General features: G+C 72.4%; 190 protein-coding genes, 5 tRNA genes, 3 pseudogenes and 1 riboswitch (1 of these 199 cut by a window edge). Of the genes and pseudogenes, 77 read left to right on the forward strand and 121 right to left on the reverse strand.

The features are described from left to right. Nucleotides 1-211: 211 nt before the first annotated feature. On the forward strand, nt 212-904 hold the full coding sequence (locus AC067U_RS23200; protein ID WP_478831658.1) for a TetR/AcrR family transcriptional regulator: 693 nt from the start codon (nt 212-214) through the stop codon (nt 902-904). Nucleotides 905-1062: 158 nt separating this feature from the next. On the opposite strand, the gene AC067U_RS23205 is transcribed toward AC067U_RS23200, so the two are convergent. The 7 genes from AC067U_RS23205 to AC067U_RS23235 all read right to left on the reverse strand — a co-directional run bounded on the left by AC067U_RS23205 (nt 1063) and on the right by AC067U_RS23235 (nt 26208). Beyond that, nucleotides 1063-2244 carry a cytochrome P450 gene (locus tag AC067U_RS23205; protein ID WP_478831659.1) on the reverse strand — a complete coding sequence of 394 codons (1182 nt, stop codon included), beginning with the start codon at nt 2242-2244 and terminating at the stop codon, nt 1063-1065. Between the two features lie 81 nt (nt 2245-2325). After that, entirely contained in the window at nt 2326-3528 is a 1203-nt protein-coding gene (locus tag AC067U_RS23210; protein WP_478831660.1) for a cytochrome P450, read from the reverse strand. A gap of 117 nt (nt 3529-3645) precedes the next feature. Further along, the gene (locus tag AC067U_RS23215) at nt 3646-4839 is read right to left on the reverse strand and encodes a cytochrome P450 (protein WP_478831661.1); all 1194 of its coding nucleotides are present in this window, start codon (nt 4837-4839) and stop codon (nt 3646-3648) included. A gap of 38 nt (nt 4840-4877) precedes the next feature. Continuing rightward, nucleotides 4878-5096, reverse strand: coding sequence for an MbtH family protein (locus tag AC067U_RS23220; protein ID WP_478831662.1), 219 nt, complete (start codon nt 5094-5096; stop codon nt 4878-4880). Further along, on the reverse strand, nt 5093-21442 hold the full coding sequence (locus tag AC067U_RS23225; RefSeq protein ID WP_478831663.1) for an amino acid adenylation domain-containing protein: 16350 nt from the start codon (nt 21440-21442) through the stop codon (nt 5093-5095). The genes AC067U_RS23220 and AC067U_RS23225 overlap by 4 nt, the downstream gene beginning before the upstream one ends. Before the next feature lie 84 nt (nt 21443-21526). Continuing rightward, nucleotides 21527-25426 (reverse strand): SDR family NAD(P)-dependent oxidoreductase, encoded by a 3900-nt coding sequence (locus AC067U_RS23230; RefSeq protein ID WP_478831664.1) that lies wholly within the window; start codon nt 25424-25426, stop codon nt 21527-21529. Next, entirely contained in the window at nt 25423-26208 is a 786-nt protein-coding gene (locus AC067U_RS23235) for a thioesterase II family protein (RefSeq protein WP_478831665.1), read from the reverse strand. Before AC067U_RS23235 ends, AC067U_RS23230 begins: the two co-directional genes overlap by 4 nt. A 379-nt stretch (nt 26209-26587) precedes the next feature. Here AC067U_RS23235 and AC067U_RS23240 point away from each other — a divergent pair, with 379 nt between their 5' ends. Next, entirely contained in the window at nt 26588-27352 is a 765-nt protein-coding gene (locus AC067U_RS23240) for an AfsR/SARP family transcriptional regulator (protein WP_478831666.1), read from the forward strand. A gap of 11 nt (nt 27353-27363) precedes the next feature. Here the strand turns inward: AC067U_RS23240 and AC067U_RS23245 are convergent, their stop codons facing one another. Continuing rightward, nucleotides 27364-28875: a tryptophan halogenase family protein gene (locus tag AC067U_RS23245; protein WP_478831667.1), complete on the reverse strand. Its 1512-nt coding sequence runs from the start codon at nt 28873-28875 to the stop codon at nt 27364-27366. 157 nt (nt 28876-29032) lie between these two features. Here AC067U_RS23245 and AC067U_RS23250 point away from each other — a divergent pair, with 157 nt between their 5' ends. Then, on the forward strand, nt 29033-31330 hold the full coding sequence (locus AC067U_RS23250) for a S9 family peptidase (protein WP_478831668.1): 2298 nt from the start codon (nt 29033-29035) through the stop codon (nt 31328-31330). An 84-nt stretch (nt 31331-31414) separates the two neighbouring features. On the opposite strand, the gene AC067U_RS23255 is transcribed toward AC067U_RS23250, so the two are convergent. Both AC067U_RS23255 and AC067U_RS23260 read right to left on the reverse strand, forming a co-directional pair. Beyond that, nucleotides 31415-34327, reverse strand: coding sequence for an AfsR/SARP family transcriptional regulator (locus AC067U_RS23255; protein WP_478831669.1), 2913 nt, complete (start codon nt 34325-34327; stop codon nt 31415-31417). Between the two features lie 234 nt (nt 34328-34561). Beyond that, complete coding sequence (locus AC067U_RS23260) at nt 34562-34858, reverse strand: hypothetical protein (protein ID WP_478831670.1); 297 nt, start codon at nt 34856-34858, stop codon at nt 34562-34564. 257 nt (nt 34859-35115) lie between these two features. Here AC067U_RS23260 and AC067U_RS23265 point away from each other — a divergent pair, with 257 nt between their 5' ends. Next, nucleotides 35116-36015: a 4'-phosphopantetheinyl transferase family protein gene (locus AC067U_RS23265; protein WP_478831671.1), complete on the forward strand. Its 900-nt coding sequence runs from the start codon at nt 35116-35118 to the stop codon at nt 36013-36015. A gap of 366 nt (nt 36016-36381) precedes the next feature. On the opposite strand, the gene AC067U_RS23270 is transcribed toward AC067U_RS23265, so the two are convergent. The 4 genes from AC067U_RS23270 to AC067U_RS23285 form a co-directional block, all read right to left on the reverse strand. Continuing rightward, nucleotides 36382-37206 carry a thioesterase II family protein gene (locus tag AC067U_RS23270; protein WP_478831672.1) on the reverse strand — a complete coding sequence of 275 codons (825 nt, stop codon included), beginning with the start codon at nt 37204-37206 and terminating at the stop codon, nt 36382-36384. Nucleotides 37207-37281: 75 nt separating this feature from the next. Next, complete coding sequence (locus AC067U_RS23275; protein WP_478831673.1) at nt 37282-38007, reverse strand: sulfotransferase-like domain-containing protein; 726 nt, start codon at nt 38005-38007, stop codon at nt 37282-37284. Nucleotides 38008-38355: 348 nt separating this feature from the next. Then, nucleotides 38356-40524 carry an aminodeoxychorismate synthase component I gene (gene pabB, locus AC067U_RS23280; RefSeq protein WP_478831674.1) on the reverse strand — a complete coding sequence of 723 codons (2169 nt, stop codon included), beginning with the start codon at nt 40522-40524 and terminating at the stop codon, nt 38356-38358. Nucleotides 40525-40583: 59 nt separating this feature from the next. Next, on the reverse strand, nt 40584-41381 hold the full coding sequence (locus tag AC067U_RS23285; protein WP_478831675.1) for a 50S ribosomal protein L11 methyltransferase: 798 nt from the start codon (nt 41379-41381) through the stop codon (nt 40584-40586). A 295-nt stretch (nt 41382-41676) separates the two neighbouring features. Between AC067U_RS23285 and AC067U_RS23290 the strand changes: the two genes are divergently transcribed. Next, a complete protein-coding gene (locus AC067U_RS23290) occupies nt 41677-43755 on the forward strand; it encodes a helix-turn-helix domain-containing protein (RefSeq protein WP_478831676.1) in 2079 nt (692 codons plus the stop codon). 332 nt (nt 43756-44087) lie between these two features. On the opposite strand, the pseudogene AC067U_RS23295 reads toward AC067U_RS23290, so the two are convergent. Beyond that, a pseudogene (locus AC067U_RS23295) lies at nt 44088-45188 on the reverse strand (IS701 family transposase); the annotation flags it as partial. Nucleotides 45189-45403: 215 nt separating this feature from the next. Next, on the reverse strand, nt 45404-45898 hold the full coding sequence (locus tag AC067U_RS23300; RefSeq protein ID WP_478831677.1) for a phospholipase: 495 nt from the start codon (nt 45896-45898) through the stop codon (nt 45404-45406). Between the two features lie 183 nt (nt 45899-46081). Between AC067U_RS23300 and AC067U_RS23305 the strand changes: the two genes are divergently transcribed. The 6 genes from AC067U_RS23305 to AC067U_RS23330 all read left to right on the forward strand — a co-directional run bounded on the left by AC067U_RS23305 (nt 46082) and on the right by AC067U_RS23330 (nt 53348). Then, nucleotides 46082-46786: a 4'-phosphopantetheinyl transferase family protein gene (locus tag AC067U_RS23305; RefSeq protein ID WP_478831678.1), complete on the forward strand. Its 705-nt coding sequence runs from the start codon at nt 46082-46084 to the stop codon at nt 46784-46786. A gap of 250 nt (nt 46787-47036) precedes the next feature. Then, nucleotides 47037-48266, forward strand: a complete 1230-nt coding sequence (locus AC067U_RS23310) for a S8 family peptidase (RefSeq protein ID WP_478831679.1) — start codon at nt 47037-47039, stop codon at nt 48264-48266. A 236-nt stretch (nt 48267-48502) separates the two neighbouring features. Then, nucleotides 48503-49798 carry a hypothetical protein gene (locus tag AC067U_RS23315; RefSeq protein ID WP_478831680.1) on the forward strand — a complete coding sequence of 432 codons (1296 nt, stop codon included), beginning with the start codon at nt 48503-48505 and terminating at the stop codon, nt 49796-49798. A gap of 79 nt (nt 49799-49877) precedes the next feature. Next, nucleotides 49878-50951, forward strand: coding sequence for a WxL protein peptidoglycan domain-containing protein (locus AC067U_RS23320; RefSeq protein WP_478831681.1), 1074 nt, complete (start codon nt 49878-49880; stop codon nt 50949-50951). Nucleotides 50952-51015: 64 nt separating this feature from the next. Beyond that, the gene (locus tag AC067U_RS23325; RefSeq protein WP_478831682.1) at nt 51016-52221 is read left to right on the forward strand and encodes a hypothetical protein; all 1206 of its coding nucleotides are present in this window, start codon (nt 51016-51018) and stop codon (nt 52219-52221) included. After that, nucleotides 52218-53348 (forward strand): NAD(P)-dependent oxidoreductase, encoded by a 1131-nt coding sequence (locus tag AC067U_RS23330; RefSeq protein WP_478831683.1) that lies wholly within the window; start codon nt 52218-52220, stop codon nt 53346-53348. The genes AC067U_RS23325 and AC067U_RS23330 overlap by 4 nt, the downstream gene beginning before the upstream one ends. Nucleotides 53349-53487: 139 nt before the next feature. On the opposite strand, the gene AC067U_RS23335 is transcribed toward AC067U_RS23330, so the two are convergent. Genes AC067U_RS23335 through iolC form a run of 4 tightly spaced genes read right to left on the reverse strand, consistent with a single transcriptional unit; the run spans nt 53488 to nt 58676 of the window. After that, the gene (locus AC067U_RS23335) at nt 53488-54987 is read right to left on the reverse strand and encodes a CoA-acylating methylmalonate-semialdehyde dehydrogenase (protein WP_478831684.1); all 1500 of its coding nucleotides are present in this window, start codon (nt 54985-54987) and stop codon (nt 53488-53490) included. A 13-nt stretch (nt 54988-55000) separates the two neighbouring features. Further along, nucleotides 55001-56860, reverse strand: coding sequence for a 3D-(3,5/4)-trihydroxycyclohexane-1,2-dione acylhydrolase (decyclizing) (iolD, locus tag AC067U_RS23340; RefSeq protein ID WP_478831685.1), 1860 nt, complete (start codon nt 56858-56860; stop codon nt 55001-55003). Further along, nucleotides 56857-57768 carry a 5-deoxy-glucuronate isomerase gene (iolB, locus tag AC067U_RS23345; protein WP_478831686.1) on the reverse strand — a complete coding sequence of 304 codons (912 nt, stop codon included), beginning with the start codon at nt 57766-57768 and terminating at the stop codon, nt 56857-56859. Before iolB ends, iolD begins: the two co-directional genes overlap by 4 nt. Continuing rightward, entirely contained in the window at nt 57759-58676 is a 918-nt protein-coding gene (gene iolC, locus AC067U_RS23350) for a 5-dehydro-2-deoxygluconokinase (RefSeq protein WP_478831900.1), read from the reverse strand. Before iolC ends, iolB begins: the two co-directional genes overlap by 10 nt. A gap of 161 nt (nt 58677-58837) precedes the next feature. Here iolC and AC067U_RS23355 point away from each other — a divergent pair, with 161 nt between their 5' ends. The 3 genes from AC067U_RS23355 to AC067U_RS23365 all read left to right on the forward strand — a co-directional run bounded on the left by AC067U_RS23355 (nt 58838) and on the right by AC067U_RS23365 (nt 61208). Then, complete coding sequence (locus AC067U_RS23355; RefSeq protein WP_478831687.1) at nt 58838-59752, forward strand: sugar phosphate isomerase/epimerase family protein; 915 nt, start codon at nt 58838-58840, stop codon at nt 59750-59752. Nucleotides 59753-59765: 13 nt separating this feature from the next. Then, a complete protein-coding gene (locus tag AC067U_RS23360; RefSeq protein ID WP_478831688.1) occupies nt 59766-60779 on the forward strand; it encodes a Gfo/Idh/MocA family protein in 1014 nt (337 codons plus the stop codon). Nucleotides 60780-61013: 234 nt separating this feature from the next. After that, complete coding sequence (locus AC067U_RS23365; protein WP_478831689.1) at nt 61014-61208, forward strand: helix-turn-helix transcriptional regulator; 195 nt, start codon at nt 61014-61016, stop codon at nt 61206-61208. Nucleotides 61209-61305: 97 nt separating this feature from the next. Here AC067U_RS23365 and AC067U_RS23370 read toward each other — a convergent pair whose 3' ends face one another. Beyond that, nucleotides 61306-63654: an MMPL family transporter gene (locus tag AC067U_RS23370; RefSeq protein WP_478831690.1), complete on the reverse strand. Its 2349-nt coding sequence runs from the start codon at nt 63652-63654 to the stop codon at nt 61306-61308. Nucleotides 63655-63796: 142 nt separating this feature from the next. Here AC067U_RS23370 and AC067U_RS23375 point away from each other — a divergent pair, with 142 nt between their 5' ends. The 3 genes from AC067U_RS23375 (at nt 63797) to AC067U_RS23385 (ending at nt 67147) form a co-directional block, all read left to right on the forward strand. Further along, nucleotides 63797-64438, forward strand: a complete 642-nt coding sequence (locus AC067U_RS23375; RefSeq protein ID WP_478831901.1) for a TetR/AcrR family transcriptional regulator — start codon at nt 63797-63799, stop codon at nt 64436-64438. A gap of 86 nt (nt 64439-64524) precedes the next feature. Continuing rightward, complete coding sequence (locus AC067U_RS23380; RefSeq protein ID WP_478831691.1) at nt 64525-64752, forward strand: heavy-metal-associated domain-containing protein; 228 nt, start codon at nt 64525-64527, stop codon at nt 64750-64752. A gap of 142 nt (nt 64753-64894) precedes the next feature. Next, entirely contained in the window at nt 64895-67147 is a 2253-nt protein-coding gene (locus tag AC067U_RS23385; protein ID WP_478831692.1) for a heavy metal translocating P-type ATPase, read from the forward strand. Between the two features lie 405 nt (nt 67148-67552). Here the strand turns inward: AC067U_RS23385 and AC067U_RS23390 are convergent, their stop codons facing one another. Together AC067U_RS23390 and recD2 are read right to left on the reverse strand one after the other, a co-directional pair. Beyond that, nucleotides 67553-68842, reverse strand: a complete 1290-nt coding sequence (locus tag AC067U_RS23390) for a citrate synthase (RefSeq protein WP_478831693.1) — start codon at nt 68840-68842, stop codon at nt 67553-67555. 182 nt (nt 68843-69024) lie between these two features. After that, entirely contained in the window at nt 69025-71253 is a 2229-nt protein-coding gene (gene recD2 / locus AC067U_RS23395; protein WP_478831694.1) for an SF1B family DNA helicase RecD2, read from the reverse strand. Nucleotides 71254-71593: 340 nt separating this feature from the next. Here recD2 and AC067U_RS23400 point away from each other — a divergent pair. Beyond that, nucleotides 71594-72097 (forward strand): annotated as a pseudogene (locus AC067U_RS23400) (GNAT family N-acetyltransferase); the annotation flags it as partial. Here AC067U_RS23400 and AC067U_RS23405 read toward each other — a convergent pair. Further along, complete coding sequence (locus AC067U_RS23405; protein ID WP_478831695.1) at nt 72003-72983, reverse strand: EamA family transporter; 981 nt, start codon at nt 72981-72983, stop codon at nt 72003-72005. The pseudogene AC067U_RS23400 and the gene AC067U_RS23405 overlap by 95 nt on opposite strands. A gap of 104 nt (nt 72984-73087) precedes the next feature. On the opposite strand from AC067U_RS23405, the gene AC067U_RS23410 reads away from it, so the two are divergent. Continuing rightward, a complete protein-coding gene (locus tag AC067U_RS23410) occupies nt 73088-74032 on the forward strand; it encodes a LysR substrate-binding domain-containing protein (protein WP_478831696.1) in 945 nt (314 codons plus the stop codon). Nucleotides 74033-74097: 65 nt separating this feature from the next. Continuing rightward, nucleotides 74098-75957, forward strand: a complete 1860-nt coding sequence (locus AC067U_RS23415) for a glycoside hydrolase family 3 protein (RefSeq protein WP_478831697.1) — start codon at nt 74098-74100, stop codon at nt 75955-75957. 32 nt (nt 75958-75989) lie between these two features. Here AC067U_RS23415 and AC067U_RS23420 read toward each other — a convergent pair whose 3' ends face one another. From AC067U_RS23420 to AC067U_RS23440, 5 genes are all read right to left on the reverse strand, one after another. Beyond that, on the reverse strand, nt 75990-77423 hold the full coding sequence (locus AC067U_RS23420; protein ID WP_478831698.1) for a S28 family serine protease: 1434 nt from the start codon (nt 77421-77423) through the stop codon (nt 75990-75992). An 80-nt stretch (nt 77424-77503) separates the two neighbouring features. Then, on the reverse strand, nt 77504-77923 hold the full coding sequence (locus AC067U_RS23425; protein WP_478831699.1) for a hypothetical protein: 420 nt from the start codon (nt 77921-77923) through the stop codon (nt 77504-77506). A gap of 126 nt (nt 77924-78049) precedes the next feature. Beyond that, nucleotides 78050-81952, reverse strand: coding sequence for an ABC transporter ATP-binding protein (locus AC067U_RS23430; RefSeq protein WP_478831700.1), 3903 nt, complete (start codon nt 81950-81952; stop codon nt 78050-78052). Nucleotides 81953-82136: 184 nt separating this feature from the next. Then, a complete protein-coding gene (locus tag AC067U_RS23435) occupies nt 82137-82478 on the reverse strand; it encodes a DoxX family protein (protein WP_478831701.1) in 342 nt (113 codons plus the stop codon). Between the two features lie 158 nt (nt 82479-82636). Continuing rightward, on the reverse strand, nt 82637-83398 hold the full coding sequence (locus AC067U_RS23440) for a GntR family transcriptional regulator (RefSeq protein WP_478831702.1): 762 nt from the start codon (nt 83396-83398) through the stop codon (nt 82637-82639). Between the two features lie 149 nt (nt 83399-83547). On the opposite strand from AC067U_RS23440, the gene AC067U_RS23445 reads away from it, so the two are divergent. Next, the gene (locus tag AC067U_RS23445; protein ID WP_478831703.1) at nt 83548-84021 is read left to right on the forward strand and encodes an ATP-binding protein; all 474 of its coding nucleotides are present in this window, start codon (nt 83548-83550) and stop codon (nt 84019-84021) included. Between the two features lie 17 nt (nt 84022-84038). On the opposite strand, the gene AC067U_RS23450 is transcribed toward AC067U_RS23445, so the two are convergent. Continuing rightward, on the reverse strand, nt 84039-85724 hold the full coding sequence (locus AC067U_RS23450; protein WP_478831704.1) for a thiamine pyrophosphate-binding protein: 1686 nt from the start codon (nt 85722-85724) through the stop codon (nt 84039-84041). Nucleotides 85725-85750: 26 nt separating this feature from the next. After that, nucleotides 85751-86713 (reverse strand): agmatinase, encoded by a 963-nt coding sequence (gene speB / locus AC067U_RS23455; protein WP_478831705.1) that lies wholly within the window; start codon nt 86711-86713, stop codon nt 85751-85753. A 280-nt stretch (nt 86714-86993) separates the two neighbouring features. On the opposite strand from speB, the gene AC067U_RS23460 reads away from it, so the two are divergent. Further along, nucleotides 86994-88868 carry a helix-turn-helix domain-containing protein gene (locus tag AC067U_RS23460; protein ID WP_478831706.1) on the forward strand — a complete coding sequence of 625 codons (1875 nt, stop codon included), beginning with the start codon at nt 86994-86996 and terminating at the stop codon, nt 88866-88868. 12 nt (nt 88869-88880) lie between these two features. Here the strand turns inward: AC067U_RS23460 and AC067U_RS23465 are convergent, their stop codons facing one another. After that, nucleotides 88881-90698: a caspase family protein gene (locus AC067U_RS23465; protein WP_478831707.1), complete on the reverse strand. Its 1818-nt coding sequence runs from the start codon at nt 90696-90698 to the stop codon at nt 88881-88883. Then, entirely contained in the window at nt 90695-91066 is a 372-nt protein-coding gene (locus AC067U_RS23470; RefSeq protein ID WP_478831708.1) for an effector-associated constant component EACC1, read from the reverse strand. The genes AC067U_RS23465 and AC067U_RS23470 overlap by 4 nt, the downstream gene beginning before the upstream one ends. A gap of 279 nt (nt 91067-91345) precedes the next feature. Here AC067U_RS23470 and AC067U_RS23475 point away from each other — a divergent pair, with 279 nt between their 5' ends. Together AC067U_RS23475 and AC067U_RS23480 are read left to right on the forward strand one after the other, a co-directional pair. Beyond that, nucleotides 91346-92488: an amidase domain-containing protein gene (locus AC067U_RS23475; protein WP_478831709.1), complete on the forward strand. Its 1143-nt coding sequence runs from the start codon at nt 91346-91348 to the stop codon at nt 92486-92488. Between the two features lie 37 nt (nt 92489-92525). Next, complete coding sequence (locus AC067U_RS23480; RefSeq protein ID WP_478831710.1) at nt 92526-92936, forward strand: hypothetical protein; 411 nt, start codon at nt 92526-92528, stop codon at nt 92934-92936. Between the two features lie 101 nt (nt 92937-93037). Here AC067U_RS23480 and AC067U_RS23485 read toward each other — a convergent pair whose 3' ends face one another. Next, entirely contained in the window at nt 93038-93508 is a 471-nt protein-coding gene (locus tag AC067U_RS23485; RefSeq protein WP_478831711.1) for a hypothetical protein, read from the reverse strand. Nucleotides 93509-93662: 154 nt separating this feature from the next. Then, on the reverse strand, nt 93663-94379 hold the full coding sequence (locus AC067U_RS23490) for a helix-turn-helix domain-containing protein (protein ID WP_478831712.1): 717 nt from the start codon (nt 94377-94379) through the stop codon (nt 93663-93665). A gap of 233 nt (nt 94380-94612) precedes the next feature. Here AC067U_RS23490 and AC067U_RS23495 point away from each other — a divergent pair, with 233 nt between their 5' ends. Both AC067U_RS23495 and tesB read left to right on the forward strand, forming a co-directional pair. Continuing rightward, the gene (locus tag AC067U_RS23495; RefSeq protein ID WP_478831713.1) at nt 94613-95770 is read left to right on the forward strand and encodes an acyl-CoA dehydrogenase family protein; all 1158 of its coding nucleotides are present in this window, start codon (nt 94613-94615) and stop codon (nt 95768-95770) included. A 6-nt stretch (nt 95771-95776) separates the two neighbouring features. Beyond that, a complete protein-coding gene (tesB, locus tag AC067U_RS23500; protein ID WP_478831714.1) occupies nt 95777-96655 on the forward strand; it encodes an acyl-CoA thioesterase II in 879 nt (292 codons plus the stop codon). A 33-nt stretch (nt 96656-96688) separates the two neighbouring features. Here tesB and AC067U_RS23505 read toward each other — a convergent pair whose 3' ends face one another. From AC067U_RS23505 to AC067U_RS23520, 4 genes are all read right to left on the reverse strand, one after another. Next, entirely contained in the window at nt 96689-97111 is a 423-nt protein-coding gene (locus AC067U_RS23505; protein ID WP_478831715.1) for a PIN domain-containing protein, read from the reverse strand. After that, a complete protein-coding gene (locus tag AC067U_RS23510) occupies nt 97108-97326 on the reverse strand; it encodes a type II toxin-antitoxin system VapB family antitoxin (RefSeq protein ID WP_478831716.1) in 219 nt (72 codons plus the stop codon). Before AC067U_RS23510 ends, AC067U_RS23505 begins: the two co-directional genes overlap by 4 nt. An 80-nt stretch (nt 97327-97406) precedes the next feature. Beyond that, nucleotides 97407-98198 (reverse strand): phosphatase, encoded by a 792-nt coding sequence (locus AC067U_RS23515; protein WP_478831717.1) that lies wholly within the window; start codon nt 98196-98198, stop codon nt 97407-97409. 107 nt (nt 98199-98305) lie between these two features. After that, nucleotides 98306-98896: an SACE_7040 family transcriptional regulator gene (locus AC067U_RS23520; RefSeq protein WP_478831718.1), complete on the reverse strand. Its 591-nt coding sequence runs from the start codon at nt 98894-98896 to the stop codon at nt 98306-98308. A gap of 92 nt (nt 98897-98988) precedes the next feature. Between AC067U_RS23520 and AC067U_RS23525 the strand changes: the two genes are divergently transcribed. The 10 genes from AC067U_RS23525 to AC067U_RS23570 all read left to right on the forward strand — a co-directional run bounded on the left by AC067U_RS23525 (nt 98989) and on the right by AC067U_RS23570 (nt 112575). After that, nucleotides 98989-100620 (forward strand): carboxyl transferase domain-containing protein, encoded by a 1632-nt coding sequence (locus tag AC067U_RS23525; RefSeq protein WP_478831719.1) that lies wholly within the window; start codon nt 98989-98991, stop codon nt 100618-100620. Between the two features lie 14 nt (nt 100621-100634). Continuing rightward, entirely contained in the window at nt 100635-102668 is a 2034-nt protein-coding gene (locus AC067U_RS23530) for an acetyl/propionyl/methylcrotonyl-CoA carboxylase subunit alpha (RefSeq protein WP_478831720.1), read from the forward strand. 20 nt (nt 102669-102688) lie between these two features. After that, entirely contained in the window at nt 102689-103609 is a 921-nt protein-coding gene (locus AC067U_RS23535; protein WP_478831902.1) for a hydroxymethylglutaryl-CoA lyase, read from the forward strand. A gap of 8 nt (nt 103610-103617) precedes the next feature. After that, the gene (locus tag AC067U_RS23540) at nt 103618-104778 is read left to right on the forward strand and encodes an acyl-CoA dehydrogenase family protein (protein WP_478831721.1); all 1161 of its coding nucleotides are present in this window, start codon (nt 103618-103620) and stop codon (nt 104776-104778) included. A 253-nt stretch (nt 104779-105031) separates the two neighbouring features. After that, a complete protein-coding gene (locus AC067U_RS23545; RefSeq protein ID WP_478831722.1) occupies nt 105032-106099 on the forward strand; it encodes an ABC transporter substrate-binding protein in 1068 nt (355 codons plus the stop codon). A 125-nt stretch (nt 106100-106224) separates the two neighbouring features. Continuing rightward, entirely contained in the window at nt 106225-107121 is an 897-nt protein-coding gene (locus AC067U_RS23550; RefSeq protein ID WP_478831723.1) for a siderophore-interacting protein, read from the forward strand. Nucleotides 107122-107385: 264 nt separating this feature from the next. Beyond that, nucleotides 107386-108888 (forward strand): pyridoxal phosphate-dependent decarboxylase family protein, encoded by a 1503-nt coding sequence (locus AC067U_RS23555; RefSeq protein ID WP_478831724.1) that lies wholly within the window; start codon nt 107386-107388, stop codon nt 108886-108888. Continuing rightward, nucleotides 108875-110188 carry a lysine N(6)-hydroxylase/L-ornithine N(5)-oxygenase family protein gene (locus AC067U_RS23560; RefSeq protein ID WP_478831725.1) on the forward strand — a complete coding sequence of 438 codons (1314 nt, stop codon included), beginning with the start codon at nt 108875-108877 and terminating at the stop codon, nt 110186-110188. The genes AC067U_RS23555 and AC067U_RS23560 overlap by 14 nt, the downstream gene beginning before the upstream one ends. Next, nucleotides 110189-110794, forward strand: a complete 606-nt coding sequence (locus AC067U_RS23565) for a GNAT family N-acetyltransferase (protein ID WP_478831726.1) — start codon at nt 110189-110191, stop codon at nt 110792-110794. After that, complete coding sequence (locus AC067U_RS23570; RefSeq protein WP_478831727.1) at nt 110791-112575, forward strand: IucA/IucC family protein; 1785 nt, start codon at nt 110791-110793, stop codon at nt 112573-112575. Before AC067U_RS23565 ends, AC067U_RS23570 begins: the two co-directional genes overlap by 4 nt. Before the next feature lie 88 nt (nt 112576-112663). Here the strand turns inward: AC067U_RS23570 and tgmB are convergent, their stop codons facing one another. The 3 genes from tgmB to AC067U_RS23585 form a co-directional block, all read right to left on the reverse strand. After that, nucleotides 112664-113632, reverse strand: coding sequence for an ATP-grasp ribosomal peptide maturase (gene tgmB, locus AC067U_RS23575; RefSeq protein ID WP_478831728.1), 969 nt, complete (start codon nt 113630-113632; stop codon nt 112664-112666). Then, the gene (gene tgmA, locus AC067U_RS23580; RefSeq protein ID WP_478831729.1) at nt 113632-113913 is read right to left on the reverse strand and encodes a putative ATP-grasp-modified RiPP; all 282 of its coding nucleotides are present in this window, start codon (nt 113911-113913) and stop codon (nt 113632-113634) included. The genes tgmB and tgmA overlap by 1 nt, the downstream gene beginning before the upstream one ends. 480 nt (nt 113914-114393) lie before the next feature. Next, nucleotides 114394-115482: a glycosyltransferase gene (locus AC067U_RS23585; protein ID WP_478831730.1), complete on the reverse strand. Its 1089-nt coding sequence runs from the start codon at nt 115480-115482 to the stop codon at nt 114394-114396. A gap of 250 nt (nt 115483-115732) precedes the next feature. Here AC067U_RS23585 and AC067U_RS23590 point away from each other — a divergent pair, with 250 nt between their 5' ends. Continuing rightward, the gene (locus AC067U_RS23590) at nt 115733-116146 is read left to right on the forward strand and encodes a hypothetical protein (protein WP_478831731.1); all 414 of its coding nucleotides are present in this window, start codon (nt 115733-115735) and stop codon (nt 116144-116146) included. A gap of 20 nt (nt 116147-116166) precedes the next feature. On the opposite strand, the gene AC067U_RS23595 is transcribed toward AC067U_RS23590, so the two are convergent. From AC067U_RS23595 to AC067U_RS23625, 7 genes are all read right to left on the reverse strand, one after another. After that, nucleotides 116167-116373, reverse strand: a complete 207-nt coding sequence (locus AC067U_RS23595) for a DUF7848 domain-containing protein (RefSeq protein ID WP_478831732.1) — start codon at nt 116371-116373, stop codon at nt 116167-116169. Then, nucleotides 116370-116774, reverse strand: a complete 405-nt coding sequence (locus AC067U_RS23600) for an ATP-binding protein (protein WP_478831733.1) — start codon at nt 116772-116774, stop codon at nt 116370-116372. Before AC067U_RS23600 ends, AC067U_RS23595 begins: the two co-directional genes overlap by 4 nt. A gap of 262 nt (nt 116775-117036) precedes the next feature. Then, entirely contained in the window at nt 117037-118206 is a 1170-nt protein-coding gene (locus AC067U_RS23605; protein WP_478831734.1) for a helix-turn-helix domain-containing protein, read from the reverse strand. A 36-nt stretch (nt 118207-118242) separates the two neighbouring features. Beyond that, complete coding sequence (locus AC067U_RS23610) at nt 118243-118878, reverse strand: HAD family hydrolase (RefSeq protein ID WP_478831735.1); 636 nt, start codon at nt 118876-118878, stop codon at nt 118243-118245. 334 nt (nt 118879-119212) lie between these two features. Then, nucleotides 119213-120082 (reverse strand): AraC family transcriptional regulator, encoded by an 870-nt coding sequence (locus tag AC067U_RS23615; RefSeq protein WP_478831736.1) that lies wholly within the window; start codon nt 120080-120082, stop codon nt 119213-119215. A 96-nt stretch (nt 120083-120178) separates the two neighbouring features. Next, the gene (locus tag AC067U_RS23620) at nt 120179-121315 is read right to left on the reverse strand and encodes a site-2 protease family protein (protein ID WP_478831737.1); all 1137 of its coding nucleotides are present in this window, start codon (nt 121313-121315) and stop codon (nt 120179-120181) included. 72 nt (nt 121316-121387) lie between these two features. Then, nucleotides 121388-123085, reverse strand: a complete 1698-nt coding sequence (locus AC067U_RS23625) for a family 20 glycosylhydrolase (protein WP_478831738.1) — start codon at nt 123083-123085, stop codon at nt 121388-121390. Between the two features lie 52 nt (nt 123086-123137). On the opposite strand from AC067U_RS23625, the gene AC067U_RS23630 reads away from it, so the two are divergent. The 3 genes from AC067U_RS23630 to glmS all read left to right on the forward strand — a co-directional run bounded on the left by AC067U_RS23630 (nt 123138) and on the right by glmS (nt 126362). Further along, the gene (locus AC067U_RS23630; protein ID WP_478831739.1) at nt 123138-124061 is read left to right on the forward strand and encodes a DUF4429 domain-containing protein; all 924 of its coding nucleotides are present in this window, start codon (nt 123138-123140) and stop codon (nt 124059-124061) included. A 143-nt stretch (nt 124062-124204) separates the two neighbouring features. After that, nucleotides 124205-124480, forward strand: coding sequence for a hypothetical protein (locus AC067U_RS23635; RefSeq protein ID WP_393575369.1), 276 nt, complete (start codon nt 124205-124207; stop codon nt 124478-124480). A 64-nt stretch (nt 124481-124544) separates the two neighbouring features. Beyond that, a complete protein-coding gene (gene glmS, locus AC067U_RS23640) occupies nt 124545-126362 on the forward strand; it encodes a glutamine--fructose-6-phosphate transaminase (isomerizing) (protein WP_478831740.1) in 1818 nt (605 codons plus the stop codon). Between the two features lie 109 nt (nt 126363-126471). Here the strand turns inward: glmS and AC067U_RS23645 are convergent, their stop codons facing one another. After that, a complete protein-coding gene (locus AC067U_RS23645) occupies nt 126472-127038 on the reverse strand; it encodes an acetate uptake transporter (RefSeq protein WP_478831741.1) in 567 nt (188 codons plus the stop codon). 111 nt (nt 127039-127149) lie between these two features. Next, nucleotides 127150-127683, reverse strand: coding sequence for a universal stress protein (locus AC067U_RS23650; RefSeq protein ID WP_478831742.1), 534 nt, complete (start codon nt 127681-127683; stop codon nt 127150-127152). 308 nt (nt 127684-127991) lie between these two features. On the opposite strand from AC067U_RS23650, the gene AC067U_RS23655 reads away from it, so the two are divergent. The 4 genes from AC067U_RS23655 (at nt 127992) to AC067U_RS23670 (ending at nt 130744) form a co-directional block, all read left to right on the forward strand. Next, nucleotides 127992-128348 carry a hypothetical protein gene (locus AC067U_RS23655; protein WP_478831743.1) on the forward strand — a complete coding sequence of 119 codons (357 nt, stop codon included), beginning with the start codon at nt 127992-127994 and terminating at the stop codon, nt 128346-128348. A gap of 375 nt (nt 128349-128723) precedes the next feature. Next, complete coding sequence (locus AC067U_RS23660) at nt 128724-129896, forward strand: helix-turn-helix domain-containing protein (RefSeq protein WP_478831744.1); 1173 nt, start codon at nt 128724-128726, stop codon at nt 129894-129896. A 65-nt stretch (nt 129897-129961) separates the two neighbouring features. Then, the gene (orn, locus tag AC067U_RS23665; protein WP_478831745.1) at nt 129962-130564 is read left to right on the forward strand and encodes an oligoribonuclease; all 603 of its coding nucleotides are present in this window, start codon (nt 129962-129964) and stop codon (nt 130562-130564) included. A 107-nt stretch (nt 130565-130671) separates the two neighbouring features. Continuing rightward, nucleotides 130672-130744: transfer RNA gene (locus AC067U_RS23670), tRNA-His, on the forward strand. A gap of 123 nt (nt 130745-130867) precedes the next feature. Here AC067U_RS23670 and AC067U_RS23675 read toward each other — a convergent pair. Then, nucleotides 130868-131689 carry an NAD(P)H-binding protein gene (locus AC067U_RS23675; protein ID WP_478831746.1) on the reverse strand — a complete coding sequence of 274 codons (822 nt, stop codon included), beginning with the start codon at nt 131687-131689 and terminating at the stop codon, nt 130868-130870. Nucleotides 131690-131856: 167 nt separating this feature from the next. On the opposite strand from AC067U_RS23675, the gene AC067U_RS23680 reads away from it, so the two are divergent. Further along, nucleotides 131857-132354, forward strand: coding sequence for a MarR family winged helix-turn-helix transcriptional regulator (locus tag AC067U_RS23680; protein ID WP_478831747.1), 498 nt, complete (start codon nt 131857-131859; stop codon nt 132352-132354). A gap of 76 nt (nt 132355-132430) precedes the next feature. Here the strand turns inward: AC067U_RS23680 and AC067U_RS23685 are convergent, their stop codons facing one another. The 4 genes from AC067U_RS23685 to AC067U_RS23700 form a co-directional block, all read right to left on the reverse strand. Beyond that, nucleotides 132431-133144 (reverse strand): NADPH-dependent F420 reductase, encoded by a 714-nt coding sequence (locus tag AC067U_RS23685; RefSeq protein WP_478831748.1) that lies wholly within the window; start codon nt 133142-133144, stop codon nt 132431-132433. A gap of 79 nt (nt 133145-133223) precedes the next feature. Next, nucleotides 133224-133493: a hypothetical protein gene (locus AC067U_RS23690; protein WP_478831749.1), complete on the reverse strand. Its 270-nt coding sequence runs from the start codon at nt 133491-133493 to the stop codon at nt 133224-133226. 193 nt (nt 133494-133686) lie between these two features. Further along, the gene (locus tag AC067U_RS23695) at nt 133687-135051 is read right to left on the reverse strand and encodes a HAMP domain-containing sensor histidine kinase (protein ID WP_478831750.1); all 1365 of its coding nucleotides are present in this window, start codon (nt 135049-135051) and stop codon (nt 133687-133689) included. Nucleotides 135052-135067: 16 nt separating this feature from the next. Further along, entirely contained in the window at nt 135068-135757 is a 690-nt protein-coding gene (locus AC067U_RS23700; protein WP_478831751.1) for a response regulator transcription factor, read from the reverse strand. Between the two features lie 79 nt (nt 135758-135836). On the opposite strand from AC067U_RS23700, the gene AC067U_RS23705 reads away from it, so the two are divergent. The 3 genes from AC067U_RS23705 (at nt 135837) to AC067U_RS23715 (ending at nt 136991) form a co-directional block, all read left to right on the forward strand. Further along, on the forward strand, nt 135837-136397 hold the full coding sequence (locus AC067U_RS23705; protein WP_478831752.1) for a hypothetical protein: 561 nt from the start codon (nt 135837-135839) through the stop codon (nt 136395-136397). Between the two features lie 67 nt (nt 136398-136464). Next, nucleotides 136465-136740: a type II toxin-antitoxin system Phd/YefM family antitoxin gene (locus AC067U_RS23710; RefSeq protein WP_478831753.1), complete on the forward strand. Its 276-nt coding sequence runs from the start codon at nt 136465-136467 to the stop codon at nt 136738-136740. After that, entirely contained in the window at nt 136737-136991 is a 255-nt protein-coding gene (locus AC067U_RS23715) for a Txe/YoeB family addiction module toxin (protein WP_478831754.1), read from the forward strand. The genes AC067U_RS23710 and AC067U_RS23715 overlap by 4 nt, the downstream gene beginning before the upstream one ends. A gap of 24 nt (nt 136992-137015) precedes the next feature. Here the strand turns inward: AC067U_RS23715 and AC067U_RS23720 are convergent, their stop codons facing one another. After that, nucleotides 137016-137891, reverse strand: coding sequence for a spermidine synthase (locus AC067U_RS23720; protein ID WP_478831755.1), 876 nt, complete (start codon nt 137889-137891; stop codon nt 137016-137018). A 51-nt stretch (nt 137892-137942) separates the two neighbouring features. Further along, nucleotides 137943-138365, reverse strand: coding sequence for a hypothetical protein (locus AC067U_RS23725; RefSeq protein WP_478831903.1), 423 nt, complete (start codon nt 138363-138365; stop codon nt 137943-137945). A gap of 246 nt (nt 138366-138611) precedes the next feature. Between AC067U_RS23725 and AC067U_RS23730 the strand changes: the two genes are divergently transcribed. Continuing rightward, complete coding sequence (locus tag AC067U_RS23730) at nt 138612-139946, forward strand: tetratricopeptide repeat protein (protein ID WP_478831756.1); 1335 nt, start codon at nt 138612-138614, stop codon at nt 139944-139946. Between the two features lie 139 nt (nt 139947-140085). Here AC067U_RS23730 and AC067U_RS23735 read toward each other — a convergent pair whose 3' ends face one another. Further along, the gene (locus tag AC067U_RS23735) at nt 140086-140676 is read right to left on the reverse strand and encodes a histidine phosphatase family protein (protein ID WP_478831757.1); all 591 of its coding nucleotides are present in this window, start codon (nt 140674-140676) and stop codon (nt 140086-140088) included. Nucleotides 140677-140775: 99 nt separating this feature from the next. Between AC067U_RS23735 and AC067U_RS23740 the strand changes: the two genes are divergently transcribed. From AC067U_RS23740 to AC067U_RS23760, 5 genes are all read left to right on the forward strand, one after another. Further along, nucleotides 140776-141597 carry a phosphatase PAP2 family protein gene (locus AC067U_RS23740; protein ID WP_478831758.1) on the forward strand — a complete coding sequence of 274 codons (822 nt, stop codon included), beginning with the start codon at nt 140776-140778 and terminating at the stop codon, nt 141595-141597. Then, nucleotides 141536-142825 carry a hypothetical protein gene (locus tag AC067U_RS23745; protein WP_478831759.1) on the forward strand — a complete coding sequence of 430 codons (1290 nt, stop codon included), beginning with the start codon at nt 141536-141538 and terminating at the stop codon, nt 142823-142825. Before AC067U_RS23740 ends, AC067U_RS23745 begins: the two co-directional genes overlap by 62 nt. Next, entirely contained in the window at nt 142813-144396 is a 1584-nt protein-coding gene (locus AC067U_RS23750; RefSeq protein ID WP_478831760.1) for a hypothetical protein, read from the forward strand. The genes AC067U_RS23745 and AC067U_RS23750 overlap by 13 nt, the downstream gene beginning before the upstream one ends. Next, nucleotides 144393-145739: an AAA domain-containing protein gene (locus tag AC067U_RS23755; RefSeq protein ID WP_478831761.1), complete on the forward strand. Its 1347-nt coding sequence runs from the start codon at nt 144393-144395 to the stop codon at nt 145737-145739. The genes AC067U_RS23750 and AC067U_RS23755 overlap by 4 nt, the downstream gene beginning before the upstream one ends. A 119-nt stretch (nt 145740-145858) precedes the next feature. Next, nucleotides 145859-146686, forward strand: a complete 828-nt coding sequence (locus AC067U_RS23760; protein WP_478831762.1) for an alpha/beta hydrolase fold domain-containing protein — start codon at nt 145859-145861, stop codon at nt 146684-146686. On the opposite strand, the gene AC067U_RS23765 is transcribed toward AC067U_RS23760, so the two are convergent. Together AC067U_RS23765 and AC067U_RS23770 are read right to left on the reverse strand one after the other, a co-directional pair. Next, a complete protein-coding gene (locus tag AC067U_RS23765; RefSeq protein ID WP_478831763.1) occupies nt 146683-148329 on the reverse strand; it encodes an IS200/IS605 family accessory protein TnpB-related protein in 1647 nt (548 codons plus the stop codon). The two genes, AC067U_RS23760 and AC067U_RS23765, sit on opposite strands and share 4 nt — an antisense overlap. 335 nt (nt 148330-148664) lie before the next feature. Next, a complete protein-coding gene (locus tag AC067U_RS23770) occupies nt 148665-149171 on the reverse strand; it encodes a MarR family winged helix-turn-helix transcriptional regulator (RefSeq protein WP_478831764.1) in 507 nt (168 codons plus the stop codon). Nucleotides 149172-149283: 112 nt separating this feature from the next. Between AC067U_RS23770 and AC067U_RS23775 the strand changes: the two genes are divergently transcribed. Further along, nucleotides 149284-149847, forward strand: a complete 564-nt coding sequence (locus AC067U_RS23775) for an NADPH-dependent FMN reductase (protein ID WP_478831765.1) — start codon at nt 149284-149286, stop codon at nt 149845-149847. 27 nt (nt 149848-149874) lie between these two features. Here the strand turns inward: AC067U_RS23775 and AC067U_RS23780 are convergent, their stop codons facing one another. After that, a complete protein-coding gene (locus AC067U_RS23780) occupies nt 149875-151146 on the reverse strand; it encodes a M20 metallopeptidase family protein (RefSeq protein ID WP_478831766.1) in 1272 nt (423 codons plus the stop codon). Nucleotides 151147-151367: 221 nt separating this feature from the next. Between AC067U_RS23780 and AC067U_RS23785 the strand changes: the two genes are divergently transcribed. From AC067U_RS23785 to AC067U_RS23795, 3 genes are all read left to right on the forward strand, one after another. Continuing rightward, nucleotides 151368-151709, forward strand: coding sequence for a hypothetical protein (locus AC067U_RS23785; RefSeq protein WP_478831767.1), 342 nt, complete (start codon nt 151368-151370; stop codon nt 151707-151709). 120 nt (nt 151710-151829) lie between these two features. After that, nucleotides 151830-152447 carry a bifunctional DNA primase/polymerase gene (locus AC067U_RS23790; RefSeq protein ID WP_478831768.1) on the forward strand — a complete coding sequence of 206 codons (618 nt, stop codon included), beginning with the start codon at nt 151830-151832 and terminating at the stop codon, nt 152445-152447. Beyond that, nucleotides 152438-152511, forward strand: a tRNA-Lys gene (locus AC067U_RS23795). Before AC067U_RS23790 ends, AC067U_RS23795 begins: the two co-directional genes overlap by 10 nt. 86 nt (nt 152512-152597) lie before the next feature. On the opposite strand, the gene AC067U_RS23800 is transcribed toward AC067U_RS23795, so the two are convergent. After that, nucleotides 152598-153860, reverse strand: a complete 1263-nt coding sequence (locus tag AC067U_RS23800) for a M6 family metalloprotease domain-containing protein (RefSeq protein ID WP_478831769.1) — start codon at nt 153858-153860, stop codon at nt 152598-152600. Nucleotides 153861-154186: 326 nt separating this feature from the next. On the opposite strand from AC067U_RS23800, the gene AC067U_RS23805 reads away from it, so the two are divergent. Beyond that, nucleotides 154187-155986: a putative bifunctional diguanylate cyclase/phosphodiesterase gene (locus AC067U_RS23805; RefSeq protein WP_478831770.1), complete on the forward strand. Its 1800-nt coding sequence runs from the start codon at nt 154187-154189 to the stop codon at nt 155984-155986. A gap of 76 nt (nt 155987-156062) precedes the next feature. Here AC067U_RS23805 and AC067U_RS23810 read toward each other — a convergent pair whose 3' ends face one another. From AC067U_RS23810 to AC067U_RS23820, 3 genes and pseudogenes are all read right to left on the reverse strand, one after another. After that, entirely contained in the window at nt 156063-157757 is a 1695-nt protein-coding gene (locus AC067U_RS23810) for a glycosyl hydrolase family 18 protein (RefSeq protein ID WP_478831771.1), read from the reverse strand. Between the two features lie 276 nt (nt 157758-158033). Further along, a pseudogene (locus tag AC067U_RS23815) lies at nt 158034-158318 on the reverse strand (alkanal monooxygenase); the annotation flags it as partial. Between the two features lie 154 nt (nt 158319-158472). Further along, the gene (locus tag AC067U_RS23820) at nt 158473-158634 is read right to left on the reverse strand and encodes a hypothetical protein (protein WP_478831772.1); all 162 of its coding nucleotides are present in this window, start codon (nt 158632-158634) and stop codon (nt 158473-158475) included. Nucleotides 158635-158873: 239 nt separating this feature from the next. Here AC067U_RS23820 and AC067U_RS23825 point away from each other — a divergent pair, with 239 nt between their 5' ends. Next, complete coding sequence (locus AC067U_RS23825) at nt 158874-159632, forward strand: IclR family transcriptional regulator (protein ID WP_478831773.1); 759 nt, start codon at nt 158874-158876, stop codon at nt 159630-159632. Nucleotides 159633-159836: 204 nt separating this feature from the next. Here AC067U_RS23825 and AC067U_RS23830 read toward each other — a convergent pair. From AC067U_RS23830 to AC067U_RS23860, 7 genes are all read right to left on the reverse strand, one after another. Further along, nucleotides 159837-159910 (reverse strand) — tRNA-Lys (locus AC067U_RS23830). A gap of 56 nt (nt 159911-159966) precedes the next feature. Beyond that, nucleotides 159967-161073: an AI-2E family transporter gene (locus AC067U_RS23835; RefSeq protein WP_478831774.1), complete on the reverse strand. Its 1107-nt coding sequence runs from the start codon at nt 161071-161073 to the stop codon at nt 159967-159969. A 104-nt stretch (nt 161074-161177) separates the two neighbouring features. Next, nucleotides 161178-162029 carry a DMT family transporter gene (locus tag AC067U_RS23840; protein ID WP_478831775.1) on the reverse strand — a complete coding sequence of 284 codons (852 nt, stop codon included), beginning with the start codon at nt 162027-162029 and terminating at the stop codon, nt 161178-161180. A 91-nt stretch (nt 162030-162120) separates the two neighbouring features. After that, a complete protein-coding gene (locus AC067U_RS23845; RefSeq protein WP_478831776.1) occupies nt 162121-163896 on the reverse strand; it encodes an AMP-binding protein in 1776 nt (591 codons plus the stop codon). Between the two features lie 24 nt (nt 163897-163920). Next, complete coding sequence (locus AC067U_RS23850; protein ID WP_478831777.1) at nt 163921-164529, reverse strand: lytic polysaccharide monooxygenase auxiliary activity family 9 protein; 609 nt, start codon at nt 164527-164529, stop codon at nt 163921-163923. A gap of 265 nt (nt 164530-164794) precedes the next feature. Beyond that, nucleotides 164795-166540, reverse strand: coding sequence for an SPFH domain-containing protein (locus AC067U_RS23855; protein ID WP_478831778.1), 1746 nt, complete (start codon nt 166538-166540; stop codon nt 164795-164797). An 11-nt stretch (nt 166541-166551) separates the two neighbouring features. Next, nucleotides 166552-168081, reverse strand: coding sequence for a peptidoglycan-binding protein (locus AC067U_RS23860; protein ID WP_478831779.1), 1530 nt, complete (start codon nt 168079-168081; stop codon nt 166552-166554). 173 nt (nt 168082-168254) lie between these two features. Between AC067U_RS23860 and AC067U_RS23865 the strand changes: the two genes are divergently transcribed. Then, nucleotides 168255-168328, forward strand: a tRNA-Lys gene (locus AC067U_RS23865). 81 nt (nt 168329-168409) lie between these two features. Here AC067U_RS23865 and AC067U_RS23870 read toward each other — a convergent pair. The 15 genes from AC067U_RS23870 to AC067U_RS23940 all read right to left on the reverse strand — a co-directional run bounded on the left by AC067U_RS23870 (nt 168410) and on the right by AC067U_RS23940 (nt 186306). Then, the gene (locus AC067U_RS23870; RefSeq protein ID WP_478831780.1) at nt 168410-169057 is read right to left on the reverse strand and encodes a class F sortase; all 648 of its coding nucleotides are present in this window, start codon (nt 169055-169057) and stop codon (nt 168410-168412) included. Then, nucleotides 169054-169746 (reverse strand): hypothetical protein, encoded by a 693-nt coding sequence (locus AC067U_RS23875; RefSeq protein ID WP_478831781.1) that lies wholly within the window; start codon nt 169744-169746, stop codon nt 169054-169056. The genes AC067U_RS23870 and AC067U_RS23875 overlap by 4 nt, the downstream gene beginning before the upstream one ends. Before the next feature lie 103 nt (nt 169747-169849). Next, nucleotides 169850-170629 (reverse strand): HAD-IIA family hydrolase, encoded by a 780-nt coding sequence (locus AC067U_RS23880; protein WP_478831782.1) that lies wholly within the window; start codon nt 170627-170629, stop codon nt 169850-169852. A 108-nt stretch (nt 170630-170737) separates the two neighbouring features. Next, entirely contained in the window at nt 170738-174844 is a 4107-nt protein-coding gene (locus AC067U_RS23885; protein WP_478831783.1) for a caspase family protein, read from the reverse strand. After that, nucleotides 174841-175104, reverse strand: a complete 264-nt coding sequence (locus AC067U_RS23890; RefSeq protein ID WP_478831784.1) for a hypothetical protein — start codon at nt 175102-175104, stop codon at nt 174841-174843. The genes AC067U_RS23885 and AC067U_RS23890 overlap by 4 nt, the downstream gene beginning before the upstream one ends. 105 nt (nt 175105-175209) lie before the next feature. Continuing rightward, nucleotides 175210-176754 (reverse strand): alkaline phosphatase family protein, encoded by a 1545-nt coding sequence (locus AC067U_RS23895; protein ID WP_478831785.1) that lies wholly within the window; start codon nt 176752-176754, stop codon nt 175210-175212. 149 nt (nt 176755-176903) lie between these two features. After that, nucleotides 176904-177986 (reverse strand): 2-aminoethylphosphonate ABC transporter substrate-binding protein, encoded by a 1083-nt coding sequence (locus tag AC067U_RS23900; RefSeq protein ID WP_478831786.1) that lies wholly within the window; start codon nt 177984-177986, stop codon nt 176904-176906. A gap of 25 nt (nt 177987-178011) precedes the next feature. After that, nucleotides 178012-178809, reverse strand: coding sequence for an ABC transporter permease (locus AC067U_RS23905; RefSeq protein ID WP_478831787.1), 798 nt, complete (start codon nt 178807-178809; stop codon nt 178012-178014). Further along, nucleotides 178796-179761, reverse strand: a complete 966-nt coding sequence (locus AC067U_RS23910; protein ID WP_478831788.1) for a 2-aminoethylphosphonate ABC transporter permease subunit — start codon at nt 179759-179761, stop codon at nt 178796-178798. The genes AC067U_RS23905 and AC067U_RS23910 overlap by 14 nt, the downstream gene beginning before the upstream one ends. After that, entirely contained in the window at nt 179754-180803 is a 1050-nt protein-coding gene (locus AC067U_RS23915) for an ABC transporter ATP-binding protein (protein ID WP_478831789.1), read from the reverse strand. Before AC067U_RS23915 ends, AC067U_RS23910 begins: the two co-directional genes overlap by 8 nt. Then, nucleotides 180800-181537: a phosphonatase-like hydrolase gene (locus AC067U_RS23920; RefSeq protein ID WP_478831904.1), complete on the reverse strand. Its 738-nt coding sequence runs from the start codon at nt 181535-181537 to the stop codon at nt 180800-180802. The genes AC067U_RS23915 and AC067U_RS23920 overlap by 4 nt, the downstream gene beginning before the upstream one ends. Nucleotides 181538-181578: 41 nt before the next feature. After that, nucleotides 181579-182700: a TIGR03364 family FAD-dependent oxidoreductase gene (locus AC067U_RS23925; protein WP_478831790.1), complete on the reverse strand. Its 1122-nt coding sequence runs from the start codon at nt 182698-182700 to the stop codon at nt 181579-181581. Nucleotides 182701-182846: 146 nt separating this feature from the next. Then, on the reverse strand, nt 182847-183605 hold the full coding sequence (locus tag AC067U_RS23930; protein ID WP_478831791.1) for a GntR family transcriptional regulator: 759 nt from the start codon (nt 183603-183605) through the stop codon (nt 182847-182849). 68 nt (nt 183606-183673) lie between these two features. After that, nucleotides 183674-184861 (reverse strand): hypothetical protein, encoded by a 1188-nt coding sequence (locus AC067U_RS23935; RefSeq protein ID WP_478831792.1) that lies wholly within the window; start codon nt 184859-184861, stop codon nt 183674-183676. 227 nt (nt 184862-185088) lie between these two features. Next, nucleotides 185089-186306, reverse strand: a complete 1218-nt coding sequence (locus AC067U_RS23940) for an ROK family transcriptional regulator (protein ID WP_478831793.1) — start codon at nt 186304-186306, stop codon at nt 185089-185091. A gap of 56 nt (nt 186307-186362) precedes the next feature. Here AC067U_RS23940 and AC067U_RS23945 point away from each other — a divergent pair, with 56 nt between their 5' ends. Further along, nucleotides 186363-187490 (forward strand): Gfo/Idh/MocA family oxidoreductase, encoded by a 1128-nt coding sequence (locus tag AC067U_RS23945; protein ID WP_478831794.1) that lies wholly within the window; start codon nt 186363-186365, stop codon nt 187488-187490. 239 nt (nt 187491-187729) lie between these two features. Here AC067U_RS23945 and AC067U_RS23950 read toward each other — a convergent pair whose 3' ends face one another. From AC067U_RS23950 to AC067U_RS23965, 4 genes are all read right to left on the reverse strand, one after another. Further along, nucleotides 187730-188587: a fumarylacetoacetate hydrolase family protein gene (locus AC067U_RS23950; protein ID WP_478831795.1), complete on the reverse strand. Its 858-nt coding sequence runs from the start codon at nt 188585-188587 to the stop codon at nt 187730-187732. Nucleotides 188588-188755: 168 nt separating this feature from the next. Further along, entirely contained in the window at nt 188756-189559 is an 804-nt protein-coding gene (locus AC067U_RS23955) for a YidC/Oxa1 family membrane protein insertase (RefSeq protein ID WP_478831796.1), read from the reverse strand. A 230-nt stretch (nt 189560-189789) separates the two neighbouring features. Then, entirely contained in the window at nt 189790-190125 is a 336-nt protein-coding gene (locus tag AC067U_RS23960) for a DUF6412 domain-containing protein (RefSeq protein WP_478831797.1), read from the reverse strand. A gap of 136 nt (nt 190126-190261) precedes the next feature. Further along, nucleotides 190262-191110 (reverse strand): class E sortase, encoded by an 849-nt coding sequence (locus AC067U_RS23965; RefSeq protein ID WP_478831798.1) that lies wholly within the window; start codon nt 191108-191110, stop codon nt 190262-190264. A gap of 47 nt (nt 191111-191157) precedes the next feature. Between AC067U_RS23965 and AC067U_RS23970 the strand changes: the two genes are divergently transcribed. After that, nucleotides 191158-192165: a hypothetical protein gene (locus AC067U_RS23970; protein ID WP_478831799.1), complete on the forward strand. Its 1008-nt coding sequence runs from the start codon at nt 191158-191160 to the stop codon at nt 192163-192165. Between the two features lie 80 nt (nt 192166-192245). On the opposite strand, the gene AC067U_RS23975 is transcribed toward AC067U_RS23970, so the two are convergent. After that, complete coding sequence (locus AC067U_RS23975) at nt 192246-193346, reverse strand: MrcB family domain-containing protein (RefSeq protein ID WP_478831800.1); 1101 nt, start codon at nt 193344-193346, stop codon at nt 192246-192248. A gap of 193 nt (nt 193347-193539) precedes the next feature. Between AC067U_RS23975 and AC067U_RS23980 the strand changes: the two genes are divergently transcribed. Continuing rightward, nucleotides 193540-194385 (forward strand): DUF6551 family protein, encoded by an 846-nt coding sequence (locus AC067U_RS23980; RefSeq protein ID WP_478831801.1) that lies wholly within the window; start codon nt 193540-193542, stop codon nt 194383-194385. Between the two features lie 17 nt (nt 194386-194402). Here the strand turns inward: AC067U_RS23980 and AC067U_RS23985 are convergent, their stop codons facing one another. Both AC067U_RS23985 and AC067U_RS23990 read right to left on the reverse strand, forming a co-directional pair. Next, nucleotides 194403-195563, reverse strand: coding sequence for a hypothetical protein (locus AC067U_RS23985; RefSeq protein ID WP_478831802.1), 1161 nt, complete (start codon nt 195561-195563; stop codon nt 194403-194405). Between the two features lie 37 nt (nt 195564-195600). Beyond that, nucleotides 195601-196146, reverse strand: coding sequence for a GNAT family N-acetyltransferase (locus AC067U_RS23990; RefSeq protein ID WP_478831803.1), 546 nt, complete (start codon nt 196144-196146; stop codon nt 195601-195603). Between the two features lie 311 nt (nt 196147-196457). On the opposite strand from AC067U_RS23990, the gene AC067U_RS23995 reads away from it, so the two are divergent. Together AC067U_RS23995 and AC067U_RS24000 are read left to right on the forward strand one after the other, a co-directional pair. Then, nucleotides 196458-196634, forward strand: a complete 177-nt coding sequence (locus tag AC067U_RS23995; protein ID WP_478831804.1) for a hypothetical protein — start codon at nt 196458-196460, stop codon at nt 196632-196634. A gap of 36 nt (nt 196635-196670) precedes the next feature. Next, nucleotides 196671-196970: a hypothetical protein gene (locus tag AC067U_RS24000; RefSeq protein ID WP_478831805.1), complete on the forward strand. Its 300-nt coding sequence runs from the start codon at nt 196671-196673 to the stop codon at nt 196968-196970. An 88-nt stretch (nt 196971-197058) separates the two neighbouring features. On the opposite strand, the gene AC067U_RS24005 is transcribed toward AC067U_RS24000, so the two are convergent. From AC067U_RS24005 to AC067U_RS24025, 5 genes are all read right to left on the reverse strand, one after another. Next, nucleotides 197059-198543, reverse strand: coding sequence for a DUF445 domain-containing protein (locus tag AC067U_RS24005; RefSeq protein WP_478831806.1), 1485 nt, complete (start codon nt 198541-198543; stop codon nt 197059-197061). 350 nt (nt 198544-198893) lie between these two features. After that, complete coding sequence (locus AC067U_RS24010; protein ID WP_478831807.1) at nt 198894-199724, reverse strand: DUF1707 SHOCT-like domain-containing protein; 831 nt, start codon at nt 199722-199724, stop codon at nt 198894-198896. A gap of 84 nt (nt 199725-199808) precedes the next feature. Then, nucleotides 199809-200765: an ABC transporter ATP-binding protein gene (locus AC067U_RS24015; RefSeq protein ID WP_478831905.1), complete on the reverse strand. Its 957-nt coding sequence runs from the start codon at nt 200763-200765 to the stop codon at nt 199809-199811. 159 nt (nt 200766-200924) lie between these two features. Beyond that, the gene (locus tag AC067U_RS24020) at nt 200925-201746 is read right to left on the reverse strand and encodes an ABC transporter permease (RefSeq protein ID WP_478831906.1); all 822 of its coding nucleotides are present in this window, start codon (nt 201744-201746) and stop codon (nt 200925-200927) included. A 49-nt stretch (nt 201747-201795) separates the two neighbouring features. Then, a complete protein-coding gene (locus AC067U_RS24025; protein ID WP_478831808.1) occupies nt 201796-202599 on the reverse strand; it encodes an ABC transporter permease in 804 nt (267 codons plus the stop codon). Between the two features lie 269 nt (nt 202600-202868). On the opposite strand from AC067U_RS24025, the gene AC067U_RS24030 reads away from it, so the two are divergent. Beyond that, nucleotides 202869-205346, forward strand: a complete 2478-nt coding sequence (locus AC067U_RS24030; RefSeq protein ID WP_478831809.1) for a transglycosylase domain-containing protein — start codon at nt 202869-202871, stop codon at nt 205344-205346. A gap of 55 nt (nt 205347-205401) precedes the next feature. Here AC067U_RS24030 and AC067U_RS24035 read toward each other — a convergent pair whose 3' ends face one another. The 3 genes from AC067U_RS24035 to AC067U_RS24045 all read right to left on the reverse strand — a co-directional run bounded on the left by AC067U_RS24035 (nt 205402) and on the right by AC067U_RS24045 (nt 206565). Next, nucleotides 205402-205722 (reverse strand): DMT family transporter, encoded by a 321-nt coding sequence (locus AC067U_RS24035; RefSeq protein WP_478831810.1) that lies wholly within the window; start codon nt 205720-205722, stop codon nt 205402-205404. Between the two features lie 32 nt (nt 205723-205754). After that, nucleotides 205755-205827, reverse strand: a riboswitch (guanidine-III (ykkC-III) riboswitch). A gap of 52 nt (nt 205828-205879) precedes the next feature. Further along, nucleotides 205880-206221 (reverse strand): GroES family chaperonin, encoded by a 342-nt coding sequence (locus AC067U_RS24040; RefSeq protein ID WP_393574888.1) that lies wholly within the window; start codon nt 206219-206221, stop codon nt 205880-205882. Between the two features lie 23 nt (nt 206222-206244). Next, complete coding sequence (locus tag AC067U_RS24045; protein ID WP_478831907.1) at nt 206245-206565, reverse strand: DUF3618 domain-containing protein; 321 nt, start codon at nt 206563-206565, stop codon at nt 206245-206247. 112 nt (nt 206566-206677) lie between these two features. Here AC067U_RS24045 and bcp point away from each other — a divergent pair, with 112 nt between their 5' ends. After that, nucleotides 206678-207145, forward strand: a complete 468-nt coding sequence (gene bcp / locus AC067U_RS24050) for a thioredoxin-dependent thiol peroxidase (RefSeq protein WP_478831811.1) — start codon at nt 206678-206680, stop codon at nt 207143-207145. A gap of 249 nt (nt 207146-207394) precedes the next feature. Continuing rightward, a tRNA-Leu gene (locus tag AC067U_RS24055) sits at nt 207395-207478 on the forward strand. 55 nt (nt 207479-207533) lie between these two features. Here the strand turns inward: AC067U_RS24055 and rdgB are convergent. From rdgB to AC067U_RS24075, 4 genes are all read right to left on the reverse strand, one after another. Then, nucleotides 207534-208136: an RdgB/HAM1 family non-canonical purine NTP pyrophosphatase gene (rdgB, locus tag AC067U_RS24060; protein WP_478831812.1), complete on the reverse strand. Its 603-nt coding sequence runs from the start codon at nt 208134-208136 to the stop codon at nt 207534-207536. A gap of 70 nt (nt 208137-208206) precedes the next feature. After that, nucleotides 208207-208590 carry a hypothetical protein gene (locus AC067U_RS24065; protein ID WP_478831813.1) on the reverse strand — a complete coding sequence of 128 codons (384 nt, stop codon included), beginning with the start codon at nt 208588-208590 and terminating at the stop codon, nt 208207-208209. A gap of 196 nt (nt 208591-208786) precedes the next feature. Beyond that, nucleotides 208787-209518, reverse strand: a complete 732-nt coding sequence (rph, locus tag AC067U_RS24070; RefSeq protein WP_365107308.1) for a ribonuclease PH — start codon at nt 209516-209518, stop codon at nt 208787-208789. An 85-nt stretch (nt 209519-209603) separates the two neighbouring features. Continuing rightward, entirely contained in the window at nt 209604-209903 is a 300-nt protein-coding gene (locus tag AC067U_RS24075; RefSeq protein WP_478831814.1) for a PTS sugar transporter subunit IIB, read from the reverse strand. Nucleotides 209904-210056: 153 nt separating this feature from the next. On the opposite strand from AC067U_RS24075, the gene AC067U_RS24080 reads away from it, so the two are divergent. Both AC067U_RS24080 and AC067U_RS24085 read left to right on the forward strand, forming a co-directional pair. Continuing rightward, the gene (locus AC067U_RS24080) at nt 210057-211370 is read left to right on the forward strand and encodes a PTS transporter subunit EIIC (RefSeq protein WP_478831815.1); all 1314 of its coding nucleotides are present in this window, start codon (nt 210057-210059) and stop codon (nt 211368-211370) included. 371 nt (nt 211371-211741) lie between these two features. Continuing rightward, the gene (locus AC067U_RS24085) at nt 211742-212953 is read left to right on the forward strand and encodes a PTS transporter subunit EIIC (protein WP_478831908.1); all 1212 of its coding nucleotides are present in this window, start codon (nt 211742-211744) and stop codon (nt 212951-212953) included. Nucleotides 212954-213113: 160 nt separating this feature from the next. On the opposite strand, the gene AC067U_RS24090 is transcribed toward AC067U_RS24085, so the two are convergent. After that, nucleotides 213114-213866 (reverse strand): MBL fold metallo-hydrolase, encoded by a 753-nt coding sequence (locus tag AC067U_RS24090; protein WP_478831816.1) that lies wholly within the window; start codon nt 213864-213866, stop codon nt 213114-213116. Between the two features lie 208 nt (nt 213867-214074). Between AC067U_RS24090 and AC067U_RS24095 the strand changes: the two genes are divergently transcribed. Together AC067U_RS24095 and AC067U_RS24100 are read left to right on the forward strand one after the other, a co-directional pair. Further along, nucleotides 214075-214488 (forward strand): hypothetical protein, encoded by a 414-nt coding sequence (locus AC067U_RS24095; protein WP_478831817.1) that lies wholly within the window; start codon nt 214075-214077, stop codon nt 214486-214488. After that, nucleotides 214485-214841, forward strand: a complete 357-nt coding sequence (locus AC067U_RS24100; protein ID WP_478831818.1) for a DUF488 domain-containing protein — start codon at nt 214485-214487, stop codon at nt 214839-214841. The genes AC067U_RS24095 and AC067U_RS24100 overlap by 4 nt, the downstream gene beginning before the upstream one ends. A gap of 351 nt (nt 214842-215192) precedes the next feature. Here AC067U_RS24100 and AC067U_RS24105 read toward each other — a convergent pair whose 3' ends face one another. From AC067U_RS24105 to clpS, 8 genes are all read right to left on the reverse strand, one after another. Further along, nucleotides 215193-215630: a DUF7144 family membrane protein gene (locus tag AC067U_RS24105; protein ID WP_478831819.1), complete on the reverse strand. Its 438-nt coding sequence runs from the start codon at nt 215628-215630 to the stop codon at nt 215193-215195. 186 nt (nt 215631-215816) lie between these two features. Beyond that, a complete protein-coding gene (locus tag AC067U_RS24110; RefSeq protein WP_478831820.1) occupies nt 215817-216767 on the reverse strand; it encodes a PLP-dependent cysteine synthase family protein in 951 nt (316 codons plus the stop codon). Next, nucleotides 216767-217045, reverse strand: a complete 279-nt coding sequence (locus tag AC067U_RS24115; protein ID WP_478831821.1) for a MoaD/ThiS family protein — start codon at nt 217043-217045, stop codon at nt 216767-216769. Before AC067U_RS24115 ends, AC067U_RS24110 begins: the two co-directional genes overlap by 1 nt. 89 nt (nt 217046-217134) lie before the next feature. Next, entirely contained in the window at nt 217135-217245 is a 111-nt protein-coding gene (locus AC067U_RS24120; RefSeq protein WP_478831822.1) for a putative leader peptide, read from the reverse strand. An 88-nt stretch (nt 217246-217333) separates the two neighbouring features. Next, nucleotides 217334-217756 carry a M67 family metallopeptidase gene (locus AC067U_RS24125; RefSeq protein WP_478831823.1) on the reverse strand — a complete coding sequence of 141 codons (423 nt, stop codon included), beginning with the start codon at nt 217754-217756 and terminating at the stop codon, nt 217334-217336. Between the two features lie 89 nt (nt 217757-217845). Further along, a complete protein-coding gene (locus AC067U_RS24130) occupies nt 217846-219279 on the reverse strand; it encodes an amino acid permease (RefSeq protein ID WP_478831824.1) in 1434 nt (477 codons plus the stop codon). A 339-nt stretch (nt 219280-219618) separates the two neighbouring features. Continuing rightward, nucleotides 219619-220242, reverse strand: a complete 624-nt coding sequence (locus AC067U_RS24135; protein ID WP_478831825.1) for a DUF2017 domain-containing protein — start codon at nt 220240-220242, stop codon at nt 219619-219621. After that, complete coding sequence (gene clpS, locus AC067U_RS24140) at nt 220242-220556, reverse strand: ATP-dependent Clp protease adapter ClpS (protein WP_478831826.1); 315 nt, start codon at nt 220554-220556, stop codon at nt 220242-220244. The genes AC067U_RS24135 and clpS overlap by 1 nt, the downstream gene beginning before the upstream one ends. 140 nt (nt 220557-220696) lie before the next feature. On the opposite strand from clpS, the gene AC067U_RS24145 reads away from it, so the two are divergent. Continuing rightward, the gene (locus AC067U_RS24145) at nt 220697-222025 is read left to right on the forward strand and encodes a nicotinate phosphoribosyltransferase (protein WP_478831827.1); all 1329 of its coding nucleotides are present in this window, start codon (nt 220697-220699) and stop codon (nt 222023-222025) included. A 590-nt stretch (nt 222026-222615) separates the two neighbouring features. After that, the gene (locus AC067U_RS24150) at nt 222616-223215 is read left to right on the forward strand and encodes an isochorismatase family protein (protein WP_478831828.1); all 600 of its coding nucleotides are present in this window, start codon (nt 222616-222618) and stop codon (nt 223213-223215) included. 21 nt (nt 223216-223236) lie between these two features. Here the strand turns inward: AC067U_RS24150 and AC067U_RS24155 are convergent, their stop codons facing one another. Further along, nucleotides 223237-223572 carry a hypothetical protein gene (locus AC067U_RS24155; protein WP_478831829.1) on the reverse strand — a complete coding sequence of 112 codons (336 nt, stop codon included), beginning with the start codon at nt 223570-223572 and terminating at the stop codon, nt 223237-223239. A 173-nt stretch (nt 223573-223745) separates the two neighbouring features. Next, nucleotides 223746-226172 (reverse strand): immune inhibitor A domain-containing protein, encoded by a 2427-nt coding sequence (locus AC067U_RS24160; RefSeq protein ID WP_478831830.1) that lies wholly within the window; start codon nt 226170-226172, stop codon nt 223746-223748. A 337-nt stretch (nt 226173-226509) separates the two neighbouring features. On the opposite strand from AC067U_RS24160, the gene AC067U_RS24165 reads away from it, so the two are divergent. Continuing rightward, entirely contained in the window at nt 226510-226803 is a 294-nt protein-coding gene (locus tag AC067U_RS24165) for a hypothetical protein (protein WP_478831831.1), read from the forward strand. 29 nt (nt 226804-226832) lie between these two features. On the opposite strand, the gene AC067U_RS24170 is transcribed toward AC067U_RS24165, so the two are convergent. Further along, nucleotides 226833-227321, reverse strand: a complete 489-nt coding sequence (locus AC067U_RS24170) for an RDD family protein (protein ID WP_478831832.1) — start codon at nt 227319-227321, stop codon at nt 226833-226835. A gap of 437 nt (nt 227322-227758) precedes the next feature. Further along, complete coding sequence (locus AC067U_RS24175; RefSeq protein WP_478831833.1) at nt 227759-229528, reverse strand: RDD family protein; 1770 nt, start codon at nt 229526-229528, stop codon at nt 227759-227761. 289 nt (nt 229529-229817) lie between these two features. Here AC067U_RS24175 and AC067U_RS24180 point away from each other — a divergent pair, with 289 nt between their 5' ends. Next, nucleotides 229818-230297 carry an SsgA family sporulation/cell division regulator gene (locus AC067U_RS24180; RefSeq protein ID WP_478831834.1) on the forward strand — a complete coding sequence of 160 codons (480 nt, stop codon included), beginning with the start codon at nt 229818-229820 and terminating at the stop codon, nt 230295-230297. 10 nt (nt 230298-230307) lie between these two features. Here AC067U_RS24180 and AC067U_RS24185 read toward each other — a convergent pair whose 3' ends face one another. Continuing rightward, nucleotides 230308-230686, reverse strand: partial view of an FAD-binding oxidoreductase gene (locus tag AC067U_RS24185; RefSeq protein WP_478831835.1) — the final stretch only. 1238 nt of this gene lie beyond the right edge of the window; only the last 379 of its 1617 coding nucleotides appear in the window; its start codon lies off the right edge, out of view; the stop codon is at nt 230308-230310.

A 230686-nucleotide genomic window follows, 5' to 3' on the forward strand; every position in this document is an offset into this window, starting at 1 on the left:
CTGCGGGATGTGCAGATCCACCCCGTCCAACACCCGGTGCTCCCCGTACGCCTTGCGCAGACCGGTAGCCGAAATGGCCGTCATGACATTCCTCCTCTTGAACGGAGTCGACTTGTACATCGTTCAAGTCAGACCATAGAGCCGACTTGCACAGCGTGCAAGTGGCATCTTGAACTTTGTGCAATCCGAAATTCTGATCTACGCTGAGCGCATGCCTCGTGACACGTTGACGCGCGAACAGATCGTTCGGGCTGCTATCGAGCTGCTGGATGCCGAGGGCCTAGAAGGCCTGAACATGCGCAGCCTGGGCAAGCGGCTCGGCTCCGCCGCCACGGCTGTCTACTGGCATGTCAAGAACAAGGACAATCTGGTCATTTTGGCCAGCGACGAGGTGTGGAACGAGATCGGGCTTCCCGACCTCGACGCCGTGGGCTGGCGCACTGCGGCCGCCACGATGGCCCACGACCTCTACGCGATGATCTCCCGGCATCCGTGGCTGGTGATGGCCTTCGCCTCCCAGCCGCTCTACGGGCCGAACAAGGCGCGGCACGACGACCACAGCCTCGCGGTCTACGAGAAGGCCGGCTTCGTCGGAGCGGAGGCCGACCAGGCCACCGCCACCGTCTTCATGTTCGTCCTCGGTAACACGATCGGCATGTCCGCCTCCGTCTCCGTCAACCGGCGACTGAGCCACGGCGGCGGGAACTCCCAGGAACTCATCCGCGAGGCCATGACGCAGGCGACCGAGATCGCGAGGCAGTTCCCGCGGCTCCGCGCCCGTGTCGACGCCTTCGAGAGTGCCGACCCCGAGTACGCCTCGGCCCCCGAGAAGAGCTTCGAGTTCGGCCTCCAGGCCGTGCTCGACGGTCTCGAGGACCGGCTGACGAACCGCGATCATCGGTAACTCCCGTCCGGTCGGGGCTCCTGCCCGCTGCCTTACGAGAACCACGTTAGGAAGCGGCCCTATCGCTTCCTTATCGCCGGACTATCCGGCGTCCCGGAACGCAGGAACTCCCCGTCCGGCATGCCGGACGGGGAGTTCCCACAGGTGCACGGGCACCCTCAGACGGAGCGCACCGACAGTGAGCGCACACCGGTGAATTCGGGGGACCCGAAGAAGACGGGGGCCTCCACCCGCAGGTCGGGGTAGCGGTCCAGCAGCAGGTTGAAGATGACCCGGGTCTCCACCCGTGCCATCGCCGCGCCGATGCAGTAGTGGGAGCCCCGGCCGTAGCCGACGTGCTGGTTGGGCGCCCGGGTCACGTCGAAGGTGTCGGCGTCCGGGAACTGCCGCGGGTCGCGGTTGGCCGCGCCCAGCTGGAGGGCGACCATCTGGCCCTCGGGGATCGTCACGCCGCCGATCTCGACCTCGGCCAGGGTGGCCCGGTAGGAGACGGTGGCCGGCGTGAAGTACCGCATGACCTCCTCGAACATGCCCGGCACCAGCGACCGGTCCGCGCGCACCTTGGCGGCCTGGTCCGGGAAGGACTCCAGGCAGAGCATGGTGTTGCCGATCAGGATCGGGCTGGTGAGGTGGCCGGCGCCCAGCACGGCCACGGCGAAGTTGATGATCTCGTCGTGTGCCATCGGGGTGCCGTCGAGGTACTTGAAATCGATCATCAGGCTGAGCAGGTCCTGCTTCGGCTCCTTGCGGCGCTCGTTGATGATCTCGCCGAGGAACTCGCGCAGCGGCAGCAGCGGACCGAGCAGGGAGTCGAAGTACTCCTCGCCGCCTTCCCCTACCGTGCTCATCCGGACGTTCGTGTCCATGGTCTGGTCGACGGCCTTGAACATCTCGCGGTGTTCGGCCGGGGTGCCGAGCAGTTCGCTGAAGAGGATGCCGGACAGGTCGTCGATGAAGTCACCGAGCAGGTCGAACCTGTCCCGGCCGGCGAGCCTGTCCAGCAGCTCGGTGCCGAGCCGGGTGATCCGCAGTTCGAGGTCGTCCATGGCCTTGGGGCTGAACGCCCTGCCGACCTGCCGCCGCATGTGGATGTGCTCGGGCCCGTTCATCTGGGCCATGTCGCCCTTGATGAGCCTGGCCTGCTCCTCGTCCACATCGAACAGGCGGGTGGAGTCCGCCGTGAAGGACTCCGAGTCGCCCAGGACGGCGAGGACCTCCCGGTAGCCGGTGATGTCCCAGACGCCGAGTTCCTCGTCCCACCTCACTGGCTCCGCGGGCAGTTGCCCGTGGAGCCAGTACTTCTCCGGACCGAGACCCCAGCGCTTCGCGAATTCGCTCATTGCGTTCCCTTGGCTCGTTGTTGCGTCACGTGGTGCGTGCCGAGGGCCATGCGAACGAGGGGCCGGTCCGCAGGCCCTCTATCAGGTGGTACGGACAGGAAGGCTGCGTACGCCCGTGAACTCGGGCGAACCGTAGAAGGCCGGCCGCCGTTCCGGGTCCAGCCTCAGGTCCGGGTAGCGGTCCAGCAGGGCGTTGAAGACCGTGCGGACCTCGACGCGCGCGAGCTGCACGCCGATGCAGTAGTGCGGGCCGCGGCCGTAGCCGACGTGCTGGTTCGGCGACCGGGTCACGTCGTAGACGTCCGGGTTCGGGAACTGCCGCGGGTCGCGGTTGGCGGCACCGAGCTGGATGCAGACCAGCGAGTCCCGGGGAATGAACTTCCCGGCCAGGATCACATCGGTCTCGGTCACGCGGTAGGAGGTCGAGGCCGGGCTGAGGAACCTCATCGTCTCCTCGAACATGGCGGGGAGGAGGGACCGGTCGGCCTTGACCTTGGCCGCCTGCTCGGGGAAGAGGTCCCAGAGCAACAGGGTGTTGCCGATGAGGATCGGGCTGGTGACGTGGCCCGCGCCGAGCACGGCGATCGCGAAGTTCACCAGCTCGTGGTGGGTCATCCTGCGGCCGTCGAGGTACCTGAAGTCGAGCATCAGGCTGAGCAGGTCGTCCTGCGGCTCCCGCATCCGCTCGGCGATGGTCTCGTCGAGGAGCTCGCGGAGCGGCTGCAGCGGGTTGAGCATGGAGCTGAAGTACTCCTCGCCCTCCCGCCCCGAGGTGCTCATGTGCGCGTCCACGTCCATGGTCGCGTTCACGCTGAGGAGGTGCTTGCGGCCCTCGACCGGGGTGCCGATGATCCGGCTGAACAGGATCCCCGAGACCTCGTCGATGAAGTCGTGGATCAGGTCGAAGCGGTCCCGGTCGCCCAGCTCGTCGAGGAGGCCCTCGGCCGTCTCGCGCACCCGTTCCTCGAGGTCGCCGAGGTGCTTGGGCGTCAGCAGCTTGCCGACCTGCCGCCGCATGTGGATGTGGTCGGGGCCGTCCATCTGGGCGATGTCGCCCGCGAAGTACTTGCGGGCCTCCTCGTCGACCTCGAACAGCCGGGCGCTGTCGGTGGAGTACCTCTCCGGGTCGTTGAGGACCTCGCACACCTGGCTGTAGCCCCAGACCTGCCACACACCCAGTTTCTCGTCGTACCAGACCGGCTCGGCCGGCCGCTCGCCGCGCAGCCACGGCCGGCTCTCGGCCAGTTCTGCCAGATCCAGCCGGTTCGCAAAGAGCTTCGTCATCGGTTGTTCCCCCGTGTGGAAAAGGTGGCGCCCGCGCGTCCCGTGGCGCGCGTCCGTGCCCTGCCGGCTCCGGTCACGCGGCCCCCTGGGGCGCCGCGTGGTGCGGAGGTCGTCGGATTACTTGTAGAGGACGTCGAAGGAGCGGACGCCGAGCATGTCCGTCGACGGGAAGAAGGTCGGCGGCTTCTGGGGGTCGCTGGCGAACTTCGGGAAGCGGTCCAGGATCGCGTTGATGGCGATCTTGCCCTCCAGGCGGGCGAGCCGGGTGCCGAGGCAGTAGTGGACGCCGTGGCCGAAGCTGATGGAGTGGTTGGGGCTGCGGCTCGGGTCGAAGACGTTCGGGCGGTCGAACTTCTTCGGGTCGCGGTTGGCCGCGCTCACCCACGGGAGGATCATCTGCTCGGCGGGGATGGTCACCCCGCCGATCTCGACCTCGCGGGTGGTGACACGGGACAGGGTCGCGGCCGGCGGGAGCAGGCGCAGGGCCTCCTCGACGGCTCCGGGGACCAGGGAGCGGTCCGCGCGGACCTTCTCCATCCACGCGGGCTCGGTGTCCAGGCAGGCCATGGTGTTGCCGACCATCATGGTGCTGGTGATGTGACCGGTGATCAGCAGCACGTTGGCGATGTTGACGACCTCGTTGTCGGTGAGGCGCTCGCCGTCCTGCTCGGCCTGCATGAGGTACGTCAGCAGGTCCTCGCGGGGCTGCTTGCGGCGCTGGGCGACCTGGTCGGCCATGTAGTCGAGCAGGGGCTTCAGGCGGGCCTCGGCGGAGTGGATCTGCTCCTCGATGCCCTCGCCGCCGCTGACGAAGTCCAGGCCGGCCATGTTCTCGATGATGTCGAAGGCGACGCCCTTGAAGATGTCGCGCTCTTCGAGCGGGACGCCGAGCAGTTCGGCGATCACGATGACCGGGAGCGGGTAGGCGAGGTCCGCCACCAGCTCGAAGCTGCCCTTCTCCTCGACCTCGTCGAGGAGCTCGTCGGTGATCTTGACGATGCGGCCCTCGAGGCCGTTGATCACGCGTGGGGAGAACGCGGCGCCGATGAGCTTGCGGTACTTGCTCTGCTCCGGCGGGTCCATCTGCGAGATGTCACCCTCCTGGAACTTCGGGTCCACCTGTACCGCGGCGTACGCGGCGGTGGCGGCCGAGAAGGTCTCGTAGTCGCCGAGGATCGCCTCGACCTCGTCGAAGCCGTAGGCGCACCAGGCGCCGATCTCCTCGTCGAACTCGATGGGGTTCGCCGGCCGGATGCCGCGCAGCCACTGGCGGGTGGGGTGGACGTTCCACCGCTCGATGACCTCAGACACTGGTGCTTCCTCTCCGCGTGGGTGTGGGGGTGGGGCGACTACTGGGCGACTGCCATGGCGTCCTGCAGGCTCTTGGGCCGCAGGTCCGTCCAGTGCTCCTCGACGTAGGTCAGGCAGTCCGGGCGGGCGGCAGCACCGAACGCGATGCGCCAGCCGGCCGGGACGTCCGCGAAGGCGGGCCACAGCGAGTGCTGCTCCTCGCCGTTCACCACGACGTAGAACTGGCCGTTCTCATCGTCGAACGGGTTGCTGCTCATACCTGGACTCCATTTCCATCCGCCTGCTTCGCGGAAATCTCCCGGCCGACGATCCGGCAGATCTCGGCGGCGGGTTCCGGCAGCACCATTTCGTGGTGCGTGGTCTCGATGTCGTACTGCTTGATGGCACCCGTGATGTACGGCTTCCAGAGGTCGCCGTAGCGGGCCTCGGGATTGGGCACGGCATTGAAGAACAACGCGTCCCCGTGGAAGACCGGTGAATTGAACCCCGGTGTCAGAGCGGTGTGGTTGAGAATGACGCGGACCGCGTTGTCCAGGAAGGACTCGCCGTCCTCGGTCCCGGCCACGCCCGTGAGCTGCTCCTGGAAGTACTCCCGGAGTGCGGCCGCGGTGGGCGGGGCCTGCGTCACCAGGTAATCGCTGGGGACGCTGTCGAGCATGACCAGCTGCGCGATGTCGTGCCCGCGCCGCTGGAGTTCGGCGGCTATCGCCTGGGCGAACGTGCCGCCGATGGAATAGCCCGCCAGGTGGTAGGGCCCTTCCGGCTGGATCTCCAGGATTTCCCCGACGTAGTCGAGGATCATCTCGTCGATCGACTCGGGCAGTTTCGTCCGGCCGTCGAAACCCTTGGCCTGGATTCCGTGGACGGTCTGGTACTGCGGGAGCCGTCCGGCGAATCCGAGGTAGGGCCAGCATATCCCGCCACCCGGGTGAATGAACCAGAGAGTGCTGTCGTTGGCGGTCGAATTCCCCTTTCCGGCACCGCCCTTGATGGAGAGGACCGCGCCGAAGGGGTCGCCCGCGACGCCGCCGGCGGCGCCTTCCGCCTCCAGGTAGCCGGACAGGTCGGCGACCGTCGGCGAGTCGAACACCGCGCGGAGCGGCAGGTTGACGCCGAGGACCACGCGGATCCGGCTGATCAGCTTGGAGGCGAGCAGGGAGTGGCCGCCGAGGACGAAGAAGCTGTCGTCGATGGTGACCGAACCGATCCCGAGGACCTCGGCGAACAGGCCGCAGAGGATCTCCTCGCGCGGGGTGCGCGGGGCCCGGCCGGCGGACTCGCCCGCCCAGTCCGGGGCGGGCAGGGCCCGCTTGTCCAGCTTCCCGCTGAGGGTGAGCGGGACCTCCTCGATGAGCACCAGCGCCGAGGGCACCATGTGCTCCGGCAGCCGCTCCCGCAGGTGGGCGCGGACCTCGGCGATCAGCTCCGCCGTGGCGTCGGCGGCGGTGGGCACCAGGTAGCCCACCAGGCGGCGGTCGCCGCGCTGGTCGTCGACCACGACCACGGCCCGGTCCACGCCGGGGTGTGCGGTCAGCGCCGTCTCGATCTCGCCGAGCTCGATGCGGAAGCCGCGGATCTTGACCTGGTCGTCGGCCCGGCCGTGGAAGACGAGTTCGCCGTCCGCGTTCCAGGAGACCACGTCGCCGGTCCGGTACATCCGCTCGCCGGGCAGGCCGAACGGGCAGGCCACGAAGCGCTCGGCGGTCACCTTCTGCTTGCCGAGGTAGCCGCGGGCCACGCCGGGACCGGCGAGGTACAGCTCGCCGGCCACCCCGGCCGGGACCGGCTGGAGGGTGGCGTCCAGCACGTACGCCCGGGTGTTGCGGATGGGCCTGCCGATCGGGAAGACCCGGCCGTCGGGGGCCATCGGCGGGGCCATGGTGGCGCACACCGTGGTCTCCGTCGGGCCGTAGACGTTCATCATCCGGCGTCCTGTCGCCCAGACAGCGGCGAGCTCCGGCGGTGTGGCCTCGCCGCCGACCAGGAGGGAAACCACGCTGGTCAGAGCGTCGGCGGGGAGGGAGGCGAGCATCGCGGGCGGCAGCATCATGTGGGTCACCCGGTGCCGGTCGACGGTGTCGGCCAGCGGCAGCCCGGGGGCCAGCTTCTCCTTGTCGGCGACCACCAGGGCGGCGCCGGAGAGCAGCACGGTGAACATCTCGCAGACGGACACGTCGAAGCTCGGCGAGACGAGCTGGAGCATCCGGCTGTCGGGGGTCACCGCCATGCCCTCCACGTGTGCGGCGACCAGGCTGGCGATGCCGCGGTGGGTGACGACGGTGCCCTTGGGCTTGCCCGTGGACCCGGAGGTGTAGATGACGTACGCGGCACTGTCGAGCGTCGCGAACCTGGCGATCCGGGTGATATCGGCAGGATCCGCCGCGGCGACCTCGTCGGCCTCGACGACCTCGTCGACCCGGAGGGTCGGCAGACCGTGCCCGGCGAGCACCTCTGCGGCGGCCGCGTCGACCACGGCGAGGCGGGCGCCCGAGTCCTCGACCATGTAGGCGATGCGCTCGGCCGGGTAGGTGTGGTCGACCGGCAGGTAGGCGCCGCCGGCCTTGGTCACGCCCAGCAGGGACACCACCAGGTCGGGCGACCGGCGGGTGGCCACCGCCACCACCGTCTCAGCTCCGACGCCGCGCCCGGCGAGGGCGGCGGCGACCCGGTCTGCGCGCTCGTTCAGCTCCCGGTAGGTGAGCACCCCGTCCTCGTGGATCACGGCGACGGCGTCCGGGGTGGCGGCGACCTGCCGCTCGAACAGGTCGGCGATCGTCCCGTCCCGGGTGGGCACGGAGGTGCCGTTGAGGCCCTGGAGCAGGTGCTCCCGTTCGGCCGGCGGCAGCATGTCCACCGCGCCGAGGGGTACGTCGGGGTCGGCGACGAGCCGGCCCAGCACGCGGGCGAAGCGGGCGGCGATGCCCTCGGCCGCGGCCTGCTCGAACACGTCCTCCTGGTACTCCATCACCACGTGCAGGGAGTCGTCGGCGGCGGCCGCGATGCCCAGCGGGTAGTGCGTGCCGTTGCCGGTGCTGACCCCGGTGATCGCGATGCCGCCGTTGGCGGTGGCGTCCACGAGGCCGTCCCGGTCCATCGGGAAGGACTCGAACACCACCACGGTGTCGAACAGCTTGCTGAGCCCGGTGCTCCGGGTGATCTCGGTCAGGCCGATGTGGTGGTGGTCCATCAGCGGGCCCTGCCGGTCCTGCAGGCCGGTCAGTACCTGGCGCAGGGTGTGCCAGGGGGACAGTTCGACTCGCACCGGAAGGGTGTTGATGAACAGGCCGGCCATCGCCTCGACGCCCGGTACGGCCGGCGGGCGGCCGGAGACGGTGGTGCCGAACACCACGTCCTGTCGGCCGGTGAGCTGTGCCAGCACCGTCGCCCAGGTGCCCTGGACCAGGGTGTTCAGGGTGATGCCCAGGCCGGCGGCGCTGCGCACCAGCTCCCGCGCGGTCTCCGAGGACAACGGGATCTCGATCTGGCCGACGCGCTGGGGGTCCACCTCGGACCCGGCGTGCGGGGCGATCAGGGTGGGCTCCTCGACGCCGGCGAGCTCGGCGGCCCAGGCCCGGGCGGACGCCTCGGCGTCCTGCTCCGACATCCACACCAGGAAGTCCCGGTACTTGCGGACCCGCGGCAGGACGGAGGCGTCGCCGGAGGACCCGTACAGGCGCAGCAGCTCCTGCATCAGGATGCTCAGCGACCAGCCGTCGAGCAGGGCGTGGTGCGAGGTGAGCAGCAGTTCGGCGGTGTCGGGGCCGGTCAGGGCCAGTGACATGCGGAGCAGCGGCGCGCGGGTGGGGTCGAAGCGGTCGGCCTGGTCCTCGGCCATGAAGCGTTCCAGCTCCTCGGCCCGGCGCTGCGGGTCGAGGTCGCGGAGGTCGATGGACTCCCAGGGGAGTTCGACCTCGTCCAGGACGAGTGCCACCTGGTTGCCGGCCGCGTCGGGGACGAAGGCGGTGCGCAGGTTGGCGTACCGGTCGAGGAGGGCCTGGCCGGCGGCCCGCAGGCGGGCCGGGTCGACCGCGCCGGAGAGGTCGTACACCACCTGGACGTGGTAGGCGTCGTAGGCGGTGTCGGCCATCAGTGACTCGAACAGCAGTCCGGACTGGAGCGGGGTGAGCGGCCATACGTCGCTGAGGGACGGGTGGCGGCGCTCCCAGGCCTCCAGCTCGCTCTGGCGGACACTGACCAGCGGTACGTCGGAGGGGGTGAGGCCACCGGCGCCGGGCCGGTCCACGTGGCGGGCGAGGCCCTCCAGCGCGGTCCGCCACAGCCGGGCGAGCTCCTCCACGTCGGTGCGGGCCAGGACGCCCGCGGGGAAGCCGAACCGGACGCCCAGCCGGGGTCCGTCGGGGGTGTCGGTGACGGCCGCGTTGATCTCCAGGGTGGACATGACGGGCATGTCGGCGTCGGGGACGGCGATGAGCTCGCTCATGCCGGGGGTCTGGGTCCAGCCGAGGCCGCGGAGTTCCTCGGGCATGTCCGCTTCCGAGAAGCGGCCCAGGTAGTTGAAGGCGATCTGGCCGATGCCGTGGTCCTTCAGCTGCGGTGCGGTCTCCTCGTTGAGGTAGCGGAGGAGGCCGTAGCCCAGGCCCTTGTCGGGGATCCGGAGCAGCTGCTCCTTGACGGCCTTGATCGCGCTGCCGGCCGCGGGGCCACCGGTGAGGGCGTCGTCGAGGTCGGCCTCGCCGATGTCCAGGCGGACCGGGAACATGCTGGTGAACCAGCCGATGGTGCGGGACAGGTCGGCGCCGGGCACGGCTCCTTCCTCGCGGCCGTGGCCCTCCAGCTTGACCAGCAGGGAGGACTCGTCGATGCCGCGGGCGCGGCGCCACTGGGCGACGGCGACGGCGAGCGCGGTGAGCAGGCCGTCGTTGACGCCGCCGCGGAAGGCGGCGGGTACGTCGGTCAGCAGGGCCTCGGTGGCCCAGTCCGGCAGCTTCAGCCAGACGTGGTCCACGGTGGAGACGACGTCGACGGCCGGGTCGATGTCGCGGGAGCCGAGCAGCGGGTCCGGGCCTTCGACCACGGACTTCCACAGCTCCAGCTCGGCGACCCGCTCCGGGGAGACGGCCTCGTCCATGAGGGCCTTGGTCCAGCGGCGGACGGAGGTGCCGACCGCGGGGAGCTCCGGCTCCTCGCCGTCGCGGATCTTCCCCCAGGCCTCGGCGAGGTCCGGGAGCAGGATGCGCCAGGACACGCCGTCGACGACCAGGTGGTGGAGGATCACCAGCAGCCGGCCGGCGCCCCGGGAGGCGTCGAACCAGACGAACTGCGCCATGACTCCGGCGGCGGGGTCGAGGCGGCCGGTGGCGGCGTCGAGCTCCTCCGCGGCGCGGGCCAGCCACGCCTCGTCGTACGCGCCGTCCCAGGCGATCCGGGTCACCAGGGCGGCGAGGTCGGTGGAGCCCTGGGGTTCCACGACCATGCCGCCGTCGGCGAGCTTCGAGCGGAGCAAGTCGTGCCGGTCCCAGACCGCGCCGAGGGTGGCCAGCAGGCCGGACTCGTCGATGCCGACGGGCAGGTCGGCGACGGTGGACATGGTGAACCGGCCGTATCCGCCGCCGAGTTCCATCAGGTAGCGGGCCACGGGCAGCAGCGGCATGAAGCCGGTGCCACCGCCCTCCAGCTCCTCCAGGACCACCGCGGCACCCACGCGGGCGCCGGCGATCAGCGCCAGCTCGGCCACCGTGCGGTGCTGGAAGACCTCGCGGGGGCTGACCTCGACCCCGCGGGCGCGGGACCGGGACACCACCTGGATGGAGCGGATGCTGTCGCCGCCGATGGCGAAGAAGTCGTCGTCGACACCGACCCGGTCCGTGCCGAGGACCTCGGCGAAGACGGCGGCGAGGGTCTCCTCGACCTCGTTGGACGGGGCCCGGTAGACCTCGCCCTTGAAGACGGGGTCGGGGAGGGCGGCGCGGTCCAGCTTGCCGTTGGGGGCCAGCGGCAGCCGGTCCAGGACGACGAAGGCGGACGGGACCATGAACTCGGGCAGCCGGGCCGCGGCGAAGCGACGCAGGTCGGGCACGGACACACCGGTGGTGAGGTCCAGGCTGTTCTTCTTCGCCGCTTCCTCGCCGGCGTCGCCGGTGCGGGCCGGGACGACGTAGCCGACGAGCTGCTTGGCCTCGCCGGCGCCGGCGCGGACCAGGACCACGGCCTGCTCCACTCCGGGGTGGGCGGTCAGGGCCGCCTCCACCTCGCCGGGCTCGATGCGCAGGCCGCGGATCTTGACCTGGGCGTCGCCGCGGCCGACGTACTCCAGGCGGCCGTCGGCGGTCCAGCGGGCCAGGTCGCCGGTGCGGTACATCCGGGAGCCGGCCGGGCCGAACGGGTCGGCGACGAACCGCTCCGCGGTCAGGGCGGGACGGCCCCGGTAGCCGCGGGCGACGGAGCTGCCCGCGACGTAGAGCTCGCCGGCGACGCCCGGCGGGACCGGGGTCAGGCCGGAGCCGAGGACGTACGCGCGGACGTTGCCGAGCGGGGTGCCGATCGGGGCGCCGCCGGCGCCGTGCAGGTCCTGGTCGGCGGGGAGGGCGAAGGCGGTGGCGTAGAAGGACTCGGTCTGGCCGTAGCCGTTGACCACGCGGACGCCGGGGAAGGCGGTCCGGGCCCGCTCGATCAGGGCGGCCGGGAGGGCCTCGCCGGCGAACACCAGGGTGTCCACCTCGGTCTTCCCGGCGATCTGGTCGAGGAGTTCGGCGAAGACCGAGGGGACGGAGCTGATCACCGCGCCCGACCAGCGCTCGCGCTCGCCGAGCTCCAGCACGTCGCGGACGATCTCGGCGGTGCCGCCGGTGGTCAGGGCGGTCATGATCTCGAACACCGACACGTCGAAGTTGACGGAGGTGCCGGCCAGGACCTTGCCGCCCCGGCCGATGCCCAGCGCGTCGACCAGGCCGGGCAGTGCGGCGGTCACGTTGCCGTGGGTGACGGTGACGCCCTTGGGGACCCCGGTGGAGCCCGAGGTGTACATCACGTACGCCGTGTTGCCGGGGAGCGGGGCGGCCTCGGGGGCGGTCGCGTCGCCGGCGGTCAGGTCGAGGGCGTCGAGGGACAGCCGCGGGGTCGGGTGCTCGGGCAGCACCGGGGCGGACTCCTCGTCGACGAGGAGGAGCTCCGGGGCGGCCTGGTCGAGCATCAGCCCGAGGCGGGCGCTGGGGTAGCGCGGGTCGATGGGCAGGTAGGCGGCGCCGGACTTGAGGATGCCCAGCATCGCGACGACCAGGTCGGCGGAGCGGGACACGGCCAGGCCGACCAGCGATTCCGCGCCGATGCCCCGTCCGGCCAGGGCGCGGGCCACCCGGTTGGCGCGCTCGTCGAGCTCGCGGTAGGTGAGGGTGAGGTCGCCGTGGACCACGGCGGGCGCGTCCGGGGCGGCCTCGGCCTGCCGGGCGAACAGCTCCGGGACGGTGGCCGGGGGCACGGCGGCCTCGGCGTCGGGGCGGCCGGCGAAGCCCGCGAGGAGTTCGCGCTCGCCGTCGACGAGCACGTCCAGCGCGCCGATCTGCTGCTGCGGGGCCGCGACGAGCTGGCCGACGAGCCGGGTGAACCGGTCGGCGAGCTTCTCGACGGTGGTCCGGTCGAACAGGTCGGTGGCGTACTCGAGGTAGCCGATGACGCCCTGGCCGGGGATGTCACCCATGTTGAAGAACAGGTCGAACTTCGCGGTGGCGGTGGCCGAGGGCTCCCACGTGACCGTCAGGCCCTGCATCTCGAAGTCTTCGCGGGTGATGTTCTGCCAGGCGAACATCACCTGGAACAGCGGGTGGTACGCGGTGGAGCGCTCCGGATTGAGGAGCTCCACCAGCCGCTCGAACGGCGCCTCCTGGTTGTCGTAGGCGGTGAGGGCCTTGCCGCGGACCTGCCCCAGCACCTCCTCGAAGGTGGGGTTGCCGGAGACGTCGGCGCGCAGCACCCAGGTGTTGACGAAGAAGCCGACGAGTTCGGCCAGTTCGGCGTCGGTGCGGTTGGCGATCGGCGAGCCCATGGTGATGTCGTCGCCGCTGCCGAGGCGGCTCAGCAGCACCGCGAGGGCGGCCTGCAGGACCATCGCGGCGGTCGCGCCGTTCGCGCGGGCGAGTTCCTCGACCGCGGCCGAGACCTGCGGGGCGAGGCCGAACTCCACGATGTCGCCGTGGTGGCTCGGGGCCGGCGGGCGCGGCCGGTCGGCGGGCAGCGGGAGCGGCTGCGGCACGCCGGCCAGTTCCTTCTGCCAGTACGAGGCCTGGGCGGTGAGCACGCTGTCCGGGTCCTCGGCCTCGCCGAGCAGCTCGCGCTGCCACAGCGTGTAGTCGACGTACTGGACCGGCAGCTCGTCCCAGCCGGGTGCGGTGCCGGCCCGCCGGGCCGCGTAGGCGGCGCCGAGGTCGCGGGCGATCGGTGCCATCGACTCGCCGTCGACGGCGATGTGGTGGATGACCAGGACGAGGCGGTGCTCCTGGGCGCCGGAGCGCAACAGCACGGCCCGGACCGGGATCTCGGTCGCCATGTGGAAGGGGCGTTCCAGCACCTGGGAGACCGCGGCGGCGACGCCGTCGGCGGCGATGTCGACCAGCGGGATGGCCAGGTCGATGCCGTCCACCGGGACGACCTGCTGGTACGGGTGGCCGTCGGCGTCCTCGACCATCAGGGTGCGGAGGGTCTCGTGGCGGGCGACGACGTCGCGCACGGCGGCCCGGAGGGCCTCGGCGTGCAGGTCTCCGACGAGCTTCAGCACGAAGGACTGGTTGTACGTGGAGGAGGGTCCCTCGAAGCGGTCCACGAACCACAGGCGGCGCTGCGCGTAGGACAGCGGGATCCGCTCGGGCCGGGGCTCGGCTCGGCGCAGCGGCGGGCGGGCCGGGCCGGCCGTGGTCAGGTGCCCGGCGAGTTCGGCGACGGTGGGCGCGTCGAAGACCAGGCGGACCCGGAGGTCGGCGCCGAGAACGGCGCGGATCCGGTTGACCAGGCGGGTGGCCAGCAGGGAGTGGCCGGTCCGGGCGAAGAAGTCGTCGTCGATGCCGATCCGGTCCACGCCGAGCACCTCGGCGAACAGGCGGCAGAGGACCTCCTCGTTCGCGTTGCGCGGGGCGCGGTAGGGGGTTCCGGTGAACTCCGGCTCGGGCAGCGCGGCCCGGTCGACCTTGCCGTTGGGCAGCAGCGGGAACCTGTCCAGGGTGACGAACGCGGCGGGCACCATGTGGTCGGGCAGCCGCGCGGACATCCAGCCGCGGAGGTCCGCGGGGGCCTGCTCGCCGGCCGGGACCAGATAGGCCGCCAGGTACTTCGAGCCGGTGCCGCTCTGGCCCTCGCGGGCCACCACCAGGGCCTGGGAGACCCCGTCGTGCTCGGCGAGGACGGCCTCGACCTCGGCGGGCTCGACGCGGACGCCGCGGATCTTGACCTGGCCGTCGCCGCGGCCCACGTATTCGAGGCGGCCGTCGGCGGTCCAGCGGGCCAGGTCGCCGGTGCGGTACATGCGGGAGCCGGCCGGGCCGAACGGGTCGGCGGTGAACCGCTCCGCGGTCTGGGCGGGACGGCCCCGGTAGCCGCGGCTCAGCGAGGCTCCGGCGACGTACAGCTCGCCGGTGACGCCGGGCGGGACCGGCAGCAGGCCGGCGCCGAGCACGTAGGCGCGGACGCCCGGGAGGGGCTCGCCGATCGGGGCGCTCGCGCCGCCGGTCCACTCCTCGCCGTCGCCGAGGGAGAAGGCGGTGGCGTAGAAGGACTCGGTCTGGCCGTAGCCGTTGACCACGCGGACGCCGGGGAAGGCCGCGCGGGCCTTGGCGACCAGGGCGGCCGGCAGGCCCTCGCCGGCGAAGACCAGCGCCTTGGGGTCGATCCGGCCGGGCAGGTCGTCGAGCAGTTCGGCGAAGGCCGAGGGGACGGAGCTGATGACGTCGGCGGACCAGTCGTCGCGCTCGCCGAGGGCGAGGACGTCGCGGACCAGCTCGACGCTGCCGCCGGTGGACAGCGCGGAGAAGATCTCGAACACCGACACGTCGAAGTTGATCGACGCGCCGGCCACGACCCGGGCTCCGGGGCCGGTGCCCAGGGCGGTGACCAGGCCCGGGAGGGCGTTGGTGATGTTGCCGTGGGTGACGGCCACGCCCTTGGGGATGCCGGTGGAGCCCGAGGTGTACATCACGTACGCGAGGTGGTCCGGGGTCAGCGGCACGGCCGGGTCGGACGGGTCGGCGCCCTCCTGCTCGACCTGCGGCAGGAACGCCCGGGGGATGTCGGTGGCGGGCAGTACGGCCTGTGCGCCGGAGTCCGTGAGGACCAGCGAGGGAGCGGCGTCGGAAAGGATGAACTCCAGGCGGCGGCTGGGGTACTCGGGGTCGATCGGTACGTACGCGGCCCCGGACTTCCAGACGCCGAGCAGGGCGACGACCAGGTCGGGGGTGCGCGGCAGGGCGACGGCGACCACGGACTCGGGGGTGACGCCGCGGGCGGTGAGGCCGCGGGCCAGCCGGTTCGCGCGCTCGTCGAGCTCGCGGTAGGTGAGGGACCGGTCGCCGTGGACCACGGCGACCGCGTCGGGGGTGGCGGCGGCCCGGGCGGCGAACACCGCCGGGACGGTGGTACCGGGGGCGGCGGCCGCGGTCGCGCCGCGCAGGACCTGCTCCCGCTCGCCGGGGGCGAGGACGTCCACGGAGGCGACGGGCGCGTCGGGGTCGGCGACCAGGTGGGCGAGGACCCGCTCGAAGCGCTCCGCGAGGGTGTCGGCGGCGTCCCGGTCCAGCACGTTGCGCTGGTACTGCAGGGACAGCTTCAGGTTGGGGTCGGCGTCGGCCATCACGGTGACCGGGTAGTGGGTGCCGCTGAACGGGGTGATGCCGGTGATCGAGACTCCGGAGGAGGCGTTGGCCTCGCTCAGTCCGACGTGGTCGACCGGGTAGGACTCGAAGACCACGATGGTGTCGAACAGCGTGTTCGTGCCGGCGGCCTGGTGGATCTCGGTCAGGCCGTAGTTGTGGTGGTCGAGGAGGGCGCCCTGCCGGTTCTGCAGGGAGCGGAGCAGCTCGGCGAAGGACTCGCCGGGGGCGCACCGCACCCGCACGGGCAGGGTGTTGATGAACAGGCCGACCATGGACTCGACGTCCTGGACGGCCGGCGGGCGGCCGGAGACGGTGGCGCCGAAGGCGACGTCCTGGCGGCCGGTCAGCTGGGCCAGCAGCACCGCCCAGGCGCCCTGCACCAGGGTGTTCAGGGTGACGCCGAGGTCGGCGGCGCGGGCGGACAGCTCCAGCGAGAGGTTGCCGGTGAGCGGGACCTCGACGTGGCCGACGTCGTCGCTGTGGGTGTCGGGGCCCTTGTCGGGAACCAGCAGGGTGGGCTCGTCGAACCCGTCGAGCTCGGCCGTCCAGGCCTCGGCGGCCGCGTCCTTGTCCTGGTCGGCCAGCCACACCAGGAACTCGCGGAAGCCGCGGACCCGGGGCAGGCCGGTGGCGTCGCCGCCGGTGCCGTAGAGGCGCAGCAGGTCCTGCATCAGCCAGGGCACCGACCAGCCGTCGAACAGCACGTGGTGGGCGGTGAAGACCAGCGCGGACCGGTCGGGGCCGCGGGTGATCAGGGTGATGCGGAGCAGCGGCGGGGCGACCGGGTCGAAGCGCTGGTTGCGGTCCTCGGCGAGGAACCGCCCGAACGCGGCCTCGCCGTCGGCCTCGCCGGTCATGTCGATGTGCCGCCAGGGCAGTTCGACGTCGTTCAGGACGAGCGAGACCAGGTCGCCGGCCTCGTCGGAGACGAAGGCGGTGCGCAGGTTGGCGTACCGGTCCAGGAGGGCCTGGCCGGCGGCCCGCATGCGGGCGGCGTCGACCGGTCCGGACAGGTGGTACGCGAACTGCATCTGGTACGCGTCGTAACCCGCGTCGGCGGCGCCGTCGGACAGCATGGACTCGAAGAGGAGTCCGTTCTGCAGCGGGGTGAGCGGCCAGACGTCGGTGAGGGAGGGGTAGCGCCGCTCCCAGGTCTCCAGCTCGCGCTGGCGGACGGTGACCAGCGGCACGTCGGAGGGGGTGAGGCCGCCGGCGCCGGGCTGCGCGGCGTGGCGGACCATGCCCTCCAGGGCGGTCTGCCAGAGCCCGGCGAGCTGTTCGACGTCCTCGCGGGCCAGCACTCCGGTCGGGAAGCCGAACCGGGCGGTGAGCTGCCCGGAGTCGGTGACCAGGGCGTTGATCTCCAGGGTGGACATGACGGGCATGTCGGCGTCGGGCACGGCGATGAGCTCGTTGGTGCCGGGGGCCTGGGTGAAGCCGAGGCCGCGGAGCTCCTCGGGCATGTCGGCCGAGTTGAAGACGCCCAGGTAGTTGAAGGCGATCTGGCCGGTGGGGTGCTCGGCCAGGACGGCGGCGGTGTCCTCGTTGAGGTAGCGCAGCAGGCCGTAGCCCAGGCCCTTGTCGGGGATCCGGAGCAGCTGCTCCTTCACGGCCTTCAGGACGCTGCCGGCCGCGGCGCCGCCGTTGAGGGCGTCGTCGAGGTCGGCCTCGCCGATGTCCAGGCGGACCGGGAACATGCTGGTGAACCAGCCGATGGTGCGGGACAGGTCGGCGCCGGGCACGGCGCCTTCCTCACGGCCGTGGCCCTCCAGCTTGACCAGCAGGGAGGACTCGTCGATGCCCCGCTGCTGCCGCCAGCGGGAGACGGCGACGGCGAGCGCGCCGAGCAGGCCGTCGTTGACGCCGCCGCGGAAGGCGGCCGGGACGTCGGCGATCAGGGCGCTGGTGGTCTCCGCGGGGACCTTGAGCCAGACGTAGTCGACGGCCGAGATGACGTCGGTGGCGGGGTCGATGTCGCGGCAGCCGATGAGCGGGTCCGGGCCTTCGACCTGGGACTTCCACAGCTCCAGTTCGGCGGTGCGGGCGGGGCTGTGCGCCTCGTCGACGAGGGCCTTGGTCCAGCGGCGGACGGAGGTGCCGACGGCGGGGAGCTCGGGGGTGCGGCCGTCGCGGATCTTCCCCCAGGCCTCGGCGAGGTCGGGGAGCAGGATGCGCCAGGACACGCCGTCGACGACCAGGTGGTGGAGGCTGATGATCAGGCGGCCGGCGCCCTGGCCGGCGTCGAACCAGACGAACTGCGCCATGACTCCGGCGGCGGGGTCGAGGCGGCCGGTGGCGGCGTCGAGCTCCTCCGTGGCGCGGGCGTACCAGGCGTCGTCCCAGGCACCGTCCCACTCCACCCGGTGGATCAGGGGGCCGAGGTCTACGGAGCCCTGCGGGTCGACGGTCATGCCGCCGTCGACGAGCCGGGAGCGGAGCAGGTCGTGCCGGTCCCAGACCGCTGCGAGGGTGGCGGTGAGGCCGTCCCGGCCGATGCCGGCCGGCAGGTCGGCGACCGTGGACATGGTGAACCGGCCGTATCCGCCGCCCAGTTCGAGGAGGTAGCGGGCCACGGGCAGCAGCGGCATGAAGCCGGTGCCACCGCCTTCGAGCTCCTCCAGTACGACGGCCTGGCCGACGCGGCCGCCGGCGAGCAGGGCCAGCTCGGCCACGGTGCGGTGCTGGAAGACCTCGCGGGGGCTGACCTCGACCCCGCGGGCGCGGGACCGGGACACCACCTGGATGGAGCGGATGCTGTCGCCGCCGATGGCGAAGAAGTCGTCGTCGACACCGACCCGGTCCGTGCCGAGGACCTCGGCGAAGACGGCGGCGAGGGTCTCCTCGACCTCGTTGGACGGGGCCCGGTAGACCTCGCCCTTGAACACCGGGGCGGGGAGGGCGGCGCGGTCCAGCTTGCCGTTCGGGGCCAGCGGCAGCCGGTCCAGCACCACGAACGCGGACGGGACCATGTACTCGGGGAGGCGGGCCGCGGTGAACTTGCGGAGCTCCGCCATCGACACGCCGGCCGTCAGGTCCACGTGCAGGTCGCCGATGCTCTCGTCGGCGCCCTCGGTGGTGACAGTGGCGACGGTGCCGACCGGGACGACGTAGCCGACGAGCTGCTTGTTGCCGGCCCGCTCGTGGACGGTGACCACGGCCTGGGCGACGCCCGGGTGGGCGGTCAGCGCGGCCTCGATCTCGCCCGGCTCGATGCGCAGGCCGCGGATCTTGACCTGGGCGTCGCCGCGGCCGGCGTACTCCAGCCGGCCCTCGGCGTTCCAGCGCGCGAGGTCGCCGGTGCGGTACATACGGGAGCCGGCCGGGCCGAACGGGTCTGCGACGAAACGTTCCGCCGTGAGTCCGGCGCGGCCGTGGTAGCCGCGGCCGACCACACCGGCCACGTAGAGCTCGCCCACGACACCGGGCGGCACCGGGGTCAGGCCCGCGCCCAGCACGTACGCGCGCATGTTGCCGAGCGGCTCACCGATCGGCACGCTGCTCGTCGCGTCCCAGTCGTCCGCGCCCTCCACGGTGAAGGTGCCGGCGTAGAAGGACTCGGTCTGGCCGTAGCTGTTGACCACGCGGACGCCGGGGAACGCCGCCCGGGCACGGGCGATCAGCGAGGCGGGCAGTGCCTCGCCGGCGAACACCAGGGTGTCCACCTCGGTCTTGCCCGAGATCTGGTCGAGCACCTCGGCGAAGACCGAAGGGACGGAGCTGATCACCGCACCCGACCAGCTGCCGCGCTCGCCCAGCTCCAGCACGTCGCGGACCACCTCGACGCTGCCGCCTGAGGTCAGCGCCGTGATGATCTCGAAAACCGAGACGTCGAAGTTGATGGAGGTGCCGGCCAGCATCTTCGAGCCGGGACCCACGCCGACCACCGAGGCCAGCCGCATGACGCCGTTGACCACGCCGTGGTGGGTGATCGCCACGCCCTTGGGGGTACCGGTGGAGCCGGACGTGTACATCACGTACGCCAGGTTGTCCGGGCGCAGCGCCGCCGGCACCGGCGCCGGATCGGCCGCGTCCAGGTCGAGGTCGTCCAGGAACAGCGCCGGGGCGTCGTGCTCCGGCAGCCCGGCCGCGGTGGCCGCGTCGGTGAGCAGCAGGGCCGGACGGGCCTGCGAGAGCACCAGGGCGAGCCGGGCGCTCGGGAAGCGCGGGTCGATCGGCAGATAGGCGGCCCCGGACTTCATGATGCCGAGCATCGCGACGACCAGGTCGGCGGAGCGCGGCAGCGCGAGGCCCACCAGCGACTCCGGCCGTACGCCCCGCTCCAGCAGGGCGCGGGCCAGCCGGTTGGCGCGGTCGTCCAGCTCGCGGTAGGTCAGGGACTCCTCCCCGAAGACCACGGCCACCCCGTCGGGGTCGACGGCGACCTGCTGCTCGAACAGCTCGGGGACGGTCAGCTCGGGGGTGGAGGCGGCGGTCTCGGCGAAGCCGGCGAGCATCTCGCGCTCGCCCGGCAGCAGCACGTCGACGGCACCGACCGGGCGCTCCGGGTCGGCGGCGAAGTGGCGCAGTACCTGCAGGAAGCGGGCGCCGATGTTCTCCACCGTGCCGCGGTTGAACAGGGCGGTGGCGTACTCCAGGACGCAGCGCATGCTGCCGTCGGCCGGGTCGACCGCGAAGTTGAACTCCAGGTCGAACTTCGCGGTGTGGGTCGGAACGGCCTCCAGCACGCCGGTGGCGCCCGGCAGGTCCAGGGTGAGGCGGTCACTGCTCTGCCAGGTGAACATCACCTGGAACAGCGGGTTGTACGCGGTGGAGCGCTCGGGGTTGAGCACCTCGACGAGCCGCTCGAAGGGCGCGTCCTGGTTGTCGTAGGCGGCGAGCGCCTTGTCCCGGACCCGGTCGAGGACCTCGCCGAAGGTGGGTGCGCCGGTCAGGTCGGTGCGCAGCACCCAGGTGTTGACGAAGAAGCCGACGAGGTCGACGAGGGCCTCGTCGACGCGGCCGGCGATGGTCGCACCGAGCGGGATGTCCTCGCCGGCGCCCAGGTGGTGGAGGAGGACGGCCAGCGCGGCCTGCATGACCATGGGGGTGGTCGCGCCGTGCTTGGCGGCCAGGGCCTCGGCGGCGGCCAGCAGGTCGGCGTCGACGGCGAAGTCGACCATGTCGCCGCGGTGGCTGAAGACGGCGGGGCGGGGGCGGTCCAGGGGCAGGCGCAGCTGCTCGGGGGCGCCGGCCAGTTCCTGGCGCCAGTAGGCGAGCTGCTCGGAGATGACGCTGTCGGGGTCGCTCTCCTCACCCAGCATCTCGCGCTGCCAGAGGGTGTACTCGCCGTACTGGACGGGGAGTTCCTCCCAGTCCGGGGACTCGCCGTGGAGTCGGGCGGTGTAGGCCTCGGCGAGGTCGCGGGTGAGCGGGAGCATCGACTCGCCGTCGGCGGCGATGTGGTGGATGTTGAGGACGAGGACGTACTCGCCGGGGGTGCCGGTCACCAGGTGGGCGCGGACCGGTATTTCGGCGGCGAGGTCGAAGTGGTGGCCGATCTGCGCGGACACGGCGGCGTCCACGCCGTCCGGGTCCACGGTGATCAGGGGGATGTCCAGGTCGAGCCGGTCCTCCGGCACGACCTGCTGGGCCGGCACACCGTCCTCGTCGACGACGAAGACGGTGCGCAGGCTTTCGTGCCGGATGACCACGTCACGCAGTGCGGCGGAAAGGACGTCCCGGTCGAGCGTCCCGCGGAACCGCAGCAGGAACGGGATGTTGTAGGTCGCCGACGGCCCCTCGAACCGGTCGATGAACCACAGGCGCCGCTGGGCGAAGGACAAGGGGATCATTTGGCGTCTACTCCTCGGTCGATCGTCCTGCGCACACGTGGCGTTGGGTCAGCAGGACACCACTGATGACGGATCGGTGTTCGGTCAGTCCGTCGTGTGTCGTTCGATGGTCGCGGCCATTCCCGCGACGGTCGGCATTTCGTACAGCTCCTGGGTGGTCACCCGGAATCCGAGCTTGTTGTCGACGAGCGCCAGGAGCCGGGTGGCCCGCAGGGAATTGCCGCCGAGTTCGAAGAAGGAATCGTCCCTGCCGATGTCCGGACGGCCCAGGGCGTCGGACCAGATCCGGGCGAGGTCGCGTTCCAGCTCCGTGGCGGGCTCGGTGTGGGTGCGGCCGGGCTTGTCCGCGGCGGCGTCGACCAGCAGCTGGGCGGTGTCGACCGCTCCGTAGGCGTCCCGCGGGATACGGGGGACCTCCACGATCCGGACCGGCACCGAAGAGCTTTCCGTATGTTCCGCGATTACGGCACGGATATTGTCTCGTTCAACGCCGTCCCCGACATAGGCGACGACGATTTCCGTCACCTGCAGCGTCTGCGGGACGAGTTCGCCGACGATGCTCTGGTTCTTCAGGTCGAGTCCGACGACCAGGTAGTGCCGGCCGGAGTCGAGGGATTCCAGGAAGAGCCGCAGGCCGGTGTCGGGATCGATGGTGCGATAGCCGCGTGCCTCGGCGGCGGCGGAGCTCTGCGCGGCGTTGATGCCGATTCCGGACCACATGCTCCAGGCCAGGCAGAGCACGGCGCGCCGGCGTTCGTGGCGCCAGTGGTCGGCGAATCCGGCGAGGAAGGCGTTGGCCGCGGAATAGGCGCCGAAGGAATGTCCGCCGAACTCCCCGTTGACGGAGCCGAAGAGCACCAGGGCGGCGCCGGGCCGGCTTTCCAGGACCCGGGCGAGGGCAAGGGTGCCGTGGACCTTGGCCGCGTACTGCCGGTCGAAGGTCTCGCGGGTCTCGCGGGCGAGGACGTGCTTCTCCAGCTCGGCCCACTGGTCCGTCGGGTCGGCCGCGGCCAGGTGCAGCACGCCGTCCAGCGGGCGGCCCCAGCGGGCCTCCGCCGCGGTCGCGGCGGCCTCAAGGGCGTCCGCGTCGGCCACGTCGAGCTGCTCGTACGCGACCTGCCCGAGGGCGGACAGCTCGGCGAGCCGGGCGGCCTTCTCCCCCTCGGCGGGCGAGCGGCCCACCAGCAGGAGACGGGCTCCGTAGGCGGCGAGCAGGTAGGAGGCGATGTCGTGGGCGATGCCGCCGAGACCGCCGGTGATCAGGTACAGGCCGCCCGGGGTCGGCGCCAGGCCGGTCGCGGCGGGGCCTGCGGGCGGGGCCGTGGTGGCGGCGCTGTCGGCGTGGTCTTCGTACGCGGTGAGCGGGACCAGCTTGGGCTGCAGGCGCTTGCCGTCCCGGGCGGCCAGGACTCCGGTGCGGGTCCGGTCGGCCAGCTCGGCGCGGACGGCGGGCGCCCAGTCGACGGGGCACGGGCCGAGGTCGAGCTGCCGGACGGCGAGCGGCGCCGCCTCGGCCACGGCGGTCCGGACGAGCCCGGACAGGTGGCAGGCGCCCAGGTCGACGGTGTCGTGCTGCTGGACGTACAGCCCGCCCGAGCTGACGACGAGGAACAGCGGCCGGCCGAACTCGCCGTCGGCGAGCACGGAGAGCAGGGCGGTGAAGCGGTCGGTGGCGGCGCCGACGCGGGACTCGGCGGCGCCGGAGCGCTGCAGCATGGGCAGGGCCAGCACCACGGTGCCGATCTCCCCGTGCCGGGCGGTCGCCTCGGTGAGCAGGCGGCGCAGGTCGGTGCGGTCCTCGGCGCGGACCCGGTAGACGTCCGGGGAGTCCTCGGAGTACTCGGCGCCGGGGCGGGCGTGCACGAGGCGGCCTTCGATGCCGAGCCACTTCACGTCCTGGTCGGCGCCGATCACCAGGGTGGTGCCGGCCTCCGCCACCGGGGCGGCCGCGGGTGCGGGGACCTCCACCCACTGCCGGCCGAACAGCCAGGTGTCATCGGATGGCTGGGGATCCGGCTCCTCAGCGGCGGGCCCGGCCACCCGGTCGGCGAAGGCGCCGGCCTTGAGGGCGGTGACCAGTGCGGCGCGCTGGATCTTGCCGTTACCGGTCTTGGGGAACTCCTCCACGGTGACCGGGACGACCAGGTCGGGCAGCACGCCGGCCTCGCGGACCAGGATCGCCCGGACCTCTTCGACGGTCCGGGCCAGGTCGGCGGCGTTCCAGGTCGACGGCACGAAGAAGACGGCGAGGTCGTCGGAGCCGGCGCCGGGCTCGCGGAGGCCGACGGCGGCGGAGAAGGTGACCCGGACCCCGTCGACCCGCTCGACGACGCTCTCCAGTTCGTGCGCCATGTAGTTGATGCCGCGGACGATGATCTGGTCCTTCTTGCGGCCCGCGATCACCAGTTCGCCCTCGTGGACGAAGGCGAGGTCACCGGTGCGGAACCAGCCGTCGGCGTCGAAGGCCTCCGCGTTGGCCTGCTCGTTGGCGAAGTAGCCGCGCATGATCGTGGGGCCGGTGATGAGCAGCTCGCCCATCCGCCCCTCGGGGAGTACGGCGCCCCGGTCGTCGACCACCCGGATGCGCACCCCGGGGATGGGCCGGCCCACCCGGGTCAGCACCACGGCGTCCTGGTGGCCGGGGTCGAGGTGGCGGACGGCGGAGCTGAGCGAGGCCGGGTCGATGGCGACCGTGCCGGCCGTGCGGTCCAGGCGGCTCTGCCGGCTGTAGGTGACCCCGGAGCAGGTCTCGGACATGCCCCAGCAGGGCACCATCGCGTCGGCCGGCAGGCCGTGCGGGGCCATCAGTTCCAGGAAGCGGTGGCTGGTGGAGGCGACGACCGGCTCGCCCGCGTTGGAGATCTCGCGGAGGCTGGACAGGTCCCAGGAACCGGCCGCGATCTCCTCGGCACGCTCGTTGAGCAGGGCGAAGGCGAAGTTGGGCGCCCACACGTTGGTGGCCCGGTAGCGCTCGATCCAGTCGAGCCACTGCAACGGGTCGGCGAGGAAGTGGTGGATCTTCGCGTTGACGTGCATGCACTGCAGGAAGACGTCACGGACGTTGTAGTAGGCGACCGTGACGTGGTCGAACGGCATCCAGATCAGGCTGACGTCGTCGGCGGTCAGTCCGCAGTGCCGGATGACGGCCAGCTCGCGGGCGGTCACGGTGCCGTGGGTGTGCTGGACGCACTTGGGCACGCCGGTGCTGCCCGAGGTGAGCAGGTTCAGGACCCGGGTGTCGGCGGTGGCCGGGAACCAGTCCCCGTCCCGCTCGTGCTCGAGGAGCTCCTCGGTGGTGAGGATGCGGACGTCCGGCTCGCCCCAGAGCTCGCGTACGCCGGCCAGCGCGCCCGCGGTGGCCGCGTCGGTGACCAGCACCGGCCGGTCCAGCAGGTTCCAGGCACCCAGCAGCTTGCGGTTGACCTCGTTGGGCTTGGTGTACGAGGTGGCCACGGCCACCGGCGTGGGCACGAAGCCGCCCAGCACACAGGCCCAGAAGGCGGTGAGGTAGGCCCGGTTGTCGTCGAAGACGAACAGGGCGGCGTCCCCGGGCCGCAGACCGGCGGCGCGGAAGCCGGCGAGGACCCGCTCGGCGTCCGCGAGCAGCTCGGCGTAGCTCTGGAAGACGTCCTCGCGGTCGGCCACGAGGTAGCGGGTGCCCTTGTCCGGGGCCTGTTCGGCGGCGGCGCGGAGGGCCTCCTGGAGGGTGGCGGGGGCGTCGGCCGGGACGGCCGGGTCGCCGCCGTAGAGCTCGGCCGGGGGGCCCGCCGGGACGTCGGCGGGGGCCGCGGGGGCCGCAGCCGAGGGCCCTGCCGGGGCGGGAGCGGCGGCGGGGGCGGCGGCCGGGGCGGCGGGGGCCGCGGGCCCGGCGGCGCGCATGCCCTTGCGGGCGACCGCGACCGCGTCGTAGACACCGGGGACGGTCCTGGCGGCGGCGGTGAGGGCGTCGAGCGCGCCCTCACCGAGCAGGTCGGCGGCGGTCACGCGGCCCTCCCCTGGGTCGCGGGGGCGAGGATCGCGCCGGCGATGAGGGAAACGACCTCGTCCGGCTCCTCCAGGAAGTAGAAATGGCCGCCGGGGTAGAGCTCGGTGGCGAAGGCTCCGGTGGTGAACTCGCGCCAGCGGGCCACGTGCTCCAGGGGCGCGCGAGGGTCCTCCTTGCCGGTGAGCGCGGTGATCGGGAGGTCCAGCGGGGGCCCGTCCACGTGCTCGTGGAGCTCCCAGAGGGCGAAGTCCGCGCGCAGGGTGAGGAGGAGGGACTCCATGACGTCCTCGTCCTCGGCGATCTCGGCGTCGACCCCGCCCAGCGAGACCACCTCCGCGGTCAGCTCCTCGTCGGTCAGGTCGTGGAGGCGGGCCAGACCGCTGTCGCCCGGGGCGGGCTGCGCGGACAGGAACAGCTGCTCGGGGCCGCGCGCGCCGCGGGCCCGCAGCGCCCTGGTGAACTCGTAGGCCAGGGCGGCTCCGCCGGAGTGGCCGAAGAAGGAGTACGGCCCGTCGAGGACCGGCCGGAGCGCGTGCGTGAGCACGTTGACCAGCGGCGCGACCTCGGTGAACGGGTCCTCCGCGATGCGGTTCTGACGGCCCGGCAGCTGTACGGCGACCAGCTCGATCTGCGGCGGCAGCAGCGGGACCCATTCCTGGTAGGCGGCCGCTCCGGCGCCCGCGTGCGGGAAGCAGATCAACCGGTGGGTCGGCTCCGGGCGCTTGGCGCGCCAGATGTACGGCGTTTCGGGGACCAGTTCCTGATTGTCCAACGGCAGCATCTGCTGGGTACTCCTCGCTCCGGCGAAGGTTTCTGAACGGGAAGAGCGCGGTCCGGTGTCACCGCGCGGGTCGACACCCCTGCGCGCGGCCGGAAATCCCGCGTCCGAAGAACGACAGCGACGCTGTCGGCCAGAACCTTACGCTCCCCCATGGCGCGAAGTCGCAGGAGCGATAACGGGCTTTGTTAAGCCGTCCCCGCGACGTCCACACCCTCGTTCGGACGGACCTGGGGAGTCAAGCGCGTTCCCGGCGGCACCTGCCGTGTCCCGCCGACAGGACGGACCGGCGACCTCGGAAAGAGGCCCGCGAATCGTGGACAGCACCCCTTTACCGGGCTTACCTCGTATGACGTCGACGCGGAGCTGTGAGGGTATTTCGATGGAGTACGGGATTCTGGGACCCGTGGAAGTGCGGGAGGGTCGCACTGAAATTCCGCTGGACGGTCCCAAGCAACGGACGGTGCTGGCCGCCCTGCTCATCGCCGAGGGTTCTTTCCTCCCCGACGCGGAACTGAGCCGGCTCCTGTGGGGAGACCACCCGCCCAGGACGTTCACGGCCCAGATCTATACCCATGTCTCGCGGATCCGTAAGACGCTCGGCCCGCGCGTGCGCATCGCCCGCCGGCCGCACGGATATCTGCTCGATCTCCGCAGCGGCGATTCCTTCGATCTCGCGGAATTCCGGCGGCTCGCCACGGACGGGCAGCTGGCCCTGCTGTCCGGCCAGTACCCGGAGGCCTCGGCGCTGCTGCGCTCGGCGCTGTCGCTGTGGCGCGGGCCGGTCCTGGCCAACGTGTCGGAGCCGCTGGCGGCCGCCGAGGGCCCGCCGATCGAGGAGGCCCGGATCTCCGTGCTGGCCGGCCGGATCGAGGCCGATCTGGCGCTGGGGATGCACCCGCAGCTGCTGCCGGAGCTGACCCGGCTGGTCGACCGGCACCCGCTGCACGAACGTTTCCGCGCCCAGTTGATGACGGCGCTGTACCGCTGCGACCGGCAGGCCGACGCACTGGCCCTCTACGACAGCGGCCGCCGGATGCTCGCCGCCGACCTCGGCGTCGGCCCCGGCCGGCTGCTGCGCGAGGTGCACCAGGCGATCCTCACCTCCGACCCCGTGCTGCACCGTCCGCGCGCCCGCCGGGACTGACCGTGGGTACGTCAGCCGACCAGCCGGGAGAAGTACTCCCCCTGGGTGGGCAGGCTCGCCGCCAGCATCCGGGCGCTGTCCCGGACGGCGGCGAACTCCTTGCGCGCCACGCCCTCGTCGAGCCCGGCGCCTGCCGCCGGGGTCCTCGGCGGCCGGGCACCGATGCCGAGCAGCACGCAGGCGTACGCCTCCGTGGTGAGGCCGCGCGGGGACGCCGGGGACGGCCCGCCCGCCGGCAGCGGGGCCCGGGCGGGCCGGCCGGCGGGCACGCCGCGGGTCTTGGCGTCCCGCCAGTACTGGGTGTCCTCCCGGGCCGCGACCCGGTAGTGCAGCGCGAGGAAGTCACGGGCCTCGTCGGCCGCGCGGGCGACCGACGCGTTGAAGGAGTCCCGCAGCCGGGGGTCGGCGTGGCCGTCCGGGAAGTGCGCGACCAGCTCCTCGAGGGCCTGGTGGACGAAGGAGGCGCCGGTCCAGGCGAGCGGCTCGACCGAGCCGGCCGCCGCCCCGAGGGCCACGCAGTTGTGCTTCCACGCCTGCCGGGCGCGGCCGGGCCGGAGCCGGCCGTGCCGGGCCCGCACCCCGGCCGCCTCGGGCCCGGCGGCGCGGCGCAGCACCCGCTCGGCCTCCTCCGGGGAGCAGTACTCGCTGCTGTGGACGTAGTCCATGCCGAGCCGGTCCAGGAGCGGGACCGTGCGGATCCAGCCCGCCCCGACGGCGGTGGCCGAGGTGTAGGGGGCGATGCCGCGCACCCGCATGTCGGCGGGGACCTCCAGGGAGACCACGCTGTCGTTGGGCAGGGCGTCGTCGTACGGCACGCGCGGGACGCCGAGGGCCCCCCGGAGCAGCCGCCCGGGGAAGCCGGTGCAGTCGACGAACAGGTCGCCGGGGATCTCCCCGTGCTCCGCGGTGACCAGCCGGTCGATCCCGCCGTGTTCGTCCAGGCGGACCTCGCGCACCTCGCCGGAGAGGCGGCGTACGCCGTGCCGTACCGCGTGGGCGGCGAGGTGTCCGGCGAGCTCGGCGCCGTCGAAGTGGTAGCCGTAGGGGACCTCTCCGGTGTCCTGTCGCCCGGACGGGTCGGACGGACCGGACGGGTCGTCGAGCGGGCGCGGGCTCCGGCCGGCGTCGCACAGCGAGGCGGCGACGAAGCAGTCCCGGTCGAAACGCCCGCTCGGGCCGGTCCGCGGCCACCATTCGGTCAGCGGAAATCCTCCGGCGGACCGTACTTCTTCGAACGGGTGGTAGAAGTGCCGCCCGGGCCGGTTCCAGTCCTGGAAACGGACCGCCATTTTGTACGTGGCACCGCAGGCCGGCATCCATTCCTCTTCCCGCAGGCCGAGGAAGTCGAAGAAGCGGCGAATCTCGGCGGACGTCGACTCGTCACCCGCGTGTTCCGCGGCACCGTTTTCGAGCAATGTCACGGAAATCCGGTCGGAGAGTGCCACTCTGAGATATGCGGCGGCCATCCAGCCGGTGATTCCGCCACCGACGATCACGACGTTCTCGGGATTCCGGGTACCCACTCACACACCTCGGTTCATTTGTCCGTACAGCCTCCGGAATCCAAGGTGACATTCGGTTCTATCAGGCTTCTATACATCTCCTGGCGGTGTCCCGTCGCCGGGACACCGACCCGTTCGAAACCCGTGGTTCACACCCCAGAAGGAAGGGCAACACCCGATGCACTCGACCGAACTTGACCTGCGGGCCTATCAGACGGCGGAGCGTCTTCTCCGGCACCACCGCAAGGAACTCGTCCGGGGTGACAAAGTAAAGCCGCGCTGGCTGGAGGACGGCAGCCGTTTCTGGTACACCGTCGCCACCGCCGAAGGAAAGCGATTCGTCCTGGTCGACCCGGGCACGGGCACGCGCGGCCCCGCCTTCGACCACGAGCGTCTCGCCGCCGCCCTGGCCGAGGCCTCGGGTCAGGAGGTGGACGCGGCCGCGCTGCCGTTCCCGGCGATCCTGCCGACCGAGGGCGCCGTGGAGTTCGACGCCTTCGGCGAGCACTGGCGGTGCCGCCTGGACCACTACGCCGTCGAGAAGGCCCCGGGCGCCGCGCCGGGCAACCCCCTTGCCGTGCCCGCCCCGGACGGCAAGCACGCCGTCTACCGGGCCGGGCACGACCTGCGCGCCCTGGCGCTGGACGGCTCCAGGGACTGGGCGCTGACCTCCGACGGCACCGAGGACAAGGACTACGCCGCCAACCCGGACTACCTGATGTACTCCACGCTGCTGGGGAAGATCGGCCTGCCGCACCTGCCACCGGCCGTGTCCTGGTCGCCGGACGCGCGCAAGGTGCTGACCCACCGCACCGACCAGACCGGTGTGCGCCGTACCCACCTGGTGGACGCGGCACCGGCCGGCGGCGGTGAGCCGGTCCTGCTGTCCCCGCGGTTCGCGGTCGCCGGCGACGAGGCGGTCCCGGTCGCCGAGTTCGTGGTCCTCGACGTCGAGGCGGGCACGGCCACCTTCGCGCAGGCCGAGCCGGTCGGCGCGTCGATGATGTCGCCCATATTCCAGAAGTGGGCCTGGTGGGCCGAGGACAGCTCGGCCGTCTACTACCTGCACCGGAGCCGGGACGCCCGCACCCTGGGCCTGCACCGCTTCGACGCGGTCTCCGGCGAGGTCACCACCCTGGTGACGGAGACCGGCGAGACCCGGGTGGAGCCCTCCCAGCAGCAGCTCCAGCCGCCGCTGGTGAAGGTCCTCTCCGGCGGCTCCGAGGTGCTCTGGTACTCGCAGCGCGACGGCTGGGGACACCTCTACCTCTACGGCGCCGGGACCGCCGGCGACCGCCCGGTCACCCAGGTCACCTCGGGCGCCTGGGCCGTGCAGGAGATCCTGCACGTCGACGAGGAGCGGCGGGTCGTCCACTTCACCGCATCCGGGCTGGTCGAGGGGAACCCGTACCGCCGGACCGTGTGCAAGGCGAACCTGGACGGCTCCGGCTTCACCCGGCTCACCGGGGACGACCTCGACCACGTCGTGACCGTCGCGCCGTCCGCGGACTTCTTCGTCGACTCGGCCTCGGCCCCCGACACCCCGCCGGTGATCACCGTCCGGGACTGGACGGGCGCGGTGCTGGTCGAGCTGGAGCGGGCCGACATCGCGCTGCTGGAGGAGGCCGGCTGGAGCCGTCCGGAGGCGTTCACGGTCACCTCGGCCGACGGCAGCACCGACATCCACGGCCTGCTGTACAAGCCGCTCGGCTTCGACCCGGAGAAGCGCTACCCGGTGATCGACACCCCGTACGGCCTGCCGACCGCGAACCGGGTCAGCCCCTCCTTCGACCCCGGCCACTACGGCTACGACGCCGAGGCGCTCGCCGCGCTGGGCTTCGTGGTGCTCGCGGTGGACGGGCAGGGCTCGCCGGGCCGCAGCAAGGCCTTCCACGACGCCTCGTACGGCAACCTCGGCGACGCCTGCGGCCTCGCCGACCACGTGGCCGCCCTGCGCGAGCTGGCCGCGACCCGGCCGTGGATGGACCTGGACCGGGTCGGGGTCACCGGCATGTCCTCCGGCGGGTACGCCGCCGTGCGCGCGCTGGAGCTGTACCCGGACGTGTTCACGGTGGGTGTCGCGGAGTCCGGCATGCACGACTTCGGCGCGCTGGAGCCGGGGCTCGGCGAGGGCTACCACGGCCCGGTCGGCGAGGCCGACTACGCGCAGGTCTCCACCATCGAGGCCGCCGACCGGATCCGGGGCCGACTGCTGCTGATCCACGGCGGCCTCGACGACCGGGTCCCCCCGCAGCTGACGATGCGCCTGGCGGAGCGCCTGGTGCAGCACGGCAAGGACTTCGACCTGGTCCTGGTGCCGGGCGCCGACCACATCTACTTCGGCTACGAGCACTACGTGACCCAGCGGCGCTGGGACTTCCTGGTGCGCCACCTCATGGGCGTGGAGCCGCCGGCCGGCTTCCGCCTGCCGCCGGTGCCGATCGACATGGAGGCGCTGGCCGAGCTGTTCGGCTGAGCCGCAGCCGTTTCCGCATACGGGAGGGGCCCCCGGTCCGGACGTCGTCCGGACCGGGGGCCCCTCCCGTTGTGCGGCGCGGCCTCAGTCGACCAGGACGCCGAGCGCCTCCTCGGCACGCTGCAGCCACACGGGAGCACCGACCGCGGTGAAGCACTCCTTCGCGGTGCGCAGGTGGCCAAGCGCCGCCTCGGGCTGCCCCTGCCGCTGCCGTACGTGCGCCAGGGCGAGGCTGATCTGGCCGGCCACGAGCGGCTGCTTGATCTCCGCGGCGATGTCCCACGCGTCCACCAGCGTGGTCTCGGCAAGGTCCAGCGCGCCCTTGGCGAGCCGGGTCTCGCCGAGACCGAGGAGCGTGTGGGCGAGGCCGACCATGTCGGACTTCTCCTTGACGATCCGTATGGCCTTGAAGAACGGCTGCTCCGCCTCGTCCAGCCGACCGAGCGTCAGGTGGATCCTGCCCAGCCAGAGCAGAGCCTGGGCCAGCGTGCGGGTGCTCTCCCCGCCCACGCTCTCCTCGACCTGGACGGCGTCCGTGGCGAACTGCATCGCCGCCTCGGGACGGCCCTGCTCGAGTTCGAGCTGGGCCATGATGATCAGTGTGTGCGTCTCGCACAGCCGGTCCCCGAGGGCACGGAAGACGGGAAGGACCTCCGCGCAACGCTGCATGGCCCGGTCCGGCCGCCCCTGGATGCGGTCGATCATCGCCATGGAGCGCAAGGAGATCGCCCGCCCGCTCTGGTCGTCGGCCTCGGTGTAGCACTGCAGCGCCTTCTCGAAGTGGGGCGCGGCGGCCCCCGCGTTCCGCGCCATCTCAAGCGTTCCGAGGCTGTAGTGCATCGCCCCCTGGCCGAGCAGGTCGCCGACCGAGTGGGCGGCTTCCAGCGCCGCCTCACCACAGGTCCGCCAGTCCTCCCGGTAGTTGCGCATCGAGAAGAAGGTCCCCGAACACATGGTCAGGTCCCAGGCGATGTCGGCCAGGCCCGTCCGCGCCGCCTGGCGCACGGAGGCGACCACGGCGGACCGCTCGGCCTCGTACCACTCCAGGGGTGCGGCGAGCAGCTCCTCCATGAGGTAGGAGTCGATCCGCCGGCGCTGGACCGAGCTGTGGGTGGTGGTGTTGTTGGGCTCGAGGAGACGGGCGGCGTCCTCCGTGATGGTCAGCAGGGTGCGGAGGAAACGGGAGATCGCGGCCTGATGGTCCGGCTCGGTCTCCTCCTCCAGAGCGCGTTCCGCCGCGTACAGGCGGAGCAGGCCGTTGAACCGGTAGCGCAGCTGACCGGTGGCGTCCATGGTGACCACCTCGAGGAACTGGGCGTCGACGAGGTGCTCGATGAGCCGCTCGGCGTCCAGGACCTCGTTGTTGAGGAGCGCCGCCGCCACCCATGCGGTGAAGTCCGGTACGTCGAGCAGGCCGAGCCGGCGGAACAGCCTGGCCGACTCCTCCGGCAGGTACCGGTAGCTGAGGGCGAAGCTGGCGCGGATCTGCGACTCACCCTGGCTGAGCTCGTCCAGTCGACGCCGCTCGTCGCTCAGCCGCGAGACCAGGAACCTCACCGGCCAGTGCGGCTTGGAGGCCAGCCGGGCGGCAGCGATCCGCAGCGCGAGCGGCAGCCGTTCGCAGAGCTCCACCAGGCGCACGGCGTCGGCACGAGCAGGGCCGATCCTGCGCTCGCCGACGATGGTCGTGAGGAGCTGGACGGCCTCCGGCTCGGAGAGCACGCCCAGATGGATGCGTGCCTGCGAGGGCCAGGCGACGAGCTGTTCCAGCTGGTCCCTGCTGGTGACCAGGACGCAGCAGCGGCCGCTGCCGGGCAGCAGCGGACGGATCTGGGTGTAGCTGCGCGCGTTGTCCAGGATGATCAAAACCTGCCGGTCCGCCAGCAGGCTGCGGTACAGCGAGATCCGCTCGTCCAGCTCGGTCGGGACCTGCTCCGCCGGTACGCCGAGGGAGCGCAGGAAGCGGCTGAGCACTTCGTGGGTCTTGGTGGGGTCGTGGTGTTCGTCGTAGCCCCGCAGGTCCACGAAGAGCTGTCCGTCCGGGAAGTGTTCGGCGGCGCGGAAGGCCCAGCGTGTGGCGAGTCCGCTCTTGCCGACACCGGCGGCTCCGGTGATCACCCCGATGGTGGAGGACCGGTCCCCGGCCGAACCGGACACCAGGCTGTCGAGCGCCTTGAGTTCCTCGGCCCGTCCGGTGAATCCTGGGATGTCCGGGGGGAGTTCCGACGGGATCGCCTGGACCGGAGCCGGGGCGCGGTCGGCAGTGGGTGCCACGGCGGCCAGAGAGGGATCGTCCCGGAGGATCGCGTCGTGCAGTTCCTGCAGATCGGGTCCTGGTTCGATGCCGAGTTCGTCGATGAGCTGGCGGCGGGCGTCCCTGAAGGACTCCATGGCGTCGGCGCGCCGGCCCGACCGGTACTGCGCGAGCATCAGGTGGTGGCGGAGGCGTTCCCGCAGGGGGTGTTCGCGCACCATGGCGACCAGTTCGGGGATGAGCTCCTGGTGCTGGCCCAGTTCCAGGTGGACGAGGGTGGAGTCGTCGTAGGCGTTGAGCCGGTGTTCCTCGAGGCGGTCCGCCTCGTCGTCGATGACCTGTCCGCCGACTCCGGCGAACGCGGGTCCGCGCCACAGGGCGAGCGCCTGCGCGTAGCAGTGCGCGGATTCCTGGAGCCGGCTTTCCTTGGCGTGCTGTTCCGCCTTCTGGACGAGCCGGGAAAACACCGTCGAATCGACCTGGTGGCCGTCGGACTTGAGGAGATAACCGGGGTGGGCGGTGACGATGACATCGTCGACGACGCCGACGCCCTTGAAGATTTTGCGCAGTGCCGCGACACAAATCGCCACCTGCGTCCGTGCGGTGGTGGGCGGATTGTCTTTCCAGACCGTCTCCACCATGGTGTCCACCGGTACGACTCGTCCGGGGGTGAGCAGCAGCAGCGCGAGAATGGTTCGCTGGCGTGCTCCGCCGAGCGATACGCCTTTGTCGTCTGCGGTCACTTCGAGTGGTCCCAGGACCTTGAAGCTGAGTTGTTCCCCCACCTCGCCCCCTCATGCGGAGTCCCTGTATTTCGGCGGCTTCCAATGTAGGTCACAGGGACGGAAGTTCCAGCCGGGAACGGGCTCACTTACGCAGGTCGGGACGCCGGCGACGGGCGGTCTGCCGGGGGTGCGCGGCGGGAGGCGGTGCGCCTCGAACACTACCGCGGGGGTGGGCTGCCGGACTGCGGTGTGTCAGGCCCAGACGGTCTTGGGGGCGACCGGCTTCGGCGCCGGCCACGGGGCCAGCTCCGCCGGGACGACCTGCGCGGCCTCGGCACCCTGAGGGGCGACCGGCTTCGGCGCCGGCCACGGGGCCAGCTCCGCCGGGACGGCCTGCGTGGCGGTCTGCACCGTGACCGGAGCGACGGGCTTCGGGGCCGGCCACGGGGTGAGCTCGGCGGAGGCCAGGCCCGCGGAGGCGAATATCGCGGTGCCGGCGACCAGGGTGACGGTGAGGGACTTAACGGCGGCGGCGAGGGTCTTGTTCATGGTTTCCGTCTCCTTCTCGGGTGGCCGCCTGCCTGTCTGACCTGCGGCTTCTTCCTTCTGCCGAGAAAATTACGGAGCTGCTCTTTCGCGCTGTTATCTCTTCCGCACCGCCCTTCGATAACGGCGATAACGGCGATATCGGGGGGAGGGATAACCACCCCGGGGACGGAGGATTTCCGGCTACCCGGTCACCCCGCCGCGGCGTTGACTCGTTGCAGCGGCAGACGCACTGCCGCTTACGGAGGTGAATCCCTTCCATGACCGCATTCACCGGCGCCGGCACACTGCCGGCGCCCACCGAAGGCGCCACTGCACCGCAGCCCCACGCCGAAGCGCACGTCTGGTCCCTGCGGCCGCTGGAGCGGCCGCAGTCCTGGTTCGGACTGCTCGACAGTGCGGAGCTGACCCGGGTCCCGTCCTTCGCCCACGAGCTGGACCTGGCCCGGTTCGTCACCGGGCGGACCCTCGCCAAGACGGCGCTCGCCAGGATGGCGGGCACCGATCCGGAGGCCGTCAGCCTGCGTGCCCGCTGCCCGGGCTGCGGCGGGCCGCACGGGAAGCCGCAGGTGGTCGGCCCGGCCGCCGGCTGGGAGCTGTCCATCACGCACTCGGGTGACGTCGTGGCGGTGGCGCTGACCCTGGGGGGCCCGCTGGGCATCGACGTGGAGCGCTGGGAGCCGTGGGCGGGCCCAGGTCTGCCACCGGAGTACGACCTGGTGCTCACACCAGCCGAGCGGGCGGCCGTCGACCGGCTGCCGGAGGAGCGCCGTGCCCGGGCCGGACTGACCTACTGGACGCGCAAGGAGGCCGTCCTGAAGGCGACCGGTGAGGGGCTCAACACCCCGATGACGGACTTCACGCTGTCGGGGCCGGACGAGCCGCCCGAGCTACGGTGCTGGCACGGCCCGGACGCCGCGCGGCGGCCGCGGCCGGCACTGGCCGACCTTTCCCTGGGCGGGGACTACCACGGCGCGGTGGCGGTCCTGGGGGCCCGGTCGGTGCGGGCGCTGGTGCACAGCGGCCCGGACCTGCTGGCCCGGACCCGTAAGCCGGTCGTCCCGCGGGGCCGGTCGGAGCCGGTACGGGTGATCGCCACGGAGCAGGTGCCGCCGGCGCTGGCCGGGCAGGCCCGTTCCCCGTCGGGCGCGGTCCGCTGACCGGGAGGACACGGGGCCGGCCGCCGAGCGAGCGGCCGGGCACGACACGGCCGCGCCGGTCCCGTACGCGTTCCCCACCAGGCCCGGGGGGTCTTCCCCCCCGGCCGGCCCCGAGAGCGGGCACGACAGGCAGCGGGAGCGCGGCTCCCCCGGACCCCCTTGCCATGAGGCACCCGGTGACCACTTCGTACGGCCGCACGCCGGCCACCGCACTTCCTGGACGCTGCGGGAGATCCCCACCAGGCCAGGTCCACGGCCGCCCCGACATGATCGCGGGCCGGGCCGTGGCAGAAGGAACCACGGACGGAACGGACCTGTGCCCGGCGGGTACTCCGCCGGGCACAGGTCCGTTCCGTCCACGAGCCGCTATGACCGGGTCGCGCTCCACGCGGGGTGCACGGAGGTCATGGCCTCCAGGTCGGCCGCGAGGCGCTCCACAAAGGGGCCGGGCCGTTCATGGAGGAAGAAGTGGCCGCCGGGGAAGGACGCGAACGCCCTGCGCCCCTCGGTCTCGTCACCGTCCCACGGCCAGGCGTCGGCCTCGCCGACGAGCGGGTCCGACTCCCCGGTGTACACGCGCAGTTCGCAGGGCAGCGGGGCCTCCCTGCGCGGCACGTGCCGGGCCAGGATCTCCAGGTCGGCGCGGAGCACCGGCAGGTAGAAGTCCAGGAACTCGGGGTTGTGGCGGAGTTCCGGCGGCAGGCTCTGCGAGTGGTCGAGGAGGGCCAGCAGGTTCTCCTCGGTGCTCGCGGCACCGTCCCGCCAGCGGTCCGGTGCGGGCCGGGCGGGGGCCGGGGCGGCCACCGACACCAGGCCGCGGACGGGCCGCCCGCTGTAGTGGCGCAGGGCCAGGCACAGTTCCCAGCCGATCACCGCGCCCATGCTGTGGCCGAGGACGACCGTCGGCAGGGCCGGGTCGGGCAGGGATTCCAGGGCGGTGATCACGCCGTCCACCACGTCGGCCATCCGGGTGAGCGGTTCCTCGGTCAGCCGGCTTCCGTGGCCGGGGAGTTCCACGGCCACCACCTCGGTCCCGGCGGGCAGCGAGGCGGCCCATTCCCGGTAGAGGTGGGCGGCCCCGCCGGCCGGAGGCAGGCACAGCAAGCGCCTGCGGGCGGTGGCCTCGGTGGTGCGCGGGGCGTACCAGTGCTTCAGCCAGGCGGACGGTCCGCTGTGTGGTCTGCCGTGCATCGGTTCGGGCTCTCCCTGTTCCTCGTGGTGGCCGGGGCGGGGCTGCGCGGGAGGCGGAGACCGTCGCCCTCGGGATCACGCTGCCTGTTCGAGTTCGAGGCGGTGGGCGCGCAGCCATTCGTAGTACGGCAGTTGGTCGTCGTAGAGCTCCGCCAGGTACGGGTCGCCGTGTACGGTCTCGGCCGCCCGGCCGGGGCCGACGGCCGGCCCGGGGTCCTCACCGGCGGCCGGCTGCGGGTGGTGCGGCAGGCCGGTGCGGGCGGCGTAGGCGGCGGCGACGGCCGCCGGCCGGTGCGCCAGGTCGTCCGCGTCCACCACCACGGGAACAGTACCCGAGGCCATCCGGGCCAGCTCGAAGATCTCCCAGCAGTGGCCGAAGCCGACCTCCTCGGAGGTGAGCTCGGGGTTGTGGGCGTAGTGGGCGGCGATGACCTCGGCGGGGTCCCGGATGACGAAGGTGTGCTGGATCCGGGACGTGAAGCGGGGATCGGTGAGGAGTCCGGGGTGCCGCCGTCCGGTGGTGTCCGCGAAGTACACGGGCCGGGCGCCGGGGCCGTGGGCGAGTTCCAGTACGCCGTCGAGCAGCGCGGTGTCGTTGTCGTAGGTACGGCCCCGGTGGCTGAAGCTGCCTTCGGCGGCGCGTCTGTTGAAGGGTTCGTGGAGGACGGTGACGTCCCCGCGTCCGCTCATGATCCGTGCCAGTGCGGTGGACCTGCAGCGCGGCGGGCTCCACGTGGCGATCACGTGCAGCCGGTCGTGCAGCAGGTGGACCGTTCCGGGTGCGGTGGCGACTTGGGTCATGTTCCTCTCCCCGCTGTCCGACAGGACGGTGTCCGCCCCAGAACCAAGCAGCGCGGGGCCGCCGTGGGCAACCGGCCGCCGGGGCCGGAGGGACGCTTTGTCATCTGGGGCGGGCGCGAGGGGGCTGTGTGTCAGTTCCGGCGGTCCGGACCGGGAACAGTGACAGAGTCCGGCCGGCGCACTGCGGCGGGGGCCGGACACCGCCCTATCGTCGTCACACAGGGGCCACACAGGGTGCACGCGGCGTGCACACGGGCTCCGCCGCCCGGAAGGAAGAAAGGGCCGCCGACCGGGGCGGTTGCCCGGCCGGCGTCCTCGAAGAGGGAACCGGAGAGGGGAAGAGGGTGTTCAGCGTGCGGCCGCGGGCACCATCGGCACCTCCGCTCCGGCCCGGCCGGGGAAGCCGTCCGCGGTGAGCCCCAGCAGCGGGGCGGACTTCACGGCGGTCTCCTCGAACTCGGCCGCGGGGTCCGACAGCGCGACGATCGCCCCGCCGATCCCGTAGCGGGCGCGCCCGGGGGTGAGCACCAGGGTGCGGATGACGATGGACAGGTCGGTGGCCCCGGAGAGCGAGAAGTAGCCGATGGCACCGGCGTAGATGCCGCGCGGGCCGGCCTCCAGCCGGTCGATCAGCTGCATCGTGCGGAGCTTGGGGGCGCCGGTCATGGAACCGCCGGGGAAGGCGGCCCGGACGCAGTCGACGGCGGTCAGTCCGGCCCGCAGCCGGGCGGTGACGGTGGAGACCAGCTGGTGGACGGTGGCGTAGGTCTCGACCCGGAAGATGTCCTCGGCCTCGACGCTGCCGGGCTCGGCGCAGCGGCCCAGGTCGTTGCGGACCAGGTCGACGATCATCAGGTTCTCGGCGCGGTCCTTCTCGCAGGAGGCCAGCTCGCGGCGGATCGCGGCGTCCTCGGCGGGGGTCGCGCCGCGCGGCCGGGTGCCCTTGATGGGGCGGGACTCGGCGAGGCCGTCGGCGCCCACCCGCAGGAACCGCTCGGGCGAGGTGCTCAGCACCTGGGTCTCGCCGAACTGCAGCAGCGCGGCGAACGGCGCCGGGTGGCTGCGGCGCAGGGCCCGGTACGTCTCCCAGGGGTCGGGGTCGCCGTCCGCCTCGGCCGTGTTGGTCAGACAGACCTCGTACGTCTCGCCCGCGGCGATCTCGCCCTGACAGTCCTCGATGAGCCCGAGGTAGGCCTCGCGGTCGTGGCGCAGCCGGAGTCCGGTGAGCTCGGCCTGCGGTGCGGGCGCGGGCAGCGCCTCCGGGGTGGTGGTGCGCAGGGTGCGTGAGGTCAGGTCGAGCCAGGCGCGGGCGGCGCTCTCGTCGCCGTCCTCGGCGAGGGCGAGCAGGTAGGTGGTGCCGGTGTGGTGGTCGAGCACCACCGCGCGGTCGGCGAAGACCATCACGGCGTCGGGGTCCTCGGAGCGGTGCGCGGCTTCGCCGCCGCACTGGGCCTTGAGTTCGTAGCCGAGGTAGCCGACCCAGCCGAGGGCGAAGTCGAAGGGCAGCTCGGGCACCTCGGTGCGGCAGGACTTCAGGTCGCGGTCGATCCAGTCGAGGAAGTCCTCGGCGACGAGCTGCTCGGGCACCCCGCCGGCCGAGGAGACCGAGACGGTGCCGCTGGTGACGTCGGCCATGGCGATGCGGGCGAGCGGGCCGGCCGCGTTGCCGAGGCAGGAGAAGCGGCCCTCGGGGCCGCCGGTGCGGCTGCTGTCGAGCCAGAAGCCGTGCGGGCCGGAGCGGAACAGCCGGTCGTAGACGGTCTCGTCGTCCCAGCGGGTGGTGAGGATGTCGGCGAGCACCCGGAGCCGGCGCACGGGGGCGGCGGTCCGGCCGGCCGGGGCCGCGGCCGTGAGGGGGGCGGCCTCGGCCGTGAGGGGGGCGGCCGTGGCGGACAGGTCCGGGACCTGCGGGGCGTCCTGGGCGGCGGGGGTCCGACCGTGGTGTTCCAGGACCAGCCGCCGGAAGTTGGCGATGAGTTCGTGGCCGTGGGTGGTCGAGATCGACTCGGGGTGGAACTGCAGGCCCCAGCGCGGCAGCGTGCGGTGGCGCATGCCCATCACCACGCCGTCGGTGCTCCAGGCGGTGGCCTCCAGCTCGGCGGGGAGGTCGGCGACGGCCAGCGAGTGGTACCGGACCACCTCGAAGGGGGAGGGCAGTCCGGCGAACAGCCCGCTGCCGTCGTGGATCACCGGCGAGGTGCGGCCGTGGCGCGGCTCGGGGGCGCGCACCACCCGGCCGCCGTGGGCGTGGGCCAGTCCCTGGTGGCCCAGGCAGATGCCGAGCAGCGGGAGGTCGGAGTGGGCCAGGATCTCGCGGCAGATGCCGAAGTCCGCGGCTCTTTCGGGGGTGCCGGGTCCTGGCGACAGGACGACGGCGTCGAAGTCCTTCAGCAGTCCCGGCCACCACGCCACCGCGTCGTTGCGCAGGACCACCGGCTCGGTCCCGGTGACCTCGGTGATCTGGTGGAAGAGGTTGTAGGTGAAGGAGTCGTAGTTGTCGACGAGCACGGTGCGCACGGAAGCAGTCCTCGCTGTATATGGGCGTAAGAGCTGTGAGGGGTGTGCGGACGGCGGGTTCATCGGGCCGGCACGATCGCCAGCAGCATGTGGTCCACGGGGACGTCGTGCTCCTGGACCTGGCGGGTCACCAGGGTGATCAGCCGGCGCCCCTGTTCCGCGGCCAGCCGCTTGAGCAGCGGCAGGTCCCCGCGGGAGGTGAAGTGGAGCAGGGCGGAGCCGGTGGGGGTGAGCCGGCCCACGGCCTCGGCCAGGTAGCGGGCGTGCCCGCGGTGACCGGGGTCCGGGAGGGCCTCGTCGTGGTCGGTGGCGCGGCGGTGGCCGACGGGTGCCGGCGCCGCGTGGGAGCTCCGGAAGACGAGGTCGAAGCGCTCCTCGGGGTCGAGGGCGGAGAACAGGTCGCTGCGGACGGCGCGCACCCGGTGGGAGACCCCGTGGCGGGCGGCGTTGAGTTCGGCGTTGGCGACGGCCCGGGGGTCGGCGTCGGCGGCGACGACCCGTTCGCAGCCGGCCAGGGCGCCCATCACGGAGATGACCCCGGTGCCGCAGCCGATCTCCAGCATGGAGCCCGTGCGGGGGGTCTCCATGCGGTCGGTCCAGCCGAGGAAGTCCAGGGCCACGGAGGTGTCGGGCGAGTGGACGGGGGCGGAGACCTGGTCGAGCAGGTCCCAGGTGCGGCCGCGCAGCTCGAACTGGCGGGGCCGTCGGGTGCGGACGCGGGACGCCCGGCCCCGGGCCGGCAAGCGCAGGCCGTCGAGCAGGTCGGCACCGGGTTCGACGGCGGCGGCGGCGATGTGTTCCGTACCGGCGCCGGCGCGGAGCAGACCGGCTGCCGGGGTGACGGTTGCCTGAGACATGATTCCCCCTCCTGGAACATCACTCGAGTGGTGGTCGAGTGAGCACGCCAGGAAGTCTGCTTCGGCCGAGGGGGCGGGCAGAAGGTGAGCCCTCCACACAACGACGGCCCCAGGGTGGTGTTCCCGCCACTACCCGTAGGCATGAAAGGGATCAATCGGTCACAAAACTCCATCCAGACGGAATCTTCAAGTCCCTTTTACTGAAGGGGCATTGACAATTGACCATGGGGGCGGGTGTCGCCTAGATTCCTCGCGCGGTTGTGCACCACACTCCCCACACGTGAGGAACAACCCCATGCCATTACACGAGGCGCAGCCGCCCCGCGGCATCCTGACCGTGCTCGAACTGCTCGCCCACGAGGCTCCGGCCACCGCGTACGAGGAACTCCTCACCCCGGCCGGAGCGCCAGACGTGCGCCCGGCCGAGTACGAGCAGCTCGTGGAGGCACTGCGCCTGGCCGCCGCCGTCCGCGGCCAGCTCGACCGCCGGCAGGAGCGCGAGGCGGCGCTCTCCGCCCTGGTGGACACCGCCCACGACCTGACCCTGCCGTACGACCTGGACGCGCTGCTCCGGGTGATCACCCGCCGGGCCCGGCTGCTCCTCAACCTGGACATGGCCTACATCAGCTTCCACGACGAAGAGGCCGGAGACAGCTACGTCCGCACCGCGGACGGCCACGCCAGCGCGCTGACCGTGGGGTTCCGCGTGCCCGACGGCTCCGGCCTGGGCAGTTCGGTCCAGACGGGCAGCGCACCCTTCTGGAGCCCGGACTACCTGAAGGACCCGCGGATCAACCACCACAGCCTGATCGACGACGTGGTGCGCGCCGAGGGGCTGCACGCGATCCTCGCCGTCCCGCTGCGGCACCGCGACTCCTCGCTGGGCGTGCTCTACGCCGCCGACCGCACGGTACGGCACTTCACCCCGGACGAGATATCCCTGATGGCCTCGCTCGCCAACCTCGCCTCGGTGGCCATCGAGAAGACCCGGGTGCTCGGCCGGGCCCGCGCCGACATCGCGGACCTCGAACGGGCCGGCTCCCAGGCCCGGTCCGACCTGCTGTCGGTGCGGCGCGCCAACGAGGCGCACGCCCGGATGACCGACCTGCTGCTGGCCGGCGGCGATGTGTCCGACCTGCTCGCACTGGCGGCCGAGACCCTCAGCGGCACCGCCGCCGTGCTCGAACCCGACGGCCGGGTGCTGGCGGCCACCGGCCCGCTGCCGGAAGGGCTGCCCGGCACCGAGGAGACCGCGCGGGCGGTGCTGGAGGCCCACGCGGCCCGCCGACCGTTCGAGTTCTCGCCGGGCACCTGGCTCGCGCCGGTGGCCGCGGGCAGCGAGTACCTCGGCTGCGTGCTGGTGCACCCGGCGGAGCCGCTGTCGGACGGCGGGATGCGGCTGCTGCGGCTCACCGCGGGCACCACCGGGGTGCTGATGCTGATGCAGCGCAACACGGCCGTCGCCGAGAGCCAGGTCCGCGAGGAGTTCTTCGACGACCTGCTCACCGTGCCCGGACGGCCCCTGTCGCAGGTGCGGGACCGGGCCCGGCGGCTCGGGCTCGACCTGGAGGCCCCGTACGCCGTGGTGGTGATCCGTCCCGAGGGCGGCTCGCTGGGCCGGGCCGTGGTGTGGGCCTCCTCGTACGCGCTGCGCGCCGGCGGACTGTCCCACGTGCGCGGGGGCTGCCTGACCCTGCTGCTGCCCTCGCGGAACCCGGGCGGGACGGCCCGCCGGGTGTCCGACGAGCTGACCTCGCTGCTCGGCCACCCGGTGACGGTCGGCGCCGCCGGACCCACCGCGGGCCCGGCGGACATCGCGTCCACCCACGCCGAGGCGCTCCGCTGCCTGGGCGCCCTCACCTCGCTGGGCAGCAGCGGATCCTCCGCTGCGGCCAGTGAACTCGGCTTCCTCGGACTGCTGCTGGGCGACAACCACAGCGTCGACCGGTACATCGAGGACACCATCGGGCCGGTCCTCGACTACGACCGGCAGCGGTTCACCAGCCTGGTGCACACGCTGGAGTCCTACTTCGAGTCGGGCAGCAGTCCCACGCATGCCGCGGAGGCCCTGCACGTCCACCCCAACACGGTCTCCCGCCGGCTGGAGCGGATCACCGCCCTGCTCGGCGAGGACTGGCAGGAGCCCGCCCGCGCCTTGGAGGTGCAGCTGGCCCTGCGGCTGCACCGGACCCGCCGCACGCTGCGGGTCGAGGCGCGGCAGGCCGCGCCGCGGGACCCGGCGGACGGCGGCCCGGCCGCGGGCGGCGGGCCGGCGAACGGCGGGCTCCGGGCGGGCGGCGGCCGGGCCGGCGGGTCCGGGGCGGGCGGTTCCGGGGCCGGCGGGTCTCACGCCGACCGTCTGCGCGCACCGTAGGCGGTGGTGCCGCCCGTGGTGCGGGCGGCACCACCGGCCGCCGAGCGGGCGGCCGCCTCGTCCGCGGCCCGTGCGGCGGGACGGCCCGGGGCACGGTAGCCCGCCGCGGCACGGCCCGCCCCCGGGTACCCGGCCCCCGCGTGCCCCGCCCCGGGGTACGCGGCCAGCGGGAACCCGGCCGACGGGTGTCCCCCGGGCGGCGCGAACGCCGCCAGCGGGAAGCCGGCCGGGAACCCCTCCGCCGGACGGCCGCCGGACGGCCGGCCGGCCCGCCGGTCCAGGTCCGGGCCGCGCTCCGGCACCGGTTCCGCCGCCCGCTCCACGCCCCGGAACATGTCCAGGGCGCGGACCGCGTGCGCGGCGGAGGCCAGCGTGATGTGCCGGTGCCAGCCCTGGAACGAGCGCCCCTCGAAGTCCCGCATGCCCACCCGGTCGGAGATCCCCGCGAACTCGTGGTCCACCCGGCGGGACAGCTCCGCCAGCCTCAGCAGCCCGGCCGGCGGCACGTCGACCATGTCGGTCAGCCAGAACCGGCCCGGCCGACGCCGCGGATCGGTCCACTCCGCGAGCAGCTTCAGCGGCCGCCCGCCACGGCCCGGCGGCACGGTCGCCACCTGCACCGAGGCGACGAACACGGTCCGTGCCGAACCGTCCGCTGCGTCGCCGTACCGGACCGGCCGGCGGAGCATCCGGGCGGTCTCCATCACCACGGCGGCACGCACCGGCGCCCGGCCCGAGCCCGGCAGGTGGGGGTCGGTCACCGTGACCGGCACCCCCGCCCCGATCCGCATCAGGAAGGGCGTCCGGGCGGCCCCGAACCGCCGTGGCAGGGTCTCCGGTCCGCCCTCCACCGCGTCCAGGACCACCGGCAGCCGGCGCAGCGGCAGCGCCTCGGTGACGTCGAGCACCGCGGCGGCCGCACAGTCGGCGAGGGTGCTCTCCTCGGGCAGGTGCAGCGACCAGCCGACCGGCGCGCCCACCTCGCTCCCGGCGGCCCAGGCGCCGAACGCCTGCTGCCCGTTGACCATCTGGCCCAGCCGGGCGTCGTAGCGGCGGTCCACGCCGACCGTGTGCGCCCCCGACTTGGGGATCACCATCGGCTTCACCACCCAGGCCTGGAGTCCGAGCGTCCGCTCCAGTTCGAGGGCCAGGGCCTCCCGTACGGACTGCCAGTTCCACGGCGAGCAGCTGATGAAGTGGTGGAGGCTCTGCTCGCCCGCCGCCATCCCGGCGTGCGCGGCGATGCTCCGCATGGACTTGCGGCCGGGGGCCGTCAGCAGTCCGCGGACGTACAGTTCGGCCTTGCGCCGCTGGTCCGCCCGGGGCAGGGATTCGAAGACCGCGGCGCAGAGGTCCGCGACCGCGTCTCTCGTCCCGGCCCCCGTCCCCGCTCCCGCTCCGGCCTCCCGGCGCGGCGGCTGCGTGACTTCCATCAGTCGCGAGCTGCCCATGGTCCCGCCTTCTTCCCCGTCGTCCTCCAGGTCTCCTTCAGCTTGGCCGCCGGAACCCTCCGTCCACGAGAGCCGCCGGGCACACACCTGACCCCCGGGGGTGGTGGCCGCACCACCTCCCCGCGGGCGTACGGCCGGTCATCGGGCGTCCGTACGGGCCTTTGGGTGTGGCCGGAACACCGCAGGCACGACCGGATTCAGGCCGGCCGCCCGGCGGCGGCGCCAGCCGCGCCCAGGGTCCTGACGGCCTGGTAGTAGGTCCAGGCCGTGCCCTCGCAGGAGGCCCGCTTCGCCCCGGCGTACCGGGTGCAGACCCGCCGCAGGTCGGCGTGGAAGGCCCCGTCGAGGCGGGACTTGGCGGCGGCGAAGGCGTCCGCGCCGGCCCGGCGGTAGTTGCGGTAGCCGAAGTCGTGGCGGGCGCAGGCCAGGGCGAAGGGGAACCCGAACGGGTTGTCCGGGGAGGTGGTGCAGTAGTCGGTCGACCAGTCGAACCCGTACTCCCCCCAGCGCTCCCGCTCGGCGCGGGCGGCGGCCCAGGCGTCGTGGCTGGCCGCGGCGGTCTGCGTCCAGCCGCTGAGCACCAGGGGCTTGTCCGCGGGTACGGCGGCGGGTACGGCGGCAGCGGGCCCCGCCAGGGCGGTTCCCGCCACCGCGAACACGGCGGCGACCGCCGCGGCACCGGCTCGGCGCATCATCACTTTCCTCCGGACGTCGGTAACTCGGGTACGGCGCCCGCGGGTTCGCACCCGGCGAACCCGCGGGCCCGCCCCGAGAACGACCCGGACCCGGGGGTGGTGGTGGCGCCACCGCCCCGGCCGGCCACGCGTTCCTCCGTTCCCGGCCGTGCCCGCCGATTCCTCTCGTACTCTCGTCTGGTGATCGAGTACGTGAACCAGCTCGGCCCCGGCATCCCCGGCACGGGCGCGCCCCCGAGCGGCCGGGCCGTGTCCGTCTGGTACCTGGACACCACGCTCACCGTGGTCGGGGGCGTCGGCCTGGCCGACGCGGCGTCCGTCCTCGACGCGTCCGAGCTCGCCCGCGCGGAGCGGCTCGTGCGCCCGGGCCACCGGGAGCGCTTCCTCGCCTCGCACCTCGGCCTGCGGGTGCTGCTCGGCCGCTACCTGGGGGTGCCGCCGCGCGAGGTCCCGCTGGACCGGGAGGACTGCCACGGGTGCGGCGGGCCGCACGGCCGCCCGGTCGTGGCCGGCGGCCACGGGCCGCACTTCTCCCTCTCGCACAGCGCGGACACCGCCTGCCTCGCCTTCGCCGGCGTACCGGTCGGCGTGGACGTGGAGGCGCTCCCCAAACCGGCCGCAGTGCAGGACGTCCTGCGCTCCCTGCACCCGCACGAGACGGCCGAACTGACCGCCCTGCCGGAGGCGGACCGTCCGCCGGCGCTGGGCCGGATCTGGTCCCGCAAGGAGGCCTGCCTGAAGGCCACCGGGGCCGGGCTGACCGCGGGTCTGGCCGAGCCGTACGTCGGCTCGGCGCCCGCCCCGGCCGCCGTCCCGGGCTGGACCCTGACCGACCTGCCGGCCCCGCCCGGCTACTTCGCCGCGCTGGCGGTGGCGGCGGACTAGGTCGTCTCTTACGGATCTTGCCTGACCCGCGCCGCCCGGCACCGCACCTCGCTGCGTTGTCGAGGCTCCCGAGTGCGTCCAGTACTCGGGAGCCTCTCCGCCTTGCGAGGCACGGCACCGGAAACGGCACCCGGTGTGCGGCACCGGTGTGCGGCACCCGGTGTGCAGCGCGCCCACCGGGAGGGTGTGTCGTGCGGCCAGTCGGCGCACCCTCGGTGCGGCCCGCCGGGGGCTCCCCGAGCATCGCGGCATGACCATGACCCCGCTCAGCGTCCTGCTGCCCGCCGCCGCCCTGCTGGCCGCCGCGGCCGCCCTCCCCGTCGCCCCCGGCAGTGCCCCCGGACGGGCCCCCACCGGAGCTCCCGAGCCCCAGGGGCAGCCCCGGCAGGGCTATGTCGTCGTCCTCAAGGACACCGGCCGACGCGCCCTCACCCGTGCCCTGGCCGGCGAGGCGGCCGCGGCCGGGGACGAGGTCGGGGCCGTCTACGGAGCCGCCCTGCACGGTTTCGCCGTACGGACCTCGAAGGCCCGGGCGGGTGAACTCGCCGCCGACCCGCGGGTGGACCGGGTGGAACCGGACTCCCTGTTCCGGATCTCCGACACCCAACGGGCGGCGCCCTGGCACCTGGACCGGCTCGACCAGCGCACCCTCCCCCTCGACGGCTCCTACTCCTACGGCGGGACGGGCGCGGGGGTCACCGTGTACGTCCTGGACACCGGCATCGACACCGCGCACGCCGAGTTCGGCGGCCGGGCGGTGGCCGGCCACAACGCGGTGCGGTCCGAGGGCCCCGCCGACTGCAGCGGCCACGGCACCCATGTCGCGGCGACCGCCGGCGGGGCCTCGTACGGCGTCGCCAAGGGCGTTCGGCTGGTCTCGGTGAAGGTGGCCGACTGCAACGGGGACGCCCGCCTGTCGGCCATCCTCTCGGGCGTGGACTGGGTGGTCCGGCAGCAGGCGCTCGCCCGGCCCGCCGGCCCGGCGGTGGCCAACGTCAGCATGGGCGGCGACCGCAGCCTGGCGATGGACGGCGCCGTACGGCGGGCCGTGCGCCGGGGCATCACCTTCACCGTGGCCGCGGGCAACCAGAACGCGAGCGCCTGCACCTCCTCCCCCGGGTCCGTCGCCGAAGCCGTGACGGTCGGCGCCAGCGACGCCCTGGACCGGCGGGCGCCCTTCTCCAACCACGGATCCTGCGTGGACCTGTTCGCGCCGGGTACCGGGGTGGTTTCGGCCTGGCCGGGCTCCCCGACGGCGAGCCGGGCCATGTCGGGCACCTCGATGGCCGCCCCGCAGGCGGCCGGCGCGGCGGCGCTGGTCCTGGCGGCCCGTCCGGCGGCCACCCCGAGGCAGGTGGCCGCGGCGCTCGTCGCCGGCGCCGAGCGCGACCGGCTCGACGGGCTGCCCGGGAACACGGTGAACCGGCTGCTCCAGGTGCCGGGCGGCGCCCCCGCGGACCCGGCGGTGCCCGTCGGCTGACCTCCGGCCCACTTCCGGCCGGCCCCGACCGGCCCCGACCGGCCCCGACCGGCCCCCGCCCGGCCACGACCGGCGGACCGTACCTGATGGCACATCAATTTCTGTGTGCTTCGGACGAAAGGAATGCATTGACTTCTCGTGACGGCGACGCGTCAATGTCGGCCACCGCACCGGCTCGGCCTCCCCCGCACAGCGGGTGGGGGGAGGGTTCGTCATGACGAAGGAGTCGCGACCCAGTGAGTACGAGAACGTTCCGACGAAGAGTGCTGGCCGGGGCGGGGGCCCTCACCCTGGCCCTGACGGGTGGCATGGCGGGCCTGACGGGGACGGCGCAGGCCGCGGTCAAGACCACCCCGGTCTTCGTGAAGTGCGACGCGCCGGCTCCCCAGCCGGACGCCGAGGGCAACCAGGACTTCACCGTCACCCTGCCCGACGGCGCCAAGGCCGGCGACACCGTGCCGATCACCATCGACCCCGGCCTTTCGCCGATCGTGCCGATGTTCACCATCGACACGGTCAACACGATGAAGGCCAAGGTGTTCGTCGGCGGGCAGGCGCAGACCGTCACCAGCGCGCCGATCCCCTCCCACCAGGAAGGCGGCGTCAAGGCCGACCCGCCCGCGTTCAGCGGGACGATCAAGATCCCGGACGGCACCGAGGGCACCACCGTGCAGGTGACGCTCGACCAGTTCGTCACGGACGCGGACATCGGCGGCACCGTCTACACCACCACCTGCACCCCGTCCCCGCGGCCGAGCGCCTCGGTCGGCTCGGTCGCCGTGGAGGCCCTCCCCAAGGAGCCGGTCACCACGAAGATCACGCCCAACAGCGGCAAGGCGGGCACGGCCGTGACCGCCACCGGCGCCAACTTCCCGGCGGGCCCGGTCACCTGCTCGGCCTCGCTGGCCGGCACCGCAACCGGTGACACCGGCACGGGCAGCGCGGACGCCACCGGCGCGGCCACCTGCAGCCTGACCGTCACCAAGAAGGCCGACGCCATCAAGATCGACGGCTCGACGGGGGCCGCGAAGGCGTTCGTCTTCATCGAGGACCAGCCGGGCGTGAAGAACCCGGTGGACGTCGAGGTGCTGCCCGGCCCGCTGGCCATCGGCCCGAAGGACGGCTTCCCGGCCTCCGACTGGGGCAAGGTGACCATCAACGGCAAGCCGCAGTCGGTCATCGGCCAGTTCAACGCCGTCACCGTGCAGGACTTCCGCGGTGGCAGCCTCGGCTGGGACGTCACCGCGACCCGCACGCCGTTCCTGAACGAGTCCACCGGCCACTCGATGGCCAAGGCGCAGATCGGCATCCAGCCGAGCTGCACCGTCACCAACCCGGACAGCCCGAGCACCTGCACCGCCGGGGCTCCGGGGGCGATCACGGACACCCCGATGAAGGTGGCCTCCCAGGCCGCCGGCGGGGACCAGCTGACCGGCGGTGAGTTCTCCGTCGGCGGCGCCGGGATGATCCAGCTCCCGCCGTTCGTGTTCGCCGACACCTACCAGTCGGTCGTGACCTTCTCGGTCGCCTGATCCGATCCGGTACCCGGGTGGTGCGGGGCTCCGGCCCCGCACCACCTTCGTCCTGTTCCGGCCCGTCTGGAGACCGTCCATGCCCCGAGCCCTCCGCACCCGCACCGGCCCCGGCCCCGCCGTCCTCCTCCTGCTGCTGCTCGCCGCCGCCCTGCTGCTCCTGCCCGCGGGCCCGGCCCGGGCCGCCGACAACGGCAGCTGGAGCGTCTTCCCGACCCCGCCGGCCGGTGCGCAGATGCCCGACCGCGCCTACTTCTTCCACCAGGGCGCGGCCGGTACGACGGTCCGCGACAGCGTGACCGTCCACAACACCTCCGACCAGGAGCTGAGCTTCCGGGTCTTCGCCACCGACGCCGTGAACACCCCGGTGGGCGGGGCCTTCGCGCTGCTGCCGGCGGAGACCCGGCCCAAGGACCTCGGCACCTGGATCCGGCTCGGGCCGGAAGCGGGCGGCACCGGGACCGGCGGTGCCGGCGGGACGGTCACCGTGCCCGCCAAGGGCCGCAAGGACATCCCGTTCACCGTCGCCGTGCCGGAGGACGCCACCCCCGGCGACCACGTGGGCGGGATCGTCGCGCTCGGCACCGCGGTCGAGGGCGTGGAGGGCGAGGGCAAGGTCAAGGTGGGGGTGCGCCGCTCGGTGGGCGCGCGGATCTACTTCCGGGTGCCCGGCCCGGTCGCGGCGGGGCTGAGCGTGGAGGACGTACGGGTGAAGCGGACCGCTCCGCTGCTCCCCTGGATCGGCGGGAAGGCGCCCGCCACCGTCTCGTACACGCTGGTCAACCGGGGCAACGTGGTGATCTCGCCGACGCTGGCGGTGCGCGCCGAGGGCGTCTTCGGCCGGACGGTGCTCAGCCGACCGGCCCGGGACCTGAAACTGGTGCTGCTGCCGGGCCAGCGCATCGAGCTGACCGAACCCTGGCCGGACACGCCCCAGTTGGACTGGGTCACCGTCGAGCTCACCGCGGGTGCGCCGGACCAGCCCGGCCTGAAGGCCACGGGCGAGGCGGAGTTCGTGGCGGTGCCCTGGCCCGCGGCGGGCGTCCTGCTGGTGCTCCTCGGGGCGGGGGCCGTGATCCTGCTGGTCCGCCGACGCCGGGCCGCCGCTGCGGAACAGCCGCTTCCGGAACGGGACTTGGCTGAAACCCGTTGATCGGCGAGGCTGGGCCCTGGCGTTCCGGCGCAGGGCCGGCCCGCTGACCAGGGGGGAGCCCACGATGGAGTGGACGGACCACAGAACCGGCACGAACGGAACCAGCCGGACGGAGGGCCCCGAGGAAGGTCCGGACCCGGCTCCGGCGAGCGCGCTGCTGCAGCGCATCGAGAGCGTCCTGGGTGACGGCACCTCGGTCTGGCTTCCCGCGGACGGCCGGCTGCGGCTGACCCTGCCGGTGTTCGGCGGCGGGCTCGTTCCGGTCACCGTCGACGTGGTCGCCGACACGGTCCGGCCGGCCCGGGGGATCGTGTACCTGCTGCCCGGCGGCGGGCTGAACGTCTCCGCCGCGTTCCTCACCCCCGGCGGGTCCGGGCGGAGCCTCGCCGCGTGGCTGTGCGACCGCGGCCTGCTGGTCGTGGGCGTCACCCCGCGCGAGGACGCGGCGGAGGCCGCGGACATCACCGCCGGCTGGGACCTGGCCGCGCGCGTCCGGGACCTGGCCGGGGTGGTGGACGTGCTGGATCCCGTACTGCGCCTGCCGTACGCGTACGCCGGCCACTCCGCGGGGGCCGCCCTGGCCCTGGCCGCGGCCGCCGGGGACGACTCGCCGCGGCTGCGCCGGGTGATGGTGCTGGACACCACCGGCCCCTGCGAGGGCGGGCTCGCCGAGCGCGCCGCCCGGGCCCGGGACGCGTACGCGGACCTGGTCGCCCGCGGCGAGTACGCCGTGGACCCGGGCCTGGCCGGTCCCCTCGCCCGCGCCGTCTCCGACCCGCACGGCACCTCCCCGACCGCCTGGCCCCCGGACCCGGAGCACCGCTTCACCCACGCGGGCCTGGCCCACTTCGCGCTGACCCGGACCGCGTCCCTGCCCGGCGCGGCGAACTGGGCCCATGCGGAGGGCCATGCCGCGGGCCACTACGCCTTCGGCGCGACCCCGGCCGAGGACGCCTACTCCCTCGCCCACACCCCGCTCCCCGTCTGGCACGCGGCCACCACGGCCCTGGGCAGCGGCCTGGTCCCGACCGCGCTGCTCCGCGACCTGGCCGCGATCCGGGCCGGCGACCCCGTCGTGAACTGGCGGGACATCCGGGCGGAGGTGATCTGGATCAACGCGGCCCGGGGCCGCGGCGACCACCCCGCAGGCCCCGCCCTGATCCGCGCCTGCGGGAACCCGTCCGTGACCTTCACGGTCCTCCCCGACTACGCCCACGGCGACCTGATCTGGGGCACCAAGGCCCCGCGCGAGGTCTGGTCCCTGCTGTGACCGGCGAGCACGGTGCGGCCGGGCGTCCCGCCGATGCGGCGCCTCCACGGCGCGTCCTCCTCCTGGACGCAGCCCCGGGCGACCTGCTCGCCCGGGAGCTGGAGCGCTTCTTGGCCCACGGCCTCGCCGTCACCCTGAACCTCCGCCGGGTCTCCGACGAACAGGCGGCCCGGGCCGCCTGGCAGGGCGAGGTCGAGTTCACCGACTTCGACCCGTTCGACGAGAACGCCCTGATCGCGGAGACCCTCCGGGGCGGACTCGGCCATGACGCGGTCGAGTCCCGCGCCGGGGTCCCGATGGGGACGTCCTTCCTCGAAGCGGCGGCAGCGAGGGACATCGCCGCCCCGCTCAGGGTGATCGGCCGGGCCGGCGCCGGCACCGACCACGTCGACCTGCCGGCCGCCGCCCGGCACGGCGTCACCGTCACCCACACCCCGGGGTCGAACGCCGAGGCGGTGGCCGAGTTCGCCCTGGCCCAGCTGCTCGCCCTGACCCGGGACCTCACCGCGTACAACGCGGCCTCGCACGGCGGCACCTGGCGGGCACCCGCCGCCCCGGCCCGGCAGCTCTCCGAACTCACCCTCGGCCTGGTCGGCGTGGGCCGCATCGGCGGTGCGCTGGCCCGCCGCGCCACCGCGCTGGGCATGGCGGTGCAGGGCCTCTCACGGCGCCCGGTGGCGGCACCCCGCCCGGCCGCGGCACCCTCCCCGGTACCGCGGGCGGAATCCCTCGCGGCGCTGCTCTCGACCAGCGACGCGGTCTCCCTGCACCTGCCGCTGACGGCAGAGACCCGCGGCCTGATCGGCCGGAAGGAACTGGCCCTGATGCGGCCGGGGTCCGTCCTGCTCAACACCGCCCGGGGCGGCATCGTCGACGAAGAGGCCCTGGCCGACGCTCTCCGCGATCCCGCGCACCCGCTCGCCGCGGCCGCCGTCGACACCTTCGCCCACGAGCACGCCGCGTTCGCCTCGCCGCTCTTCGGCCTGCCGAACGCCCTGCTGACCCCGCACGTCGCGGGCATGTCCCGGACCGCCATGGCCACCGCGGCCCTCGGCTGCGCGGACCACGTGGCCGCCCTGCTGGCCGGCCGCCCGGACGGCATCCCCGTGGCGACCCGGACGGCGTGAACCGGACGCCGTGAACCGGACGGCGTGAACCCGGAAAGGGGCCGCAAAGGGACCGGAAGACGGGCTCGCCCCCGCGTGAGGGTTGCGGGGGCGAGCGGTCCGGGCCGGGGCGGTCGCCAAGGGGCGGCCGGCGGTCGGGTCAGTGGTTGCGGGGGAAGCCCAGGTCCACGCCGGCGTGCGGCTCGGACGGGTCGGGCCAGCGGGTCGTGACGACCTTGCCGCGGGTGTAGAAGTGGATGCCGTCCGGGCCGTAGATGTGGTGGTCGCCGAAGAGCGAGTCCTTCCAGCCGCCGAAGGAGTGGTAGCCCACCGGCACCGGGATCGGCACGTTCACGCCGACCATGCCCGCCTGGACCTCCAGCTGGAAGCGGCGGGCCGCGCCGCCGTCCCGGGTGAAGATCGCGGTGCCGTTGCCGAAGGGCGAGGCGTTGATGAGCGCCACGGCCTCCTCGTAGGTCTCGGCGCGCAGCACGCACAGCACCGGGCCGAAGATCTCGTCGCGGTAGGCGTCGGAGTCGGGCTTGACGTTGTCGAGGAGGGACAGGCCGATCCAGTGGCCGTCCTCGAAGCCGTCCACCGTGTAGCCGGTGCCGTCCAGGACCACGTCCGCGCCCTGATCGGCGGCGCCGTGCACGTACGAGGCGACCTTGTCGCGGTGCACCTTGGTGATCAGCGGGCCCATCTCGGAGGTCGGGTCGTTGCCCGGGCCGATCTTGATCTTCTCGGCGCGCTCGCGGATCTTCTCCACCAGCGCGTCGCCGACGGCGCCGACCGCGACGACGGCCGAGATGGCCATGCAGCGCTCGCCGGCCGAGCCGTACGCCGCCGAGACCGCGGCGTCGGCCGCCGCGTCGAGGTCGGCGTCGGGCAGGACCAGCATGTGGTTCTTGGCGCCGCCCAGGGCCTGGACGCGCTTGCCGTTGGCGGAGGCGGTGGTGTGGATGTACCGGGCGATCGGGGTGGAGCCGACGAAGGAGACGGCCGCGACGTCCGGGTGCGCCAGCAGGGCGTCGACGGCGACCTTGTCGCCGTGGAGCACGTTGAGCACGCCGTCCGGCAGGCCGGCCTGGCTCGCCAGCTCGGCCAGCTTGTTGGCGGCCGACGGGTCCTTCTCGCTCGGCTTGAGCACGAAGGTGTTGCCGCAGGCGATGGCCAGCGGGAACATCCACATCGGGACCATCGCCGGGAAGTTGAACGGGGTGATGCCGGCGACCACGCCGAGCGGCTGGCGGATCGCGGCCACGTCCACCCGGCTGGAGACCGAGGTCGACAGCTCGCCCTTGAGCTGCGTGGTGATCCCGCAGGCCAGCTCGACGATCTCCATACCGCGGGCGACCTCGCCCAGCGCGTCCGAGTGGACCTTGCCGTGCTCGGCGACGATCAGCTCGGCGATGGCGTCGCGGTTGGCGTCCAGCAGTGCGCGGTAGGCGAACAGCACCTTGGTGCGGGCGGCCAGCGAGGACTGGCCCCAGGTCTGGAACGCGTCCTTGGCGGCCTGTACGGCGGCGTCGACCTCGTCGACGGAGGCGAGGGCGACCCGGGTGGTCACGGCACCCGTCGCCGGGTCGGTGACCGGGCCGTAGTTGCCCGACGCGCCCTCGACGGTCTTGCCACCGATCCAGTGGTTGACGGTCTTCATCGATCTTGCTCCTTCACAGATGGCGACGTCGCTGCGCGGCTTGCCGGTCGTACGCTTGGCGGGCCTCGATCGCCGACGGACGGGTCGCGGTCTCGGCCACGGGAACATCCCACCACGCCTGTGCGGGGGGCGGGCCCGACACAGTGTCGGGCGTTCGGGTCTGTGTGTAGACACATGTGGGCCGGTCCGCAGCGCGCGCCCGGGCGAGGGCTTCCCGCAGGTCACGGACGGTACGGGCGCGGATCACGGCCATTCCGAGGGAGGCCGCGTTGGCCGCGAGGTCCACGCCCGGCGTGTTCTCGGGGGCGAACGCCGTGCCGAGGCGCTCGCCGCCCACGGCCTCCGAGAGGCCGCCGATGGACGCGTACCCACCGTTGTCCAGAATCACCAGTTTGAGCGGTACGCCCTCCTGCACGGCGGTGACCAGCTCGGTCGGGTTCATCAGGTACGTGCCGTCGCCGACCAGCGCCCACACCGGCCGGCCGGGCTCGGCGAGGCCGATGCCGAGGGCGGCCGGGATCTCGTAGCCCATGCAGGAGTACCCGTATTCCACGTGGTACTGGAGCGGCGACCGGGTCCGCCACAGCTTGTGCAGGTCGCCGGGGAGCGAGCCGGCCGCGTTGACCAGCACGTCCTCGCCGGTGACCAGGGCGTCGAGGGCGCCGAGCACCTGGGCCTGGGTGGGGGCCAGGTCGAGCCCGGGGCCTTCCGCCCGGAAGGCCAGGTCGACCCGGCGCTCCCAGTCCTCCTTGGCGCTGCCGTACGCCGCCGCGTACGCGGGGTCGACCCGGTGACCGGACAGCAGCGCGCCCAGCTCGCGGAGGGTCTCCCGGGCGTCGCCGACGAGCGGCCGGGCGGCCAGCTTGTGCGCGTCGTAGGGGTCGATATTGAGCCCGAGGAACCGGACGTGCGGATTCCGGAACAGGGTCGAGGAGGCGGTGGTGAAATCACTCAGCCGGGTCCCGGCGGCGATCACCAGATCGGCCTCCCGGGCCAGACCGTCCGCGGTGGCGGTGCCCGTGTGGCCGACCCCGCCGACATCGGCCGGGTGGTCGTGGGGCAGGGCTCCCTTGCCGGCCTGGGTGGAGGCCACCGGAATGCCGGTGGCCCCGGCGAACGCGGCCAGCTCGGCCTGGGCCCCGCTGTACCGGACCCCGCCGCCCGCGATGATCAGCGGCCGGGCCGCCGCCCGGACGGCCTCCGCGGCGGCCGCCAGCTCGTCCCGGTCGGGCCGGGGCCGGCGTACGGTCCACACCCGCTCCGCGAAGAACTCCTCCGGCCAGTCGTAGGCCTCCGCCTGCACGTCCTGGGGCAGTGCCAGGGTGACGGCTCCGGTGGCGACCGGGTCGCTGAGCACGCGCATGGCCTGCAGCGCGGCGGGGACCAGTGCCTCGGGGCGGACGATCCGGTCGTAGTACCGGGACACCGGCCGCAAGGCGTCGTTGACGGACACGTCACCGGCGTACGGCACCTCCAGCTGCTGGAGCACCGGGTCGGCGGGCCGGGCGGCGAACACGTCACCGGGCAGCAGCAGGACCGGGATCCGGTTGATGGTCGCCCCGGCGGCGCCGGTGACCAGGTTGGTGGCGCCGGGCCCGATCGAGGTGGTGACGGCATGGGCGGACAGCCGCCCGCTGTGCCGGGCGAACCCGACGGCGGCGTGCACCATGGCCTGCTCGTTGCGTCCCTGGAGGAAGGGCATGTCCTTGCCGCCGGTCTCCAGCAGGGCCTGCCCGATCCCGGCGACGTTGCCGTGCCCGAAGATCCCCCAGGTGGCGGCGATCAGCCGGTGCCGGCGGCCGTCGCGCTCGGTGTACTGCCGGCTCAGGAAGGCGACCAGCGCCTGCGCGGTGGTCAGTCTCCGGGTGCTCATCGTGCGTCCCCTCCCGGTCGGTGGAAGGGCAACCGGGGATCGATCCCCTGTTCCTCCCAGCTCTCCCGGATCCAGGCGTGATCGGGATGGTCCCGGATCAGCCACTCCCGCTTCGCTCCCGGCCCGGCCATGACGTTCAGGTAGTACATGTCGTGCCCGGGCGTGGCGATGGACGGCCCGTGCCAGCCGTCGGGGATGAGCACGGCGTCCCCGCTCCGCACCTCGGCGAGCACGTCGGTCTTCCCTGCGGGCGAGGGCGTCACGCGCTGGTAGCCGACGCCCGGGGTGTCCCCGTGCGGTGCGATCTCGAAGTAATAGATCTCCTCCAGCTCGGATTCCTCCCCCGGATGCTCCTCGTCATGCTTGTGCGGCGGGTACGAGGACCAGTTCCCGCCGGGGGTGAGCACCTCGACGGCGATCAGCCGGTCGCATGCGAAGGCGTCCGCGGCGGCGAAGTTGTTGACCTGCCGCGAGCAGGACCCCCGCCCCCGCAGCTCCACCGCCACGTCCCGCCCGGCCCCGTACCGGGCCGGCAGTCGTCGCCCGCAGCGCGCCCCGGCCAGCGCGAACCGCCCTCCTCCCGCGGAGCGCACCTCCACCTCCGCGTCCCGCGGCACGTACGCGAAGTCGGTGATCGCCTCGAACACCCCGGCCCGGCCGTTCAGCTCGAACGTCACCCACCGCGGCTCGGTCCCCGCAGGGCTTTCCCCCACCCCGCCCTCCCCCTCGCTCCGCGGGGGGGAGGGCGGGGTGGGGAAACCCTCCGCGCAGCGGACTTCGCACCCGCCGGACAAGGGCAGCACGATCCACTCCGCGTCCCCGCACGCGAACGCGTACGTCTCGCCCGGCGCGAGGTCCAGGATCCGCAGCCGGCTCAGCGCCAGCGAATGCTCCGAGATCAGCGGCACGACGCCAGCACCTCCTCCACCTCGGCCGCGTACGGCATCGCCGACGAGCACGCCAGCCGTCCCGCCACGATCGCCCCCGCCGCGTTCCCGTACCGCACGACCCGGTCCAGCTCCCACCCCGCCAGCAGCCCGTGGCAGAGCGCGCCCCCGAACGCGTCCCCCGCGCCGAGCCCGTTGACCACGTCCACCTTCACCGGCGGGACCTCCACCACCGTGCCGTCCCGGTGCGCCGCCAGCACCCCGTCCGGGCCGCGCTTGACCACCGCCAGCTCCACCCCCGCGGCCAGCAGCGCCCGCGCCGCCGCGTACGGCTCGCGCTCGCCCGTCGCGACCTCGCACTCCTCCGCGTTCCCGACGGCCACCGTCGCCCAGGCCAGGGCCCGCGCGTACCACCGCTCCGGATCCGAGGACCACAGCACCGGCCGCCAGTCCAGGTCGAACACCGTCGTCCCCGACTTCGCCCGGGCCTCCAGCGCGGCGAGCGTGGCCGTCCGGCTGGGTTCCTCGCTCAGCCCGGTGCCGGTCATCCAGAACACCCGCGCGGCGCGCACCGCGTCCAGATCCAGTTCCTCCGCCCGGATCTCCAGGTCCGGCGCCTTCGGCTCCCGTCGGAAGTGGATCGGGAAGTGGTCGGGCGGGAAGACCTCGCAGAAGGTCAGCGGCGTGGGGTAGGCCGCCACCTCCCCCGCCCAGCGGTCGTCCACGCCGAAGTTCCGCAGCTCGGCCCGCAGGTACGCCCCGAAGGGGTCCGCCCCGGTCCGGGTGATGAGGGCGGCGCTCCGCCCGAGCCGGGCCGCGGCGACCGCGACGTTGGCCGGGGAGCCGCCCAGGAACCGCCCGAAGGTGTCCGCCTCGGCGAGTGGCACCCCGCTGCGGAGCGGGTAGAGATCCACGCCGATGCGTCCCATGGCGATGAGGTCGAACGGTTCGCGCGATTCGCACGGATCGGTCGGATCGCACGGATCGATCGGATCGATCGGGTCCAACGGCTCCGACGCTTCGGCGGCCGGGTCGGTACGCACAGTCAAGTCCTCCCAGTTTCCCCACAATGCAGCCTAAGGTGGCCGTTATGACGTCCTCCCCGCCCGCGTTGACCCGTATCCGTGTCGGTTCGGCTCCGGACTCCTGGGGAGTGTGGTTTCCGGACGATCCCCGGCAGACCGGCTGGGCCCGCTTCCTCGACGAGGTGGCCGACGCCGGGTACGAGTGGATCGAGCTCGGCCCCTACGGATACCTCCCCACCGATCCGGTCCGCCTGGCCGAGGAGACCGCGAAGCGCGGTCTGCGGGTCTCGGCCGGCACGGTCTTCACCGGACTCCATCACGGGCCCGCGGTCTGGGACCGGACCTGGGAGCACGTGTCGCGGGTGGCGGAGCTCACCCGCGCGACGGGCGCGGAGCACCTGGTGGTGATCCCGTCTTTCTGGCGGGACGACAAGACCGGTGAGGTGCTGGAGGACCGGAACCTGACCGCCGGCCAGTGGCGCGAACTGGCCCGGCAGACCGAGCGCCTGGGCCGCGAGGTACGGGAACGCCACGGCCTGCGGATCGTGGTGCACCCACACGCCGACACGCACATCGACACCCCCGAGAACGTGGCCCGCTTCCTCGACGCGACCGACTCAGGCCTGGTCTCGCTGTGCCTGGACACCGGCCATTACGCGTACTGCGGCGGGGACAGCGTGGAACTGATCGAGACCTACGGGGAGCGCATCGGCTATCTGCACCTCAAGCAGGTGGACCCGCGGATCCTCGCCGAAGTCCGGGCGGAGCAGGTGCCGTTCGGGCCGGCGGTGGCGCGCGGGGTGATGTGCGAGCCGCCGTCCGGGGTGCCCGCCCTGGAGCCGGTGCTGGCCGCGGCACAGCGGCTGGGCACCGACCTGTTCGCCATCGTCGAGCAGGACATGTACCCCTGCGAGCCCGACCGGCCGCTGCCCATCGCCCGGCGCACCCGCGCCTATCTGCGCTCCTGTGGCGCCCGTTGAGAGGCCCGACGCCATGACCAGCACGCTCGGCATCGCCGTGATCGGCACCGGAAAGATGGGGGCCGATCACCTCCGCCGGATCGGCCACTCGGTGGGCGGCGCCCGGGTGGTGGCGGTGGCCGACCCGGACGGCGACCGCGTGAAGGAGGTCACGGCGGGCCTGGAGGACGTCTCCGCGCACACCGACCCGGCGGCGGCACTGTCCGCGCCCGGCGTCGGCGCGGTCCTGATCGCCTCGCCGGGTCCGGCCCACGAGGAGGCCCTGCTGGCGGCTCTGGAGCGGGAACTGCCGGTGCTGTGCGAAAAACCGCTGACCCCGGACCCGGCCGGCGCCCTGCGCGTCCTGGAGGCCGAGCAGCGGATCGGCCGGCGTCTGGTCCAGGTGGGCTTCATGCGCCGGTTCGACGCCGAGTACGAGCGGCTGAAGGGGCTGCTGGACGCCGGCGGGATCGGACGGCCGATGTTCCTGCACTGTCGTCACCGGAACGCCTCCTCGCCCTCCTTCTTCACCAGCGCCATGCTCGTCAGCGACTCGGTGGTGCACGAGGTGGACGCCGCCCGCTGGCTGCTCGGCCAGGAGGTCACCGCGGTGACCGTGCTCTCCCCGGCCCCCTCCTCCGCCGCTCCCGAGGGGCTGCGCGATCCGCAGCTGGTACTGCTGGAGACCTCCGGCGGCGCGATCGTGGACGTGGAGATCTTCGTCAACTGCGGCTTCGGCTACCAGGTGCAGGTCGAGGCGGTGGGTGAAGCGGGCAGCGCCCGGATCGGGGACGCGGGGGCGATGGTCGTGCAGACGGCGGGCCGCCGCTACGACGAGATCCCGCAGGACTTCACCGTGCGCTTCGCGGACGCCTACGACCGGCAGCTCCGGCGGTGGGTGGCCGCGGCCGCCCACGGCGGGGTGGCGGGCCCGGACGCCTGGGACGGCTACGCGGCCGCCGCCGTGTCGGAGGCCGGGCTCACGGCCCTGCGGACCGGCACCCGCACCGCGGTGGACCTGGCCGAACGGCCCCCGCTCTACCGCTGAGGCCCTCCCGTCGCCGCCGGTTCCTGTGCCACTGCCGTCACAGGAGTCGGCCGCCGGTCACGCTTGTCCGGGTTACGCGGGTCTTCCGTCACAGGGATGCGACAGCCCCTCCCCCGCCCCCGCGCGGGGTCGTTCTCCGGGCACAACTCGAGTCGAGTGATCGTCACCGTCCACGTCCCGGCTCCCCCGACGGCCTCCCGGCCGCCCCCGGGTGCGTGGACCAGGAGGTGTGCCATGACCGACCGGAAGCTGTGGTCGTACAAGGAGATCGCCGCCCACATCCGGGTCCAGCCCGACACGGTGCGCTCGTACCGCAAGCACGGGCTGCTGCCGCCGCCCGACCACGTGGAGGGCGGCAAGCCCTTCTGGTACGCCGATACGGTCCGCGCCTGGGTGGCCCAGCGCCCCGGCAACCGCGGCGGCCGCTAGGCCTGTCGTCACAAGTGGCGCCTCGTCCGGATCGGGCATCCCCGGCCCCTCCCCGGCCGTGCCCCGGCGGCCCGTGCCGCCGGGGCGCGGTCCGCGCCTACTGGCCGGCCCCGGCCAGGACCTTCGCCTTCGCCTTCTCCTCGCCCTCACCTTCGTCCTCGCCCTTCCCCTTGTCCGGCTCGTCCACGGCGGTCACCTCGTCCCCGCCCTCGCTGAGTCCGAACCGGTCGTGCAGCCGGCGCAGCGGGCCCGGCGCCCACCAGGTGGCGCGGCCGGTCAGCTTCATCACGGCCGGTACCAGCAGGCTGCGGACGACCATCGCGTCCATCAGCACGGCCAGCGCGATGCCCAGTCCCAGCATCTTGGTGTTGGTGACCCGGGAGGTGCCGATCGCCACCATCACCACCGCGAGGATCACGGCCGCCGCGGTGATCAGTCCGCCCGTCCTGGCGAGCCCCGTCCGGACCGCTCCCTCGTGGTCACCGGTGCGGTCGTACTCCTCCTTGATACGGGATATGAGGAACACGCCGTAGTCCATGGAGAGTCCGAAGGCGATGCAGAACATCAGCACCGGCAGGGTGGTCTCGATGTCCCCGGTCGCGGTGAAGGAGAGCGGTCCGGAGAGGTGGCCCTCCTGGAACACCCACACCACCGCACCGAACATCGCCGTCAGGCTGAGCGCGTTGAGCAGGACCGCCTGGAGCGGTATCAGCACGCTGCCGCTGAGCAGGAAGACCAGCAGCAGGGTCGCCACGGTGATCAGCGCGAGCGCCCACGGCAGCTTCTCGGCGATGGCGTCCTGGGCGTCGACCAGGACGGCCGCCTGGCCGGTCACCGCCGTGTCGAACGGGGCGTCCACCCCCCGCACCTCGTCCACCAGGTCCTGGGTCTGCCCGTCGACGGCCACGCCCTCGCCGACGACCGTGAAGTACGCGGAGGTCCCCGATGCCCCCGGGGCCCCCGGGGCCCCCGAGGTGACCGGACCCTCGACCCTGAGCGTGCCGGGCAGCGCGTCCAGCCGGGCCCGGTAGTCCGCGTACTGCGCGGGGCTCGCCGCGCCCTCGGCGAGGACCACCAGACCGTCCCCGGGGCTGCCCGGGAAGCCGTCCCGGATCTGCTGCTGGACGAGGTGCGAGGCGGCGGTCTCCGGCAGCTGCCGATCGTCGACGGTGCCGAACTTCACCCCGAGGAAGGGCAGTCCGAGGAGCAGCAGCCCCGCCGTGGTGGCCACCGCGAACAGCGGGGCCCGGCGCATCACCAGGGCGGCCGACCGGGCCCAGCCCCGGCCCTCGGCGGCCGCGGTGCCGTCCCCCGCGGCACCGCGCCGGCGCCACAGGCGCCGGAGGTCCAGCGCGTTGACCCGGTCCCCCAGCAGCACCAGCGCGGCCGGGAGCAGGGTCAGCGCCGCCGCCGCGGCGATCAGTACCACCGCGATGCCCGCGTAGGCGAAGGAGCGGAGGAAGTACATCGGGAAGAGCAGCATGGCGGAGAGCGCGACGGCGACCGTCAGGGCGGAGAACAGCACGGTCCGCCCGGCGGTCCGCAGGGTGACGCCGACCGCTCCGACCGGGTCCCGGCCGGCCGCCAGCTCCTCCCGGTACCGCCGCACGATGAACAGGGCGTAGTCGATGGCGAGTCCGAGGCCGAGGGCCGTGGTCAGGTTGAGCGCGAAGACCGACACCTCGGTGAACTCGGTGAGCCCGCGCAGCACGGCGTTGGTCCCCAGGATGGCGACGATGCCGACGCCGAGCGGCAGCAGGGCGGCGATCGCGCTGCCGAAGACCAGCACGAGCAGCAGGAGGGTGACCGGCAGGGCGATCAGCTCGGCGCGGAGCAGGTCCTCCTGGATGGTGGTGGTGATCTCGCGCTGGACCGCGGCCGGCCCGCCGAGGGACACGCTCACCGGACCGTGCGTGCCGCGGTACTCCGGCTCGATCCGGTCGAGCACCGCGATCGCGGCCTTGTCGTCGCCCTGGATCCGGGCGGCGATCAGCGCCTGCCTGCCGTCCTTGGACTTGAGGGTGGGCAGTCCCGTCCGCCAGTACGAGCCGACGCCGGTGAGGCCCGGTTCGGCGGCGAGGCGGGCGGTCAGCCGGTCCGCCTCGGCGGCCACGGCCGGATCGTCGACCCCGGCCGGGCCCACGGAGGGTCCGGCGTCGACCAGGAGCAGCAGGTTCGGCTGGGAGGCGGGGAAGTCCCGCTCCAGTGCCTCGGTGGCGTAGGTGGACTGCGCGTCCGGGTCCTCCCAGCCGCCGCTGGCCAGGCGGTCGGCCACGCCGCCGCCCGCGAACACGGCCAGCGCGGTGAGCACCAGCGCGATCAGCAGCGAGAGCCGGGGCCGGGCGGTGACCAGGCGGGTCCAGCCTCCCACCCGCACCGTGCCGGGGCGCTCCCCACGCCCCGCTCCCCCGTGATTGCCGCGTTCCGCCTGTTTGACTTCGGGCATGGCTCGGTGTCCCCTTCACCGTGATTGCCAGCCGGAATAAACTGGCAAACACGAGCGGTCGCTCGCGTTCCCCAAGAATGCGAGCGAGTTCTCGTGTTTGTCAATCACCCTGGGGAAGGAAGGGATCAACGTGCCCGAGGAGATGCGGGCGAAACCGGTCGAGAAGACCGCGACGCCTCGCCGTCAGGCTCGCGGGGAGCGGCGCATCGCCCAGCTCCTGGAGGCCGCCGCGGGCGTGTTCTGCAAGTCCGGGTACGCGGCCGCGAGCACCAACTCGATCGCCCGCGAGGCGGGCGTCTCGCCCGGCACGCTCTACCAGTTCTTCCCGAACAAGGAGGCCATCGCCGTGGAGCTCGGCGGCCGGCTGCTCCAGCAGGCCAACGAGATGCACGGCCAGGTCTTCCTGCCGGAGAACCTGGACAAGCCGCTGCCTGAGCTGCTCGACGCCGTCCTGGACCCGCTCATCGAGTTCCAGTGCGAGAACCCGGCCTTCTGGGCCCTGATGCACGGCTCCGGAGTGCCCGGCATCACCCAGGAGCACGAGGCCCTGCACGTCGGCATGCAGGCCCGCGTCGAGGGCGTCGTGCGCAGCTTCTGCCCGGAGGCCACCCCCGCCGAGCTCCGGCTCACCACCAACATGATCCTCGGCATCTTCAAGTCCTCGATGGACCTGATCCTGGCCACCGAGGGCGAGGAGCGCGCCGCGTACGCCGCCGAACTGAAGACGGTGCTGCTGCGCTATCTGGAACCCATGGCGGCAAAGACCGGGCTTCATACCCCCTAGGGGTATAGTCTGGGGAGTGGCGGGAGGACCGTGGAACCACACGGGCCGCCCCCGCACCATCGGCCACCCCCGAAGAGGAGAACGACATGACCGCCGAGACGGACACCCGGACCACCACCGTCTACCGCGTGACCGGCATGACCTGCGGCCACTGCGAGGGTGCGGTGACCACCGAGCTCTCCGAGCTCCCCGGCGTCACCTCGGTCAAGGCCGTGGCCGCCACCGGCGAGGTGACCGTGGTCTCCGAGGCGCCGCTCGCCCTGGAGGACGTACGCGCCGCGGTGGACGAGGCCGGCTACGAGCTCGCCGAATAGGACGGACGAACGGGCGGCAGGGCACGGGGCCCGACCGAAAGACCCCGGCCCGCCTCCCCGCAGCACCAGCAACACCCTGCCGGGCCGTGTCCCGCCGGACGACACCGGTCCCGTACGGCCCGGCCTTCCCCTGGAGCCGGACATGAGCAGCACCCTTGAGGTGGAGCTGACCATCGGCGGGATGACCTGCGCCTCCTGCGCGGCCCGCATCGAGAAGAAGCTCAACCGGATGGAGGGCGTCACCGCCTCGGTGAACTACGCCACCGAGAAGGCGAAGGTCACCTACCACCCGGAGGTGCGGGTCGCCGACCTGATCGCCACCGTGGTGAAGACCGGCTACACGGCCGAGGAGCCCCCGCCCCCGCCCGCCCCCGGGCCGCCCGCGCCGGCCCCCGGCGTCCCGGCCGCCGCCGACGCGGAGACCGACACCGAGCTCGCCGCCCTGCGGCAGCGACTGCAGGTCTCCGCCCTGCTCGCCGCGCCCGTCGTCCTGCTCTCGATGGTCCCGGCCCTGCAGTTCGACAACTGGCAGTGGCTCTCCCTCACCCTGGCCGCCCCCGTGGTCGTCTGGGGCGGCCTGCCCTTCCACCGGGCCGCCTGGAGCAACGCGCGGCACGGCGCCGCCACCATGGACACCCTGGTCTCGATCGGCACCCTCGCCGCCTTCACCTGGTCCCTGTGGGCACTGTTCTTCGGCCACGCCGGGATGACCGGCATGCGCCACGGCTTCGACCTCACCGCCGGCCGCACCGACGCCTCCTCCGCCATCTACCTGGAGGTCGCGGCGGGCGTCATCGCCTTCATCCTGCTCGGCCGCTACCTGGAGGCCCGGGCCAAGCGGAAGGCCGGTGCCGCCCTGCACGCCCTGCTGGAACTCGGTGCCAAGGACGTGGCGGTCCTGCGCGACGGCCGCGAGGTGCGGATCCCCGTGGCCGCGCTCGCCGTCGGCGACCGCTTCACGGTCCGCCCCGGCGAGAAGATCGCCACGGACGGGACCGTCCTCGAAGGCGCCTCCGCCGTGGACGCCTCCATGCTCACCGGCGAGTCCGTCCCCGTGGAGGTGGCGGCCGGGGACGCGGTGACCGGCGCCACCGTCAACACCTCCGGCCGACTGGTCGTCGAGGCCACCCGGGTCGGCGCCGACACCCAACTGGCCCGGATGGCACGGCTGGTCGAGGAGGCGCAGAGCGGCAAGGCCCGGGTGCAGCGGCTCGCCGACCGCATCTCGGCCGTGTTCGTGCCCGTCGTGCTGCTGCTCGCGCTCGGCACCTGGATCGGCTGGCTGCTGGCCACCGACGACACCGCCGCCGCCTTCACGGCCGCCGTGGCGGTACTGATCATCGCCTGCCCCTGCGCCCTCGGCCTGGCCACACCGACGGCCCTCATGGTCGGCACCGGACGCGGCGCACAGCTCGGCATCCTCATCAAGGGCCCGGAAGTCCTCGAATCCACCCGCACCGTGGACACGGTCGTCCTGGACAAGACCGGCACCGTCACCACCGGCCGGATGACCCTGCTCGCCGTCCACACCGCCGACGGCACCGGGGAAGTCGAACTCCTGCGCCTGGTGGGAGCCCTGGAACACGCCTCCGAGCACCCCATCGCCCAGGCCATCGCCACCGGGGCCGCCGAACGCGTGGGCACCCTCCCCGCCCCCGAGGCCTTCACCGGCCTGCCCGGCCTCGGTGTTCGGGGCGCCGTCGAGGGCCACGACGTACTGATCGGCCGTCAGAAGCTGCTGACCGGACGCGGGCTGACCGTCCCGCCGGAACTCGCGGCGGCCGCCTCGGAAGCCGAACGGGACGGCCGTACGGCGGTCCTCGCCGCCTGGGACGGGGCCGTCCGCGGGGTCCTGGAAGTGGCCGACGCGGTCAAGCCCACCAGCGCCGAGGCGGTCCTGCGGCTGCGCGGCCTGGGGCTCACCCCGGTGCTGCTCACCGGCGACAACACGCGCGTCGCCCAGGCCGTCGCCGCCGAGGTCGGCATCACCGAGGTCATCGCCGAGGTGCTCCCGCAGGACAAGGCGGAGGTGATCGGCCGGCTCCAGGCCGAGGGCCGTACGGTCGCCATGGTCGGCGACGGGGTCAACGACGCGGCCGCGCTCGCCCGGGCCGACCTCGGCCTGGCCATGGGCACCGGCACCGATGCCGCGATCGAGGCCGCCGACCTCACCCTGGTCCGCGGCGATCTGCGGGTGGCCGCGGACGCCATCCGGCTGTCCCGCCGGACCCTGGGCACCATCAAGGGCAACCTGTTCTGGGCCTTCGGCTACAACGTGGCCGCGCTGCCGCTGGCCGCCGCCGGACTGCTCAACCCGATGATCGCGGGGGCCGCCATGGCCTTTTCCTCGGTGTTCGTGGTGACCAACAGCCTGCGGCTACGCTCGTTCCGCTGAGCGCGCCTCCCCTGCTCACACACACTTCCTTCACGGGAGACGCAGATCACAGTGATCCCAACGTAACCATTCGGGGTGGTCACGGGTCTAATGGGGCGATGCCAAGAACATCTTGGGGGATGTTCGCAGAGGTCTTGGGGGACGTCTGCGGCATCGGCTAGGCCGGGGCACGTGCCCTCGGGGAGCTTTGAGCGGCCCTCCCGACCCGTACGGGTCCCGGCAGGCACCAAAACGCCCCGGTTCGGGTCCCGTGGGGGGAATCCGACCGGGGAACCGAAAGCGCCCCGTCCGACGACCCGTGGGGGGATCGACGGCGGGGCGCTTTCTCTTGCCTGCGTCCGCCTTCCGGCGGCTGCCGTCACGGCCGCGCCGCGACTGCGACTGCGGCTGCGACTGCGACTGCGGTCAGCGGGCCTCGACCGGGACGAAGTCGCGCAGGACCTCGCCGGTGTAGATCTGGCGCGGGCGGCCGATGCGGGAACCCGGCTCCTTGATCATCTCGTGCCACTGGGCGATCCAGCCGGGAAGGCGGCCGAGCGCGAACAGCACGGTGAACATCTCGGTCGGGAAGCCCATGGCCCGGTAGATCAGACCGGTGTAGAAGTCCACGTTCGGGTAGAGGTTGCGCGAGACGAAGTACTCGTCGGAGAGCGCGTGCTCCTCCAGCTTGAGCGCGATGTCGAGCAGCTCGTCGGACTTGCCGAGCGCCGAGAGGACGTCGTGCGCCGCCGCCTTGATGATCTTCGCCCGCGGGTCGAAGCTCTTGTAGACGCGGTGGCCGAAGCCCATCAGACGGACGCCGTCCTCCTTGTTCTTCACCTTGTTGATGAAGGAGTCCACGTCGCCGCCGTTGGCCTGGATGCCCTGGAGCATCTCCAGCACGGACTGGTTGGCGCCACCGTGCAGCGGGCCCCACAGGGCGCTGATGCCGGCGGAGATGGAGGCGAACATGTTCGCCTGCGAGGAGCCGACCAGGCGGACGGTGGAGGTCGAGCAGTTCTGCTCGTGGTCCGCGTGCAGGATGAGGAGCTTGTCGAGCGCGGAGACCACGACCGGGTCGAGCTCGTACTCCTGGGCCGGCACGGAGAAGGTCATGCGCAGGAAGTTCTCGACGTAGCCGAGGTCGTTGCGCGGGTAGACCACCGGGTGGCCGACCGACTTCTTGTACGCGTACGCGGCGATCGTCGGCAGCTTGGCCAGCAGCCGGATCGTCGAGAGGTGGCGCTGGTTGTCGTCGAACGGGTTGTGGCTGTCCTGGTAGAACGTGGACAGGGCGCTGACCACGGAGGACAGCATCGCCATCGGGTGGGCGTCGCGCGGGAAGCCGTCGTAGAAGCGCTTGACGTCCTCGTGCAGCAGCGTGTGCTGGGTGATCTCGTTGCGGAACGTCGCGAGCTGGTCGACGGTCGGCAGCTCACCGTTGATCAGCAGGTAGGCGACCTCGATGAAGGTCGAGCGCTCCGCCAGCTGCTCGATCGGGTAGCCGCGGTACCGCAGGATGCCCTGCTCGCCGTCGAGGTAGGTGATCGCGGATTTATAGGCGGCGGTGTTTCCGTAGCCGCTGTCCAGGGTGACCAGCCCGGTCTGAGCCCGGAGCTTCGCAATGTCGAAGCCCTTGTCACCGACGGTGCTCTCGACCACCGGGTAGGTGTATTCACCGTCCGCGTACCGCAGTACTACAGAGTTGTCGCTCACGTCATCCCTCACCGACGTAGTGCCTCTTCTTCGAGGTGCCCTGACTGCCTCTACCTTCCCCCATTTGGCGCAGGAGAGTGCACTCGGGGTCGGCCTTTGGTGCATTTGACGGCACTGAGTGCCGTCAGCCCGCCTATCCTGCCCCCTCCGCGCCGGTGCCGTAACCCCAAATGATCGATCATTTAGGTGATGTTTCCCACCGGTATGCGGCCGGACAGTCTCGACGCGACCGCCGTGTACCTCCTGCCTGCGGAAACGGTACGCACCGCCTGGCCCAGCGCCTTCCGTGAGCCGACCAGTACGACCAGTTTCTTCGCCCTGGTCACCGCCGTGTAGAGCAAGTTCCGCTGGAGCATCATCCAAGCACCCGTCGTGACCGGGATCACCACAGCGGGATATTCACTCCCCTGGGAGCGGTGGATGGTGACGGCATAGGCGTGGGCCAGCTCGTCGAGCTCCGCGAAGTCGTACCCCACCTCCTCGTCCTCGTCCGTACGGACCGTCAGGCTCTGGCCTTCCGGGTCGATCCCGGTGACCACGCCCACGGTGCCGTTGAAGACGCCATTGGCGCCCTTTTCATAGTTGTTCCTGATCTGGGTGACTTTGTCACCCACGCGGAAGACCCGCCCGCCGAACCGCTTCTCGGGCAGCCCCGGCCGGGCCGGGGTGACCGCCTGTTGGAGCAGTCCGTTGAGGGTGCCCGCGCCGGCCGGGCCGCGGTGCATCGGGGCGAGGACCTGGACGTCCCGCCGCGGGTCCAGCCCGAACCGGGCCGGGATCCGCCGGGCGGCCACGTCCACCGTCAGCCGTCCGGCTTCCTCGGTGTCCTCCTCGGCGAACAGGAAGAAGTCCGGCAGGCCCTCGGTCAGCGGCGGCAGGCCGGTGTTGATCCGGTGCGCGTTGGTCACCACTCCGGACTGCTGGGCCTGCCGGAAGATCCGGGTCAGCCGTACCGCGGGCACCGGCCCGCCCTCGGCCAGCAGGTCCCGCAGCACCTCTCCGGCGCCCACCGAGGGCAGCTGGTCCACGTCTCCGACGAGCAGCAGGTGAGCACCCGGCGCCACCGCCTTGACCAGCTTGTTCGCCAGCAGCAGGTCCAGCATCGACGCCTCGTCGACGACGACCAGGTCCGCGTCGAGCGGCCGCTCCCGGTCGTACGCCGCGTCCCCGCCCGGCTTGAGCTCCAGCAGCCGGTGCACCGTGGAGGCCTCCGCCCCGGTGAGCTCCGACAGCCGCTTCGCGGCCCTCCCGGTCGGGGCCGCCAGCACCACCTTGGCCTTCTTGGCCCGGGCGAGCTCCACGATCGAACGCACGGTGAAGGACTTGCCGCAGCCGGGCCCGCCCGTGAGCACGGCCACCCGGCGGGTCAGCGCCAGCTTCACCGCGTCCCGCTGCTCCGGAGCCAGCTCGGCCCCGGTCCGCCCGGCGAGCCAGCCCAGCGCCTTGTCCCAGTCCACGTCCCGGAAGGCCGGCATCCGGTCCTCCTCGGCGCGCAGCAGCCGGCGCAGCTGCCCGGTCAGCGAAAGCTCCGCCCGGTGGAAGGGCACCAGGTAGACCGCGGTGAGCGGCGGGCCGCCGTCCGGATCCGGTACCTGCTCGCGCACGACCCCTTCCGGGTCCTCGGCGAGCTCGGCCAGGCACTCGATCACCAGCCCCGTGTCCACCTGCAGCAGTTTGACCCCGTCCGCGATCAGCCGCTCCTCGGGCAGGAAGCAGTGCCCCTGGTCGGCGGACTGGGACAGCGCGTACTGCAGCCCGGCCTTGACCCGCTCGGGGCTGTCGTGCGGGATGCCGACCGCCTGGGCGATCCGGTCGGCGGTGAGGAAGCCGATGCCCCAGACGTCGGCGGCGAGCCGGTAGGGCTGGTTCTTCACCACGGAGATCGAGGCGTCCCCGTACTTCTTGTAGATCCGGACGGCGATGGAGGTGGACACGCCGACACCCTGGAGGAAGACCATGACCTCCTTGATGGCCTTCTGTTCCTCCCAGGCGGCGCCGATCATCCCGGTCCGCTTGGGGCCGAGGCCCGGCACCTCGATCAGCCGCTTCGGCTCCGACTCGATGACCTCAAGGGTGTCCGTGCCGAAGTGCTCGACGATGCGGTCGGCGATCCTCGGGCCGATGCCCTTGATCAGACCCGAGCCGAGGTATCGGCGTATGCCCTGGATGGTCGCGGGCAGCACCGTGCGGTAGTTCTCCACGGTGAACTGGCGGCCGTACTGCGGATGGGAACCCCAGCGGCCCTCCATCCGCAGCGATTCGCCCGGCTGCGCCCCCAGCAGCGCCCCGACCACCGTGAGGAGGTCCCCGCCGCCGCGCCCCGTGTCGACGCGCGCGACCGTGTAGCCGCTCTCCTCGTTGGCGTACGTGATCCGCTCGAGTACCCCTTCGACCACCGCCATGTTCGACATGGCACGAAGCTACCGTGACCCGCGGACATCGCGCCGGGCCTGTGGACGACCACCCCTGGGCCACCCCCCGCGGGAAACACCAAGGGGGCCCGGCCTCAGCGGCCGGACCCCCTCACGGTTACCCCTCCCGTGCAGGACTTCCCGATCCCCCCGGATCCTCCCCCGGAAGCCCTGACGTCATACGAGACTCGCGCGCCGCCCGGACGGTTGCACAGCACTGCACAGCGTTATGTTTCTGTTACTCAAGGTGCCGTCAAATCCATGCAGACGGAGCGTTTCGGCCATGGACGCGGTCGGGGGACCGGCCCCGGCCGCGCCGCCCTAGAGTGGTGCCATGGCTGAGAGGGTGCGGCTGCGGGAACCCGAACCGGGCGACCTGGGCTGGATCGTGCAGCGCCACGGCGCGCTGTACGCCGCCGAGTACGGCTGGAACACGGAGTTCGAGGGGCTGGTCGCCCGGATCGTCGCCGACTTCGCCGAGGACCACGATCCCCATCTGGAGCGGGTGTGGATCGCCGAGCTCGACGGCCGCCCGGTCGGCTCGGTGATGTGCGTACGGGAGGACGGCTCGCCCGGCACCGCCCGGCTGCGACTGCTGCTCGTGGACCCCGAGGGCCGGGGCCACGGGATCGGCGCCAGGCTGGTGGACGCGGTGGTGTCCTTCGCCCGGTCGGTCGGCTACCGCGAACTGGTCCTGTGGACCAACGACGTCCTCACCGACGCCCGCGCCCTCTACCAGCGGGCCGGGTTCACGCTCGTCTCGGAGAAGCCGCACCGCTCGTACGGAGCGGACCTGACGGGTCAGGACTGGCGCCTGCCGCTGCGGGAGAACTCCCCGCGCTGACCCCGCCGTCCGGCGCCGCACCGGTCGCCCGCCGGGCCGGCGCCAGCGAGGTCAGCGCCACCCCGCCGACCAGCAGCACCGCCGCGACCCCGCGCAGCCCGGACACTCCCTCGCCCAGCAAGAGCGCCGCCGAGGACATCCCGAACACCGGCACCAGCAGCGAGAACGGCGCCACCGAGGTGGCCGGGTACCGGCGCAGCAGGTACGCCCAGGCGCCGAAGCCCAACACCGTCGAGATCCAGGCCACGTACACGATGACGCCCACCCCCGACCAGTCCAGGGCGCGCAGCGCGGCCAGGTCCCGCTCCGGCCCCTCCAGCAGCAGTGAGAGCACCAGCAGGGGCAGCACCGGCACGGTGCACACCCAGATCATGAAGTTCATCGCCTCGGGCGGGGAGGCCTTGCGGGTCAGTACGTTGGACACGCCCCAGCAGACCGCGGCCGCGACGACCAGCAGGAAGCCGAGCACCGGCCCGGAGGCACCCTCGTCCACCCCGGCCACCACGATGCCGGCCAGGGCGACGGTCATCCCGAGCAGCCGTACCCGGCCCGGCCGTTCGCCCAGTACGACCGCCGCGAACAGCGCCGTGAACACGGCCTGGACCTGGAGCACCAGGGAGGACAGCCCGGCCGGCATCCCGGCGTCCATCCCGGTGAACAGCAGCCCGAACTTGGCCACGCCCAGGGCCAGCCCCACCCCCAGCACCCACCTCCAGGCGACCTTGGGCCGTCCGACGAAGAACACCGCCGGCAGCGCGGCGACCAGGAAGCGGAGCGCGGACAGCAGCAGCGGCGGGAAGTGGCCGAGGCCGATCTCGATGACGACGAAGTTGAATCCCCAGACGGCGGCGACGAGGACGGCGAGTGCGGTGTGTACGGGACGCATGCTCCGAGCATCGACGCGGCGACCATGTAGCACCAGCGCGGATCTCTTCCGGGTCGGATGTAGCAACGCTTACGTATGGCCGCCCGCGCCCCTACGATGGGCGCATGCTGGATCTGGCCCGCCTGCGCGCGCTGCACGCCGTCTCCGTCCACGGTTCGGTGGCCGCCGCCGCGGCCGCCCTCGGCTACACCCCGTCCGCCGTCTCCCAGCAGATCGCCAAGCTGGAGCGGGAGACCCGCACCACCCTGCTGGAGCGGCGCGGCCGGGGCGTGGCGCTCACCGAGGAGGCCCGCCACCTGGCCGCGACGGCACAGGAGTTGCTGGCCATCGTGGAACGGGCGGAGACCACCCTGGAGGAGCGCCGCGGGCTGCCGAGCGGCCTGCTGACGGTGGCCGCGTTCGCCTCCGCCGCCCGCGGGCTGCTGCCGGGGGTGCTCGCCGAGCTGGCCCACCGTCACCCCGCGCTGGACGTCCGGCTGACCGAGGTGGACCCGCACCTGTCCGTGGACCTGGTGGCCCGGGGCGTCACCGACCTGGCCGTGGCGCACGACTGGGACGTCGCCCCGCTGCCCGCCCCCGAGGGGGTGGACCAGGCCCGTATCGGGGACGAGCGGTGCGACCTGATCGTGCCCGCGGGGCATCCGTTCGCCCGGCGGCCGCTCGTGCGCCGGGAGGACCTCGGCGGCCAGCGGTGGGTCTGCCAGCCGCCCGGCATGGTCTGCCACGACTGGCTCGTCCGCACCCTGCGCGACGCCGGCTGCGAACCGGAGGTCGTGCATGTGGCGGAGGAGAACCACACCCTGGTCGCCCTGGTCGCCGCCGGGCTCGGGGTGGCCGTGATCCCGCGGCTCGGCACCGGCCCGCTGCCGCCCGGCGCGGTCGCCGTCCCCCTCGATCCCGCCCCCGTCCGCAGGCTGTACGCGCTCTGGCGGACCGGGGCCGCGCGCCGCCCCGCGATCACCGAGACGGTCCGCACCCTGCGGGCCCACTGGCCCCCGCCGGGAGTGGGCGACGCCACGGACCGCCCGGACGCGCCCGACGCTCCCTAGCGCTTACGGGGGACCCGCGCGCGTGGGGCCGGGTCCGGGCGGGCCCTGCGCAGTAGCGTGCCCGGGTGCCGCCCCACGTTCCGTACCACGCGTCCCGCCGCCGCCTGCTGACCGCTGCCGCCGCCCTGGCCGCCGGTGCCGCGGCCGGCGCCTCCGCCGCCCGGACCGGCGACGCCTCCCCGGTCCCGTACGCGCACGCCGGCCACGGGACCGATGCCCGGAACCCCGGCACCGCCCCCGGCGCGCCCCCCGGCCCGCGCCCCGACAGTGCCGCGCTGCGCCGGCTCCTGGACGGGATGACCCCGGCCGAGAAGGTGGGCCAGCTGTTCGTCAGCCGGGCCTACGGCCACTCCGCGACCGCCCCGGACCCCGCCGACGCCGAGGCCAACCTGGCGCAGTTCGGGGTGCGCACCGCCGCCGAGCTGGTCGCCCGCCACCATCTGGGCGGGATCATCTACTTCGCCTGGGCGCACAACACCCGGACCCCGCCGCAGATCGCCGAGCTGTCCGACGGCCTGCAGCGCGCCGCACTCGCCGCCCCCGCGCGTATCCCGCTGCTGATCTCCGTCGACCAGGAGCACGGGATCATCGCCCGGATCGGCCGCCCCGCCACCCTGCTGCCGGGTGCGATGGCCCTCGGCGCGGGCGGTTCCGTCTCCGCCGCGCGCCGGGCCGCGCGGATCGCCGGCACCGAACTGGCCGCCCTCGGTATCCGGCAGGACTACGCCCCGGTGGCCGACGTGAACACCGACCCGGCCAACCCGGTCATCGGCGTCCGGTCCTTCGGCTCGGACCCGCGGGCGGTGGCCGGGCTGGTCGCCGCCCAGGTGCACGGCTACCAGGGAGCCGGGATCGCCGCCACCGCCAAGCACTTCCCGGGTCACGGGGACACCGCCACCGACAGCCACGTGGGCCTGCCGGTGATGGACCACACCCGGGCGGAGTGGGAGCGGCTGGACGAGCCCCCGTTCCGGTCGGCCGTGGCGGCGGGCGTCGACGTGATCATGACCGCGCACATCGTGGTGCCCTCGCTGGACCCGTCCGGGGACCCGGCCACGCTCTCCCGCCCGGTCATCACCGGAGTGCTGCGCGAACGCCTGGGCTTCCGCGGGGTGGTGGTCACCGACGCCCTCGACATGGCCGGCGTACGGCAGAAGTACGGGGACGACCGGGTGCCGGTGCTGGCCCTGAAGGCAGGCTGCGACCAGCTGCTCAACCCGCCGGACCTGGCCCTGGCGCAGCGCAGCGTGCTGGCGGCGGTGCGCAGCGGGGAGCTGACCGAGGAGCGGATCGGGGAGTCGGTGCTGCGGATCCTGGAACTCAAGGCGCGGCGGGGCCTGTTCGAGGACCCGTACACCTCGCCGGAGCGGGTCGCGGCCGCCGTCGGCACGCCCGGGCACCTGGCCGCCGCCGACGCGGTCGCCGCCCGTACGACCACCCTGCTGGCCAATCCCCGGGGCCTGCTCCCGCTCGACCCGGCGGAACGCCCCCGGCTGCTGGTCACCGGCACCGACCCGGCCTCGCCGAGCGGCACCACGGGCCCGCCGACGGCCGTCCTGGCCCGCGAGCTGACCGCGCTGGGGTTCGTCGCCACGGCCGTTCCGGCGGAGCGGGCGCGGGGCGCCGCGCCCGGCCACGACGCGCTCCTGGTGTGCACGTACAACGTCCCGGAGGGCGAGAGTCCGCAGCGGACGCTGGTGACGGACCTGATCGCCACCGGGGTCCCGGTGGTGGCGCTGGCGGTCCGCAATCCGTACGACGCCGCGCGGCTGCCCGAGTGCGCGGCGAGCCTGGCGACGTACTCGTGGACCGATGTGGAACTGCGCGCCGCCGCCCGGGTGCTGGCCGGTACGGTCCGCCCCGCCGGGCGGCTCCCGGTGCCCGTGCCGGGCCGGTACCCGCTGGGCCACGGCCTCACGTACTGAGGCCGCGGCCTGCGGTCCTGTGGCTCGCCGTGTTACCGGCGGAGCTGCGGCTCGCGCTCCGTGTCCCGCCGGTCCAGCTTCAGGTCGGCCTTGGCCAGCGGCCTCGCCTTGGCCGGGTCGGCCTGGACGGCGGCCGGGGCGACCCCGGCCCACTCCAGGATCCGCGCGGTGGCGAGCGCCTTCTCGCCCTCCTGGAGCTTGGCGACGTTGGCACCGTGGTTCGCGCCGGGCGCGGTCATCACGTACGAGTCATGCGTCCCGTAGCCCAGGCGGAACGGTTCGGCACCCCACGGGTCGTTCTGCCCGTAGACGAAGAGCATCCGCTCGGCGTTGTTCCGGACCCAGGTGTCCACGTCCCGCATCGCGTTCGGCTGGAAGGTCATGGGGATGTCGCGGGGCACGAAGTTCCGCGGCGGCTGGTAGCCGTAGCGGGTCAGGCCCTTGAGGTGCGGCTGCCTGATGTCCGGCGAGCCGAGCTGGGTGCCCGCCTGGTAGTAGTACGGGGTGTACGTCTCCAGGCCCTGGTCGCTGTATGCCGAGAAGCCGGAGATGCCGTCGACGGTGTCCCAGATCTCCTGGTCGGAGGCGGTGGCCGCGACCGGGATGCTCCCGCAGTCGGAGAGCAGGCTGTACTGCCAGAACGCCCACGCGTAGTCGAGGACCACGGCCTCGTACGCCCGGTCCAGGTCGCCGACGGTCTTGAAGGTCCAGCCGTTCTCGGCGGCGGCCGCGGCGTACTTGGCCTCCAGCGGCCCGCGGCGCAGCAGCGCCTCGCGCTGGACGTTGTTCAGCTTGTCGCGGCACTCCTTGGTGCCGACCTTGGCGAAGAACCGGTCGTAGGCCGAGTCCTCGTTGTTCACCACGTCGTTGGGCGCGACGTAGGCGACGACGCCGTCCATGTCGTTCGGGTGGAAGCGCTCGTAGTACGTGGCGGTCATGCCGCCCTTGCTGCCGCCGGTGGCGATCCACTTCTTGTCGTAGATCTTCTTCAGCGCCTGGTGGATGCGGTGCTGGTCGTCGGCCGCCTGCTTGATGTTCAGGTTCGACCAGTTGGCCGGGTCGGGCCGGGAGGGCGTGAAGAACCGGTACTCCATCGACACCTGGTTGCCGTCGATGATGGTCGTCGGCTCGCTGCGGCGCGGGTTGGTGTTCACGTTGTAGCCCGAGGTGAAGAAGACCGTCGGGCGGTCGGTGTCCTTGTGCAGCAGCGTGATGCGCTGCTTGAAGGTGCCCTGCCACGGCTTCCGGTGGTCCACCGGCTGCTCGAAGTTGAGGACGAAGAAGCGGTAACCCGTGTACGGCTTCTCCTCTATGAGGCTCATCCCCGGTATGGCGAGGATCCTGTCCTTGATGTCCGGGCCGGCGGCGGGCTCGGCGGCGGTGGCCGCCTGAGCCGTCGTTCCGGCCGCGCCCAGGGTGCCGGTCAGCACCACGAGCGGCAGCAGGCATCGGAGCGCCTTGCGCATTCATCCTCCCCATGGGTTCACTGCGGTCGCCGTGAACCTACGGGGTCAACGGGCCTGTGAACAGACCTGGTTGGGACGCATCAGCAGAGGATCCAGCCGGATGACACCGAACCGGCGCCGACTTCGCCGCGGACGAACACGCAGCGGCTCACCGCGTAGACCGTCACCGGTCCGGCGAAGCGGGTGAAGCGGCCGCCGTCGCGGACCGGTACGCCGCCGCGCGGCTGGACGCTGACGGACATGTACTGCCGCGCGCCCGGGCGGTAGGGCAGGGTCACGGCGCAGACATGGGTGCGCGACTTGAACACGCGGACCTCACCGGTGGAGAACGGCAGCGTCCGCACCAGCCGTCCGGCGCAGCCGCCGGCCGCGGCCTCGGGCGCCTGGGCCGCCTGCGCGGGCGCGGCGGCGAGCAGCCCTCCGACGGCCAGGCCCAGCCCGGCCGCGCACACACCGAGGGCCTTGGTCAGGCGCCCCGCCCTGCCCCACGCATGGAACACGCTTCCCCCAGTCGGTCGTACGCACGACACACGTACGCACGTACGACGCACGGCCGACCGAGTTGGTTCCGGACGGCCCCGGGCCGGCTCCGGGTGGGTGCCGACCCCCGGACCCGGGGGGCCGGGTCAGGCGGCGGCCCGCTCGTCCTCTCCGATGAAGGTGCGCCAGAGTTCGGCGTACCGGCCGCCCCGGGCGAGGAGTTCGGCATGCGTGCCGACCTCGGCGATCCGGCCGCGGTCCATGACCACGACCCGGTCCGCCCGGGCCGCGGTGGTGAGCCGGTGCGCCACCACCAGGGTGGTGCGGCGGCCCGCCAGGCGGTCGGTGGCCTGGTTGACGAGCGCCTCGCTCGCCAGGTCCAGGGCGGCCGTGGCCTCGTCGAGCAGCAGCACGTCCGGGTCCACGAGTTCGGCCCGGGCCAGGGCGATCAGCTGGCGCTGCCCGGCGGACAGGTTGCGGCCGCGCTCGGCCACCGGGTGCAGGTAGCCGCCGTCGAGGGTGGCGATCATGCCGTGCGCGCCGACGGCGCGGGCCGCCGCCTCCACCTCGGCGTCGCTCGCGTCCGGCCGGCCGTAGGCGATGGCGTCCCGGACCGTCCCCGGGAAGAGGTACGACTCCTGGGGGACCACGCCCAGCCGGTGGCGGTAGCCGGTGAGGTCGAGCTCGCGCAGGTCGGTGCCGTCGGCGGTGACCCGGCCGGCGGTGGGGTCGTAGAACCGGGCCACCAGCTTGACCAGGGTGGACTTCCCGGCGCCGGTCTCGCCCACGAAGGCGACGGTCTGCCCGGCGGGTATCCGCAGGTCTATCCCGGCCAGCGCGTCGCCCTTCTCGCCGCGCTCCTCGGCGGTCCCGTACTGGAAGCGGACGCCCTCGAAGGCGATGTCCCCGCGGAGCTCCTTCACCTCGCGCGGAGCCGCCGCGCGCGGCGTGGTGGTGGGCTCGCGCAGCAGGTCCTGGATCCGGCCCAGCGACACGGTGGCCTGCTGGTACCCGTCGAAGACCTGGGAGAGCTGCTGGACCGGGGCGAAGAACAGGTCGATGTAGAGCAGGTACGCGACCAGCGCGCCGGTGGTCAGGGTGCCGGCCTCGACCCGGCCGGCGCCGACGACCAGCACGGCGGCCGCGGCGACCGAGGACAGCAGCTGGACGAACGGGAAGTAGACGGAGATCAGCCACTGGCCGCGGACCCGGGCCTCGCGGTAGGAGTCGCTGCGCTCGGCGAACCGGGCGGCCCCGGAGCGCTCACGGCGGAAGGCCTGGACGATCCGCAGGCCGGCGACGGACTCCTGGAGGTCCGCGTTGACCACGCTGACCCGGTCGCGGGCCAGTTCGTATGCCTTCACGGACTTCCGACGGAAGTAGATCGTGCCGATGACGAGCAGCGGCAGGGTGGCGAAGACGATCAGGGCCAGTTCGACGTCGAGCACCAGTAGGGCGACGAGGATCCCGAAGAAGGTGAAGACCGAGACCACGGCGGTGACCAGCCCGGTCTGCAGGAAGGTGGACAGGGCGTCCACGTCCGTGGTCATCCGGGTCATGATCCGGCCGGTGAGCTCGCGCTCGTAGTAGTCCAGGCCGAGGCGCTGGAGCTGGGCGAAGATCTTGACGCGGAGCGAGTAGAGCACGCGTTCGCCGGTGCGGCCGGTCATCCGGGTCTCGGCGACCTGCGCGGCCCACTGGCCGAGGACGACGAGCAGGGCCACCGCGGAGGCCGCCCAGACGGCGCCGAGGGCGAGCCGCTCCACGCCGTCGTCGATGCCGTGCCGGATCAGGACCGGCAGCAGCAGGCCGGCGCCCGCGTCTACGGCGACCAGGGCGAGGCTGACCGCGAGCGGGGCCCAGAAGCCGTGGAGCAGGCGGCGCAGGCCGTAGCTCTCCTCGGCTGCGGCCGCGCGGTCCTCGTCGATGCCGGGGGTGTCGTCGGCGGGCGGCAGCGCGGCCACCTGCGCGAGGAGTTCGGGGGTCGCCGGCATGCCGGCGACGGCGCCGGCCATGCTGTGCGGGGCGCCGGTCCCGGCGGCGGGGGCGGTGACGGCACCCCGCTCGGCGTCCTGCTCCGCCTCCTCCTCGCGGCGCTTCCACAGCTCGGGGGTGATCCCGTCGACGGCCCGGCGCTTGGCGCTGACCGGCTCGGAGTCGATCTCCGCCTCGATCTCCAGGTCCCGTTCGAGGTCGGCGAGGACCCCGGTGTCGGCCGCGGATTCGGTGCCGGGGAGCCGGGGCGATCCGGCGGCGAGCGCGTCGGGGTCGGTCAGCAGCCGGCGGAACAGGGCGGAGTCCCGCTCCAGCTCCGCGTAGGTGCCGAGGGCGGCGAGCCGGCCGTGTTCGAGTACGGCGATCCGGTCGGCGAGGGCCAGGGTGGAGCGGCGGTGCGCGATGAGCAGGGTCGTGCGGCCCGCCATCACCGACCGCAGGGCCTCGTGGATCTCGTGCTCGATGCGGGCGTCGACGGCGGAGGTGGCGTCGTCCAGGAGCAGCAGCCGGGGGTCGGTCAGGATGGCCCGGGCGAGGGCGATGCGCTGCCGCTGGCCGCCGGACAGCGTGAGCCCGTGCTCGCCGACCTTGGTGTCATAGCCGGCGGGCAGGGCCTCGATGAAGCCCTCGGCCTGGGCGGCGCGGGCGGCGGAGCGGATCTCCTCGTCGGTGGCCCCGGGGTGCCCGTAGGCGATGTTGGACCGTACCGAGTCGGAGAACAGGAACGAATCCTCGGGCACCAGTCCGATGGCGGCGCGCAGGGAGCCGAAGGTCAGCTCGCGGACGTCGTGGCCGCCGATGCGGACGGTGCCGCGGTCGGCGTCGTAGAAGCGGGGCAGGAGCAGGGAGAGGGTGGACTTGCCGCTGCCGGAGGCACCGACCACGGCGAGGGTCTCCCCGGGCGCGACGCGCAGGCTGAGCCCGTCCAGGACGGGCCTCTCCGGGTCGTAGCCGAAGGACACGTCCTCGAACTCGACGGTGGCGGTGGCGTCCGCGGGCAGTTCCGTGGTGCCGTCCTCGATCACCGGGCGGGTGTCGATGAGTTCGAGGACCCGCTCCACGCCCGCGCGGGCCTGCTGGCCGACGGTGAGCACCATGGCGAGCATGCGGACGGGGCCGACCAGCTGGGCCAGGTAGGTGGAGAAGGCGACGAAGGTGCCGAGGGTGACCCGGCCGTTGGTGGCCATCCAGCCGCCGAGGGCGAGCATGGCGACCTGGGCGAGGGCGGGGACGGCCTGCAGGGCGGGGGTGTAGCGGGAGTTCATGCGGATGGTGCGGAGCCGTCCGGCGAACAGCCGGCGGCCGGCCTCGCGGAGCTTTCCGGTCTCCTGCTCCTCCTGCCCGAAGCCCTTGACCACGCGGACGCCGGTCACGGCGCCGTCCACGACGGTGGCCACGGCGGCGGCCTGGCCCTGGGCGTACCAGGTGGCCGGGAACAGCTTCTTCCGGCTGCGCTTGGCGATGAACCAGAGGGCGGGGGCCATGAGCAGGGCGACGAGGGTCAGCAGCGGCGAGAGCCACAGCATGACGGCCAGGGATATGCCGAAGAGGAGGAAGTTGCCGATGGTCATCGGCAGCATGAAGAGCAGGCCCTGGATCAGCTGCAGGTCGCTCGTCGCGCGCCCGACGACCTGCCCGGTGGACAGCTCGTCCTGCCTCCGCCCGTCCAGCCGGGCGATGGTGTCGTACATCTCGGTGCGCAGGTCGTGCTGTACGTCGAGGGCGAGCCGGCCGCCGTAGTAGCGGCGTATGTACGTCAGCACGTACACGGCTATGGCGGCGCCTATGAGCAGCCCGGCCCAGGGGCCCATGGGCTTGCTCTGCTCCCCGATGACGTCGTCGATGATCACCTTGGTGACCAGTGGCACCAGCGCCATGACGGCCATGCCGCCCAGCGAGGACCCGAGCGCGAGCAGGACGTTCGCCTTGTACCGCCAGGTGTACGCGGCGAGCCGCCTGGCCCAGCCCCGCTGCTCCGGCTCCCCCTGCTTCTGCCCCTGCTTCTGCCCCTGCTTTTCCTTCTGCCCCGCCCCGGCTGTCTCTCCCGCCGCCACGTGAAGCCTCCCCGTTCGTCCTGTCCTGCCGGAAGGCACCAACGCGACGACCGGCGGATTTCATCCCGCAGCAACAATTGAACGGGTGTACGCCGGGCCGGACGAGCCGGACTCGTCCGGCCGTGGCGGCCCGCCTCGACGGTCCGTCGAGGCGGGCTCCAGGACGCGGCCCCGCGGATCACGATCAGGCGGCCAGGATGAGGGCGGCGGCGGCCGGGGCGGCGTAGATCACCGGGAAGACGATGTGGGCGTAGGCCTTCGCCCGGGCCACGGTGATCACGGCACCGGTGAAGTACAGCACCAGCCCGATCCCGGCCAGCATCCCGATCACCGGCACGAACAGCCCCACGAGCAGCCCCGCCGCTCCGGCGGCCTTCGCCGCCCCCAGGTAGTTCCACAGGCCCTGCGGCACCCCGTACTCGGCCAGCGGCTCCACGGTGAACTTGGCCTTGAAGAAGATCGAGGCTCCCGAGAACCCGGCCATCAGGGCGGCCAGAACGGTGACGACGACGTAAGTGGTGGACATGACGCTCGCTCCTCGGTGCGGTTGCGGTTGCGGTGCGAGCCGGTGCGCTGCGCTCCGGCCCGTTCACTGCTCTGAACCGCGGGGAGGCACGTGTGTGACAGCCCGAGGAAAAAACTTTCGGACGGGGCGATCCGGGTCGGGCGCCGCCCGTCCGGCCGCTACGACGCGTCGAAGTCGTACTCGAGGACGTAGGAAGCGGAGTCGAGGACCATCTCGTTGACCTCGACGACCCGCCCGTCGGCGGCAAAGGCGGTACGGCAGATCAGCACGACCGGCGTCCCTGCGGACAGCCGCAACTGCTCGGTCTCGGCCGGGGCGGGCATCCGGGAGCGGACCTCCTCACGAAACCGGACGGGCTTGTGACCGAGCTCCGCGAGCCGCGCGTAGATCCCGCCGGGGCCGGCGTCCGGTTCGGCGATCGCGGTGCCCGCCGTGAGAGATGCGTCGAGGTACGAGGTCGCGACCATGACGGGCCGGCCGTCGAGCACGAAACGACGACGGCGCACAGTCGCGAGCCCGCCGTCGCGGAGCCCGAGGACGGCAGCGACTGCGTCCGGCGCACCCTCCTCCGCGACGGAGAGGAACTCCACGACGGGGTCCCGGTCCTCGGTGTCCGCGGCCCAGATGGACAGTCCGGCGCCCCAGCGATCGGCGGCCAGCCGCTGGATGCCGCGCCGCCGGATGAGCCGGAACTCCCGCACGAAGACACCGGCGCCCTTGCGCGCCTCGGCAATCCCTTCGGCCTGGAGCACTCCGAGCGCCTGCCGTGCGGTCATCCGGGCGACACCCTGCGCGCTCATGATGTCGTTCTCGCCCGGAAGACGGTCCCCGGGCCCGTACTCGCCTGCCTCGATGGCGGCCTTCAGCTCGTCGGCGATCCGCTGGTACTTGGGCTGCCGCTTGGCGCCGTCACTCGGCATGCGTCCTCCTGATCATCTCTAGACATCCTAGGCGCGAAATCGGTAGCCGCTCGGGCAGCGGGCATCACCTCCGCTCATCTCTAGAGAACTCTTGACCCGGATCGCCGCACCGCGCTTCACTCTGCACATCTCTAGAGAGGTGATGCCGTATGACGACGCCCTCGACCACCGAGGTGTTCTGGATTTTGCCGCGCAGCCCCCGCACTCCCGCGCGCGCCCGCGCCCTGCTCCGGAAGCAGTTGGCCGAATGGGCCGTCGAGGGCGAGACCGTCGGTACTGCCGAACTCCTGCTCTCGGAGCTGGCCACCAACGCCTTGCAGCACGCCCGGGCCCCGCGCGGGCGGGACATCGGCATCCGGATCGCGAGGTACGGCAGTGTGCTGCGGGTGGAAGTGGCAGACGCCGGAGCCCGTGTACCGCTCAAGCCGGAGGCCGTGACCGGGGACGAAGGACGTGGGCGTGGAGCGCTCGTGGAGGCGCTCGCAATGCGGTGGGGGCAGTGCCCGCGGATGAACGGGATCGGGAAGACCGTTTGGGCCGAGCTCCCGGCCCCCGCGATGACCGCTTCGGAAGGCTCCGGCAGGCCGCACGGCGTGGCTCTCCGGCCACGGTCGCACCCGTAGAGGTCAGTTTCTGTCCGCTATCCGAGGTGGGTGGGGGCGAACATCCTCAAGGTTGCGGGGAGGAGGACCACGGAGGGGCCGGGGGTGGCGAGGGCCTTGGCCAGGTCGTCCTGGAGCGAGGCCGGGGTGGTCGTGACCGCCGGGACGCCGAAGGAGGCCGCCAGGGCGGTGAAGTCCGGGCGGCTGAGGTCCGTGGCGGTGGCGTTGCCGTAGGCGTCGGTCATGTACTCGCGCAGGATGCCGTAGCCGCCGTCGTCCACGATGAGCCAGGTGACGTCCAGGTCGTGCTGGACAGCCGTGGCGAGTTCGGCGATCGAGTACATGGCGCCGCCGTCGCCCGAGACGGCCAGGACCGGGGTGCCCGGTTCCGCGACGCAGGCGCCGAGGGCGGCCGGGAAGGCGTAGCCGAGGCCGCCGGCGCCCTGCGCCGAGTGCATGGTGTTGGGGTGCTTCGGGTCGAAGGCGGACCAGGCCCAGTACGACAGGATCGTCATGTCCCAGAAGGACGGGGAGCGGGCCGGGAGGGCCTTGCGGACCGAGGCCAGGAGCTGCTGCTCCAGGGTGAGGTCCTGGGCGGCCAGGCGGGCGGCGATGTCGGCCAGGACCATCCGGACCCGGTCCGGGGCCGTGGGGTCCTCGCGCCGGTCCACCGTCTCCAGCAGGGCCTGGAGGGCCAGGCGGGCGTCGGCGTGGATGCCGAGCGCCGGGTGGTTGGACTCCAGCTTCCCGAGGTCGGCCTCGATCTGGACGACCCGGCCCGACGGGAAGAACGTGTGGTAGTTCGAGGAGAGTTCGCCCAGGCCGCTGCCGACGACGAGGAGGACGTCCGCGTCCTCCAGGAAGTCCGTCATGTGGCGGTCCTCCAGCCAGGACTGGAGGGAGAGCGGGTGCGTCCACGGGAACGCGCCCTTGCCGCCGAAGGTGGTGACCACGGGGGCGCTCAGGCGTTCCGCGAGCTGCTTGAGCTTGCCGGCCGCGTCCGCCCGGACCACCCCGCCGCCCGCGATGATCACGGGGCGGGAGGCGTTCTGCAGCCAGTGCGCGGCGAGCGCGGTCAGCTCGGGGCGCGGGGCGAGCTCGTGCGGGCTCGCGTCCACGCCCGTGACCTGCGGGATCACCGTTTCGGCGCGGAGGACGTCCTCGGGGATCTCCACCCAGACCGGGCCGTGCGGGGCGGTGAGCGCCGACTCCCAGGCCTCGGCGATCGCCGAGGGGATCTGGGACTGCGTACGGGCGGTGTGGACGGACTTGACCACGTCCCGGAAGGACGCGGCCTGGTCGCGCAGCTCGTGCAGGTGGCCGCGCCGGCCGCCGCCCAGGCCCGCGCCCGGGACCTGCGAGCAGATCGCGAGGACGGGCGCCGAGGCGGCCGCCGCTTCCTGCAGGGCCGGCAGGGCGGTCAGCGCGCCCGGCCCGGTGGAGAGCAGCAGCGGGACCGCCTCGCCGGTGAGGCGGCCGTACGCGTCGGCGGCGAAGCCCGCGTTGTTCTCCACGCGGAGGCCGACCAGGCGGAGGTCGGAGCGGCCCACGGCGTCGAACGCGGCCAGCGCGTGCTGGCCCGGGATGCCGAACACCGTGGTGGCACCCAGGCCGCGCAGGGTCTCCACGACCAGGTCCCCGCCGGTCCGGCCCGGCGGCGGCGCGAGCGCGGCCGCCGTCTGGGCTTCGGTGGGACGGAGTACCAGGTCGTGGTCGTGCGTCACGCGCTGCGCGCCCTTCTGCTGCGGGGCTAGTTGCCCTTCGAGGCGGCGATCTGCCGGCTCATGATCGTGGTCAGCTCGTACGCGGTGTGCGAGGCCGCGACCGAGGTGATCTCGGCGTGATCGTACGCCGGGGCGACCTCGACGACATCCGCGGAGACCAGGTTGCAGGAGGACAGACCGCGGATGATCTCCAGCAGCTCGCGGGAGGTCATGCCGCCCGCCTCCGGGGTGCCCGTGCCGGGCGCGTGGGCCGGGTCGAGCACGTCGATGTCGATGGAGATGTACAGCGGGCGGTCGCCGATGCGCTGGCGCAGCTGGTCGGCGATCTCGTCGGCGCCACGGCGGTAGACGTCGGCGGAGGTCACGATGCCGAAGCCCATCTTGGCGTCGTCGTCGAGGTCCTGCTTGCCGTACAGCGGGCCGCGGGTACCGACGTGGGAGAGGGCCTCGGTGTCGAGGATGCCCTCCTCGACGGCGCGGCGGAACGGGGTGCCGTGGGTGTACTCGGCGCCGAAGTAGGTGTCCCAGGTGTCCAGGTGGGCGTCGAAGTGCAGCAGGGCGACCGGGCCGTGCTTCTTGGCGACCGACCGGAGGAGGGGGAGGGCGATGGTGTGGTCGCCGCCGAGGGTCATCAGGCGGGAGCCGTTGCCGAGGAGCTCGTCGGCGGCGGCCTCGACCGTCTCGACGGCCTCGTTGATGTTGAAGGGGTTCACCGCGATGTCGCCGGCGTCGGCGACCTGCGCGAGGGCGAACGGGGAGGCGTCCTGGGCCGGGTTGTACGGGCGCAGCAGGCGGGAGGCCTCACGGATGGCGTTGCCGCCGAAGCGGGCGCCGGGGCGGTAGGACACGCCGGAGTCGAAGGGCACGCCGACGACGGCGACGTCGGCGGAGCCGACCTCGTCGAGGCGGGGCAGCCGGGCGAAGGTGGCCGGGCCGGCGTACCGCGGGATGCGGGAGGAGTCGACGGGTCCGCGGGGCTGCGTGCTCATGGGGGGTGCCCTTCTGTGGCTGGCGTGTGCGGTGCGGCGCGGCGCTTGCCGCGCCGTGGCGCCGCTGCGTCGCTGGGGCCCGGCGCCGTGGCCGGTGCCGGAGCGGTCGGCGCCGTGCGCCGGTGACCCGGTGCGCGGTGCCGTGCGCCTGCGGCCCGGTGCCGTGCACGGTGCCGTGCACGGGAGCGCGCCGGGCGCTGTTTCGAGCGTAGGCCGCCGACCGCCCGCCGCGAAGTGTACGTTTTATCCATTGAGTGACCCCGAACTGTATGGAGCGTCCATGCCGTCCCTGACCGGCGCCGGCCGGAGCCCGGATCCCGGCGGCGCCACGGGCGAAGACGCCCGGGCGGCCGGGCGGGCCGCCCCGCGCCCCGGGCCGGGGGCGGCGGGCGCCGCGCCGCCGATCACCCTCGGCGCGCTGCTCACCGAGCGGGCGCTCGGCCTGCGCCTGCTGAGCGGCTCGCCGGACACCGAACTGCTCGGCGTCCACGCCTCCGAGATGGCGGACCCGTCCCCCTACCTGCTGGGCGGCGAGCTGCTGCTGACCGCGGGGGCCGGTCTGGCCGGTCCGGCTCCGACTCGCGGGGCCCCGCCCGGCACCTCCGGCACACCGGGCGGGTGGGGCCCGCCGGGCGGTGCGCCGGGCGGGCCGGTTCCGGAGCGCGGGACCGGGCGCCCCGGTGACGACGACGGTCGCGCCCCGGGCGTCCCCGGCGACGCCGACGCCGACGCCTACGTCGCACGGCTCGTGCACGCCGGGGTGGCGGCGCTCGGGTTCGGTGTGGCGCCGGTGCACGCCGAGGTACCGCAGGAGCTCGTGGCGGCCTGTGCGCGCCACGGCCTGCCCCTGCTGGAGGTGCCGCAGCCGACCCCGTTCACCGCGGTGGCCCGCGCGGTCTGGCGGCTGATGGCGGAGGCCCGCACCCGCGACCTGCGGCGGGTCGCCGAGGCCCAGCAGTCCCTGGCCGCCGCCGCGTCCCGTCCCGACCCGGTCCAGGCGGTGCTGCGCCGCCTCGCAGCCGCCCTGGGAGGCTGGGCGGCGGTGCTCGCCCCGAACGGCACGGTGACGGCCGCCGCCGGCCCGACCCCGCCGCAACACGCGGTGGACGCCCTGGCGGGCCTGGCCCGCAGGGTGGCGTCCGGCGGACCGGCCACGGCGACCGAGACCCTGCCGCAGGCGGCACCGCCTGCCGGAGCAACTGCGATCGCGACCCCGGCTGCGACCTCGCCCGGAACGGGAGCAGTGGCGGGCACGCCCGCTGGCGTCTCCCCCGACGCCGGCCCGGGTCCGGCCGGGACGGGCCGGGCCGGGGCCGTGCCGCGGCACCTCGCGGCGTACGCCCTGGGGCCGCAGGCCGGCGGCACCGGTTCGCGGGCCGTGCTCGTGGTCGCCAGTCCGGTCCGCGACCCGGGTGACCACACCATCGCGGGAGCCGCCGCCGTCCTCCTCACCCTGCTGACCGCGCCGCGCCACGGGTCCGCCGACGCCGGCGCCCGGTCCTCGGCCGCCCTGCTGCGGCTGCTGCTCGGCCGGCCCCGGGCCGAGGCCGTCGCGCTCCTGGGCGCCGGCCCGTGGACGGTGGTCCACGCGCGGGCGCTCCCCGGCACGGACGCCGCGCAGTCGCCGGGGGCCGCCGCGGCCCTGGCGGCGGAGCTCGGCGCGGTCCTGGTGGACGCCGGGGGTCCGGCCGTACGGCTGCTCACCGACCGGGAGCCGGAGCCGCGGCCGGGCTGGCGACTGGGGGTGAGCGCCCCCGCCGGGACCGACGGCCTCGCCGCGGCCGACGCCGAGGCGGCCGGTGCCCTGCGCCGTGCCGAGGCCGCCCGCTCGCCGCTGCTGCGGCACACCGCCGGCGGCCTCGCCGCCCTGGTTCCGCCCGCGCAGGCGGCGTCGTACGCCCGGACCCTGCTGGCCCCGCTGGACCTGGTGCTGCGGGAGACCCTGCGGGCCTGGCTCGCCCACCACGGCGGCTGGGACCGCGCCGCGACCGCCCTCGGCGTGCACCGGAACACCGTCCGCCAGCGCATCGCCCGCTGCACGGAGCTCCTCGGCCGGGACCTGGACGACCCCGACGTACGCATGGAGTTGTGGTTCGCGTTGAACCGGGCGGCCGGCCCCGGCAGCCCGGGCGGCTCCGCCGGTCCCGGCGGCTGACCTCCCGGGCCGTCAGCCCGCCCCGGCCTCCCCGAGCAGCCGACGGCTCTCGCGCTCCACCGCCACCCTCCCGTACTTGTTCACCAGGGCGAGGTAGAAGAGTCCCGGCGCGGTCGGCGACCACGACCCGGCCCGTTCCGGGTCGAAGATGAACCGGACCACCGGCTCGATCTCGAAGTCCACCAGCTCGTGCCGGTCGTGCTCCCACTTGTCGGACACCCCGCGCGACCGCCGTTCGACGAACTCGTGCGAGGTCACCTGGCGCAGCCTGGCCATGAACAGCGCACCCCACTGGTGAGTGCTCTTGTCGATGGTCAAGGCCAGCATGTTCAGCCGGTACTCGTGCGCGCTGAGGGCCAGCTCCTCACTGAGCCCGCGACGCGCCACGTTGAAGATGTTGGGTGCCTGGCGGGCCGCGTTGTCGACCACCCTCGACAGGGCTTCGTTGGCCGAGGAGTTCCAGGTCCCGGGATGCGAGCCGACCATCTGGCTGCGCCGCGAGACGATGAGCTTCTCGTCCCGGGTGATCACGGCGACGTTCGTGCCGAAGGAGGAGCTCATGAACGGCGCGACGTCGAGCGGGTCCTCGTGCGGGTCGATGTAGCGGCTCTTGGGGGTGGACCCGTCCCGGAACCGGCGGTCGAGCTGCTGGGTGGCCAGGAAGGTGTAGTAGTCGGAGTTCTGGAACTGGATGTAGATCTCCGGGGACTCGGTCTCGGCGACCCGGCCGATCGTGATCCGCTCGACCGCGTAGTTGAGCCCGTTCCAGAAGTAGGGCTTGCCCGCGGCCTTGAGACCGTCCTGCTCCGCCTCGATCTCCGCCCGCCACTCGGCGAGTTCCTCCGGCAGTTCCACGTCCTCGTCCACGGCCCGCACGTGGAGGGAGCTCTCGGGAATGACGCTCTCGCCGTCCCCTTCGACGATGATCAGGTCGCTCCGCATCGGGCCCCAGGTGAACGGCTCCCAGGAGGCGCTGACTCCGGCCGGAGCGGCGGCCACGGCCTCCGTGCCGCCCGCGGCGGTGATGCCCGGGGTGGCCGCACCGGCCTCACCTGCCGCACCGGCGCCACCGGCGCCGACCGCTCCACCGGCCTTGTTGCGGACGAGGGCCACCTGACCGCCCAGTGCGTGGTTGTGCCGGTCGGGCTGCGGGAAGCCCTTGCTCACCAGGTTGCCGCTGACCCGCTGGAAGATCGTGTCCATGTCCAGCAGTTCGGCGGCGCCCTCGATGCCCGTTTCCAGGGTGTGGACGAGCTCTCCCGTGAATGCGGTGTACCGGGCGGCCGCCGGTGCCTTGGCGAGCGGCCGGCTCGGGGTGGTGGCCGCCCAGACCACCGTCCCGTGCACATCGGTCTTGGCGGAGCCCATCACGGTGGCCATGCGTTCGCTGGCGGCCCGCCCGCTGTAGCAGCAGTCGAGGATGATGATGCGCCGGGCGGCCTGCGCCTCCCCCATCAGCACCGCGCGGCGGACCCACTCGTAGTGGACCGCGTTGTACCGTTCCGAGCCCGGCTTGCGGCGGGTTCCGGTCAGACCGAGGTAGAGCCCGTCCTCGTCCGCGAAGCCGTGGCCCGCGTAGTAGAAGATGAGCGTGTCGGTGGCCCGGTCGGCGGCGGACTCCAGCGCCGCCATCACCTCGTCCGCGTTCCCGGGATCCCTGACGACCCGACAGTGCGGGACCGGCAGGCCGAGGTGTTCGGGGCTGACCAGAATGCGCTGCAGCGCCTTGAGGTTGCCCTCCACCGCTTCCAGGCCCGGATGGTGGTCGTACCGGGACACCCCGACGAGCACCGCCTGCGAACGCTGCGGGTCCGGCAGTCGTGAGCTCACCGGCGGTCTCCCTCCGGGCCGGGCCGGCCGTTGTCGTCCGCGGACTCCTCCAACAGGGCCCGGACCTGTCCGGAATCCGCCCTTCCGGGAAGCTCCCGGTCCCGGCCCGCGGCGCGCAGCGTCCTGGACCGCGCTCGCGGCCGGGTCCCGAGCCAGGTGGCCAGGGAGAGCGCGAAGCCACCGACCGCGGCGGAGTCCGCGAGGATCACGTGGACGGCCTCGAGGACGCCCCCCATGGTCTCCGGTTCGTCCGCCTCCACCAGCCGGATCACCACTCCCCGGAGCTGGGGGTCCTCCCGGAGCCACGCGCGCAGCGCCCGCAGCTCCTCGTCATCCCCTTGCCCCGCGCTCAGGACCTCGACTTCCATCCCAACCCCCGTGCCGTACGAGATCGAACGTGGCCGTGACAGGATTCAAGCCGCCCCCCGCCCGGTCAATAGCGTTATCCGCCATGCTTCGCCCCCGATGCGTGCGGAGACGTGTGGTTCGCACTCCGATACGGCAGCCAACACGGAGCGATCGATTCCAGACCGACACGACCGCAACTCCCCCAAAAACGAAAGCATTTGGCCGTTCTCTTTGAGAGAGTGGCCGCAACGGGCACTTCACACCCGCACACAAGGGGGAAACGGCAAGTGAACTCCACCATGCGGTTAAAGGCTGCGGCCGCGGTCGTCCTGACCGCGGCACTGTCCGCCGTCCTGCTGCCGGCGACCGCCACGGCGGCCACCGGAGCCGGGACGGGCTCCACCCCGGGCGTCGACGCGGCGACCACGAAGGACTTCGCCGTCCTCGCCGACGCCGTCCTCACCAAGCGCACCTCGGCCCTGCTCGACGGGCCCCGGCCGAACGCCTACGCGGCGACGCCCCCGTCGGGAGCCGTCAGCGTCGCGAGCGGCCTGGTCGCCGCCGAGAACGGCGCCGTCACCGGCCTGCTCCAGCGCAAGGCCCGGCTCGCCGAGCTGAAGGAGGCGTACACGGCCGCCAAGGTCGACGTGGACGTCGACGGCGTGAACGTCCACGGCACCCGCGCCAAGGTCCGGATCACCGAGACCACGGAACTGACCTACAAGAAGATCTACGGCGACGAGCCCCCGAACACCGGCTTCCAGGCCCGGCACGAACTGACCTTCACCGCCGGACCGGGCGGGACCTGGCAGCTCACCGGCATCTCCTCGCTCGACCGGGGCGGACCGGCGGCGATCAACGAGCCCGACACGACCGTGGTGGAGCCGGCCGGCTCCGTGGCCGATGCGGCCGGCGAGGCAGCGGCCACCACCATGCCCGCGCGCCCGGAGGCGAAGATCTCCCCCGCGGCCGGGTACAACTACAGCGCGATGGCGAAGTACGCCGAGAAGTACTGGAAGAACTACAACCCGGCGTACCGGAAGTTCAACGACGTCGGCGGGGACTGCACCAACTTCATCAGCCAGTCACTCCGCGCGGGCGGCTGGAAGAACGACACGGGCTGGTACAAGAGCTACAAGAACTGGTGGTACAACTCCGCCAACCAGACCACGTCCTGGGTGAACGTCAACTACTGGGCGTCCTTCGCCCTGTACAGCAAGCGGACGTACAACCTCACGAACGTGTACCACCTGGGCGTCGGGGACATCCTCCAGATGGACTTCAGCGGCAACGGCTCCAAGGACCACTCGATGATCACCACGTACCGCAGCTCGCGTGGTGTCCCGTACCTCACCTACCACTCCAACAACACCTACCGGAAGTCGGTGGCGAGCATTGTGGCGCAGAACCCCCGGGCGAAGTACTACGCCTTCCGCACCTGACCGAGGCGGCTTCCGCCCCCGCTCCCGGACCGCGGCGGTGACCGCCGCCGCCCTCTGCGCCGCGGTCCTCGCCGCGTGCGGGGGCGGTGAGGCCAAGGCGGACCTGGCCGAGCAGGACCGCTTCCTCCGCAGCTACGTGTCGCTGCTCAACGCGTCGGACGAGGCCGGCCTGGCCAAGCTCCTCGACGACCACCCGGACGGCAAGGCCGACGCCGCCGCCCGGATCAGCCGCTACGGAGGCCAGGGCTGGGAGGTCGGCTGGACCCGGACCTCGGAGTTCCCCAACGTCTGGAACGTCCGGCTGACCGGCACGGCGAAGACCGCGAACCGATCCGTGAACGTCAGCGAGACCGTCAGCTGGGAGGACGAGCACTGGCTGCTCACCCCCCTGGACGGCGTCGGGAAGAAGCCGTCCAACGCGGCGGACACCACCCCGCCGCCGAACTGACATCCGGCCGGCACCGCAGGCCCGCACCCTTTCCGGGGCGCGGGCCTGCGGCGTAACCGACCCACCGACCCACCGGATCAGCGGATCGGCGGATCAGCGGATCAGATGTCGATCACGCGGTACGCGATGGTGTAGACGCCGCCGGAGCCCTCCAGCGAGCGGTACTGGACCTCCGCGCCGGCCTCGCTGCCCGTGACCAGGGTGGCGCCCAGCTTGTCGTCGCCACTGGTGGTGTCGTAGTCCCACAGGGTCATCGTGCGGGCCTGCTGCTTGCCCAGGATCAGCGCCGAGTTGCCGTTCCCGTCGGTCAGGGAGCGGACGTAGTTCGTGCCCATGGTCTGGTACTTGGCGGAGCCGGGCCAGACCTTGACCTGGTTGCCGTTGGCGTCGGTGATCTTGAGGTACGCCTCGTCGTGGTCGCCCTCGCTCTGCTGGTGGCAGGTCAGCTCCAGCAGCTCGATCTTCACGTAGTCGATCGGCTCGGCCTGGGCGGTGCCGGCGAAGGCGGCCAGGCTGCCGAGGCCGAGCGCGGCGGCGGTGGCGATGCGGGCGATGCGGGTCTTGGCGGACATGTGGTTCCCCCCGTGGTTCAGTCCGTGGCCGGGGTCCCTCCCCGGCACACCCCTACGGTGCCCGCCCGCGCCCCGCCCGTTCCACGCGCGTTCCGCTCAGCGGAACGCGGCGGCGGACGGCCTTCGGACGACCGGCGCGCCGCCCGCCCGCGCCCTACGGACGCGCCACCGCCGGGCACGGCTCCGCCACGGAGGACACCCCCCGGGCCAGGGCCCGGGTGATCGCCAGCCCGGCCTCGGCGACGGCTTGGGCGAGCGGCGCGAGGGTACGTCCCGCCCGGACCACTCCGGCGACGGCCGCCACCGTACGGCCGTCCGGGGAGCGCACCGGCACGGCCGCGCAGGCCACCCCGTCCATCACGTCCTCCCGGTCGAGCACCAGCCCGCCGCGCGGGCCGCGGAGCGCCCGCCCGGCGGCGGTGTCCAGCAGGAAGCTCATGCCGTCGCGGACCGGCACCAGCTGCTCCGGCTCGCCCGGGACCGAGCTCACGGTCATCGCGAGTTCCTCCCGCAGCACCGTCAGCACCACGCTCGCGCCGGTGGCGCCGCGCAGCCGGTGCAGCGGCAGCCGGGCGGCGGCCCGCAGGCCGGGATGCGGCTGCCAGGCCTGGCCGAGCCGGAACACCTGCGGGCCCAGCCGGTAGCCCCGGCCCTTGCGTTCCACGGCCCCCACCGCGGCGAGCTGGTCGAGCAGCCGGTGCACGGTGCCCTTCGGTACTCCGCAGGCCAGGGCCAGCTCCGTCACCCCGGCCTCGCTGTCGTGCAGTCGCATGGCCTCCAGCAGGGCGAAGGCCCCCTCCAGCACCCCTCTGCCGCCCGGCGCGGATCGCTGCGCGGATCCCTGTGCGGATCCCTGTGCGGACACGGTCATGGTTCCCCCCGTTTCCCCCGACGTGTTCCGTTCCCCGTTCCGCAGAATGCCCCCCGGACCCGCTCCTGCGAAGGGGTCCCGCCGCCACGGCGTGTCCCGGCCCCGAGGCGGCCCCGTCGTGGCCCCCGTCACCCCGCCGCCGACATCTGGACAGGGTGCGGAACCGGTCGGTAACTTAATCTGAGCAAGCGCTTAGCCAGTAGGCTGGCCGGACTGGATCGAGGAGGCGGCTCGTGCGCCGTACGGTATTCAACGAGGACCACGAGGCGTTCCGGGAGACCATCCGGGCCTTCATCGAGGCCGAGGTCGTCCCCGTCTACGACGAGTGGTTCGCCGCCGGCCAGGCGCCGCGTGACTTCTACTACAAGCTGGGCGAGCTGGGCGTCTTCGGCATCAACGTGCCCGAGGAGTTCGGTGGCGCCGGCCTGGACACCCACAAGTTCGAGGCCGTGCTCTACGAGGAGACCTCCCGCGCGGGCGTCAACTTCGGCGGCTCCGGCGTGCACGTGCTGCTCGCCCTCCCGTACATCAAGATGCTCGCCTCCGACGAGCAGAAGAAGCGTTACCTCCCGAAGTTCGTCTCCGGCGAGGAGATGTGGGCCCTGGCGATGACCGAGCCGGGCACCGGCTCCGACGTCGCGGGCATGAAGACCACCGCCAAGCTCTCCGAGGACGGCACCCACTACGTCCTCAACGGCTCCAAGACCTTCATCACCGGCGGCGTGCACGCCGACCGCGTGATCGTCTGCGCCCGCACCTCCGCCCCGACCGAGCAGGACCGCCGCTTCGGCATCTCCCTGTTCGCCGTGGACACCAAGTCCGAGGGCTACTCGATCGGCCGCAAGCTCGACAAGCTGGGCCTGCGCACCTCCGACACCGCCGAGCTGGCCTTCGTCGACGTCAAGGTCCCGGTCGAGGACCTGCTCGGCGAGGAGAACAAGGGCTTCTACTACCTCGGCCAGAACCTGCCCTCCGAGCGCTGGGGCATCGCCTTCGGCGCGTACGCCCAGGCCCAGGCCGCGGTCCGGTTCGCGCAGCAGTACGTCACGGACCGTACGGTCTTCGGCAAGCCGGTCGCGCACTTCCAGAACACCAAGTTCGAGCTGGCCGCCTGCCAGGCCGAGGTGGACGCCGCCCAGGCCGTCGCCGACCGCGCCCTGGAGGCCCTGGACGCGCACGAGCTGACCGCGGCCGAGGCCGCCTCCGCCAAGCTGTTCTGCACCGAGGTCGCGCACCGGGTCATCGACCGCTGCCTCCAGCTGCACGGCGGCTACGGCTACATGAACGAGTACCCGATCGCGCGCCTCTACGCCGACAACCGCGTGAACCGCATCTACGGCGGCACCAGCGAGGTCATGAAGTCCATCATCGCCAAGTCGATGGGGCTGTAAGTCCCCTTGAGCAAGGCACTGACCGATCTCCTCGATCTGCTCGACCTGGAGCAGATCGAGGAGAACATCTTCCGGGGCACCAGCAGGACCTCCCTGGTGCCCCGGGTCTTCGGCGGACAGGTCGCGGCCCAGGCCATGGTCGCGGCCGGCCGCACCGTGCCCGCGGACCGTACGCCGCACTCCCTGCACTCGTACTTCCTGCGGGCCGGGGACGCGGGCGCGCCGATCGTGTACTCCGTGGACCGGATCCGCGACGGCCGCTCCTTCACCACCCGGCGGGTGGTCGCCGTCCAGCACGGGCAGCCGATCTTCCACCTCTCCGCGTCCTTCCAGACGTACGAGGAGGGCCTGGACCACCAGACGGTGATGCCGGACGCCCCGGACCCGGAGACCCTGCCGACCGCGGCGGAGGACCTCCCCCGCTACCGGGAGATCTTCCGGGACGCGGGCACGGTGGAACGGCTGCTGGATTCCAGGGGCGCGGTGGACCTGCGGTACGCGACCACCCCGCCGTGGGGTTCGGTCGGCGAACCGCTGGAGCCCCGCTCCCAGGTCTGGTTCCGCACGGCCGGCAAGCTCGCCGAGGACGACCCGCTCCTGCACGTCTGCCTGGCCACCTACGTCTCCGACATGACGCTGCTGGACTCGGTCCTGCTCGCGCACGGGCGGGGCGGCTGGGCGGTCGGGGACGTGGTGGGCGCCTCCCTGGACCACGCGATGTGGTTCCACCGCCCGTTCCGGGCGGACGAGTGGCTCCTGTACGACCAGGAGTCCCCGACGGCGCACGGCGGCCGGGGCCTGGGCCAGGCCCGCATCTGGACCCGGGACGGCAAGCTGGCCGTCACGGTGATCCAGGAGGGCGTGGTCCGCGTTCCCCGCGGCTGAGTCCGCGGGGAACGCCGAGGCGGGCCTTCTCCGCTACAGGGTTCCGGGCGGTGCGATCCAGGTGGTGGACTGGCGCGTCACCTTTGCGACCGTCTCGAAGTCCGTGTCGTAGTGCAGGATCGTGAGCCCGTTCAGTTCCGCGGTGGCTGCCAGGAGCAGGTCCACCGGGCCCGCGCTGCGGTGCTGCCCCTGTTCCGTGAGCAGCCGCTGAACCGTGAGCGCGCGCCGCACGGCGTCGTCGGGCAGGGGAACCCAATTGAACAGCTCGGCCAGCTGCTCTTGTTTGGCGATCCGGTCGCCGAGCGACCGGGCCGAATAGAGCAACTCCAGTTCCGTGACCTCACACAGACCGATCACTCCGGTGGCGAGGTGCTCGACCCATCGGGACTGAACGTTCTTGTCCTCCAGGACGCGTACGACAGCCGAGGTGTCGATGAGGTGCGTGACCGGAGTCATCGCCGGTAGTTCCTCTTGTCCTTCAGGATCTCGAAGTCACCGCGCTCCGCCATGGCGGTCAGCTTTTCGAGGGCCTTCAGACGGCGGCGCCGCTTGGCCACCTCCAGGAGCGCGGCGTTGACGGTGTCCTTCTTCGTCTTCGTGCCCAGTATCGAGGCGGCCTCGCTGAGCGCATCGTCATCGACCTCGACGTAGAGGTTGGACATCTTCCCCATCGCCATATCCTCCATATCCCGTCTTCGTATAGAGGATATGGCGAGGGGTCCAGCCTGACAACGCTCTTCACCCGACCGGGTTACGGCTTCGACAGACCCGCCGCGTCCAGCAGGTACGCCACCATCGGGTCGTAGTGGCGCGGGTCGCGGACGTGGTCATCCAGCGGGACCGCGACCTGGAGGGTGCCCTCCGCCTCACCCAGGAACAGGGCCGGGTCGTTGCAGTCCGCGTAGCCGATCGCGTCCAGGCCGCGCTGCGCCGCGCAGCCCGCCCAGCCGTGGTCGGCGACGACCAGGTCGGGCAGCGGCCGGCCGACGAGGGCCAGGCCGTCGAGGATCGCCGCCATCGGCTCCGGCGAATGGGTGTGCCACAGCGTCGCGCCGCGCTCCAGCACGGACACGTCCGCGACCTGCCAGACCATGCCCTCGTCCGCGGTGAGCCCGGACGGGATGACCACGATCTCGCAGCCGGCCGCGCGCAGGGCAGCGGCGGTGGCCCGGTGGACGTCCAGCAGACCGCCCGGGTGGCCGGTGGCGAAGAGGACGCTCTGCTGGTCCAGCGCCGCCTTGCGCAGCCGGGCCGCCATCCGGTCCAGGGCGGCCACCGTCAGCTCGGGGTCGATGGTGTCCTGCCCGTACCGGTGCTCCGGGTCGTCGACCACTCCGCAGCGCTCGGCCATGACGGCCAGCACGTCCTGCTCGTCGGTCCAGCGGTCGCCCAGCTCGAGGCCCAGCCAGTAGTGCCGGTCGCCGTTCGCGAGCTTGCGGTAGTGGGAGAGGTTGTTCTCGCGCGGGGTGGCCACCTGGCCTGCGATTCGGGTGTTGACGAGGTGGTCGACGAGCTCGGCGCGGCTGGGTATCGGGGTCGGCATACGGCCATTCTGCCGTTGCCCGGCCGGAGGCGTTGATTCCGTTCCGCCACCCGGGACGGCCGTCCCCCGCCGTCCACAGCCGTCCACAGTCACCTCACAAACGGGGCCTAAGCCTCCGCGAGCTCCGAGAGCGCCGCGAACGCCCCGTGGGCGAGCCGCCGGAGCAGCGACTCCATGGCGTCACGGCCGAGCGATCCCAGGTGCGGAGTGGAGTTCAGCAGGCCGAAGACCGCGTGCACGGCGACCCGCGCCTCCGCTTCGGGGGCGTCCGGGTGCAGTTCCCGTACGACCTCCACCCACAGCTCCACGTACTGCCGCTGCAGCTGCCGGACCAGCTTGCGGTCCTCCTCGCGCAGCCGGTCCAGCTCCCGGTCGTGGAGGGTGATCAGCGCCCGGTCGTCGAGCGCGAAGTCGATGTGGCCGTCGATGAGGGAGGCGAGCACCGCCGCGGGGTCCCCGGCCGCCTCGGCGACCCGGTGCCGGCCGCCGGTCAGCAGCCGCTCGCTGATGCCCACCAGCAGCTCGGCCAGCATCGCGTCCTTGCCGGCGAAGTGCCGGTAGAGGCCGGGGCCGCTGATGCCGACGGCCGCGCCTATCTCGTCCACTCCGACACCGTGGAATCCGCGCGCGGCGAAGAGGCGGGCGGCCTCACTGAGGATCTGCTCGCGACGGGTGGGGGCGGCCGCTGATGTGGTCATGGGAATCCATTCTAGACAGGGCCGTTAGCGGTCGTTAACCTGGGCGCGACAAGTGTTAACGCTCATTAACCGAGGGCAAGGGGGCTCACGGGATGCAGCAGGCACCAGTGCTGACGAGCGCCGCGGATCCGGCGTCGGACGCCTGGCGGACCAACGAGGCCGCCCACCGCGAGCTGGCCGAGGGTCTGCGGACCCGGCTGGACGCCGCCCGCCTCGGCGGCGGCGAGAAGGCCCGCGCCCGGCACACCGCGCGCGGCAAGCTGCTGCCGCGGGACCGGGTGGACACGCTCCTGGACCCGGGCTCCCCGTTCCTGGAGCTGGCCCCGCTGGCCGCCGAAGGGATGTACGGGGGCGCAGCCCCGGCCGCAGGCGTGATCGCGGGCATCGGGCGGGTCAGCGGCCGCGAGTGCGTGATCGTCGCCAACGACGCCACCGTCAAGGGCGGCACGTACTACCCGATGACCGTGAAGAAGCACCTCCGGGCGCAGGAAGTGGCACTGGAGAATCGTCTCCCCTGCCTCTACCTGGTCGACTCCGGCGGCGCCTTCCTCCCGATGCAGGACGAGGTCTTCCCCGACCGCGAGCACTTCGGGCGGATCTTCTACAACCAGGCCCGGATGTCCGGCGCCGGCATCCCGCAGATCGCGGCGGTCCTCGGCTCCTGCACGGCCGGCGGCGCGTACGTCCCGGCGATGAGCGACGAGGCGGTCATCGTCCGCAACCAGGGCACGATCTTCCTGGGCGGCCCGCCGCTGGTGAAGGCCGCCACCGGCGAGGTGGTCACGGCCGAGGAGCTCGGCGGCGGCGAGGTCCACTCGCGGATCTCCGGGGTCACCGACCACCTGGCGGAGGACGACGCGCACGCGCTGCGCATCGTCCGCAACATCGTGGCCACCCTGCCCGAGCGGGCCGCCCTGCCCTGGTCGGTGGAGGCACCCGAGGAGCCGAAGGTCGACCCGTACGGGCTGTACGGCGCGGTACCGGTGGACTCCCGCACCCCCTACGACGCCCGCGAGATCATCGCGCGCCTCGTGGACGGCTCCCGCTTCCAGGAGTTCAAGGCCGAGTTCGGGCAGACCCTGGTCACCGGCTTCGCCCGGATCCACGGCCACCCGGTCGGCATCATCGCCAACAACGGCATCCTGTTCGCCGAGTCCGCCCAGAAGGGCGCCCACTTCATCGAGCTCTGCGACCAGCGCGGGATCCCGCTGCTGTTCCTGCAGAACATCTCGGGTTTCATGGTGGGCCGCGACTACGAGGCGGGCGGCATCGCCAAGCACGGCGCGAAGATGGTCACCGCCGTGGCCTGCACCCGGGTACCGAAGCTGACCGTGGTGGTGGGCGGTTCGTACGGCGCCGGCAACTACTCGATGTGCGGCCGGGCGTACTCCCCGCGCTTCCTGTGGATGTGGCCCAACGCCAAGATCTCCGTCATGGGCGGCGAACAGGCCGCGTCCGTACTGGCCACCGTCAAGCGGGACCAGATCGAGGGCGCCGGCCAGGAGTGGCCGGCCGAGGACGAGGACGCCTTCAAGGCGCCCATCCGCGCCCAGTACGAGGAACAGGGCAACGCGTACTACGCCACCGCGCGGCTCTGGGACGACGGGGTCATCGACCCGCTGGAGACCCGCCAGGTGCTGGGTCTGGCCCTGACCGCCTGCGCCAACGCCCCGCTGGGCCCGAAGGATCCGGCGCAGCCCGGCTTCGGCATCTTCCGGATGTGAGGGACGCGAATCCGATGTTTTCCACTGTTCTGGTCGCCAACCGCGGCGAGATCGCGGTCCGCGTCATCCGGACCCTGCGTTCCCTGGGCGTGCGTTCGGTCGCGGTGTTCAGCGACGCCGACGCCGACGCCCGGCACGTGCGCGAGGCCGACGTCGCGGTCCGGATCGGCCCCGCGGCCGCCGCGGAGAGCTACCTGTCCGTCCCGAAACTGATCGACGCGGCCCGGCGCACGGGCGCGGAGGCGGTCCACCCGGGCTACGGCTTCCTCGCCGAGAACGCGGCCTTCGCGGCCGCCTGCGCCGAGGCGGGCCTGGCCTTCATCGGCCCGCCGGCCTCCGCGATCTCCCTGATGGGCGACAAGATCCGGGCCAAGGAGACGGTGAAGGCGGCCGGCGTGCCGGTCGTGCCCGGCTCCTCCGGCAGCGGTCTGTCCGACGCCGAACTGACCGACGCGGCCCGCGCCATCGGCATGCCGGTGCTGCTGAAGCCCTCGGCGGGCGGCGGCGGCAAGGGCATGCGGCTGGTCCGCGACGAGGCGCTGCTGGCGGACGAGATCGCGGCGGCCCGCCGCGAGGCCCGGTCCTCCTTCGGCGACGACACGCTGCTGGTGGAGCGGTGGATCGACCGCCCCCGGCACATCGAGATCCAGGTGCTGGCGGACGCCCACGGGAACGTGGTCCACCTCGGCGAGCGCGAGTGCTCGCTGCAACGGCGCCACCAGAAGGTGGTGGAGGAGGCCCCGTCGGTCCTGCTGACCCCGGAGATCCGGGCGGCGATGGGCGAGGCGGCGGTGAACGCGGCCCGCTCCTGCGGGTACGTCGGCGCGGGCACCGTGGAGTTCATCGTCCCGGGCGGGGACCCGTCCTCGTACTACTTCATGGAGATGAACACCCGTCTCCAGGTCGAGCACCCGGTGACGGAGCGGATCACCGGGCTGGACCTGGTGGAGCAGCAGCTGCTGGTCGCGGCCGGGGAGAAGCTGTCCTTCGGGCAGGAGGACGTCCGGCTGCACGGGCACTCGATCGAGGCCCGGATCTGCGCGGAGGACCCGGCGCGCGGCTTCCTGCCGTCCGGCGGGCGCGTGCTGGCCCTGTCGGAGCCCTCCTCGGACACCGTCCGTACGGACTCCGGCCTGAGCGCGGGCGTGGACACGGGCAGCACCTACGACCCGATGCTGTCGAAGGTCATCGCGTGGGGTCCGGACCGGGCGGCGGCCCTGCGGTCGCTGCGCGCGGCCCTGGCGGACACGGTGATCCTGGGCGTCCAGACCAACACGGGCTTCCTGCGGCGGCTGCTGGCACACCCGGCCGTGGTCTCCGGCGACATGGACACCGGCCTGGTCGAGCGGGACCTCCCGGCCCTGCTGCCCGAGGGCGTGCCGGCGGAGGTCTACGCCGCGGCGGCGCTGTCGGCCGCCGGTCGGCCGGAAGGCCCCGCCGCGGGCTGGGTCGACCCCTTCGGAGCCGCCGACGGCTGGCGCCTGGGCGGCACCCCCGCCTGGACGGTCCGCCACTTCCGCGTCCCGGGCCAGGACCCGGTCGAGGTCCGCACCCGTACCCGCACCCGGGGTGCGTCGTACGAGCTGCTGCTCGACGCGGACGCCGGCATCTCCGCGGCCCGGCTCGTCGAGGCCGGCACCGACCACGTCACCGTCGAGCTCGACGGCGTCACGCACCGGTTCCGGTACGCCGCCTCCCCGGAGGGGGTCTGGATCGGGCGGGACGGGGACACCTGGCACGTGCAGCGCCACGACCCGGTGCAGGCGAGCCTGAGCGGCGCCCGGCACGGCGGCGCCGACACCCTCGCCGCCCCCATGCCCGGCACCGTCACCGTGGTGAAGGTGGCCGTGGGCGACAAGGTGGAGGCCGGTCAGAGCCTGCTCGTCGTCGAGGCCATGAAGATGGAGCACGTCATCTCCGCCCCGCACGCCGGCACCGTCGCCGAGCTCGACGTCAGCCCCGGCACCACGGTCGCCATGGACCAGGTCCTGGCCGTGGTCACCCCGAACGACGACGCCGACGCCGGCGCCGACGGCAAGGAGGCGTGAGCGGCGTGAACGGACTGCCCATGACCGTGCCGGCGCCCGAACTCCCGGCCCGGGTCAGGATCCACGAGGTCGGTGCCCGGGACGGCCTGCAGAACGAGAAGACGGCCGTTCCCACCGAGGTGAAGGCCGAGTTCATCCACCGGCTGGCCGCCGCCGGCCTGACCACCGTGGAGGCGACGAGCTTCGTGCACCCCAAGTGGGTGCCCCAGCTCGCCGACGCGGAGGACCTCTACCCCCGCCTGGCCGGCCTCAAGGGCGTGCACCTGCCGGTGCTCGTGCCCAACGAGCGCGGCCTGGCGCGGGCCCGGGAGCTCGGCGCGGACCGGATCGCCGTGTTCGGTTCGGCCACCGAGACCTTCGCCTCGCGCAACCTGAACCGCACGGTGGCCGAGTCCCTCGCCATGTTCGAGCCGGTCGTCGCCGCGGCCAAGGCCGACGGCATGCACGTCCGCGGCTACCTCTCCATGTGCTTCGGCGACCCCTGGGAGGGCGCGGTCCCCGTCCAGCAGGTGGTCCGCGTGGCCAAGGCCCTGCTCGACCTCGGCTGCGACGAGTTGAGCCTGGGCGACACCATCGGTGTCGCCACACCCGGGCACGTCCAGACCCTCCTCGACGAGCTGAACGAGGAAGGCGTCGGGGACGACCGCATCGGGGTCCACTTCCACGACACCTACGGCCAGGCCCTGTCCAACACCCTGGCCGCCCTCCAGCACGGCGTCACCACCGTCGACGCGTCGGCCGGCGGCCTCGGCGGCTGCCCGTACGCGAAGAGCGCCACCGGGAACCTCGCCACCGAGGACCTGGTCTGGATGCTCGACGGTCTCGGCATCGAGACCGGCGTCGACCTGGCCGCCCTCACCGCCACGAGCGTGTGGATGGCCGAGCAGCTGGGCCGGCCCAGCCCCTCCCGAACCGTCCGCGCCCTCTCCCACAAGGAGTGACCACAGACATGTCCCTCGACCACCGGCTCACCCCCGAGCACGAGGAACTCCGCCGCACCGTCGAGGAGTTCGCGCACGACGTCGTCGCGCCCAAGATCGGCGACCTCTACGAGCGCCACGAGTTCCCGTACGAGATCGTCCGCGAGATGGGCCGCATGGGCCTGTTCGGCCTGCCCTTCCCGGAGGAGTACGGCGGCATGGGCGGCGACTACCTCGCCCTCGGCATCGCCCTGGAGGAGCTGGCCCGGGTCGACTCCTCCGTCGCCATCACCCTGGAGGCCGGGGTCTCGCTCGGCGCCATGCCGCTCTACCTCTTCGGCACCGAGGAGCAGAAGCGGGAGTGGCTGCCCAAGCTGTGCTCGGGCGAGATGCTCGGCGCGTTCGGCCTGACCGAGCCCGGCGCGGGCAGCGACGCGGGCGGCACCCGCACCACCGCCGTCCGCGACGGCGACCAGTGGGTCATCAACGGCTCGAAGTGCTTCATCACCAACTCGGGCACGGACATCACGGGCCTGGTCACGGTCACCGCGGTGACCGGCCGCAAGGCGGACGGCCGCCCGGAGATCTCCTCCATCATCGTGCCCTCGGGCACTCCCGGCTTCACGGTGGCGGCCCCGTACTCGAAGGTCGGCTGGAACGCCTCGGACACCCGTGAGCTGTCCTTCGACGACGTCCGGGTGCCGCTGGCCAACCTGGTGGGCCAGGAGGGCCGCGGGTACGCGCAGTTCCTCCGCATCCTGGACGAGGGCCGGATCGCGATCGCGGCGCTGGCCACCGGCCTGGCGCAGGGCTGCGTGGACGAATCGGTCAAATACGCGAAGGAACGACACGCCTTCGGCCGGGCGATCGGCGACAACCAGGCCATCCAGTTCAAGCTGGCCGACATGGAGATGCGCGCACACATGGCCCGGCTCGGCTGGCGGGACGCCGCCTCCCGGCTGGTGGCCGGTGAGCCGTTCAAGAAGGAGGCGGCGATCGCGAAGCTGTACTCCTCCACGGTCGCCGTGGACAACGCCCGCGAGGCCACCCAGATCCACGGCGGCTACGGGTTCATGAACGAGTACCCGGTGGCCCGGATGTGGCGGGACTCCAAGATCCTGGAGATCGGTGAGGGCACCAGCGAGGTGCAGCGCATGCTGATCGCCCGTGAGCTCGGCTTCGCCGGCTGAGGTCTGACGGCGTCTCCGCCCGGTCCGGCCAGAGGCGCTTTTCGGCCGGATCCCGGCACCCCCGTGCGGCCCGCGTCATGACGCGGGCCGCACGCCCGTTTCCGGGGCCCGCGGGGTACGGGATCCGGGCGCGACCCAAGTGAGATCCAAATTACTTAGGACTGCCTTACCAATTTCGGCCAAGGTTAGGCTAACCTTCCCAGCGAACGGCCCGCTCCAAGGCCGCCTCGGTCCCACGAAAGCAGACACAGCCATGCCCAAGCCCAGAGCGACCCTCCTCACCCGTCGCGGCCTGATCGCCGCCGGTGGTGCCCTCGGTCTCGTCGCCACCCTCGCCGCCTGCGGCGGCAGCGACTCGGCCAAGGACAAGGCGGACGCCAAGGACAAGGGCGCCGCGGCCGCCGGCCCGTGGAGCTTCAAGGACGACCTGGGCAAGGACGTCACCGCCAAGAGCACGCCGAAGAACATCGTCGCGTTCACCGGTACCGCCGCCGCGCTGTACGACTACGGCGTGCAGGTCAAGGGCGTGTTCGGCCCGACCAAGACCGCCGACGGCAAGCCCGACGTGCAGGCCGGCTCGATGGACGTCTCCAAGGTCGAGATCCTCGGCAACGTCTACGACGAGTTCAACGTCGAGAAGTACGCGGCCCTGAAGCCCGAGCTGCTCGTCACCAACACCTGGGACGGCACCTACTGGTACGTGCCCGAGGCCTCCAAGGACAAGATCCTGAAGCTGGCCCCGGCCGTCGCCGTGGGCGCGGGCGGCGTGTACCCGGACAAGACCCCGGTCACCATGGACAAGGCCCTCCAGCGCAACGCGGAGCTCGCCAAGTCCCTGGGCGCCGACCTGGCCTCCAAGAAGAACGCCGACGCCAAGTCCCGCTTCGAGGCCGCCGCCGGCAAGGTGCGCGAGGCCGTCAAGGCCAACCCGGGCGTCAAGGTGCTCGTCGGCTCCGGCTCCCCCGAGCTGTTCTACGTCTCCACCCCGGAGACCTCGGCCGACCTGAAGTACTTCCAGGGCCTCGGCGTCGAGTTCGTCGTCCCGGAGAAGGACAAGCTGGACCAGGGCGGCTTCTACGAGAGCCTCAGCTGGGAGAACGCCGGCAAGTACAAGGCCGACGTCATCATGCTCGACAACCGCAGCGCCACCCTGCAGCCGGACGCCCTGACCAAGGACAAGCCCACCTGGGCCGGTCTGCCCGCCGTCAAGGCCGGCCAGGTCATCCCGCGCACCACCGAGCCGATCTACTCGTACGAGAAGTGCGCGCAGATCCTCGAGGACCTCGCCAAGTCCATCCAGAACGCCAAGAAGGTCGGCTGACACCCGGCCGACCCCTAGCCGGGCCCCGACCGGGGCCCGGCTTCCGGCCGTTCACCGGCCACAGTGCCCGCAGCGCCCGCAGGCGCCCACCGGCGCACGCACGCACCCCAGGGGGGACCACCCGCATGACCGACACCAGCGTCGCCCACTTCCGCTTCTTCGAGCTCGAAGTGGTCCGCACCGAGCGCATCGGGCACTCGTTCCTGCGCGTCACCTTCGGTGGCGAGTCCCTCGCGGAGTTCCGCTCGGGCGGCTTCGACCAGAGCCTCTCCCTGTTCCTCCCGCTCCCCCACCAGGAGCACACCGTCCTGCCCTCCACGGCCGAGGACACCTGGTTCGCCGACTGGCGCGGCGTACCCGACGAGGAGCGCCCGGTGATGCGCTCGTACACGGTGCGCGGGCAGCGCCGCACCGCGGACGGCGCCGGGGCCGACGAGGTCGACATCGACTTCGTCCTGCACGGCGAGGCGAGCCCCGCCTCGAACTGGGCGGGGCGGGCCGTGCCCGGCAGCCGCATCATGGCCATCGGGCCGGCCGTGGCCGAGAACAAGTCGGTCCGCTACCAGCCGCCGGCCGACACCGACGCGCTCGTGATGTACGCGGACGAGACCGCGCTGCCCGCCGCGGCCGCGATCCTGGACCGGCTGCCCGCCGGCACTCCCGTCCGGGCCGTGTTCGAAGTCCCGCACGAGGACGACCGGTTCCTGTCCGTGCCCGGCGGGGACGGCAAGGACATCACCTGGGTGGTGCGCGACCCCGCCACCGGGCCGGAGCGGGCCGAGCGGGTGGTGGAGGAGTTCCGCGGGCTCGAACTGCCCGACTCCGGCGCCCCGTACGTCTGGATCGCGGGCGAGGCCGGCACCGTACGGGCGGTACGCCGCCACCTGGTGCAGGAACGGTCCCTCAACCGGCGCGCGGTACGTTTCACCGGCTACTGGCGGCTCGGCGCGAGCGAGGAGCAGCTGCTCGCCGAGGCCTATGCGGGCCAGGCTCCCAGCGAGGACCCCGAGTCCGCCCTCTAGGACACCCCTCCAGGGGCACCGCTCCAGGGGAACCGCTCCAGGGGAATCCCTCCCACCACTCTTTGCCCGTACGGGAGTTGACCTCCCGTCACGGTGCGGCCGAAGGGCCCCGGCGATTTCACGCCGGGGCCCTTCTCCATTTGGCCGAATACTAAGGTTAGGCTAACCTAATCATCGCGCGGCACACCGGACTCGCGTCCGCCACCGCTTTCCCCCACCTCTCTTTCCCCTGCCTTTCCTTCCCCCTGCCCGGAGGACCTGTTGATGCGCACGCACCTGCTCAACGAGACGACCGCCGACCGCTACCGGCGTGCCGTGACTCAGGGCGTCGAACGCGTGGCCGCGAAACTCGCCTCCACCGACCGCCCGCACACCGGGATCTCCGTCGACGAACTCGCCCCGGTCATCGCGGGGATCGACCTGGACCGGCCGCTGGAGGACCCCGCCGCCGTCCTGGACGAGCTGGAGGAGGTCTACCTCCGTGACGCGGTCTACTTCCACCACCCGCGCTATCTCGGCCACCTCAACTGCCCCGTGGTCATCCCGGCCGTGGTCGGCGAAGCGGTCCTCTCGGCGGTCAACTCCTCGCTGGACACCTGGGACCAGTCCATCGGCGGCACCCTCATCGAGCGCCGCCTGATCGACTGGACCGCCGAGCGGATCGGCCTCGGCATGGGCGCCGACGGCGTGTTCACCTCCGGCGGCAGCCAGTCCAACTTCCACGCGCTGCTGCTGGCCCGCGACGAGGCCTGCCGCGCCGTCATGAAGCAGGGCCTGAACGAGGGTCGGGAGCTGGCGAAGTCCGAGATCCTGCCCAGGCTCCGCATCCTCACCTCCGAGTGCAGCCACTTCAGCGTGCAGAAGTCCGCGGCGATGCTCGGCCTCGGCTACGAGGCGGTCATCTCGATACCCGCCGACCGCGACCGCCGCATGGACACCTCCGCGCTCGCCCTCGAACTGGAGAACTGCGCCCGCGAGGGCCTCTTCCCGATGGCGGTCGTCGCGACCGCCGGCACCACCGACTTCGGCTCCATCGACCCGCTCCCGGAGATCGCCGCGCTCGCCGCCGAGCACTCCGCCTGGATGCACGTGGACGCCGCCTACGGCTGCGGACTCCTGGCCTCCCCCACCCGCCGGCACCTGCTGGACGGCATCGAGCGCGCCGACTCGGTCACGGTGGACTACCACAAGTCCTTCTTCCAGCCCGTCTCCTCCAGCGCGATGCTGGTCCGCGACCGCGACACCCTCAAGCACGCCACGTACCACGCGGACTACCTCAACCCGCGGCGGATGGCCGAGGAGCGGATCCCCAACCAGGTCGACAAGTCCATCCAGACCACCCGCCGCTTCGACGCCCTCAAGCTCTGGGTGACCCTGCGCACCATGGGCGCCGACGGCATCGGCGAGCTCTTCGACGAGGTCGTCGACCTCGCCGCGGCCGGCTACGAGGTCATCGCCGCCGACCCGCGTTTCGAGGTGGTCGTCCGGCCGCAGATCTCCACCCTGGTCTTCCGCTACGTCCCCGCCGAGGGCAGCGCCTTCGGCACCGCCCGCCCCGAACTGGTCGACGAGGCCAACCTGCACGCCCGCAAGGCGCTGTTCGCCTCGGGCGAGGCCGTGGTGGCCGGCACCAAGGTGGACGGCCGCCAGTACCTGAAGTTCACCCTCCTCAACCCGCAGACCACGACGGCCGACATCGCCGCCGTCCTCGACCTTCTCGCCGCGCACGCCGAGCAGTACCTGGGAGAGTCCCTTGTCCACGCCTGAGACCACCGCGTCGCACCCGACGTACGACTTCATCGCCATCGGCCTCGGCCCCTTCAACCTGGGGCTCGCCTGCCTGACCGCGCCGATCGACGGGCTGAGCGGCCTGTTCATCGAGTCGAAGCCGCACTTCGAGTGGCACGCCGGGATGTTCCTGGACGGCGCGCACCTGCAGACCCCGTTCATGTCGGACCTGGTCACCCTCGCGGACCCGACCTCGCCCTTCTCCTTCCTGAACTACCTGAAGGACAAGGACCGGCTGTACTCCTTCTACATCCGGGAGAACTTCTACCCGCTGCGGACCGAGTACAACGACTACTGCCGCTGGGCCGCCGACCGCCTCGACAACGTCCTGTGGTCCACCTCCGTCACCTCCGTCACCCACGACGAGGCGACCGGCCTGTACGAGGTCCACACCGACGGCGGCGCCACCCACCGCGCCCGCCGCCTGGTCCTGGGCACCGGCACCCCGCCGCACGTCCCCGCGGCCTGCGCGGACCTCGGCGGCGACTTCTTCCACAACTCCGCCTACGTCCAGAACAAGGCGGAGCTGCAGAAGAAGAAGTCGATCACCATCGTCGGCTCCGGCCAGAGCGCGGCCGAGATCTACTACGACCTGCTCTCCGAGATCGACGTCCACGGCTACCGGCTCAACTGGGTCACCCGCTCCCCGCGGTTCTTCCCGCTGGAGTACACCAAGCTGACCCTGGAGATGACCTCCCCGGAGTACGTGGACTACTTCCACGCCCTCCCCGAGGACACCCGGTACCGCCTGGAGGGGCAGCAGAAGAACCTCTTCAAGGGCATCGACGGCGAGCTCATCAATGCGATCTTCGACCTGCTGTACCAGAAGAAGGTCACCATGCCGGTCGACGTGCCGACCACGCTGCTGACCAACACCTCGCTGGACTCCGCCGCCCACGACGCCGCCACCGGCACGTACTCCCTCGGGCTGCGCCAGGAGGAGCAGGAGCGGGACTTCTCCCTCGACACCGAGGGCCTGGTCCTGGCGACCGGGTACAAGTACTCCTTCCCTGAGTTCCTGGAGCCCATCCGGCACCGCCTGAACTTCGACGGCCGCGGCCGCATCGACGCGGCCCGCAACTACAGCGTGGACGTCACCGGCCGCGGGATCTACCTGCAGAACGGCACCACCCACAACCACTCGCTCACCTCGCCCGACCTGGGCATGGCGGCGTACCGCAACGCGTACATCGTCGGCGAGCTGCTCGGCCGCGCCTACTACAAGGTCGAGAAGTCCATCGCGTTCCAGCAGTTCAACGCCCCGGAAGGCGCCCTGTAAATGAGCACCACCACCCCCGTCCTCTTCTCGCGCACCGATGCCGAGCTGGGCACCTTCGCGGTCCGCCCGCTGGACCCGTTCTCCGACGCGGAGCTGCTGCACCGCTGGGTCACCGACCCCAAGGCGTCGTTCTGGATGATGCAGGACGCCTCCCTCACGGACGTCGAACGCGAGTACATGCGGATCACCGCGCACGAGCACCACCACGCCTTCATCGGCCTGCACGAGGGCGAGCCGGCCTTCCTGATGGAGTCCTACGACCCGCGCGAGCTGGAGCTCGTCGGCCTGTACGACCCGCAGCCCGGCGACGTGGGCATGCACTTCCTGGTCGCGCCCACCGACACCCCGCTGTCCGGCTTCACCCGCGCCGTGATCACCACGGTCATGGCGGCCCTGTTCGCCGACCCTGCCACCCGGCGCGTGGTCGTGGAGCCGGACGTCCGAAACAAGGCCGTCCACGCGCTCAACGAGGCCGTCGGCTTCGTCCCGGAGCGCGAGATCACCAAGCCGGAGAAGGAGGCCCTGCTCTCCTTCTGCACCCGGGACCGGTTCGAGGCCGCCACGGGTGTCTTCGCCACCGGCGACAGCGAGGAGGCCGCCGCATGAGCATCGCCGACGCCATCAGCCACCTCTCCCCCGAGCTGTGGGCCCGCGCCAACCGGGCCCTGGTCCGCAAGGCCCTGGCGGAGTTCTCGCACGAGCGCCTGCTGACGCCGACCTCGCTCGGCGGCGACCGGTACAGCGTCCGCAGCGACGACGACACGGTGGAGTACGTCTTCGCCGCCGCCCGGCACGCCCTGGACCACTGGGCGGTGGACGAGTCATCGATCACCCGCCACAAGGACGGCACGGCGACGGCCGAGCTGGACGCCATCGACTTCCACATCGAGTTCCAGCGGGCCCTGGGCCTGAGTTCGGAGGTCCTGCCGGTCTACCTGGAGGAGATCTCCTCCACCCTGTCCGGCTCCGCCTACAAGTACACCAAGCCGCAGCTCACGGCCTCCGTCCTCGCCAAGTCCTCGTTCCAGGACATCGAGACCGGCATGACCGAGGGCCACCCCTGCTTCGTGGCCAACAACGGCCGGCTCGGCTTCGGCGTGCACGAGTACCACTCGTACGCCCCGGAGACCGCGAGCCCGGTCCACCTGGTGTGGGCGGCGGCCCACAAGGAGGTGTCCACCTTCACGGCGGGTGCCGGCCTGGAGCACGACAGCTTCATGCGGGCCGAGCTGGGCGACGCGGCGGTCGAGGGCTTCGCGGCGAAGCTGCGCGCGATGGACCTGGACCCGGCGGACTACCACCTCTTCCCGGTCCACCCCTGGCAGTGGTGGAACAAGACGACGGTGACCTTCTCGGCCGAGATCGCCAATCGCCGCCTGGTGCTGCTGGGCGAGGGCGAGGACGCGTACCTCCCGCAGCAGTCGATCCGTACCTTCTTCAACACCACCACCCCCACCAAGCACTACGTGAAGACCGCCATCTCGGTCCTCAACATGGGCTTCATGCGGGGCCTGTCCGCGGCCTATATGGAGGCCACCCCGGCCATCAACGACTGGCTGCACGCCCTGGTCGGACAGGACGAGGTCCTCCGGTCGGTCGACTTCTCGATCATCCGCGAGCGGGCGGCCATCGGCTACCGCCACCGCCAGTACGAGCGCGCCACCGACCGCTACTCGCCGTACCGCAAGATGCTGGCCGCGCTGTGGCGCGAGTCGCCGGTGGGCTCCCTGAAGGACGGCGAGCGCCTGGCCACCATGGCAGCGCTGCTGCACGTGGACGGGGAGGGCAAGTCCTTCGTCGGCGCCCTGATCGCCGAATCCGGCCTCACCCCGGCGGAATGGCTGCGCCCCTACCTGCGCGCGTACCTGCTCCCGCTCCTCCACTGCTTCTACCGCTACGACCTCGCCTACATGCCGCACGGCGAGAACACCATCCTGGTGATCAAGGACGGCGTGGTCCAGCGGGCGATCTTCAAGGACATCGCCGAGGAGATCGTCATCATGAGCGCCGACGCGGTGCTCCCGCCGGAGGTCGAGCGCATCCGCGCCGACATCCCGGAGGACATGAAGCTCCTGTCGATCTTCACGGACGTCTTCGACTGCTACTTCCGCTTCCTGGCCTCGATCCTGGCCTCGGAAGGCATCTGCACGGAGGAGACCTTCTGGCAGGCCGTGGCGGAGTGCGCCCACGAGTACCAGGACTCCGTGCCGGAACTGGCGGACCGCTTCGCGCAGTACGACCTCTTCGCGGACGAGTTCCAGCTGTCCTGCCTGAACCGCCTCCAGCTGCGCAACAACGAGCAGATGGTCGACCTCTCCGACCCCTCTGCCGCGCTCCAGCTGATCGGCACCCTCCCGAACCCCGTCGCGCCCTACGCGCGGCGGTGATCAGGGGGCGGGCGCGCCGCCGATACGGTCCCTCGCCGGCGCGCCCGCCCTTCCCCAGTCCGCCGCGGCAGCCCGCCGGCGGACCGGCTCACGCTGCGGGGCCTTTCTGAAGTTGATCAGCGATGGCATGAGCGATCGAGTCGGTGATCGATTCGGGCTGCCACGCCCACTGACCGTTCGGGTTGCACTCGAGGAAGTACCAGTCGCCGGCAGCCGTGACGGCGAAGTCGAACGCGCCGAAGACGAGTCGGGAGATGGCGAGGTAGGCGGAAACTGCGCGGGCGACCCGGGCCGGGACGGCGATCCACGTGCACTCCATCAGGGATTGCCGCTGCCGCCAGTCGAGATCAGGACTGTCGATCCGGACCGCGAACAGCCGGTTGCCAACAGCCGTGAGCCGTACGTCGAACGCCTTCTCCACCTTTGCTTGGAACAGGTGGGGGCAGGTGGCCACGGCGGCGGTGATCTCCTGCGCGCGCACCTCCCGCACCCACACCTGTTGCGCTTGGCCGTCAACCTTGTAGGGGGTGTTCCACAACGGCTTGTAGACCACTCCGCCGGTCTGATGAGCAGCGAACTCCCGTGCTTCGTCCGGGTCGTTCGTGATCAGCGTACTGGGGACCGAGAAACCGCTGCGCTGTGCAGCGGCCAGCTGGACCGGCTTGTACTCCGCTGCCCGGTTGTTCCACGGGTGGTTCACGTAGTGGGCTCCTGGGAGAGACGCCAGGATCCCGCCGACGCCCCACAGGGATTGCGATGCAGCAAACCGGCGTTCTTGTCCTTCCAGTTCGGCCGGACCTCCGAAGGGTGAGGGGCGGCGTGTCCAGACGGAACGGACTTCGGTGAGGTCGAGCTCGCGGCTTGGCGTTCGCAAGCTGCCGCGCTGATCGCCCGTGCGGTAGGTGGCGGTCAGCACGGCAGCTGCATGCAGGTCGGCACCGGGGTCGAGACGGACCACCGGAACCTGGCGTTCTGCGAGGATTCGCAGTACCACGTCGGTGGTCACGTCGTGAGGATTGGTCAGTACCAGCACCGACCCACTCGGGCCTGCCGTCATCAGTGGTCGTGGTCGGAGTCCGACGAGTCGTCGGAGTCGTAGCTGTCGGGGCCGCTGGTACTCGTCTGGTTCGCGGTGCTGCTGCTGGTACTCGTCGAGTTCGAGGGACTGCCGATGGTTTCGTGGTTGCCGAGCTCGACCGTACGGCCGCGTTCGTCGATGATGACGGCGATCTGGGTTTCGGGGTCGATCACCGGGGTGAGCCGGGGTACCGGGTCGGTCTCGACGTACGGTGCCATGCGGGTGGTGCCCCAGGGTGCGCCGTGGTCTCGCGTTTCCATCGTTCGACTCCCCTATGTCCGAATCTCCATTTGGATGGCTCTCCCCCGTCGGGGGAGGTTTTCAAGTCCGCCTCAGGCAGGCCTCGCACAACGAGGCGCTGGGGCCAACGGCAGGGCCGGCCTACCCGCAGTGTGGCGCGCACGACCTCCATAGTGAAGTGTTTTTCTAGAAAGATCTTCTGGTTCTCGATGACAACCAGGCTGACCGGCGCGGCGGAACGGACGAAGCAGCCGGCGGGGTGGGCCTCGGCAGCCCCTACGGCCACGCGGGCGGTTCGACGTCGCCCCCTCGCAGCCACATGGACGGCCCCGCCGAGCCCCTTCACGGCCCAGGGGTCCTGGCCCGGACATTGCGGCACCCTCCGGGCCGGCACGGCACATCGTTTCCGGCAGGAGAACCCGGACCGGAGCGCACGCCCTCCGGGCAACGCGGCCGCAGGCTCGCATTTTCCGACACCACCCTGGTCCCCATGTCGGTCACTAGGAGGCATGCAGGTTGGCGGCATATTCGGCCAGACGTTGGCGCAGCTGCTCGGGATCCGGGTTGCCATTCAAAGCAAGTCGTCCGGCGTGGATTGCATCTGCATACCGGCCAATTTTCCCCAGACACAGTGACAGAAAATGCCACGGAGTCCAGCTGTAAGTATTCTCCCACACCGGTCCCTCGATCGGGCGGGCGCGTGGCATGGTTGCGGCCAGGAAGAACGGAGCCGCCTGCATCCATTGTTCTTGGTTGTAGTGGCTCAAACCGGCGGCCACCCATGCCTCGGGGCGGCAGGGATTGATCTGAACAGCCTGAAGTGCAGATTCCGTGGCCGCTGGGAATCTTCCAAGAAACATCTGACATTCAGCCATTGAAATCAGTGCGAAGTAACGTTCCCAAGTTGGCGGCGCCGATCTCAGCATCTCGCCGTAAGCCAGGATTGCGGCCTCGTAGCGCCGATTGGCCTGCAACTCAACCGCGCGGTAGTAGAGCGTACGCATCGACCGATCGCCAAGATCGTACATCTTCTCGATGATCCGCAGGTTGCGCTCACTGTCGCGCGTCGCCATCTTCCTTGGCGATGGGCGGTGTTCAACAATCAACTCGGGCTCTTCGCGCGTGCGCACCCTCGAAGTGTCCACGAACTCGTGGATGGCGTAAGACCAGCTCAGGCCGGCAGCACGTCGGAGAATTCGCTCGCGCTTCACGCTGCCGATGCACCGATTGCTCTCGTCGAAAGAGAAGTGATATGGCGTCAGTACGGCATCGACATCGTCCGCCAGTTCGGCGAGTACGCGAGTGAATCCCTTCTGCGACTGGACTGGAATTCGATCGTCGGCGTCCAGCCAAACAACCCAGTCGCCGGTACAGGCTTCAAGACTGGCATTCCGCGCGGCGGAGAAATCATCGGTCCACGGGACGTCGATGACCTTCGCGCCGGCGGCAGCGGCAATACGTTGGGTGCCATCGCTGCTGCCTGTGTCCACGACGATCAGTTCATCACAGAAGGAACTTGCATCGGTGAGGACGCCGGCAAGCGATTCTGCTTCGTTCTTTACGATCATCGACAGAGATACGTGAGCCACGGCTGCATTATTCGCCACCGTACGCTACTGCCCATCCACGACACACACGACTGCCGGACTGGGCATGCCAATGATGACAAGTCCAACCGCTTGTCCATGTCGAGCTTGAAAGTACCGTACGGGTCGATGTTCGACTCGCGCCGTGCGCCTGCGCCGACACCGGCGACCCCAAAGCCACGGACTGATCGCGGGCGCCGCCGGAACGCTGCCCGACCGCGACCGTCGGTGGGTGCTGCTAGCGTCCACACGCATGGCTGATTTCACCAACAGGCGCCAGATCACCTCGGTCGCGCAGCTCGGTCCCGTTCAGGTCGAGCAGCTCAGGCTGTGCGGAGCCGCCTACGACGACGAGGACCTCCCGGCCGAGCGGCGCCTGAATCCGGACGACCCCGACGACGAGGCGGTGCTGTACTCCGTCGAACTCTGGGACGTCGTGGCCGACGGATCGCCCGTCTACGAGGCGTGGTTCTACCAGTCGGACAGCGGATCGGTCTTCCTGGCCGGGACCACCGACATGGTCGCTCAGATCATCCAGTGCGGGCTGGAGTGCGAAGTCCAGGACCGCGAGCTGGAGCTGGGCACGGCCATGGTCCGCGCCGGCCTCCTCCCGCCCGGCGATTCGGCGTACCGGCGCTTCCGCCGGGCCGCCGACGCGAAGCCGTAGGCCGACGCGAAGAGCGGCACCTACGACGCGAAGGCCCGCTGGAAATCGGTGACGATCCGCCGGTATCCGGTGTGCCCGGTGCTCCGGGCATGGCGCAGGGCCCATGCCGCCGGAGCGTCCCGGTCCTCGGCGGGGCCCGATCCGGCGTGGCACGAGGTGCACTCCACCTCGTGGATCGGCCCGCTGCCGGAGCGGTCATCGGTCAGCAGCCACGGGACGGCGCTCAATGCGGCCTCACGGACAGCTCGGCCCACACCCGCTTCCCCGGGCCGACCCGCTCCCCCACGGCCCACCGGTCGGCGAGGGCCGCGACCAGGTACAACCCCCGCCCGCCGTCGCCCTCGGGCAGTTCGCGGAGTGCCGGCCTGGCCGGGCAGGCGTCGTGCACCTCCACCCGGACCCCGTGCGGCAGCCGCACGTACCGGGTCTCGATCTCCCGGTCCGGTGGCGCGAACGCGTGCCGTACGGCGTTGGTGACGAGCTCGGACGCCACGAGCAGCGCATCCCCCTCCAGCTCTCCCAGCCCCCAGTCGGCGAGCACCTTGCGCAGTTCGGCCCGCGCGAGCGGCACACACCGCGCCTCCCGCCGCCACCGCCGCACGACCTCGTGTGATCCGTCCTCGCTCATCGGGCCATCACCCGCCCATGAATGACCCGGGGCCCCAGATCGACCCCGTAGGTGGCGAGGACGAGCACCTGTCGTCGCCACCACTGCCTCAGATTCGGAACCAGCCCGATAAAATGCAGCACGTCGACGCTCCTCGTAAGCGTTGGCCACGCCCCTGGACTGTTCGCGCAGTCGCGGGGGTCTTCCCTTGCACTGGGCAGGTAGATGATGGACTACTGCAACGGGGGTAAGGGATACGGCTTGTATCCCCTTCGTGGCTTGCTCAGACAGCGCCGATCCAGTCCGCGAACGCAGTCAGCGAATCGGCGTGCGCCCGTTTGATGCGGCGGATCGTCACTACGTCCTCACGCGCCCACGGGTGCTCGCGGACATGCTGCGGCGCCAGTCGGCGTGCCACCTTCAGGGACTCGAACGCGGCGTCGGGCTGACCTGACCACAGTTGGGCCCGACTCAGCTCGACGTAGAAGCCAGACCGACGCTCGGCCGGGATCTCACTGCTCGGCTTCCAATCGCGCACCAGGTCCAAGGCGTGACCGATGTGGTCCAGACCGAGGCTGACGGCTACCGCCACCTCGTGGATCCGTACGCTCGATTGGCCGAAGGCCGTGCCCAAGTAGATACCTTCCGGCAGTCCCTCAGCGAGACGTTCAGCTTCGTGAAGATGAGCCCGTGCGGCGGCAGCATTCCCTGCTCGGGCCGCGACCACAGCAGTCCTCATATGCAGAGCCCCCTGAACGGCCGCCGCGCGTTCGGAGACCGGCCCGGGCACCATTCCGAGTGCCCGTTCTAGGGCAGCCTGGCCGGCCCGGTGTGCGCGGGCTGCCATGAACGTCTCGGCGTGCACGTACGCAGCCGTGTTCACGACGTCAGCGTCTCCGGTCTGATCTGCCGCCCAGCGCATGACGTCGATCAGCCGCGCAGACAGGTCGTGCGCACCATACTTGTACGCCACGGCATCCGCCGCCCTCGCAGCGTCGACAACGAGGCGGGCTGCCTCTGCTCGGCCCCGGCCGCCTGTTGCGTGCAGGTGGGCAAGCGTATCCGTCAGCAACGCCGAGGCCTTGGTGGCGATGTGACCGTACTGGGCCGCAAGCCGCCAGCCGGTCGCCGCGGACACAGCCGCAGCGACTTCGGCGAGCGGGCGGCCAGGCGGGTCGAGGGGAAAGTCGTACCCGGCGATGGCTGCAGAGATCGCCGGGAGTGCGGCATGGACCTTGTGCTGCGTGCCTGTGTACGCCGGGTCGAGCCTGGACGCGTCGACGCCGAGGGCTGAGGCCAACGCCTCCAACAGCACCGGGGATGGTGTGCGTACGCCTCGCTCAACGCTTTTCACCATGACGAGGGAGACGTGGGATTCGCGGGCCAAGTCCGCTTGTGTCATCCGTCGGGCCCTGCGCCGTACGGCGATGCGCTGCCCGATGTGTTCGGCCATGCGCAGACCGTAGCGGCTACGGGAGTTGCCCGTGGGTCAGACGAGACCAACCAGGTCGTGCAAGGAGTCGATCGACCAGTCTGCGGCGGCCCGAACGCCGGGGTCGTCGGCCCACCAGAACCCCCACGGGCCACGGCGCAGGTGGGCGGTCCTCAACCCGGCCGACCGGGCCGGAAACACGTCGTTGGCCGGATGGTCCCCCACGTACAAGGTCTCGTCCGGCGGAGCGGCGGCAACGTCCAGCACACGGGCGAAGAACCCCGGGTCGGGTTTGGCCACCCCCCACTCCCCTGACGTCACCACCAGGTCTGCGGGCAGCTCCAGGGCGCGGAGGAGATCGCCCACGAGCCGGCTCTGGTTACCGGCGACGACGACGCGGGCACCGGCAGCCCGCAACGCCGCCAAAGCCGGCCGCACGTCTTCATAGAGGTCTTTTTCGTCGAGTTGCTCGCCTCGCCCGGCCGCCGCTCGGGCGGCGTACTCCGCGCCGATGTCGATACCCGGCCTGAGCATCCGGAGCGCGTCCGCGTTGTCCCGTCCATCCACCACAACCGCACCGACGAGGGCAGAGAGCGTGTGTCTCGGTACGCCGAGCCAGTCGGCCCAGGATGCCCAGTAGCGGTCATCGCAAGTGAGTGTCTCTCCTACGTCCAGGACCACGGTACGAATCACCGGGCCAGCCTATGAGCCTCGGACGCCGCAGGGCAGGACGTGCTGCGCTATTCCCGCACACTCACCGGCCCTCCGCGCGGCGAAGCGCGTGGCGCTGGACCAGGCGGACGATGTCGCGTTCGGTGATGATGGCCCTGCAGGTGTCCGTCGGAGGTGACGAAGATGTGGATGCCGCCGCGGGTGAGGCGGCCGGACCAGAGGAAGACGCCCGTGACGTGCAGTCCTGCGATCAAGGACATACGTCCCAGAGTAGATCGGATGATCCGAAAAGCGACCGCGCGCTTCAGTTGGCGGTTTTCGTCAACTGAAGCGCGCAGCCGCGTTCGATGGTGCGTTACGCCGGTTCGACGGGCAGCCACAGCTCACAGGTCGCGGTGCTGAAATCGTCCGCGTGCGCGAGGGTGGTGACGATCGAGGGACCCGGTCGCAGTCGCCACGGGTTGGAAGGGAACCAGTCGGTCGCGGTCGCCGCCCAGGTCTCCTGCAGGGCCTGCGGATGCGGTCCGCTGGTACGGAAGACCGCCCACGTCCCGTCCGGCACCTCGATGGCGTCGAGGCCGTCCGGGGTCGGGGTGTCCTGGCCGAGGGCGACTCCGTGCAGGTAGGTCAGTTCGCTGCCCTCCGTGCCGTCGCTGTCGAGGTCGTCGCAGACCTGCAGCAAACCTCGCGGTTCGGTGTCGCTGAGGGCCTTCAGCCGCAGGTGTTCCTCCTGCGGCAGTGCGGCGATGTGCTCCTGGATGTGCGGGTTGGCGCCCTGATGGATGAGCGGGACCCGGGTGGCGTGTCCGACCAGCCGGAACGCGGGCCGGTTGACGAGGCGGGTGTCCATGGGGATGCTCCCTTCGACGGTCAGGCGGAACCTGAGCTGCGGTTGTGTGCGCAAGGGGCCTCCATCGCGGCGCACTTCACGGGGGCCGACGCCGTGGACCGCCCGGAACGCACGTCCGAACGCCTCGCTGGAGCCGTATCCGTACCGGACCGCGATGCTCAGCAGATCCCCCTCGCCCCGGACCACATCGGCGGCGGCAACGGTCATGCGCCGCCGCCGTACGTACTCCGACAGCGGCATGCCGGCCAACGACGAGAACATCCGGCGCAGGTGGTACTCGGTCGTGCCGAGCGCCCCCGCCAGCCGGTGGACATCGGGCTCCTCGCCGAGGTGCTCCTCGACGAGATCGACCAACTGGTTGAGTGCCGAGATCATGAGGCCTCCTTTCGAGTTCAACCCTGGCAGCGGACACCCCGGCCGCACCCGACCGCTGCGAACCGATCCGATCATGCGCCCGGACCGACACGAAGTTCAGGAGGTGCCAGGGCGCCGGAGTGCGTGACGCTGGACCAGGCGGACGATGTCGCGTTCGGTGACGATGCCCTGGAGGTGGCCGCCCTCGGCCGTGACGAGGATGTGGATGCCCCCGCGGGTGAGGGGGAGTTTCTCCAGGACGTCCGTCAGGAGGTCGTCGGGGGCGCAGGTCGGGCAGGTCGCTGCGGGGGTCGCCACGTCGCGGACCCGGACCGTGTCCCGCTGCGCGGGCGGGACCTTCGCGAGGCGGGCGAGGTGCAGCAGGCCGGCGGGGCGTCCGTCGAAGTCCAGCACGGGCAGCACGGCGTGGCGGGCCCGCAGGGCCACGTCCTCGATGCAGCGTTCCACGGTCAGCCAGTCCGGGCAGGTCTCCACCGGACTCGTCATGGCCTCGGCCGTCCGTACGCCGCGCAGGGCCGACGCGAGGCCCGCGTGCCGGCGTTCCGCGCCGGCGACGACGTAGACGAAGAGGCCGATGAGGGCCAGCCACAGGCCGCCCGGGGAGCCGCGCAGCAGGGCGATCCAGCCGACCCCGATCAGCGCGACGCCGAGGACCTGTCCGCTGCGTGCCGCCGCCCGTTCCGCCCGCTCCTGGTCTCCCGTGCGCCACCACATCAGCGCCTGGAGCACCCGGCCCCCGTCGAGCGGCGCGGCGGGCAGCAGGTTGAAGACGCCCAGGACGAGGTTGATCCAGCCGAGCCACAGCAAGACGGCCGCGGGCACGGCCCAGTCGGTCCAGGTGCCCAGGCCGATACCGGCCCCGAACGCCGCCGCCCCGAGGAGCAGGCTGGTGAGCGGCCCGCTCAGCGCCACCAGGAAGGCCGCGCGGGCAGCGCGCGGCCGGCCCATCTCGGTCATCCCGCCCAGTGCCCAGAGCGTGATGCCCTGGACCGGGATGCCCCTGCGCCGTGCCGTGACCGCGTGGGCGGCCTCGTGCGCCAGCAGGCTGCCCAGCAGCAGGAGGGCCCCGGCCAGGCCGGCGACCGCGTACACGGCGCCCGGCCGGTCCGGCACCGTGGCCGGGAGCGCTCGGCTGCCCAGGCTGTACCCGAAGAGCCAGACGAGGACCGGCACGGTCCAGTGGACGCGCACCGGTATCCCGAAGACCCGTCCCATCCGCAGCGAGCTGTCCATGGCCGTCTCCCGCAAGCCGCCCCACTGACAGTCTTGCGCTCCGGCCGCCCGGACGGCGGTCGGCGGCCGGGTTCAGCTCCGCGGGATGTCGTCGCGGGGCGGGAAGGGGGCCGTGGGTGCGGCGGCGGCCGGGGACGGGAGCACCTCGGCGGGCCAGGGCACGTCCGGGGCGCGGAAGTAGCCGATCTGCTGGGCCTCCAGGCGGGGGCCGTGCGCGGCGAGGCGCTGGGCGTACGAGGGCCAGTCGAGCTTCGCGGCCGGGGACCAGCCGAGCTCGGCCAGGCCCAGCAGCCGGGGGAAGGCCATGTGCTCCAGGTCGGCGCGGGTGGCGATGGTCTCGGTCCACAGCGGGGCCTCGACGCCGAGGACCGCCGCCTCCGGGACGCCGGGGAGGTGGCTGCCCGGGTCCCAGGAGTAGGAGCGCTGGACCGGGACGTAGCCCGCCCAGGCCAGGCCGGGGACGGTGTCCTTGTCGTACTTCATGTCGAGGTAGGCGCGGTCGGCCGGGGAGAGGATCAGCTTGTGGCCGGCCCGTGCGGCGGCCGCCACCCGGTCCCGTTCGGCGGCCGGGGTCTTGTCGTGGCCCCACCACTGGAGAATCGCGCCGGGTGCCGGGGTCGCCGCGGCCAGCTGGTGCCAGGCCACCACCGTCTTGTCGTACGAGGCGACCACCGCCTGTGCCCGCTCCATGAAGGAGGCGTAGTCCGCCGCGGGGGTGGAGTGCGCCTCGTCACCGCCGATGTGCAGGTAGCGGCCCGGGGTCAGCTCGGCCAGTTCGCGCAGTACGTCGTCCACGAACTCGTAGGTGATCTCCTTGGAGACGCAGAGGGAGCTGAAGCCGACCTTGGTGCCGGTGTAGCGCGGCGGGGCCTTGCCGTCGCAGTTGAGCTCGGCGTAGGAGGCCAGGGCCGCGTGGGTGTGGCCCGGCATGTCGATCTCGGGGACCACCTCGATGTACCGGTCGGCCGCGTAGGCGACGAGTTCGCGGTAGTCCTCGCGGGTCCAGTGGCCGCCGGGGCCGCCGCCGACCCCGCCCACGCCGCCGTACGAGGCGAGCCGCGGCCAGGAGGCGATGTCCAGCCGCCAGCCCTGGTCGTCGGTCAGGTGCACGTGCAGCTTGTTGATCTTGTACTGGGCGAGCTGGTCCACGTACCGCTTCACCTGCGGGACGGTGAAGTGGTGCCGGGCGATGTCGATCATCGCCCCGCGGTACGCGAACCGGGGCGCGTCGGTGACCGTGCCGCCGGGGACCTCCCGGCCGGACACCAGCTGGCGCAGGGTCTGCACCCCGCGGAACAACCCGGCGGGGGTGTGCGCGGTCAGGGTCACGGCGGCGGCCGTGGACTCCAGGCGGTAGCCCTCCTCCCCGAGTCGGGACCCGTCCGACCCGTCCGACCCGTCCGACCCGTCGGAGCCTTCGGACCGGTCGAGGCGCAGCCGGATGCCGTCGCCGCCACCGCCCGCCGTGTCGTCGACCACGGGCAGCGGCAGGCCGGTGGGGCCGCGGAGCTCCTCGGCGAGCCGTTCGCCGATCTGCCGGACCGCCTCGTCGCCGGCACCGGTGCGGATCACCGTGCCGGCGGCGAGGCGGTGGGCGGGCCCGCCCGGACGCACCTCGGCGGGGGCCGGCAGCAGTCGTTCGTAGGGCGGGAGGTCGACCTGGGCGAGCCGTTCGCCGGGCTTCGCGTCGCCGGCGCCGCGGGCCTGGGAACAGGAGGCCGCGGTGGCGAGGACCAACAGGACACCGAGCGTGTGCAGAACCCGTCTCATGCGCCCAGGTATAGGCCAACTCCCTTGATCGGGACGGTGGAAGAATCGAAGGATGGCAGAAATCATCCAGAAGGACGGCACTTGGACCTTCGACGGGGACGCGGTGCGCATCGTGCCGGGCCGGGACAAGGGGACGGGACTGCTGCGGCAGACCCTCGGCGAGGTCACCGTACCGCTGCGGGCGCTGGCCGGGATCTCCTACGAGCCCGGCCGTAAGGCGGGACGGCTCAGGCTGAGACTGCGGGAGGGCGCGGACCCGCTGCTCCAGGTGACGGCGGGGCGGCTGCCGGAGGCCTCGGACCCCTACCGGCTGACGGTGGAGCCGGACCGCGGCGGGATCGCCGAGTACTTCGTCGACGAGGTGCGCAACGCGCTGCTGCTGGACCAGGTGGACCCGGGACCGGTGTGGGAGTACCTGGTGCCGGGGCCGTCGGTGCCGATCACGGTGGGGGCGGGTGACGGGACGGCCACGTTCGACGGGGACCGGGTGAGTCTGGAGTGGAACTGGAAGACCGAGGAGGCCAAGGCCTCGGGCGGGCCGCGCTCGTTCCGGGTGGCGGACCTCACATCGGTGGACTGGTTCCCGGCGGTCGGCCTGGAGAACGGCTGGCTGCGCTTCACCCTGGCCGGGAACACGACGGGCACGCCCGCGCCCAAGTACGACCCGCACAGCGTGGAGCTCTTCGGATTCAAGAAGGACCCGCTGATGGCGCTGGTGGCGGCGGCCGTGGCGGTGCGGATGCCGCATCCGGCGGCGCGCGCCGACGCCGTACCCGCCGACGCCGTGCCCGCGAAGGAGCTCACCGCGCCCGGCGGGCCCGCCCCGGTCGCTGCCGCTCCGCACGCGGCCCCGCCCGCCGAGGACCACGACGCGCTGCTGCGCCGGCTCCGGGAACTCGGGGAACTGCACCAGGTGGGGATCCTCACAGCGGAGGAGTTCGCCACGGCGAAGGCGGCGGTGCTCCGCAGGTTCTGACCGGCGGTCCACCTGCGGTGTCGCGGGGGTCCGAACCGCAGATTCCGGCGGAATGTCGGATTCCATGGTCTGGACCTTTAAGATCCTGCCCGAAATCGGGCAGGATCTTTGCGTTCCGAGGCGTGAGACGTCAGTATCTACGGGTGCTCGAACGCCGCCCGTCGCATGACGACCTCGTCGACCACCTGGTGCGCAGCACCGCGCTGCAGCGTGGTGAGGCCGCTCGGGTGGTGCTCGACGTACTGGCGTACTTCGACGAGACGACCGAGGAGTTCGTCCGCCGCCGCCACCGCGAACTGCAGTCCGGCGGATCGGTGAACACCGAGATCTTCGATCGGATCGCGGCCGAGCTGCCGCACCGCGCGGTGGCTCCTCCGGAGCTCTCGCTCCGGCAGCTGCGCCGCATCGTCTACGGCTGACCGCGAACCGGCCGGGCAGGACGCCGGGCACACACGTACGAACGTTCAGGAGGGGCATACATCCATGTGCGGAATCGTCGGCTACATCGGCAAGCGTGACGTCGCGCCACTGCTGCTCGAAGGCCTGCAGCGGCTGGAGTACCGGGGTTACGACTCCGCGGGCATCGTCGTCAACAGCCCGAAGGCCAGCGCCCTGAAGGTGGTCAAGGCCAAGGGCCGCGTCCGCGACCTGGAGGCCCGCGTCCCCAAGCGCTTCGCCGGCACCACCGGCATCGCCCACACCCGCTGGGCCACCCACGGCGCCCCGAGCGACCACAACTCGCACCCGCACCTCGACCCCGAGAACAAGGTCGCCGTCGTCCACAACGGCATCGTGGACAACGCCTCCGAGCTGCGCGCCAAGCTGGAGGCCGAGGGCGTGGTCTTCGCGTCCGAGACCGACACCGAGGTCATCACCCACCTGGTCGCCCGCTCCGAGGCCGACACCCTGGAGGGCAAGGTCCGCGAGGCCCTCAAGGTGATCGAGGGCACGTACGGCATCGCCGTCATGCACGCCGACTTCGCCGACCGCATCGTCGTCGCCCGCAACGGCTCCCCGGTCATCCTCGGCATCGGCGAGAAGGAGATGCTCGTCGCCTCCGACGTCGCCGCGCTGGTCGCCCACACCCGCCAGGTCGTCACCCTGAACGACGGCGAGATGGCCACCCTCAAGGCCGACGACTTCCGCACGTACACCACCAGCGGGACGACCACCAACGCCACCCCCGAGACCGTGGAGTGGGAGGCCGCCTCCTACGACATGGGCGGCCACGACACCTACATGCACAAGGAGATCTCCGAGCAGCCCGACGCGGTCGACCGCGTGCTGCGCGGCCGGATCGACGACCGGTTCTCCACCGTGCACCTCGGCGGCCTGAACCTCGACCCGCGCGAGGCCCGCGCCATCCGCCGGGTCAAGATCCTCGGCTGCGGCACCTCGTACCACGCCGGCATGATCGGCGCCTCCCTCATCGAGGGCATGGCCCGCATCCCGGCCGACGCCGAGCCGGCCTCGGAGTTCCGCTACCGCAACCCGGTGGTCGACCCCGACACCCTCTACATCGCGGTCTCCCAGTCCGGTGAGACCTACGACGTGCTGGCCGCCGTCCAGGAGCTCAAGCGCAAGGGCGCGCGAGTGCTGGGCGTGGTCAACGTGGTGGGCTCCGCGATCGCCCGCGAGGCGGACGGCGGCGTCTACGTGCACGCCGGCCCGGAGGTCTGCGTGGTCTCCACCAAGTGCTTCACCAACACGGTCGTGGCCTTCGCGCTGCTCGCCGTGCACCTCGGCCGGATCCGCGACCTGTCCGTCACCGACGGCAAGCGGATCATCGAGGGCCTGCGGAAGCTGCCCGCGCAGATCGGCGAGATCCTCGAGCAGGAGGACGAGATCAAGCGGCTGGCGGCCGAGTACGCCGACGCGAAGTCGATGATGTTCATCGGCCGGGTGCGCGGCTACCCGGTGGCCCTGGAGGCCTCCCTCAAGCTGAAGGAGATCTCCTACATCCACGCCGAGGCCTACCCGGCCTCGGAGCTCAAGCACGGCCCGCTGGCGCTGATCGAGCCCTCGCTGCCGACCGTGGCGATCGTCCCGGACGACGACCTGCTGGAGAAGAACCGCGCGGCGCTGGAGGAGATCAAGGCCCGCAGCGGCCGCATCCTCGCGGTGGCCCACCGCGAGCAGGAGAAGGCCGACCACACGATCATCGTCCCGAAGAACGAGGACGAGCTCGACCCGATCCTGATGGGCATCCCGCTGCAGCTGCTGGCGTACCACACCGCCCAGGCGCTGGGCCGGGACATCGACAAGCCGCGCAACCTGGCCAAGTCCGTCACCGTCGAATAGTCGACCGGACGGCGGACGTGCCGCAGCCCCCGTGCATCCGTGCACGGGGGCTGCGGTGTACCGGCTGTCCTTCGTTCCGCCGGTCCTTGCGGACGGTGTCGTGCGGGCGTCAGCCCGCGGCGGGGGCGCCGCGCCCCGCCCGGCCCAGGGCCATCGGCCACTTCGCCAGTGCGGCGGTGGCGCCGTACCAGCCGAGCAGACCCGAGACGGCGGCGACCCAGCCGCCGGCCTTGGCGAGACCGCCGCTGTCCGCGAAGGCGCCTATCGCGAGCAGGAGCAGGGAGAGGGTCAGCAGGGCGTACACGCCCTGGCTGAACAGACCGCTCGACGCGGCGACCGTGAGGGTCAGCGCGAGCAGCGCGAAGAGGACGAGAAACGTTCCGGCGGCTTCGTCGGAGGCTGACGCACCGGCGCCCTTGGCCCAGGTGAACCAGAAGATGCCGAGGCCCGCGAACGCGGTGCCGTTGAATCCGTTGCCGCCGCGGTACTCGAGGAGTCCGAGGAGGAAGAGGGCGACGCCTCCCACGTACATGGCGAGGAGGACGGAGTTGGCCGCGGAGACACCGTCGATCACGCCGGTGTGGCCGATTCCGAATGCGAGAAGGGTGAGACCCAGGGCCAGGTGCCCCAGGGTCGAAGTGGTGGCCGTGCTTCCCGCGGAGACGTCATTGTCCACGGCGGGCTCCCTTCGATCCGATCTGCAATTGTGCTGTTACCCAGCGCTTTTTATGTACCCTTCACATCGGTGCACAACCGCACAAGAGGCAGACGATCCGTCACGCGGCGATTACGGAATGACAACGACGGGCCGCTGCGCCCGCTTCGCGAGCCGGCCGGCCACCGAGCCGAAAATGCGCCCCACGATGCCGTGCGTCGAACCGACCACGATGGCGTCGGCCGAGTACTCCCGGCCGACCTCCTCCAGCTCGTGGCAGATGTCCCCGCCGCGCTCGACGAGGATCCAGGGCACCTCCGCCAGATAGTCGGCGCAGGCCAGTTCCAGCCCCAGCACCTCGGTGCGGTGGTCGGGCACGTCCACGAAGACCGGCGGCTCGCAGCCCGCCCAGACCGTCGTCGGCAGGCGGTTGGCCACGTGCACGATGATCAGACCGGAGCCGGACCGACGGGCCATTCCGATCGCGTAGGCGAGGGCCCGCTCGCTGGAGGTGGAGCCGTCGAAGCCGACCACGACGCCGTGCCGGAAGGCCGGATCGCAGGGTTGGGGGCGCGCCTCCTCGGCGGCGCGCAGATCGGCCGACGCGGCGTCGGCGAGGCGCTTGCGCTTGCGGTCCGCGGGTTCGGGGATGTCGTGACCGGCCATGGGTGTCTCGGCGTTCGGATCCTCGGGAAGCAACGGGCGGATTGGCGACGCTGGGTGACCAACGAGTGTGCGGGGAGCATCTTCCCAGGCCTTTACCCACCAGGGTACGGCGACACTCCTGTCCTGCACAGGGCTTGCCGCCCTTGGAGAGCGTCCCAGGGAGCATGCCGGAGAGGACCTTGCTTGGCAATGGCGGTTGTCCCCTACAGGCAGTGACGAGCCACCCGTGCGCGCAGTGACCGGCGCCCGCCGGGCGCCGTTGGACAAGGGTCCGACCGTGTCAGGAAGACCCCGCAGGGAGTACTGCCGTGCCAGGCCATCCGGTTCACCCCGTCCAGCCCGACCGGCCGCACCGGCCCGCCCGCGAGGACCCCGCCGGGGACGTGGTGCGCTGGGCGGCGTTCAGCTGCCTGCTCGTCCCGGTGGTCCTGGTGGTCTACGGGACCTCCTTCGGCGGGGCGGCCGTCGCGACCCTCGGCCTGGTCGCGGTGACGGCCGCGTGCCGGGTCCTGCTGCGGCTCTCGGAGAAGAACCAGAGGGCGGCGGCGCGGGTGCTCGCGGAGCCCCAGGGGGCGGCCGCCCCGCACCGGGGCCGGCACTCGCGGAGCGGGGCGGGCGCGCACCGCGGCTGTCACGCCTCCGGGGGAACGGCCCCCCAGGACTGACCGGTTCGCACACCCGCCCCCGCATGTTTTCAGCCAACTTCACTTTCGGGTACAACCATTGCCGGAATCCCCCCGCAACCCCCCTACCACCAGCGTCTACGGCGGACGGGGGGCGCGGAGACCCTACGAGTACTGGCCACAGCCGCCCGGCCCGCTTCCTCGCGAGGTCGCGGAGTGGAACGCTTCCTGATCGAATGCTTTTCGCCAAGTTGCCAAGTCGACATAGCGCTGCGTGCTGAACTTGTCACGCCGACAGCACACGACGCAGTAGATTCGATCATGTATTTACGGCGGGGGATCACGTGCAAGGCCGAGGGGAAACGTGCAGGTGCGACCAGACCAAGGAGTCGCGACACCCAAGGGGGGCTTAGCGCCATGAGCCAGGATTCCACCGCCGTCGTCGCGGACGCCGGCAGGAAGCTCGCGGGGCGCCGCCGCAGGGAAATCGTCGCGGTGCTGCTCTTCAGCGGCGGTCCGATTTTCGAGAGTTCCATTCCACTCTCCGTGTTCGGCATTGACCGGCAGGACGCGGGAGTTCCACGCTACCGACTGCTCGTGTGCGCCGGGGAGGACGGTCCGCTGCGGACCACCGGCGGACTCGAACTGACCGCCCCGTACGGGCTGGAGGCCATTGCCCGCGCCGGCACCGTGGTCGTACCGGCCTGGCGGTCCATCACTTCACCACCGCCCGCGGAGGCGCTGGACGCACTGCGTCAGGCGCACGAGGAGGGCGCCCGGATCGTCGGGCTGTGCACGGGGGCCTTCGTGCTCGCCGCCGCCGGCCTGCTGGACGGCAGGCCCGCGACGACGCACTGGATGTACGCGCCGACGCTGGCCAAGCGGTACCCGTCCGTCCATGTCGATCCGCGCGAGCTGTTCGTCGACGACGGCGACGTGCTGACCTCCGCCGGCACCGCGGCCGGAATCGATCTGTGCCTGCACATCGTGCGTACGGACCATGGCAGCGAGGCGGCCGGGGCCCTGGCCCGCAGGCTCGTCGTGCCGCCGCGCCGCACCGGCGGGCAGGAGCGCTACCTCGACCGGTCGCTGCCGGAGGAGATCGGCGCCGACCCGCTGGCCGAGGTGGTGGCCTGGGCACTGGAGCACCTCCACGAGCAGTTCGACGTGGAGACGCTCGCCGCCCGTGCCTACATGAGCCGGCGTACCTTCGACCGGCGCTTCCGGTCGCTGACCGGCAGCGCGCCGCTGCAGTGGCTGATCACCCAGCGGGTGCTGCAGGCCCAGCGGCTGCTGGAGACCTCGGACTACTCCGTGGACGAGGTCGCCGGCCGGTGCGGGTTCCGCTCGCCGGTCGCGCTGCGCGGGCACTTCCGGCGGCAGCTGGGGTCCTCCCCGGCCGCCTACCGGTCCGCGTACCGGGCGCGCCGCCCGCAGAACGAGGTGCCGGCGGTCTCCGAGATCACTGGTGGTCCCGTGCCGCACCAGCGCACTCCGCAGCCCCAGCGGGCCGCGGCGGCCCTGGCCGCCACCGGCCCGACGGTCACCGAGCTCTACGCTCCGGGCCGGGCCCTGCGCGAGCACGCGTAGCACTGCCCGAGGTCCCCGGATCGGTCCATGACCGATCCGGGGACCTTCCGCATAAGGTGAGACACATGAACGATCGCATGGTGTGGATCGACTGCGAGATGACCGGGCTCTCGCTGACGGACGACGCACTTATCGAGGTGGCCGCACTGGTCACCGACTCGGAGCTGAACGTGCTCGGCGAAGGCGTGGACATCGTGATCCGCCCGCCGGACGCCGCCCTGGAGACCATGCCCGACGTGGTGCGCGAAATGCACACCGCATCGGGGCTGCTCGACGAGCTGGCCGGCGGCACCACGCTGGCCGACGCCGAGGCGCAGGTCCTGGCCTACGTGAAGGAGCACGTGAAGGAGCCCGGGAAGGCCCCGCTCTGCGGGAACTCGGTCGGCACCGACCGCGGGTTCCTGCTGCGCGACATGGCCACCCTCGAGAACTACCTGCACTACCGGATCGTGGACGTCTCCTCGATCAAGGAGCTGGCGCGCCGCTGGTACCCGCGGGCCTACTTCAACAGCCCGCCGAAGAACGGCAACCACCGGGCGCTCGCGGACATCAAGGAGTCCATCGCGGAGCTGCGCTACTACCGCGAGGCGGTCTTCGTGCCGCAGCCCGGACCCGACTCGGACACCGCCCGGACCATCGCCGCGAAGCACGTCCTGCCCGCCGAATAGCACGGGCCGGACAGCCCCGGAGTGAGGCGGCGGGGGAATGGGGGCGCGAGCACCCTCCAGAACCCTGTACCCTTTTCTTCGGCCGGTCGGAATTCCGACCGGACATGGTGGGTGTAGCTCAGTTGGTAGAGCACCTGGTTGTGGTCCAGGTGGCCGCGGGTTCGAGTCCCGTCACTCACCCTGTACGAGGGCCCCGGTTCGCGGAAGCGGATCGGGGCCTTCTGCGTTCCCCGGCACCGCAGGCCGCGTTCTGCCTGCTGCGCGCCCGGTCCCGCGGACCCGCCGCGCACCCTGTGAGACCGGTCACGCGGTGAACTCGGCGGCATGGTCCTCGCACCAGCTGCGGAAGGACCGGGCGGGGTGGCCGGTGAGCAGCTCGACGTCACCGGTGACCGGGACCGGGAGGCCGTCGGACGCGGCCCAGAAGTCGAGCAGGGCATCGGCGTAGGGACCGGGCACGTACTCGGCGACGTCGGCCTTCCACTGCTCGGGGGTGACGGTCTCGACGGGTATGGGGCGCTCCAGGACGCCGCCGAGGATCGAGAGCTGGGTGGTGAAGGTCAGCGCCTGCGGTCCGGTGAGGGTGTACGCGCGGCCCGCCAGGGTGGGGTCGGTGAGCACCGCGAAGGCGGCTTCGACGAGATCGGCCTCGTGCACCGGATCGGCGTAGGCGCCGGGATAGGGCAGCCGGACGGGCCGGCCGGCCTTGACCGACCAGGCCCAGCCGCGGGAGTTGCTCGCGAAGGAGCCGGGGCGCAGCAGGGTGGTGCGCAGCGGGGAGGCGAGCAGCGCCTCCTCGACGGCGAGGTGCGCGGCGGAGAGCGGGCTGTCGGCGGCGTCGGGGGCGAGCACCGAGGAGGAGGACAGCAGCACGACGTGCTCGACACCGGCGGCGACGGCCTCCTTGACGAAGGCGTCGACGGCGGCGGCTTCGGCGTACAGGAAGACGGAGCGCACTCCCTGGAGCGCGGCGGGGAAGCCGCCCGGGTCGGTGAGGTCCAGGTGGACGGTGCCCGGGCGGTCCGGGCGGCGCGAGGCCGGGCGGTGCGCCAGGCCGTGGCGGTCGAGCAGAGCGGTGAGGCCGCGGGCGACGGCGCCGCGGCCGCCGGTGACGAGGATGGTCATGGTCGTTCCCTCTCGGTCCGTGCGTCAGCGCGTCAGCGCGTCGCCGAGTCAGCGAGTCGGTGAGTCGGTGAGTCGGTGCCGCGAACGGCTATGCTGAGCGCGTGACACAGATTCTTCGTGACGCATTCACTGCGCCACGCAGATAAATTTGGACCATGGAGATGCCGATGTCAACCGATTCCCCCCGTCCGGGTGAGGAGCAGTGGAGCCGGGCCGAGCTCCTCGCGCGGGTCGTCACCGAGAGCCAGCGGCACTACGCCGACTACTCGCTCTTCAACCAGGCCATGGCCGACCGGCTCGGCATGCACCCCACGGACATGCAGTGCATCGCCCTCCTCGACATGGAGCCCGGTCCGGTGAGCACCGGCGACATCGCCAGGCTCACCGGTCTGACCTCGGGCTCCGCGACCCGGCTCGTCGACCGCCTGGCCAAGGCGGGCGTGGTGGAGCGCAAGGCCGACCCCCAGGACCGCCGCCGCTCCCTGGTCTCCCTCAACACCGAGGCCCGGGAGCGCATCAGCACCGCCTGGGAGACCCCGGGGCGCGCGTTCGGCGCCGTGCTGGACAGCTACTCCGACGCCGAACTCGCCGTCATCGCCGACTACTTGCACCGGGCGGCCGAGGTCGGCCGCTCCCAGGCCGAACGCCTCACCTCCGGCGACTGACCGTCAGGCAACAGGCCCTGGCCCTCAGACGCCCCGCCGGCATGCGATCGGGCGCCCGGCCGGTTCCGGCCGGCTGTCAGTGGCCGCCCCACGAACCGGGTCCGCCCGCGCCCTGGATGTGGAAGTTGAAGTCGGTGTGGCCCAGGCTGCCCATCAGCCGGAGCCAGATCGGCAGGAGCATCTCGGTGCCGCGGGCGGTCTCGATACCGCCGAGGTCGAGGATCGAGCCCTCCGGCCAGCCGAAGGAGAGCAGGAGTTCACGGACTGCCTTCTTCGCGTCCGCGTCCTCCCCGGACAGGAACACGTGGTGTTCGCCGGCCACCCGCGCCGGGTCGACCATCACCAGGCAGTTCATGGTGTTGAGGGACTTGACCACGCGCAGCCCGGGAAAGGTGCGCTGGATCAGCTCGCCGAGGCTGTCCCGGTCCACCGGGTCCAGACCCGGCGGGAAACCGTGGGAGAAGTCCAGCGGGTTCGCCACGTCGATGAGCACCTTGCCGTCCAGGTGGGCGGCGTCCGCCTCGGTGAGGGCGGCGATGCTGACCAGCCCGGCGGTGGCGTTGACCAGGATCTCCCCGGACCGGGCCGCCTCGGCGAAGCCGGCCAGGCGGACCTCCGGGTGGTCCGCCTGCCAGGTGGCGTAGGGCGGGGTGCCCATCGGCCCGGCTTCGGTACGGGCCATGGTCGCTTCCGGGTCCCGGGTGCCGATGACCACCTCGTGGCCAAGGCCGGCGAGCCGGCCGGCCAGCGTCCGGCCGACGATTCCGGTGCCGAGTACTGCGTAACGCATAGGGGTTCGCCCCTTCAGGGAGTGCGGCGAGCAGTGCCGGCACAGCTCTACCACGCGCCGCCCCCGGGAGCGTGCCGGTTCAGCCCTTCGGGGTGTGCTCCATGGCCGCGAGACCCTTCTTCAGTTCCTCCGGGTTCATCACCGGATGGACCTCGACCTCCGCGTGGAGCTCGAAGAACAGCGGTTCCAGCAGCGCCGGCATGGCAGAGCTGTCCGCCACCTCACAGACGAACCAGAAGGACCGCACGCCTTCCGAAAGGCCGAAATACGCCGCTTCCGGCTTCAGCCTCTCCATCAGGCCGTTCATCACTGTCGGCAGTGTGCCGCTCTTGAGGGCTTCGTTGCCCACGGCCGTGTCGACGTGCCCCGGATCATGACTCTCATGTGTGACTCCTTCCGTCACACCCACCGTCGGGTGGGCCCCCGGCACCGGCAACCGCCGGACGCCATCCGGGAGCCGCTCCCACCCGTCCAGCCGCACCCGCCCGCCCGCCGGGGTCACCGCGTCCGCCGCGTCCGCTCCGGCCGCACCGGCCGTACGCTCACCTGCGGCGCTTGCGCCGGCCGGCCCGCCCCGTCCCCGCCTGCGCCCGGTCCCGCCCGTCCAGCCCGATCCACACCCGCACCTCGGTGCCGCCGAGCACCGAGCTGCCCAGCCGTACGTCCCCGCCGGTCGACTCCGCCACCCGCCGTACGATGTCCAGCCCGAGCCCCGTGGAACCGGTCCGGCCCCCGTCGTTGCCCCGCCGCAGCGCCGCGTCCGGGTCGGCGATGCCCGGCCCCGCGTCCGAGACCAGCACGATCACCGCGCCCGGGGTCTCGTGCACGTCCACCGCGAACGGCGTGCCCTCCGCGGTGTGCCGGAACACGTTGCCGAGCATGGCGTCCATCGCGGCCACCAGTTCCGGGCGCGCCACCGGGATCCGTATCCTCCGGGAGGCCCCGGCGAGCCGTACCTCGCGCCCCTGGTCCTCGGCCAGCGCCGACCAGAACTCCATCCGCTCCCGGATCACCTCCGCGGCGTCACAGCCGGCCGCGGCGGCGGTCGTGGAGCGCTGTTCGCGAGCCGTCCGGATGATCGCGTCCACCTCGCGCTCCAGTTGCTCGACCGCCGCCCGGGTCTGTTCGGCGGCCGGGCCGTCGCCCAGCGAGGCCGTGTTGAGCCGGAGCACGGTCAGCGGGGTGCGCAGCCGGTGCGAGAGGTCCGCAGCCAACTCCCGCTCGTTGGCGAGCAGTTCCATCACCTGGTCGGCCATGGAGTTGAAGGCCACGGCCGCCGAGCGGAGTTCCTTGGGACCGTCCGCGGGGACCCGGGCGCCGAGCCTGCCCTCGCCGAGCTCCTGTGCGGCGTGCGCCAGCCGCCGGGCCGGTCCGGTCATCCGGGCGCCCAGCCGGTCCGCGACCGCCACCGAGCCCACGACCAGTGCGGCCCCGACCCCGGCGAGCACCAGCCAGGCCGTGGTCACCCCGTTGCTGACCTCGCTCTCCGGCACGAGGACCTCGACCACGGCGATGTCCCCGGTGCCGATGGCGGTGGGCTGCAGCAGGGCGAACCCGCCGCCCGCGCGCACGGTCCGCGCGGAGCCCTCCTGCCGGGTCCGCTGCACGGCCTCCGTGCCGGCCCAGCCCGGCTCGCCGATGATCACGGCGGCCTCGCCGTGCACCGCCGGCACGTGCACCGCCATCCGCCGGACCGCGCCCATGTCGGTGCTCTCCACGGCCCGGTGCAGCTGCTGCGCGTCAGTGGTGATCGACAGGGTCGGTCCGATGGTGGCGGCCTGCCGCTCGGCGTTGGAGAACGCCCGGTCGCGCGCCATCTCCTGGACCACCAGGCCCAGCGGTACGGCGAAGGCCACGACCACCATGACGGTGACCGCCAGGCACACCTTGACCAGTGCCCATCTCATGCCGCGGGCACCGCGCTCACCGCGGCGGCTCCAGCTTCACGCCGACGCCCCGGAGGGTGTGCAGGTAGCGGGGGCTGGCCGCGGTCTCCCCCAGTTTCCGCCGCAGCCAGGACAGGTGGACGTCGATGGTCTGGTCGTCCCCGTAGGACTGCTGCCAGACCTCGGCGAGCAGGTCCCGCCGGGCCACCACGACTCCGGGTCGCCCGGCCAGGAAGGCCAGCAGGTCGAACTCCCGCCGGGTGAGGTCGAGTACGGCCCCGTCGAGCTCGGCCTGGCGACGCAGCGGGTCGATGGACAGCCCGCCCACCCGCAGCACCCGGGAGGGCGGCTCGGCCCCGGCCGAGGAGCGCGCGCGGCGCAGTACGGCGGCCATCCGGGCGGACAGGTGCTCCACGGAGAAGGGTTTCGTGAGGTAGTCGTCGGCGCCGTCGTTGAGCAGCCGGACGATTTCGGCCTCGTCGTCCCGGGCGGTCGCGATGATCACCGGTACGTCGGTGATGCCGCGCAGCATCTTCAGCGCCTCGGAACCGTCCAGATCGGGCAGGCCGAGATCGAGGATGACCACGTCGAAGCGGTGGTGCGCGACCTCCCGCAGTGCCTCCAGTGCCGTCCCGACGCTGCGCACCGTGTGCGCGGCATCGGTCAGGTGCCGGATCAGAGCGGAACGCACGAACTGGTCGTCCTCGACCACGAGCACACTTGCCATGGCCCGCACCGTACGCCATCCGGGGGACCCACCGGGGTGGCGGGCAGAGTCTGGGACGGGTGGTGCAGTATGTGCGCTGATGCAACGAGGACTTGTCCACGCACTGGCCTGGACGCTGGCGACCGGGGCAGCGGTGACGCTGTCCTGGTGGGGCGTGCACACGGTGATGTCCGGGACGGCGTACGACCGGCCGAAGGCCATCCCGCTGACCGCCGGCCCGCTCTCCTCCTCCACGCACCGCGCGGAACCGGAACGGGAGCCGGGCACACCGGCGGCACCGTCCGCCCCGTCCTCGTCCCCCCGGTCCCCGGCCGCCCCCACCACCAAGCCTCCGAAGAAGTCCGTACCCCCGGCCCTGCCGGACCCGGGCCCGAGCGCGGGCAAGCCGACCGCCGGCAAACCTTCCGGCTCCGGCACGGGCAAGGTGGAGGGCTACACCGTGGCGGGCGGCCGCGTGGTCTTCGAACTCCACGACTCCTGGGCCGAGCTCGCGTCTGCCACCCCGTCGGCGGGCTGGCAGATGCAGGTGTGGAAGCAGCCGCAGTGGATCCGGGTGACCTTCTCCAAGGACGGCCGCGAGTCCGACGTCTTCTGCACCTGGCACGACCACCCGCCCCTCGTCCAGACCGACGAACGCTGAGCCTCGCAGTGGTACGGTGTAGCCGTACGTATCCATGCTGTTTTTGGTGCGATCCGGAGGCCAGCGCATGCCGATCTCGGCGAACGAAGCCCGTCAGAAGTTCTATCCGCTGATCCGGAGAGTCAACGAGGACCACGTGCCGATAGAGGTCACCTCTCGCGAGCACGGTGACATCGTCATGATGTCGGCCGAGGACTTCCGCTCCTGGCAGGAGACCGTCTACCTCCTGCGCTCGCCGCGCAATGCGCAGATCCTCATGGAATCCATCGCCGAGCTGGACGCCGGTCAGGGCGAGGCCAGGGAACTGATCGACACGGAGCCGTCCGAGGAGTCAGCTGCGTGAAGGTCGTCTTCTCCGACGCCGCGTGGGAGCAGTACACCTACTGGGCCACCGCGGACCCGAAGATCCTCAAGAGGATCAACCGTCTGATCCAGGAGATCAGGCGCACTCCCTTCGAGGGCATCGGGAAGCCCGAGCCTCTGAAGGAGGTCCTGTCCGGCTGGTGGTCCCGGAGGATCACCGACGAACACCGCCTCGTCTACCGCGTGCGGGACCAGGCAGTCGAAATCGCCCAGGCCCGCTACCACTACTGATCGGCCCGCCCCCCGGCCGCGCCGTCAGCGGAACACGGACGGCGGGGGTGCCGGGGACGGGGTGGCCGAGGCGTCCGTGACCGGGACGGCGCCGCCGGCGAAGTCGGCGAGGGCGCGGCCGTGCTCGACGCGGCCCGGGTGGGGGTCGCTCGCCACGCGCCGCGTGAAGTCGGCGACGGGGAGTTCGGTGTCGGCGGCCACCAGGACCGCATTGCCGAAACGTTTCGCCCGCCAGACCACCGGGTCCGCCGCCATCGCCAGGTGTCCGAAGCGGGAGGCCGCGGTCGCGATCTGCGCGCGCAGGTGCGCCAGCGGCGGCCCGTCCGCGAGGTTCGCGACGTACCACCCGGCGGGCGACAGCACCCGCCGTACGTCGTCCAGGAACTCGGCGCTGGTCAGGTGCGCCGGGGTACGGGCCCCGCCGAACACGTCCGCGATCACCAGGTCCGCCCAGCCGTCGGGGAGCTTGGCCAGTCCGGCACGGGCGTCGACCGCCCGGACCCGGACCCGGGCCTGCGGGTCCAGCGGCAGGTGCTGCCGCACGAAGGCCACCAGCCCGGCGTCGATCTCCACGATCTGCTGGCCGGAGCGGGGGCGGGTGGCGGCGGTGTACCGGGCGAGGGTGAAGGCGCCGCCGCCCAGGTGGAGCACGTTCAGCGGCTGCCGGGGCGGCCCGGCCAGATCGATCAGGTGCCCGATCCGCCGCTGGTAGGAGAAGTCGAGGTGGGACGGGTCGTCGAGGTCGACGTGGGACTGCGGGGCACCGTCGATCAGCAGGGTCCAGGCACGGGCCCGGTCGCGGTCCGGGGCCAGCTCGGCCGTCCCGCCGTCCACCTGTCCGGTGACCGCCTCGGATATCCCGCTCTCCCGCTCGCCGCCGCGCCGTCTGCTTCGTGCCACTGACCCATTATCGCCGGTCAGCGGGGTGGGCCGGACAGCGGACCGGGCCGGTCAGCGGCAGCTGTCCGCCGCCTCGATCAGCCGGGCGGCCTCGCCGAGGGCCGCGCGCAGCACCTCCGGATCGGTCACCTCGCCGCCGCCCGCGTCCGGCGGAAGGAGCCAGCCGGTGCCCGCGCCACCGGTGGTGGGGGCCCCGCCGATCGCCGGGGCGTCGCCGAACCGCATGCCGCGCCCATTGGTCTGCGTACAGGCGCTGCCGGGGAGGTCCCAGGCGTCGGCGGTGCCGGCCGGGACGAGGAAGCCGAGGGTGTCGCCGGCGCCGTCGTGGAGGACGGGGCCCACGCCCGTCGCGGAGGCGGCGGCTCGGCGGATGATGTCGACCGCCTCCAGGCCCTGGCGGGTGGGCACGGTCACGAGGTCGGGAGCGACACCCGGTTCGGGGGCGGTGCGGGCGCCCGCTGCGAAGTTCTCCATCCCGGCGTCCAACAAGGGAACCCCTCCTCCTGCTCCTTGACCACTCCTCATGGTTCAACGCCCGGGAACGTCAACGGTGGCGGCGGGAAGCCGCCGCAAAGGATGGCGGTTCATGGCAGATCGCGGGTGAGATATCCCTTTTGTAGCCAAACAGCGTGTGGAGGCAGGACGCCTGGCGGTACGTTCATGCGCGCCGGACCCCCCTTCCAAGAACCGGCAGGAGTTCTCGCCAGAGAGGCCACGTCGATGACGGCGTCCCCCATCTCCCTCACGCCCAACACCTCCTTCCGGCGGCTGCGCGGCCGGCACTCCCCCGCCGAGTTCGCGGCCCTGGTGCGCCGGGCGGCCCGCGAGATCGGAGAAACGGTTTCCTGCGACGCGCGCTACATCGGCCGCGTCGAGTCCGGCGAGATCCGCTGCCCCAACTACGCCTACGAGCGGGTCTTCCTGCACATGTTCCCCGGGCACACCCTGGCCGACCTCGGGTTCTCCCCGCGCGAGGCGGTCCGCGGCCGGGACCGCTCCCGCTTCCCCGCTCCGTCCCCCGCCACCGTCTTCGTCCCGTCCCCCACCCCCTCCGAGGAGAGCGACGTGCTGCGTCGCGCATTCATGGCCGGCGGCTCGGCCACCGTGGCCGCCGCCGCGATCGACTTCAGCCCGCTGGGCGACCACCGCCGCACCCCGGGCCGGGCCGGTGCTTCCGAGGCCGCCGCCGTCGAGGAAGCCGTACGCCGGATCCGGCTGCTGGACGACCGGCACGGCGCGGACGATCTGTACCGGCGGGCCGCCGAACCGCTGGCCGCGGCCTACGCGCTGCTGGACGCCGGGGCGATGCGGCAGTCCACCGAGGACCGGATCCAGGCGGGCGCGGGCGAACTGGCCCTCTCGGTGGGCTGGCTGGCACACGATTCGGGCCGGTACGAGGACGCCCGGTCGCACTACGCGGAGGCGCTGGCCACCGCCCGGGTGTCCGGGGACGCCGGGCTGGAGGCCCACGCCTTCTCCAACACCGCCTTCCTGGCCCGGGACGCCGGGCGGCCGCGGGAGGCCGTGCGGGCCGCGCAGGCGGGGCTGCGGGCGGCCCGCGGGCTGGGCTCCTCGCGGCTGTTGTCGCTGCTCTCGCTGCGGGAGGCCGGCGGCTGGGCGGGGCTGGGGGACCGCCGGTCCTGCGAGGAGGCCCTGAGCCGGGCGCACACGCACTTCGCGCGCGGCGCGGCGGCCGCCGACCCGGAGTGGATGTCCTTCTTCGGCGAGGCCGAGCTCGAATCGCTGGAGTCCCGGTGCTGGGCGGGGCTGGGCGAGTACGGGCGGGCCGCGCGGCACGCCCGGCGTGCGGCGGACCTCCAGGACCCGCACTTCGCGCGGAACATGGCGCTGTACACGGCGGAGCTCGCCGACGATCTGGCTCGGGCGGGGGCGCCGGACGAGGCGGCGTGGGCTGGCGAGCGGGTGCTGGACCGGCTGGCGGAGGTGCGGTCGACCCGGGTGCGGTCGATGCTGGGGGCTACCGCCCGGGTGCTGGTGCCGTACCAGCGGTCGGGGCGGGTGGCGGCGTTCCTGGGGCGGCAGGCGCAGGCTTGAGCGTTGACCGTGTGGTCTGCCTTGACCGTGCGGTCTGCCCGGGACACGGGGTCCGCTCCGGCCGGGCGGGGTTCGGAGGCTGGGCGGGGTGTCCCCGTGTGCCCACCTCCCCCTGCGGGACGCCTGCCCACACGGCGGGTTACAGGTGGCCCGTGTCGTTCCAGCGGTCCAGGGACGGGGCGCCGTACTGCCAGCCGAGGACCGACAGGGAGGTCGGGTCGAGGCGGACGCGGGAGCCGAAGAAGATGTCCTCGCCCAGCCAGCGGGCGGCCAGGCTGCGCAGGATGTGGCCGTGGGCGAAGACCAGCACGTCCCGTTCCGCCGAGCGGGCCCAGGCCACGATCGCGTCGGCGCGCGCGGTGACCTCGGCGGTCGACTCGCCGCCGGGCGCGCCGTCGCGCCAGAGCAGCCAGCCGGGCCGGACGGCCTGGATCTCGGCCGGCGTCATGCCCTCGTGGTCGCCGTAGTCCCACTCCATCAACGCGTCCCAGGGCTCGGCCCGTCCGCCGAACCCGGCCAGGTCGCAGGTCTCGCTCGCGCGGACCAGCGGGCTGGTCCGCACTTCGACCCCGCGGAGCCCGGACCAGGGGTCCCGGGCCAGTCGCTCGCCCAGCAGCTTCGCGCCGCGGCGGCCCTCCTCCAGCAGGGGGACGTCCGTCCGCCCGGTGTGCTTGCCGGAGAGCGACCAGGAGGTCTGTCCGTGGCGGGCGAGCAGGATGCGGGGGGCCATGTCGGTTTCTCCCAGGTTCGTACCTGTTGGATAGTCCGACAATCATCCATCACGTGAACGCGGGGCAACCCAACCGCTCCCGAGATCGTCTTACGCCGTATGACTGAAAGGCACCGGCCCACCCGTTGGTGGGCCGAACTGCTGCTGCTGGGCCTCGTCTACGGCGTGTACTCGGGCGGCAGACTCCTCGCACGCGGCGACGTGGACCTCGCCGTGGATCACGGCCTCGCCATACTCCGGGCCGAGCACGTCCTCGGCATGGACTTCGAACGGCCCCTCAACCGCCTGTTCACCGAACAGGCGTGGATCGGGGTGCCCGCCGACTTCGTCTACGCCTCCCTGCACTACCTGGTCACCCCGGTCGTGCTGGTCTGGATGTACCGGAGCCGGCCCGCCCAGTACGCGTTCGCCCGCACCTGGCTCGTGTCCTCCACCCTGCTCGGCCTGATCGGGTTCAGCCTGATGCCGACCTGCCCGCCGCGGCTGCTCGACGCCGCACACGGGTTCACCGACACCATGGCCTACTACAGCGCCTACGGCTGGTGGGGCGCGGAGGCCAGCGCACCGCGCGGCATGGGGGCGCTCACCAACCAGTACGCCGCCATGCCGAGCCTCCACGTGGGCTGGGCCCTGTGGTGCGGGGTCCTGCTCTGGACGTACGGTCGGAGCCCCCTGGCGAAAGCTTTCGGTATCGCGTATCCGCTGGTCACCACGCTGGTGGTGATGGGCACGGCGAACCACTACTTCCTCGACGCGGTGGCCGGCGCGGCCGTGATGGGGGCCGGGTTCCTGATCGCACGGCGTATCGGTTCCAGAAGCCGTACCCGCGTTGTCAGTGGCGGATGGGACACTTCCGCGGGTGAGCTCCTACCCAAGCAGCGGCCCGCTGCCGAAGACGACTCTCCGGCAGCGGCTCGCTGACCTGCGCGGCCCGGCCGTGCCGCCCCGCCCGCTCGACGCCCGGGCGCTGGCGGCGCTCGCCACCAACCCCGGCTGCGGCCGACGGGCCCTGCTCGACGGCGCCGGGGTGGACAAAACCGCGCTCGCCACGGCCCTCGGCACACCGGCCGCGTTCGGCCAGTCCCAGTTCGCCATCGTCCGCGGGCACTCCTTCGAAGCCGCCGTCAAGGGGGACGGCGGCTCCGTGCTGCTCCGCCTGGTGCACGAGCGGCTCGACTCCGGCAGTGAGCCGCCGGGCCGGTCGGCCCGCGTCCCCGACCTCACCGCGGCGGGCCCCGAAGGCCGCGCCGGGCGGACGGCACTGGCGCTGCGCGAGGCCACCGAGGCGGCGCTCACCGAGGGCGCCTGGACCCTCCTGGACCACCCGATGCTGGCGCTGGAGGTGGCCGGCACCCCCGCCTACCTGGAGCCGGACGCGATCGTGGTGCACCCCGACGGCCGGTGGACGGTCGTCGAGATCAAGTCCTTCCCGATGATCGACGGCACGGCCGACCCGGCCAAGGTGGGGGCCGCCGCCCGCCAGGCCGCCGTCTACGTGCTGGCCCTGGAGAAGACCGCCGCCCGGCTGGAGGGCGCCGAAGTGGCGCACCGGGCGCTGCTGGTCTGCCCGAAGGACTTCTCCAACCTGCCGACCGCCGCCGTGCTCGACGTCCGCAAGCAGCGCGCGGTCACCCGGCGCCAGCTGGACCGGCTGACCCGGGTCGAGGACCTCGCCGCCGGATTCCCCGAGGGCCTGAGCTTCGACCCCTCCCGGCCGGCGGAAGAGCTGGCCGAGGCGGTCGAGGCGGTGTCCGCGGCCTACGCCCCCGACTGCCTGGCCGCCTGCGAGCTGGCCTTCCACTGCCGGCAGCGGGCCCGCCAGGACGGCTCCGTGACGGTGCTGGGCCGCTCGGTGCGCGCCGAGCTGGGCGTGCTGACCACGGTCGGCGAGGCACTGGCGGCCGCCGACGGGGTGCCCGGACCGCGCACGGCCGCCGATGAGGCCGCCCCGGCGCAACCCGCCGGCGCGCGTGAATCGACCGCGGGCGAATCGACCGCGGGCGAATCGGCCGCGAGCGAATCGGCCGCGAGCGAATCGGCGGAGGCACTCCGGTACGCCGCACGGCTGCGCGCCGAGGCCCTGCACATCGCCGGCCTGGCCGCCGCACGCCCGCACCACCGACCGGAGGATCCGGCATGTCCCTGCTGAGCACGCTGGCCCGGCTGGAGGCCGTCCGCGCGGGGCGGGCCCGGCCGCTGGCGACCGTACGGCACCGGCATCTGAGCGGGCGCCCGCTGGTCTTCGTACCGCTGACCACCGCCGGTGAGGCGGGTGCGCCGCTCGGCGCCATGCTGGGCACGGACCCGGAGGAGCCGCGGGTCCTGGTGATACCGCAGCCCCGCGACCGGGACCTGCGCTGGGAGTTCCTGGCCGACCTGGCCGCGTACGTGATCCCGTACGTCGAGGGGTTCGCGGACCAGGTGGAGCCCGCCGAGCGGACCGAGACCGACCCGGAGACCGGGAAGCGGGTCAAGGTCGAGACGGAGCTGTGCACGGACGCCCCGCAGATCGTCGTGCCCAGCCGGGCCGGCATCGACTACGTCCGGCTGCTCGGCCGGTCGATGCGGTTCCGCCGGACGGCGGAGGAGGACCCGGAGGCCCCCTACCCGGCGCCCGACCGGGTACCACTGCTGGGACGCTGGTTCACCCATCTCGCCGAGCGGTCCCGGGTGCCGGGGTCCTCGATGCTGGTCGCGGCGACGGACCTGCTGTCCCGGCACTGGGCGACCGGGCAGAGCAACCTGGAGGACCAGCACCTGGGTTCACTGCTGGGCTGGATCGATCCCCCCGAGGGGATCCCCGGCGAGGAGGCCGCGCGGCGGGCCGAACTGGGCCGGGACGCGGCGGGGCAGCTGCTGGTCCCGCCGGCCGGGCCGGCCACCGACCCCGCTTTCGACAACAAGCTGCTGGCGCCCGCCATGGCCCGGTTCGACGCGGCCCGGGCGCACGGGCAGCGGCCCGACGAGGACGGTCTCCGGGTGGCGGAACTGGCCCTCCGGGAGCTGGTGGTGTCGCAGATGGCACCCACCTGGCGGGCGGTGTGGCGGTCACTGGACCTGGTCCGGGACCTGCCGGCGGGCGAGCACACCGAGGAGCGCTGGACCCGCGACCGCTGGTCGTTCACCGGGCACCGGGACCGGGTGCGCGCCGGCGAGCCGCCGCAGCCGCGCCGGGACGACGCGGTGACGGCGGCTCAGAAGCTGGCCTCGCGGGAGACCGAGCAGACCCGGCTGGACGCGCAGGAGGCCCTGGACGACCCGCTGGTGATGGCGGGCCGGAGGCTGTCCGGGGAGGCCTTCGCGGGCGAGGTCACCGAGGTGGTCATGGAGTGGACCGACACGAAGCGGCCCGCTCCGCGTCCGCTGGTCACGGTGGCCACCGACGACCGCCCGCAGCTGCCGGAGGGCGGCGGCGGGAAGGTGTACCGCTCGCTGGACGGGCGCCCGCAGGCGGCCGAGTTCGTCCGGCGCGAGGAGGACGGCCGGCTGGTGTTGCGGCTGCTGGACAAGATGGGCCGGGCACGGGACCCGGAGCCGGGCTCGGTGCCGGAGAAGGGCGACCGGGTGTGCTGGACGCTGTTCGAGCACGACGCGCGCGGCGGCCCGAAGCTGCCGGACCCGGAGAACACCCCGTGGACGCACGGCGGCCCGCCGGGTGCTCTCACCGCGGCGACGCCGCAGGGCGCTCCCGATCCCGTGACCGACGAGGACGTTCTGTGAGCCGTCAGACCACGACCGCACCCGATCCGGGCGCCGCCGCCGCGCGGGCCACCGCGGCGATCCTGCACGACACCCTGCACAGCCCCCACCGGGGTGTGGTCGTGGACTCCCCGCCGGGCGCCGGGAAGTCCACTCTGGTGGTGCGGGCGGCCCGGGAACTGGCCGCGGCCGGCCGTCGGCTGATGGTCGTCGCGCAGACCAACGCGCAGGTGGACGACCTGGTGCTGCGGCTGGCCGAGAAGGACCCGGAGCTGCGGGTGGGCCGACTGCACAGCAGCGACGCCGAGGCCTACGATCCGGCGCTGCTCGGGCTGCCCTCGGTGGTGCTGTCGGCGAAGCCCGGCGACCTGGCCGAGCTGCCGGTGGTCATCTCCACCGCGGCGAAGTGGGCGTACGTCCAGGGTGTGGAGCCCTGGGAGCACGCCATCGTCGACGAGGCGTACCAGATGCGGTCCGACGCCCTGCTGGCCGTGGCCGGGCTGTTCGAGCGGGCGCTGTTCGTGGGTGATCCCGGGCAGCTGGACCCGTTCAGCGTGGTCGGGGCCGAGCAGTGGGCGGGGCTGTCGTACGACCCTTCGGCGTCCGCGGTGTCCACCCTGCTCGCGCACAACCCGGAGCTGCCGCAGCACCGGCTGCCGGTGTCCTGGCGGCTGCCGGCGTCCGCGGCGCCGCTGGTCTCCCGGGCCTTCTACCCGTACTCGCCGTTCCGCAGCGGCACGGACCACGGGGACCGGCGGCTCGGCTTCGGCACGGCCTCGGACGGCTCGGGGCCGGACCGGGTGCTGGACGTGGCGGCGGAGTCGGGCTGGGGCCTGCTGGAGCTGCCCGCCCGGCACACCCCGCGGACGGATCCGGAGGCGGTCCGGGCGGTGGCCCTGGTGGTCCGGCGGGCGCTGGACCGCGGCACGGTCGCCACGGACGAGCGGTCGCCCGACCCGGTGCCGCTGACCGCGGACCGGATCGCGGTGGGCACGGCCCACCGCGACCAGGCGGCGGCGGTGCGTTCGGCGCTGGCGGAGCTGGGGGTGCCCGGGGTCACCGTGGACACGGCGAACCGCCTGCAGGGCCGCGAGTACGACCTCACGGTGGTGCTGCACCCGCTGTCCGGCCGGCCCGACGCGACGGCCTTCCACCTGGAGACGGGCCGGCTGTGCGTGCTCGCCTCCCGGCACCGGCACGCCTGCGTGGTGGTCGCCCGCGCGGGCATCGCCGACCTGCTCGACGAGCACCCGTCGGTGGAGCCGGTGCAACTGGGCGTGAGCGTGAAGTTCCCGGACGGCTGGGAGGCGATGATGTCCACATGGGATCACTGGTCCGAGCACCGCGTGAGCTGGCGTCCCTGACCGCCGCTCAGCCATCTGCCCGGCAGGCCCTCAGTGCGACGCCGCCCGATCCGCCGGACGGAGTCCGGCACGCCGCCGCAGGCGGCCACCGGGGGAGGACGAATCGATGAGGAGGGCTTGTGCGGTTCGCGCTGGACGCGCTGCTGGCTGACGTTCCCGCGGAACAGGTGGACGAGGCCCGTGACTTCTACCGGTCGCGGGTGGCGGGCCGTGGCCCGGCCTCGCCGGAGGAGCTGGAGGAGGCGCGCGCGAGGCTGGGGTCCGTGCTCCGGGCCACCGATCCGCCTGCCGTCGAGGAGACGGTCGAGGTCGCGGAAGGGCGCGTCCCGGTGAGGATCTTCACTCCGGTCGGCGGTCCGCCGCGGGGCGTCTACCTGGACATCCACGGCGGCGGCTTCTTCATGGACTCCGCGGCGCGGGGGGACGAACGCAACCGCGCGCTCGCCGAAGCCCTGCACGCCGCCGTCGTCAGCGTCGACTACCGGCTGGCCCCCGAACACCCCTGGCCGGCGGCACCCGACGACTGCGAGGCGGTGGCGCTCTGGCTCGTCGAGGAGGCCGATGCCCGCTTCGGCACCTCCCGGCTCGCGATCGGCGGGAGTTCCGCGGGTGCCACCCTCGCCCTGGCCACCCTGCTCCGGCTGCGGGACAGGGGCGGCGTCGGCCGGTTCACCGGCGCCTCGCTCCAGTTCGGCACCTACGACCTGAGCGCACGCACCCCGGCCGGCCGACGCATCGCGGACGAGTACTTCATCCAGGCGTACGCCGGCCAGGCCGAAGACCGCACGGTGCCCGACATCTCTCCCGTCTACGGCGTGCTGCGCGGGCTTCCCCCCACGCTCCTGGTCGTCGGGAGCCAGGACGTGCTGCTGGAGGACAACCTGGCCCTGGCGAGCCGGTTGTCGGCGGCCGGCAACGACGTCGAGCTCCGGGTCTACCGTTCCTAAAGACTGAGTGGGAGTGGGTCCTGTTGCCAGGCTCTGTGCTCAGTCGTGTGCCCCGAACGGTGTTGGGCACGCTGGTCTCCCGCTTTCGCTCCGCGTCCGGGCCCGGCGCATCGTGTGCGCGGTCCGGGGATGCGGGGGCGGGTTTCCTCGCGCCCAGGGGCGTCCGGTCGGGCCTGGACGGTCCGATGCCCATCACGATCGCTCTGGTCGTGATGGGGCGGTGCCGTCCGTCGCCGGACCGGGTGTCCCTGGGCGCGCCTGCCGATCGCGATGCTCGCGGCATCGTGACGGCTGGTCTTGCGGTGGGTGGTGGTGAGGGGTTTCTGCCAGTGCTGGGCGCCCCACTTGCTGGTGTATGCGGGGTCGACGGCGATGACCGTGATGCCGGTGGCGTCGGCCATGGCGGTCAGGCGGGCGCGCAGGCGGCCGGTGGGCATGCCGGAGATCACCTGCCGGAAACGCTTCCTGCGGCCGTGCTTCTCGCGGGTCTTCTCCGCCGCGAAGTCCAGGTCCTCGACCGCGATCGCCTGCACGCCGCAGGACTTCGCCCAGTTCAGCAGCCGGGACAGGGCGTGGCGGACCTGCGCGTCCCGGTGCTGGGCGCTACCGGTGAGGTCGTATAAGAACCTGCGCGGCGCACCGATGGGGTTGCCGTGCACGTCCAGACGCCAGGCCGCCAGGTGGTCGGCGTTGGTGTCCACCCCGATCACCCCGTGCGCGAGGGCGGCCTGGATCGGGATGGCCGGGGTGGGCGGGTACTGCCAGGATGCGGTCAGGTACCAGCGGCCACGGTCGACGTCGTGGTGGATGCGGTAGGCCACCGCCCGGTTGGCTTCCACGCGGTCGGTCCACTCCGTGCCCCGGTGCGGGAACGTGATCCGGCAGGCCAGGACGTACCGGCCGTGCCCAGCGTTGGCCAGATGGGCGAGCGGAGCGGGAAGCTTGACCGACACTTCGCCGTCGGGGGTGACCCGGATCGTCTCGTTCCCGAACCTCTTGCCGGACTCCCCGTCGGCCTGCAGGAACCAGCGCGCCGCCTCCCACCGCTCCCGCCAATCCGCCTCGGTCAGCCGGGCGGCATCGAGGTGATGCCGGGTGCCCAGCAGGCGCTTGCCGCCCCGCACCACACCCACCCGGCCCGCTTCACGGCCGGCCTGTACAGCGGTCAGCCGGTCTTCCAGCACGTGCAGGCGCCGTGATTTCGCGTGCCACTCCTGCCGGCTGCGGTAACCGCCCGGAGCGTGCTTGGTGCCCTTTCCGCCGACCGGCTGGGAAAGGCGGTGTGTGATCGTGCTGATGCCGGCTTCCAGGTTCCGAACGTGCGCCGTCTGGCCACGCCGGGCCAGCGCCCACTGATCATGCGTGGCCTTCGTGATCGCCCCCGCCCACCGCGACGACGACACGGCCGTCAGCTCCCGCTTGCGGGCCGCCCACGTACCGGCGGAGTGCTCAAGGCCGTCACGGCAACGGGCCGCGAGGTCCCTCGAGGCGAGCGAACCCAGGTGCGCGCCAACCAGGGCCAGCACCTCCTCGTCCCGCGGCCTCAGGCCCTTCAGCCGGGTCCGGACCGCGACGCCCGTGGGCCCGGGCGCGACGAACGGCGCCGACAACTCCCGCAGCCCACTCACCACCCTGTCACCCACCCCGGCATCAAAGCACCCGTCCCCCCACCCAACGACCACCGCCGATAAAGGTCACCCATTCGATGCAAGAACTGTCGTTCCCGCTCGGCGTCAATCCACCGCCACGGACGCGCCACTCACTCGTACACACCAGAACACACTCACACCCAGCCACAACACAGCAGTTCCAACCCCGAGTCGCCCCACGGCTTCACCGGCCACCCCACGTCCATGGCCGGGACGGCACTCGCTGACGTCGAATCCTGGCTGCGCGACCGGTTCGGGCAGCCGTAGGGGCCGACCGCGTCAGCCGAGGGACAGCCGGGCAGCCCCAGGGCGCCGGGGGCCCCGCCCCGTCAGCCGCGCCAGGGGGCCGTGTCCTCGAAGGCGGTCATGATGGTGTCGCCGAGGCGGGCCAGCGCCTCCAACTGGTCGGGGGTGAGGATGTCGATCAGGTGCCGGCGGACCGATTCGACGTGCAGGGGGGCCGCCTCCTCGATGACGGCGAGGCCCGCGCCGGTCAGCACGACCTCGGCGCCGCGGCCGTCCGCGGCCACCTCTTCGCGGCGCACCAGGCCGCGCTGCTCCATGCGGGTCAGCTGGTGGGAGAGCCGACTGCGGGACCACAGCATCAGTTCGGCGAGGCCGCTGATCCGGCGGCGCCGGTCCGGGCTGCGGCTGAGCATCGCCAGGACGTCGTAGTCGGCTTCGGAGAGCCCGCTGTCGCGGCTGAGGTCGCGCGCGATAGCGGCGTTGACCAGGGGGACCATGCGGCGCCAGGACAGCCAGGCGCGCATTTCGGCCTCGTCGAGCCAGCGCGGCTCGGGCTCCGGGCCGGACGGAGCGTGGGGGGTGTCGCTCATGGGCCCACTCTAGCGAGGTAGGTGATATGTCATCTAGATGGTTGACACGTCATCGACTCCGGGGTTTTATTGGTGACACGTCAACTATCCGCATCCGATCAAGGGGCTTGCCATGTCGCGCCTGCTCGTCGTCTCCACCAGCACCCGCCCGGTCTCCACCGGCCGCCCGCTCTCCGCCTGGATCACCGGCGTCGCCGAGCAGCACGGCGGCTTCGAGGTCGTCCCGGTCGACCTCGCCGACATCAACCTGCCCCTCCTGGACGAGCCCGCGGCCCCCGCCTCGGGCGAGCCGTACGTGCACCAGCACACCAAGGACTGGAGCGCGCTGATCGAGTCCGGCGACGCCGTGGTCTTCGTGATGACGATGTACAACGGCAGCTTCGCCGCGCCGCTGAAGAACGCCGTCGACTTCCTGTACCGCGAGTGGCAGGGCAAGCCGATCGGCCTGGTCAGCTACACCGCCGGCCCGACCGGCGGAGCCCCCGCCGCCGACGCCATCGCCGAGGTGCTCGGACGGATAGGCGCCCGCGTGGCCGAGAACCGGGCCGCGGTGCCCGGTATCTACGGCCTCGTCGGAGACGAGGGCTTCACCGCGCCGGAGGGCCTGGCCGGCCAGCTGACCGAGCTCCTCGACGAGCTGGCCAAGCTCGCCACCGAGCAGCCCGTCGGCTCCTGAGCCGCCCCTCCCCCTGACGGGTGCCGCTCAGCGCGTGACGAGCAGCCCGGCCAGGTGGTCGTAGGCGACGTGCGCGTGCAGCCGGACCCCGGTGACCAGCGTGCCGTCGTCGGCGTAGAAGCCCGGATGGTGGTTGCGGACGATCCCGCGGCCACCCGGTTCCGGCACCGCCTCGCCGTGCTCGTCCAGCACGGAGTCCTGCACGCCGAGCATCACGTACAGGCCGCCGAACCGGCCCACGAGCTCGGAGACGTCGTCGTAGCCGAGGGTGCCGCCGGTCTCGACGAGCCGGCCTGCACCGGCGACCCGGCGCAAGGTGGGCAGCCCCGCCGTCACCCAGGCCGCGCTGTTGTGCACGGGGGGCACGTCCTGCAGGTAGGCGACGGCCGCCGTGCACCCGTACGCGCGCGCCGTGTGCTCGGCGAGGACCGCCAGCCGGGCCCGGACCTCCGCCATGTCCTTCTCCTCCGCGCACCGGACGGTGCCCCAGAGGGTGACGGTCTCCCCGATGACGTTGAACCGGCCGACGTCCTCGATGTGCCCGATGGACACGGTGACCGGCGTGAACGCGGAGACCTGCCGGTAGAGCTGGCCGATGCCGGTGAGCAGCGCGCCGACCGCCGGCATCGGGTCGATACCGTGCCAGGGCGTGGAGCCGTGCGTCTGCTTCCCGTCCACGGTGATGCGGACCAGGCTGGACGCGGCGTACTGGTTGCCCACCCGGTACCCGACGTGCCCCTTGGGGTGCGGGGTGACGTGCATCCCGAAGGCCATGGTGGGCACGGGGTCGTCGAAGGCGCCCTCGGCCACCATCCGGCGGGCCCCGCCCTCCTCGTCCACCGGCGGCCCCTCCTCGGCGGGCTGGAAGACGAACAGCACCGTGCCGGGCAGCCGGTCCCGTACGCCGGCCAGTACGGCGGCGGCGCCGAGCAGCATGGCGGTGTGGCAGTCGTGCCCGCAGGCGTGCGAGACGCCCGGGACGGTGGACGCGAAGGCGGTGCCGCAGCGGTCGGGGACGGGCAGCGCGTCGACGTCGGCCCGGAGCGCGACCACCCGGTCGCTCCCCCGGCTGCCGCCGGTGGCACCCCCGGGCAGACCGCCGCGCAGCACCCCGACCACACCGTGGCCGGCGATGCCGGTGCGGACCTCGTCGAGGCCGAGGCCGCGGAGCACGTCGGCGACGGTCCGGGCGGTGCCCTCCTCCCGGTTGGACAGCTCGGGGTGCCGGTGCAGGTGGTGGCGCCAGGCGATGACCCGCTCCGCGGCCCCGGCGGCCAGGCGGTCCAGCTCTTCGTACATCCGCACTCCTTCTCGTGCCCGGTCCCGCGGCCAGTCCGTGATCCGTCGCCCGTCCGTCCGTCCGGCTGTCCGGCTGTCCGGCTGTCCCTCCGCGGAGTCCTCCTGCCCCGGGGGGCCGCCCCGGTACTCCCCCGTCTCGCACTTCGGGCGGTCTTGCGCGGCGTTGGACAATGGAGGGTGGCCCGGAAGGACCGGGGGACCGCGAGCGCAGGAGGACACGCATGGCAGAGCCCGAGCGGACCGAGCGGAGGCTGCGGCCCGCGCCGCTGCTCTTCGAGCCCTCGGAGGCCGCCGCGGACCCGGAGCACTTCTTCGATCTGGAGTCCATCGACGACCCGCGGGAGCTGCTGGTCCGCGCCACGGAGCTGGCGCTGGCGTTCCGGGCCGCCCAGGACCGCGCGATGGAGTTCCAGGCGGTGGCCGCGGCCCAGCTGGCCGATCCCCGCCGGTTCGACCGGCTGTCGGCGGCCGCGATCGCGGAACGGGCCGAGTGGACCGAGGACTACGCCCGCAAGATGATCGAGTTCGGCGAGGACCTGCTCAAGGGCCACCCGGACGACTGACCGCTCCGGGACCGGGCTCCTGGCATATGCGTCGCGCAACATACTCCACCTCGGGGCCCAGCGCGGCCATTTCGCATAACTCCGCGAAACCGGTTGCGCACGGCGGGTACACCTGAATGCATGACGACGACGCTCACCACGGACCGCGACCGTCCCGCCCTGGCACCCGCGCGGGTCACGCAGACCACCCAGGTCACCCCGGAGGGTGCCGCATGGCTCGCCTCCGCGTCGGCATACCCGCAGAGCACCCTGTCACTGTGGCGGCAGCGGCCCACCGCGCCCGCCGTGCTGCCGTGCGGGACCGCGTTCGACATCGTCAACGTCCCCGTCGTGTTCGGACGGCGGCTGCTGGACCTGCTGTGGGGCGAGGGGCCCGGCTCCGGGCCGGTGGCCGTGCACCGGGGCCGGATGCTGCTGTTCGCCGCGCCCGGCACCGCCCAGCGGCTGCCCGCCCTGCTGGACTGGGAAGAGTGGAGCGATTCCGTCCCCGCGCCGCTCTGCCACGGCCGGGGCGACGCGGTGACCGTCCCCGCCCTCACCCCGCCGGCGGGCCCCTCCCGCTGGCTGGTGGCCCCCGACACCCGCGCCCCGTGGCTGCCCGGGCCCGAGGCACTGCTCTGGGCCTGCGTCCGGGCCGCACGGGCCGCGTCCACCGGCTCCACCGCCGACCTGCGGGTATCGATTTTTCCTTCGGCGGATCGGGATGCTAATGTCTACGACGTCAGCAGGCGCCGCTAGCTCAGTTGGTTAGAGCAGCTGACTCTTAATCAGCGGGTCCGGGGTTCGAGTCCCTGGCGGCGCACCGACGGAAGAAGCCCCTCGCAGCAGCGAGGGGCTTCTTCGTTCTCCCGGCACGTCCGGCGCGCGGCACGTCCGGCGCGCGGGACCTCAGGTGGTGATCTTCACCGTGTACGCCCCGGACGGGGTCCGGTCCGCCACCTCGATCGTGATCCGCTCACCCGGCACCGTGTACGTCTCCCCCACCTCCAGCGGGGCGTCCGCCAGCGGCGGGTACACCGACCGGTCCCAGCACGCCTCCGTCCTCGGGTGCCCGTCGAGCACCTCGATCGGGCCGCCGCCGGACGCCGCCTCGTTCCGGACCCGGTAGACGAGCACGCCCTGGGTACAGGTGTCCCCGTCGTTGCCGGCCGAACCCCGGGCCTCGACCGCGATGGCGCTGCCCGGCCCGGTACGGACCACCGCCAGCCGGGTGCCGCCGGTGCCGCCGCGCGGCACCGCCTCCGCCAGCGGCTCCAGGGTGTGCAGGGAGGAGCCGCTCTGTACGCAGTCCACCTGGTCGGCGGCGAGCCAGCCCAGCTTCCACTTGTGCCAGGCGAAGAGGTCCGGGGCCATGCCGAACTGGCTGCCCATGACGTCCCAGTCCCCGACGTAGGTGTCCCAGTCGCCCTTGCCGTCCGTCGGCCGGTGGTAGAGGTCCGGCAGGTCGAAGACGTGGCCGGTCTCGTGGGCGAGCACGTTCCGGTCCGGCGGGTGCTGCTCGAACACCGTCACGATGCGCCGCAGCTCCGTACCGTCCGCGCGGATCGGCCGGTCGAAGTTGACGACCTTGGTGGCGTCCGAGTCCACCCCCGGGGCGTCCGGATCGGCGACGAAGTAGACGACGTCGTAGGTGGAGAAGTCGATGACCCGGTCGGCGGCGGTGACCGCGTCCCGCAAGTAGGCCGCCCGGTCCTCCGGGTCCCAGTCACGCTGTATGCGGTACTCGGTAGACGGCTTCGGCATCCGGATCCACTCCTTCTGCGGATGCGCGGCCAGCTGGAACCTGCCGTACGAGGCCCGCTCGAAGAACTCGCCGGTCGCCGGGAAGTAGTCGGCGGTCAGCTCCCGCGTGGTGACCTTCGGGACGGCGTCCGGGAAGGACAGGAAGACCATGACCGCGTCGAGGGTGCGTTCCGGCTTGGGGTAGGCCCGGTTCCAGGTGTCCAGGCCCACCGAATGGTGCGCGGCCGTACGGGTGAGCGCGCACGGGCCGGCGCCGGTGTCGGCGACCGCGGGCCCCGCGACGAGAGACGTGGCGGCGAACGCCGTCAGGGAGGTGAGGGCCGCCGCCGCACTGCGCATGCGACGGTCCACTCCCCCGGGTGTCTGCTGTCGCGGCACATCGACCTCCGGTGGGGGGATTCGATCCATCCCAACCACCTTGCGGGGATTGTCCTACTTATGTCCTGTTCCGCTGCCCCACCCGAGTGAGCGGCGGTGCCGGACCCTCTCGCACACGCCCGAACGGAAGATTACGAAGCGTCACGACCGATCACGCCCGCGCCCGCTGCGTTCAGAGCCGCGCAGAAACGATCGGGCGGTGCACGGGCCCCTCCGGCCGACCCTCCGTCAGGAGGCCGTCAAGACGCCGAAGCGCCCCGCCCGGGACGGCGACGCCGCTGGATAGGGCCTCCCGGCTGCCTCTATGATCGGCACACTTTCCTGCGCGGACATCACGAGCACTGCGGGAGCGAACGGTGGGCGGAACCTCAGAAGGAACCGGTTCGGCGGCCGAGAGCATCCGACCGACCACTACGGAGCGTGAACTGCGCGACTACCGTGCGGCCTTCAATGCGGCCCATCTCCCGATGGCGGTCGTCGACCGGGACGGCTTCGTCGTCGCCGCGAACGAGGCCCTCGGCGGGCTCCTCGGCGCCGAGCCGCACGAGCTGGTCGAGCAGTCCGCGGCCGAACTCGTCGACCTGGCAGCCGAGGCCCGGACCTGGCAGGCGTACCGCGAGGTGCTGCGCGGCCGCCAGGCCAGGCTGCGCTGCACCCGCCGGCTCAAACACCCCGACGGGCACACCCTGTGGACCGAGGTGACCCTCGGGCCGGTCCCCGGCACCCGGGACGTGCTGCTGTCCGTCGCGGACATCAGCGACCGGCGCGATCTGCAGGCCCGGCTCCGGCACCTGCAGATGCACGACCCGGTGACCCGGCTGCCCAACCGGGCGCTGTTCTTCGAACGACTGTCCGCCGCCCTGGAGGCGTCCTCGTACGAGCACGGCGGCACCGGCCGCATCGGGCTGTGCTACCTGGACCTCGACGGGTTCAAGGCGGTCAACGACACCCTGGGCCACCGGGTCGGCGACCGGCTGCTGACGGCGGTGGCGGCCCGCCTCACCCAGTGCGCCGACCAGTCCGGCTACGGACGCACCGGAGGGCACCTGGTGGCACGGCTCGGCGGCGACGAGTTCGCGCTGCTGGTGGAGGACTCCACCGGCACCGAGGAGCTGGCCGACCTGGCCCGGTCCGTACTGGCCTCCGTCCAGGAGCCATTCGACCTGGCCGGGCAGCGGCTGTCGGTATCGGCCTCGATCGGCGTGGTGGAGCGGGCCGCGGCCGGCACCTCGGCCACCTGCCTGATGCAGGCCGCCGACACCACGCTGTACTGGGCGAAGGCGGACGGCAAGGCCCGCTGGACGCTCTTCGACCCGGAGCGCAACGCGCACCGGATGACGCGGCAGGCGCTCTCCAGCACGCTGAGGCCCGCCGTGGAGCGGGGCGAGTTCACGCTGGAGTACCAGCCGCTGGTGGACCTGGAGAGCGGGGCCGTGCGGGGCGTGGAAGCCCTGGTGCGGTGGAATCATCCGCAGTTCGGATCGCTTGCGCCGAATCGGTTCATCGGAATTGCGGAAGAGGACGGCTCGATCGTCCAGTTGGGTCAGTGGGTGCTGCGGACGGCGTGCCGGCAGGCCCGGCGCTGGCAGATCGAGCACCCCAGTGATGCCCCGGTGTTCGTCTCGGTGAACGTGGCGGTCCGGCAGGTCTGGGACTCGGACCTGGTGGGCGACGTAGCGGAGATCCTCGCGGAGACCGGCCTGGCCCCGCAGCTGCTGCAGCTGGAGCTCACCGAGTCGGCGGTGATGGGCTCGGCCGGCCGGCCGTTGCAGGCCCTGCAGGCGCTGAGCGACATGGGCGTCCGGATCGCCATCGACGACTTCGGCACCGGCTACTCCAACCTCGCCTACCTCAGCCGGCTGCCGGTCTCGGTGCTGAAGCTGGACGGGTCCTTCGTCCGCGGCTTCCGCTACGAGGAGGGCACCCACCCCAACCCGGCCGACGAGACCATCGTCGAGGCCCTGGTCCAGCTCGCCCACCGGTTGGGGCTGACGGTGACCGCCGAGTGCGTGGAGACAGCCGGCCAGGCGGCCCGGCTCCGGCGGGTCGGCTGCGACACCGGCCAGGGCTGGCTGTACTCGCGCGCGGTCGCCCCCGAGCGCATCGCCGAGATGATCAGCGGGCGTTCCGGGGGCGGCCGGGCCGGCGCGCCCTGAGGCGGCGGGGGCCCGGACGGGCGAACCCGCCCCTGCCGGCGGGCAGGGGCGGGTCGCTCGGCGCGAGGTGGGGGGATCAGCAGGCGCCGAGGTCCTGCCAGACGCCCCATTCACCGGTGGTGCCGGGCGTCTCGTTCTGGGTCCACCACTTGGCCTTCCACTTGCGGCCGTTGTGGGAGACCTCGCTGCCGCCGTTGTAGACGGTGCCCGCGACGTAGGCCGGGAGGCTGCCGCAGCCCGTGGTGGGCGGCGTGGTCGGCGGGGTCGTGGGCGGGGTGGTCGGCGGCGTGGTGGGGGGTGTGGTGGGCGGCGTGGTCGGCGGGACCGTGGTGCCGCCGAGCGCGTCGTTGATCTGGCCCAGCAGGGTGGCGTTGTCGTCCAGGCCGAGCAGGGAGTACATCATCGCGCCGGCCAGGCCGCGCTGCTTGCCGTAGGCGACCCGCTCCTGGACGGACTTCTGGTTCAGGCCGGTGAAGAACTCGCCGTCCTTGTAGAAGTACGAGGACTTCGACCGGTCGTCCCAGAAGGTGGTCGCCGGGTTGTCGACGATGCCGCCGAGCTCCTTGTAGTGCGCGATGCCGGCCTGCTGGCTGAGCGGACGGGCACCGGAACCACCGGTGGCCGGCTGCGCGAGGCCGTTGGTGGTGCCGGCCGGGACGCCCTTCCAGCCGCGGTAGTAGAACTCGTAGCCCAGGGTCAGCTTGTTGGCGGGGAAGCCGCCGGTGATGCCGTAGGCCGGGTTGCCGTCGATCCAGGAGTCGATGGCGTTGTCGATGCTGTACTTCTCGGTGCCCGGCGCGATGGGGTCGGTCGGGTCGGCCGCGGAGGGGTACAGCGGGGACTGGTGGTACGTCGGCCCGTCGCCGTCCCAGGCGCCGTGCATGTCGTACGTCATGATGTTGGCGTAGTCCAAGTACTGGCCGATCTTGTCGGTCTCGATGTACTTGATCTTGTCCTGGCCGGCCGGCAGGGCGGCGGTCAGCAGGTACTTCTTGCCGCCGTTCGCCGCGCCCTCGGCGTCGAGCTGCTTGCGGAACTCCTGGAGCAGCAGGGTGAAGTTCTGCTTGTCCTCGGGGCCGTAGTGGTTGCCCAGGTGGCCGTTCGGGGAGCCGGGGTACTCCCAGTCGATGTCGATGCCGTCGAAGATGCCGGCCGCGGTGCCGGGGCCGCCGAAGCCTCCCTCCACCGGGAGGTCGCCCTTGATGTACTGCTTGATGCAGGAGGCGACGAACTTCTTGCGGGAGGCGTCGGTCTTGGCCGCGTCGTGGAAGTACTTGGAGTACGTCCAGCCGCCGATCGAGATGTTGATCTTCAGGTGGGGGTACTTCGCCTTCAGCTCCTTGAACTGGTTGAAGACGCCCACGATCGGCTGGTCCCACTTGTCGGCGACGCCGTCCACGCTGTCGGCCGCACCGAAGGACTTCTGGTAGTCGGCGTAACTGTCGCCCGCACCGTCGCCGGCATTGGGGTTGTTGTCGTCGCCGGCCGCCTTGTTGGCCTCGAAACAGGTGAGTTCGGTGGGGTGGATGTTGCCGAACGAGTAGTTGATGACATCCAGCTTGCTCGCGATGCCCCGGGTGTCGAGGTGCTTGGGATAGAAGGCGTTCCCGTACACGCTCCACTGGTCGTAATAGGCGATGCGCACCCCGCCTGCGGCGGTGGTGGAGGCGTCCGCGGCCTGGGCGGTGCCGAGGCCCGCGAAGCCGGCCAGCGCTCCGGCGGCGAGCGCGGCCGTGGCGGCGGCCGCGACGAGGGGTTTACGGATGTGCATGAACAGCCTCCGGAGGTGGGAGGGGAGGACGTGGGGAGGATGTGACAGCCCGGGTGGGAGAAGTGATAGCGATCACCGCATGACCGCGTCAATGGTTTGCACCAAAGAAGGACTAGACCACTCGCGGCGCAATTTCCCAGGTAGAAGGACTGGGGGCACAACGAAAACCGCCCGCCACCCCCGGTGACGAGCGGTTTAAGACTCCCTTGAGGAAGCCCGGCGCAAGGTTTTGGCAACAAACCAGCCAAACTCCAGCCGAACGCAGTTCATCCTCCGTCAGCCGCCGGTCACTTCCGCTCCGGCCATCCCGTACGCATCTGCGACGAGCTCGTACGAGCGCAACCGGGCCGCCCCGCCGTGCACGTTGACGGTCGGCATCAGTTCGTCCGCGCCGCTGCGCGCGGCCGGCGCGTCCGGCCCGGCCCGCACCCGGTCCGGGGTGCCGTGCGCCACGCCCGCGAGCCGGCCGTCGACGAACTCCCGCTCCGCCGGGGAGAAGGAGTACGCGGCGGCCTCCTGCGGGGTCGGGACCAGCCCGGGGCGGCCGGTGCGCTGCCGGAGCGCCGGTTGCATCCTTGACCGCGGTCACCGTGGACGGGACCGACGGCAGGACACGGGACCACTTCACCCGCGCGTCACCGATCTTCGGCAGCGACAGGTCCCCGCCGGGTGCGATCTTCCGGCGGGCATCGGTGGGTGCTGCCGCCGCCCACGGTCAACAGGTCCAGTACCGAGAGCGGGACCGGGCCATACCGCGGGCTGCGCCGCAGATGCCGTCCCGGGGGCGGCGTCCGGCGCGCTCGCCCGCGCCGTCCTGGACACCCTCCCGGACGCCGTCCGGGAGGCCGCCCCGGATCCCGTCCCGCTCGTCACTCATCGTCGCTCCCGCCGCAATGGCTACCGCCCGGTACGGCGCACGAAGAGCTCGAACAGGGGGTGGGTGCCGGGCATTCCCGGCGAGTCGGGGCACTGCCCTTGACCTTGGCATATGCCAATGGAGTAGATCCAGGCCGTAGCGTGTGATCGAGCCATCAATCTCATCAACAGGCGCTCCACGTGGGCCTCTTGGTGGCTATCGTGGTAGGGCAAGCGGTAACAACCTGCTAGGGGGAAACCGTGGCGCTGAAGCCCGAGCCGACCGCGCCGTTCCACTCGGTGCAGTACGCCCTGCGCGTGCTGGAAACGATCGGACGGCACCCCGGTGGCGTGACCGATACGCAGATCGCCCGCGAGACGGGCCTGCCGGCCGTCCACCTCGCCCCCATGCTCCTGATGCTGCGCCGCGAGGGGTACGTGCTCCAGGTCTCCGACGGCGCCTACGCGATAGGCGACTCCCTGGTGCTCCTCGGCTCCGGCAGCGACCGGCAGCAGGCCCTGCAGACGAAGCTGCAGGACACCCTGGACCGGCTGCGCGACTCGGTCGGCGCCGCCGTCTACATCAGCCGTTACGTGGACGGCGAGGTCAGGATCACGCAGTTCGCGGACAGTCCCCGCACCCCCAAGGTGCACGAGTGGGTCGACTTCCGCTCCGCCGCGCACGCGAGCGCGGTCGGCAAGTGCCTGCTGACGCAGCTCGACGTGAACGGGCGGCGCGACCACCTCTCCCGGCACAAGATCGCCCGGCTGACCTCCAAGACGATCACGAGCGAGCGCGTGCTCTTCTCCAAACTGGACAGCCAGCCGGCCACCGTCCCCATGCTGGACCTCCAGGAGTACGCGGTGGGCACGGTCTGCGCGGCAGTGCCGATCACGGCCGGAGCCGCCGTGGGCTGCCTGGCGCTGTCGATGCCCGTGGAGCACGCGCACCGGCTGCGGGCCGCGGCGGACGCGCTGAACCGGAAGGCAGCCCCACTGCTGCTGTCGCTGACGCTCTGAGTGGCCCCGCCCAGCCCTGACTGACCCGGCGGCGCCGAGTGGCTCCGAGAGGTTCCGGGTGGAGGTGCCGGGTCCGGCGTGCGGCCGGTCCGCGCCGCCTCGGCCCTTGCGCGGGAAGGCCGACGGAGGCCTGGGAAAGCCAGGAAAAGCCGGGAAAGCACTCAGGGCGGTTCCCGGTGAACCGGAAACCGCCCTGAGATCAGGTGCGCCGCCAGGGACTCGAACCCCGGACCCGCTGATTAAGAGTCAGCTGCTCTAACCAACTGAGCTAGCGGCGCCTGCTGACAAAGAAAATACTACCTGGTCCCGAGGGGTGCTCGTGACCACCTCCGGTTCACCTCCCGGCCGCCTCCGCGGGAAGGCCGGTAGGGCCGGCATCCGGCGGCGGGGACCGGCGCAGGGAGGTGCGGACGGCCCAGACGACGGAGACCACGGGGACCGCGACGACCGCGCCGACGATGCCCGCGGCGGTGGCGCCGGCCAGCACCGAGATCGCCACCACCAGGGGGTGGAGGCGGACCGCCCAGCTCATCACCAGCGGGTGCAGCAGGTGGCCCTCGATCTGGCCGATGATCACGATCAGGGCCAGGACGAGGGCGGCGGTCCACGGGCCGTTCGCCGCGAGGGCGACCACCGTCGCCACCGCCAGGGCCACCGGCGAGCCCACCAGCGGCACGAACGCGGCGAAGAACTCCAGCAGCGCCAGCGGCACCGCGAGCGGGACCCCGAGCAGGTACAGGGCGACCCCGACCAGGATCGCGTTCGTGGCGGCGACGAGGACGATGCCGTGGGTGTACCCGGTGAAGGTCCGCCACGCGGCCCGCCCGGCCGTGTCCCAGCGGGGGCGGGCCCGCACCGGCAGCTGGGCGCAGAACCAGGCCCAGTGGCGGTGCCCGGAGTGGATGAAGAACACGGCGGAGAACAGGGCCAGCGCCAGCACGGCCAGGACGTGCACCAGGGTGCGGCCGCCGCTGAGTGCGGTGCTCAGCAGCGTCGACCGGTGGGTGGAGACGTACTCCCCGATGCGGGCCTGGAGGCTGGTGAGGGCGTCCTCGCCCAAGTGGAACGGCGGCCGCGCCAGCCAGTCCTCGATCCGGTCGAGGCCCACCCGGAACTCACGGATCAGGGTGGTGCTCTCGCCCGCCACCGCCTCGCCGACCAGGGCGAGCACGCCGAGCACCAGCGCGATGCTGCCGAGCAGCACGATCGCGACGGCCGCCGCGCGCGGCACCCCGCCGCGCACCACGAGGTCGGCGGCCGGCCGCAGCATCGCCGTGATCACGAGTCCGAGGAAGAGGCCGGTACCGATCTCGTGGAAGCGGCCGAGCACGGCGAAGACCGCGTAGACGGCGGCCCCGACGACGAGCAGCCGCCAGGCGTGGGCCGCAGCGGAGCGCAGCGGGCGCGAGACGTGCGGTTGCGGTTGCGGTCGCGGTCGCATGCCCTTCCCCGTACCACCGGGGCTCCCCCGTGCCACGGTCCGGTCCGAGGATTGCTCCGACCGGGGGTGGAGCGCCGGGCGGGAAGGGCGGGAGCGGAACGCCGTCAGACGGGGTCGTCCGTGCGGGCCAGGACCAGGACGCCGGCGGCCACCAGGGCCACCCCCGCCAGCTGCGGCACCAGCCACCACCCGCCCCGCACCTGCTCCTCGTACAGCAGCACTCCCAGGACCAGGCCGGTGCAGGCGTCGCCCAGGGTGAGGGCAGGCTGCGAGGCGACCAGCGGACCGCCCTGCATGGCGTTCCCGAAGAGCAGCAGTGCGGAGATGCCCGTCACCACCATCGCGTACGTCGGCCAGCCGGTCAGGAAGGCCTGCCACCCGTCCTCGTCGAAGTCGTGCACCGCGGACTTCATCAGCGCAGCCGTCAGCGCGTAGCAGAGGGCGGTGGCCAGGCCCAGGCAGACCGCCCGGATCCGGCCCGGCGGACGGCGCAGCCCGGCCGCGGTCAGGGCCAGGACGGCGCCGCCGCCCGCCACCAGCGTCGGGATCCAGCGGTCCATGGGTACGTCCGTGCGGTTCCCGGTGGGCGAGAGCGCCGCCAGTGCCAGGCCGAGCCCGCCCACCACTCCGGCCACGGCCGCCCACTGCGCGCCGGGCAGTGGCCGTCGGGCGAACAGTGAGGCGATCAGCAGGGCCAGCGGCAGTTCCAGCACGAACAGCGGCTGTACGAGGGCCAGCGCGCCCGTGGCGAGGGCCGCGGCCTGGCCCGCGCCGGCGGCGATCACCGCCAGGATGCCGAACAGCCAGACCGGCTTGCGGACCAGGTCCAGGAACAGCCCGGGCCGGAAGCCCTGGCTCTGCGGCACGGTCAGCGCGGCCCGCCGCTGCAGCACGGTGGCCAGGGCGTTGCTGCACGCGGCGAACAGCGCGAAGACGACCGGCACGACGAAGCCCATGCGCCGATCCTGACCGGCCCGGCTCCGCCCGGCACCCCGACACGCCCCCGGCCGTATCGGCCCGCGCTGTCCGTGGAGACCCGTGGCTCCGCTACCGGGACAGGAGCTCGGCCCGGCCCTGGGTCTCGTAGCGGGCGAGGAGCGCTTCGAGGTCGGGCGCGGTCAGCGGGCGGTAGGCGGTTCCGCCGGGCGGCCGGTGCCAGACCGGGTCGGGGTCCCTGGGGGCCCCGTCCGCGGGTGGCCGGGGGAGGAAGCCGGCCCGGCGCAAGGCGACCCGGTGGACCTTGTTGGTGGCGGTGACGGGCATGGCGGGAACCACCCGGAGGTAGCGGGGGGCCATCTTCGTGCCGAGGTCGGGCTGGGCGGCGAGGAAGTCCGCGAAGGCGTCCGGGTCGAAGACGGCGCCGGGGCGGAGGGCGAGGGCCGCCATCACCTGGTCGCCCGCGACCTCGTCGGGGACCGCGTACACGGCGACGGCGGCCGCGTCCGGCCAGCGGGCGAGGATGTTCTCGATCACCGCGGCGGCCAGGTTCTCGCTGTCGACGCGGAGCCGGTCGTCGGTCCGGCCGGCGAAGTAGAGGTGGCCGTCGGGGTCGCGGAAGAACAGGTCCCCGGTCCAGTACCAGCCGTTGCGGGTGCGGGCGGCCTCCGCTTCCGGGTTCCGCCAGTAGCCCTCGAACAGGCTGCGGCCGCGGTTGACGAGTTCTCCTATGGCCTCGTCGCCGTTGAGCAGCCGGCCCGCCGCGTCCAGCCGGGCCGGAGGGCATTCGCGGCCGGTGTCCGGGTCGATCACCGCGAGGTCGTCGCCGGGTGCGGCCCGTCCGAGGGCGCCGGGCGGGGTGTCGGGCCCGCGCTGGACGGAGGCGCCGCCCTCGGTGGCGCCGTAGCCCTCGACGAGGCGGACCCCGAAGCGTGTCGCGAACCGGGCCGCGTCCACCGCGCCCGCCTCGGTGCCGAAGCCGAGGCGCAGCGGGTTGTCGTGGTCGTCGGGCCGGGGCGGGGTGGCGAGCAGGTACTGGACGGCCCGGCCGACGTAGGTGAAGTAGGTCGCCCCGTAGGCCCGTACGTCGTCCAGGAAGGCGGAGGCGGAGAAGCGGCGGCGGAGCGCCACCGAGGCGCCGGCCGCGAGGGCGGGCAGCCAGTCCGCGATCACGGCGTTGCCGTGGAACATCGGCATGCAGACGTAGTGGACGTCGTCCGGGGTGACGGAGAAGTGCCGGGCGAGCGAGTGCCCGGCGGCGGCGAGCCGGCCCTGGCTGCAGACGGCCGCCTTGGGCGCGCCGGTGGAGCCGGAGGTGAAGTAGAGCAGGAGGCGGTCGGCGGGTGCGGGCGGTCGGGCGGCCAGGTCCTGGGGGGTCGCGCCCGCGTAGGGGGCGAGGAGGGTGGCGTACTCCTCGTCGTCGGTGACCAGGACCCGTACGCCGGGCAGGTCGAGGCCGGCGAGCAGGGGCAGGTGGGCCCGTTCGGTGACCAGCAGCGCGCATTCGGTGTGCAGGATGTCGCGGGCGAGCTCGGCGCCGCGCCGGGTGGGGTTGATGCCGGCGACGGCGGCCCCGGCGAGGGCCGCCGCGCCGAGCCAGAAGGGGAACTCGGGGGTGTTGTCGAGGAGGACGCCGACGTGCGGTTCCGCCCCCCGCGGCAGGAGGTCGGTGAGCAGCGCGGCACGGACGGCGGCTTCCCGGGCGGTCCGGTGGTGGCTGAGGACGGTGGTGCCGTTCCTCAGCCCCGGCCGGTGGTCGCCCCACTGGCGCGCGATGAGCTCCGCGACGGTCGCGGGTGCGGTGTCGGGTGCGCCGCGGCCCGTGCTGCCGCCGGTTCCGTCGATTCCGCCGGTTCCGCCGATCCCCTTGGTCCCCTCGGTCCCCATGTGCGGACCATAATTGACGGAACGTCAGAACTGAACGTCCGAGCAGGCGTAGAAGGCCATCGGGGTGTCGTGGACGGTCCAGACGGCGAGGACGATGTGCCGGCCGGACTTGCCGCTCGGCAGGTTCCCCTGGTGGGTGAAGGTCATGGGTGGGCGGGCGCCGTTGTAGGCGACGGTGAGGAAGGGCTGCGACTCCAGGGCGGACCGGGTGAGCGGCTTGGTGGGGTCCCAGCCGTCCTTGGTGACGAAGTACTTGAAGTCGGTCGTGGCGTGGTTCGCGGTGAACTGCCAGCGGAAGGTGTGGGGGGCGCCGCTGGTGAGCCTGGTGGCGGGCCAGGTGCCGCCGCGCGGGTTGTCGAGCTCGGCGAACCGGGCGTTGCCCCCGGCGCAGATGGTGCCGTCGGAGGGGCCGAGGGCGGGGAAGCCCTTGAAGCCCTCGACGCTCTGCGGCTCCCACTGGATCTCGCCGCAGTCGGCGACCGCCCTGTTGGCGCACAGCTTCTGGCGGCTGATGGGGCTGTCGGTGTAGCCGTGGCCGTTTGCGGTGGGAGCGGCGAACAGGGTGACGCCGGCTATGACGCCGAGGCCGAGCGCGGCGGCGCCGGCCCGTGCGGCGGTACGGGTCTTGACCATGGATGCTCCTTGAACGTGGGGGGAGTCCGGTGAGCGTGCGCACGCGGGAGGATCCGGCGGTCCGGCCGGTCCGCGGGCCGTGGGTCGGCGGACCGCGGGAGCGGGGATCGACGGATCGTTTCGAGACGTGGGTAGGTCTAGACCAAGTCCCAGATTATTTCCGGAAGTTGGCCATGTCCAGACCAATCGGCCGACCGAATCCCCGCCCTGTGGGGCGGGGGCCGGCCGGCCGATCGGGTGGCAGGTGGCGGGTGCTGCTCCTGTGCTATTCGGGGCGCCCGGTGTAGAAGGCCACGGTGAGGTCCTTCACCAGCGCCTTGCGCTCGTAGTCGTCGAGCTCGACCAGCCCGCGCGAGGTGAGCCGGTTGACGGTGTCGTCGACCGCGTCCACGACCGACGTCAGCACGCTGTCGCGGTGCTTGGCGTCGATCGCGGCCACCCGGCGGCGGCGCATGGCGGCCGCGACCTCCGGCGCGTATTCGATCCGGGTCGGCTGCGCCGAGAACACCTCGATCCCGACCGCCTCGGTCTCGGCCGCCAGCATCCCGGTGAGGGCCTCGCCCACCGCCTCCGCGTCGCGCAGGGTCGGGGCGTCCTCGTGGAAGGCGTCGGCGGGCAGTTGCGACAGCACCCGGGCCAGGGCCGATTCCACCTGCTCGGCGAGGTAGGCGGTGTGGTCGGCCACCGCGAGGGTGGCGCGGGCGGTGTCCCGGACCTGCCACACCACCTGGACGACGACCTGGAGGGAGAGACCTCCCGCATCCACGGCGGGCAGCGGGTCGCTGCGCCAGTGCCGGAGGCGTACGTCGATCCGCCGGCGCAGGAGCAGCGGGCTGACCCAGACCAGGCCGGTGCGCCGCACGGTGCCGCGGTAGCGGCCGAACAGGGTCAGCACCCAGGCATGGCCGGCCTTGCCGCGGCCGAGCCCGCCGAGGGCGATCAGGGCTGTGACGCCAAGGAGGGCCAGCGGGGGCCAGTGGTACGCCTGGAGCCCCTGGTACGGGCGGATGGGTGCGCCGAACGCGGCCACCAGGGCGGCGGGGAGGGCGCCGACCCGCCACAGCGCGGCCACGCACCCGGCGAGCGCCAGCCCGCCGACGGCCGCGGCGGCCCAACCGGGCAGCGCGGGGCCCCGGCACTCCCGCAGCCGGTCGTCCCCGCCGGGCACCCGGCGCACCACCGGCTTCCGCGGGCGCTGCCGGCCCGGGAGCGCGCGGGGCTCCGCGTCGAACCGCGGAGCGGGGACGGCGGCGAGGGCGGGCTCGGGCGCGGGGGCAGGTGTGGGGGTGGGGGTGGGCGTGGGGGTGCGCGGGTGCGTGGGTGGGGCCGCAGGGCCGGCGGCCTGGTCCCGGAAGAGCAGGTGCACCGGGATCCCGGTCGGGGCGGCGGCCCCGATCGCCCCGACCCGCGGGAGGTCCCGGTCGTCGCCCTCGGCCATGCCCCGGGCGAGGGCGTCGGCGACGATCACCTCCACGCCGGGGCCGGGGATCCGCAGCCCGGTCCCGTGGTCCGCCGTACCGGCCGGAGCCCGGTCCGGTTCGGCATCGGCATCGGCATCGGCATCGACATCGGCATCGGCCTCCGCCCCCGTTCCCGTCGCGGTCTCGACCACGATCGAGACCGGCTCCGGGGAGTACGGCGGGGCCGGGTCGGGAGCATCCGGGGTGTCGGGCGCATCGGGCTCCGGCGCGTGGACGACGGCCCGGGGCTCGGCGGTGGCCGGGCCGTCGGGCTCCCCGCCGTCCCGGCCCGGCGCACCGGGACCGGCCATGGCGGCGGGTACCGGAACCCAGACCGGAGGGCGGCCCGGGGCGGGGGCCTGCGCCGAAGGTGCGGGCCGGGCGATGACCGGAGCCGGGATGGCACCCTCCGGTCCCGGCGGCACATGGGCGGCGGGCAGGGGCGCGGCCGGGGTCGGCGGCGCCGGGAGCGGGAGCGGGAGCGGGAGCGGGAGCGGGAGCGGGAGCGGGGACATCGTGCCCGTCGTGGACGTGGTGTGCGTGGGAAACATCGTTGCCTCCGTCATGCGAACAGCCGTCGCCAGGTTTCCGGCCCCGGGTAGCCGTCGGCCTCGGCGCCCCGCCAGCCCTGGGCGCGCTGGAATGCCTCGACCGCACGTCGGTCCGCCTCCGACCAGCGGGGGCCCGGGCCCGTCCGGTAGTACTTGCCGAAGCCCTTCTGGGCCAGCCGCCGGCCCAGCGCCTCGATCGCCAGGTGCGTCTGTCCCGGCCGGAACACCCGCGCGCCGGGGAACGGCGGCACCTTCACCGGCCTGACCGGCCGGGTGCCGGTGCCCGCCGGAACCGCCGGCTTCGGCGCCGTCGGACCGCCCGGCTTCGGTGTGGGCTTCGGTTTCGGCTTCGGCGGTGTGCCGCCCGCCACCGTCGGCGCGATGTCCATGCCCCGCCCGGTGACCAGCAGCTCCCAGGTGTCCGGCCCCGGAATCCCGTCCGCTTCGGCGTCCGTCCAGCCCTGGGCCTGCTGGAACGCCTGCGTGGCCAGCCGGTCCGCATCCGTCCAGCGGTTCGCCGGCCCGTTCGGGTAGAAGCGCATCCCGCCCCGGTCGATCAGCATCCGCCCGAGCCGGGCGACGTGCTCGTTGTCCGCTCCCGGACCGAACTTCGAGGTGCCCGGGTACCCGTTCGACACGACCGGCGTGACCGGCGGCGTCGCGGGCGTCCCGACGGGGCCGGAGTCGTCCGGGCTGATGCCGCCCGTGATCCCGTTGAACCGGTACGGGACGTACTTCGCCGCGTTGTTCCAGTACCCGTAGGGCGTCGCCAGCTTCCGCGTGGCCGGCTTGGTCTGCTCGTACGCGAGGTAGTGGGTTCGCGTCTCGTCCACCCAGCCGCCGAACAGCACGACGTGCGAGCCCTTGTTGGGGTTCGCCGGGTTGTGGAACAGCATCATGTCGCCCGGCAGCAGCTCGTCCTTGGTGATCCTGGTGGCGAACTTGTCCAGGCTCCCGGTCCACTCGTTCGTCCCCAGGTTCCAGGCCATCGAGACGAAGCCGGAGCAGTCCTGCCGGTACCCGTCCGACCAGTACTTCTCCATGCTGTACGGGACCTGCTCGTCCAGCCACAGCTTCGCCCGGTTGATGATCGCCGCCCGCTCGATGCGGCGGACCGCCGGCACCTTGGCCGGGGTGGTGGTCCTCGGCGGCCGTGCCGACACCCCCGACGGGCCGTGCAGCGGACCGCGCTGCCCCTGCGGGGTCCCGGGGTCCTCGGCGGCGCCCGCCCGCCCGCCGTCGGCCCGCTCACCGTCGGTCCGGCCGGCGTCGGTCCGGCCGGTGCCGCCCGGTGGCAGCGGATCCGCCGCCGCCACCCTCGAGGTGACACCGCCGCCGCCCAGCACCACCCCGGCGGCCGTCACCAGCACCAGCGCGCGCCTGGCCCCGTGCGCCCCGGGGTGCCCGCCGTCCCGGAGCGGTATGGCCCGCCCGGCGGCCATGGCCCGGCGCCGCTGGACGCACCCCCGGCACGGGCAGTCGCCTGCGGGCTCGTACTCCCGGAAGACCGGCTCCTCGAACACCGGCATCTGCGTCGTCATGCGGTTCCGTCCACTCCTCACCCAGCCCGGAGAAACCTGGCGCATCGTCAGATTCGACGCGACCAAGAGATATAGTGCACGGAAAAGGGCGCGAATATGGGTTAATCGGACAAGCCGGGCGTGGCTGGTCACGAGCACCGTGAAAGGTGGGGTAGAGTTTTCTCTGTCAGCAAGCGCCGCTAGCTCAGTTGGTTAGAGCAGCTGACTCTTAATCAGCGGGTCCGGGGTTCGAGTCCCTGGCGGCGCACCGACGGAAGAAGCCCCTCGCGAAAGCGAGGGGCTTCTTCGTTGTCCCCACCGGATCAGGGGGACGGATCAGGGCTGCGGATCATGATTTCGCGGTGCCGGTCAGGTACGCCGACACCACCACGTTCGCCGTGTACTCCTCGGCCGCCTTGTCGTACGTCCCGCCGCAGGTCACCAGCCGGAGCTCGGCCCGTCCCGGCACTCTGGGCCCGTACGCCTTGTGCGCGTCGAAGGACCGGCGCTCGTAGACCTGGACGTCCTCGACGGTGAACTCCGCGACCGTGCCGTCCGTACGGGCAACCCTGACCTTGTCCCCGGGCTTCGCCGTGCTGAGGCCGTAGAACACCGCCGGCTTCGAGGCCGTGTCGACGTGCCCGACCAGCAGTGCGGCCCCCGCCTCCCCCGGCCGGGTGCCGCCGCCCCACCAGCCGACCGTGCCGGGCCGGTCGAAAGGGGGAGGTTCGATCGCCCCGTCCCGGTCCAGGCCCCGCGGAATCAGCGGGGCTCGGATGCCCATCGAGGGCACGTCGACCCGCTGCGGCAGGGCCGGATGCAGCGGGGCGTGCGCGGCCGGCAGGCCGGCCGGCGCCATCGCCCCGGCCTGGCCCGGCCCACCGCCCGGCCGCACGTCGGTGATCTCGCGGCCCCACAGCCACAGGCCCAGCACGATGACCGTCCAGGCGGCGACGGTCAGCACCCGGCCTCCGCCGGAGGACCTCGGCTCGGTCACTCCCCGCTGCGGCGACGCCGCAGCTTCAGCGCCCGGCCCGCCACGGCGAGGGTCGCGGCGGCCGCCAGGAACGCGCCGATCAGGGTGTGCGGCAGGCTCGGGCCCTGCGGCTCGGGCTGCTTCTTCTTCGCCGCGGCGAGGTTCTCGGTGGCGGAGAGGTTCCCGGCGGCCGGGAGCTTCTCCGCCATGCCGCCACCGCCCGCGTGGACCGGCCAGCGGGGGGTGTGGTGGGCGAACGGCGGCCGGTCGTGGTCGGGCTTGTCGTGATCGGGCTTGCCGTGATCGGGCCTGCCGCGGTGCGGCACGATCTGGATGGAGCCGGTGGCCCTGCCCGCACCGCCCTCGCAGTGCGCCTCGATGGTGTGCCAGCCGGGCTTGGCGTGCGAGCTGATCATGGCCTCGCCGAAGAGCTCGAAGACGGGGCTGCTGCGGCCGCCGTGGCCGCCGCCGCCCCGGCCGAACAGCGGGACGGGCGAGACGAAGACCGGAGACTTCGCGACCCCCTTGCCGCCCTCGCAGCCCAGGACGCGCAGCCCGACCTGCGCGCCCGGCTCGGCCGTGGACGGGGTGGCCCAGACCGTGCCGCGGTTCCCCTCGTCGGCGAGGGCCGCGGGCCCGGTGAGCACGGAGACGGCGGTCAGGGCGGCGGCCGCGCCGGTGGCGCGGAGAGCGACCAGAGCAGTGCGCATCGTGAACCTCCTCGTACCAGGAGGTTCACTCGCGCACCGCCCCGCCGCATCCGGGACGCGGCAGACGGGTCAGCCGGATCAGCCGGTCAGAGCAGGCGGCGGCTCAGACCAGGTCCACCAGATCGGCGATCGAGTCGACGGTCCTGGTCGCCCGGTACGGGAACTTCTCGGTGTCCTCGAGGGTGGTGAGCCCGGTGAGCACCAGGAAGGTCTGCATCCCGGCCTCCAGGCCGGCCAGCACGTCGGTGTCCATCCGGTCGCCGATCATCGCGCTGGTCTCCGAGTGCGCGCCGATCGCGTTGAGGCCCGTACGCATCATCAGCGGGTTCGGCTTGCCGGCGAAGTACGGCTTCTTGCCGGTCGCCTTGGTGATCAGTGCGGCCACGGCACCGGTGGCGGGCAGCGGGCCCTCGGTGGAGGGGCCGGTCTCGTCGGGGTTGGTGCAGATGAAGCGGGCTCCGGCGTTGATCAGCCGGACGGCCTTGGTCATCGCCTCGAAGGAGTACGTCCGGGTCTCGCCCAGGACGACGTAGTCGGGCTCGTGATCGGTGAGTACGTAACCGATGTCGTGCAGGGCGGTGGTCAGGCCCGCCTCGCCGATCACGTAGGCGGTGCCGCCGGGCCGCTGGTCGTCCAGGAACTTGGCGGTGGCCAGCGCGGAGGTCCAGATGTTCTCGACGGGCACGTCCAGCCCCATGCGCTGCAGGCGGGCGTGCAGGTCGCGCGGGGTGTAGATGGAGTTGTTGGTCAGCACCAGGAAGGGCTTGCCCGACTCGCGCAGCCGCTTGATGAAGGCGTCGGCGCCGGGAATGGGGGTGCCCTCGTGGATGAGGACCCCGTCCATGTCGGTGAGCCAGGACTCGATCGGCTTGCGCTCTGCCACGTGCTTCTCCCCGCTCTGGCCTTGCCGGCCCTTGACCTGTGGTCTGTACCACCACCCTAGCGGGCGCCCCGCCCACCCGGGCCGGCCGTCCATGGCCCGGACATGGCCTCAGGGTGAACGCTCCAGGACGATGACCTCGAAGCCGGCGCAGACGACGAGCTCCCCGCCGGGGCCGAAGGCGACGGAGTGGGCGGGAAGCGGGAGTGCGATGTGGTGCAGCAGCCGTCCCGTGGCGAGCTCCCAGATCCGCACGCCGTCCTCCGACGTCGTGGCGGTCACGTCGGAGCCGTCCACGACGCCGCAGGTCACCCCGCCGACCCAGACGCTGTCGTGCCTCAGGTCGAAGAGCCGGTTCCCCGTCCGGCCGTCCCAGACGCCGGCGCCCTGGTCGGTGCCGACCACGACGACCGGCCGGCGTCCGTCGAAGCCACACGCCACCACGTTGACCTGTGCACCGACGTCGAGGGTGCCGAGCCTCTTCCACGCGTTCAGGTCCCAGAGGTCCACCTCCTCGGGTGGCTCCTCAAACGGAGCGTGGCCCGCGATCGCAGCGACGGAGATGCCGTCCCACACCGTGGCGGTGATCGCTCCGAGCGCCGGCGACAGATCGGTGAGCTGCCCCAGGAACCGGCCGGTCGCGAGGTCCCACACCCCTGTCCCGCCGGCGTTCGCGTTCGGCGCGCCGGCGGACAGGGCGACGGCGCGGCCTTCCAGCACGGTGCAGGCCACCAGCACGCTCCAGACCTCGCTCCAGTCACCCCGTGCGGTGGCCGTGGCCAGGTCCCACACCCATACCGACTTGTCTTCGGAAGCCGACACCGCCACCGGCGCCCCCTCCACGGTGGCGCACGCAACCGAGGTCACCCAGTCGTGGTGACCTTCGAACCGGGCCAGTTCCCGGCCGGAAGCCAGGTTCCAGACCCGGACCACGGTGTCCCGTCCACCTGTCACGGCCACGGGTTCGCCGTCCACCACGGTGCAGGAAACGCTGGTCACGTCACCCGCATGACCGCTTCGGTGTCCGGCTTCGCCCTCCGCGGCAAGGTTCCACAGCCGCACACTGCCGTCCGCACTGCTCGTGGCCGCGAACGGCGCCCCGTTGACCGTCAGGGTCACGATCGAACCGATCCAGTCGGTATGCCCGTTCAGCTGTCCGAGGAGATGGCCGTGCACGGCGTCGCGCAGCTCCACCGATCCGCTCCTGCGGCCCAGCAGCACCACCCTCCGCGTGCCCAGGTCCGCGAGGGCGAGCGCGGACACGTCGTAGCCCACGGTGCACACGGTGAGCGGCTCGCGGGCAACGAGGTCCCAGATCTCCAGCCGACCCGTCCCGGCCCCGAAGGCCCCCACAGGCGTTTCTCCGTATACGCCTCCTGCCATGGCGTGCGCCGTACTGTCGAACGGCAGTACCGAGCATTCACCCGTGGACAGCGACCACTGGAGCACCTCACCTCCGAGGTTGACAAGCACCAGGGTCCCGTCCTCACCGCCCGCACGGACCAGGCCGGCGCACAGCTCCTCCGCCACAGGTTGCGCCTCGCGCAGCACCTCCCCGGTCACCAGGTCCCGGACCCACAGGCTGCCGTTCCATTCACAGCCCGCGAACGCGGGTCGGCCCTCCAGGCTCAGGCAAGCCAGGCCCCGCACGGCGCTGCCCACCGGGATGCACAACAGTTCCCGCCCGTCGGCCAGGTCCCATACCCGCACGGTGTTGTCGAATGCTGCCGTCACGACGAGGCTCCGGCCCTCCGCCACGGTGCTCGTCATCGCCGTCAGCGTCATCGTGTGCCCGTCCAGCACCCCCACCCGTGTGCGGTCCGCCGGTTCCCACACCGATACCGTGCCCTGCTCCTCGGCGCCGAGCAGCACGTCCCGGTCCGCCAACCGGGCCACGACCAGCAGGTCCCGGTCCACGTCCGGCCCGGATGTCAGCTCCGCATGGAAGTACGGGCTCGTCTGGCTGCCGGTCGCCCACCGCGGCCGCCACTCCAGCCTCCCCGCGAGAACGGCCCGTTGCCGCTCCGCGCCGCATCGGGCCGCGTCCATCGCGAGGACGTGCGCCCGGGAGGCGAAGTCCAGGTTCCGGTACAGGTGCGCGGAGGTGCGGTACATCGCGCGGATCAGGACCGCTTCCCGGGAGCGTACGGACTCCAGGGCCGCCAGCATGGCGTCCGGGTCGGTGTGGACCAGGAACCACGGGTCCTGGATGAGGCGTTCGAGGTCACCCGAGGCAGCGGCGTGACCGGCGAGGTGGCCGAGGACGTACGGGTGGGCTCGCCCCCAGTCGGGGGTGGCGGCCAGCAGGGCCCCCGTCATCCGACGCTGGTCCTCGCGGGCGCGGCGCGGGTCGCGGAGGTGCTCGGCGAGGGCCTCGTGGTAGAGGCGGAACACCGAGCGGTCACCGGACACCGGGACTTCCAGGACGTACGCGCCGGCCTTCCGCAGGAGCCACTCCACGTCGTCGTCCGTGCACGGGACGCCGGACAGGGCCGTGGCCAGCGGTGCCCACAGGGAGTCCCACGGCAGGCCGGTGCCCTCCGCGTAGGCCAGCGGGCGGAGCAGGCGACGGACCCGGCTCTCGTCCGCACCGTAGCGGGCCAGATACGCGTCGAAGGCCTGACCCACCTCCGAAGGGAGCGCGGCCTCCCAGCCGGGGCAGCCGACTTCCACCGTCAGGTCCCCGTGCGTCAGGGCCCGTACGGCCATCCGGGCCACGAGGAAGGAACGGCCGGCGCGGGCGGCCACCGCGCGGGCCAGCTCCTCCCGGTGCGGGGACGGGGGCAGCAGCCCGGCTGCGTACGCCCCGATGTCCGTACGACCCGCGTAGGCGTCGGTGTCGAGGTCGATCACCTCGACGGCGCGGCCGAGATCGGGGAGCACGTCCCGGCGCGTGCCGACGATCAACCGGAGGTGCGGGAGGGCGGACATCGGCCTGAGGAGTTCCCGCGCGATGCGCTGGGGTTCGCGGCCGCCGACGCCCGTGCCGGCCTCGTCCAGGGCGTCGATCAGCACCGTACGGGGTTCCGGTCCGCCCGGCCCATCGGGTCCGTCCGGCCCGTCGGGTCCGTCGGGTCCGTCCGCCAGAGCCGCCAGCAGTTCGGACGGTGAGTCGGCGTCCACGGCCAGGGCCGTCGCCAGGCGGGACGTGAGCTGCTCGAGCGTCGTGCCGTGGGCGTGGACCGCCACCGTCACGCAGCCCGGTGGGGGAAGCAGGTGGGGCGGGGCCTCCGGGCGGTCGGTGCGGGTCAGCGCCAGCAGGCGGCCCAGGACCGCCGACTTGCCCGAGCCCGGGTCGCCCGTGACCACCCGGGCGCGGGCGTCGTGGCGCGGTTCGCGCAGCCAGCCGGCCAGCGCGGCCAGCGCCTGGTGCCGGCCGGTGAAGTGGTCGCCCTTCTCGCTCGCGTACTCCACGCCCCGCCCGCGCGGGTCGAAATGGGCCGTCCATTCGCGGGCCGCCTCGACGTCCACCGGGTATTCGGGCAGGCCCGGCCGGTGCTCCCGGTTGGGGAAGAACGGCGGCACGGTCCGGCCGGAGGCGGCGTGGTACGTGGCCGGCTGATCGGAGCGGTGTTCCGCGAGGTGGGCGTTGATCCGGGTGGTGATCGTGGCCACGTCCAGGTAGCGGGGCCGCATCCCGGCCGCCCCGTGCCGGACGGCCCGTTCCAGGCCGTCCACGAAGGCGTGGTCGTGGGCGATGCCCAGAGCGCGGGCGGATGCGAGCAGCCACAGGCCGTCCGCGTCCGGCGGGCGTACGTCGACCAGGTCGGCGGCGGCCTTGGCGATCCCGGCCGCGCCCAGTTCGGCGTAGCAGGTGTCGAGGATCAGGAGGGCGTGGCCGACCGGGGAGTCGGCGAGGAGTTCGGCGAGGTCGGAGGTGCGGATGGTGCTGGTCCGCAGCCGGTCCAGGCGGCTGGTGCGGCAGGTGAGCCGGTGGTGGGTCTCGCGCAGGCCGTGGCCCGCGTAGTAGACGGCCAGGACGTCGGTCTCCGTGCGCGCGGGGTCCTGGAGCCAGTCCTCCAGGCCGGCCAGGACCTGGCGGGCGTCCGGGGCGTCGCTCAGCTCGGGCAGGATGCGCCGGTAGCCGAGCTCGCCGAAGAGGTCGCCGACCCGGCGCAGGTCTCCCTCGACGCCCGGGAGTGCGGGCAGGTAGGGGTCGGCCGGGTAGTTGCCCGAGCCGAAGGCGAAGAGGTGGCGGGTGAGGTGGTCCGGTGTCACGCGGGAAGCCCGGAGGCGATCGCCGTGCCCGTCTCCACGGCGGTGGGGCAGGCGGTCATGTCGTGCACGCGCGAACTCGGCCGACGGAGGTCCCCGTACCCGGCGGGGGCGATGTCCTCGTCGGCGGCCTCAGGGAGGGACGGGTCGCCGCGTCGGGCGAGTGCGGCCCCGCCGCGGAGGGCGGGTCCGATCCCGGCCGGGAGTGTTTCTGCGGTGCCGAGTCGGTGTCCCACTCCGTGCACGACCACGATCCGGCCCATGACGGCCCTCCCCCTGCTGTGACGGGAAATCAGGCTATCGGGCCGGGCCGGACCGTGGCCCCGGCTCGGCTCGGCTCAGCTCAGCTCAGCTCAGCTCAGCTCAGCTCAGCTCAGGGTGACGTCGTCGACCGTCCAGAACCAGTTGTTGGTGCCGGTGTAGCGGAAGCGGACCTGGACGTCGGTGGCGCCGGCCGGGACCTGGAGGGTGAAGGCCTCGGCCTTGGCGACGGCGTCGGCGGTGTGGTTCTTCACCACCGTGGCGGTGCCGCCGTTGTAGGAGACCAGGACCTGGGCGGTCTGGCCGGCCTCGTGACGGTAGTGGGTCTGGTAGCGCAGGGTCTTGCCGGTGCCGCCGGTCACCGCCCACTTGGGTGTGATCAGCGTGGAGTCGAAGGTGCCGGTGTGGGTCTTGTCGTCCCACTCGTCGGAGTCGGCGACGGCGAACACGTCACGGGAGCGGACGTTCAGCTCGCGCCACTGGTCGCGCTGTGCCTGGGACCAGAACTCGTCGGTGGCGAAGGCCCATCCGGCCCACTCCCGCACACCGCCCGTGCCCATCTTCGAGTTGTCGACCGACCAGCCGGCCGGCGGGGTGTGGGTGAAGCCCTTGGTGCCGGCCGGGATGCCGGTCTCGTCCAGGCGGGCCTGCAGGTTCGGGCGCAGGGTGTCGAAGGGGTCGCTGTCGGGGGCGTCCAGCGGGAGGCCGTCGATGGCGGAGCCGGCGGCGAGGCCGACGTGCTGCAGGGCGGTGGCGGCGACGTCGGTCAGGCGGACGTCGTCACGGACCGAGCCGGCCGGGATGCCGGCGCCCTTGGCGATGACGAAGGTGCCGCGCTCGGCGATGGAGGAGCCGCCGTGGCCTCCGGCGGCGGTGTGGCCGTGGTCGGTGGTGACCAGGATCTTCCAGTTCTCCTGGTCGTACGTGGGGCGCTGCTGGACGGCGGTGAGCAGCTGTCCGACGAGGGCGTCGACGCGGGCGATGGCGTCGAGGTACTGCTGGGAGGCCGCGCCGTAGGAGTGGCCGGCCGAGTCGACTTCGCCGAGGTAGACGAAGGAGGCGTCGGGGTCGGCGTCGCGCAGTTCGGCGGCGGCGGCCGCGGCGACCTTGGGGTCCTCGTTGCGGTAGCCGTCGCGGTCGCCCTTGAGGGAGAGGCGCTTGTCGACCTTCGCGGAGAAGATCGGGCCGTTCTGGTCGGTGGAGGTGATGGGCTCCCAGTCGGCGGCGGCGTAGGTGTTGAGCGACGGGTCGGCGTTCTCGATGCGGGTCAGGAAGTCCGGGTAGGCGGTGTAGTTCTTGCCGGTGAAGGAGTTGTCCTTCACCCCGTGCTTGTCGGGCCAGACGCCGGTGGCGATGGTGGACCAGCCGGGGCCCGAGGAGGTGGCCGCCATCGGGTTGGCGTAGAGGGTGCTCTTGGCGGTGAGGCCCTGGGCCATCAGGCCGTTCAGGTGCGGGGCGTTGGCGGCCTTGATGCGGTCGAGGACGACCCCGTCGAGGCCGATGACGAGGACCTTGTCGGCGGCGGAGGCGGCTGTGGCCGGGGCGGGGGCGGCGCCGGCGGGGGTGGTGGCAGCGAGGGTCGCACCCAGCAGGGCGGCCGTGGTGGCGGTGACCACGGCGGTGCGACGGCGTCCGGGCAGGACTGTGGACACGTACTCCTCCAGGAGCGTGCGGTCGGGGGTGCTGCGGGGAAAGAAGGGGGCACGCAGGCGGGCCCGGACCGAACGGTGCGGGCGTTCGGTCCAGACCCGTTATCTACGCGTCATACGATGGCGGCCGATGATGGCCGCCGGGTTAAAGCTCAGCTTCCGGTTGCGGACTTCCACGCGTCGACGTACGCCGTCAGGTTCTTGTCGATGTCCGCCCAGTCCGGCTCGAAGATCTCGACGCCGCTGAGCAGCTTGGTGAGTTCGACGGCGTTGGCGTCGGTGGGCTTGACGTCCGTACGGGCCGGGAAGCCGCCGCCGACCTCGCTGACCAGCTTCTGGGACTCCTCGCTGAGCAAGTGGTCGAGGAGCTTCTTGCCGTTCTCGGTGTGCGGGGCGTCCTTCACGAGCCCGGCCGCGTACGGGAGGGCGAAGGTGGTGGGGGCGCCGCCCTCCTTCGCCGGGAACCAGATGCCCAGGTTCGGCATGGACTTGGACTGGGCGAAGTTCATCTGGACGTCGCCGTTGGCGACGAGGATCTCGCCCTTGTCGGTCTTCGGCGCGAGCTTGCTGGTCGAGGAGGACGGGCCGACGTTGTTGGCCTGGAGCTTCTTCAGGTACTCCATGGCGGGCTCCTTGCCGCCGAAGTCGTGCATCGACTTGATGAGCACGGCCGTGCCGTCGCCCGCGACACCGGGGGTGGAGTACTGCAGCTTGCCCTTGAACTTCGGGTCGAGGAGCTGCTCCCAGGTCTTGGGGGCCTCCGGGAGCTCCTTCTTGTTGTAGATGAACCCGAAGTAATTGTTGACCACGGAGGTCCACTTGGCGTCGGCGGCCTTGTCACGGCCGTTGACCTTGTCCGCGCCCTTGGGCGCGTACGGCTGGAGGAGTCCCTTGCCGTCGGCCTGCTGGATGAACGGCGGCAGGGTGATCAGTACGTCGGCCTGGGTGTTGGTCTTCTCGCGGACGGCGCGCTGGACCATCTCGCCGGAGCCGCCCTCGACGTACTTCACCTCGATGCCGGTCTTCTTGGTGAAGTCGGCGAAGACCTTGTCGTACCAGCCGTCGCCCTTCTCGCCCTTGAGGCCGTCGGCGCTGTAGACGAGGACGACCTTCTCGCCGGCCTTGGCGTCGGCGGAGGAGCCGCCGCAGGCGGTGAGGGCGGGGGCGAGGACGAGGGCGGCGGTGACGGCGGTGGCGGTGCGCAGCAGGAGCTTGCGGGACACGGGGCTGGACATGGGGCTTCCTTCTGGGGACGGGGGTTCAGCGGTAGGAGGCTCTGGTGCGGATGCGGGAGACGGCCAGCAGGACCAGGAGCGTGGTGGCCATCAGGACCACGGCGACGGCGGAGCCGCCGAAGAGCGAGCCGCGGTCGGTGGCGGTGAAGATCCGGACGGGAAGGGGTGTCCAGTCCGGCGGGTAGAGCATCATCGTGGCGCTCAGCTCGCCCATGGAGAGGGCGAAGCAGAGCCCGGCGGCCGCGTTGAGGGAGGGCAGCAGCAGGGGGAGTTTGACCCGCCACAGCACGTACGCGGGACGTGCGCCCAGACTGGCCGCCGCCTGCTCGTACGCGGGATCGAGACGCAGGATGGCAGCCGAAACCGACTGGTAGGCGAACGCCGTGACAAGAATGGTGTGCGCGAGGACGACGATGCTGCTGGTGCCGTTGAGCAGCATGGGCGGCCTGCTGAAGGCAACCAGAACGGCGAGGCCGACGACCACCGAAGGCACGGCGACCGGCAGCATGAACAGTGCGTCCAGGGACCGCTTCCCGCGGCGGCGCAGCCCGGCGGCGGCGAGCGCGGCCCAGGTGCCGGTGGCCAGCGCGAGCAGGCTCGCGGTGACGGCGGTGACCAGGCTGGTGGTGAGGGCCTGGAGGGATTCGCCGCGGACGGCGGAGGCGTAGTGCTCGGTGGTGGGGCCGGAGGGGAAGGCGCCGGACCAGTGGGTGGCGAAGGAGGCGGCGACCACCACGAGCAGCGGCAGGGCGAACAGCGGGAGGAAGAGGAGGAGGAAGAGGGACCAGGCCGCCCAGCGGCCCGCCCGGCTATGCACCAGCACGCTTGCTCACCACCCGGTAGAGGCCGAACAGGCCCACGGAGATCGCGATGTTGACGACGGCGACCACGCAGGCGGCCGGGTAGTCGGATTCGAGGATGGCCTTGCCGTAGACGAGCATCGGGAGGGTGGTGACGCCCTTGGCGCCGGTGAAGAGCACGATGCCGAACTCGTTGAGGCACATGACCAGGACGAGGCTGCCGCCGGCGGCGAGCGCGGGCAGGGCCTCGGGGAGGATCACCCGGCGGACGATCCGCGCGGGCCGTGCTCCGAGACCGGCGGCCACGTCGAGCTGTGCGGTGTCGATCTGGGAGAACGCGGCGAGCAGCGGGCGCATCACGAAGGGCGTGAAGTAGGTGATCTCCGCGAGGAGTACGCCCCAGGGGGTGGTAAGGAAGTGGAACGGGCCCTCTGCGGCGCCGGTCACGTCGGTCCAGAGGCCGTTGGCCATGCCGACGTTGCCGTAGATGAAGAGCAGCGCGAGGGTGATGAGGAAGGAGGGGAAGGAGAGGAAGACGTCGATGAACTTGGCGATGGAACGGGCGCCGGGGAACGGCACGAAGGCGATGACCAGCGCGAGCACGAACCCGAGCAGCAGGCACCCGGCGGTGGCGCCGACGGCCAGCCACACGGTGGTGCCGAGCGCTTCGCGGAACGCGGTGGAACCGAAGACCTCGGCGTAGGCGGCGAAGGGGCCGCCGCTCTCGGGGGTGAGGGACTGCTGTACGACGAGCGCGAGCGGATAGAGGAAGACCAGCCCGAGCACGGCGACGGGCGGCAGGGCCCATACGGTGCGCGGGACGCGACGGGCGCGCGGGGCCGGGGCCGCGGGGGCGGCGGCGGAGGCGGCCGGAGCCGGGCTCTCGTTCACGCCGGGGGCGGCGGCCGGGAGCGGGGTTCCCACCGTCCCGGGGTCCTGCACCCGGGGCGCGGCCGGGGCCGGCGACTCAGCCATCGGCCACCCCCGCCGACAGCAGCACCGCGTCCCGCGGTGCGAAGTGCAGCGTGACCTCCTCGCCCAGTTCGGGGGTCTCGCGCAGCTCCGGCAGGTCCGCCTTCACCCGGTGCCCGGCCACGTCGACGTACAGCCGGTGGGTGGAGCCGCGCCACTGGACCTCGGTGATCCGGCCGGCCAGGGCGTTGGGGCCGTCGCCGAGTCCCAGCAGGTGCGGCCGGACGCACAGGGTGGCCGAGGCGCCCGGCACGGCGCGGCCCCGGTCGAGGGTGAGGGCGCGGCCCTCGAACAGCGCCCCGTCCTCGGCGACGGTGACCGGCAGCAGGTTGGCGTTGCCGACGAACGAGGCGGTGAACTCGGTGCGCGGCGACCGGTACAGCTCCTGCGGGGTCCCGCAGTCCTGGAGCCGGGCCCGGTCCATCACCGCGATCCGGTCCGCCAGGGTCAGGGCCTCGACCTGGTCGTGGGTGACGTACAGGATCGACACCTCGGGCAGTTCCCGGTGCAGCCGGGCTAGTTCCGCCAGCATCCCGGAGCGCAGCTGCGCGTCGAGCGCCGACAGCGGCTCGTCCAGCAGCAGTACGCCGGGCCGGATGGCGAGCGCCCGGGCGATGGCGACGCGCTGCTGCTGGCCGCCGGACAGCTCCCGGGGGTACCGCTTGGCGTAGGCGCCCATGCCGGTCATCTCCAGGGCCTCGGCGACCCGGCCGGGGATCTCCCCCTTCGGCGCCTTCTGCGCGCGGAGCCCGAAGGCGACGTTCTCTTCGACCCGCATGTGCGGGAACAGCGCGTACTGCTGGACGACCATGCCGATGCCCCGCTTGTGCGGCGGCAGCGGGGTGACGTCCCGGCCGCCGATCAGCACCCGTCCCGAGACCGGCCGGACGAAGCCGGCCACCGCGCGCAGCGCGGTCGTCTTCCCGGACCCGGACGGCCCGAGCAGTGCCATGACCTCTCCCGGTTCGACCGTCAGGTCGAGGGAGTCCAGGACGGTGGTGCCGCCGTACGCGACCGACACCGCGTCGAAACGTATGCCGCTCACGCCGGCCGCTCCAGCGCGTCCAGGAGGGCGGGGAGTTCGGCCACCGAGCCCAGCACGTGGCCGGCGCCGTTGGCGAGCAGGGCCTGCCGGTCGTGCGCCCCGGTCAGTACCCCGGCCACCACCCCGGCCCCGGCGCGGCTGCCGCTGAGCATGTCGTACGCCGTGTCCCCGGCCACCGCCACCTGCCGTACGTCGTCCACCGCGCCGGTCCGCAGCAGCGCGGCCAGCACCATGTCCGGGTAGGGGCGGCCGCGGCCGCCCGCGTCGGCGGGGCACAGGGTGAGCTCGACCAGATCGCGCCAGCCCAGCGCGTCGAGGATGGCGTCCTGGGTGACCCGGGCGAAACCGGTGGTCAGGACCACGGTCCGGCCGGCGGCCCGGAGCTTCTCGACGGTCTCGCGGGCGCCGGGGATCTCGGCGATCAGGCCGCCGTCGACGAGTTCGCCGTACGCCTCCTCGAAGGCGGCGTTGGCCTGCCGGGCGGCCTCCTCGGTGCCGAAGAGGTGCCGGAAGACGGAGATCTTCGACTCGCCCATGGTGTCGCGGACGTACTGGAGCTTGGCGGCGTGGTCGGCGGAGCCGGGCTCGACGCCGAGCCGCTCGGCGGCCCGCTCGAAGGCGCGCTCGACGAGTCCGCCGTCGGCGACGGTGGTCCCGGCCATGTCGAGTACGACCAGCCCGTAGGCGTTGCCGTTCTTCCCGTTGACGCTGTTCTTCGCGTTGACGCTGTTCATGTCGTTCACGTGGTTCGTGTGGTGCATGTCGTTCATGTGCTTCACCAGCCCAGTTCGTTCGCGGTGGTTTCGGCGATGGCCGGCGAGCAGGTCATCCCGCGGCCGCCGGGCCCGGTCACCAGCCACACGCCGTCCCGCACCTGCTCGCGGTGGACCACCCGGGTGGTGTCGGTGCACTGCGCGTACACGCCCGCCCAGCGGTGCCGGATCTTCGGCAGCGGGCGGCCCAGGAAGGACTCGACGACCTCGGCGAGGTGGTCGTAGGGGTCTTGGAGGGTGTCGAAGGCGAAGGGGTGCTCGTACTCGTGGGTGTCGCCGATGGTCAGACCGCCGTCGAGGCGCTGCACCATCAGCAGCTGCATCTTGTGCGCGGCGGCGGTCTCCGTCTGCTGCTGCGCCGCGTTGAGTTCGTCGAGCGCGTCCGACCGGTAGGCGGGGTAGTAGCGGAAGCTGTCGGCGTCGGCGACGGAGGTGGTCAGCGGCTCGCCCAGCGGTTCGGTCTGCATCATCTGCAGGCGCACCCGGCGGACGGGCAGTTCGGGGGCGAGTTCGCGGACCAGACCGGACAGCCAGGCGCCGGTGGCCAGGATGGCGGCGTCGCCGGAGTGGACCTCGCCGTGGTCGTCGCGGACCGCGCCGGGGCCGACGACGTCACGGACCTCGCGGCCGGGCAGGAAGGTGTACCGGCCGGTCGCCCGCAGCGCGGCGCGCAGGGCGAGTTGGGCGGTGCGCGGTTCGACGGCCGCGTCTCGTTCGCACCACAGGGCGGCCTCGAAGGCGCCACGCAGGGCCGGGTTGATCTCTCGGGCCTCGGCGGCCGTCACCAGCTTGTGGCCGCGGGCGGCGGCGTCGGGCCGACGGGTGGCGGCCTCGGCGACGGCGTACTCGCGGGCGGTACGGACCGGGGTGAGCGAGCCGTTGGCCCGGAACCCCAGGTCCGGTACCCGGGCCCCGATCTCCTCCCAGAGCTCGCGGGCACGGAGCGCGGTGGCGAGCTCCTCGCCCGCGGCCCGCCCGCTCACCCAGATCTGGCCGAAGTTGCGCAACGAGGCGCCACGCGCTTCCGCCTCGCGCTCGATCTGTACGACCTCGTGGCCGCGCTGGACTGCTTGCCAGGCGTGCATGGTGCCGACCACGCCGCCTCCGACGACTATGACTCTCACGGCGTCCAAAGTGGGTGCGCACAGTGACCCGGAAGGGGCGGCGCGGCAACACGACGGTGAACAGCCCCCGACACTTGGACTAGACCCGTTATCGTTTCGTGATGAAGTGAGGGGTGAGGTGTCCGGGATGCGGCGACTCCGTGCCCCTACTGGGGCTTGAGGTGGGTCGTGAAGCTGAAGCGGTCGCCGCGGTAGAGCGAGCGCACGCGCTCCAGCGGCCGGCCGTCCTGGTCGCGCGAGAACCGGTGGATGAGCAGCATGGGGAGCGCGGGCGGGGTGCCGATGAGCAGCGCCTCGCGCGGGGTGGCGAGGACCGTCTCCAGCTTCTCGTCGGCGTCGCCGAAGGAGATGCCGAGCCGGTCGCGGAGGTACCCGTAGAAGGAGGAGTCCGGCTCGAACTCGCTGTCCAGACGCGGGACCCGGGCCACCCGGATGTACGTGCTCTCCAGGCCGACCCGCTCGTCGTCGGCGAGCAGCACCCGCTCCAGGTGCCAGACGGGCTCGCCGGGTTCGGCGCCGATGCCCGCGGCCAGGTCGGGCGGGCAGGGGAAGCGCTCCAGCCCGATCAGGTTACGGCCGGGCCTGCGCCCCTGCCGCCGTACGCCCTCGGTGTAGCTGGCGAGGGAGAGCGGCTGTTCCAGCTTGGGTCCGGCCACGACGGTGCCGCGGCCGGAACGGCGGAGCCGCCCTTCGAGGAGCAGCTCGCGCAGGGCCTGGCGGACGGTCTCGCGGGCCACCTCGTAGCGCTCGGCGAGGTCGCGTTCGGTGGGCAGCAGCCCGCCCTCGCCGAGCTCCTCGACGAGGGCGGCGATGCGGGCCTTGACGGCGTAGTACTTCGGGACCCGGCCGTGCTCGGGGATGCCGGAGCGGACGGGAGAGCCTGGGCGGTGATCATTCGGTTCCACGCTGGGACTGTACGCGGCGCGGCGGGCCCTCCGCCCGGACGGGCGGCGGGCGCCCCGGAGGCCGTGGGTCAGGGGGTCTCGCGGAGCCGACGGGCGTAGAGGAGCAGGCCGGCGCCGGCCGCGAGGGCCGCTCCGGCCAGCCCGGAGGTCACCCAGCGGGCCCGCTCCCGCTCCCGGGCAGCGGCTTGGCCGGCGCCGACGCCGGCCGGACCTTCTTCCGTGCCGGTGTGGGCCAAGGACCCGGCTTCCCCGGCGTCCTGCCCGTCCTCGACCCCGCCCCCGGTCTCCGCGGCGCCCGTGGCCCCGTCCTCGGGTCCGTCGACGGAGAACCGGTATCCGCCGCCCTCGCCGATCCATTCGCCGTCGTCCCCCCTGCGCTGGACGAGGGCCGCGTCGGCGACCACCTCGCCGGCGGGCGCACCCTGGGCGAAGGAGAGGCCCACCTTGACGGTGACCGTGGCGCCGGGCGCGACGGCGAAGCCGGGAAAGGAGCTGCCGCCGTCGAAGACGGCGATGACCTCGTCGCGGTCGGTGCGCTCCATGCTGACCGGGAACGTGCCGTGGGCCGTGTCGAACTCCATCCGGAGGTGCTCGGGGCGGAGGGCACGCGCGGAGTCGGTGAACACGACCACGGGGTGCACGGCCGTGCAGGGGGCCGGGCCGGTGTTGGCCAGGTCCAGGTACCAGCTCTGCGCGCCGCCGCCGCTCCGGTACACGGCGGGCCCGCCCCGGATCCGGGCGCCGATGGGGAACTCGGTGCTCTTGGCTTCCCCGCACTTGGCGGCCCGCAGCCGCGCGGGGAGGGCGGGCGCGGGGTGGGCGCCGGGGGCGGGGTGGGCGCCCGGGGCCGCGCCCGGGGCGGGGTGGGCACCGGGGGCGGGGTGGGCACCGGGGGCCGGCTTGGTACCGGTCCCGGAGCCTGCCCCCGCGCCGATGTCCCGCAGGCCGGAACCGGCGTCGGCGGCGGTCTCGGCACCCGCACCCGCCCCCGCCTCCGCCCCCGCGACGATGCGCGTCCTGGGGTCCGGGCCCCAGGGAGCGGGGCCGTGGGGCGATGACTGTGACGGGGACGCGGACGCGGGCGGGGATGCGGACGGGGAGAAGGCCGGAGCCGTGGACGGGGCCGCGGCGACCCAGGCGGCAACGGGCGAGGTCCAGGCCGCACCGGGCGCGGCCAAGGGCACGGGGGCGGCGGCGGCCGGCCCGCCGAGGACGAGCAGGACCCCCGACAGGGCCAGGGCTTCGCGCAGTCGCATGGAGGGCTGCCTTCGCTGCTCGCCGGACGATGGTCGGACCAGGTGACTATCACCCCGCCCGGGCCCGCAGCCTGCCACGTTCCCGGACACCGTCTCACCTGCCACGCCTGCCCCGGACCGCTTTACCCCCGTTCGGCCCCGGCCGCACGGGGGTGTCCGGCCGACCGACCGACGACACGGGGGAACGGCCGGGAACGGCCGGGAACGGCCGGGGAAGCAAGGCCGGATCAGCCGCCGCCGCGGCCGAACAGCGGTCCGAGCACCAGCTCCGCCGCCCCCTCCGCCACCCCGCTCCGGGCCGTCAGTACCTCCGCCGTGCCCCGCGCCCGTACGGCCCTCGTCACGCCCGCCACGAAACGGTCCGGGTCCGCCTCCACGACCCGCCCGCCCAGCAGCACCCGTTCCACGTCCAGCAGCGCGACCAGGTTGGCCACCGCCTCCCCGAGCACCCGGGCCGCCTCGGGCAGATCCCCCCGCGCCACCGCGGCCAGGCACAGCACCTCCACGCACCCCCGCGCCCCGCACCGGCACGGCGGGCCGTCCAGCATCAGCACCTGGTGCCCGAACTCGCCGGCCGCCGAGCGCCCGTCCCGCCCCCGGTACACCTCGCCGTCCAGCACCAGCCCGGCGCCGATGCCCGTGGCGACGTGCACGTACGCCGTCGGGCCCGGGCGGCCGACGGCAGCGGCGGACGCGGCCCCCGCGTTGGTGTCCTTGTCCAGGTCCACCGCGGTCCCCAGGCGCTCCGCCAGCGCGTCCCGCAGCGCGAAGCCCTCCCACTCCGGGTGTCCGGTGACCCGGCCCAGCACCCCGGTCCGCCGGTCGAGCGGGCCCGGCGCCGCCACCCCCACTCCGAGCAGGACCGGCCACGCCACGCGCCCGAGCGCACGTACGTCCACGCGCGCATCCGCACTCGCGTCCGCACCCGTATCCGCACCCGTGTCCGTACCGGCCGGGCCCGCTTCGGGCGCGGCCGGTACGGGGGCGGCCGACCAGGGGTCCGCTAGGAAGGCCATGCCGCCCGCGACGCGTAGGCCCACCTCCGCCACGCCCGCCGCCACCGCGTCCACCACCGGCTCCGGCCCCGCCCCGAAGTCCACGGCCGAGCGGGCCTCCGCCACCACGCGCCCGGCCAGGTCCACCCGGACGACCCGGAGCGAGTCGCGGTCGAGGTGGACGCCGACCGCGTAGCCGGCCTCCGGGACCAGTCTGAGCAGGGTGCGGGGCTTGCCGCCGGTGGACTCGCCCCGGCCGGCCTCCGCGACCAGGCCGTCCGCCCGCAGCCTGGCCGCGATCTTGCTGACGGCCTGCGGGGTCAGCCCCGTACGCAGCGCGAGCTCGCCGCGCCCGAGCCCCTCCGCCCCGGCCTCGCGCAGCAGACCCAGGACCAGGGCGGCGTTGTGTCCGCGCAGTCCCGGCAGATTCGCCCCAGTACCCCTGATCACCCATCCATTCTGCGCCCCTCCTTGCACTTCGGCAACACTGTTGCCAAAGTGGCGCCATGAGCACCAGCAGCACCAGCAGCCCAAGCACCGGCATCGGCGCCCACCCCGGCAGCCCCCTCCGCGTCGGCCTCATCGGCTACGGACTGGCCGGTTCGGTCTTCCACGCCCCCCTGGTCGCCGCGACCGACGGGCTGGTCCTCGACACCGTCGTCACCACCCGCCCCGACCGGCAGGAGCAGGCCCGGGCCGAGTTCCCCGGCGTCCGGGTCGCCGGCACCGCCGAGGAGCTGTTCGGACGCACTCCCGCCGTGGACCTCATCGTGATCGCCTCCCCCAACAGGACGCACGTCCCGCTGGCCGGCACCGCCCTGGAGGCAGGCATTCCGGTGGTCGTGGACAAGCCGCTCGCCGCCACCGCCGCCGAGGCCCGCGCCCTGGCCGAGCTCGCCGAGCGGCGCGGCACGTTCCTCTCCGTCTTCCAGAACCGCCGCTGGGACAACGACTTCCTCACCCTGCGCCGACTGATCGCGACCGGCGAGCTGGGCGAGATCCAGCGCTTCGAGTCCCGCTTCGAGCGCTGGCGGCCGCAGCTCAAGGGCGGCTGGCGCGAGTCGGGCGCGCCGGAGGAGATCGGCGGCCTGCTCTACGACCTGGGGAGCCACCTGGTCGACCAGGCTCTGGTGCTGTTCGGGCCGGCCGTACGCGTCTACGCCGAGACCGACACGCGCCGCCGGGGAGCCGAGACCGACGACGACACGTTCATCGCGCTGACCCACGCGAACGGGGTCCGCTCCCACCTCTACATGAGCGCGACCGCCGCCCAGCTGGGACCGCGCTTCCGGGTCCTGGGCTCCTCGGCGGGATTCGTGAAGTACGGCCTGGACCCGCAGGAGGGGGCCCTGCGCGAGGGGCGTCGGCCGGGCACCCCCGACCAGCCGTGGGGCGAGGAGCCCGAACACTGCTGGGGGACGGTCGGCTCCGGGGAGTCCCCACTGACCGGCGGCGGACGGCCGGAGCCGACGGCTCCGGGCGACTACCCGGCGTACTACGCGGCGGTGGCGGCGGCCCTCCGGGACGGTGGCCCGGCCCCGGTCACCGCGTACGAGGTGGCGCACGCGCTGGAGGTGCTGGAGGCGGCGCGCAGGTCCTCGGCGGAAGGCGTCACGGTCCCCCTCGGGAACTGACGCCCGGCCCGGCCTCAGCCGGGAGGCGGCAGCAGCCATTCGGCAGCGGGCCGCGGCAGGGGCAGGCGCCACACGGCACACGGCACACGGCACACGGCACACGGCACACGGCAGGACAACACACAGCAGGGACGACGCAGCAGGGGTGGGCACCGCCCGAAGGCAGCACCCACCCCTGCGCCGACTGTGCCGACTGAACCGGCTGGACCGGCTGGACCGGCTGGACCGGCCGCTGCCGGCTACGCGCTCTTGAACTCCTGGCGCTGACGACCGAGGCCCTCGACCTCGAGCTCCACGACGTCGCCGGCCCGCAGGAACGGCTTGGGCTCGGGCTGTCCCGCCGCGACACCCGCCGGGGTGCCGGTGACGATGACGTCACCCGGGTGGAGGGTCATGAAGTGGCTCAGGTACCGCACGACCTCACCGACCGGGAAGATCTGGCTGGCGGTCGTACCGTCCTGCTTGAGCTCGCCGTTGACCCACAGTTTCACGCCCAGCGCCTGCGGGTCCGCGACCTCGTCGGCGGTGAGCAGCCACGGGCCGATCGGGGTGAAGGTCTCGCAGTTCTTGCCCTTGTCCCAGGTGCCGCCGCGCTCGTTCTGGAACGCGCGCTCGGTGACGTCGTTCACCAGGACGTACCCACCGACGTGGGCGAGGCCCTCCTCGGCGGAGGACAGGTAGCGGGCGGTGGAGCCGATGACGACGCCGAGCTCGGCCTCCCAGTCGGTCTTCACGCTGCCGCGCGGGATCAGCACGTTGTCGTCCGGGCCGACCACCGTGTCCGGGGCCTTCAGGAACACGATCGGCTCGGCGGGCGCCTCGGCGCCGACCTCGGCCGCATGACAGTGGTAGTTCAGGCCGATGCCCACGATCTTGCCGATCCGCCCGACCGGCGAACCGATCCGCTGCCCCTCCGCGTCGAGTGCCGGAAGCTCGCCGGAGGCCGCCGCGTCGCGCACCCGGGACAGCACGGAGTCGTCGGCGAGCAGCTCGCCGTCCACGTCCGCGACGAGGCCGGACAGGTCCCGGAGAGTTCCGTCCTGGTCGAGCAGCGCGGGGCGCTCAGCCCCCACCGGACCGACACGCAGCAGCTTCATGGGCATTCTCCCGTGGTCGAGATTGGTCGGCCCTGGGCATGCCCCGGGCCGGACGATGGGTTGCGGCCATCGGAGGATTGGCCGATCCTCCAAGAAGTCGGTCCAATCCGCAAACCCTGTTCACAGACTGGACCGTAACCTTCCGCTCTCGCCCCGCTATGCCCCCCTTTACGCGCTTTCTGCGCTCTCCATGGATCCCTTCTTCGCCCAGCGGTGCTGCAGCCAGGCGCGCTCGCCCGCCGTCCACGCGGTCGTGGTCAGCAGGTAGAGGCCGGCGGCCAACGGCACGACGGCCGCGGTGACGAGCGTCCCGAACGCCATCAGCGGCATCACCTTCACCATCCGTTGCATCAGAGCCGCCGCCGGCTCCTCCCCTCCGGAACCGGCGCGGGCCGTGCCGACGGCGGGCAGCACCGGGCCCTCGCCCGCGGCCATGGCCCGCCGAGCCCGCAGCACCGTCCACACGGCCACCGCCGCGATCGCCGCGAACAGCCCGAGGAAGACCGTCCCGTGCGCCCCGAACAGCCCGCCGTCCCCGAGGGCGTCCCCCCAGGTCCCGCCGAGCGGCGCGCCCAACAGCCCCTCAACGAGCAGCCCGTTGGTCTCCCCGTCGACCTTCCCCGCCGAGAACACCCGGTACATCACGAAGAACACCGGCAGCTGCACCAGCATCGGCAGGCACCCGGCCAGCGGAGAGGTGCCGGCCTCCGCGTGCAGGTCGAGAACGGCCTTCTGCAGCCGGTCCGCGTTCCTGGGCCCGGGATAGCGGCGCTTCAGCTCGGCGAGCCGGGGCGCCAGCGCCGCCCTGGCCCGCTCGCCGCGGAAGGCCGCCCGGGTCAGCGGATGCATCGCGACCCGCACCAGAGCGGTGAACAACACGATCGCGGCCGCGGTGGCGGAAGCCGCGAAGACCGGACCGAGCAGGTCGGCGAGCCGGGAAACGAGCAGGGCGAACACAGCGAAAACGGACACGGGAACCCTCCGGGGTCTCGTCCGGCCGCCGCACGACGAAGCACACGTACACGCACGTACACGCACGTACACGCACGTACACGCACGTACACGCACGCTCACGACGCGCAACGGCACCGAAAACATGGCATCTCGGCGTGACGAACCACGAGGGACCGCACTCCTGGCACGGGAGCACAGGAGCACGGAAGAAAAGCGAAAGAACGGGGACAGAACCCGGAACGGAACCCCTACGCGGCCGTCGAGGACGGCCGGCCGGGCGCCCTGGGCCGGGACCGGCCCGAGGCATCGGGATCACGCTGGGGAAGGAACGCCGTACGCTGCTCGCGATCACGGATCGCGGTACGTATGCGGGTGGGCGGCACGGGCGAGGCGGAACGCGCCGCCAGGGCGACCCGGCCCAGCACGGCGGCCGCCGCCAGGGTCACCGCGGATACCAGCCCGCCCTCACCCAGCAGGCCCGAGCCGGCCACGGCCGACCCGAGCAGGAGCACGAAGACCACGAGGAGCACGGGCGCGGCGACCGGCCCGAGCCGCGCGAACGCACCGCGCAACCACTTGCCCATCCCTCCCCACCTCCCCTGCCTGTGCCTGCCGGCCGGACCACCCGGCACTCTCCCCCACAACGGACCCCGCCCACGAGGAGTTCCCGACGACCGCAAAAAGATCACCAAGACCCGCCGGGAGACGCACGGGCCGGATTCAGCGCAGGGTTCCCCACACCACCAGCCGGTACGTGGAGCTGAACTCGGGCGTGCAGGTGGTCAGGGTGATGTACGCCCCGGGCTCGTCGTAACCGAAACCGGGCCGCACCAGACTCCTCGGCACCTCCGCGATCACCCCGGTGTCCCGCGGCGAGGTCTCCGGAAGCACCTTCCCCACCACGTACACGTACCGCCGCCCGCGCACGTCGACGAGGATCTCGTCCCCCGCCCGCAACCGGTTCAGGTACCGGAACGGCTCGCCGTGCGTATTGCGGTGCCCCGCCACCGCGAAGTTCCCCCGCGCGCCCGGCTCCGCGGTGCCCGGGTAGTGGCCGGCGTACCCCTTGTCGAGCACGCTCCGCCGCCCGATCCCCTCGGCCACCGGCACCACGACCCCGAGCCGCGGTATCCGCAGCACGGCGTACGCACCCCGTGCCCGCCCACCGGACCGGGCAGAGGCCCCTCCGCCCCCCTCGCCGACCGAACCACCGGAAGCCGACGACGAGGAAGAGGGCCAACCACCCGAAGCGGAAGGAGGGAAAGAAGGAGACGAGGACGAGGAAGAAGAGGAAGAGGAAGAGGAGCCAACAGACCCATCGGAGGAAGAGGAGGAGGTGGAGGAGCCAACAGACCCATCGGCGGCCCACTGCTGCTCCAGCACAGCCACCTGCTCGCGGGCGCCGGCGACCGCCTGCCGGTTCGTCCACCACACCTGGTGCACCACCAGCAACAACAGGATCACCCCCAGGGTGACCGCCAGTTCGGCCGCGCTCCAGAGCGCCCGGGCCGGCACCCCGCGGCCCCGCCGCTGCACCACCACCGGTATGCGATCTCTCACGGCCGGCACCCTAGGACCTCCCCCCTCAACTGACCAGCGGCAGTACGGTGTGAACCATGCGCCCCGACACGCCTGCCGAGCACATCGCCGAAGCCGAGCGTCTGATCCGCACGGCGACCCGTTACCCCGAGGACCAGGAGCCGCTGCTCCTCCAGGCCGCGGCCCACCTCGAACTTGCCGACGCGCGCGACCGGGCGAGCGCCCTCTACGACCAACTGCTCTCCGGCTCGCCCGCCAACCCCCACCTGGTCAAGGCCCTTCAGGCCGCCAACCTCTGGGAGTACGGCCACGAGGCCGAGGCGCGCGCCCTGATCTCCGGCATCCGCGCCGCCGCGCCCACCGACCCGGCGCCCTGGGAGGTGATCGCGGAAGCCCTGGAGGCCCACGACGAGCTGGCCGCCTCCGAGGAATGCTTCACGGAAGCCGCCACCCTCCTGATCAAGGAACCCGAACCCCTCACCCCGGCGACCACGGCCCTGCTCACCGGCCGCCACCGGGTCCGCCGCCTGCTCGCGCTCCCGCACGACGAATGGGACATGGTCGCCGACACCCGCCACACCGGCCCGGTCCCGCTCGACGAACTCCACGACCCCAAACGCATCTGGGCCCTGGGTTCCAACGACCCCGCCGAACTGCGCGCCGAGATCGCCCGCCTCCGCGCCGAACTCGGCGACCGCCGCGCCGCCCTCTCCCGGCCCTTCCCGGTCGCCCTCCTCCACTGGCCCGTCGAGGAACTCACCGAACTCCTCACCGCCTACCCCACCCTCGCCACGGAGTACCCCTCCCACGCGGCCCACCTGACCGCCGTCGAATCCTCCCTCCGCGCCCTCGCCGCCTCCGGCACCCACAACCTCGGCATCGTCACGGGCAGCGTCCCCTCCTACGAGGCCTTCGCCGCCTCCGAGAAGACCTCCCCGGCCTCCCCCTCCCTCCTGGCCGAATACGCCACCACCCTCGCGGCCCGCGGCAAAGCCACCCCCTGGCCCCCCACCCCCACCGCCCCCTGCTGGTGCACCTCCACCAAGCCCTACGCCCAGTGCCACGGCGGCCCCCACCTCGGATGAACCGAGCAGGAGCCACCCGGACAAACTGAACGCCCGACAGCAAGCTGCCGGGCGTTCAGTAGGAACGTTCCGTCCGAACCTCAGTCGACCATGCCCCAAGCGGCTGCGGTCGACGATCCGCCCCACGTGTCACCGACACGCCATACCGATGCGATGCCCTGGTCCTCCAAGTACTGGGCGTAGACCCCGATGTCTTCGGTGAAGAGGGCCAGCAGGTGAGGGGCCGGTCTGCCCAGGGTCCGGTAGTAGAAGTAGCTGTACTCGAGGAGCTGACCGACTGCTCCCCTCACGGCGGCCGTGGGGTTCCCGTGGGCAACCACCTTGACCTCAACGAGCCACTCGGGATCGGTCGGCAGGGAGGCGCCCTCCTGGTGGAGGAGGAGGTCCTTGGGGTGGACCTGCTGGTTGGTCGGCACGTATCCCCGTGTCCGAATGTACGCTCCGAAGTCCTCGATCAGGGCCTCGTGGTACTGGGTCTTGAACTGCTGCTGCGCCTCGATGGTGGCGCGGTAGCCGCTGCTGCTCCGCGGGCGGAAGCCCCCGAGCACACGCCCTTCCGCTCGAGGGCCCGTTCCTTCAGCATCGGCCTCCCCATCCACCGCGCGCATCGCTACGGCTGCAAGTTGCAAGAGATGCGCGGCTGTAGCGAGGTCGGTGACCAGGTCCTCTTCTGTTGGTAGCGCGTTGATCTCGTAACGCCGCGCCACCACGCTCGCGTATTCGTAAGCCTCCGGCAGCGAACCCCTTCCGCCTCCGAACGTCGGACGGTGGTTCCATTCCTCGGCGAGGCGAGGGGGCAGCGCCTGGTGCAGCAGTTCCGCCTGCCGCTCGAGCCGAGTGAGGAAGGTCTGCCTGCCCTTGATCTTGTTCCTGAGGTTCGTCACCCCCTGCTGGAGGGTGAGGGTCACGGCAGAGAGGTCCACGCTGAAGATGTAGGCGAGGTACAGCCCCTGCCGGGATTTCACGTTGATCTCGGGATCGAACACGCCGATCCACGGTGAGGTGGCCGCGCTCCCCGTTCCGCCGTGCCCACTCACTATCCACCCAGCGGGTACGGGCAGGTCGCCACGCTTGCCAACCTTGCGCAACAGGTCCTGACCAGGCACTCCTCGGCCGTAGCCCGCCTGCCTGTCGTACAACCGCGCCACGTCAATGAGCAGTTCCCGCATCGTCATGGTCATAGAACTACGCAGGGAGCCACCAAGTTCCGGCCGTTTTCGACGAAACCCGGACAGCAACTCGACCGAAACCTGACACTGCGGCTCTGACCAGCGCCTATGTGCTTCCTGGCGCGCGTGTGAACGTCTCCCTTCCACATTCAGGATGGACGACTGAACGCGACCGTTCGTAGATTGCTGCCCCATCAGTCAACACGTGGTGCAGAACATCGAGTTGGGGGTCGCGATGAGTAAGAAGCGGTACGACTACAGCCTGCCGGACCATGACGTGCAGTACGGCATCGAGCTGGCCGTGGACAGCCTGAAGATCGACGACAAGGCGCAGCGCTCCCTGAACAAGAGGCGAGCCGAGACCATCGCGAAGGGCCTGGTCAAGGAGGCGATGGGGTCGATCGTCGTGTCCCGCAGGGACGACGGCGACATGTACATCGTGGACGGGATGCACCGCCACTACGCGTGCCAGTTCTTGGGGATCGACAAGATCATGGCGGAGGTGCACCACGGGCTCAGCCAACAGGAAGAGGCCGTCCTTTTCCTCATCAAGAACCGCGAATCCTCGAAGCCCAGCGCTCTCGACGAGTTCAAGGTCGGACTGACCGCTGGCGTTCCGCTCTTCGTGGACACGGACGAAGTGCTGCAGCGGCACAACCTCACCCTAGGAACCTCATCCACCAATGTGGTGGGCGCCGTGTCCGGCGTCCTGAGGATCACGCAGATGCACGGGCCGGACATTCTGGACCGCACCTTGACGATCGTCGAGAAGGCATGGGGCCGGGACAAGTCCACGTGGGACGGCGTCCTTCTCGGTGGCGTGGCCGAGTTTCTCGGTCGACACGGCGCGATGGTGGACGACGAGGCGCAGGTCGCGGAGAAGCTCGCCAAGTACGGCCATGCCGCGGGCTGGATCGGGTTGGTGCACTCGAAGTCTTCCGGTGGGGGCATGCACAACAGCGGCACCGGCTCCCGGATCATGACCTGCTACCGCGAGGTGGTTGAGGCGTACAACAAGGGCCGCCGAAAGGGCAACCGCATCGAGATCTAGGGCCCGCTCCGTCCGGCCTAGCCGTTCCGTCCACCGTTCCTCCACTCCATCGGCAACGGCAACGGCAGCTGCACGTGTCCCCGGGCCATGGCCAGCGGGGGTTCGGGGCGCGTGGCCGTCAGGGTGAGGAGGGTGCGGAGGGCGGAGATGACCTCCTCGGGGGTGGTGCGGAGGAGGGAAGGGGTGGTGGAGACGACGAGGATGCCGTGGGATTCCAGGCGGAGGCGGCGGTGGAGGGTGGCGTGCCAGGAGTCGCGGGTGAAGTGGTATTCCACCGAGTCGATCTCCAGGGCCACGCCGTGGTCGGGCCAGTAGGCGTCCGGGGTGGCGAGGAAGCGGCCGTCCGGGGTGTAGAGGCGGGCGTTCCAGAGGGGGGTCGGGAGGTCGGTTGCCGCGAGGGCGTCGCGGGCCTGGGCTTCGGCCGGGGAGCGGGTGCCCGCCAGGAGTTCGGCGGCGGCCGTGCGGGCCGCCGGGTGGTTGAGGAGGCGGGCGGCGCGGAGTTCGGTGTGGAGGTCGGTGGGGTGGCACCAGCCTGACTGGACCACGTGGGCCAGGACCGAGCGGACCAGGTCCGGGCTGTCGGTGCGGGCGGCGAAGTCCGCGGCGGCGCGGACCGGGCGGGCGCAGGGGATGCCGGTGACGGACATGGTCGCGGGCCGGCGGGTGGTCGGCCGTGGGCGGACGTCGGCGGTGGGCCGGAGGCGGCGCGGGGCGCGGATCAGGACGTCGTACGGGGCCGCGGGTGCGCCGCGTACGCCGAGCAGGGCGAGGGCGGCTCCGCCGGTGAGGGCCGCGGTGGCGCCGGAGAGCGGGTCGGTCGCGGAGGGGTCGGCGGCGTAGAGGACGGCGGCGAGGGCGCGCTGGCGGTGGTCCGGGGGTCCGGTCTGGAGGAGGTGGACCCGGGGCAGCAGCCGCTGCCAGGGGCCGCCGGGCCGGCAGCGGTCGCGGATGGTGGTGGGCGCGATGCCGGTCTGGCGGAGCTGCCGGTAGGTCATCAGGTTCAGCTGGCGGTGCGCGGCTGCGGTGGCGGTGGGGGTGGCGTGCGGCCGCCTGGCCCTGGCGGGCTGTCGGGGCCTGGCCGGGGCAGGGTGCGGGCGGCTGCCCTTGGTGGGGCTGTGGTGGCTGTCCGCCGTGGCGCGGAGGTGCGGGGGTGCCTGGGCGTGCGGTGGTGTGGTCATGGGGCGGGCATGCCCCGGGGGTGGGAGGTTGTAACGCTCAGTGACCGGGGTGGGTCGGGGAGAGGAAGACCACGACCGCGTTGCGGGTGCCGGGGAGGGGGGTGACCTCGTGCCAGCCGAGGCGGTGGTAGGTGGCGACCGTGTCCGTCGCCATGCGGGAGGTGAGGAGCCAGGCGCGGTGGGACGGGGCGTCGGCGGTGATCTCGGCGAGCAGGGCGCGGCCGGTGCCCTGGCCGCGGGCGTACGGGCGTACGGCGAGTTCGTCGATCTCCAGGGCCCCGACAAGGAGTTCGCGGACCCGTTCGGTGCCGAGCTGGGCGGTGACCTGGGCGTACCCGCGGTCGACGGGGAAGGCCTGCTGGGTGACCCAGGCGGTGGCGAAGCCGTCGATGCCGGCCTCGGACTGGGCGAGGGCGGCACGGAAGCCGGTGCGGCGGGTATCGGCGGTCAGCCGGGCCGCGAACTGGCGAATGGTTTCTTCGTTCTCGTTCCACGGCGGGGCCGAGAACACCTCGGTGTAGGCGTCGAGGAGTTCGTCCGCCAGGTCGAGGACCGTCGGTCCGTAACAGATCACCGGTTTCATTCCGATCCTGGGATGGGTGGGGCATTTACTCCCCCATGGAGAGTGAATGTAAGGCCGGGGCGTTCCCCGAGGCGCGGGATCGGCGGATTCGGCGAGTGTGCGACAAATCCCCACGTGTCGGGTGTCCACCCGCGTACGCGATTCCCCCCTCCTCGCGTGGTCCCCCATGGCCTCCCTCCCTCTCCGTCCGGTACTCCCCCCTTCTCTCCCTCCGTTCCCTGTGTGCTCTCCGGCGGCCTGGTTCGCGGGACATGTCTCCCGTTCGTGTCCGGCCGACCGTGTCGGTGGGACGCCGGTGGCGTTGGAGTGGCATGGAGAGACTGGTCGGGGCGCTCGGCGCGTGTGCCCTCACGTTCCTGCTCGTGCTGGGGTTCCTCGCGCTGCTGCCCGCGCCCGTGCAGGAGGCCGTGCCCGACGCCGTGATCGGCGGGGTGGTGTTGCTGCTGGGATTGCTGGCAGTCCGTCGATTCGTACGACGATCGCGTTAGCCTCGGGGAACGACTTCCGGCGAAAGGACAGCGTTCATGGTTCAGGTACCGACTTCCGCAGTGGCCGCCGCAGGGCTGGTCGGCGGCTACGCGGTCGCACGGTTCACCCGTAAGCGGCCGCTGGGCGGGGTCGTGCTCGGCGCGGCCGGGATCGCCGCCGGCCGCGAGTGGTACCGCCGTGCGGGCACCCCCGCCGCGGCCGCGCTCGGCACGCTGTACGTGGCGGCGTTCGCCGGGTCGCACCCGCTGGCCAAGAAGGTCGGCGCCTGGCCGGCCGTGCTCGGCGTCGCCGGCGTCGTCGCCGCTGCCTCCTGGGCCGTCGCCGACCGGGGCTGAGCCGTCCCCGTCCGACGGGGCCGCGACGGACGGGGCGGCGGCTCGCCGCCGCCCCCCGCCGGTGGGGCGGCGGTTTGCCGCCCTGCCGTCACGCCCCCAGCGCCTGGGACACCGAGTAGATCAGCAGGCCCGCCAGCGCACCGACCACCGTGCCGTTGATCCGGATGAACTGCAGGTCGCGGCCGATGTGGGCCTCGATCTTGCGGGAGGTGTGCTCGGCGTCCCAGCTCGCCACCGTGTCCGTGATCAGTGACGTGATCTCGGTCCGGTAGTTCGTGACCACGTACACCAGCGCCCCCTCGATCCAGCCCTCCACCTTGGACTGGAGGCGGCCGTCCGAGGCCAGCCGCGCACCGAGGGACATCAGTGAGGCCCGGACGCGGAGCCGCAGCTCGCTCCGCTCGTCCTCGGCCGCCGAGAGGATCATCGTCCGGATCGCCGACCAGGCCGAGGCGATGACGTCCTGGATCTCGCCGCGCGCCAGGATCTCCGACTTCAGCCGCTCCACCCGGATCCGGGTGTCGGAATCCGACTGCAGGTCCGCCGCGAAGTCCCGGAGGAAACGGTCGACCGCGCTGCGCGCCGGGTGCTGGGGCATGTCCCGCATCTCCGTGACGAAGCGCAGCAGCTCCTTGTAGACGCGTTCGCCGACCTTGCGGTCCACGAACCGGGGGGTCCAGCCCGGGGCGCCGCCCTGCACGGCGTCCATGACGGAGTCCCCGTGCAGGACCAGCCAGTCGGCGGCCTTCGCACACATCAGGTCCACCACGCGGCGGTGGCCGCCGTCCGCGACGATCCGCTCCAGGGTCTTGCCGACCCCGGGCGCGATCTCGGCGGTCTCCGCCCGCCGCGTGATCGCCTCGGCGACCACCGCCTGGACGTCGGAGTCCCGCAGGACGGTGAGCGCGCCGCGCAGCGCCGTCGCCAGCTCCGCCGTGACCCGGTCGGCGTGCGCGGGCTCGGCGAGCCAGGATCCGAGGCGGCCGCCGATGGAGAGGGCGTGCAGGCGGGCGCGTACGACGTCCGGGGAGAGGAAGTTCTCGCCGACGAACTCGCCGAGTGAGACGCCCAGCTGGTCCTTCTTGGTCGGAATGATCGCGGTGTGCGGGATGGGCAGGCCGAGGGGGCGCCGGAACAGTGCCGTGACCGCGAACCAGTCCGCCAGGGCGCCCACCATGCCGGCCTCGGCGGCGGCCGCGACGTACCCGGCCCAGCCGCCCGCGCCCCAGGCGTTCTGCGCGACCTTCGCGAGGACGTAGATCAGGGCGACGAGGAGGAGCAGGCCCGTCGCCGTGGTCTTCATGCGGCGGACGCCGCGTCTGCGTTCCTCGTCGGCGGCGTTGAAGAGGAAGGCGGTGCCGCGGGGTGGGCCGGAGCTGGCGTTGTTGCCGCCTCTGCTGCTGCCGGGGCCGCCGCCGGAGCTGCCGCTGCTGTTGCTGCTGCCGCTGCCGCTGTTGCCGGAGCCGCCGTTGCCGCCGCCCTTGCCGGAGCCGGCGCCGTTGCCCGGTCCCCGGGCGGGGGCGTCGGCCCCGCCGGGGCCTGGTTCGACGGCTTGCCGCGCTGTGCTTTCCACGTGCTCCTGCCTTCCCCCGGGGGCGCCGGTTTTGTCTGCATAGCATCCGACTCCCGGCGGGCTCCAGGAGTTCCCGGCACGCCAGCGAGGGTATGCGGGCCGTACGGTCCTACGTACGCCTCTGCCCGGCACCGGCCGAGCCATACGCTGCGCTGGCCGCGGAGGAGCGAGGCTCCGGGTGAGCGGCGGTGCGGCCGCCCGGGCCGAGGCTCCGGGTGGAGGGGGTACAGCCGCTGAGCGGGGTGTCCCGGTGTGCCCACCCGTCCCGCCCTGCGGGACGCCTGCCCACACCGGGGGCGGGCCGGGGTCAGGCCGGATGCCTGCCCGCGCCAGGGCGGGCGGCGGAGTCGTCAGAGCTCCTTGCGGGCCGGCGGGGCGCCCGGGGGGAGTTTCGGGGCCTTCACCTTGACCTCCACGCCGCCCCAGAAGGCGAAGCCCGTCACGACCACGCGCGGGGCGCCCGGTTCTGCCGGGCCGGGGACGGAGCCCTGGTCGAAGGCGCCCATCAGACCGAAGCCGCGTACGTCCAGCTCCACGCCCGGGGGCACCACGACCTCGATGCCGCCCATCACCGCGACGCAGTTGATCACGACCTCGCGCTCCGCGAACCTCGCCTCGCGCAGGTCGATCTTCCCCCCGCCCCAGAACGCCACCGCGTCGAACCGTGCCGGCACCGTCCACTGCCCCGTGCGCTGGAAGCCCGACATGACCGCGACCGCCGTCGACGAGGTCCCCGCCCCGCCGATCCGGGCGGGCCAGGTTCCGTTCCCGGGACCGGTGGTCAGCGGTCCGGTGCCCGGGCCCGAGGCCGGCCCGGCGGCCGGTGCCGGGAGGTCCCTGGTCAGCGGCTCCAGCTCGGCGTACGTACGGGAGGTGAACGCCGCCTCCAGCCGCTCCTCGAACTCCGCCATGTCGAGCCGCCCCTCGGCGACCGCGTCCCGCAGCCGTTCCGCGACCCGTTCCCGGTCCGCGTCCGAGGCCCGCAGGTCCAAGGCCCGCAGATCCGCCTTCTTTTCCGGGTCCCGGTTCGCCGGATCCCGGTTCTCCAGGTCCCGGTTCGCCGGATCCCGCTTCTGCATGTCCGGCTTGGGCAGATCCGGCTCCGGCCCCTCCGGCTCCGGCCCCTCCGGCTCCGGCCGTCCGTCCTGCCCGTCCCCCCGGTCCCGCCGGTCATCGCTCATGGCCAACAGCCTAGCCACTCATGCGACTTACCGACCGTCCCGCGCCTCCCGTCCCGCACGCGCACCCCGTGCGTGCCCTCGCCCTCACCCACGCCCCGCGTACATCCGCGCGATCACGTCCTCGATGTCCGGCTCCCGTACCGAAAGGTCCACCAGCGGGTACGCCTCCGCCACCGCCGCCACCAGCGGAGCCGCCGACCGGTCCGCCGGGAAGGCCAGCCACTGGCGCGGCCCCTCCACCTTCACCGTCCGCGCCCCCGCCACCTCGATCGGCGGGAGCTCCCGCTCCAGGTCCACCACCAGGGTCCGCTCGCTCTCCCCCGCCCCGCCCGCCGAGTGCAGCCCGCCGAGCGGGCCGTCGTACATGAGCCGCCCGTGGTCGATCACCATCACCCGTTCGCAGAGCTGCTCGATGTCCTGCAGGTCGTGCGTGGTGAGCAGCACCGTCGTGCCGACCTCCTCGTTCAGCTGCCGCAGGAAACCCCGCACCTTCGCCTTGCTGATGACGTCCAGCCCGATCGTCGGCTCGTCCAGGTACAGCACGTCCGGGTCGTGCAGCAACGCCGCCGCGATGTCCCCGCGCATCCGCTGCCCCAACGACAGCTGCCGCACCGGTACGTCGAGGAGCTCGCCGAGGTCCAGCTGCTCCACGCACCGCTCCAGGTTCCGGCGGTACCGGTCCTCGGGGATCCGGTACATCCGGCGCATCAGCCCGTACGAGTCCTTCAGCGGCAGGTCCCACCACAGCGTGGTCCGTTGCCCGAAGACGACCCCGATCCGGCTCGCCAGCCGGGTCCGCTCGGCCGACGGGTCGATCCCGGCGACCCGCAGCCGGCCGCCGCTCGGGGTCAGGATGCCGGTCAGCATCTTGATCGTCGTCGACTTGCCGGCGCCGTTGGGCCCGATGTAGCCGACCACCTCCCCCGCCGCGACCTCGAAGCTGATCCCGTCCACGGCCTTGACCTGGTGCTTCTCCCGCCGGAAGCGGCCCGCCCGACGGCGTACGTCGAACACCTTCCGGACGTCCCGCAGCTCGATCAAGACGTCCCCGGACCGCTCGTTCCCCGGCCTGGCCTCCTCCCGGATCCCTGCGTTCTCCCGCATCCCGACGTTGTCCCGCATCCCGGCGTTCTCCCGCATCCCTGCCCTCTCCCCCGTCCCGTCCAGCTCCCGCATCCCGTCCAGCTCCCGCATCCCGGTTCAGCTCCCCGTACTCCGGTACGAACGAAGACCCGCCCGCCACGCCAGCGACGCGGGCAGGAACACCACGAAGGCCACCAGCGGGCTCAGGTACGCCACCCAGCCCGGCAGCCCCAGCGGATCCGGCCGCCCCAGCACCTCCAGCGCCGGCAGCCAGTTCACGAAGGCCAGCGGCACCACGAAGGTCACCCCGCGCAGCAGGTCCTGCGCGAAGATCGTCGGCGGGTACTGCAGCATCGTGGCCCCGCCGTACGTGAAGGAGTTCTGCACCTCCGCCGCGTCCCCGGCGACGAACTGGAACGCCCCGCCCGCCACGAACACCGCCGCGAAGATCGCCGCCCCGGACAGCACCATCACCGGTACCAGCAGCACCCGCCCCGCCGTCCAGTCCACGTCCAGCGCCACGAGCGACCACACCAGCACCGCCAGCCCCTGCGTCACCCGCCCCAGCCGGCGCAGCGCGAACCGGTCCGCGGCCACCTGCGCCAGCACCGGCACCGGCCGCACGAGCATGGTGTCCAGCGAGCCGTCCCGCACCCGCTGCCCCATCCGGTCCATATTGCCGAGCAGCAGGTCGCTCAGCCCGAACGAGGCCGAGCAGGACCCGTACAGCAGCGCGATCTCCGGCAGCGAGAACCCGCCCAGCGCGTCCACGTGCCGGAACATGACGTAGATGCCGACGAAGTCGAGCAGGGTGATCGCCGCGTTCCCGACCGTGGCCAGCAGGAAGGACGTCCGGTACGTCATCGTGGCCCGGATCCACATCGCCACGATCAGCCCGTAACCGCGCAGCCCCTCGCCGAGCCGCCCGGCCCACCGCACCCGCGCGTCCGCCGGCGGGCCCTCCCGCCCCGCCCGGCGCACCAGCGTGTCAACCACCCTGGACCACCACCTTCCGCGTCGCCGCCGCCTGCATCAGCCGCCCCGCCGCCAGCAGGACCAGCGCCCAGCCGGACTGGAACGCCAGTGCCGCGGCCGCCGCCCCGGACCCGGAGTGCTTGCCCAGCAGCACGTCCATCGGCACCTGGAGCATCGCCGACCAGGGCAGCATCCGGACCAGCTCGCCGAACCAGCCCGGGAAGACGGTCAGCGGCAGCAGCACCCCCGAGAAGGCGATCATGATCACCGTGGCCACCATGTTGATCCCCGACCCGTCGAGCAGCCAGAACGCGGCGAGCCCGATCAGATACCGCACCGCGAAACTGACCACCAGCCCGAGCAGCACGGACACCGAGAACAGCAGCCAGCGCTCCGGGGCGGCGGGCAGCGCCAGCGGAAAGGCGAGCGCCCCGACCAGCAGCGGCAGCGTGCCGCGGCCCAGCAGCTGGAACCCGGCCCGCCCCAGGTCCGCGGCCAGCCACCACAGCTGGAGATCGGCCGGCCGGTACAGATCGACGGCGATGTCACCCGTACGGATGCGCTCCTGCAGCTCCTCCTGGAAGCCGCCACCGATCAGCGCGGCCGAGGCGAGCAGCGACTGGCTGACGAACACGAAGGCCAGCGCCTCCGCCCGGTCGTAACCCCCAAGCCCCGGCCGCTCCGCCCACAGGGCGATGTAGGTGTACGCCACGATGAACCCGAAGACGGTGTTGGTGAACACCCCGGCCGCCGTGGCGGTTCCATAGGTGGCATAGCGGCGGAACCCGCCCGCGGCCACCGCGAGATACAGACGCACCGTTTCTCTTCCACTCCCGTTCTCGTTCCCACGTCGGCCGTGTCGACCGCGTCGACCACGTCGACCACGTCGGCGGGTCGAGCACGTCGGCCATGCGGCCGCGTCGACCAAAGCGCGCGAGCTTAGTACGGAGGGGCGATCCACGCGATCGGTTTATGCCCGTACGGAGCGGGACGACCCTCCCTCGGGTAGACACACCATCAGGTACGGACAACGACATTTCACTTCACGCGCGGGCCAGTCACGCGCGGCGCCGAGGAGCCCTGGAGATGAGCGACCCGTCACCACCGCCGGCCTGGTCTCCCCGCGACCCCGACACCCCCGCCACCGGAACGAGGCCGAAGGGGAAGGGGCAGGCGAAGGAGAAGGCCAAGGGGAAGGGGAAGGGAGAGGGGAAGGCGAAGGGGATGAAGCGGCAGCGGACCGGCCTGCGCCGCCTGGTCCCCACCTGGCGCATGCTCCTCGGCACGTTCCTGCTCTGCGCCCTGCTCGTCCTAGGCGCCCTCGCCGCCGGCTACCTGCTCGTCGACATCCCGCCCGCCAACTCCGCCGCCACCGCGCAGTCCAACGTCTACCTCTACGCGGACGGTTCACCGCTCGCCCGCGACGGCGAGGTCAACCGCCAGAACGTGGCCCTGTCCGAAGTCCCCCGCAGCGTCCAGCGCGCCGTACTCGCCGCCGAGGACCGGGACTTCTACTCCGAGCGCGCCGTCGACCCGGCCGCGATGGTCCGCGCCGCCTGGAACACCCTGAGCGGCAAGGGCGTCCAGTCCGGCTCCACCATCACCCAGCAGTACGTCAAGAACTATTACCTGGGCCAGGAACAGACCATCACGCGCAAGGTGAAGGAGTTCTTCATCGCGATCAAGCTCGGCCGGGAGAAGTCGAAGGACTACATCCTGGAGGGCTACCTCAACACCAGCTACTTCGGCCGCAACGCGTACGGCATCCAGGCCGCCGCCCAGGCGTACTACGGCAAGGACGCGATCCGGCTCACCACCACCGAGGGCGCCTACCTCGCCACCCTCCTCAACTCCCCCAGCGCCTTCGACGTGGTCACCCACCCGCAGAGCCGCGACCGGGCCGTGGCCCGCTGGAACTACGTCCTCGACGGGATGGTCAAGAAGGACTGGCTGACCCCCGCCGAGCGCGCGACCGCCCGCTTCCCCGAACCGCAGAAGGTACGTGCCGCCTCCGGCCTGTCCGGCCAGCGCGGCTACCTCGTCGAAGCGGTCAAGGACTACATCACCGCCCACGGGATCCTCGACGAGAAGACCCTCGCCGAAGGCGGCTACCGGATCACCACCACCATCGACAAGCGCCGCCAGACGGCCTTCGTGAACGCCGTCGAGGAGCAGCTCGTCAGCCGCCTCGACCCGGGGGCCCGCAAGGCCGACCGGCTGGTCCGGGCCGGCGGTGCCTCCATCGACCCGGCGACCGGCAAGGTCGTCGCCCTCTACGGCGGCATCGACTACACCCGGCAGTACGTCAACAACGCCACCCGCCACGACTACCAGGTCGCCTCCACCTTCAAGCCGTTCGTGTTCGCCTCCGCCGTCGAGAACGGCTCCCGCACCCAGGACGGCCGCCCGATCACCCCCAACACCCTCTACAACGGGGACAACAAACGCCCCGTCACCGGCAGCCGGACCCCCTACGCACCCGAGAACGAGGGACAGGTCTCCTACGGGGACATCACCGTCAGCACCGCCACCGACCTGTCCGTCAACGCCGTCTTCGCGCAGCTGGTCGTCGACGTCGGCACGCAGCAGGTCAAGGACACCGCCGTCGCCCTCGGCATCCCCGCCGGCACCCCCAACTTCGACCTCGGCCCGGCCATGGCGCTCGGCACCCTGCAGGCCTCCGTCCTCGACATGGCCCAGGCCTACGCCACCCTGGCCGACCACGGCGTGTACACCCCGTACACCCTGGTCGAGAAGATCACCAAGCGCGGGAACACCATCCCCCTGCCCCAGCGGGCCCCGCGCCGGGCCATCGGCCGCGAGGCCGCCGACACCACCACCTCGATGCTGGTCAGCGTGGTCGACAACGGCACCGGCACGGCAGCCCTGGCGGCCGGCCGCCCGGCCGCGGGCAAGACCGGCACCGGCGAACTGGACCGCTCCGCGTGGTTCGCGGCGTACACCCCGGACCTGGTGACGGTGGTCTCCGTCATGGGACAGGACCCGGACACCGGGACCCTGGAGTCCCTGTACGGCGCCCTCGGCGAGAACCGCATCAGCGGCGGCGGCTACCCCGCCCGGATCTGGGCCGCGTACACGAGGGAAGCGCTGCGGGGCTCGGAGCCGGCCGATTTCGACCTCGAACTCCAGCCGGGCGCGTACCAGCCGCCGCCCCCGCAGCCGCCGTTCCCGCCGACCGGCCCCGCCTCCGAACCTCCCGGCACGGGCCGCCCACCGGACGGCACCCGGCCCCCGGCGTCGGAGCGCCCGACCCCGGACCTGCCGGACGGGGACGGCCAGGACCAGGGCGGCGGGGACGACGGGGGCCGCGACAACGGGGGCCGCGACCAGGGCGGCCAGGACAACGGCGGGCAGACGGACGGCCCGCGGACCGACGAGGGACAGACGAACGCCGGACAGACCGACGGCGGACAGACGAACGGAGGCCGGACGGACGGCGGCCAATCGAACGCAGGACAGACGAACGGGGGCCAGAGGAACGGGGGCCAGACGAACGGCGGACAGACCGACGGCGGCGGCACCACCGGCTTCCCCGGCTGGTGACGACGGCGGGGCCCGCGCCGAAGGCGCGGCCGCCCGGGACGGAACGCCTGCAGTACTAGTGCCCGGAAGTCGCCTTCAGCCCCACCACCGCGACCAGCAGCAGACAGATGAAGAAGATCCGGGCGGCGGTCACCGGCTCGCCGAGCACCGCCATCCCGAGCACCGCCGCACCGGCCGCGCCGATGCCGACCCACACGCCGTAGGCCGTACCGATCGGCAGCGACTTCGCGGCGAACGACAGCAGCACCATGCTGGCGACGATCCCGGCACCGGTGAACACGCTCGGCCACAGCCGCGTGAACCCCTCGGTGAACTTCATGCCGATCGACCAGCCCACTTCGAGCAGACCGGCGAGCAGGAGCAGAACCCAGGCCATGACAGGCACCTCCGGGACGAGTACGGAACGGGGGTGCGTCGTCTTGTCGTACCCGGTACGGCGCGTCTCGTCGGGGTTCGTCCCCACCGTAGCAAAGGGCACGCAAAAGGGCCGGTGACCCCGGTCACCGGCCCTCCAAGACTTCGCCCCGCGGCCTCTACAGGTAGAGCCCGGTGGAGTCCTTGGACCCCTCCAGCCGCTCCGCGGCCACGGCGTGCAGGTCGCGCTCCCGCATCAGCACGTACGTCATGCCCCGGACCTCGACCTCGGCCCGGTCCTCGGGGTCGTACAGCACCCGGTCACCGGGCTCCACCGTGCGCACGTTCTGCCCGACGGCGACCACCTCGGCCCAGGCCAGCCGCTTGCCCACCGCCGCGGTCGCGGGAATGAGGATGCCGCCGCCCGAGCGGCGCTCCCCCTCGGGGGAGTCGGACCGTACGAGCACGCGGTCGTGCAGCATGCGGATGGGCAGCTTGTCGTGGGTGGGGTTCTCGCTCACGCCAATGAACCTACCTGCTCCGGTCAGCCGCGCTTGCGCCGGGCCGAAAGGGCGAGCAGCCCGATCACCCCAACGGCGACCAGCGCGACCGGCAGGACCCGCTCCGGACGCGGCGCACCGGAGCCGTCCCACAGGCTGCCCCTGACGTCCTCGACCACGCGTTGGACGGTGCCGAAGGCACGGCCGAGGGTGTGGTCCACATGGGAGACGGCCTTGGCCTTCGCGTCCCCGATGATCGTCTTCGGGTGCATGCGCACCCCGATCTCGTCGAGCGTCTCGGCGAGCTGCTCGCGCCGGCGCACGATGTCCGCCTCGATCTGCGCTGGGGTCCTGGCTTCGGGCACCGCGCCGCCTCCGTCGTGGTCTGTGGTCACTGTCCGGTCACTGTCCTGTGCGATCAGTCTGTCAGCTTACGCTCGGGGAGGTACCGATCCCCTCCCGAGGAGACAGTGAGACATGAGCGAGCGACTGCAGCCGGGCGACACCGCGCCCGCCTTCACCCTGCCCGACGCGGACGGCAACGAGGTCTCGCTCGCCGACCACCTCGGCCGCAAGGTGATCGTCTACTTCTACCCGGCGGCGCTGACGCCGGGCTGCACCAAGCAGGCCTGCGACTTCACGGACAACCTTCAGGTCCTGGCCACCGCCGGCTACGACGTCATCGGCGTCTCGCCGGACAAGCCGGAGAAGCTGGCGAAGTTCCGTGAGCAGGAGGACCTGAAGGTCACCCTGGTCGGCGACCCCGACAAGGAGGTCCTGACGGCCTACGGCGCCTTCGGCGAGAAGAAGCTGTACGGCAAGACGGTCACCGGCGTGATCCGCTCCACGGTGATCGTGGACGAGGAGGGCAAGGTCGAGCGCGCCCTCTACAACGTCAAGGCCACCGGCCACGTAGCCAAGATCATCAAGGACCTGGGCATCTGACCCCTGCTCAGCCCCTTCGGAGCGGCCCGCACCAACAACCGGCGCGGGCCGCTCTGCCTATCGGACGGAGCAACCCGGCATCGGCGCGGCGGCCGTTGGGGGAAGTCTCGACCCCCGCGCCCCAACTGCCATGCGGCGACCCGCGCCTGGCGCCGGTGAGGACGCCGCAAGCCGGTCGCGGTACGGAGCCGGGCGACCGTAGACTAGGCGCGACCAGCCGGACCGAATGTCCGAATTGGTTGCAATGTTGCGGTTGTGGTGGAATTGGCAGTCACGCTGGGTTTAGGTCCCAGTGGGGTAATACCCGTGGGGGTTCGAGTCCCCCCAACCGCACGGGCGGGAAGGCCCCGTACGCAGGTGCGTGCGGGGCCTTCGGCGTGAACGGGCGTCAGCCCAGGAGGTCGCGAAGAACCGGGACCAGGGCGCGGAAGGCCTGGCCTCGGTGGGAGATGGCGTTCTTCTCGGCCGCCGTCATCTCCGCGCAGGTGCGGGTTTCGCCGGCCGGCTGGAGGATCGGGTCGTAGCCGAAGCCGCCCGTGCCGGACGGTGCGTGGCGGAGAGTGCCCGGGAGGCGGCCCTCGACCACGCGTTCCGTGCCGTCGGGGAGGGCCAGGGCGGCCGCGCAGGCGAAGTGGGCGCCGCGGTGCTCGTCGGCGATGTCTCCCAGCTGGGCCAGCAGGAGTTCGAGGTTGGCCTTGTCGTCGCCGTGGCGGCCGGCCCAGCGGGCGGAGAAGATGCCGGGGGCTCCGTTGAGGACGTCCACGCAGAGGCCGGAGTCGTCGGCGATGGCGGGCAGGCCGGTGGCCTGCGCCAGGGCGTGGGCCTTGAGGAGGGCGTTCTCGGCGAAGGTGACGCCGGTTTCCTTGACGTCGGGGATGCCCGGGTACGCGTCCGCGCCGACCAGCTCGTGCGGCAGGCCGGCGTCGGACAGGATGGCCCGGAGTTCGGTGACTTTGCCCGCGTTGCGGGTGGCGAGGATCAGGCGCGTCATGGTCACCGATTATCCCCGGGGGCGGGAGCTGCCCCCATCGCCCCGTGGTGCCGGGCCCTCCGGCCCCTCGTCAGGGGGTGCAGACCTTGGAGATCTCGCCGGCGGCGTCGGCGACCGGCTTGATGTCCGGGGTGGGGTTGCCCTGCTCGATGGCGGTGCGGACGTTCTTGACGGCGGTGGTCATGTCGTCGATGGCCTTGCCCAGGTCCGCGTTGTCGGTCTGGTCGCCGATCTTCTTGAGGTTCTGGTCGATCTGGTCCAGGGCGTTCTTGGCGTCCTGGGGGCTGTTGCCCGCGTTGGAGACCGCCTGCGTGAGCTCGTTCGCCGCCTCGGTGATGGCCACCGCGGTGTTCGCGCAGTCGAGGGCCGTGGATATCGCGTCGCAGGCCGCGAGACCCGGGACGGTCAGGACCGCGGCCAGGGCCAGGGCGGCTGCGCGGTGGTGCTTCTGCATCGGGACGGTTCCCCCTCGGTACGGATGCGTGCTTCTTGCGTGTGTGTGCGTGCGTGCGCGCGTTCGCTGTCGGACGCGTTCGCGCGTATTGCGTACTGCGTAAAGCGGGCTGCGTACTGCCTGACCGGACGGGCGTACGGCGGTGACACCGTACGCCCGCGCAGTAGGGGACGTCACCCGGCCCGGGGTGGTTGCGTCAGTCCGTCAGGCCGAGCGCGTGCAGCTGGATGGCCTCCAGGTCGGCGCAGCCGCCGGCGGCGAGGTCGAGGAGGGCGTTGAGTTCCTTGCGGTCGAAGGGCTCGCCTTCGGCGGTGCCCTGGACCTCGACGAAGCGGCCGTCGCCGGTGCAGACGACGTTCATGTCGGTCTCGGCGCGGACGTCCTCCTCGTAGCAGAGGTCGAGGAGGGGGACGCCGTCGACGATGCCGACGCTGACGGCGGCGACGGTGCCGGTGAGGGGCTTGCGGCCGGCCTTGATCAGCTTCTTCTGTTGGCCCCAGGCGATGGCGTCGGCGAGGGCGACGTAGGCGCCGGTGATGGCGGCGGTGCGGGTGCCGCCGTCGGCCTGGAGGACGTCGCAGTCCAGGACGATGGTGTTCTCGCCGAGGGCCTTGTAGTCGATGACGGCGCGGAGCGAGCGGCCGATGAGGCGGGAGATCTCGTGGGTGCGGCCGCCGATCTTGCCGCGGACGGATTCGCGGTCGCCGCGGGTGTTGGTGGAGCGGGGCAGCATCGAGTATTCGCTGGTGACCCAGCCTTCGCCGGAGCCCTTGCGCCAGCGCGGGACGCCCTCGGTGAAGGAGGCGGTGCAGAAGACCTTGGTGTCGCCGAAGGAGATGAGGACGGAGCCCTCTGCGTGCTTGCTCCATCCCCGTTCGATGGTGACCGGGCGGAGCTGTTCGGGCGTGCGGCCGTCGATGCGAGACATGCTTCCGAGCCTAGCCGGTACGCGGGTACGCGAAGACCCCGTCCGCGGTCCGGGACGGGGTCCGGTGTGAACGCGGGAGCTCAGGTCACATCATGTCTTCGATCTCGGCTGCGATGGGGTCGGCGTCGGTGCCGATGACGACCTGGATGGCGGTGCCCATCTTCACGACGCCGTGGGCTCCGGCGGCCTTGAGCGCGGCTTCGTCGACGAGGTCGGCATCGTTGACCTCGGTGCGGAGGCGGGTGATGCAGCCCTCGATCTCCTCGATGTTGTCGAGTCCGCCGAGCGCGGCAACGATCTTCTCAGCCTTGGTGGCCATGTGTTCTCCCTGAGTGCCTGAGGTGCGGGACCGCTTGCGGCAATCCGCTTCGTCACGGTAACCCACGTTTGGCCCCTATATGCGGGCGGACTTCCGGCTTCTGCCGAATGATGACGATCAGCAGCTCCCTGCCCGTGGTGCGGGTGGTGCTGCCACCGCACCACGACTGGTCTACACCAGTGTGGCGTCGCTGCCAAACCGGCCGGTGAGGGAGGTCCGATGAGCGCGAGCAGCACGGCTGCGGCACCGGGGCAGAACCGGTGGAGCGGCCTCTACCAGGGGCTGCAGAAGATGGGGCGCAGTCTCCAGCTGCCGATCGCGGTGCTGCCGGCGGCGGGCATCCTCAACCGGCTGGGCCAGCCGGACGTGTTCGGCGAGGACGGCCTGCAGTGGGACGCCGTCGCCAAGGTGATGGACGGTGCGGGCGGGGCGCTGCTGGACCCCGACCTCGGCCTGCCGCTCCTCTTCTGCATCGGTGTCGCCATCGGCATGGCGAAGAAGGCGGACGGCTCGACGGCGCTGGCGGCGGTGGCGGGGTTCCTCGTCTACCGGGGGGTGCTGCACGCGTTCGCGGAGCCCTGCCCCACGGGGTCGACCGCGATCGGGACGCCGGACGCGGGCGGCTGCCTGGCCCCCGGCAACGCGTTCACCGGGTTCACGTTCCAGAATCCCGGGGTGTTCGGCGGCATCATCATGGGTCTGCTGGCGGCCTGGTTCTGGCAGCGGTACCACCGGGTGAAGCTGGTGCCCTGGCTGGGCTTCTTCAACGGGCGCCGGCTGGTGCCGATCGTCATGTCCTTCGTCGGGATCGGCTTCGCGGTGATCTGCCTGTGGGTCTGGCCGCCGGTCGGCGCCGCCCTGGAGGGCTTTTCCGACTGGTTGCGGGGGCTGGGGTCGTGGGGTGCCGGCATCTTCGGCGTGGCGAACCGGGCCCTGCTGGTGATCGGCCTGCACCAGTTCCTGAACGTGCCGATGTGGTTCCAGTTCGGCTCGTACACCACGCCGGAGGGGAAGACGGTGCACGGGGACATCAACATGTTCCTGAACGGCGATCCGGACGCCGGCATGTTCCTGTCCGGGTTCTTCCCGATCATGATGTTCGCGCTGCCGGCGGCCGCGCTGGCGATCACGCACTGCGCGAAGCCCAAGCGCCGGGCGGAGGTCGGGGGGCTGATGCTGTCGGTGGCGCTGACCTCGTTCATCACGGGGATCACGGAGCCGCTGGAGTACTCGTTCCTGTTCGTGGCCCCTGCCCTGTACGTGGTGCACGCGGTGCTGACGGGTGCGTCGATGGCGGTGACCTGGGCGCTGGGCGTGCACGACGGGTTCAGCTTCTCGGCGGGGCTGATCGACTACGTCATCAACTGGGGCCTGGCGACGAAGCCGTGGCTGATCATCCCGATCGGACTGTGTTTCGCGGCGGTGTACTACGTGGTGTTCCGGTTCGCGATCACGAGGTTCGACCTCCCCACGCCGGGGCGGGAGTCGGACGAGGAGATCGAGGCGATGCAGGCGGACACGACCAAGGCTTGACCGCCGCGCGGCGGCCATGGGGAGGACTGCCGCGCGGGTCGTTCGGCCCCGCCCTTCCGGGCCCTCGGATCCTGTGGTCCGGGGGCCTTCGGCTGCTGCGGAAGGGGGCGTTCCGGGCCCTTTATCCCGCCACGACGAGTGTGGTGTAGACCACAGGAAAACGAAGGTTCCTTATCTAACGCCGACCGTGCTACAACTGGTCTACACCACGCCATTGGTGTAGACCACGGCAGCCGCTTCCGGCCTCCGTGCCCCCCGTTCCGAGACGTCGCCGTCCCCTCGTGTGTCCTCCGGCGGCGCCCCGCCCCCTGGAGGAAGTTGTGACCACGGCTGCCGCCCCCGCGGCTGAGAAGAAGAAGGGTCCCGGCGCGATGGCTGTCCTGCAGCGCATCGGCCGGAGCCTGATGCTCCCCGTCGCGGTGCTGCCCGCCGCCGCCCTCCTCGTCCGCCTCGGCGACAAGGACATGCTCGGCTCGGCCTCGCTGCCCGAGTTCATCAACAAGATCGCCGGCTACATGACCGCGGGCGGCGGCGCGATCCTCGACAACATGGCACTGCTGTTCGCCGTCGGCATCGCCATCGGCTTCGCCAAGAAGTCCGACGGGTCCACGGCGCTCGCCGCCGTGACCGGCTACCTGGTCTTCAAGAACGTCCTGGCCACCTTCACCGACTCCAACCTGCCCAAGGTCGCGAAGGTCGTCGACGGCAAGGTGGCCATGGTCGAGGCCCCGGTCGACGCCAAGGTCCTCGGCGGTGTGGTCATGGGCATCGTGGTCGCCCTGATCTACCAGAAGTTCTACCGGACCAAGCTGCCCGAGTGGGCGGGCTTCTTCGGGGGCCGCCGCCTGGTCCCGATCCTGTCGGCCTTCGCCGGTCTGCTCATCGGCATCCTCTTCGGCCTGATCTGGCCGGTCCTCGGCAAGGGCCTGCACGGTCTGGGCGAGTGGCTCGTCGGCTCCGGCGCCGTGGGCGCGGGCATCTTCGGTGTGGCCAACCGCGGTCTGATCCCGGTCGGCATGCACCACCTGCTGAACTCCTTCCCGTGGCTGCAGGCCGGTGAGTACAACGGCAAGAGCGGCGACATCGCCCGCTTCCTCGCCGGCGACCCGAGCGCCGGCCAGTTCATGACCGGCTTCTTCCCGATCATGATGTTCGCCCTCCCGGCGGCCTGCCTCGCGATCGTCCACTGCGCCCGCCCCGAGCGCCGCAAGGTCGTCGGCGGCATGATGTTCTCCCTCGCCCTGACCTCTTTCGTCACCGGTGTGACCGAGCCGATCGAGTTCACCTTCATGTTCATCGCCCCGGTCCTCTACGCGGTGCACGCGGTGCTGACCGGTGTCTCCATGGCGCTGACCTGGGCGCTCGGCATGAAGGACGGCTTCGGCTTCTCCGCCGGCGCCATCGACTACCTGCTGAACTTCGGCAAGGCGACCAACCCGCTGGGTCTGGCCCTGGTCGGCCTCTGCTTCGCCGCCCTCTACTACGTGGTGTTCCGCTTCGCGATCATCAAGTGGAACCTCCCGACGCCGGGCCGCGAGTCCGACGAGGAGCTGGCCGAGCTGCTGAAGGCCGAGGCCAAGTAGTCCGCGGCCCCTGGCCCCGGACGACGGCGAAGCCCCCGCTCTCCCTTCCGGAGGGCTGGGGCTTCGCCGTTCCCGTCAGGCGGCCGCCGTCGTCGCGCCGCCGTCGTCGTCACACCACCGGTGCCGTCGCGCCACCGGTGTGGTCGCGCCGCCGCTGTCGTCAGACCTCGTACACCGCGCCCGCGTACGCGAGCTCGCTCGGGCCGTCGTACACCGCCCGGGCGTCGGCGAGGTTCCGTTCCGCGTCCGTCCACGGCGGGATGTGCGTCAGCACCAGTCGTCCCGCGCCCGCCCGGCGGGCGTACTCCCCGGCCTCCCGGCCGTTGAGGTGCAGGTCCGGGATGTCCTCCTTGCCGTGCGTGAAGGAGGCCTCGCAGAGGAACAGGTCGGTGCCCTCGGCCAGCAGCTCCAGCTCGGCGCAGACACCGGTGTCGCCGGAGTAGGTGAGCGACCGGCCGCCGTGCTCGACCCGGATGCCGTACGCCTCCACCGGGTGGGCGACCTTCTCGGTGCGCACCTGGAACGGGCCGATCTCGAACGTGCCGGACTTGAGGGTGCGGAAGTCGAAGACCTCGCTCATCGACCGCTCGTCGGGGACGTCGTCGTACGCCGCGGCCAGCCGCCGCTCGGTGCCGTCCGGCCCGAAGACCGGGATGGGGCCGCAGCGGCCCCCCTCGAAGCGGTAGTAGCGGGCCACGAAGTATCCGCACATGTCGATGCAGTGGTCGGCGTGCAGATGGCTCAGGAAGATCGCGTCGAGGTCGTACAGACCGATGTGGCGCTGCAGCTCGCCGAGGGCGCCGTTGCCCATGTCGAGGAGCAGCCGGAAGCCGTCGGCCTCGACGAGGTAGCTCGAGCAGGCCGATTCCGCGGACGGGAACGACCCCGAGCAGCCGACGACGGTGAGCTTCATGGAGCAGGAACCTCCGTGGGGATCGGCGGAGCCGTGCGTGGGTCGAGCGTAAGGCGCGAAACGTCCGGTCGCTCCTCCGCGGCGGGCCGTTGTGGGGGAACTCACCTGTGGTGTCACCCGGGTGAGCGACGGGCGGCGTCCGGGTTGCCGTGTGCCGTGTCGTGTGCCGTGCCGGGCGGCCGCGGTGGCGTTCCACTACGGTCGGTGTATGGACACGTCGTGGTGGCCGGCGGCCGCCGCGGTGGTGGCCGTCGTGCTCGTGGTGCTGGTCGCGGGCCGCCGCCCCGCTCCCCCGCCGCCCGCACGGGCACGGCGCGGCGCGGGCCCCGAGCCGAGGCCGCGGCCGGGCGAGATCTGGCGGCTGGACGACGACCTCACCTGCTTGGTGCTGTCGGTGCGGGCGCACCGGGCGCGGATCGCACGGATCACCGGGAAGTACCACGACGAGCGTCCGGGGGTGGTGCCCCTGCCGCCGGGCGGGGCGGGGGACGTGCACGGCCGGCCGGGCTTCCTGGAGGCGGACCGGCCGGTGGAGGTGTCGGTGTGGGAGTTCCGCACGCGGGTCGGGGAGCTGGACCCGGCCCTGTGGGACGAGGTGAAGGGGCTGGGAGGCGGACGGTGATCCGGTTGAAGCGGGTGTACGAGGCGCCGGATCCGGCGGAGGACGGGCTGCGGGTGCTGGTGGACCGGCTGTGGCCGCGGGGGCTGGCCAAGGCGGACGCGGAGGTCGACGAGTGGCCGAAGGCGGTGACTCCGTCGGCGGAGCTGCGGAAGCGGTACCACTCCGGTGAGGTGGACTTCGCGGGGTTCCGCGCGCAGTACGAGGCGGAGCTGGGCGGGGCGGAGGCGGGGGTGGAGGTCGCCCGGCTGCGGGCGAGGGCTGCGGCGGGGACGGTCACGCTGCTGACGGCGGTGAAGGAGCCGGCCTCCAGCCATGCCGCTGTGCTGGCGGAGTATCTGGCTGCTGCGTCGTAGCCGCCTTGCCCCTGCGCGGGGCTGCGGGAACCGGGCCCCGGGCTGGGCGCCCCGCTCAGGCGCGGTGGCGGAGCGGCGCTCAGCGGCGCTCCGGGCCCGGCGCCCCGCTCAGGCGCGGCGATGGAGCGGGGCTCCGGGTTGGGCGGGGGGCGGCCGCTGGGCGGCGGTGTCCCGGTGTGCCCACCCTCCCCCAAGCTCTCGACTTCGCTCGAGCAGGGGGACCCCCATCGCCCTGCGGGACGCCTGCCCACACCGCGCGCGCACACCGCGCGCCCTCACCGCCTGGCCCCGAGCACGCCGCGCGCGCCCGCCCCTCGTGGGGGCGGGCGTGCGGCGAGGTGGGGCGGGGCGTCAGCCGAAGACGCTCTCGCTGCGGTCCACGCAGAGGGCCCAGATGACGAAGACGCCGATGGCGATGGCGATCAGGCCCCAGAACGGCTGGTAGGGCAGCCAGATGAAGTGGAGGATGATCATAATGGCGGTGATCACGATGCCCGCGATCCGGCCCCAGGTCGTGCCCTTGAGGATCGCGATGCCGGCGATCAGGACCACGATGCCCACGATGAGGTGGATCCAGCCCCAGGTGGTCAGGTTGAACTTGAAGGTGTAGCCGCGGATGCGGAGGACCACGTCGTCCTCGGCGATCGCCGCGATGCCCTCGAGGATGCCGAAGAGGCCGAGGACCATCATCATGACGGCGGCGAACATGGCCCCGCCTGCCGCCCAGGGGGACCCGGACGGGTAGCGGCTGCCGGGGGTTCCCGGCGCCGGGTTGGGAGTGGTCGTCATCGCGCCACCACCCTCTCTGTGCGGTCGGTCGAGCAGGTTCAGCGTCGACCGGCCCCGGCGCCCCGGCCACCTGCGTGGTCCGTTCGGGTGACATGCGGCGCGGGCCGTCGCGAGAGGGTGCCGGCCCGCCCTTCCGCTGCGGAGCAGGGGGAAAGGCGGGCCGTCGCGCGGGTGTGCCGGGCCGTTCTAGGCCCAGAGCTGGCCCTGGAGGACCTCGATGGCCTCCTCCGTCGTGGCCGCCGTGTAGACGCCCGTCGACAGGTACTTCCAGCCGCCGTCGGCGACGACGAACACGATGTCGGCGGACTCGCCCGCCTTGACCGCCTTCTTGCCGACGCCGATGGCCGCGTGCAGGGCCGCGCCGGTGGAGACGCCCGCGAAGATGCCCTCCTGCTGGAGGAGCTCCCGGGTCCGGGTCACGGCGTCGGCGGAGCCGACCGAGAAGCGGGTGGTCAGCACGGAGGCGTCGTACAGCTCCGGGACGAAGCCCTCGTCCAGGTTGCGCAGGCCGTACACCAGGTCGTCGTACCGCGGTTCGGCGGCGACGATCTTCACGTCCGGCTTGTGCTCGCGCAGGTAGCGGCCGACGCCCATGAGGGTGCCGGTGGTGCCCAGGCCCGCCACGAAGTGGGTGATCGAGGGCAGGTCGGCGAGGATCTCCGGGCCGGTGCCGGCGTAGTGGGCGCCCGCGTTGTCGGGGTTGCCGTACTGGTAGAGCATCACCCAGGACGGGTTCTGCTCGGCCAGTTCCTTCGCCACGCGGACGGCGGTGTTCGAACCGCCCGCGGCCGGCGAGGAGATGATCTCGGCTCCCCACATGGCGAGCAGGTCACGCCGCTCCTGCGACGTGTTCTCCGGCATCACGCAGACGATCCGGTAGCCCTTGAGCTTCGCGGCCATGGCCAGCGAGATGCCCGTGTTGCCCGAGGTGGGCTCCAGGATGGTGCACCCCGGGGTGAGCCTGCCGTCCTTCTCCGCCTGCTCGACCATGTGCAGGGCCGGGCGGTCCTTGATCGAGCCGGTCGGGTTGCGGTCCTCCAGCTTCGCCCAGATCCGCACGTCCTCGGACGGGGAGAGGCGGGGCAGACGGACCAGCGGCGTGTTGCCGACCGCGGCCAGCGGGGAGTCGTATCGCATTACTTCGAGCCGCCGGCCACGGCCGGGAGGATGGTGACGTTGTCGCCGTCCGAGAGCTTGGTGGTGATGCCGTCGAGGAAGCGGACGTCCTCGTCGTTGAGGTAGACGTTGACGAAGCGGCGCAGCTGGCCGTTGTCGACGATGCGCTCCGCGATGCCCTGGTGGCGGGTCTCCAGGTCGGCGATGAGCTCGGCGAGGGTGGCACCCTCACCGGTCACGGCCTTCTGGCCGCCGGTGTAGGTGCGGAGGATGGTCGGGATGCTGACCTCGATGGCCATGACTGGCTCCTGAATCGTCACGTAGGGGCGGGCGCGCGCGGCTCTGCGCCCCCGCGCGGATGGGGCGTGGTGCTGGATGGTGCGGCGGTTCAGGCAGCGGGACAGATTGCGCTGGCGAGGCGGCACAGGTCGACGTGCAGCCGCGCCACGAGCAGCAACTGCCTGCCGGGCGTCTCGATGCTCACGTCGTGGGAAACCATGCGGGCATCGTAACGATTCCCCGTCACCCGAAAGGAGTCACGTCTCGGATCGCGGACCCAAAACGCTCACATGGTGAGCAGGGTGCGGTCAGTACGCCGCTACGACCTGCACTTCTTCCTCCGTGATGACCCCGTCCACGATCCGGTACGAGCGGAACTGGAACTCGCCGAGGCCGTCGGTGTCGGCCGTCGAGACGAGCACGTAGTGGGCGCCGGGCTCGTTGGCGTAGGTGAGGTCGGTGCGCGAGGGGTATGCCTCGGTCGCGGTGTGGGAGTGGTAGACGATCACGGGCTCCTCGTCCCGGTCGTCCATCTCGCGGTAGAGCTTCAGCAGGTCCTTGGAGTCGAACTCGTAGAACGTGGGCGACCGGGCGGCGTTGAGCATCGGGACGAAGCGCTCGGGGCGGCCGGTGCCGACGGGGCCGGCCACGACGCCGCACGCCTCGTCGGGGTGGTCCTTGCGGGCGTGCTCGACGATCCGGTCGTACAGGTCCTGGGTGAGGGTCAGCATGAGCCACAGGATAAGCAGAGGGGCCCTCCCGTACCGAGGAACGGAACGGGAGGGCCCGAATGCTGGACGGGGGCCGGTGCGGCCCGGGGTTACGGGCGCTTCGCGAAGGCCGCGTTCTCCGGGTTGCGGCTCTTGAGCACCAGGTAGGTGACGCCCAGCAGGGCTCCCCACAGCGGGGCGCAGTAGAGCGAGATGCGGGCGTCCTTGTCGGCGCCCATCATCACGATGACCATGGCGATGAAGGCGAGCGCGAACCAGCTGGTCCAGGGGGATCCGGGGGCCTTGAACGGGGAGGCGGGCAGTTCGCCGCGGTCCGCCCGGGCCCGGTAGCGGATCTGGCAGACCAGGATCATGATCCAGGCCCACATGCCGGAGATGGTGGCGAAGGAGACGACGTAGTCGAAGGCCTTGCCGGGGGCCACGTAGTTGATCCAGACGCCGACCAGCATCAGCGAGGCCGAGAAGGTGGTGCCGATCAGCGGGGTGCCGTTCTTCGTGAGCCTGGTGAAGAACTTCGGGCCCTGGCCGTTGAGCGCGAGGTCGCGGAGCATCCGGCCGGTGGAGTACATGCCCGAGTTGCAGGAGGACAGGGCGGCCGTCAGGACGACGAAGTTGACGATGGCGGCGCCAATGCCCAGGCCCATCCGCTCGAAGGCGGCCACGAAGGGCGAGACGCCCGGCTGGAAGTGCGTCCACGGCACGACCGAGAGGATCATGATCAGGGCGCCGACGTAGAAGACGGCGATCCGCCACGGCACGGTGTTGATGGCCTTGGGGAGGGTCTTCTCGGGGTCCTTGGACTCACCGGCGGTGACGCCGACCAGCTCCACCGCGAGGAAGGCGAAGACCACGATCTGCAGGGTCATCAGGGTGCCGCCGATGCCCTTGGGGAAGAACCCGCCGTCGTTCCACAGGTTGGCCACGGAGGCGGTCTCGGCGGCGTCGGAGAAGCCGACGGTGAGGATGCCGGCGCAGATCAGGATCATGCCGACGATGGCGGTGACCTTGACCATGGAGAACCAGAACTCCAGCTCGCCGAAGAGCTTCACGGAGATGAGGTTCGCCGTGTAGAGGACGACCGTGAAGATCAGGGCGTACGCCCACTGCGGGAAGCCGTCTCCGGTCCAGTACGCCATGTACTTGGCGGCGGCGGTCACCTCGGTGATGCCGGTGACCACCCAGAAGAGCCAGTACGTCCAGCCGGTGGCGTAGCCCCAGAAGGGGCCGAGGAACTCGCGCGCGTAGTCCGAGAAGGACCCCGCGACGGGGCGGTACATGAGCAGTTCGCCCAGGGCCCGCATGATGAAGAAGATGACCAGGCCGGCGATGGCGTAGGCCAGGATCAGACTGGGGCCGGCCTTCGAGATGGCCTTGCCGGCGCCCAGGAAGAGCCCGGTGCCGATGGCGCCGCCGATCGCGATCATCTGGATCTGGCGGGCGCCGAGCGTGCGGTGGTATCCCTCGCCCCCCGCGTTCTCGCCGCCGTCGGGGCGGTCGTTCGTCTCGACCTGCACAGAGGTCATGTTTGGTGCGCCTTTCTCCACGCCGACCCGCGCCGGTTGCGGCGGCTGCGGGTCGGGTCCTCGTCCCCCCGGATACGGATGGAGCTGCACACCGGCGGTCTGCCGGTTCAAGCGCCGCCGCCGGGACATGGGTGGCGTCCCGGCGGCGGTCGAGAAGATTTATCACGGGTTTATGGGTCATGTGCGACATGGAGTGTGACCCTGGACACAGGGAGAACGGGGCAAGATCCCAGAAATGGATCAGATCACCGCACAGCGGTGATCTGATCGTTATCCGGATTTGAGCGTCCGCTGAGCGAACGATCTTCGGCGCGTGGTGCGCGCGGTACGCGCGGTGGCTCAGACGAGCGTCTCGATGAGGGTCTCCTGGAGCCCGCCGAGCCAGAGGTACGCCATCACCAGGGGCTTGCGCGGGTCCTCGTCCGGCAGCCGGAACAGCTGCTCGCTCTGCTCGTCCTCGGTGATCTCCAACCGGGCGCCGATGGTCAGCCGCAGGTCGTTCAGTGCGCCCAGCCAGCGCAGCGGCAGTTCCCCGGTGAGCTCCAGGACCGCCCCGCCATCACCCGCCGGGGTGAGCGCGTCCAGGCTGTGGACGACGGCCAGCGCGTCCTCCCGCTTGCGGGAGCGCAGGTCGTTCTCGGTGAACCGGCGGAACTCGGCCGACCGCTCCTTGGTCTCGGCCGGGTCCGCGCCCTCACCCTCGCCCTCCGCGGACGGGCCGCCGTAGGCGTCGGGGAACAGCCGGGCCAGCGCCGGGTCGGACGGGGGCTCGGTCGGGCCGTCGGCGAACAGCGCGGCCAGCGGGTCCGCGTCGGCGTCCGGCCCGTCCGCACCGGGGCCGGGCCCGATCAGCTCCAGCAGCTGCACGGCGAGCGAGCGCAGGATGGAGATCTCGACCTCGTCCAGCGCGACGGCGGCGCCGCCGTCCTTGAGCGGCACGAAGGTGCCGGGAGCCCGCCCCATCAGGTCCGGTCCTGGGAGAGGGTCGCCCACAGGCCGTAGCCGTGCATGGCCTGCACGTCGCGCTCCATTTCCTCGCGGCTGCCGCTGGACACGACCGCCCGCCCCTTGTGGTGAACGTCGAGCATCAGCTTGTGCGCCACGTCCTTGGAATAGCCGAAGTAGGCCTGGAACACATAGGTCACGTAGCTCATGAGGTTGACCGGGTCGTTGTGCACCAAGGTCACCCAGGGGACGTCTGGTTCGGGGACCGCTGCGGTCTCCTCGGCTGATTCGGTGCGTTCGATCTCAATGGGAGCAACACTCACTCGTCCCATGCTGCCACTTCGGGAGCGCCACCGCTTGGACGGGTCCCCTGACCGGGTTCCGGAGGGTCGCGCGGCTCGTTCCGGGCGGATCCGGGGGCCACGCCAATAGATCTCGTCACTTTGACGAAATGTGCGCTAGCATCCATGACATGAACCCTGCGGATCTGGGCCTGCCGGTGGACGTGCCGTCGACAGCGCTCTTCACGGACCACTACGAGCTCACGATGCTGAAGGCCGCCCTGGCGAACGGCACGGCCGACCGCCGCTCGGTCTTCGAGGTGTTCACCCGGCGGCTGCCCGAAGGGCGGCGCTACGGCGTGGCGGCGGGCACCGGCCGGGTGCTGGACGCGGTGGAGAACTTCCGCTTCGACTCGGCGGTGCTGGAGTTCCTCCGGGAGCGGGCGGTCGTCGACATGCGGACCCTGGACTGGCTCTCCTCCTACCGGTTCTCGGGCGACATCTGGGGCTACCCCGAGGGCGAGGTGTACTTCCCCGGCTCGCCGATCCTCCGGGTGGAGGGCACCTTCGCCGAGTGCGTGCTGCTGGAGACGGTGATCCTCTCGATCCTCAACCACGACTCGGCGATCGCCGCGGCCGCCTCCCGGATGGCCTCGGCGGCCGGCGACCGGCCGCTGCTGGAGATGGGGGCCCGGCGCACCCACGAGCTGGCGGCGGTCGCCGCCTCCCGGGCCGCGTACGTGGGCGGCTTCACCGCCACCTCGGACCTGGCGGCCGGCTTCCGCTACGGCATCCCCACGATCGGCACCTCCGCCCACGCTTTCACCCTGCTGCACGACACGGAGCGGGACGCCTTCCAGGCCCAGGTGGCCTCGCTGGGCAAGGGCACCACCCTGCTGGTGGACACGTACGACGTGGCGGAGGCGGTGCGCACGGCCGTGGAGGTCGCCGGGACCGAGCTCGGCGCGGTCCGCATCGACTCCGGGGACCTGCTCCTGGTGGCGCACCGGGTGCGGCACCAGCTGGACGAGCTGGGCGCGACCGGGACGCGGATCGTGGTCACCTCCGACCTGGACGAGTACGCCATCGCCTCGCTGGCGGCGGCGCCGGTGAACGCGTACGGCGTGGGCACCCAGCTGGTCACCGGCAGCGGCCACCCGACCTGCTCGATGGTCTACAAGCTGGTCGCCCGGGCCGGGTCGGACGACCCCAAGGCCCCCCTGGTCGCGGTGGCCAAGAAGTCCACGGGCGGGAAGACCTCGATCGGCGGCCGGAAGTGGGCGGCCCGGCGGCGGGACGCGGAGGGCGTCGCGGAGGCGGAGGTCGTCGGGACCGGCCCGGTGCCGCAGGCCCTGGCGGGCTCGCAGCTGCTGGTCCAGCTGGTCAAGGGCGGCGAGGTGATCGGCCGCGAGCCGCTGGACGCCGCGCGCGAGCGGCACCGCGCGGCGCGTGCCGCGCTGCCGCTGTCCGCGACGCAGCTGTCGCGCGGCGAGCCGGTGATCCCGACGGAGTACGCCTGACCCTCCGGGGGTGAGCCGGAGCGATGGCCGGGCCTGGCCGGGCCTGCCCGGGGTTCCCGCCTCGGACCCTTTGCAGGGCTCTGCCCCGGACCCCTTGCGGGGGGCTCCGGCCCCGCCCCGCGCGCGGGGGTGCGGAGAGGCGGGGCTGCGCCGGGTGGGCGGGCCGCTGCGCGGAGCCGTCCCCTCCCCGCCCTCCCCCACACTCCGTGCGGGGGGACCCCCATCCCGAAACCGGGGCTACGCCCCGGACCCCCTCGTGGGGGCTCCGCCCCCACACCCCCGCCTGGCGGGCGCAGCCCCACCGGATCCGGGGCACAAGCAACCCCACCGACCTGGGGCGCAGCCCCCGGGGGGCTGGGGCGGGCCCCAGCGGTGGGGGCGCAGGCCCGGCACGGGTCCGGGGCACAGCCCCGCGGGGTCCGGGGCACAGCCCCGCGGGGTCCGGGGCACAGCCCCGGGGGGTCTGGGGCTTCGCCCCAGTTACGGGAAGGGGCGGGGTGGGGAAGAAGCCCCGCAGGGAACACAGGCGAGCACAGGACACATCGCAACTCTTAGAGCTTGCGCGACACTTCGAGCCAAGGGACCGCGCCATGCACCGCGCACTGATCGTCGTCGACGTACAGAACGACTTCTGCGAAGGCGGCAGCCTCGCGGTCGCCGGCGGCGCCGACGTCGCCGCCGCCATCACCGAGCTGATCGCCCAGGCGGTTCCCGCCTATCGGCACGTGGTCGCCACCCGCGACCACCACGTCGACCCCGGCGATCACTTCGCCCGCCCGCCGGCCGAGCCGGACTACGAGAACAGCTGGCCGGTGCACTGCGTGGCCGGCACCGAGGGCGTCGGGTTCCACCCGAACTTCGCCCCCGCCGTCGCCTCCGGCGCCGTCGCCGCCGTCTTCGACAAGGGCGCGCACGCCGCGGCGTACAGCGGCTTCGAGGGCGCCGACGAGAACGGCACCGGTCTGGCCGACTGGCTGCGGGAGCGCGGTGTCACCGAGGTCGACGTGGTCGGCATCGCCACCGACCACTGCGTCCGGGCGACCGCGCTGGACGCCGCGCGCGAGGGCTTCCGTACGCACGTGCTACTGGACCTGACCGCGGGCGTGGCCGCGCACACCACCGAGCGGGCCCTCGCGGAGCTGCGGGCGGCCGGGGTGGAGCTCAGCGGCGCTCCCGTGGTGGCCGGGTAGGCGCGGCTTCCAAAACCCGGCCTAGGCGCCGCGCAGCAGGGCGCCTATCGGGTGCCAGAGCTCGTCCACGCAGTCCGGGACGGTCCGCCACAGCAGGCCGTCCGGGTGGTGGAGCACCGCGGTGATCTCGTCCGGGGTCGGCGGCTGGGTGTTCCCCCGCAGGTAGACGGCGCGCATGCCGAGGTTCCGCAGCCGGGTCAGGGCGCGGGCCCGGTTCGCGGCGTGGACGAGGACGCGGACCGGTCCGTCCGCGCCGTCGGGGCGGCCGTCGGCTCCCGGCCCGGAACCGGGTCTGGGCAGCGTCAGTGCCACCACCACGCTGCCGGTCGGCAGCTTGACGAAACCTCCACCTGGCATGAACAGCACATCCCCCGTGAGACGGTCCCCGGCCGGGACCGGTCGAGCCCTCGGCCGGCACGGGCGCTCGCGACGGCACCCGTATTCCGCATCCAACCGCGATCGGCCGCCGCCCGCTAGAGGGCGACGGCCGATCATGGTTTGACCAGGGCTTTTACCTGGAGGTGTACCGACTACTTGGTCGAGGGACCAACCTCGATCGTCATCTGGAGACCGTCGTAGGTCTCCTTGGCGATCTTGATCTTGGTGTTGGTGTCGGAGACCTTGACGGAACCGGTCGGGTTCTCGTCGTAGTAGTACTTGCCCTTGTGGTCGTCGAAGACCAGGTTGGTCGGCTTCGGCTTCACGAACAGCTCCTGGCCGTTCTTGTGCAGCGTGAAGGCGTCCGTCGAGTACGCGCTGAAGGTGGCGTCGTACGGCTGGATCTTGTTCCGCAGCAGGGTGCCGTCAGCCCACTTCATCGGCTTGGCGTTGGCGTCGATCGGCAGGATCAGGCCCTGGCCGGGGTGGACGCTGGTGTTGTTGTCCTTCTGGGAGGTGTCCCAGAGCCAGAGCAGCAGGCCGTCCTGGTAGGGGTAGTGCTCGACCCAGTCGGGACGGGTGGAGGCCCAGCCGAAGTTGTACGGGCCGACCTTGAGGGTCTGGTCGTACGAGACGTAGCGGCGGTTCTCCGCGAGGTAGTACTGCGCGTACTCCTTGGTGAAGCTGCCGCCGATCCGGGAGAAGCCCTTGCCGGTCCAGCCGTTGTCGCCGTTCTCGGCGCCGTCGGTGAACAGGTTCGCGCCGTCGGCCTTCAGGGCGATGGCGTCGGCGGTGAAGCCCTTGCCGCCCGCGCCGCCGTCCGTCTGGTAGCGGAAGCGGATGTCGAACTTCTTGCCCGCGTAGGCGTCGAGCGGGAAGTTCAGGTCCTGCCAGCCGCCGGAGACGTCGGTCAGCGACGGGGAGCCCGCGGCGTCGACCGGGATGGCCTTGCCGTTGGCGGTACCGGCGAGGGCGGTCCAGGTGGCGCCGCCGTCGGTGGACACCTCGGTGTAGAGGTAGTCGTAGTCCTTCTCGATGTCCCACCAGCCCTTGAGGGAGAGGGACGCGGAGGACTTGCCCGTGAGGTCCACGGACCGGGTCAGGGTGTTCTTGAGGTCGTCACCCATGCCCGACCACCACTGGTTGGCACCCTCGGCGGGGGCCACCACGTCGGTGCGGACCTGCTTCTTCGGCAGCTCGACGACCAGCGCCTGCTTGTCCTTGGTGTTGTACTCGGACACGCCCAGCTTGTGGGTGGACTTCGTCGCGGCCTTGGCCTTGTCGTAGTTCAGCCAGCCGAGCTGCAGCTTGTCCCAGGCGGTCATGTCGCCCGGCATGTCGCCTATGGATTCCTTGCCCTCACCGAGCCAGGAACCGGCCGACATCAGGGACCAGAAGCCGACCGAGTTCTCGCCGCCACCGGTGGTGTCGTAGAGGTCCGGAAGGCCCAGGTCGTGGCCGTACTCGTGGGCGAAGACGCCGAGGCCGCCGTTCTCGGGCTGCACGGTGTAGTCGCCGACCCAGATGCCGGTGTTGCCGATCTGGGCACCGCCGGCCTTGTTGTTCTCCGGGCCGGTCTTGCCCGCGTTGGTGCCGTAGGCGTACCAGCGGTGCGCCCACAGCGCGTTGGCGCCCTCGGCGCCGCCGCCGGCCGACTCGTCCTCGCCCGCGTGGACGATCTGGAAGTGGTCGATGTAACCGTCGGGCTCGTTGAAGTTGCCGTCGCCGTCGTGGTCGTAGCGGTCCCACTGGTCGAACTGGGACAGCTGCGCCTTGATCTGGGCGTCGGTCTTGCCGGCCGCCTTCTGCTTCTCGACGTAGGCGGTCACACCGTCGCGGACGGTGTCCCAGACGTTGGAGCAGTTGGACTGGCCGCAGTAGTTCGAGCCGTAACGGGCCTCGTTGTACGGGACCTTGACCCAGTCGGTGACCTCGCCCTCGACCGAGTAACGGCCCGAGGAGGTCTTCTCGTAGTAGGTCTTCAGCGAGTGCTTGCCCTTGCCGGTACCGAAGTACAGCTCCTGGAAGTACTGCTGGTTGAAGTCCTTGCGCCAGGCCGTGCTGTTGTCCTTGGCGCGGTCGGGCTGCGGGATCTTGTTGTGCAGCGGACCGGGGGTGCCGCCGTACTTCACGACCGGGGGCTTGGGGCCCTCGGCGCCGTCCGGGTCGAACATGGTCTCGTTGTCGACCTTGTCGCCGAACTCGACCAGGATGGTGAAGATCTTGTCGGTCTTCTCCCGCGCGAGCTCGACGTACTTGGCGTCGTCCAGCTTGACGACCTTGGAGGCGCCGCGCTGCTCGGTCTTCTTCTTGCCGGCCAGCACCTGCTCCAGAGCGGCCTTGCGGGCCTGCTGCTCCTGCTTGGTGTACGGGCCCACCAGGTTGTGCTCGACGTGCGCCTTGGCCGGGGCGGTCGGGTCCTGGTGGCCAGAGGACGGCGCGAGCGCCGGGGCGCCGGGGCCCCTGTCGTCGGCCTGGGCGCTGACGCCGAGGACGACGCCGGAGGCCGCGGTGGCGGCCAGGGTCACGGCGATGGCGGCGGTGCGCACGATACGCCGCCGAGCGGAATTGTTGGTCACTTGATGTGTTCCCCTCCCGCGGCCGCTCATGGACGTCCGGAACTTCGCCAAAGGAGTGGGGTGTTCCGCGCGGCGCGCGTCTCAAGTGACGCCATTTGACCGGAGCGACGCCGGAAAAGACAGACCTTGACTTGGACCGGTCAATTGCACTATGCGGTCAGTTGGTTCCGGTATTCGGACGCCAAACGGACATTCCACCGCTCGGGTTCAGCCCGCTGAACGCGTGACTCCGTGCGCCCCCAGTGCTCCGGCACCGTGTGTCAGGTCACGCTTACCGGCGGTCCCGCTCGGGAACCAACCGTCGTAGAGTCCCTCCGCCTTGAGGACGGATACCGCCATGCCGCGACCGACCGCCGCACAGCTCGCCTACGGGTCCGCGACCGTGATCGCGTCGACCATCGCCATGCTGCTGCTCTCGCAGACCAGTGCCGGGGCGGGCATCGCCGTCATCGCCACCGCCGCTCTGGCACTCGGGCTGCTGGTGGCGGTCACCGTACCGCTGCCGGGGCGGCGCCGGAAGGCCGCGGTCGCGGGGAGTACGACCGCTCCCGCGGACGCTGCCAGTGCGACGGATCCGGCGGGCGCCGTGGCCGCTGCCGCCGGACACGGCGGCGGCCGCCCGGGTTCCTGAACTCCGGGCGGCCGCGGCAACGGTGCGGGCTATTTCGGGACGGCGACCACCACGGTCCTGGCCACCTTGTCGTGCAGGCCCTGCCGGTACGGCTTGTCGGCCACGATCGAGATGAACAGGGCGATCCACCACAGGCCGCCGACGCCGCAGCAGGGGATGAGGAGGAACGTCGGCAGCCACAGCATGGCCGCCCGGCCGAAAGAGGCCCCGGAGGGCGGCACGCTGCCGTCGTTGAGCATCGCGACCCGCAGGTCCATCGCCTTCTTGCCGATGGTCTGACCGCTCCGGTGGGTGAAGTACCAGTCGTAGCAGACGTACACGACGAGCCAGACCAGGACCCACAGCAGGAAGGCTCCGCCGTACCACCTGGAGACTTCTTCGGACACCTCGCCCGTTTCGGGGTCGTACGGGATGAAGCTGCCGACCGCGAACAGGATGATCCAGAGCGGGATGCTCACGAGCACCAGGTCGATGAACCGCGCGAGCACCCGCTTGCCGGTGTCCGCGAGCGGTGGCATGCCGGCCAGCGGGTCGGGAATGCCGTAGCCGCCGGCGCCGCCGCCTCCGTACGGGTCGCCGCCGCCACCGTACGGGGGCGGCGGAGGCGGATAGCCCCCGCCGGGCGGCGGGGGCGGAAAGCCTCCCGTGCCACCGGGAGGCGGCCCGCCAGGGGGCGGCGTTCCGCCCGGCGGCGGTGTCCCGCCCGGGGGTGGCGCTCCGCCCGGGGGTGGCGCTCCGCCCGGCGGCGGGCCTCCGGTGCCTCCGGTGCCCCCGGCGGGGGGCGTGCCGTACGGCGAGCCGCCTGACGGGGGCGTCGGCTCCTGGGGCTTCTTGAGGAACGGGTCCTCGTCGGGCGGCGGGCCCGGCGGCGGCTGATCGGTGCTCATGGCCCGAGTCGAACCCGGCCCCGCGAACCCCGCAACGGCACGGCGTCCGTCCAGGCGACGGGCGGGTGCTAACGGGTGACGAACGTACCGGCGGCCTTGTCGTGCCAGGCCTGCCGCCGCTGCCGGTCGACCAGGCACCACAGGGCACCGGGCAGTCCGAGGAGCGCGTACACCAGCCAGCGGCGCAGCGCCGCCCCGAAGCCGGGCGGGCGGCCGGTGGACACCGCGGCCACGCGGATGCCGAGCAGCTTCTTGCCGGGGGTGCGGCCCCAACGGGCGGTGGGCAGCGCCTCGTAGAACACGCCGAAGACCAGGACCGCGCCGAGCACGAGCGCCAGACGGCCGGCGGTGGTGACGTCCAGCAGCCATACGGTGACGGTCTCGCCGCCCGCGTCCCGGGCGGCGTCGTCCACCTTGGCCCGGAGGTGCTCCGTCACGGCCGGTACGAAGGGCCAGGCGGCGGCGGCTCCGGCGGCGGCGAGCGGGACGCAGTCCAGGAGGCGGGCGAGGAACCGCCGTCCGAGGCCGGCGGGCCGCCCGGCCCGCTCGGCCATCCGCTCGAACACGGCCGGGTCCGTGCGGGGGTGGGCGGCGGCGGTACCGGCGCCGGCGGCGGGTTCGGGCGTGGCGGACGCGGGTGCTGCGGGCTCGGCCCCGCCCGCCGCCGGACCGTTGGTTGCCCGCGCGGCGCCGGAACTCCCGGCGGTCCGCTCCCCCGCCTGCTGGGGAACCACCGTCGGCGCGTGGGGGTGGGGGTGGGCCTGTGCCTGGGCCTGGGCCGACCGCGGTTGTCCGGACCGGGCTCCGGGAACGGCCTCACGCGCGGGTTCCCGGTGGATGCCGGCCGCCGCGTCCGCCCCGGCGGCGGCTGCGGCCGGCGAGCGGGCCGAGAGGATGCCGGGCGCGGCCTCGGCGGCTTGCGCGGTCCTGGCGGAAGGGGCGGCTCCGGCCGCGGGACCGGGACCGGTACCGGTACCGGGACGGGCCGGGGCCCCCGGGCCGGGCCAACGGCCGTCGGCGTCGGGGCCGGAGTAATGCGTGGGCGCCGGAGCGAGCCGTCGGGCGGCCTCGTCCTGCGCGGGCCGGGGTGTGGGGGCGGGGGTGGGTGTGGGTGTGGGGGCGGGCTCGGGGTTCTGGCGGCTCAGGGAGATGCCCCGGCCGGGTGTGCTCGGCCGGTCGGCTGGGGGCGTGTCGGCGGGGGGCGTATCGGTGGGGCTTCCCCAGGAGACGCGACGGTCCCGGGGACCGCCGAAACCCGACTGCTGGGCGGGATCGGCCGCCCAGGCCGGGGCTTCGGCCAGCGCACCGGTCTCGTCCAGGAAGACCGGCCCGGTCTCCTCCATCCGGCCGGCTGTGGTGGCCGGCGGGGACGGCGCCGGAGTCGAACCGGCGACCGGCCACTGGCTGGGCGCGGGAACCGGAGCCGGGGCGGCGGCCGGGGGCGGGGCCGGGGAAGGCGCCGGGGCCGGAGCCCGGGTCGAGCCGGCCGCGGGCCACTGACCGGGCGCGGGGGCGGGTGCCGGAACGGGGGCGGGTGCCGGAGCGGGCCGCGGAGTCGGGGACGGGGCCGACGTACGGAGGTCCGGCCCGCCCGGGCCGCCCGGGCCGCCGATGCCGGGGTGGCCGCCGGGGCCGCTCCGGGCAGCCGGACCGGGCGTGGCGGAGTTGGCGGGGCCGGCGGCGGCTGCCCATGCCGCCTCGTCCGCCGGGGTCGCACGCCGGCTCGTGCCCGGCACCCACGCGGAGCCGTTCCAGTAGCGGACGAACCCGGGGATGGACGGATCGGGGTAGTAGCCCTCGCGGGCCGCGTGCTCTCCGTCGCCTGGGGAGGCCGTCAATGTCCCCAACTCCGATCGTGGCTTGAGGCTTGTGCGCGTGGCACAAGGGGCGTGCGCAAGGGAGGACCATAACCAAGAACAGCGGTCCGGCAGGTCCGGTCACGGGAGAATCCAAGCCTTCGGGCGAACCCCGGACGGTTCCGCCCCTCACAAGCCGTTCCGGCCAGACGATGATTTCCGGCCAACCTGTGCCCGCCACCCCGAAGTCGCGTCATACCCGGACAGCACCACGCTCTCTCCTCATGTCGGGCCGACTCGGCCCGCCCACACCGCAGAGAGAGGCACCGCCATGCACTACCCCGTGATCGAGCGCGAGCTGGAACTGAAGCTGGTCCTGTCGCCCGAGCGCAGCGTCGCCGTCCCCGCCCGCCTGATCTACCGGACGACCGACCCGTACGCCGTGCACATCACCTTCCACACCGGCTCCAGCGCGCCGGTGAACTGGACCTTCGCCCGCGAGCTGCTGGTCGAGGGGGTGTTCCGGCCCTGCGGCCAGGGGGACGTGCGGATCTGGCCCACCAAGGTCGAGGGCAAGGCCGTGCTCTGCATGGCCCTCAGTTCCCCGGACGGCGACGCCCTGCTGGAGGCCCCGGCCGGCCCCCTGTCCGCCTGGCTGGAACGCACGCTGCGCGTGGTCCCGCCGGGCACCGAGGCGGAGCGGCTCGGCCTGGACGACGCCCTCGCCGAGCTGCTCGCCCCGACCCCGGCGGACGAACTGTGGCTGCGCGACCCGTGGCCCTCCGAGGAGTCCGGGGAAGGCGACCTGTGAGGCGGGCGGGTCAGAAGAGCTTGCCGGGGTTCAGCAGGCCCAGCGGGTCGAATGCGTGCTTCACCGCGCGCTGCATCTCCAGCCCCACCGGTCCGAGTTCGCGGGCCAGCCATTCCTTCTTCAGTACGCCGACCCCGTGCTCGCCCGTGATCGTGCCGCCGAGTTCCAGCCCCAGCGCCATGATCGCGTCGAAGGACTCGCGGGCGCGCCGGGCCTCGTCCGCGTCGGCGGGGTCGAAGCAGACCACGGGGTGGGTGTTGCCGTCCCCCGCGTGCGCGCAGACCCCGACGGTGAGCCCGTACCGCTCGGCGATCGCCGCCGTCCCGTCCAGCATCTCCGCGAGCCGCGACCGTGGCACGCACACGTCGTCGATCATCGTGGCGGGCCGG

Source organism: Streptomyces sp. NPDC043853 (genome assembly GCF_056436025.1).

Bases quoted from the DNA above. Each gene is read 5' to 3' on its own strand.
- AC067U_RS23200 (WP_478831658.1), top strand. From the start codon at position 212: ATGCCTCGTGACACGTTGACGCGCGAACAGATCGTTCGGGCTGCTATC.
- AC067U_RS23205 (WP_478831659.1), bottom strand. From the start codon at position 2,244: ATGAGCGAATTCGCGAAGCGCTGGGGTCTCGGTCCGGAGAAGTACTGG.
- AC067U_RS23210 (WP_478831660.1), bottom strand. From the start codon at position 3,528: ATGACGAAGCTCTTTGCGAACCGGCTGGATCTGGCAGAACTGGCCGAG.
- AC067U_RS23220 (WP_478831662.1), bottom strand. From the start codon at position 5,096: ATGAGCAGCAACCCGTTCGACGATGAGAACGGCCAGTTCTACGTCGTG.
- AC067U_RS23225 (WP_478831663.1), bottom strand. From the start codon at position 21,442: ATGATCCCCTTGTCCTTCGCCCAGCGGCGCCTGTGGTTCATCGACCGG.
- AC067U_RS23235 (WP_478831665.1), bottom strand. From the start codon at position 26,208: ATGCTGCCGTTGGACAATCAGGAACTGGTCCCCGAAACGCCGTACATC.
- AC067U_RS23240 (WP_478831666.1), top strand. From the start codon at position 26,588: ATGGAGTACGGGATTCTGGGACCCGTGGAAGTGCGGGAGGGTCGCACT.
- AC067U_RS23250 (WP_478831668.1), top strand. From the start codon at position 29,033: ATGCACTCGACCGAACTTGACCTGCGGGCCTATCAGACGGCGGAGCGT.
- AC067U_RS23260 (WP_478831670.1), bottom strand. From the start codon at position 34,858: ATGAACAAGACCCTCGCCGCCGCCGTTAAGTCCCTCACCGTCACCCTG.
- AC067U_RS23265 (WP_478831671.1), top strand. From the start codon at position 35,116: ATGACCGCATTCACCGGCGCCGGCACACTGCCGGCGCCCACCGAAGGC.
- AC067U_RS23270 (WP_478831672.1), bottom strand. From the start codon at position 37,206: ATGCACGGCAGACCACACAGCGGACCGTCCGCCTGGCTGAAGCACTGG.
- AC067U_RS23275 (WP_478831673.1), bottom strand. From the start codon at position 38,007: ATGACCCAAGTCGCCACCGCACCCGGAACGGTCCACCTGCTGCACGAC.
- AC067U_RS23285 (WP_478831675.1), bottom strand. From the start codon at position 41,381: ATGTCTCAGGCAACCGTCACCCCGGCAGCCGGTCTGCTCCGCGCCGGC.
- AC067U_RS23290 (WP_478831676.1), top strand. From the start codon at position 41,677: ATGCCATTACACGAGGCGCAGCCGCCCCGCGGCATCCTGACCGTGCTC.
- AC067U_RS23300 (WP_478831677.1), bottom strand. From the start codon at position 45,898: ATGCGCCGAGCCGGTGCCGCGGCGGTCGCCGCCGTGTTCGCGGTGGCG.
- AC067U_RS23310 (WP_478831679.1), top strand. From the start codon at position 47,037: ATGACCATGACCCCGCTCAGCGTCCTGCTGCCCGCCGCCGCCCTGCTG.
- AC067U_RS23320 (WP_478831681.1), top strand. From the start codon at position 49,878: ATGCCCCGAGCCCTCCGCACCCGCACCGGCCCCGGCCCCGCCGTCCTC.
- AC067U_RS23325 (WP_478831682.1), top strand. From the start codon at position 51,016: ATGGAGTGGACGGACCACAGAACCGGCACGAACGGAACCAGCCGGACG.
- AC067U_RS23335 (WP_478831684.1), bottom strand. From the start codon at position 54,987: ATGAAGACCGTCAACCACTGGATCGGTGGCAAGACCGTCGAGGGCGCG.
- iolD (WP_478831685.1), bottom strand. From the start codon at position 56,860: ATGAGCACCCGGAGACTGACCACCGCGCAGGCGCTGGTCGCCTTCCTG.
- iolC (WP_478831900.1), bottom strand. From the start codon at position 58,676: ATGGGACGCATCGGCGTGGATCTCTACCCGCTCCGCAGCGGGGTGCCA.
- AC067U_RS23355 (WP_478831687.1), top strand. From the start codon at position 58,838: ATGACGTCCTCCCCGCCCGCGTTGACCCGTATCCGTGTCGGTTCGGCT.
- AC067U_RS23360 (WP_478831688.1), top strand. From the start codon at position 59,766: ATGACCAGCACGCTCGGCATCGCCGTGATCGGCACCGGAAAGATGGGG.
- AC067U_RS23365 (WP_478831689.1), top strand. From the start codon at position 61,014: ATGACCGACCGGAAGCTGTGGTCGTACAAGGAGATCGCCGCCCACATC.
- AC067U_RS23370 (WP_478831690.1), bottom strand. From the start codon at position 63,654: ATGCCCGAAGTCAAACAGGCGGAACGCGGCAATCACGGGGGAGCGGGG.
- AC067U_RS23375 (WP_478831901.1), top strand. From the start codon at position 63,797: ATGCGGGCGAAACCGGTCGAGAAGACCGCGACGCCTCGCCGTCAGGCT.
- AC067U_RS23380 (WP_478831691.1), top strand. From the start codon at position 64,525: ATGACCGCCGAGACGGACACCCGGACCACCACCGTCTACCGCGTGACC.
- AC067U_RS23385 (WP_478831692.1), top strand. From the start codon at position 64,895: ATGAGCAGCACCCTTGAGGTGGAGCTGACCATCGGCGGGATGACCTGC.
- recD2 (WP_478831694.1), bottom strand. From the start codon at position 71,253: ATGTCGAACATGGCGGTGGTCGAAGGGGTACTCGAGCGGATCACGTAC.
- AC067U_RS23405 (WP_478831695.1), bottom strand. From the start codon at position 72,983: ATGCGTCCCGTACACACCGCACTCGCCGTCCTCGTCGCCGCCGTCTGG.
- AC067U_RS23410 (WP_478831696.1), top strand. From the start codon at position 73,088: ATGCTGGATCTGGCCCGCCTGCGCGCGCTGCACGCCGTCTCCGTCCAC.
- AC067U_RS23420 (WP_478831698.1), bottom strand. From the start codon at position 77,423: ATGCGCAAGGCGCTCCGATGCCTGCTGCCGCTCGTGGTGCTGACCGGC.
- AC067U_RS23435 (WP_478831701.1), bottom strand. From the start codon at position 82,478: ATGTCCACCACTTACGTCGTCGTCACCGTTCTGGCCGCCCTGATGGCC.
- AC067U_RS23440 (WP_478831702.1), bottom strand. From the start codon at position 83,398: ATGCCGAGTGACGGCGCCAAGCGGCAGCCCAAGTACCAGCGGATCGCC.
- AC067U_RS23445 (WP_478831703.1), top strand. From the start codon at position 83,548: ATGACGACGCCCTCGACCACCGAGGTGTTCTGGATTTTGCCGCGCAGC.
- speB (WP_478831705.1), bottom strand. From the start codon at position 86,713: ATGAGCACGCAGCCCCGCGGACCCGTCGACTCCTCCCGCATCCCGCGG.
- AC067U_RS23460 (WP_478831706.1), top strand. From the start codon at position 86,994: ATGCCGTCCCTGACCGGCGCCGGCCGGAGCCCGGATCCCGGCGGCGCC.
- AC067U_RS23470 (WP_478831708.1), bottom strand. From the start codon at position 91,066: ATGGAAGTCGAGGTCCTGAGCGCGGGGCAAGGGGATGACGAGGAGCTG.
- AC067U_RS23475 (WP_478831709.1), top strand. From the start codon at position 91,346: ATGCGGTTAAAGGCTGCGGCCGCGGTCGTCCTGACCGCGGCACTGTCC.
- AC067U_RS23485 (WP_478831711.1), bottom strand. From the start codon at position 93,508: ATGTCCGCCAAGACCCGCATCGCCCGCATCGCCACCGCCGCCGCGCTC.
- AC067U_RS23490 (WP_478831712.1), bottom strand. From the start codon at position 94,379: ATGACCGTGTCCGCACAGGGATCCGCACAGGGATCCGCGCAGCGATCC.
- AC067U_RS23505 (WP_478831715.1), bottom strand. From the start codon at position 97,111: ATGACTCCGGTCACGCACCTCATCGACACCTCGGCTGTCGTACGCGTC.
- AC067U_RS23510 (WP_478831716.1), bottom strand. From the start codon at position 97,326: ATGGGGAAGATGTCCAACCTCTACGTCGAGGTCGATGACGATGCGCTC.
- AC067U_RS23515 (WP_478831717.1), bottom strand. From the start codon at position 98,198: ATGCCGACCCCGATACCCAGCCGCGCCGAGCTCGTCGACCACCTCGTC.
- AC067U_RS23520 (WP_478831718.1), bottom strand. From the start codon at position 98,896: ATGACCACATCAGCGGCCGCCCCCACCCGTCGCGAGCAGATCCTCAGT.
- AC067U_RS23525 (WP_478831719.1), top strand. From the start codon at position 98,989: ATGCAGCAGGCACCAGTGCTGACGAGCGCCGCGGATCCGGCGTCGGAC.
- AC067U_RS23530 (WP_478831720.1), top strand. From the start codon at position 100,635: ATGTTTTCCACTGTTCTGGTCGCCAACCGCGGCGAGATCGCGGTCCGC.
- AC067U_RS23535 (WP_478831902.1), top strand. From the start codon at position 102,689: ATGACCGTGCCGGCGCCCGAACTCCCGGCCCGGGTCAGGATCCACGAG.
- AC067U_RS23540 (WP_478831721.1), top strand. From the start codon at position 103,618: ATGTCCCTCGACCACCGGCTCACCCCCGAGCACGAGGAACTCCGCCGC.
- AC067U_RS23545 (WP_478831722.1), top strand. From the start codon at position 105,032: ATGCCCAAGCCCAGAGCGACCCTCCTCACCCGTCGCGGCCTGATCGCC.
- AC067U_RS23550 (WP_478831723.1), top strand. From the start codon at position 106,225: ATGACCGACACCAGCGTCGCCCACTTCCGCTTCTTCGAGCTCGAAGTG.
- AC067U_RS23555 (WP_478831724.1), top strand. From the start codon at position 107,386: ATGCGCACGCACCTGCTCAACGAGACGACCGCCGACCGCTACCGGCGT.
- AC067U_RS23565 (WP_478831726.1), top strand. From the start codon at position 110,189: ATGAGCACCACCACCCCCGTCCTCTTCTCGCGCACCGATGCCGAGCTG.
- AC067U_RS23570 (WP_478831727.1), top strand. From the start codon at position 110,791: ATGAGCATCGCCGACGCCATCAGCCACCTCTCCCCCGAGCTGTGGGCC.
- tgmB (WP_478831728.1), bottom strand. From the start codon at position 113,632: ATGACGGCAGGCCCGAGTGGGTCGGTGCTGGTACTGACCAATCCTCAC.
- tgmA (WP_478831729.1), bottom strand. From the start codon at position 113,913: ATGGAAACGCGAGACCACGGCGCACCCTGGGGCACCACCCGCATGGCA.
- AC067U_RS23590 (WP_478831731.1), top strand. From the start codon at position 115,733: ATGGCTGATTTCACCAACAGGCGCCAGATCACCTCGGTCGCGCAGCTC.
- AC067U_RS23600 (WP_478831733.1), bottom strand. From the start codon at position 116,774: ATGAGCGAGGACGGATCACACGAGGTCGTGCGGCGGTGGCGGCGGGAG.
- AC067U_RS23605 (WP_478831734.1), bottom strand. From the start codon at position 118,206: ATGGCCGAACACATCGGGCAGCGCATCGCCGTACGGCGCAGGGCCCGA.
- AC067U_RS23615 (WP_478831736.1), bottom strand. From the start codon at position 120,082: ATGATCTCGGCACTCAACCAGTTGGTCGATCTCGTCGAGGAGCACCTC.
- AC067U_RS23620 (WP_478831737.1), bottom strand. From the start codon at position 121,315: ATGGACAGCTCGCTGCGGATGGGACGGGTCTTCGGGATACCGGTGCGC.
- AC067U_RS23625 (WP_478831738.1), bottom strand. From the start codon at position 123,085: ATGAGACGGGTTCTGCACACGCTCGGTGTCCTGTTGGTCCTCGCCACC.
- AC067U_RS23630 (WP_478831739.1), top strand. From the start codon at position 123,138: ATGGCAGAAATCATCCAGAAGGACGGCACTTGGACCTTCGACGGGGAC.
- glmS (WP_478831740.1), top strand. From the start codon at position 124,545: ATGTGCGGAATCGTCGGCTACATCGGCAAGCGTGACGTCGCGCCACTG.
- AC067U_RS23650 (WP_478831742.1), bottom strand. From the start codon at position 127,683: ATGGCCGGTCACGACATCCCCGAACCCGCGGACCGCAAGCGCAAGCGC.
- AC067U_RS23660 (WP_478831744.1), top strand. From the start codon at position 128,724: ATGAGCCAGGATTCCACCGCCGTCGTCGCGGACGCCGGCAGGAAGCTC.
- orn (WP_478831745.1), top strand. From the start codon at position 129,962: ATGAACGATCGCATGGTGTGGATCGACTGCGAGATGACCGGGCTCTCG.
- AC067U_RS23675 (WP_478831746.1), bottom strand. From the start codon at position 131,689: ATGACCATCCTCGTCACCGGCGGCCGCGGCGCCGTCGCCCGCGGCCTC.
- AC067U_RS23680 (WP_478831747.1), top strand. From the start codon at position 131,857: ATGTCAACCGATTCCCCCCGTCCGGGTGAGGAGCAGTGGAGCCGGGCC.
- AC067U_RS23685 (WP_478831748.1), bottom strand. From the start codon at position 133,144: ATGCGTTACGCAGTACTCGGCACCGGAATCGTCGGCCGGACGCTGGCC.
- AC067U_RS23695 (WP_478831750.1), bottom strand. From the start codon at position 135,051: ATGAGATGGGCACTGGTCAAGGTGTGCCTGGCGGTCACCGTCATGGTG.
- AC067U_RS23700 (WP_478831751.1), bottom strand. From the start codon at position 135,757: ATGGCAAGTGTGCTCGTGGTCGAGGACGACCAGTTCGTGCGTTCCGCT.
- AC067U_RS23705 (WP_478831752.1), top strand. From the start codon at position 135,837: ATGCAACGAGGACTTGTCCACGCACTGGCCTGGACGCTGGCGACCGGG.
- AC067U_RS23710 (WP_478831753.1), top strand. From the start codon at position 136,465: ATGCCGATCTCGGCGAACGAAGCCCGTCAGAAGTTCTATCCGCTGATC.
- AC067U_RS23725 (WP_478831903.1), bottom strand. From the start codon at position 138,365: ATGGAGAACTTCGCAGCGGGCGCCCGCACCGCCCCCGAACCGGGTGTC.
- AC067U_RS23730 (WP_478831756.1), top strand. From the start codon at position 138,612: ATGACGGCGTCCCCCATCTCCCTCACGCCCAACACCTCCTTCCGGCGG.
- AC067U_RS23735 (WP_478831757.1), bottom strand. From the start codon at position 140,676: ATGGCCCCCCGCATCCTGCTCGCCCGCCACGGACAGACCTCCTGGTCG.
- AC067U_RS23740 (WP_478831758.1), top strand. From the start codon at position 140,776: ATGACTGAAAGGCACCGGCCCACCCGTTGGTGGGCCGAACTGCTGCTG.
- AC067U_RS23750 (WP_478831760.1), top strand. From the start codon at position 142,813: ATGTCCCTGCTGAGCACGCTGGCCCGGCTGGAGGCCGTCCGCGCGGGG.
- AC067U_RS23770 (WP_478831764.1), bottom strand. From the start codon at position 149,171: ATGAGCGACACCCCCCACGCTCCGTCCGGCCCGGAGCCCGAGCCGCGC.
- AC067U_RS23775 (WP_478831765.1), top strand. From the start codon at position 149,284: ATGTCGCGCCTGCTCGTCGTCTCCACCAGCACCCGCCCGGTCTCCACC.
- AC067U_RS23780 (WP_478831766.1), bottom strand. From the start codon at position 151,146: ATGTACGAAGAGCTGGACCGCCTGGCCGCCGGGGCCGCGGAGCGGGTC.
- AC067U_RS23785 (WP_478831767.1), top strand. From the start codon at position 151,368: ATGGCAGAGCCCGAGCGGACCGAGCGGAGGCTGCGGCCCGCGCCGCTG.
- AC067U_RS23790 (WP_478831768.1), top strand. From the start codon at position 151,830: ATGACGACGACGCTCACCACGGACCGCGACCGTCCCGCCCTGGCACCC.
- AC067U_RS23800 (WP_478831769.1), bottom strand. From the start codon at position 153,860: ATGGATCGAATCCCCCCACCGGAGGTCGATGTGCCGCGACAGCAGACA.
- AC067U_RS23810 (WP_478831771.1), bottom strand. From the start codon at position 157,757: ATGCACATCCGTAAACCCCTCGTCGCGGCCGCCGCCACGGCCGCGCTC.
- AC067U_RS23820 (WP_478831772.1), bottom strand. From the start codon at position 158,634: ATGAGTGACGAGCGGGACGGGATCCGGGGCGGCCTCCCGGACGGCGTC.
- AC067U_RS23835 (WP_478831774.1), bottom strand. From the start codon at position 161,073: ATGCGACCGCGACCGCAACCGCAACCGCACGTCTCGCGCCCGCTGCGC.
- AC067U_RS23840 (WP_478831775.1), bottom strand. From the start codon at position 162,029: ATGGGCTTCGTCGTGCCGGTCGTCTTCGCGCTGTTCGCCGCGTGCAGC.
- AC067U_RS23845 (WP_478831776.1), bottom strand. From the start codon at position 163,896: ATGGGGACCGAGGGGACCAAGGGGATCGGCGGAACCGGCGGAATCGAC.
- AC067U_RS23850 (WP_478831777.1), bottom strand. From the start codon at position 164,529: ATGGTCAAGACCCGTACCGCCGCACGGGCCGGCGCCGCCGCGCTCGGC.
- AC067U_RS23855 (WP_478831778.1), bottom strand. From the start codon at position 166,540: ATGTTTCCCACGCACACCACGTCCACGACGGGCACGATGTCCCCGCTC.
- AC067U_RS23860 (WP_478831779.1), bottom strand. From the start codon at position 168,081: ATGACGACGCAGATGCCGGTGTTCGAGGAGCCGGTCTTCCGGGAGTAC.
- AC067U_RS23875 (WP_478831781.1), bottom strand. From the start codon at position 169,746: ATGCGCACTGCTCTGGTCGCTCTCCGCGCCACCGGCGCGGCCGCCGCC.
- AC067U_RS23890 (WP_478831784.1), bottom strand. From the start codon at position 175,104: ATGGGCCGGATCGTGGTCGTGCACGGAGTGGGACACCGACTCGGCACC.
- AC067U_RS23900 (WP_478831786.1), bottom strand. From the start codon at position 177,986: ATGTCCAGCCCCGTGTCCCGCAAGCTCCTGCTGCGCACCGCCACCGCC.
- AC067U_RS23910 (WP_478831788.1), bottom strand. From the start codon at position 179,761: ATGGCTGAGTCGCCGGCCCCGGCCGCGCCCCGGGTGCAGGACCCCGGG.
- AC067U_RS23920 (WP_478831904.1), bottom strand. From the start codon at position 181,537: ATGAACAGCGTCAACGCGAAGAACAGCGTCAACGGGAAGAACGGCAAC.
- AC067U_RS23935 (WP_478831792.1), bottom strand. From the start codon at position 184,861: ATGCGACTGCGCGAAGCCCTGGCCCTGTCGGGGGTCCTGCTCGTCCTC.
- AC067U_RS23945 (WP_478831794.1), top strand. From the start codon at position 186,363: ATGAGCACCAGCAGCACCAGCAGCCCAAGCACCGGCATCGGCGCCCAC.
- AC067U_RS23950 (WP_478831795.1), bottom strand. From the start codon at position 188,587: ATGAAGCTGCTGCGTGTCGGTCCGGTGGGGGCTGAGCGCCCCGCGCTG.
- AC067U_RS23960 (WP_478831797.1), bottom strand. From the start codon at position 190,125: ATGGGCAAGTGGTTGCGCGGTGCGTTCGCGCGGCTCGGGCCGGTCGCC.
- AC067U_RS23970 (WP_478831799.1), top strand. From the start codon at position 191,158: ATGCGCCCCGACACGCCTGCCGAGCACATCGCCGAAGCCGAGCGTCTG.
- AC067U_RS23975 (WP_478831800.1), bottom strand. From the start codon at position 193,346: ATGACCATGACGATGCGGGAACTGCTCATTGACGTGGCGCGGTTGTAC.
- AC067U_RS23985 (WP_478831802.1), bottom strand. From the start codon at position 195,563: ATGACCACACCACCGCACGCCCAGGCACCCCCGCACCTCCGCGCCACG.
- AC067U_RS23990 (WP_478831803.1), bottom strand. From the start codon at position 196,146: ATGAAACCGGTGATCTGTTACGGACCGACGGTCCTCGACCTGGCGGAC.
- AC067U_RS23995 (WP_478831804.1), top strand. From the start codon at position 196,458: ATGGAGAGACTGGTCGGGGCGCTCGGCGCGTGTGCCCTCACGTTCCTG.
- AC067U_RS24000 (WP_478831805.1), top strand. From the start codon at position 196,671: ATGGTTCAGGTACCGACTTCCGCAGTGGCCGCCGCAGGGCTGGTCGGC.
- AC067U_RS24010 (WP_478831807.1), bottom strand. From the start codon at position 199,724: ATGAGCGATGACCGGCGGGACCGGGGGGACGGGCAGGACGGACGGCCG.
- AC067U_RS24030 (WP_478831809.1), top strand. From the start codon at position 202,869: ATGAGCGACCCGTCACCACCGCCGGCCTGGTCTCCCCGCGACCCCGAC.
- AC067U_RS24035 (WP_478831810.1), bottom strand. From the start codon at position 205,722: ATGGCCTGGGTTCTGCTCCTGCTCGCCGGTCTGCTCGAAGTGGGCTGG.
- bcp (WP_478831811.1), top strand. From the start codon at position 206,678: ATGAGCGAGCGACTGCAGCCGGGCGACACCGCGCCCGCCTTCACCCTG.
- rdgB (WP_478831812.1), bottom strand. From the start codon at position 208,136: ATGACGCGCCTGATCCTCGCCACCCGCAACGCGGGCAAAGTCACCGAA.
- AC067U_RS24065 (WP_478831813.1), bottom strand. From the start codon at position 208,590: ATGCAGAAGCACCACCGCGCAGCCGCCCTGGCCCTGGCCGCGGTCCTG.
- rph (WP_365107308.1), bottom strand. From the start codon at position 209,518: ATGTCTCGCATCGACGGCCGCACGCCCGAACAGCTCCGCCCGGTCACC.
- AC067U_RS24080 (WP_478831815.1), top strand. From the start codon at position 210,057: ATGAGCGCGAGCAGCACGGCTGCGGCACCGGGGCAGAACCGGTGGAGC.
- AC067U_RS24085 (WP_478831908.1), top strand. From the start codon at position 211,742: ATGGCTGTCCTGCAGCGCATCGGCCGGAGCCTGATGCTCCCCGTCGCG.
- AC067U_RS24090 (WP_478831816.1), bottom strand. From the start codon at position 213,866: ATGAAGCTCACCGTCGTCGGCTGCTCGGGGTCGTTCCCGTCCGCGGAA.
- AC067U_RS24095 (WP_478831817.1), top strand. From the start codon at position 214,075: ATGGACACGTCGTGGTGGCCGGCGGCCGCCGCGGTGGTGGCCGTCGTG.
- AC067U_RS24105 (WP_478831819.1), bottom strand. From the start codon at position 215,630: ATGACGACCACTCCCAACCCGGCGCCGGGAACCCCCGGCAGCCGCTAC.
- AC067U_RS24110 (WP_478831820.1), bottom strand. From the start codon at position 216,767: ATGCGATACGACTCCCCGCTGGCCGCGGTCGGCAACACGCCGCTGGTC.
- AC067U_RS24115 (WP_478831821.1), bottom strand. From the start codon at position 217,045: ATGGCCATCGAGGTCAGCATCCCGACCATCCTCCGCACCTACACCGGC.
- AC067U_RS24120 (WP_478831822.1), bottom strand. From the start codon at position 217,245: ATGGTTTCCCACGACGTGAGCATCGAGACGCCCGGCAGGCAGTTGCTG.
- AC067U_RS24125 (WP_478831823.1), bottom strand. From the start codon at position 217,756: ATGCTGACCCTCACCCAGGACCTGTACGACCGGATCGTCGAGCACGCC.
- AC067U_RS24130 (WP_478831824.1), bottom strand. From the start codon at position 219,279: ATGACCTCTGTGCAGGTCGAGACGAACGACCGCCCCGACGGCGGCGAG.
- AC067U_RS24135 (WP_478831825.1), bottom strand. From the start codon at position 220,242: ATGGGGCGGGCTCCCGGCACCTTCGTGCCGCTCAAGGACGGCGGCGCC.
- clpS (WP_478831826.1), bottom strand. From the start codon at position 220,556: ATGGGACGAGTGAGTGTTGCTCCCATTGAGATCGAACGCACCGAATCA.
- AC067U_RS24145 (WP_478831827.1), top strand. From the start codon at position 220,697: ATGAACCCTGCGGATCTGGGCCTGCCGGTGGACGTGCCGTCGACAGCG.
- AC067U_RS24150 (WP_478831828.1), top strand. From the start codon at position 222,616: ATGCACCGCGCACTGATCGTCGTCGACGTACAGAACGACTTCTGCGAA.
- AC067U_RS24155 (WP_478831829.1), bottom strand. From the start codon at position 223,572: ATGCCAGGTGGAGGTTTCGTCAAGCTGCCGACCGGCAGCGTGGTGGTG.
- AC067U_RS24165 (WP_478831831.1), top strand. From the start codon at position 226,510: ATGCCGCGACCGACCGCCGCACAGCTCGCCTACGGGTCCGCGACCGTG.
- AC067U_RS24170 (WP_478831832.1), bottom strand. From the start codon at position 227,321: ATGCCACCGCTCGCGGACACCGGCAAGCGGGTGCTCGCGCGGTTCATC.
- AC067U_RS24180 (WP_478831834.1), top strand. From the start codon at position 229,818: ATGCACTACCCCGTGATCGAGCGCGAGCTGGAACTGAAGCTGGTCCTG.